Origin of the sequence: Pseudomonas aphyarum, assembly GCF_028657055.1 — a bacterium.
Lineage (GTDB): Bacteria > Pseudomonadota > Gammaproteobacteria > Pseudomonadales > Pseudomonadaceae > Aquipseudomonas > Aquipseudomonas aphyarum.
On the sequence record NZ_JAMDGS010000005.1, the window covers coordinates 1 to 230,686 of the forward strand.

At 60.2% G+C, this 230,686-nt stretch carries 182 protein-coding genes, 2 pseudogenes and 1 riboswitch (1 of these 185 cut by a window edge); of the genes and pseudogenes, 84 read left to right on the forward strand and 100 right to left on the reverse strand.

Annotated features, from left to right (window positions below; genetic code table 11):
- Nucleotides 1-445: 445 nt before the first annotated feature.
- A riboswitch (cobalamin riboswitch) is annotated at nt 446-667 on the forward strand.
- A gap of 122 nt (nt 668-789) precedes the next feature.
- The 4 genes from M5G18_RS06900 (at nt 790) to cobM (ending at nt 2,948) form a co-directional block, all read left to right on the forward strand.
- Nucleotides 790-987: a CbtB domain-containing protein gene (locus tag M5G18_RS06900; RefSeq protein WP_007959524.1), complete on the forward strand. Its 198-nt coding sequence runs from the start codon at nt 790-792 to the stop codon at nt 985-987.
- A gap of 11 nt (nt 988-998) precedes the next feature.
- Nucleotides 999-1,700: a CbtA family protein gene (locus M5G18_RS06905; protein WP_273897266.1), complete on the forward strand. Its 702-nt coding sequence runs from the start codon at nt 999-1,001 to the stop codon at nt 1,698-1,700.
- Nucleotides 1,697-2,110, forward strand: a complete 414-nt coding sequence (locus M5G18_RS06910) for a cobalamin biosynthesis protein (RefSeq protein WP_273897267.1) — start codon at nt 1,697-1,699, stop codon at nt 2,108-2,110. The genes M5G18_RS06905 and M5G18_RS06910 overlap by 4 nt, the downstream gene beginning before the upstream one ends.
- A gap of 91 nt (nt 2,111-2,201) precedes the next feature.
- Entirely contained in the window at nt 2,202-2,948 is a 747-nt protein-coding gene (cobM, locus tag M5G18_RS06915) for a precorrin-4 C(11)-methyltransferase (RefSeq protein ID WP_273897268.1), read from the forward strand.
- Nucleotides 2,949-2,995: 47 nt separating this feature from the next.
- Here the strand turns inward: cobM and nfuA are convergent, their stop codons facing one another.
- The 3 genes from nfuA to M5G18_RS06930 all read right to left on the reverse strand — a co-directional run bounded on the left by nfuA (nt 2,996) and on the right by M5G18_RS06930 (nt 7,027).
- Complete coding sequence (gene nfuA / locus M5G18_RS06920) at nt 2,996-3,580, reverse strand: Fe-S biogenesis protein NfuA (RefSeq protein ID WP_007959519.1); 585 nt, start codon at nt 3,578-3,580, stop codon at nt 2,996-2,998.
- A 91-nt stretch (nt 3,581-3,671) separates the two neighbouring features.
- Complete coding sequence (locus M5G18_RS06925; protein WP_273897269.1) at nt 3,672-4,673, reverse strand: acyltransferase family protein; 1,002 nt, start codon at nt 4,671-4,673, stop codon at nt 3,672-3,674.
- A gap of 59 nt (nt 4,674-4,732) precedes the next feature.
- Nucleotides 4,733-7,027, reverse strand: coding sequence for a fatty acid cis/trans isomerase (locus tag M5G18_RS06930; RefSeq protein ID WP_273897270.1), 2,295 nt, complete (start codon nt 7,025-7,027; stop codon nt 4,733-4,735).
- A gap of 158 nt (nt 7,028-7,185) precedes the next feature.
- On the opposite strand from M5G18_RS06930, the gene metH reads away from it, so the two are divergent.
- Both metH and M5G18_RS06940 read left to right on the forward strand, forming a co-directional pair.
- Entirely contained in the window at nt 7,186-10,896 is a 3,711-nt protein-coding gene (metH, locus tag M5G18_RS06935) for a methionine synthase (protein ID WP_273897271.1), read from the forward strand.
- 123 nt (nt 10,897-11,019) lie between these two features.
- Nucleotides 11,020-11,238: a DUF2970 domain-containing protein gene (locus tag M5G18_RS06940; RefSeq protein WP_065257810.1), complete on the forward strand. Its 219-nt coding sequence runs from the start codon at nt 11,020-11,022 to the stop codon at nt 11,236-11,238.
- 6 nt (nt 11,239-11,244) lie between these two features.
- On the opposite strand, the gene M5G18_RS06945 is transcribed toward M5G18_RS06940, so the two are convergent.
- Nucleotides 11,245-12,318: an ABC transporter substrate-binding protein gene (locus tag M5G18_RS06945; protein ID WP_273897272.1), complete on the reverse strand. Its 1,074-nt coding sequence runs from the start codon at nt 12,316-12,318 to the stop codon at nt 11,245-11,247.
- Between the two features lie 524 nt (nt 12,319-12,842).
- Between M5G18_RS06945 and M5G18_RS06950 the strand changes: the two genes are divergently transcribed.
- On the forward strand, nt 12,843-14,501 hold the full coding sequence (locus M5G18_RS06950) for a nitrite/sulfite reductase (RefSeq protein ID WP_007959512.1): 1,659 nt from the start codon (nt 12,843-12,845) through the stop codon (nt 14,499-14,501).
- Nucleotides 14,485-14,979, forward strand: a complete 495-nt coding sequence (locus M5G18_RS06955) for a DUF934 domain-containing protein (protein ID WP_007959510.1) — start codon at nt 14,485-14,487, stop codon at nt 14,977-14,979. The genes M5G18_RS06950 and M5G18_RS06955 overlap by 17 nt, the downstream gene beginning before the upstream one ends.
- Before the next feature lie 39 nt (nt 14,980-15,018).
- On the opposite strand, the gene M5G18_RS06960 is transcribed toward M5G18_RS06955, so the two are convergent.
- Both M5G18_RS06960 and sohB read right to left on the reverse strand, forming a co-directional pair.
- Complete coding sequence (locus M5G18_RS06960; RefSeq protein ID WP_273897273.1) at nt 15,019-19,902, reverse strand: dermonecrotic toxin domain-containing protein; 4,884 nt, start codon at nt 19,900-19,902, stop codon at nt 15,019-15,021.
- Between the two features lie 193 nt (nt 19,903-20,095).
- Entirely contained in the window at nt 20,096-21,118 is a 1,023-nt protein-coding gene (gene sohB / locus M5G18_RS06965) for a protease SohB (RefSeq protein WP_085603233.1), read from the reverse strand.
- A gap of 207 nt (nt 21,119-21,325) precedes the next feature.
- Here sohB and M5G18_RS06970 point away from each other — a divergent pair, with 207 nt between their 5' ends.
- Nucleotides 21,326-22,036 (forward strand): histidine phosphatase family protein, encoded by a 711-nt coding sequence (locus tag M5G18_RS06970; protein WP_007959503.1) that lies wholly within the window; start codon nt 21,326-21,328, stop codon nt 22,034-22,036.
- Between the two features lie 48 nt (nt 22,037-22,084).
- Nucleotides 22,085-22,402 carry an SCP2 sterol-binding domain-containing protein gene (locus M5G18_RS06975; RefSeq protein WP_085730743.1) on the forward strand — a complete coding sequence of 106 codons (318 nt, stop codon included), beginning with the start codon at nt 22,085-22,087 and terminating at the stop codon, nt 22,400-22,402.
- Between the two features lie 74 nt (nt 22,403-22,476).
- Here M5G18_RS06975 and M5G18_RS06980 read toward each other — a convergent pair whose 3' ends face one another.
- The 13 genes from M5G18_RS06980 to M5G18_RS07040 form a co-directional block, all read right to left on the reverse strand.
- Nucleotides 22,477-23,082 carry a hypothetical protein gene (locus M5G18_RS06980; RefSeq protein ID WP_273897277.1) on the reverse strand — a complete coding sequence of 202 codons (606 nt, stop codon included), beginning with the start codon at nt 23,080-23,082 and terminating at the stop codon, nt 22,477-22,479.
- Nucleotides 23,079-24,116 carry a hypothetical protein gene (locus M5G18_RS06985; RefSeq protein ID WP_273897279.1) on the reverse strand — a complete coding sequence of 346 codons (1,038 nt, stop codon included), beginning with the start codon at nt 24,114-24,116 and terminating at the stop codon, nt 23,079-23,081. Before M5G18_RS06985 ends, M5G18_RS06980 begins: the two co-directional genes overlap by 4 nt.
- A 12-nt stretch (nt 24,117-24,128) precedes the next feature.
- Nucleotides 24,129-24,656 (reverse strand): PAAR domain-containing protein, encoded by a 528-nt coding sequence (locus tag M5G18_RS06990; RefSeq protein ID WP_102687618.1) that lies wholly within the window; start codon nt 24,654-24,656, stop codon nt 24,129-24,131.
- Nucleotides 24,657-24,690: 34 nt separating this feature from the next.
- Nucleotides 24,691-26,325: an ABC transporter ATP-binding protein gene (locus M5G18_RS06995; protein ID WP_273897280.1), complete on the reverse strand. Its 1,635-nt coding sequence runs from the start codon at nt 26,323-26,325 to the stop codon at nt 24,691-24,693.
- A 1-nt stretch (nt 26,326) separates the two neighbouring features.
- A complete protein-coding gene (locus tag M5G18_RS07000; protein ID WP_085646807.1) occupies nt 26,327-27,349 on the reverse strand; it encodes an ABC transporter permease in 1,023 nt (340 codons plus the stop codon).
- Entirely contained in the window at nt 27,349-28,413 is a 1,065-nt protein-coding gene (locus M5G18_RS07005; RefSeq protein WP_039768842.1) for a microcin C ABC transporter permease YejB, read from the reverse strand. The genes M5G18_RS07000 and M5G18_RS07005 overlap by 1 nt, the downstream gene beginning before the upstream one ends.
- Nucleotides 28,400-30,250, reverse strand: coding sequence for an extracellular solute-binding protein (locus M5G18_RS07010; RefSeq protein ID WP_273897284.1), 1,851 nt, complete (start codon nt 30,248-30,250; stop codon nt 28,400-28,402). Before M5G18_RS07010 ends, M5G18_RS07005 begins: the two co-directional genes overlap by 14 nt.
- Before the next feature lie 114 nt (nt 30,251-30,364).
- Complete coding sequence (locus M5G18_RS07015; RefSeq protein WP_273897285.1) at nt 30,365-33,019, reverse strand: TonB-dependent receptor; 2,655 nt, start codon at nt 33,017-33,019, stop codon at nt 30,365-30,367.
- 118 nt (nt 33,020-33,137) lie between these two features.
- On the reverse strand, nt 33,138-33,641 hold the full coding sequence (locus M5G18_RS07020; protein WP_249485840.1) for an RES family NAD+ phosphorylase: 504 nt from the start codon (nt 33,639-33,641) through the stop codon (nt 33,138-33,140).
- Nucleotides 33,638-34,129, reverse strand: coding sequence for an antitoxin Xre/MbcA/ParS toxin-binding domain-containing protein (locus tag M5G18_RS07025; protein ID WP_273897592.1), 492 nt, complete (start codon nt 34,127-34,129; stop codon nt 33,638-33,640). Before M5G18_RS07025 ends, M5G18_RS07020 begins: the two co-directional genes overlap by 4 nt.
- A gap of 254 nt (nt 34,130-34,383) precedes the next feature.
- Entirely contained in the window at nt 34,384-37,308 is a 2,925-nt protein-coding gene (locus M5G18_RS07030) for a TonB-dependent receptor (RefSeq protein WP_273897288.1), read from the reverse strand.
- Between the two features lie 91 nt (nt 37,309-37,399).
- Nucleotides 37,400-38,347, reverse strand: coding sequence for a FecR domain-containing protein (locus tag M5G18_RS07035; protein ID WP_273897290.1), 948 nt, complete (start codon nt 38,345-38,347; stop codon nt 37,400-37,402).
- A complete protein-coding gene (locus M5G18_RS07040) occupies nt 38,344-38,850 on the reverse strand; it encodes a sigma-70 family RNA polymerase sigma factor (protein WP_273897292.1) in 507 nt (168 codons plus the stop codon). Before M5G18_RS07040 ends, M5G18_RS07035 begins: the two co-directional genes overlap by 4 nt.
- Nucleotides 38,851-39,148: 298 nt before the next feature.
- Between M5G18_RS07040 and M5G18_RS07045 the strand changes: the two genes are divergently transcribed.
- The 4 genes from M5G18_RS07045 (at nt 39,149) to M5G18_RS07060 (ending at nt 44,313) form a co-directional block, all read left to right on the forward strand.
- Nucleotides 39,149-40,867, forward strand: coding sequence for a hydrogenase maturation protein (locus M5G18_RS07045; RefSeq protein WP_273897294.1), 1,719 nt, complete (start codon nt 39,149-39,151; stop codon nt 40,865-40,867).
- Between the two features lie 254 nt (nt 40,868-41,121).
- Nucleotides 41,122-41,985 carry a LysR family transcriptional regulator gene (locus M5G18_RS07050; protein ID WP_273897593.1) on the forward strand — a complete coding sequence of 288 codons (864 nt, stop codon included), beginning with the start codon at nt 41,122-41,124 and terminating at the stop codon, nt 41,983-41,985.
- 109 nt (nt 41,986-42,094) lie between these two features.
- Complete coding sequence (locus tag M5G18_RS07055) at nt 42,095-43,240, forward strand: SRPBCC family protein (RefSeq protein WP_273897296.1); 1,146 nt, start codon at nt 42,095-42,097, stop codon at nt 43,238-43,240.
- Nucleotides 43,237-44,313 carry an SMP-30/gluconolactonase/LRE family protein gene (locus tag M5G18_RS07060; RefSeq protein ID WP_273897298.1) on the forward strand — a complete coding sequence of 359 codons (1,077 nt, stop codon included), beginning with the start codon at nt 43,237-43,239 and terminating at the stop codon, nt 44,311-44,313. Before M5G18_RS07055 ends, M5G18_RS07060 begins: the two co-directional genes overlap by 4 nt.
- A 15-nt stretch (nt 44,314-44,328) precedes the next feature.
- Here the strand turns inward: M5G18_RS07060 and M5G18_RS07065 are convergent, their stop codons facing one another.
- Both M5G18_RS07065 and M5G18_RS07070 read right to left on the reverse strand, forming a co-directional pair.
- Nucleotides 44,329-44,499: a hypothetical protein gene (locus M5G18_RS07065; protein WP_192561267.1), complete on the reverse strand. Its 171-nt coding sequence runs from the start codon at nt 44,497-44,499 to the stop codon at nt 44,329-44,331.
- 109 nt (nt 44,500-44,608) lie between these two features.
- Entirely contained in the window at nt 44,609-44,851 is a 243-nt protein-coding gene (locus M5G18_RS07070; RefSeq protein WP_273897302.1) for an HP1242/YdcH family protein, read from the reverse strand.
- Between the two features lie 205 nt (nt 44,852-45,056).
- On the opposite strand from M5G18_RS07070, the gene M5G18_RS07075 reads away from it, so the two are divergent.
- The 7 genes from M5G18_RS07075 to M5G18_RS07105 all read left to right on the forward strand — a co-directional run bounded on the left by M5G18_RS07075 (nt 45,057) and on the right by M5G18_RS07105 (nt 51,249).
- Nucleotides 45,057-45,578 carry a DUF4142 domain-containing protein gene (locus tag M5G18_RS07075; RefSeq protein ID WP_273897304.1) on the forward strand — a complete coding sequence of 174 codons (522 nt, stop codon included), beginning with the start codon at nt 45,057-45,059 and terminating at the stop codon, nt 45,576-45,578.
- Between the two features lie 238 nt (nt 45,579-45,816).
- The gene (locus tag M5G18_RS07080) at nt 45,817-46,668 is read left to right on the forward strand and encodes an STAS domain-containing protein (protein WP_273897306.1); all 852 of its coding nucleotides are present in this window, start codon (nt 45,817-45,819) and stop codon (nt 46,666-46,668) included.
- Nucleotides 46,669-46,671: 3 nt separating this feature from the next.
- Nucleotides 46,672-47,034 carry an STAS domain-containing protein gene (locus tag M5G18_RS07085; protein ID WP_007959463.1) on the forward strand — a complete coding sequence of 121 codons (363 nt, stop codon included), beginning with the start codon at nt 46,672-46,674 and terminating at the stop codon, nt 47,032-47,034.
- Nucleotides 47,031-47,441: an anti-sigma regulatory factor gene (locus tag M5G18_RS07090; protein WP_273897308.1), complete on the forward strand. Its 411-nt coding sequence runs from the start codon at nt 47,031-47,033 to the stop codon at nt 47,439-47,441. Before M5G18_RS07085 ends, M5G18_RS07090 begins: the two co-directional genes overlap by 4 nt.
- A complete protein-coding gene (locus M5G18_RS07095; protein ID WP_273897595.1) occupies nt 47,438-48,448 on the forward strand; it encodes an ATP-binding protein in 1,011 nt (336 codons plus the stop codon). The genes M5G18_RS07090 and M5G18_RS07095 overlap by 4 nt, the downstream gene beginning before the upstream one ends.
- A complete protein-coding gene (locus M5G18_RS07100) occupies nt 48,441-49,316 on the forward strand; it encodes a sensor histidine kinase (protein ID WP_273897310.1) in 876 nt (291 codons plus the stop codon). Before M5G18_RS07095 ends, M5G18_RS07100 begins: the two co-directional genes overlap by 8 nt.
- Entirely contained in the window at nt 49,306-51,249 is a 1,944-nt protein-coding gene (locus tag M5G18_RS07105; protein WP_273897311.1) for a response regulator, read from the forward strand. The genes M5G18_RS07100 and M5G18_RS07105 overlap by 11 nt, the downstream gene beginning before the upstream one ends.
- A 12-nt stretch (nt 51,250-51,261) precedes the next feature.
- Here M5G18_RS07105 and M5G18_RS07110 read toward each other — a convergent pair.
- From M5G18_RS07110 to M5G18_RS07120, 3 genes and pseudogenes are all read right to left on the reverse strand, one after another.
- Nucleotides 51,262-53,916, reverse strand: a pseudogene (locus M5G18_RS07110) (excinuclease ABC subunit UvrA); the annotation flags it as partial.
- Nucleotides 53,917-53,945: 29 nt separating this feature from the next.
- Nucleotides 53,946-56,057 (reverse strand): ATP-binding protein, encoded by a 2,112-nt coding sequence (locus M5G18_RS07115; RefSeq protein WP_273897312.1) that lies wholly within the window; start codon nt 56,055-56,057, stop codon nt 53,946-53,948.
- Nucleotides 56,058-56,189: 132 nt separating this feature from the next.
- On the reverse strand, nt 56,190-56,879 hold the full coding sequence (locus M5G18_RS07120; protein ID WP_273897313.1) for a GntR family transcriptional regulator: 690 nt from the start codon (nt 56,877-56,879) through the stop codon (nt 56,190-56,192).
- Nucleotides 56,880-57,019: 140 nt separating this feature from the next.
- Here M5G18_RS07120 and M5G18_RS07125 point away from each other — a divergent pair, with 140 nt between their 5' ends.
- The 7 genes from M5G18_RS07125 (at nt 57,020) to M5G18_RS07155 (ending at nt 64,539) form a co-directional block, all read left to right on the forward strand.
- Nucleotides 57,020-58,105 carry an ABC transporter ATP-binding protein gene (locus M5G18_RS07125; protein WP_085603189.1) on the forward strand — a complete coding sequence of 362 codons (1,086 nt, stop codon included), beginning with the start codon at nt 57,020-57,022 and terminating at the stop codon, nt 58,103-58,105.
- Nucleotide 58,106: 1 nt separating this feature from the next.
- Nucleotides 58,107-59,024, forward strand: a complete 918-nt coding sequence (locus M5G18_RS07130; protein WP_007959454.1) for an ABC transporter permease — start codon at nt 58,107-58,109, stop codon at nt 59,022-59,024.
- Nucleotides 59,021-59,809, forward strand: a complete 789-nt coding sequence (locus M5G18_RS07135) for an ABC transporter permease (RefSeq protein ID WP_085695903.1) — start codon at nt 59,021-59,023, stop codon at nt 59,807-59,809. The genes M5G18_RS07130 and M5G18_RS07135 overlap by 4 nt, the downstream gene beginning before the upstream one ends.
- Before the next feature lie 18 nt (nt 59,810-59,827).
- Nucleotides 59,828-60,880 carry an extracellular solute-binding protein gene (locus tag M5G18_RS07140; protein ID WP_273897316.1) on the forward strand — a complete coding sequence of 351 codons (1,053 nt, stop codon included), beginning with the start codon at nt 59,828-59,830 and terminating at the stop codon, nt 60,878-60,880.
- A gap of 307 nt (nt 60,881-61,187) precedes the next feature.
- The gene (locus tag M5G18_RS07145; protein ID WP_273897318.1) at nt 61,188-62,384 is read left to right on the forward strand and encodes an amidohydrolase family protein; all 1,197 of its coding nucleotides are present in this window, start codon (nt 61,188-61,190) and stop codon (nt 62,382-62,384) included.
- A complete protein-coding gene (locus tag M5G18_RS07150) occupies nt 62,381-63,868 on the forward strand; it encodes an amidohydrolase family protein (RefSeq protein WP_273897319.1) in 1,488 nt (495 codons plus the stop codon). Before M5G18_RS07145 ends, M5G18_RS07150 begins: the two co-directional genes overlap by 4 nt.
- A gap of 11 nt (nt 63,869-63,879) precedes the next feature.
- Complete coding sequence (locus M5G18_RS07155; RefSeq protein WP_273897320.1) at nt 63,880-64,539, forward strand: flavin reductase family protein; 660 nt, start codon at nt 63,880-63,882, stop codon at nt 64,537-64,539.
- Nucleotides 64,540-64,578: 39 nt separating this feature from the next.
- On the opposite strand, the gene M5G18_RS07160 is transcribed toward M5G18_RS07155, so the two are convergent.
- The 8 genes from M5G18_RS07160 to M5G18_RS07195 form a co-directional block, all read right to left on the reverse strand.
- Entirely contained in the window at nt 64,579-65,238 is a 660-nt protein-coding gene (locus tag M5G18_RS07160; RefSeq protein WP_007959444.1) for a DUF799 domain-containing protein, read from the reverse strand.
- Nucleotides 65,235-65,597 (reverse strand): DUF4810 domain-containing protein, encoded by a 363-nt coding sequence (locus tag M5G18_RS07165; RefSeq protein ID WP_127798355.1) that lies wholly within the window; start codon nt 65,595-65,597, stop codon nt 65,235-65,237. Before M5G18_RS07165 ends, M5G18_RS07160 begins: the two co-directional genes overlap by 4 nt.
- 29 nt (nt 65,598-65,626) lie before the next feature.
- Nucleotides 65,627-66,313 carry a CsgG/HfaB family protein gene (locus M5G18_RS07170; protein ID WP_162130490.1) on the reverse strand — a complete coding sequence of 229 codons (687 nt, stop codon included), beginning with the start codon at nt 66,311-66,313 and terminating at the stop codon, nt 65,627-65,629.
- A gap of 151 nt (nt 66,314-66,464) precedes the next feature.
- Nucleotides 66,465-69,542, reverse strand: a complete 3,078-nt coding sequence (locus M5G18_RS07175) for an error-prone DNA polymerase (RefSeq protein WP_273897321.1) — start codon at nt 69,540-69,542, stop codon at nt 66,465-66,467.
- A complete protein-coding gene (locus M5G18_RS07180) occupies nt 69,539-70,954 on the reverse strand; it encodes a Y-family DNA polymerase (protein ID WP_273897322.1) in 1,416 nt (471 codons plus the stop codon). Before M5G18_RS07180 ends, M5G18_RS07175 begins: the two co-directional genes overlap by 4 nt.
- A gap of 7 nt (nt 70,955-70,961) precedes the next feature.
- Nucleotides 70,962-71,579: a translesion DNA synthesis-associated protein ImuA gene (imuA, locus tag M5G18_RS07185; protein ID WP_007959433.1), complete on the reverse strand. Its 618-nt coding sequence runs from the start codon at nt 71,577-71,579 to the stop codon at nt 70,962-70,964.
- On the reverse strand, nt 71,579-72,196 hold the full coding sequence (gene lexA, locus M5G18_RS07190; protein WP_039768874.1) for a transcriptional repressor LexA: 618 nt from the start codon (nt 72,194-72,196) through the stop codon (nt 71,579-71,581). The genes imuA and lexA overlap by 1 nt, the downstream gene beginning before the upstream one ends.
- A 38-nt stretch (nt 72,197-72,234) precedes the next feature.
- Nucleotides 72,235-73,152: a LysR family transcriptional regulator gene (locus M5G18_RS07195; RefSeq protein ID WP_039768875.1), complete on the reverse strand. Its 918-nt coding sequence runs from the start codon at nt 73,150-73,152 to the stop codon at nt 72,235-72,237.
- 103 nt (nt 73,153-73,255) lie between these two features.
- Between M5G18_RS07195 and M5G18_RS07200 the strand changes: the two genes are divergently transcribed.
- From M5G18_RS07200 to M5G18_RS07210, 3 genes are all read left to right on the forward strand, one after another.
- On the forward strand, nt 73,256-75,010 hold the full coding sequence (locus tag M5G18_RS07200) for an amidohydrolase (protein ID WP_273897323.1): 1,755 nt from the start codon (nt 73,256-73,258) through the stop codon (nt 75,008-75,010).
- Nucleotides 75,011-75,112: 102 nt separating this feature from the next.
- Nucleotides 75,113-75,850 carry a TorF family putative porin gene (locus tag M5G18_RS07205; protein WP_273897324.1) on the forward strand — a complete coding sequence of 246 codons (738 nt, stop codon included), beginning with the start codon at nt 75,113-75,115 and terminating at the stop codon, nt 75,848-75,850.
- A 161-nt stretch (nt 75,851-76,011) separates the two neighbouring features.
- Nucleotides 76,012-77,670 (forward strand): phosphoethanolamine transferase, encoded by a 1,659-nt coding sequence (locus M5G18_RS07210; protein ID WP_273897325.1) that lies wholly within the window; start codon nt 76,012-76,014, stop codon nt 77,668-77,670.
- A 7-nt stretch (nt 77,671-77,677) separates the two neighbouring features.
- Here M5G18_RS07210 and M5G18_RS07215 read toward each other — a convergent pair.
- The 11 genes and pseudogenes from M5G18_RS07215 to M5G18_RS07265 form a co-directional block, all read right to left on the reverse strand.
- A pseudogene (locus M5G18_RS07215) lies at nt 77,678-77,947 on the reverse strand (DUF971 domain-containing protein); the annotation flags it as partial.
- Nucleotides 77,944-78,906, reverse strand: coding sequence for a HEAT repeat domain-containing protein (locus M5G18_RS07220; RefSeq protein ID WP_273897326.1), 963 nt, complete (start codon nt 78,904-78,906; stop codon nt 77,944-77,946). The pseudogene M5G18_RS07215 and the gene M5G18_RS07220, both read right to left, overlap by 4 nt.
- Entirely contained in the window at nt 78,903-79,751 is an 849-nt protein-coding gene (locus M5G18_RS07225) for an ABC transporter ATP-binding protein (RefSeq protein ID WP_273897327.1), read from the reverse strand. The genes M5G18_RS07220 and M5G18_RS07225 overlap by 4 nt, the downstream gene beginning before the upstream one ends.
- Nucleotides 79,751-80,533, reverse strand: a complete 783-nt coding sequence (locus tag M5G18_RS07230) for an ABC transporter permease (RefSeq protein ID WP_273897328.1) — start codon at nt 80,531-80,533, stop codon at nt 79,751-79,753. Before M5G18_RS07230 ends, M5G18_RS07225 begins: the two co-directional genes overlap by 1 nt.
- 221 nt (nt 80,534-80,754) lie before the next feature.
- Complete coding sequence (locus M5G18_RS07235) at nt 80,755-82,158, reverse strand: ABC transporter substrate-binding protein (RefSeq protein WP_273897329.1); 1,404 nt, start codon at nt 82,156-82,158, stop codon at nt 80,755-80,757.
- A gap of 110 nt (nt 82,159-82,268) precedes the next feature.
- Nucleotides 82,269-82,514: a 4Fe-4S dicluster domain-containing protein gene (locus tag M5G18_RS07240; protein ID WP_007959413.1), complete on the reverse strand. Its 246-nt coding sequence runs from the start codon at nt 82,512-82,514 to the stop codon at nt 82,269-82,271.
- A gap of 25 nt (nt 82,515-82,539) precedes the next feature.
- The gene (locus M5G18_RS07245; protein WP_192558181.1) at nt 82,540-84,270 is read right to left on the reverse strand and encodes a fumarate reductase/succinate dehydrogenase flavoprotein subunit; all 1,731 of its coding nucleotides are present in this window, start codon (nt 84,268-84,270) and stop codon (nt 82,540-82,542) included.
- A gap of 2 nt (nt 84,271-84,272) precedes the next feature.
- On the reverse strand, nt 84,273-85,019 hold the full coding sequence (locus tag M5G18_RS07250) for a GntR family transcriptional regulator (RefSeq protein ID WP_085603142.1): 747 nt from the start codon (nt 85,017-85,019) through the stop codon (nt 84,273-84,275).
- 95 nt (nt 85,020-85,114) lie between these two features.
- The gene (locus M5G18_RS07255) at nt 85,115-86,083 is read right to left on the reverse strand and encodes a Gfo/Idh/MocA family protein (protein WP_273897330.1); all 969 of its coding nucleotides are present in this window, start codon (nt 86,081-86,083) and stop codon (nt 85,115-85,117) included.
- 9 nt (nt 86,084-86,092) lie between these two features.
- Complete coding sequence (locus tag M5G18_RS07260; protein WP_273897331.1) at nt 86,093-86,980, reverse strand: Dyp-type peroxidase; 888 nt, start codon at nt 86,978-86,980, stop codon at nt 86,093-86,095.
- A gap of 277 nt (nt 86,981-87,257) precedes the next feature.
- The gene (locus M5G18_RS07265; protein WP_273897332.1) at nt 87,258-88,295 is read right to left on the reverse strand and encodes an AraC family transcriptional regulator; all 1,038 of its coding nucleotides are present in this window, start codon (nt 88,293-88,295) and stop codon (nt 87,258-87,260) included.
- A 210-nt stretch (nt 88,296-88,505) separates the two neighbouring features.
- Between M5G18_RS07265 and M5G18_RS07270 the strand changes: the two genes are divergently transcribed.
- The 3 genes from M5G18_RS07270 (at nt 88,506) to M5G18_RS07280 (ending at nt 90,175) form a co-directional block, all read left to right on the forward strand.
- Nucleotides 88,506-89,453, forward strand: a complete 948-nt coding sequence (locus tag M5G18_RS07270; RefSeq protein WP_273897333.1) for a SphA family protein — start codon at nt 88,506-88,508, stop codon at nt 89,451-89,453.
- Nucleotides 89,454-89,706: 253 nt separating this feature from the next.
- Nucleotides 89,707-89,901, forward strand: coding sequence for a type II toxin-antitoxin system RelB family antitoxin (relB, locus tag M5G18_RS07275; RefSeq protein WP_273897334.1), 195 nt, complete (start codon nt 89,707-89,709; stop codon nt 89,899-89,901).
- A 46-nt stretch (nt 89,902-89,947) separates the two neighbouring features.
- Nucleotides 89,948-90,175 (forward strand): type II toxin-antitoxin system RelE/ParE family toxin, encoded by a 228-nt coding sequence (locus M5G18_RS07280; RefSeq protein ID WP_273897598.1) that lies wholly within the window; start codon nt 89,948-89,950, stop codon nt 90,173-90,175.
- A gap of 48 nt (nt 90,176-90,223) precedes the next feature.
- Here M5G18_RS07280 and M5G18_RS07285 read toward each other — a convergent pair whose 3' ends face one another.
- The 10 genes from M5G18_RS07285 to gspG form a co-directional block, all read right to left on the reverse strand.
- Nucleotides 90,224-102,721: a filamentous haemagglutinin family protein gene (locus M5G18_RS07285; RefSeq protein WP_273897335.1), complete on the reverse strand. Its 12,498-nt coding sequence runs from the start codon at nt 102,719-102,721 to the stop codon at nt 90,224-90,226.
- Nucleotides 102,722-102,927: 206 nt separating this feature from the next.
- On the reverse strand, nt 102,928-104,031 hold the full coding sequence (locus tag M5G18_RS07290; protein ID WP_273897336.1) for a substrate-binding domain-containing protein: 1,104 nt from the start codon (nt 104,029-104,031) through the stop codon (nt 102,928-102,930).
- Nucleotides 104,032-104,126: 95 nt separating this feature from the next.
- Nucleotides 104,127-105,236 (reverse strand): substrate-binding domain-containing protein, encoded by a 1,110-nt coding sequence (locus M5G18_RS07295; RefSeq protein ID WP_273897337.1) that lies wholly within the window; start codon nt 105,234-105,236, stop codon nt 104,127-104,129.
- A gap of 499 nt (nt 105,237-105,735) precedes the next feature.
- On the reverse strand, nt 105,736-106,947 hold the full coding sequence (gspF, locus tag M5G18_RS07300) for a type II secretion system inner membrane protein GspF (protein WP_085603127.1): 1,212 nt from the start codon (nt 106,945-106,947) through the stop codon (nt 105,736-105,738).
- Entirely contained in the window at nt 106,947-108,353 is a 1,407-nt protein-coding gene (gspE, locus tag M5G18_RS07305) for a type II secretion system ATPase GspE (protein ID WP_039768906.1), read from the reverse strand. Before gspE ends, gspF begins: the two co-directional genes overlap by 1 nt.
- Nucleotides 108,350-110,701, reverse strand: a complete 2,352-nt coding sequence (gene gspD, locus M5G18_RS07310) for a type II secretion system secretin GspD (protein WP_273897340.1) — start codon at nt 110,699-110,701, stop codon at nt 108,350-108,352. Before gspD ends, gspE begins: the two co-directional genes overlap by 4 nt.
- Nucleotides 110,698-111,243 (reverse strand): type II secretion system protein GspM, encoded by a 546-nt coding sequence (gene gspM, locus M5G18_RS07315; RefSeq protein WP_273897341.1) that lies wholly within the window; start codon nt 111,241-111,243, stop codon nt 110,698-110,700. Before gspM ends, gspD begins: the two co-directional genes overlap by 4 nt.
- The gene (gspL, locus tag M5G18_RS07320; protein WP_273897342.1) at nt 111,236-112,381 is read right to left on the reverse strand and encodes a type II secretion system protein GspL; all 1,146 of its coding nucleotides are present in this window, start codon (nt 112,379-112,381) and stop codon (nt 111,236-111,238) included. Before gspL ends, gspM begins: the two co-directional genes overlap by 8 nt.
- Entirely contained in the window at nt 112,378-113,331 is a 954-nt protein-coding gene (gspK, locus tag M5G18_RS07325; protein WP_197868009.1) for a type II secretion system minor pseudopilin GspK, read from the reverse strand. The genes gspL and gspK overlap by 4 nt, the downstream gene beginning before the upstream one ends.
- Nucleotides 113,332-113,339: 8 nt before the next feature.
- Nucleotides 113,340-113,798, reverse strand: a complete 459-nt coding sequence (gene gspG / locus M5G18_RS07330) for a type II secretion system major pseudopilin GspG (RefSeq protein WP_025109838.1) — start codon at nt 113,796-113,798, stop codon at nt 113,340-113,342.
- Nucleotides 113,799-113,944: 146 nt separating this feature from the next.
- Here gspG and gspI point away from each other — a divergent pair, with 146 nt between their 5' ends.
- Nucleotides 113,945-114,325 (forward strand): type II secretion system minor pseudopilin GspI, encoded by a 381-nt coding sequence (gspI, locus tag M5G18_RS07335; RefSeq protein ID WP_273897345.1) that lies wholly within the window; start codon nt 113,945-113,947, stop codon nt 114,323-114,325.
- Nucleotides 114,326-114,900: 575 nt separating this feature from the next.
- The gene (locus M5G18_RS07340) at nt 114,901-115,263 is read left to right on the forward strand and encodes a DUF6124 family protein (RefSeq protein ID WP_273897347.1); all 363 of its coding nucleotides are present in this window, start codon (nt 114,901-114,903) and stop codon (nt 115,261-115,263) included.
- Nucleotides 115,264-115,945: 682 nt separating this feature from the next.
- On the opposite strand, the gene M5G18_RS07345 is transcribed toward M5G18_RS07340, so the two are convergent.
- On the reverse strand, nt 115,946-116,332 hold the full coding sequence (locus tag M5G18_RS07345) for a DUF6124 family protein (protein ID WP_085730684.1): 387 nt from the start codon (nt 116,330-116,332) through the stop codon (nt 115,946-115,948).
- 547 nt (nt 116,333-116,879) lie between these two features.
- On the opposite strand from M5G18_RS07345, the gene M5G18_RS07350 reads away from it, so the two are divergent.
- A complete protein-coding gene (locus tag M5G18_RS07350; protein ID WP_273897351.1) occupies nt 116,880-117,362 on the forward strand; it encodes a GNAT family N-acetyltransferase in 483 nt (160 codons plus the stop codon).
- Nucleotides 117,363-117,394: 32 nt separating this feature from the next.
- Here M5G18_RS07350 and M5G18_RS07355 read toward each other — a convergent pair whose 3' ends face one another.
- Together M5G18_RS07355 and M5G18_RS07360 are read right to left on the reverse strand one after the other, a co-directional pair.
- Nucleotides 117,395-118,000 (reverse strand): peptidoglycan recognition protein family protein, encoded by a 606-nt coding sequence (locus M5G18_RS07355; RefSeq protein ID WP_273897353.1) that lies wholly within the window; start codon nt 117,998-118,000, stop codon nt 117,395-117,397.
- Entirely contained in the window at nt 118,000-118,539 is a 540-nt protein-coding gene (locus tag M5G18_RS07360; protein ID WP_273897355.1) for a PAAR domain-containing protein, read from the reverse strand. Before M5G18_RS07360 ends, M5G18_RS07355 begins: the two co-directional genes overlap by 1 nt.
- Nucleotides 118,540-118,664: 125 nt before the next feature.
- Between M5G18_RS07360 and M5G18_RS07365 the strand changes: the two genes are divergently transcribed.
- From M5G18_RS07365 to M5G18_RS07385, 5 genes are all read left to right on the forward strand, one after another.
- Complete coding sequence (locus M5G18_RS07365) at nt 118,665-119,861, forward strand: patatin-like phospholipase family protein (RefSeq protein ID WP_273897356.1); 1,197 nt, start codon at nt 118,665-118,667, stop codon at nt 119,859-119,861.
- 13 nt (nt 119,862-119,874) lie between these two features.
- On the forward strand, nt 119,875-120,768 hold the full coding sequence (locus tag M5G18_RS07370; protein ID WP_273897357.1) for a nucleotidyltransferase domain-containing protein: 894 nt from the start codon (nt 119,875-119,877) through the stop codon (nt 120,766-120,768).
- Nucleotides 120,758-121,522 (forward strand): Cap15 family cyclic dinucleotide receptor domain-containing protein, encoded by a 765-nt coding sequence (locus M5G18_RS07375; protein WP_273897358.1) that lies wholly within the window; start codon nt 120,758-120,760, stop codon nt 121,520-121,522. The genes M5G18_RS07370 and M5G18_RS07375 overlap by 11 nt, the downstream gene beginning before the upstream one ends.
- Nucleotides 121,519-121,968: a hypothetical protein gene (locus M5G18_RS07380; RefSeq protein WP_273897359.1), complete on the forward strand. Its 450-nt coding sequence runs from the start codon at nt 121,519-121,521 to the stop codon at nt 121,966-121,968. The genes M5G18_RS07375 and M5G18_RS07380 overlap by 4 nt, the downstream gene beginning before the upstream one ends.
- Before the next feature lie 294 nt (nt 121,969-122,262).
- Nucleotides 122,263-123,306: an AcrVA2 family anti-CRISPR protein gene (locus tag M5G18_RS07385; protein ID WP_273897360.1), complete on the forward strand. Its 1,044-nt coding sequence runs from the start codon at nt 122,263-122,265 to the stop codon at nt 123,304-123,306.
- A gap of 173 nt (nt 123,307-123,479) precedes the next feature.
- Here the strand turns inward: M5G18_RS07385 and M5G18_RS07390 are convergent, their stop codons facing one another.
- A complete protein-coding gene (locus M5G18_RS07390; protein ID WP_273897361.1) occupies nt 123,480-123,911 on the reverse strand; it encodes a type II secretion system protein N in 432 nt (143 codons plus the stop codon).
- A 133-nt stretch (nt 123,912-124,044) separates the two neighbouring features.
- Here M5G18_RS07390 and gspH point away from each other — a divergent pair, with 133 nt between their 5' ends.
- Together gspH and M5G18_RS07400 are read left to right on the forward strand one after the other, a co-directional pair.
- Nucleotides 124,045-124,497, forward strand: a complete 453-nt coding sequence (gene gspH / locus M5G18_RS07395) for a type II secretion system minor pseudopilin GspH (RefSeq protein ID WP_011334577.1) — start codon at nt 124,045-124,047, stop codon at nt 124,495-124,497.
- Nucleotides 124,494-125,102, forward strand: a complete 609-nt coding sequence (locus M5G18_RS07400; protein ID WP_039773261.1) for a prepilin-type N-terminal cleavage/methylation domain-containing protein — start codon at nt 124,494-124,496, stop codon at nt 125,100-125,102. The genes gspH and M5G18_RS07400 overlap by 4 nt, the downstream gene beginning before the upstream one ends.
- 141 nt (nt 125,103-125,243) lie before the next feature.
- Here M5G18_RS07400 and M5G18_RS07405 read toward each other — a convergent pair whose 3' ends face one another.
- From M5G18_RS07405 to M5G18_RS07415, 3 genes are read right to left on the reverse strand one after another with little or no spacing between them, the layout of a single operon-like run.
- Nucleotides 125,244-126,182, reverse strand: coding sequence for a FecR family protein (locus M5G18_RS07405; protein ID WP_273897600.1), 939 nt, complete (start codon nt 126,180-126,182; stop codon nt 125,244-125,246).
- A 33-nt stretch (nt 126,183-126,215) separates the two neighbouring features.
- Entirely contained in the window at nt 126,216-126,767 is a 552-nt protein-coding gene (locus M5G18_RS07410) for an RNA polymerase sigma factor (RefSeq protein WP_011334580.1), read from the reverse strand.
- Nucleotides 126,764-127,510 (reverse strand): STN domain-containing protein, encoded by a 747-nt coding sequence (locus M5G18_RS07415; protein WP_420793307.1) that lies wholly within the window; start codon nt 127,508-127,510, stop codon nt 126,764-126,766. The genes M5G18_RS07410 and M5G18_RS07415 overlap by 4 nt, the downstream gene beginning before the upstream one ends.
- A 123-nt stretch (nt 127,511-127,633) precedes the next feature.
- Between M5G18_RS07415 and M5G18_RS07420 the strand changes: the two genes are divergently transcribed.
- Nucleotides 127,634-127,978 (forward strand): hypothetical protein, encoded by a 345-nt coding sequence (locus tag M5G18_RS07420; RefSeq protein ID WP_273897363.1) that lies wholly within the window; start codon nt 127,634-127,636, stop codon nt 127,976-127,978.
- Here the strand turns inward: M5G18_RS07420 and M5G18_RS07425 are convergent, their stop codons facing one another.
- Nucleotides 127,979-128,419, reverse strand: a complete 441-nt coding sequence (locus tag M5G18_RS07425) for a carboxymuconolactone decarboxylase family protein (RefSeq protein ID WP_007959341.1) — start codon at nt 128,417-128,419, stop codon at nt 127,979-127,981. It lies immediately after the preceding gene.
- Between the two features lie 310 nt (nt 128,420-128,729).
- Between M5G18_RS07425 and pdxR the strand changes: the two genes are divergently transcribed.
- The 4 genes from pdxR to M5G18_RS07445 all read left to right on the forward strand — a co-directional run bounded on the left by pdxR (nt 128,730) and on the right by M5G18_RS07445 (nt 132,170).
- Nucleotides 128,730-130,166 (forward strand): MocR-like pyridoxine biosynthesis transcription factor PdxR, encoded by a 1,437-nt coding sequence (pdxR, locus tag M5G18_RS07430; protein WP_207982991.1) that lies wholly within the window; start codon nt 128,730-128,732, stop codon nt 130,164-130,166.
- A gap of 121 nt (nt 130,167-130,287) precedes the next feature.
- Nucleotides 130,288-130,581, forward strand: a complete 294-nt coding sequence (locus tag M5G18_RS07435) for a putative quinol monooxygenase (RefSeq protein WP_007959339.1) — start codon at nt 130,288-130,290, stop codon at nt 130,579-130,581.
- Between the two features lie 227 nt (nt 130,582-130,808).
- Nucleotides 130,809-131,228, forward strand: coding sequence for a cupin domain-containing protein (locus M5G18_RS07440; RefSeq protein ID WP_273897364.1), 420 nt, complete (start codon nt 130,809-130,811; stop codon nt 131,226-131,228).
- Nucleotides 131,229-131,456: 228 nt separating this feature from the next.
- Nucleotides 131,457-132,170: an ATPase gene (locus M5G18_RS07445; RefSeq protein WP_273897365.1), complete on the forward strand. Its 714-nt coding sequence runs from the start codon at nt 131,457-131,459 to the stop codon at nt 132,168-132,170.
- A 422-nt stretch (nt 132,171-132,592) separates the two neighbouring features.
- On the opposite strand, the gene M5G18_RS07450 is transcribed toward M5G18_RS07445, so the two are convergent.
- On the reverse strand, nt 132,593-137,479 hold the full coding sequence (locus tag M5G18_RS07450; protein WP_273897366.1) for an NAD-glutamate dehydrogenase: 4,887 nt from the start codon (nt 137,477-137,479) through the stop codon (nt 132,593-132,595).
- 503 nt (nt 137,480-137,982) lie between these two features.
- Between M5G18_RS07450 and M5G18_RS07455 the strand changes: the two genes are divergently transcribed.
- The 7 genes from M5G18_RS07455 (at nt 137,983) to M5G18_RS07485 (ending at nt 145,462) form a co-directional block, all read left to right on the forward strand.
- A complete protein-coding gene (locus tag M5G18_RS07455; RefSeq protein WP_007959333.1) occupies nt 137,983-138,336 on the forward strand; it encodes a hypothetical protein in 354 nt (117 codons plus the stop codon).
- 280 nt (nt 138,337-138,616) lie between these two features.
- On the forward strand, nt 138,617-139,576 hold the full coding sequence (locus tag M5G18_RS07460; protein ID WP_007913915.1) for an AAA family ATPase: 960 nt from the start codon (nt 138,617-138,619) through the stop codon (nt 139,574-139,576).
- Nucleotides 139,577-139,581: 5 nt separating this feature from the next.
- Nucleotides 139,582-140,526, forward strand: a complete 945-nt coding sequence (locus M5G18_RS07465; protein ID WP_007959332.1) for a DUF58 domain-containing protein — start codon at nt 139,582-139,584, stop codon at nt 140,524-140,526.
- A complete protein-coding gene (locus M5G18_RS07470) occupies nt 140,523-141,020 on the forward strand; it encodes a DUF4381 domain-containing protein (protein ID WP_273897367.1) in 498 nt (165 codons plus the stop codon). Before M5G18_RS07465 ends, M5G18_RS07470 begins: the two co-directional genes overlap by 4 nt.
- On the forward strand, nt 141,013-142,092 hold the full coding sequence (locus M5G18_RS07475) for a vWA domain-containing protein (RefSeq protein WP_085603098.1): 1,080 nt from the start codon (nt 141,013-141,015) through the stop codon (nt 142,090-142,092). Before M5G18_RS07470 ends, M5G18_RS07475 begins: the two co-directional genes overlap by 8 nt.
- The gene (locus tag M5G18_RS07480) at nt 142,089-143,825 is read left to right on the forward strand and encodes a tetratricopeptide repeat protein (RefSeq protein ID WP_273897368.1); all 1,737 of its coding nucleotides are present in this window, start codon (nt 142,089-142,091) and stop codon (nt 143,823-143,825) included. The genes M5G18_RS07475 and M5G18_RS07480 overlap by 4 nt, the downstream gene beginning before the upstream one ends.
- Nucleotides 143,822-145,462 (forward strand): BatD family protein, encoded by a 1,641-nt coding sequence (locus M5G18_RS07485; RefSeq protein WP_273897369.1) that lies wholly within the window; start codon nt 143,822-143,824, stop codon nt 145,460-145,462. Before M5G18_RS07480 ends, M5G18_RS07485 begins: the two co-directional genes overlap by 4 nt.
- A gap of 378 nt (nt 145,463-145,840) precedes the next feature.
- Here the strand turns inward: M5G18_RS07485 and M5G18_RS07490 are convergent, their stop codons facing one another.
- The 9 genes from M5G18_RS07490 to M5G18_RS07530 form a co-directional block, all read right to left on the reverse strand.
- The gene (locus M5G18_RS07490) at nt 145,841-146,239 is read right to left on the reverse strand and encodes a hypothetical protein (RefSeq protein ID WP_273897370.1); all 399 of its coding nucleotides are present in this window, start codon (nt 146,237-146,239) and stop codon (nt 145,841-145,843) included.
- 49 nt (nt 146,240-146,288) lie between these two features.
- Complete coding sequence (locus M5G18_RS07495; protein ID WP_273897371.1) at nt 146,289-146,747, reverse strand: hypothetical protein; 459 nt, start codon at nt 146,745-146,747, stop codon at nt 146,289-146,291.
- Between the two features lie 31 nt (nt 146,748-146,778).
- Nucleotides 146,779-147,171 carry a hypothetical protein gene (locus M5G18_RS07500; RefSeq protein WP_273897372.1) on the reverse strand — a complete coding sequence of 131 codons (393 nt, stop codon included), beginning with the start codon at nt 147,169-147,171 and terminating at the stop codon, nt 146,779-146,781.
- 205 nt (nt 147,172-147,376) lie between these two features.
- The gene (locus tag M5G18_RS07505; protein ID WP_273897373.1) at nt 147,377-147,679 is read right to left on the reverse strand and encodes a hypothetical protein; all 303 of its coding nucleotides are present in this window, start codon (nt 147,677-147,679) and stop codon (nt 147,377-147,379) included.
- 210 nt (nt 147,680-147,889) lie between these two features.
- On the reverse strand, nt 147,890-148,252 hold the full coding sequence (gene cdiI / locus M5G18_RS07510) for a ribonuclease toxin immunity protein CdiI (protein ID WP_273897374.1): 363 nt from the start codon (nt 148,250-148,252) through the stop codon (nt 147,890-147,892).
- 15 nt (nt 148,253-148,267) lie between these two features.
- On the reverse strand, nt 148,268-148,543 hold the full coding sequence (locus M5G18_RS07515; RefSeq protein WP_273897375.1) for a CdiA family toxin C-terminal domain-containing protein: 276 nt from the start codon (nt 148,541-148,543) through the stop codon (nt 148,268-148,270).
- A gap of 271 nt (nt 148,544-148,814) precedes the next feature.
- A complete protein-coding gene (locus tag M5G18_RS07520; protein WP_273897376.1) occupies nt 148,815-149,228 on the reverse strand; it encodes a hypothetical protein in 414 nt (137 codons plus the stop codon).
- 272 nt (nt 149,229-149,500) lie between these two features.
- Complete coding sequence (locus M5G18_RS07525; protein ID WP_273897377.1) at nt 149,501-149,812, reverse strand: DUF7957 family protein; 312 nt, start codon at nt 149,810-149,812, stop codon at nt 149,501-149,503.
- On the reverse strand, nt 149,812-163,047 hold the full coding sequence (locus M5G18_RS07530; protein WP_273897378.1) for a hemagglutinin repeat-containing protein: 13,236 nt from the start codon (nt 163,045-163,047) through the stop codon (nt 149,812-149,814). The genes M5G18_RS07525 and M5G18_RS07530 overlap by 1 nt, the downstream gene beginning before the upstream one ends.
- 413 nt (nt 163,048-163,460) lie before the next feature.
- On the opposite strand from M5G18_RS07530, the gene M5G18_RS07535 reads away from it, so the two are divergent.
- From M5G18_RS07535 to M5G18_RS07545, 3 genes are read left to right on the forward strand one after another with little or no spacing between them, the layout of a single operon-like run.
- Nucleotides 163,461-164,705: an exonuclease SbcCD subunit D C-terminal domain-containing protein gene (locus M5G18_RS07535; RefSeq protein WP_007959327.1), complete on the forward strand. Its 1,245-nt coding sequence runs from the start codon at nt 163,461-163,463 to the stop codon at nt 164,703-164,705.
- Complete coding sequence (locus M5G18_RS07540) at nt 164,702-168,343, forward strand: AAA family ATPase (protein WP_273897379.1); 3,642 nt, start codon at nt 164,702-164,704, stop codon at nt 168,341-168,343. Before M5G18_RS07535 ends, M5G18_RS07540 begins: the two co-directional genes overlap by 4 nt.
- Nucleotides 168,340-168,936 (forward strand): glutathione S-transferase, encoded by a 597-nt coding sequence (locus tag M5G18_RS07545; protein ID WP_273897380.1) that lies wholly within the window; start codon nt 168,340-168,342, stop codon nt 168,934-168,936. Before M5G18_RS07540 ends, M5G18_RS07545 begins: the two co-directional genes overlap by 4 nt.
- 5 nt (nt 168,937-168,941) lie before the next feature.
- Here the strand turns inward: M5G18_RS07545 and M5G18_RS07550 are convergent, their stop codons facing one another.
- From M5G18_RS07550 to M5G18_RS07585, 8 genes are all read right to left on the reverse strand, one after another.
- A complete protein-coding gene (locus M5G18_RS07550) occupies nt 168,942-169,199 on the reverse strand; it encodes a hypothetical protein (protein ID WP_273897381.1) in 258 nt (85 codons plus the stop codon).
- Nucleotides 169,196-169,408, reverse strand: a complete 213-nt coding sequence (locus M5G18_RS07555) for a hypothetical protein (protein WP_085746241.1) — start codon at nt 169,406-169,408, stop codon at nt 169,196-169,198. The genes M5G18_RS07550 and M5G18_RS07555 overlap by 4 nt, the downstream gene beginning before the upstream one ends.
- 255 nt (nt 169,409-169,663) lie before the next feature.
- Complete coding sequence (locus tag M5G18_RS07560; RefSeq protein WP_011334602.1) at nt 169,664-169,843, reverse strand: hypothetical protein; 180 nt, start codon at nt 169,841-169,843, stop codon at nt 169,664-169,666.
- Between the two features lie 156 nt (nt 169,844-169,999).
- Complete coding sequence (locus M5G18_RS07565; RefSeq protein WP_273897382.1) at nt 170,000-171,175, reverse strand: lactonase family protein; 1,176 nt, start codon at nt 171,173-171,175, stop codon at nt 170,000-170,002.
- Nucleotides 171,172-171,480 carry a DUF5629 family protein gene (locus M5G18_RS07570; protein ID WP_085605117.1) on the reverse strand — a complete coding sequence of 103 codons (309 nt, stop codon included), beginning with the start codon at nt 171,478-171,480 and terminating at the stop codon, nt 171,172-171,174. Before M5G18_RS07570 ends, M5G18_RS07565 begins: the two co-directional genes overlap by 4 nt.
- Nucleotides 171,481-171,650: 170 nt before the next feature.
- Nucleotides 171,651-173,231: an aldehyde dehydrogenase (NADP(+)) gene (locus M5G18_RS07575; RefSeq protein ID WP_273897384.1), complete on the reverse strand. Its 1,581-nt coding sequence runs from the start codon at nt 173,229-173,231 to the stop codon at nt 171,651-171,653.
- 9 nt (nt 173,232-173,240) lie between these two features.
- Nucleotides 173,241-174,233, reverse strand: coding sequence for an AraD1 family protein (araD1, locus tag M5G18_RS07580; RefSeq protein ID WP_007957418.1), 993 nt, complete (start codon nt 174,231-174,233; stop codon nt 173,241-173,243).
- A 154-nt stretch (nt 174,234-174,387) separates the two neighbouring features.
- Nucleotides 174,388-175,710: an MFS transporter gene (locus M5G18_RS07585; RefSeq protein ID WP_007957417.1), complete on the reverse strand. Its 1,323-nt coding sequence runs from the start codon at nt 175,708-175,710 to the stop codon at nt 174,388-174,390.
- Nucleotides 175,711-175,903: 193 nt separating this feature from the next.
- Here M5G18_RS07585 and M5G18_RS07590 point away from each other — a divergent pair, with 193 nt between their 5' ends.
- Nucleotides 175,904-177,640 (forward strand): IlvD/Edd family dehydratase, encoded by a 1,737-nt coding sequence (locus M5G18_RS07590; RefSeq protein ID WP_273897385.1) that lies wholly within the window; start codon nt 175,904-175,906, stop codon nt 177,638-177,640.
- Nucleotides 177,641-177,826: 186 nt separating this feature from the next.
- Nucleotides 177,827-178,546 carry a FadR/GntR family transcriptional regulator gene (locus M5G18_RS07595; protein ID WP_007957415.1) on the forward strand — a complete coding sequence of 240 codons (720 nt, stop codon included), beginning with the start codon at nt 177,827-177,829 and terminating at the stop codon, nt 178,544-178,546.
- 263 nt (nt 178,547-178,809) lie between these two features.
- Here M5G18_RS07595 and M5G18_RS07600 read toward each other — a convergent pair whose 3' ends face one another.
- On the reverse strand, nt 178,810-181,194 hold the full coding sequence (locus M5G18_RS07600) for an efflux RND transporter permease subunit (RefSeq protein ID WP_007957414.1): 2,385 nt from the start codon (nt 181,192-181,194) through the stop codon (nt 178,810-178,812).
- A 28-nt stretch (nt 181,195-181,222) separates the two neighbouring features.
- Complete coding sequence (locus tag M5G18_RS07605) at nt 181,223-182,251, reverse strand: WD40/YVTN/BNR-like repeat-containing protein (RefSeq protein ID WP_085746236.1); 1,029 nt, start codon at nt 182,249-182,251, stop codon at nt 181,223-181,225.
- A gap of 324 nt (nt 182,252-182,575) precedes the next feature.
- On the opposite strand from M5G18_RS07605, the gene M5G18_RS07610 reads away from it, so the two are divergent.
- Genes M5G18_RS07610 through M5G18_RS07640 form a run of 7 tightly spaced genes read left to right on the forward strand, consistent with a single transcriptional unit; the run spans nt 182,576 to nt 187,785 of the window.
- Nucleotides 182,576-183,166, forward strand: a complete 591-nt coding sequence (locus tag M5G18_RS07610; RefSeq protein ID WP_007957412.1) for an amino acid synthesis family protein — start codon at nt 182,576-182,578, stop codon at nt 183,164-183,166.
- 32 nt (nt 183,167-183,198) lie between these two features.
- Nucleotides 183,199-184,032 (forward strand): alpha/beta fold hydrolase, encoded by an 834-nt coding sequence (locus tag M5G18_RS07615; protein ID WP_273897386.1) that lies wholly within the window; start codon nt 183,199-183,201, stop codon nt 184,030-184,032.
- Nucleotides 184,029-185,510: an aldehyde dehydrogenase gene (locus M5G18_RS07620; RefSeq protein ID WP_273897387.1), complete on the forward strand. Its 1,482-nt coding sequence runs from the start codon at nt 184,029-184,031 to the stop codon at nt 185,508-185,510. Before M5G18_RS07615 ends, M5G18_RS07620 begins: the two co-directional genes overlap by 4 nt.
- 12 nt (nt 185,511-185,522) lie before the next feature.
- Nucleotides 185,523-186,008 (forward strand): flavin reductase family protein, encoded by a 486-nt coding sequence (locus M5G18_RS07625; protein WP_096820064.1) that lies wholly within the window; start codon nt 185,523-185,525, stop codon nt 186,006-186,008.
- 11 nt (nt 186,009-186,019) lie between these two features.
- Complete coding sequence (locus M5G18_RS07630; protein WP_085746232.1) at nt 186,020-186,409, forward strand: carboxymuconolactone decarboxylase family protein; 390 nt, start codon at nt 186,020-186,022, stop codon at nt 186,407-186,409.
- A gap of 58 nt (nt 186,410-186,467) precedes the next feature.
- Nucleotides 186,468-187,220: a GntR family transcriptional regulator gene (locus tag M5G18_RS07635; protein ID WP_085603063.1), complete on the forward strand. Its 753-nt coding sequence runs from the start codon at nt 186,468-186,470 to the stop codon at nt 187,218-187,220.
- A 1-nt stretch (nt 187,221) separates the two neighbouring features.
- Nucleotides 187,222-187,785: an NUDIX hydrolase gene (locus M5G18_RS07640; protein WP_007957402.1), complete on the forward strand. Its 564-nt coding sequence runs from the start codon at nt 187,222-187,224 to the stop codon at nt 187,783-187,785.
- A gap of 18 nt (nt 187,786-187,803) precedes the next feature.
- Here the strand turns inward: M5G18_RS07640 and M5G18_RS07645 are convergent, their stop codons facing one another.
- Entirely contained in the window at nt 187,804-188,097 is a 294-nt protein-coding gene (locus tag M5G18_RS07645; protein WP_085711337.1) for a DUF1330 domain-containing protein, read from the reverse strand.
- 65 nt (nt 188,098-188,162) lie between these two features.
- Between M5G18_RS07645 and ribBA the strand changes: the two genes are divergently transcribed.
- The 5 genes from ribBA (at nt 188,163) to M5G18_RS07670 (ending at nt 193,623) form a co-directional block, all read left to right on the forward strand.
- Nucleotides 188,163-189,272, forward strand: a complete 1,110-nt coding sequence (gene ribBA / locus M5G18_RS07650) for a bifunctional 3,4-dihydroxy-2-butanone-4-phosphate synthase/GTP cyclohydrolase II (RefSeq protein WP_273897388.1) — start codon at nt 188,163-188,165, stop codon at nt 189,270-189,272.
- 393 nt (nt 189,273-189,665) lie between these two features.
- Nucleotides 189,666-190,691 carry an ABC transporter substrate-binding protein gene (locus M5G18_RS07655; protein ID WP_273897389.1) on the forward strand — a complete coding sequence of 342 codons (1,026 nt, stop codon included), beginning with the start codon at nt 189,666-189,668 and terminating at the stop codon, nt 190,689-190,691.
- Nucleotides 190,688-191,635: an ABC transporter permease gene (locus M5G18_RS07660; protein ID WP_210710405.1), complete on the forward strand. Its 948-nt coding sequence runs from the start codon at nt 190,688-190,690 to the stop codon at nt 191,633-191,635. Before M5G18_RS07655 ends, M5G18_RS07660 begins: the two co-directional genes overlap by 4 nt.
- A gap of 6 nt (nt 191,636-191,641) precedes the next feature.
- Entirely contained in the window at nt 191,642-192,451 is an 810-nt protein-coding gene (locus M5G18_RS07665; RefSeq protein WP_007957396.1) for an ABC transporter permease, read from the forward strand.
- A 17-nt stretch (nt 192,452-192,468) separates the two neighbouring features.
- The gene (locus M5G18_RS07670) at nt 192,469-193,623 is read left to right on the forward strand and encodes an ABC transporter ATP-binding protein (protein WP_273897390.1); all 1,155 of its coding nucleotides are present in this window, start codon (nt 192,469-192,471) and stop codon (nt 193,621-193,623) included.
- 99 nt (nt 193,624-193,722) lie between these two features.
- On the opposite strand, the gene M5G18_RS07675 is transcribed toward M5G18_RS07670, so the two are convergent.
- The 3 genes from M5G18_RS07675 to M5G18_RS07685 all read right to left on the reverse strand — a co-directional run bounded on the left by M5G18_RS07675 (nt 193,723) and on the right by M5G18_RS07685 (nt 196,182).
- Nucleotides 193,723-194,865, reverse strand: coding sequence for an IS481 family transposase (locus tag M5G18_RS07675; RefSeq protein WP_273897391.1), 1,143 nt, complete (start codon nt 194,863-194,865; stop codon nt 193,723-193,725).
- Nucleotides 194,866-195,133: 268 nt separating this feature from the next.
- Nucleotides 195,134-195,925 (reverse strand): type I methionyl aminopeptidase, encoded by a 792-nt coding sequence (map, locus tag M5G18_RS07680; protein ID WP_273897392.1) that lies wholly within the window; start codon nt 195,923-195,925, stop codon nt 195,134-195,136.
- A complete protein-coding gene (locus M5G18_RS07685; RefSeq protein ID WP_039766896.1) occupies nt 195,922-196,182 on the reverse strand; it encodes a ParD-like family protein in 261 nt (86 codons plus the stop codon). Before M5G18_RS07685 ends, map begins: the two co-directional genes overlap by 4 nt.
- Nucleotides 196,183-196,477: 295 nt before the next feature.
- Here M5G18_RS07685 and M5G18_RS07690 point away from each other — a divergent pair, with 295 nt between their 5' ends.
- From M5G18_RS07690 to M5G18_RS07700, 3 genes are all read left to right on the forward strand, one after another.
- The gene (locus M5G18_RS07690) at nt 196,478-197,413 is read left to right on the forward strand and encodes a Ppx/GppA family phosphatase (RefSeq protein ID WP_011334624.1); all 936 of its coding nucleotides are present in this window, start codon (nt 196,478-196,480) and stop codon (nt 197,411-197,413) included.
- A 259-nt stretch (nt 197,414-197,672) separates the two neighbouring features.
- The gene (locus tag M5G18_RS07695; protein WP_085603045.1) at nt 197,673-199,049 is read left to right on the forward strand and encodes a pyridoxal-phosphate dependent enzyme; all 1,377 of its coding nucleotides are present in this window, start codon (nt 197,673-197,675) and stop codon (nt 199,047-199,049) included.
- Nucleotides 199,046-200,224 carry a trans-sulfuration enzyme family protein gene (locus M5G18_RS07700; protein ID WP_273897393.1) on the forward strand — a complete coding sequence of 393 codons (1,179 nt, stop codon included), beginning with the start codon at nt 199,046-199,048 and terminating at the stop codon, nt 200,222-200,224. The genes M5G18_RS07695 and M5G18_RS07700 overlap by 4 nt, the downstream gene beginning before the upstream one ends.
- 884 nt (nt 200,225-201,108) lie before the next feature.
- Here the strand turns inward: M5G18_RS07700 and M5G18_RS07705 are convergent.
- The gene (locus M5G18_RS07705; protein WP_273897394.1) at nt 201,109-201,495 is read right to left on the reverse strand and encodes a hypothetical protein; all 387 of its coding nucleotides are present in this window, start codon (nt 201,493-201,495) and stop codon (nt 201,109-201,111) included.
- 183 nt (nt 201,496-201,678) lie between these two features.
- Between M5G18_RS07705 and M5G18_RS07710 the strand changes: the two genes are divergently transcribed.
- Together M5G18_RS07710 and yecR are read left to right on the forward strand one after the other, a co-directional pair.
- Nucleotides 201,679-201,993 (forward strand): hypothetical protein, encoded by a 315-nt coding sequence (locus M5G18_RS07710; RefSeq protein ID WP_273897395.1) that lies wholly within the window; start codon nt 201,679-201,681, stop codon nt 201,991-201,993.
- Between the two features lie 60 nt (nt 201,994-202,053).
- Entirely contained in the window at nt 202,054-202,362 is a 309-nt protein-coding gene (gene yecR, locus M5G18_RS07715; RefSeq protein ID WP_273897396.1) for a YecR family lipoprotein, read from the forward strand.
- Here yecR and M5G18_RS07720 read toward each other — a convergent pair.
- Nucleotides 202,334-203,971, reverse strand: a complete 1,638-nt coding sequence (locus M5G18_RS07720) for an ATP-binding response regulator (RefSeq protein ID WP_273897397.1) — start codon at nt 203,969-203,971, stop codon at nt 202,334-202,336. The two genes, yecR and M5G18_RS07720, sit on opposite strands and share 29 nt — an antisense overlap.
- A gap of 113 nt (nt 203,972-204,084) precedes the next feature.
- On the opposite strand from M5G18_RS07720, the gene M5G18_RS07725 reads away from it, so the two are divergent.
- Nucleotides 204,085-204,690 (forward strand): LuxR C-terminal-related transcriptional regulator, encoded by a 606-nt coding sequence (locus M5G18_RS07725; RefSeq protein WP_273897398.1) that lies wholly within the window; start codon nt 204,085-204,087, stop codon nt 204,688-204,690.
- A 15-nt stretch (nt 204,691-204,705) separates the two neighbouring features.
- On the opposite strand, the gene M5G18_RS07730 is transcribed toward M5G18_RS07725, so the two are convergent.
- On the reverse strand, nt 204,706-205,704 hold the full coding sequence (locus M5G18_RS07730) for a bile acid:sodium symporter family protein (protein WP_007950443.1): 999 nt from the start codon (nt 205,702-205,704) through the stop codon (nt 204,706-204,708).
- An 84-nt stretch (nt 205,705-205,788) separates the two neighbouring features.
- On the opposite strand from M5G18_RS07730, the gene M5G18_RS07735 reads away from it, so the two are divergent.
- Together M5G18_RS07735 and M5G18_RS07740 are read left to right on the forward strand one after the other, a co-directional pair.
- Complete coding sequence (locus M5G18_RS07735) at nt 205,789-206,577, forward strand: AraC family transcriptional regulator (protein WP_007950444.1); 789 nt, start codon at nt 205,789-205,791, stop codon at nt 206,575-206,577.
- Nucleotides 206,578-206,715: 138 nt separating this feature from the next.
- Entirely contained in the window at nt 206,716-208,428 is a 1,713-nt protein-coding gene (locus tag M5G18_RS07740; RefSeq protein WP_273897399.1) for an amidase, read from the forward strand.
- A gap of 36 nt (nt 208,429-208,464) precedes the next feature.
- Here the strand turns inward: M5G18_RS07740 and M5G18_RS07745 are convergent, their stop codons facing one another.
- Nucleotides 208,465-209,415, reverse strand: a complete 951-nt coding sequence (locus M5G18_RS07745; protein ID WP_273897400.1) for a Dyp-type peroxidase — start codon at nt 209,413-209,415, stop codon at nt 208,465-208,467.
- 192 nt (nt 209,416-209,607) lie between these two features.
- On the opposite strand from M5G18_RS07745, the gene M5G18_RS07750 reads away from it, so the two are divergent.
- Complete coding sequence (locus tag M5G18_RS07750) at nt 209,608-210,585, forward strand: TerC family protein (RefSeq protein WP_273897401.1); 978 nt, start codon at nt 209,608-209,610, stop codon at nt 210,583-210,585.
- A gap of 36 nt (nt 210,586-210,621) precedes the next feature.
- Here M5G18_RS07750 and M5G18_RS07755 read toward each other — a convergent pair whose 3' ends face one another.
- Together M5G18_RS07755 and M5G18_RS07760 are read right to left on the reverse strand one after the other, a co-directional pair.
- On the reverse strand, nt 210,622-211,722 hold the full coding sequence (locus tag M5G18_RS07755; protein ID WP_007950448.1) for a polyamine ABC transporter substrate-binding protein: 1,101 nt from the start codon (nt 211,720-211,722) through the stop codon (nt 210,622-210,624).
- A 252-nt stretch (nt 211,723-211,974) separates the two neighbouring features.
- Nucleotides 211,975-213,381 carry a purine-cytosine permease family protein gene (locus M5G18_RS07760; RefSeq protein ID WP_273897402.1) on the reverse strand — a complete coding sequence of 469 codons (1,407 nt, stop codon included), beginning with the start codon at nt 213,379-213,381 and terminating at the stop codon, nt 211,975-211,977.
- A gap of 325 nt (nt 213,382-213,706) precedes the next feature.
- Between M5G18_RS07760 and M5G18_RS07765 the strand changes: the two genes are divergently transcribed.
- Nucleotides 213,707-214,192, forward strand: coding sequence for a flavin reductase family protein (locus M5G18_RS07765; protein WP_273897403.1), 486 nt, complete (start codon nt 213,707-213,709; stop codon nt 214,190-214,192).
- Between the two features lie 67 nt (nt 214,193-214,259).
- Entirely contained in the window at nt 214,260-215,303 is a 1,044-nt protein-coding gene (locus M5G18_RS07770; RefSeq protein ID WP_007950451.1) for an LLM class flavin-dependent oxidoreductase, read from the forward strand.
- Between the two features lie 59 nt (nt 215,304-215,362).
- On the opposite strand, the gene M5G18_RS07775 is transcribed toward M5G18_RS07770, so the two are convergent.
- The 9 genes from M5G18_RS07775 to M5G18_RS07815 form a co-directional block, all read right to left on the reverse strand.
- Complete coding sequence (locus M5G18_RS07775; protein WP_273897603.1) at nt 215,363-215,830, reverse strand: hypothetical protein; 468 nt, start codon at nt 215,828-215,830, stop codon at nt 215,363-215,365.
- 95 nt (nt 215,831-215,925) lie between these two features.
- Complete coding sequence (locus M5G18_RS07780; RefSeq protein WP_273897404.1) at nt 215,926-216,459, reverse strand: hypothetical protein; 534 nt, start codon at nt 216,457-216,459, stop codon at nt 215,926-215,928.
- Nucleotides 216,460-216,681: 222 nt separating this feature from the next.
- Nucleotides 216,682-217,437 carry a hypothetical protein gene (locus tag M5G18_RS07785; protein WP_273897405.1) on the reverse strand — a complete coding sequence of 252 codons (756 nt, stop codon included), beginning with the start codon at nt 217,435-217,437 and terminating at the stop codon, nt 216,682-216,684.
- A gap of 73 nt (nt 217,438-217,510) precedes the next feature.
- Nucleotides 217,511-218,044 (reverse strand): hypothetical protein, encoded by a 534-nt coding sequence (locus M5G18_RS07790; protein ID WP_273897406.1) that lies wholly within the window; start codon nt 218,042-218,044, stop codon nt 217,511-217,513.
- 412 nt (nt 218,045-218,456) lie between these two features.
- On the reverse strand, nt 218,457-219,041 hold the full coding sequence (locus M5G18_RS07795) for a hypothetical protein (protein WP_273897407.1): 585 nt from the start codon (nt 219,039-219,041) through the stop codon (nt 218,457-218,459).
- A 143-nt stretch (nt 219,042-219,184) separates the two neighbouring features.
- Nucleotides 219,185-219,397 carry a hypothetical protein gene (locus tag M5G18_RS07800; protein ID WP_273897408.1) on the reverse strand — a complete coding sequence of 71 codons (213 nt, stop codon included), beginning with the start codon at nt 219,395-219,397 and terminating at the stop codon, nt 219,185-219,187.
- A 396-nt stretch (nt 219,398-219,793) separates the two neighbouring features.
- Nucleotides 219,794-220,189, reverse strand: coding sequence for a hypothetical protein (locus M5G18_RS07805; protein WP_273897409.1), 396 nt, complete (start codon nt 220,187-220,189; stop codon nt 219,794-219,796).
- Nucleotides 220,189-228,981, reverse strand: a complete 8,793-nt coding sequence (locus M5G18_RS07810; RefSeq protein ID WP_273897410.1) for a two-partner secretion domain-containing protein — start codon at nt 228,979-228,981, stop codon at nt 220,189-220,191. Before M5G18_RS07810 ends, M5G18_RS07805 begins: the two co-directional genes overlap by 1 nt.
- A 25-nt stretch (nt 228,982-229,006) precedes the next feature.
- On the reverse strand, nt 229,007-230,686 hold the 3' portion of the coding sequence (locus M5G18_RS07815) for a ShlB/FhaC/HecB family hemolysin secretion/activation protein (protein ID WP_273897411.1). 27 nt of this gene lie beyond the right edge of the window; 1,680 of the gene's 1,707 nt are visible here — the last part of the coding sequence; the start codon falls outside the window, past its right edge; its stop codon occupies nt 229,007-229,009.

A 230,686-nucleotide genomic window follows, 5' to 3' on the forward strand; every position in this document is an offset into this window, starting at 1 on the left:
TCTCCCTCTGGGAGAGGGTTGGGGTGAGGGCCGCCCCGCCGCAAAACCAAAGCCGAACACACTGTGCTCCTCACCACTCATCACAATGAGCGTTAGCTCGAGTACCGCTTTTGATCGCAGGCCCCGTCGGCAGGCTGAGTGGAGGGATTGATCCGGGGGTGGGAGCGCAGCGACCGTGCGGCGCAGCCGCATGCATCGAGAGGAGGTGCAGCGAAGCAAACCGTAGGCGATGCCCCCGGATCGATCCCGGAGCGAAGGAACCCCGAGCCCCAGCGAGGGGCCGTACGTCAGGGTTAAAGACCTTTTGGTTACTTTTGGGGCGTTTGCCAAAAGTGACCCGCCGTAAGGGCGGAACCCTAAGCAGCCATAACCGCAGCAACGGATCTGCTCCCAATCCCAATCCCAATCCCAATCCCAATTGACTAAAAACCCCAGCCCATGGTCTCCTACACAACTTGTTACGGGTGCCCCTCACAGGGTGAAACGGGAAACCGGTGAATCATGTGCTTTACTCTAAAGCCATGTCAGTCCGGTGCTGCCCCCGCAACGGTAAGCGAGCGAAGCGTCAGATCCACTGTGCCCACAGGCATGGGAAGGTGACGCTTGCAGGTCGGCCAGACGCCAACCCCTCGTGAGCCCGGAGACCGGCCCGCAACACACAGTGCGCATCCTTGCGTCACTGAACATAACAAACCCGCGGTGGGCGGGCGCTGTTCGAACCTCTGCGTGCCCGGCCGCAGGGGTTTTCATGCGCTCTATTCACCCGCTGACACTCCAGAGGGAAGCGCCATGTCGATCATCAGCAGCACCGGCAGCAATTCGGACAAGATCTCCAGCACCACCACCCTGAGCCAACGCCTGACCGCCGCCGTCTGCGCGTCGATCCTCGGTGCGTGCCTCGTATATTTCGCCGGTTTCTCGCACATCGAAGCGGTGCACAACGCCGCGCACGATACCCGCCACAGCGCCGCGTTCCCGTGCCATTGAGACCTGACGACATGATCAAGCGTATTGCGCAGACCGCAGGTTTCACCGGCCTTCTGGCCGCCCTGCTCCTGACCTTGCTGCAAAGCTTCTGGGTTTCGCCGCTGATTCTGCAGGCCGAAACCTTCGAGAAAGCCGAGCCGGTTGCCGAAGTTCACGAACACGCCGCCGGCACCGCCGCCCACACCCACGATGCCGAAGCCTGGGAGCCGGAAGACGGCTGGCAGCGCGTGGTCTCCACCACCGGTGGCAATCTGGTGGTTGCCGTGGGTTTCGCCCTGATGCTGGCGGGTCTGTACACCCTGCGTGCGCCGACCAAAACCTCGCAAGGCCTGCTCTGGGGCCTGGCCGGTTATGCGACCTTCGTGCTCGCACCGACCATGGGTCTGCCACCTGAACTGCCGGGCACTGCCGCCGCGGATCTGGCCTCGCGTCAGATGTGGTGGATTGGCACTGCGGCCTCCACCGCTGTCGGCCTGGCCTTGATCGCGTTCAGCCGCCATTGGCTGATGAAGATCCTCGGCGTGGCGATCCTTGCCGTGCCGCACGTGATCGGCGCGCCACAACCGGAAGTGCATTCGATGCTCGCCCCGGAAGCCCTCGAAGCCCAGTTCAAAATCGCTTCGCAGCTGACCAACGTCGCGTTCTGGCTGGCCCTGGGCCTGATCAGCGCCTGGTTGTTCCGCCGCAAAAGCGAAGGTCAGTACCACGCATGACCGATGACAGCGCAGCGCCGACCTTTGTGGTCGGCCTGGGCTGCCAGCGCGGCTGCCCGGCCAGCACGCTGCGAGCATTACTTGATCAGGCGCTACAGGCCCATCGAATTGATCTTGAGAAGGTCAAGGCGCTGGCCAGTATCGACCTAAAACGCGACGAACCCGGTTTGCAGGAACTCGCCGCCCAACTGGCGCTGCCGTTGCTGTATTTCAGTAGCGAAGAACTGGCCAGTTATCAGCAACGTTTGAGTCACCATTCACAGATCGCCTTCGAACGCACCGGCTGTTATGGCGTAGCGGAAAGTGCCGCGCTGGCGCTCGCCGAACAGTTGATCAGTGGCCCGGCAAAACTGCTGATTTCCCGGCAAAAGTACGCTCAGGCAACTCTGGCATTGGCCGGCTCGGCGTAAATTCCCGATAATCCGCACTTTCGATCATGAGCATTCTTCATCTGAAGGGCTTCTGAAGCACCGCCCTGCCCCTTTTCTACAGGATCCAACGATGACCGTTTACTTCATCGGCGCCGGCCCCGGCGACCCGGAATTGATCACTGTCAAAGGCCAGCGGCTGATCCGCAGTTGCCCGGTGATCATCTACGCAGGTTCGCTGGTACCGACGGCAGTGCTGGAAGGTCATTGCGCTGACACCGTGGTCAACAGCGCCGAGCTGCACCTGGAACAGATCATCGACCTGATCAAGACCGCGAACGCCAAGGGCCAGGATGTGGCGCGGGTGCATTCGGGGGATCCGAGTCTGTATGGCGCCATTGGCGAGCAGATTCGTTATCTGCGCGAGCTGGATATCCCGTTCGAGATCATTCCCGGCGTGACCGCCACCGCCGCGTGCGCCGCACTGTTGGGCGCTGAACTGACCCTGCCGGACATCTCGCAAAGCGTGATCCTGACCCGTTATGCGGACAAGACCGCGATGCCTGCCGGCGAGGAACTGGGCAGTCTGGCGCAGCACGGGGCGACCATGGCGATTCATCTGGGGGTCAATCATCTGGAGAAGATCCTGGCCGAGCTGCTGCCGCATTACGGCGCAGATTGCCCGATCGCGGTGATTCATAGGGCGACGTGGCCGGATCAGGACTGGGTGGTCGGGACGCTGGAGGATATTGCCGAGAAGGTGGCGGCCAAGGGGTTTCGGCGTACGGCGTTGATTCTGGTTGGGCGAGTGTTGGGCAGCGATCATTTCAGTGAGTCGTCGCTGTATCGTGCGGGGCATGCGCATTTGTATCGGCCATAAAAAAACGGCGCTCACGGGGCGCCGTTTTTCATGCCGCAGCGAACACCTTAGTAGTAGGCGTTTTCTTTCTGCGTGTGGTCGGTCACGTCGCGAACGCCCTTGAGCTCCGGAATACGCTCGAGCAAGGTGCGCTCGATGCCTTCCTTCAGGGTCACGTCCGCCTGGCCGCAGCCCTGGCAACCACCGCCGAACTGCAATACGGCAATGCCGTCTTCAACCACATCGATCAGGCTGACCTGACCGCCGTGGCTGGCCAGCCCCGGGTTGATTTCGGTTTGCAGGTAGTAGTTGATGCGCTCGTTGATCGGGCTGTCGGCGTTGACCATCGGGACTTTGGCGTTTGGCGCCTTGATGGTCAGCTGGCCGCCCATGCGGTCGGTGGCGTAGTCGACGACGGCATCATCGAGGAACGCTTCGCTGAACGAGTCGATGTAAGCGGTGAAGCTTTTCAGCCCCAGCGCCGTGTCTTCAGGTTTCTCTTCGCCCGGCTTGCAGTAGGCAATGCAGGTTTCGGCGTACTGGGTGCCAGGCTGGGTGATGAAAACGCGGATGCCGATGCCCGGGGTGTTCTGCTTGGAGAGCAGATCGGCCAGGTAATCATGGGCGGCGTCGGTAATGGTAATAGCGGTCATGGAGACTCCTCGCAGGCTTGAGGCGGAGTTTACGCCAATCGGCGCGCGGCACAAAGTCCTAGTATTTACGTAGGAATAGTTCGCAAATCGGCTAGGCGTCAGGTTCGCCGTCAATCCGCGCTTTAAGCCACTGATAACTGCGCTTTTCGACCCATTCGTAGCTCAGCCACGAACCGATACCGATGGCCAGCGCACAGACGGCAAACATCAAATACGGGTTGATCCCGTAGCGTCGGGCCAGATAACCGCCGGCCGACAGCACCAGCACATGCATTAGATACACCGAGTAGGAACAGTCGCCCAGCAGCTTCAGCAGCCTGTTGCGTTCGACATGACGTTCGAGCGCCATGCTGGCCATGACCAGCACCGCACTGGGCACGCCCCAGTTCAGCAATCGGGGTTCCGGCGGCAGATGATAGATCGCCAGCAACGCCGCACCGATCCCCAATAAGGGCAGCCAGAGCGCCGGCCCGATCCAGCCGCGACGGTAAAGCATGCCGATGCCAATCCCCAGCAGGAACTCATAAACGATGTCCGAGCGATAGAACTCGCTGACCCAGCCAAACCCGGTCCAGGCCTGACACACCGCAAACAGCAGCGCCGCGACCACCAGCAACCGCACTTGCAGCCGGAACAACAGCGCCCAGGCGAACAGCACGTAGAACAACATTTCGTAATTCAGGGTCCAGCCGACATTCAGGGTCGGGTAGATCCCGTAGCCGCCGGGGTTTTCGGTCGGGATAAACAGCAGCGACAGCAGCAAATGACTCCAGTCCACCGTCTGATCCGGCAGCAACGGCCGGGCAAACACCACCAGCAACGCCATCAGCACTGTGTAGAGCCAATACGCCGGAACAATCCGAAACAGTCGATACAACAGAAACCGCGCCGGCGGCAGCGCCTTGCCTTCGGTGGACAGGAAAATCACCAGCCCGCTGATCACGAAAAAGATATCGACGCCCACGGCGCCCTTGTCGATGAACAGCTGCCCTATCGGCCCGCGCGCCTCGAAGTCGAAGAAAATCTGCATGAAGTGATGGCAGACCACCGCCCACGCGGCGAGCGCTCGCAGGGCCTGCACTGAAATCAACATCGATGGCGCTCCCGATCCCGTACTTCACAGGATTGGGACAACCGCCATCGCTCAAACGATCAAAGATTCTCGTACCGGTTCATGTCCAGCACGCCCTCTTCCACCGGATCGGTTTCGTGGAGGTACTGGCTCAGGTCGTGGAAATAGAACCAGAACTGCGGATGGCTGCGGCGGATGCCCCAACGTTCGACGATTTTCTCGAACTGCGCCGCGTCCTTGGCACTTTCCATGGCATCGACAAACGCCGGCACCTGATCCGCCGGGATGTTGAACATGAAATTCGGGTAGCTGCTGAGCACGCCCGGATAGATCGTCAGCGTGTCCAGCCCCGGTTGATAGCGCAGCGATTCACCGAGCAGGAACGCCACGTTGCTGTGGGCGCGGTTACGCAGCAGGCTGTAGACCTCGCGCTTGCCGCTGCGGGTTTCAACCCGCAGCATGGTCGCTTCCGGCAATTGATCGATGACTTTCAGGCCGGCTGCCGGACGCGAAGTCAGGCGACTCAGCGCCTGTTCGGCGTTTTGCAGGGCCGGGTCGATGTTCGGACGCGAGCAATAGGCATCTTCGCAGCGGTTGATCGGATCCGGACGCGCGTTGAGATCGCCGTAACGCGCCAGCAGTTGCATGGCGAAATCGCGTTTCGGGTCTTTCTCGTCGAGTTTCAGCGCGGTCGGCTTGTCGTCGTCGATGGCTTCGTAATCGAGCCACATCTTGAACTGGCCGCTGCTCTGGTACCAATCGTCGAGGTAGCCCTCGCGGGAATCGGCGGGCATCAGGCGCAGGAAGTTCTGCTCGGCGCCATTGCGGATCAGGTCGAAATACAAGCGCGTTTGCGCCTGATGGGAGACGTTGCCGAACACATCGAAATTCACCGCCAACTGGTAATAGGTGCGCTCCAGCAGCGGGTAGTCGAACAGCCACATGGTCTGCGGCACTTCGCCGATCAGGCCTTTGGTCACCGACGCGCTGTCGAAGTGGCGGAAAATGCTGAGCAAGGCGTTGTCGTTGCCGGCCCACAGGGTCGACCAGCTCGGCGCCGGCAGATCGGCGTAGCTGTCACGGCGCAGGGCTTCGTATTTGTTGCGCTTGTTGCGGTAGTTGTGCCACAGGCTCAGGACACTGCCGACATCGTCGTTCTGCCCCGGCATGGCCAGCAATGGCGTGGCCTGGCCGCGATAGTTCGGGTCGGTGATGTACAGGTCGTGTTCCGGGGCCTGGAACAGCGCCCAGAAGTTGTCGCGGATCACGTCGGTCGCGATCTGCCCACGGCACACCGGGCCGCGAATGAAGGTGCGAACGAAGTATTCGGCGTTATCGAGCATGAACTGATAACGCGCCTGCGCCGGGATTGCCTCGAAGGTCGCGAACGGGTTGGCCCGGCTCTGCGGCCCATAGCCCGGCAACGCGTTGACCTGCCAGTTACCGTTGTAGAACAGGCTTTTGACCCGCGCCATCTTCGCCGCGCTCAGCGGATAGGTGATGTGGGTCTTGTGCACGATCACGCCCTGCACCGGCCACAGGCGGTAATACACTTGAGTGCCCGGATCGTCGTTCGGGCGACGGGTGGCGATCAGGTCGATCGGCTGACCGGTCGGCGTGCGCGAGCGCACCCACTGGAAGTAATGCCCCGGCTCGCCGTCCTTGAAATAGATGTGCGCGAGGAACCAGTGCTCGTACAGCCAACGCCCGACCAGGCTTTCCCGCGCGCCGGGCTGATTCAGCAGGTTTTCCCACTGAACGATCTGCAGCGCCTCTTTAGCGCTCGGCGCCAGGCCTTGCTCGTCGATAGGCGCGCCGGACGCCAGCCAGCGTTGCAGCGTCTGGTATTGCTGATCGGTCAGGCCGGTCACCGCCAGCGGCATGCCCTCTTTCGGGTGGGCGCCGGCATAACCGTCGAACTCCGCAGGCATCGCGCACAGGTTCTCGCGATTGAGGCCCAGCACGATGTCTTCCGGCAGTTTGGCGTTGGGGGTCAGCGGCGTTTTGTGTCCCAGCTCCAGCATGCGCGCCATCAGCGCGGCCTGACTGCCCTGGGCGTCGAGTACCGAATAGAAGTCTTTCTGCTGCCAGGCGCGTTTGCCGAAGGCGTCATAGAACAGCCGCGTGGTCGGTGCCGCCTGGGTGCGTTCGCCATCGTAGACCGGCATCTTGCTCGCACCACGGGCCGCGCCTTCGCCGCTGCCCAGGTTCAGCTGGCAGGCAGAGTCGTAGCACGCATGGCAGGCCACGCACTTCTCGGTGAAGATCGGCTGGATATCGCGAGTGTAAGAAATGGAAGGCGAGATCGCAGGACTTTGCGCCGCCGCGCCAAAGCTCAAAAACAGCAACACCATGCTGACGACGCGGTACGACATATCCCTGATCCTGATCCTGAATAAAAACGCCGCGATTCTACCGTTATGACGCCCGTACCAACATGAGCGATATTCATGCAAAAGCGCCACATGCTCTAAATCGGCACAGGTTTGTTATGATCCCGCTCCTTCGTCATGGTCTTTTTCGAGTAGTCCCAATGTCCGATCGCAGCGTCCGTCTTCAAGCTCTCAAGCAAGCTCTCAAAGAGCGCATCCTGATTCTCGACGGCGGCATGGGCACGATGATCCAGAGCTACAAGCTCGAAGAGCAGGATTATCGCGGCAAACGCTTCGCCGACTGGCCGAGCGACGTCAAGGGCAACAACGACCTGTTGGTCATTACCCGTCCCGACGTGATCGGCGGAATCGAGAAGGCTTATCTGGATGCCGGCGCCGACATCCTGGAAACCAACACCTTCAACGCCACCCGCATTTCCATGGCCGACTACGGCATGGAAGAACTGGCCTACGAACTCAACGTAGAAGGCGCACGACTGGCGCGCAAGGTCGCTGACGCCAAGACTGCCGAGAACCCGGACAAGCCGCGCTTCGTCGCCGGCGTGCTCGGTCCTACGAGCCGCACCTGCTCGCTGTCGCCGGACGTCAACAACCCGGGCTATCGCAACGTCACCTTCGATGAGCTGGTGGAAAACTACACCGAAGCCACCAAAGGCCTGATCGAGGGCGGCGCCGACCTGATCCTGATCGAAACCATCTTCGACACCCTCAACGCCAAAGCCGCGATCTTCGCCGTGCAAGGCGTGTTCGAAGAACTGGGCTTCGAGTTGCCGATCATGATTTCCGGGACCATCACCGACGCCTCCGGCCGTACCCTGTCGGGCCAGACCACCGAAGCGTTCTGGAACTCCGTGGCCCACGCCAAACCGATTTCGGTCGGCCTGAACTGCGCCCTCGGTGCCCGCGAACTGCGTCCGTACCTCGAAGAGCTGTCGGACAAGGCCAGCACCCACGTATCGGCGCACCCGAACGCCGGCCTGCCGAACGAATTCGGCGAGTACGACGAATTGCCGGTGGACACCGCCAAGGTCATCGAAGAGTTCGCCCAGAGCGGTTTTCTCAACATCGTCGGCGGTTGCTGCGGTACCACGCCGGGCCACATCGAAGCCATCGCCAAAGCCGTCGCCGGCTACGCGCCACGGCAGATTCCGGACATTCCCAAGGCTTGCCGCCTGTCGGGCCTGGAACCGTTCACCATCGATCGCAGCTCGTTGTTCGTCAACGTCGGCGAGCGGACCAACATCACCGGTTCCGCGAAATTCGCCCGCCTGATCCGTGAAGACAACTACACCGAAGCCCTGGAAGTCGCCCTGCAGCAGGTCGAGGCCGGCGCCCAGGTGATCGACATCAACATGGACGAAGGGATGCTCGATTCGAAGAAGGCCATGGTGACCTTCCTGAATCTGATTGCCGGCGAACCGGACATCTCCCGCGTACCGATCATGATCGACTCCTCGAAGTGGGAAGTGATCGAAGCCGGCCTCAAGTGCATTCAGGGCAAGGGCATCGTCAACTCGATCAGCATGAAAGAAGGCGTCGAGCAGTTCATCCACCACGCCAAATTGTGCAAGCGCTACGGCGCGGCAGTGGTGGTGATGGCGTTCGACGAAGCCGGCCAGGCCGACACCGAAGCGCGCAAGAAAGAAATCTGCAAACGCTCCTACGACATTCTGGTCAACGAAGTCGGCTTCCCGCCGGAAGACATCATCTTCGACCCGAACATTTTCGCCGTGGCCACCGGCATCGAAGAACACAACAACTATGCTGTGGACTTCATCAACGCCTGTGCCTACATCCGTGACGAACTGCCGTATGCCCTGAGCTCCGGCGGCGTGTCCAACGTGTCGTTCTCGTTCCGCGGCAACAACCCGGTGCGCGAGGCGATCCACTCGGTGTTCCTGCTGTACGCGATCCGCGCCGGCCTGACCATGGGCATCGTCAACGCCGGTCAGCTGGAGATCTACGACCAGATCCCGCAAGAACTGCGCGACGCCGTTGAAGACGTGATCCTCAACCGCACGCCGGAAGGTACCGACGCCCTCCTCGCCATCGCCGACAAGTACAAGGGCGACGGCAGCGTCAAGGAAGCCGAGACCGAAGAATGGCGCAGCTGGGACGTCAACAAGCGTCTGGAGCATGCGCTGGTCAAGGGCATCACCACTCACATCGTCGAAGACACCGAAGAATCCCGTCAGTCCTTCGCGCGCCCGATCGAAGTGATCGAAGGCCCGCTGATGTCGGGCATGAACATCGTCGGCGACCTGTTCGGCGCCGGCAAAATGTTCCTGCCACAGGTGGTGAAATCCGCCCGCGTGATGAAGCAGGCCGTGGCCCACCTGATTCCGTTCATCGAACTGGAAAAAGGCGACAAGCCGGAAGCCAAGGGCAAGATCCTGATGGCCACCGTGAAGGGCGACGTGCACGACATCGGCAAGAACATCGTCGGCGTGGTGCTGGGTTGCAACGGCTATGACATCGTCGACCTCGGCGTGATGGTCCCGGCAGAGAAGATTCTGCAGGTGGCTCGCGAAGAGAAATGCGACATCATCGGCCTGTCCGGCCTGATCACTCCTTCGCTGGATGAAATGGTCCATGTGGCCCGCGAGATGCAGCGCCAGGACTTCCACCTGCCGCTGATGATCGGCGGCGCGACCACTTCCAAGGCGCACACGGCAGTAAAAATCGAACCGAAGTACAGCAACGACGCGGTGGTCTACGTGACCGACGCCTCCCGCGCCGTGGGCGTGGCGACGCAGTTGCTGTCCAAGGAACTGAAAGCCGGTTTCGTTCAGAAGACCCGCGAAGAGTACATCGAAGTCCGCGAGCGCACCGCCAACCGCAGCGCCCGTACCGAACGCCTGAGCTACGCGGCCTCGATCGCCAAGAAACCGCAGTTCGACTGGGCCTCCTACACCCCGGTCAAACCGACTTTCACCGGCACCCGCGTGCTGGACAACATCGACCTCAACGTACTGGCCGAGTACATCGACTGGACGCCGTTCTTCATCTCCTGGGACCTGGCCGGCAAGTTCCCGCGCATCCTCGAAGACGAAGTGGTCGGTGAAGCGGCGACCTCGCTGTTCAAGGACGCCCGCGAGATGCTGACCAAGCTGATCGACGAGAAACTGATCAGCGCCCGTGCGGTGTTCGGCTTCTGGCCGGCCAATCAGGTACACGATGACGATATCGAGTTGTACGGCGATGACGGCAAGCCAATGGCGCGCCTGCATCACCTGCGTCAGCAGATCATCAAGACCGACGGCAAACCGAACTTCTCGCTCGCCGACTTCGTCGCACCGAAGGACAGCGAAGTCACCGACTATGTCGGTGGTTTCATCACCACCGCCGGCATCGGCGCCGAAGAAGTGGCCAAGGCTTATCAGGACGCTGGCGACGATTACAACTCGATCATGGTCAAGGCTCTCGCCGACCGTCTGGCCGAAGCCTGCGCCGAGTGGCTGCACCAGCAGGTGCGTAAAGAGCACTGGGGTTATGCCAAGGATGAAGTCCTCGACAACGAGGCGCTGATCAAAGAGCAGTATTCCGGCATCCGCCCTGCTCCGGGCTACCCGGCGTGCCCGGATCACACCGAGAAGGCCACGCTGTTCGCCCTGCTCGATCCTGAGGCCCAGGAAATGCGCGCCGGTCGCAGCGGCGTGTTCCTGACCGAGCACTACGCGATGTTCCCGGCGGCAGCGGTCAGCGGCTGGTACTTCGCCCATCCGCAGGCGCAATACTTCGCCGTGGGCAAGGTCGACAAGGATCAGGTGCAGAGCTACACCTCGCGCAAAGGCCAGGAACTGAGCCTGACCGAACGCTGGCTGGCGCCGAATCTGGGTTACGACAATTGAGTTACGACAACTAAGTCAGCTACGCGCGACACCCTGTGGGAGCCAATTGGCTCCCACAGGTATTTCTGCGACCTGAAAAGGCTTGGCTATGCTTGTTGGACACACACGGCAGACGGGGGATTTATGGACGATCCAGTCGACAACAAGCCACCGACCTTCTGGCAGATGCTGCACAGCGTCATGGCGGCGGCGTTCGGGGTGCAGAGCGGCAAGAACCGGGCAAGGGACTTCACCCACGGCAAGCCCAGCCATTTCATCTTCCTGGGCATCGCGTTCACGGCGGTGTTCGCCCTGACGCTGTTTGGCATCGTTCAACTGGTGGTGCACCTGGCAGGCGCGTAACCGGCGTCAGTGCATCAGGGTTTGCAGGTTGAACGGATAGCGATACGAAGCCGGACGGCCCTTCGCCGAGAGCTTGCGAAAATGCACGCCGTAGTCCGGTGAGGTGCCCATGGCCAGCATTCGGCGGGCATGATCCTTGTCGATCAGTTGCAACAGCGGAATCTGCCGGTCGCGGCCACCGTAGCGGTTCAGGTCGACGCCCTGCGCATGATCGTGCACTTCCACCAGCGCCCAGCCCCCCAGCGTGAAATGACCGCCGAGCAATGCACTCAAGCGTCCGTCGATCATGGCCTGCAACGCCGCAGGCGAGGTGTTGACCGCGCTGAACAGCACGTCTTTGCCCGGCATTTTCCCGATCTCTGAAACCGCTCGCATCGCACCAAAAGCCATTTCGTCGTTGGCCGCCCACACCAGTGACACCTTCGGGTAACGAACCAGCAACTGCCGGGCCTGCTCGTAAGCACGCTGCTGTGTCCAGCCGCCATAGACCAGTTGCCGCAAACGGACCTCAGGATGTTCGGCCAGCGCCCGCTGCATGCCTTGCTCGCGCAACTGCGACGACGGCGTGATCTTCAGGCCAGAGAACGCCAGCAATTCGATGCTGGCGCCGGGGGCCACCGGTGGATGCAGGCGGATCAACTCCTTCATCAGCAGGTAACCGCCCTCCTCGTCATTGGGCACGAGACTGCCGATCCGGTCGGCCCGGTCCCCGACCAGCGCTTGCTGATTGGGGGTCAGTGCGGCATTGACGATAAACAGTTTCACCCCGCTCTGATTGGCCATGCGCAGGATCTGCGGCGCGATGTATTGCTCGTTGGCGAACATCAGATAGTCGGGGCGATCAGGGCCCTGCAATGCCACCCGCGCCTGGGCCAGCGTCATTTCGGGCTGGCGCTGGGAATAGAGGATGCGCAGATCGACGCCCAGATCCCGGGCGGCAGCCTGCATGAATTGCGAGTAGCTGACCCAGAACGCTTCGTCGGTGGCGCCCGGATTCAGAAACAACACAGACTCTGCCCGCGCACTGGTCCCGAAGGCCATGCCCAGCAAAAGCAGACTGATGTGGAGAAACTTGAACATGAAACATCCGGGCCCAGGGAAAAATGGCCGCGCATTATAGCCATTCAATCGCCGGCCATTAGCGCCTGATCCCGCTTTTTGTCCGACAATCGTCGGAGGCGGGCCCGGACGAGTCGTTTTACTGATGGCTGACCCAGAACACCGCCGTTCCAACGACCAGAATGATCAGGAACAGAATGGCCCATGCATCGACACTGCTATCGCTTTTCCTTGCCTTGGTTGGGTTGCTCATTGCATCGCCTCTTGTCGGTTTTATCGGTGATTGCAGAAAGACTCGACCACAGTTAAGACGATGATTGTCCGCACGACAAATGTGGGTTAGTTGACAGTGATTCTCGTTAGGCGATTTGGTTCTTTCCATATACTCAAACATCACTTTTGCGCATAACTGCAAACGGGTATATTGCCCCGGCTCCGTCAGGGAGTGCGCGGCCGTGCGCGCAGAATTGCAGAGGAACCATCGGACTCCAGCAAGCGAAAACGCAGCGTTTTCCGAGTGGCCAAAGCCTGAGAACAGGACTTATATGTACGTATACGACGAGTACGATCAGCGGATCATCGAGGACCGCGTCAAGCAGTTCCGTGATCAGACCCGACGCTATCTGGCAGGTGAGCTGAGCGAAGAAGAATTCCGCCCCCTGCGCCTGCAAAATGGCCTGTATATCCAGCGTTTCGCGCCGATGTTGCGCGTGGCGGTGCCTTACGGCCAGCTGACTTCGCGTCAGATGCGCATGATGGCAAAAATCGCCCGCGACTATGACAAGGGCTACGCCCACATCAGTACCCGCCAGAACGTGCAGTTCAACTGGCCGGCGCTGGAAGACATCCCGGAGATTCTCGCCGAGCTGGCCACCGTGCAGATGCACGCGATCCAGACCAGCGGCAACTGCCTGCGCAACGTCACCACCGACCAGTTCGCCGGTGTTGCGTTCGATGAGCTGATCGACCCGCGTCCTTGGTGCGAAATCGTGCGTCAGTGGACGACCTTCCACCCGGAATTCGCTTACTTGCCGCGCAAGTTCAAGATCGCCGTCAACGGTTCGACCTCCGACCGTGCGGCCATCGAAGTCCACGACATCGGCCTTGAGCCAGTGCACAACGCGGCTGGCGAACTCGGTTTCCGCGTGCTGGTCGGCGGTGGTCTGGGTCGTACCCCGGTGGTCGGCGCCTTCATCAACGAATTCCTGCCATGGCAGGACCTGTTGAGCTACCTCGACGCGATCCTGCGGGTCTACAACCGCTACGGCCGTCGTGATAACAAATACAAGGCGCGGATCAAGATCCTCGTCAAGGCGCTGACTCCCGAAGTCTTCGCCCAGAAAGTCGATGCGGAGATGGAACACCTGCGCGGCGGCCAGACCACGCTGACCGAAGCCGAAGTTCATCGCGTCGCCAAACACTTCGTCGACCCGGACTACAAGGCGCTGAGCAGTCAAGACGCTGAACTGGCCGCCCTCGACAAAGAACATCCGGGCTTCGCCCGCTGGCGTACCCGCAACACCCTGGCGCACAAGAAGCCGGGTTATGTGGCCGTGACCCTGTCCCTGAAGCCGACCGGCGTTGCGCCGGGCGACATCACCGACAAGCAGCTCGACGCCGTCGCCGACCTGGCCGACCGCTACAGCTTCGGTCAACTGCGCACCTCCCACGAGCAGAACATCATTCTGGCCGACGTCGAGCAGAGCCAGCTGTTCACCCTGTGGGGCGAACTGCGTGAAGGTGGCTTCGCCACACCGAACATCGGCCTGCTGACCGACATCATCTGCTGCCCTGGCGGTGATTTCTGCTCCCTGGCCAACGCCAAGTCGATCCCGATCGCCGAATCGATCCAGCGCCGTTTCGACGACCTGGACTACCTGTTCGACATCGGTGAACTGGACCTGAACATCTCCGGTTGCATGAACGCCTGCGGTCACCACCACGTCGGCCACATCGGCATCCTCGGTGTGGACAAGAAAGGTGAAGAGTTCTACCAGGTATCGCTCGGCGGCAGCGCCAGTCGTGACGCCAGCCTGGGCAAGATCCTCGGCCCGTCCTTCGCCCAGGACGACATGCCGGACGTGATCTCCAAGCTGATCGACGTGTACGTGGAACAACGCACCGAAGACGAGCGTTTCATCGACACCTACCAGCGTATTGGCATCGACCTCTTCAAGGAACGCGTCTATGCAGCGAATCATTAAGAACAACGAGGTCGTCGACGAAACCTGGCACCTGCTGCCCAAGGATTTCAACATCGACGAAATCAGCAACTGCGACGACCTGATCGTCCCGCTGCAGCTGTGGCGTGAACACGCCCGCATGCTCAAGGCCCGCGATGGCGGTCTGGGTGTGTGGCTGGACGCCGATGAAGAAGCCGAGGAAATCGGTGACGACGTCAATGAGTTCCAGGTGATTGCCCTGAACTTCCCGGCGTTTACCGATGGCCGCAACTACTCCAACGCCCGCCTGCTGCGTGACCGTTACGGTTTCAAAGGCGAATTGCGTGCGATTGGCGACGTGCTGCGCGACCAGCTGTTCTACATGCGCCGTTGCGGTTTCGATGCCTTCGCCCTGCGCGCGGACAAAGACCCGTACGACGCCCTTGAAAGCCTCAAGGACTTTTCGGTGACCTATCAGGCCGCCACTGACGAACCGCTGCCGCTGTTCCGTCGCCGCTGACGCTGAACCCCGAGCCCGTATCAACGGGCTCGGGTCTGCTTATCCCGTTGTACCTGATCTTCCGATCCCCGACGTACCCGGCAAAGTCAGCCCTGGATGGCGAGCCAGCGCCGCATTGGTCAACTGTTTGCGCAGCTCCAGGCTTTCATTTCTGAAGTTGTCGATGATCGTCGCCATTTGCTGTGCGGCCGCTTCAAAAGGCAGATCGACTTGCGATTCCAGCAGCGAAAATGCCTGCGCACTGCGTTCCCGAACATCGGCAAAGGCGTCCTGGCGGCTTGTCAACAAATACTCGGCCCAAAACTCCTGCCGACTGATCGAATCTGACAATCGCGAGGTGTTTTCGGCCTTGACCACCTCCCGGTAAGCCTTGTCGATCTGTTCATCGGTGACTTCGGCATCCAGCTGCACGTTCAGCGCGGTGGGTTGCGCCGGCAGCTCCAGCCGCTCTGCCAGCCGAACCCGGTAAATCAGGTTGATATCCAGAGCCTGATGCAGACTCAACGATTCTGTCCGGGCGCGACGCCCGACTTCCAGCACCACCTGTTTTTCCAGCTCCTGCAACCGGAACAGTCCGCGCAACAAACGGATCAGGTCGCCTTCAAGCGCCTGGCTACCAGTGCGAGCCGCGGCTGCGGCCCTGAAGCACAGAACCCTGACCTCCACATCGCTGAATAACGCAGTCGCATTGGCGGCACTTGCGCGGCCCTCCCTCGCCATCCGAAAGAGCACACGGCGCAGCCTGTCATTTTCACTCGCGGCCACCAGAACATCCCAGACCCGCTGGCCAAGCTGAGTACGCGCGCGGGAATAGTCAGCCGTACCCCGCAATTGCATGAGCAAATCGAAAAATGCCCGTGAATCCGGATCAGCCGACAGCGATAACAAGACCTCGTTTGCCCGCCCTACCCGCACGGATGGCAACCCGCTGACCCAACCGGCCCCCCGTGCGTCAGCTGCCGGCCGCGCCGTGGCGATGTAGTCAGGGGTCATGACCCCCAGGCTGATGCCGTGCAATCGCTGATAGTCGGCGATTGCCTGGAGGCTGGTCACGGACAAAGGATTGCCATCGATATGGGTGCCACGATTGAGCACTGCACGTGACTTGAACACGGACGCCGGGACTTCCACGATTCTGTTGTTGCGCAGATCCAGGGTTTGCAGGTGGGTGAGCCCATTGATGTCGGTCGGCCACTGACTGATTCCCGTGTCGTGCAAGTCCAGATGGCGCAACTTGCGCATCGCGCCGACAGCAGGCGCCTGGCCTAACGCTTTGTTCAGGCTCAGATCCAGTGAACGCAGATGCGCTTTGTCGCTTAACGCCTGCGCAGATTGCTCGTTCAGGTGAATCTGGTTGCTACTCAGATCCAGTCCGGTGAGGCCCGGCATGTCTGCAATCGCCTGAGGAATACGCGTCAGCGCGTTGCCCGACAGATCCAGCACTCGCAGGCGTGTGAAATTGCGCAGAAAGGCATTCAGACCCGAACTCGCCCCCACACCACTCATTCGCAACGCCGTCACATGAGCAAAGTCGCCGATCACCACAGGCAGTTCGCCCAGCGGTACCGAATCGAAAGTCAGGTTGTATAGGCGCTGACCGTAAGAAGCAGGTATCTGACTTTCCTTGCGCCATGCACGCAGAATGGCCCGCGCCGCCCGTTTCTTGCTTTGATAAGGCACTTTGAGCCTGTCACCCTGGCTATCGTGGTACCAGCTATCGCGATGGACCCAGCGCTCCAGCGTGCCAAGGATCGTCCGTAACTCCTGACGCATGACTTCAAGCTTTCGGATCGCCAGAACTTCATCAGTCCCCAGCGACGACACAAAGCTTTCAATCTGCGATGTCGAATGCGAGGGATATAACTGGCGAGCACGGCGCATCAACACCGGTGACTTGCGAGGCACCGGATTCGGGACCGGGGTCGACCCGGTCTGCATGGCCGATTGCTCGACCTGCCGGTCTGCCAGGCCCATGGGGGATCGGTAGTCAGGATGCGGGGCCTCGAGACCGAGCACCTTGGCGAAGGCCTCGCGTCGCTGGTGTGCCAACGCGGTGAGTTTTCCCCGCAATCCCTTCCCATCCAGATCCGCGTCCACGCCAATGGCTTTGCGGCTGTGCGCCGGAAGGCTTTGCCACAACGCCTGGAAAAAACTCTCCCGGGTACGTGACGGCTGACTGGAAACAACGACGTTTTGTAAACCCAGGCCCTGATAGCGTTCGGCATAAGCTTCGAGCAACACCTGATGTACCGCGCCGTCAGGACCGACAGTGGCGCGCTGATCGGCATACACCCCCCAATCGATAATTTCGATGAACACATCACCAGGCCATCCGGGCAGATGCGTCAAAGTGTCGAGCACCAGCATGTCCGCATCACGCCCGCTCGCCGCGTCCAGGTACAAACCCTCGTATGCGCGATTCAGGCGCTGGAGCTGCCGATAACGTCGCGCCTCTTCCGCCAGACGCAGCGGTACGGTATCGGCATCCAGCTGCTCCCACTCATGCACATCGGCATGTTGCGCCAACTCGTCGGCGACACTGGCCGACAGCCCGGGGAATGCGTTGATGATCGGCTCCCCCCTGGATAACTCGCAGACATCGGCACGCCGAAACAACCGATCCATCATCGCCATGCGCATGCGTGGCGCCAGCGCGGCAATGTGCTTGCCCAGCAGCATGCTCTGATTTGTCGGTTCCACACTGGCCGAACCCAGCAAATGTGAACGCTCACGGACGCTGAGTGCTGCCAGCAGCGGCGGATAAAACTGCCCCTTGACCAACAGGTCCTCATTGATTTTCACCTCACGGGTTCCCTTGGTTCCGCCATAGCGTGTCACTTCGTTCGCGGTGATATCCGTGACGACAATCGCCATGTCCTGCGGCCAGCGCCCTGCCCCCGTCAACAAGTACAACTGCAGATCGGCGTCGGCCTGCGGCGCAGAGGCGGGAACGGCTATCTGCTCCATGAACACCGTGACATCGCTATCCGCGCAAAAACGTCTGGCCGTATCCGTCAGTACCGCCATTGGCTTTGCGCGCTCGACAAACAACTGGCGCATGGCGGTCTCGTTGGTAGCAGTGGCTGCGATGACTTGCAGGGCGCGAGTATCTGAAATCTTCTCCTTACGAAATCCCAGGCGACGGAACAGCGTCAGCGAGTCCCACTCGTGAGGCAATTCCGAATCGTGCCGCCAGGCGCCCGCACCATTGGTCTCAAACAACGGGGAATAGCGTTTGGGCAAGGGCGGGGTGTGCACCTCCCACAAACTGGTGCCACATAATGGACGCACCACATATGTCTCAGGCCCCAGAGGCAGATAACCATCGGAGCCACGCCAGACCAGCCCTTGCGCGTCAGCCGCCAGACTGCTCGGCAATGATTGCTGCTGGCGATAGGCAGCCATGTCCGGATTCCACAGGCGATACGACTGGTTGCCAACCGGCACACTCTGTAGTCCCTGAATGAAACTCGACGAGCGCACCGCTCTGTAGGCCTTGCCTGCGGCAGCAGTACCGGCAGCAAACCCCGCCATCAGGATCAGATTTTCAAGGGTGTCGAACAGACAATCGGCGGCATGCTCCTGATCGCCGTGAACCCAGTTATCGATCCCCTCATAAATCTCGCCCAGCAACTGCAGCCCGGCGACGGCGCACATGACTTCACCCAGGACCGGCACGAAAGAAACAAAGAACAACACTGTGTTCAGTCCAATGGCTTTATAAGTGTCCAGTCTCGCGAGACGGGTTTTCTCATCTTCATCGTCGGTGGGTACCACCAACAGACGTGTATCTGCCCGAGCCTGCGCTGCGCGATGGTGGAAGATCTCGATAAACATGTTCTGTTCTGCGTCGCCCTCAAGATCAATGCCTGTCAGAGGAAGATAAGTCGCACTGACGGGAAACTGATTCGGCCGGGCGTTCAACAACCGCACATCCAGACCAGTGAGGAAGAGCGAACGATCCTTCATCGTAATGAACCGCATGAAGAAAGCGCGAAACTCGGGGTCGCGCAATCGCCCGCTCAACTCGAGTTCGAATTTCTGGAACGTGGGATATTCCTTGAGAGGATGTTCAGGATCGCCGGGCAGGTAGATCACGCAACGATAATCGTCGCTCGGTTGCTCGCTGACCGCGCCGATGAACATCGGCCCCCGGAGTTGCACCCCGAGCATTTCAAGACTTTGATAACCGAGGGTGTTATTTCCCAGTTTGATTGAAGACTCCGAGTTTTTGACCGACTCGAGCATCTTGTAGACATCTGGACCAATGTGGCCACGCAGATAGGCAATATGCCGATCCACATCAAATTGATCCCTTGAATACGCGACGGAAGCTTTCTGCAGACTTGTAACTTGACCGTCGCTGCCGAAAATGGCTTCCACGTGTTTTTGATATTGTTTGCCGAGATCCAGATAGCGACATAACCGGGCGAACTCATGAGGTTGTATTGCCAACACCCGGCTGGCGCGCCCCGTCACGCGTTGCGGAATGTATAACAACGATCTCTCGTGATAATTGCCGGCCAGAGTTTCCGACAGTTCGAAGTTTTCACAAGCGGCCGTGAGCAGATCCCGATCAATCGGCAGTACCAGTTTCTTGCGCAGGCCGAGCAGGCTCGATGTGGAGCGCACATGCTGAAAAACCGCCCCATCGACTTCAAAAGGTTCGCCCAGTTTTTCAGCCATCGCGTTGGCCAGCAGTGGCGTACAAAAGCTTTGCGGGGATTTCAGTGCGCGCAATTGCTCCAGCGCGGCATGACGCGATTTGAAACTGACTTTCAAACTTTCATAGAGATCATTGCGAGAGGACTCCGAAGACTCAAGCAACCAGGAGGGCATCTGTTTTTTATACAGATCAAAAAAGACACCCTGTTGTGCAGGTGTCATGACGGGCAAACTTGACTTGTTTTTTTCAACATCCACGTTTAACAACTTTTTTCTGAAATGGACAATCAGAATAAAGTTGAAAGAGCGTATGAAACAGCGCGATTAGTTGATGAATTCCTTGCTAAAACAGCAACAGTATTAAACTTTAAAACATCTATATACCGCACTTTCCCCTGATAAAAATGCATCACGCTCGTGGGCGAAAACCTCACGAACGTGATGCACGTACTTACCAGAAGCGTTGCTGCGTCAGCCGGCTCCACCAGCTCAGCAACACGCGATCCACCGAGCCGCTGGCCGCCATGCCGATGCGCTCCTGCAGGCTTTTGCGTTCGGCGTAGTGCAGGTGATAGACCTCGGACTGCTTGGCGCGCTCGGCCAGGTATTCGTCGCTGGTCTTGAGTTCGTCGACCAGTTGTTTGTCCAGTGCCGCGATGCCGAGCCAGACTTCGCCGGTGGCGACCTCGTCGATCGCCAGTTGTGGGCGATAACGGGCAACGAAGTTCTTGAACAGTTGGTGAGTGATGTCCAGGTCCTCCTGGAATTTCTCCCGCCCCTTCTCGGTGTTTTCGCCGAACACGGTCAGGGTGCGTTTGTATTCGCCGGCGGTCAGAACTTCGAAATCGATGTCGTGCTTTTTCAGCAGGCGGTTGACGTTGGGCAACTGCGCCACTACACCGATGGAGCCAAGAATGGCGAACGGCGCGCTGATGATCTTCTCGCCGATGCACGCCATCATGTAGCCGCCGCTGGCTGCGACCTTGTCGATGCACACGGTCAACGGCACGCCGGCTTCACGAACGCGCGCCAGTTGCGACGAGGCCAGACCGTAGCTGTGGACCATGCCGCCGCCGCTTTCCAGACGCAGAACCACTTCGTCCTTCGGCGTGGCCAGGGTCAGCAGCGCGGTGATTTCGTGGCGCAGGCTTTCAGTGGCCGAGGCCTTGATGTCGCCGTCGAAGTCCAGCACGAACACCCGCGGTTTGGCGTCGGGTTTCTTCTTCTGTTTCTTCTCGGATTTGGCCTGGCCCTTGCGCAAGGCCTTGAGCTGATCCTTGTCGAGCAGGGTCTGCTCCAGCCGCTCACGCAGGCCTTTATAGAAATCGTTGAGCTTGCTGACCTGCAACTGGCCGGCGGATTTGCGTCGGCCCTTGCTGCGCAACGCAGCGAAACTCGCCAGCACCACCAGAATGGCGATGACCAGCGTCACGGTCTTGGCCAGGAAACTGGCGTATTCAGTGAAAAACTCCACAGTGACTCCTTCAAACGATGCACGGTCGTGAAACACGCGCGGGAATTGGTTCCAGCATACCCATGCACCGGCCGGTCGGCCAGCCGTGAAACCTCTGGCAACAAGGCTGGAACGGGCATTTCAAACAAGCGTATGTTTTTTCATTGACAGCTCACCGTCATCCCCATAACCTCGCCACAACCTTCAACGTACCGGGATGACGCGGACGTGGGCAGCATCTACTTGATTCGACATGGCCAGGCCTCCTTTGGTGCAGACGACTATGACGTCCTGTCGCCGACCGGTGTACGCCAGGCAGAAATCCTCGGCCGTCACCTCGCCGAACTCGGAATCAGCTTCGACCGCTGCCTGTCGGGCGACCTGCGCCGCCAGCAACACACGGCCAACAGCGCGCTGGAACAGTTCGCCGCCGTCGGCCTGCCGGTTCCGGCACTGGAAATCGATTCGGCGTTCAACGAATTCGACGCCGACGCCGTGATCCGCGCCCTGCTCCCGGCCATGTTGCCGGAAGAGCCCGAAGCCCTGGAAATCCTGCGCAACGCCGCGCAAAACCGTGGCGAGTTCCAGCGCATCTTCGCCCTGATCATCGAACGCTGGCTTGCCGGCACCTACGACACACCGGGTCTGGAAAGCTGGCTGGGTTTCGTCGAACGGGTACAGGCCGGGCTGCAGCGGATTCTCGAACAGGCCGACAACACCCAGAAAATTGCGGTGTTCACCTCCGGTGGCACGATCACCGCCCTGCTCCACCTCATTACTCAAATGCCTGCCCGGCAGGCGTTTGAACTGAACTGGCAAATCGTCAACACCTCGCTCAACCAGCTGAAGTTCCGCGGTCGCGAGGTGGCTCTGGCTTCCTTCAACAGTCATGCACACCTGCAGCTGCTGAAGGCCCCGGAACTCATCACGTTTCGCTGAGTCCGGATTACTGTGACCCTGCTGCAATCAACCAAAAAGGATCGAACCATGACCTCCGTAGCTGATGCCGTAAAAGCAATGCAAGCCAAGTTCAACCCAGCCGCCGCTGCCGGTCTGGATCTGATCTTCGGTTTCAACATCACTGACGAAGACAAGCACTATGCCCTGATCGTCAAAGACGGCACCTGCGATATCCAGGAAGGCGAAAACGCCGATGCCAACTGCACGCTGGTGCTGGACAGCGAAACCCTCAAAGGTATCGTCAGCGGCGAAACCGACGGCATGCAGGCTTTCATGGGCGGCAAGCTGCGCGTTGAAGGCGACATGATGCTGTCGATGAAGCTGTCCGAGCTGTTCCCGGCATAAACGCCCGGACGCAATTCACGAATCCCGCCTCTGGCGGGATTCGTGCTTTCAGAGGCCGATGATTTCTCCAACCTTCAACGTGTTGAACCCGGCGCTCTTTCCAGCTCTCGCTGAACATCTCGAAACGCAATGGCTGCTTCACTTCCTTCAGCCAGATGCTCAGCCATCGACCCAGTCAGCATCTTTTTGTCGTTGACATCCCAGTCAATCGTGATGACAAACGTGTCGCCCCCCACAGTCACGAACAACCAATAAGAGTCCACAGGTCTGTCCGGTTCGGAGAACGCGCTGTAGGCATATCGGATCTGGCGACGAAGATCCGGCGTATCGAGAACCAGCCCCTCTGTATCCACCTTCGGATAACGCTCCTCCATCGCAACCAGCACTTTGGTCAGAAACTCGTCATTCGAAATGCCCCTCAACGGATCAGGACTGTTGCGCAGCATGGTGACAGGACTCTGTGCGGAAGGCGTCCCCATCAAACGCGGTCGATACATTCCCGAGCTGAACCATCGAGTCGCGTCAAAGCGCGTTTCTTCAGGGCTCCAGTCGCCGTAATACATCATTACCCTGGCGGACATTTGATCTTCCTTGCTGTAATAAAAAAATACCGTAGTGATGAACACCGCCAGCAAGATGAGCAGGAGGCTGTTCTTTCTCGATAGACGCAGCATGCTCATGCGGGTCTGTATTCAAGAAGGTGAGCGGGCACACCCGTGGGGGTATCCCCGGAACGGACATCACGATGCGCACCCAACGCATCCAGCGGATAACCCACGGTTTTCTCGTGAAAACTGCGGCTGTCCTCATGTGCTACCAACTTGCGCTCCTCATCAGTAACCGTTGAAAGGGGTTTTTGCGGAGCCTTTTCATCTGGAAGCTCAGCCGTCGGGTTCTTCGCTGTCTTGCGGTGTTCTGCAAGCTTTCGTTGATACTCGATATTCTTGCTGGTGTAGCTTTCCATTGCCTCCCTGTCGGAGACCATCCGCTGACGCGTGCCGGGCACCGATTGCCGCTCCGCGTTGGTGCCGTAAGTCGTGTCGTAATTGCTGCGTCGCGGAAACGCCATGACGGTTGTCCGGGTGGCGTTAGCCATGATCTGCGCGAGGCTGAGTTCATAGTGAGGGTCTTCGCCCTCGAGCACCCAACGCTCGGCGTTGATGCCCAGCCCGGTGCGACAGGCATAAGAGTGAATCTTTGCACCGTATGCAAACGCTTCCGGCTTGAACATTTTTGCCTGGGCATCACGCAATCGGTAACTTTCACGCTTATCCAGCTCGTATCCCAGCTCGATTGCACCCACTACGCCATGGGAGAAAAAATCCAGCTGTTTGATTTCTCTGCCGCGACGTTGCCGGGTGAAGATGAAATCCACCAGGCCGGATATTGAATCCAGTTCCCGGTATTGCGCGCCATGATCGCGCTCGACTACCAGCTTCAACGCCGCCAGCAGGTTTTGCGGGTAGTCATCCTTGAAAATCAGAAAGACGCGCTGTTTCGAAAAGCTTGGTGTGCCTTCGGGGTACTTCGTCAGTTGTCGGATGCCTTGATTGATGAAGCGCATTTTATTGCCCTTCTGCCCGCGCCAGTTTTCTATCGTCGACATGTAGGAAGCCCCCACCACCGTCACATAGTCCTGGGCCAGCGTTCCCGTGACCTGAGTCGTCGCATGCTGCTCAGTGGTCTGGGCCTGTTTCTTCTTTGGTGCAGCCACGCGTCACCCTCCTTAATAGTCGATGCCCAGGGCATCCAGATGGGCGGCCGCTTCCTTGCCCCACTGAACAACAATGGACGTCGGATCGGCAGTGAATACCCTCGCAGCGTTGCCATGGTTGTCGGTATGGCCGACCAGGCGCTGTCCATCGCCGGTTTCGATGCAATAGAGCATGTCGGGAATTGCTTCGCCGGTGGTTTCGTCCACCAGCTGGAAGCGTTCACTGTGTTTTGGCACGGTGACAATCGGGCTGAAAGGCGCGGAACCGACCTGTGTGCCGACAAAAACGTCGCCGGAGCCGGTAATGATCATTCCGCCATGGGCAGTGGCGCTGCCGAGGAAGGCGATTGGCTTGCCGTTGATCAGGATGTTGCCGATGCCCTCGGTGACCGAATCACCGCAGGCGGTGGTGTCGCCGACTCGCAGCACGGGCATGCCATTGATGTTCACATTGGGTGAACCGCTGGTGCTGGGGTTGGTACCGTGTCCAGTGATCGGGCAGGCATTGAGGTCGCTGAGGCGCGCGGCAGGTTTTGCCATCGTCTACATCCTTGTATGAGCGGAGCCGGGAAATTTACCGGATCTGCCCTGCGGGTGAAAGGCTGGCCTCCTGCCTGCCCGTCTCTGCCGTGACCGGTGTCACAAACGATGCCGCCAGCAGCTCCCGCGTATACGGGTGTCGGGCCGAATGGAACAACCCGGCCGTTTCACCACGCTCCACCACCTCGCCATCCTTCATCACGATCAGATCGTGGGCCAGCGCCCGCACCACCGCCAGGTCATGGCTGATGAACAGATAAGTCAGCCCGTGCTCCTCCTGCAATCGACGCAACAACGCGACGATCTGTTTTTGCACCGTACGATCCAGCGCCGACGTCGGCTCATCGAGCAGGATCAGATCCGGCTTGAGCACCAGCGCACGAGCGATGGCGATGCGTTGCCGTTGCCCGCCAGAAAACTCGTGGGGATAGCGATGACGCGTCGCCGGGTCGAGCCCGACTTCCTTCAATACGTCGATCACCGCCTGTTCGCGCGCCTGCGCATTCAAGTCACTGTGCACCTGCAAACCTTCGGCAATGATCTGCTCCACGCACAAGCGCGGGCTGAGGCTGCCGAACGGATCTTGAAACACCACTTGCAGGCGTTTGCGCAGCGGACGCAATTGTTTGCCGCTCAGTTGCTCAAGCGCCTCACCCTTGAAGCGGATACTGCCCTCGGCGTCGATCAGCCGCAGGATCGCCTGACCCAGCGTTGATTTACCCGATCCCGACTCACCGACAATGCCCAGCGTCTTGCCCCGCTGCAGGTTCAGATCGATGCCATTGACCGCGTGCAGATACGACTTGGCCCGCAACCATCCGCCTCCCAGCGGAAAACGCACATTCAGATTGCGAACCTCGAGCAAATCCTCCGCCGCATCACGGCACAGCGCCGCACCGCCGGGTTCGGCGTTGAGCAATTCGATGCTGTAGGGATGCTGCGGCGCGCGGAACAATTGCTCGCAGCTTGCCTGTTCGACGATTTCGCCCGCGCGCATCACCGCCACTCGCTGGGCGATGGTGCGCACCAGATTCAAGTCGTGACTGATGATCAGCAGCGCCATGCCCAGTCGCTGTTGCAGCTCCTTGAGCAGCAAAAGAATCTTGCGTTGTACCGTGACGTCGAGGGCCGTGGTCGGCTCATCGGCGATCAGCAACTGCGGTTCACACGCCAGCGCCATGGCAATCATCACCCGCTGCCGTTGCCCACCGGAGAGCTGATGCGGATACGCCTTCAGCCGCTCGCGCGGACGCTGAATGCCCACCAGTTCCAGCAGTTCCAGAATCCGCTTGCGCGCCGCCGCGCCCGCCAGGCCTTTGTGCAGCGCCAGGCTTTCGCCGAGTTGCCGCTCGATGCTGTGCAACGGGTTGAGCGAGCTCATCGGCTCCTGAAAAATCATCGCGATGCGGTTGCCGCGCAGTTGCCGCAGATAGCGCTCGTGTACACCCAGCAACTCTTCGCCGCCGTAACGGATGCTGCCGTCGATCTGCGTGATGTTCGGGTCCAGCAGTTGCAGGATGCTGTGGGCCGTCACCGACTTGCCGGAGCCCGACTCGCCCACCAGCGCCAGGCACTCACCCGGGCAAATGTCGAGGTCGATGCCGTGCACCACTTCCTGCCCCTTGAACGCCACCCGCAGGTCACGTATTTCGATCAGATGTTCACGCATATCAAGTCCTGGGGTCGAAGGCATCTCGGCAGGCTTCGCCGATGAATACGAGTAAAGAAAGAATCAGCGCCAGGGCAAAAAATGCCGTCAGCCCCAACCACGGTGCTTGCAGATTGTTCTTGCCCTGACCGATCAACTCGCCCAGCGAAGCGCTGCCGGCGGGCATGCCGAAGCCGAGAAAATCCAGCGCCGACAACGTCGCAATCGCTCCGGTCAGAATGAACGGCAGGTACGTCAGCGTCGCACTCATGGCATTGGGCAAAATGTGCCGCACGATCACCTGCGCATCGCCGACACCCAGCGCCCGCGCCGCTTTCACGTACTCGAGCCCCCGGCTGCGCAGGAACTCGGCGCGCACCACGTCCACCAGACTCAGCCAGGAAAACAGCGCCATGATCCCCAGCAACCACCAGAAATTCGGCTCGACGAAGCCTGACAGAATGATCAGCAGGTAAAGCACCGGCAGCCCCGACCACACTTCCAGCAAACGCTGCCCGAGCAAGTCGACCCAGCCGCCGTAATAGCCCTGCAAGGCACCGGCGGCGATACCGATCAACGCGCTCACCGCCGTCAACGCCAGGGCGAACAACAGCGAGACCCGCGTGCCGAATATCACCCGCGCCAGCACATCCCGCGCCTGATCGTCGGTGCCCAGCCAGTTTTCAGCGGTGGGCGGGCTCGGGGCCGGTTCGGTGAGGTCGTAGTTGGCCGTGTCGAAGCCGAACGGGATCGGCGCAAACCACATCCGTCCGCCCTGCCCCTCGATCAGTTCACGCACCTGGGCGCTGCGGTAGTCGGGCTGGAACGGGAGCTCACCGCCGAAATCCTGCTCGGTGTAGCGCTTGAACGCCGGGAAATACCACTCGCCCTGATACGTCACCAGCAACGGTTTGTCATTGGCGACCAGTTCACCGCCCAGGCTCAGGCCGAACAGCGCGAGAAACAGCCACAACGACCACCAGCCGCGCCGATGAGCCTTGAACCGCGCCCAACGGCGCTGTCCGATGGGAGAAAGCGTCGGCATCAGGCAGTCCTCGCGGTGAAGTCGATGCGCGGATCGACCAGCGTGTAACACAGGTCGCCCAGCAGTTTTATCAAGAGCCCGAACAGGGTGAAGATGAACAGCGAACCGAACACCACCGGGTAATCCCGAGACACCGCCGCTTCGTAGCTCAGTCGGCCGAGACCGTCGAGGGAGAAGATCACTTCGATCAAGAGCGAACCACCGAAAAACACCGTGACCAATGCCTGAGGCAATCCGGCCACCACCAGCAGCATCGCGTTGCGAAATACATGCCCGTACAGAACCTGTCGTTCACTCAGGCCCTTGGCCCGGGCCGTGACCACGTACAACCGCGAGATTTCGTTGAGAAAGCTGTTCTTGGTCAGGATCGTCAGCGTCGCGAATCCGCCGATCACCAGCGCACTGACCGGCAACACCAGATGCCAGAAGTAATCGGCGACCTTGCCCCACAGCGACAGCTCGGCGAAGTTGTCCGAGACCAGCCCGCGCACCGGAAACCAGTCCAGCGCCGTACCACCGGCGAACACCACGATCAGCAGCAGCGCAAAAAGAAAACCCGGCATCGCGTAGCCGATGATGATCGCCGCGCTGCTCCAGACATCGAACGCCGAGCCGTTGTGCACGGCCTTGCGAATGCCCAGCGGAATTGATACCAGATAAGTGATCAGCGTCGCCCACAATCCCAGCGACAAGGTCACCGGCAGCTTCTGCCAGATCAGTTCGGTCACCGTCGCGCCCCGGAAGAAACTCTTGCCGAAATCCAGTTGCGCGTAGCTCTTGAGCATCAGCCACAAGCGTTCGCCGGCGCTTTTGTCGAAGCCGTACTGGCGCTCGATCTCAGCCACCAGTTTCGGGTCCAGGCCACGGGTCGCGCGGGACTCGCCGCCAATGCTCTCGACATGACTGGCACCCACCGCCGCACCGACACCAATCCCCTGCAATCGGGCGATGGCCTGCTCGACCGGGCCACCGGGCGCGGCCTGCACGATGACAAAGTTCACCAGCAGAATCGCCAGCAAGGTCGGCACGATCAGCAGCAGACGCCGCAGGCTATAACCCCACATGGGCATACTCCTTTTGCTGTTGCTGCATTTGCGTCGAGGTCAGCGCGGTCGGACTGATTTCCCACCAGGTGTCGAGACCGGCGTCGTACAGCGGCGCAATCGCCGGGCGACCGAAACGGTTCCACCACACCGTGGAAATCCCCGGCGGGTAATAGTTGGGAATCCAGTAATAGCCCCACTGCAACACCCGATCCAGAGCATGGGCGTGGCGCAGCAGACTCTCGCGATTGTCGGCCTGGACCACGCCCTCCAGCAGCGCATCCACCGCCGGATCGCGCAGCACCATGTAGTTATTGGAGCCAGGATCATCGGCGCCGTCGGAACCGAAATAATTGAACAGCTCGCGCCCCGGCGCCTGACTCACCGGGTAACCGACGACGATCATGTCGTAGTCGCGGCTGCGCACGCGGTTGGTGTATTGCGCGGTGTCGACCTGACGAATATCGAAGCCGATGCCGATCTGCGCCAGATTGCGCTTGAACGGCAGCAGCAGACGCTCGAAGCCCTTCTGGCCGTTGAGAAAGGTGAATTGCAACGGCTCGCCGGCGGCATTCACCAATTGATCGCCACGGGGTTTCCAGCCAGCGGCCTCCAGCAATTTCAGCGCCTGCAACTGTTGCGCACGAATGTTGCCGCTGCCGTCGGTACGCGGCGCTTCGAATACCTGGCTGAAGACTTCATCGGGAATCTTGCCGCGCCACGGTTCGAGGATTTTCAGTTCTTCGGCATCCGGCAATTCGGTGGCGGACAACGCGCTGTGGGAAAAGAAGCTGCGCTGGCGCAGGTACATGCTGCGCATCATCTGCCGGTTGCTCCATTCGAAATCCCAGAGCATGGCGATCGCCTGCCGGACCCGACGATCCTGAAACACCGGCTTTTGCAAGTTGAACGCAAACCCCTGGGCGCCTTGCGCGGCCCCGGGTGCGAGGTGTTCGCGCAGCAACTTGCCCTGCTCCAGCGCCGCGCCGGCGTAACCGATGGTGTAACTGGTGGCGGAGAACTCGCGGTTGTAATCGAAGCCGCCGGCCTTGAGCACTTGTCGCGACACGTCGGTGTCGGCAAAGAACTCCACGCTCAACTGATCGAAGTTATAGAGCCCGCGAGTGATCGGCAGATCCCTGGCCCACCAGTCCTTGATCCGCTGGAATTTCACGCTGCGCCCGGCGTCCACCGCGCTGACCTTGTACGGCCCGCTGCCCGGCGGAATCTCGAAGCCTGCGCCATCGGCGAAATTGCGTGTACGCCACCAATGCTCGGGCAACACCGGCAACGTCGCCAGATCCAGCGGCAAGGTCCGACTCTCGTTATTCTTGAACACGAAACGCACCTGGGTCGGTGACTCGACCTGCACCTCGGCGACATCGCGAAACTGCTGGCGATACTTGAGGCTGCCCTGAGTGGTGAACAGCTCGAAGGTGTAGCGCACGTCTTCGGCAGTGATCGAAGTGCCGTCCTCGAACCGCGCCTTGGGGTTGAGGTAAAAGCGCAGCCAGCGCCGGTCCGAATCCAGTTCCATCCGTTGCGCGACCAGACCGTAGACGCTGTAGGGCTCGTCCTTGCTGCGATAGGCCAGCGGCGCATAGAGCCAGCCGTCGATGTCGGCAACGCCGGTGCCTTTGTCGATGTAGGGAATCAGGTGATCGAACGGGCCGCTCTCCAGCGAAGAACGGCGCAAAGTCCCCCCCTTGGGCGCGTCGGGGTTGGCGTAGGCCAGGTGCTGGAAGTCCGGGGCGTATTTCGGGGCTTCGCCGTAGACCGTGAGGGCGTGTTGTGGCGCCGCGAGCAGCGCCGGGCTCAGCAACAGACCGACGCTGAACAGAATGACTCTGGAAAACATGGGCAGATCCTTTCACCACGTGCCTGCCTGACTGTGATGTGCAACAGGCCGGGCCTTTTTATAGGGCGGGATTTAGAACGATGCGTTACTAAAACCCGCCCTGACCGATCTTTCTCAGAACTTGTAATTGACCCGCGTGTACAACGTGCGGCCAAACGGGTCGCCGTATTTCGGGTCGTAACCGCTCTGGAACGTGTAGGTCTGGTTGCTGAATGGCGGCTCACGGTCAAACAGGTTTTTCACCCCGAGCGTCACTGCCAGGGTCTTGCGCCAGGTGTAGGTGCCGGCCACGTCCCAGACGTTGTACGAACCGACGTAATCGTGAGTCTCGCGATCCGAGTCGTGGTAACCGCTGGTGTAGCGGTTGGTCAGGCTCGCGCCGAGCGGGCCGTAGTTCCAGCTGCCGGTCAGGCTGTGACGCCAGCGGGCCACGGCACCGGCCGAGGCAAAGTCGCCGCCGCGAAAATCGCCGAGCTTGTCGATGTAGTCGCCCTTGAGCTGCTGCTGATAGTCGTAGCGAGTGACGTAAGTGCCTTGCAGGCCGATGCCGAAATCGCCGTACGGTGTGCTCGGCAGGCGATAGTCGAAGCTCACGTCGACGCCGTTGGTCTTGATCTTGCCGAGGTTGGCGAGGCCCGTGACGATGTGATCGATGGAGCCATCAGGCTTGCGGATCAAACGCTCCGGGTACAGCTCCGGGTTCTCGAACACCGCCGATTCGGGGAACTCGGCGATCTGGTTGGCGATGTCGATCCACCAGAAATCCAGCCCGGTGGTCAGGCGATCGAACGGCTGATAAACGAAACCGAGGGTGACGTTGCGCGCAGTCTCCGGGCTCAGGTCCTGGTTACCACCGGTCCGGTTATAGAACTGCTGAGCGCAGTCTCGGTTGGCAATCCCGCCATTGCTCGGGTTGCCACCGGAACACAGTCGCGGGTCGTTGTAGTTGGCCACGGTGAACGAGGTGTAGTTCGGGTTGTACAACTCGTACAACGAAGGCGCGCGGAAGCCTTCACTGTAGGCGCCACGCACCACCAGTTCCTTGAACGGCTGGAAGCGGAACGAGTATTTCGGGTTGGTGGTGCTGCCGAAATCGCTGTATTTGTCGTGGCGCACAGCGGCGGACAGTTCCAGACTGTCGAGCACCGGCACATTGACCTCGGCGTATTGGGCCGAAACGCTGCGATCACCGGCGACGCTGGCATTGGGATCCACGCCCAGGCTCTGAACATCAGCCGCGAACTGGGCGAAATCCTGATGGAAGTCTTCCTTGCGGTATTCGCCGCCCAGGGCCAACGCCGACGGCCCGGCGCCGAACCAGTCGCCGATCTCGCGACTGATGCGCCCGTCAATCGCCTTGACCCGGCCCACCGCCGTCGAGTAATCGCCGTCCACTCCGTTGGCTGCCAGTAACGCCGAACCGGCAGCCGTTTGCGGGCCAAACGGGTTGATCACACCGTTGGCAATACCCTGGCTGACGGCGCGGTCGTTCACATAACCGCTGCGAATCGTGTTGACCACCTTGTTCTGGTTGTACGACGCGCCGAGGTTGTAATCCCACCCCACCAGCGTGCCGTCGAAGCTCAACAGCAGACGCTGGCCGGTGTTGTCATCTTCATGCTGACGGGCACCGACGGCGGTTTCACGCCAGTTCACGTCCACCGGTTGCGTCGGATCCAGAGCAAAACCGCTTGGGCCAGGCGTGATGCCATTACCGGGATAGAACGGGGTGCCAGGATTGACCTGATTGCCTATCAGAGTGCCGGGGCCGATCTGCGTCCGGTTTTCGTTGCGGGCCCAGAAGTATTCGAGGCTGACGTTGTGATCGTCCGACAGCTTTCCGGTTGCCTTGGCGAAGGCCGAGGTCTTTTCGGTTTCCGGCACCAGATCGAGGTAGTTCCACAGGCTCTGGCGGCAGATCCCGTTGCGTGACAGCAGCCCCGGCGCATTGCAGCCGGAACCGGCCAACGGGTTGGTGGCGTTGCTGCCCTGGCTCCAGTTGGCGGGCGATGCCGTGCCGGAGGTGTAATCGAGGCCGCGCCCCGGCTGGTAGTTATAGGTGTAACCACGATCGTCGGCGGCCAGGCGATTCTGCTTGTCGTAGCTCACCACGCCGAAAACGTTGAAGCGATCGTCCTGCAAATCACCGAAACCCCAACTGCCGCTGAAGTTGCGGCTTTCACCGCCACCGGAATGGGTCGGCGTGTCGTAATTGGTACTGATCTGACCGTCGGTGAGGCTGGTCTTGGTGATGAAGTTGATCACCCCGCCAATGGCATCGGTGCCGTACAGCGCCGAGGCGCCATCGCGCAGCACTTCAACCCGGTCGATAGCGGCGAAAGGGATGGTGTTGAGGTCGACGCCGGAGCCATTGATCGCGTTGGTCGCGTTGTTGCTCAGGCGCCGGCCGTTGAGCAGCACCAAAGTCTTGTTCGGGCCAATGCCTCGCAGGTCAGCGTAAGACGCCCCGCCACTGCTCGACCCCACCGAGCGCCCGGAGCCCACCGAAGACTGGTTGGCCGAGATGCGGTTGACCAGCTCTTCAGTAGTGGTCACGCCCTGCTTCTGCAACTCCTCGACCCGCAGGATGGTGACCGGTACGGCGGTTTCGGCATCGACCCGGCGAATCGCGGTGCCGGTGACTTCGACCCGTTGCAGTTGGGTGGTCGGCTCGTTTGCCGTGCTGTCGGCAGCGATGGCCGGCAACGTGTTGATCGCCAGCAGCAAGGCCAGGCTCAAAGGGGATTTAACGGGTGAAAAATGGATCATGAACAGCCATCCCTGCGTTTTGGTTTATGCAGGGATGTGCGATGGCGGATGTTGATTTATAGGGCGCGATTTAGACCGTTGGGTGCTGAGGTTATGCAAAATTCAGCATGACGCTTCATCAGACTGATGCCATTTCCCCGAGTAATCGGGTATCGAGGCCGAACCGCTCCTGCGAGACCATCCTGAACTGCCCCTCTGCCAGGTCGCAGCTCACCAGCAAGTTCCACGAATGCCGGGTTGCCGCCGAGGGAATCAGTACAAACGGATGTTCAGCCAATAAAGCGTCGGCAAACAATCGCTGATTGGGTGACGGCCGAGCAGGACTCAGCCAGTAAGGATTCGGCACCTCTTCAGGCTGCACGATTTTTACCTTCGCATTGTTGATGACTTCGAAACACGTCAAAACATAAGGCTCGCGGTCCAGAGCATCGAAACTGCGATTGGCTGCCACCTCCAGAATGGCCGACGACGGATCGACGGATGCATACACGACGCGTCGTCCGGGAATGTTCCATCGACCGCCTCTCATCTTTGACCCCATCCCGCTATCCCACGTTCTTCCATAAACCTCGCGGTCAAGCCGCCAGGCATACCAGTGCTTGTCCCACGGCAAGGGGTTCATGGGTAAACCCCGTAGATAAGCTGACTCAGATACTGCTCCACCATCTGAAAACCCAATGGATGCAGGGTCAATTCCAGCGGCACATGACCGTAAAAATAGGTAGAGGGTTTCTGCAGCCAGTCCTCCGCCCGTGGTTGCCCCCCGAAGGCCCGAATGGCCAACTCCAGCACCAATGCATATTGGTAGGCGATGACACTCTGCTGCGGGTCAAGCCGTACCGGTTTGCCTTCCTTCAGCAGCCGCCTTACCGTTCTGACCGACTTGCCAGTGATGAGTTTGACCATGTCGCCTTGCTGGTAAAGCTCGGAGGTTGAAAGCATGTCGACGACGTCGTTCAGCTCGAAACCTTCATCGGTAAGCTGAACAATCAGCAGGGCGTCATCACCGATGTTCCAGCCATGCACGAGCAATTCGACAGGCTTGCCCTCGACTTTCTTCAAGCCCGCCAACCGGGGTACTTTTGCGCTGGGCAAGGCGACATCCTCCATGGGGCACCTGGCACGATCATCGCGCCACTGATGGCGAGCGGAATAAGCAGGCGTTTCGTATTCGAGGTGTGCAGTTCGCATGATCAATCCATTATCAGAGGCCTGAGTGATCGGGCCGTTAACGACTTCAATGTCATCGCCGATGCTATAGATCACGCTTCCGACGGCCAACCTTAAAAAGTCGTCGGAAATATCCCCGTTTTCGCCCAAAGCCCGGCAACTTCCGTAGGACGCTGCCGGGCGTCATTCCAACCTCAGCTGCCGAAGTGATAGCTCACATCCAGCCACCACTGGCGCCCGTACGGGTCGTAATTGCCGGTCGGGTAATACGGCCAGCCCGCCGAGTCGTCATGCTTGACCTGATTGAGCACGTTGTTCACGGTCAGCCCGACACTCGCCCGGTCGTTGAGCTTGTACCGTGCACTGGCGTTGAACACTGTCCACGGCGACAGACGCCCGTCGCCCGCGCCGTTGGTGACCGAGCCGTAACGAATCCCCATCAGTGTCGCCGTGGCCTTCTGGTAATCCCAGGTCAGGCTGGCGTTGACCTTGCTGCGCCAGTCGTAATTGGTGCGCGAGGTGCGCCAGTCCTGGGTCGGGGCTTCGTCCGATTCCTTGTAGTAATGCGAGAGCACCAGCGTGTAGCCCAGCGTCGAACTGAACGCGCCGTACTGCCCGGCGCCCCAGCGAATGTTGCTCTTGAAGTCCAGGCCGCTGACCCGTTCGCTGGCGGCGTTGATCGCATTCACCCGCACCCGCTGCAACTGATTGGGATCGACGGCGGCATTGCCGGGATTGCGATCCACGCGTGCCAGGGTCGACTGGCAGTTGGCCGAGTTGATGTCTTGGGTGCCATTTCGGCATTCGTTCTCTTGCTGCAACAGGCGGTTTTCGTCGACGGTGGTCAGCAGGTCATCGATCTCGACCCGCCAGAAGTCGGTGGAGAAATCGAAGTTGCGCGACGGCGACCAGACGAAACCGTAGGTCCAGGATTTGCCGCGTTCGGATTCCAGATCCGCCGTGCCGCTCTGGGTGTAATCCACCCGCCCACGGTCACAGGCGCCCTCCACGCCCTGGCTGCAGCCGTAATAGTCGATCTGCGCCGGGTAGTAACCGTTGCTGTCCGACTGATAGATGTAGTTCAGGTCCGGGGCGCGGAAACTGGTGCCGTAGCTGCCGCGCACCAAAAGGCTGGTCACCGGCCGCCATTCCAGGCCGAGGTTGTAAGTTTTCTGCTGCTCGGTGCGGCCGCTGAATTTGTATTGGTCCCAGCGCCCCGCCGCTGTCGCCAGCACCGTGTCGGTGACCGGAATGCTGAACTCGCCACCGGCCGCATAACGCTTGCGCGAGCCGCCGGAGCTTTGTGCAGGAGTCACGCCGTAGAAACTGCCGTCGTTGAGGCTGTCGTCCGGATCGATGCGGTATTCCTGCTTGCCCGCCTCGAGCACGCCGGCGAATCCCACCGGGCCGGCCGGCAGGTCAAACAACTCGCCATTGACCGAAGCGTTGTAACTCGTGGACACCGACTTGCTGCTCTGCGTCAGGTTGCCGCGAAACTGCTCCCATTCCTGCGGCGTCAATGGCCGGTCGAGGCGCGAGGCATCCGGCGCGAATACCGGGTAACCGTCGCGGGTGCCCAGTTGCGGGCCGAGGTAGAAATCCTGGATCGACGACAGCGGCGTGTAACGCGTGGTGCGCACGCTTTTATATTCAGACCGGTTGGCCGCCAGTTCATAGTTCCACCCGGTGTCGGCGATCTTGTCCGAGAGACCCAGGGTGCCGGTCCATGAGGTGTCGCGCCATTTGCTGTTGTTGCTGGTGCGCCCGCCGATTTCCTCTTCACCGAAGCGCCGGTACCAGCGCTCCAGATTACCGCTGTTCTGGTTGATGAAGTCCGGCGAGGTGAAGCTCGGGCCGCGCGTGTTGTTCTGAATGTGATCGAGGCCGTACATCAGGTCGGCGAAGACCTGGCCGCTGTCGCTGAAATGCCAAGTGCCACGGGTGTAGCCGTCGTAATTTTCCTTTTGGGTCTGCACCGTCCAGTAATCGTTGTACATCTGGTCGGTGCGGCAACGCCCGCCGCTGTTGAACAGCTTGTTGTCGAACGTGCCCTGATAGGCGCCACAGCCGGGCCCCAGATAGCGGTTGTTGGTCAGGTCGCGACGGTAGCCGACATCCGCCAGCGGCCCGCTCTGCATAAAGCCGCGATCATCGGCCCAGATCGGATCGCGGTTGGTCAGTTCGAGGCCGAACAAACCGTCGAAGTCGCCCCAACTGCCGCCGCCGCTGATCTGCAAGCGCTGGTTGTCGCCGCCTCCACGCTCGCTGGTACCGCCCTTGAGGTTGACGTCGACGCCATTCATTTTGTCCTTGAGGATGATGTTCACCACCCCGGCAATCGCATCCGAACCGTAGATCGCCGAAGCGCCGCTGCTGAGCACTTCGATGCGGTCGATGATCGCCGATGGAATGTTCGCCAGGTTGGTGAAGTTGACCTTGCCGTCGTACGGCGTCGGGTAATCGGCGACCCGCCGGCCGTTGATCAGCACCAGCGTGTGGTTGGGGCCAAGGCCGCGCAGGTTGAGGGCGCTGGCCGCCGGTTGCCAGGTGTTGCCGTAGTCTTCGCCCTGGGTCATGCCAGTGTTCTGGGTTTGCGTGGCGAGGGCGTCGTAGACGTTCTTGTAGCCGCGCGCTTCCATTTCTTCGTGGGTGATGACGTTGACCGGGGTCGCACCATCGCTCTGCGCCCGGGCGATCCGCGAGCCGGTGACGGTGACTTTTTCCATGCGGTAATCGGCGCTGCTGGCGGGCGCCACGGCAGCCGCCTTGACCGGCGCCGCGCTCGACGCATCGGCCGGGCGAATGCTCAGGCCCTGAGTGCCCTGCTCGACTTGCAGACCGCTGCCGATCAAGGCTTTCTCTACCGCCTGACGGCCACCCAATGCACCGCGCACCGCACTGCTGCGCTTGCCCTGAACCAGATTCTGACTGAAGGAAATCGGCACGCCGGTCTGGCGCGAGATGTCCAGCAGCACCTCGTCGAGGGCCCCGGCGGCAATGTCGAAGGTAAAGACCTGAGTGGCGGCGTCTTGTGCCAGAACAGTGGTCGGGACAATGCCCGCCGCCAGCACGATGGCCAGCGTCAGGCGGGACAATTGTTGTTGTTTGAATGAGAACATCGAGGGGCTTCCCTGTTGAAGGCGTCTGCAGGGAATGAGCAGCGGGCCGGCGCTTTTTATAGGGGGACGGATAGACCGGGAAGTTATGGATTTATAACCGTGCTTCGATGCTGACCCAGTACGGGTTGTGCCAGGTGACACGGATCGGCAGCGAACGCTCCAGCAGTTGCAGGGTGCGATCGCTGTCGTCCAGCGGATAGAGGCCGCTGAGGCGCAAACCGGCGACCGCCGGGCTCAGGTGCAGGATGCCGCGACGGTAGCTGCGCAGGCTGTCGATGACTTCGCTCAAGGGGCGATCACGCACTTCAAGCCGCCCTTGCACCCAGGCACTTTCCTGCCCTTTGCCGCGTTCCAGCGCGAGGATTTCCTGCCTGTTGAACAGCAGACTTTCGCCCGCCTCCACCACTTGCCGCGCGCCGCTGGCGGTGACCACCTCGACCTGCGAATGCAACATCACCAGCCGCGTCGAATCCTCACCGCGCTGCACCAGGAATTTGGTCCCGAGCGCGCGCATCCGCCCGTGCTCGGTTTCGACCACAAACGGCCGGGCCAGATTTTTCGCGACATCGATCAGCAGCTCACCGCTGCGCAGGTCCAGCAGGCGCTCGAGATTGTTGAAGCGCGGCACCACGCGGCTGCGGGCATTGAGGGTCAGGGCGCTGCCATCCTCCAGCGTGAACGCCCGACGCTCGCCGGTACCGGTCGACAACTCGCCAGCCTCGGGCAACCAGCCATAACGTCGACCGAGCAAACCGGCCAGCACCGCGATACCGAGCACACTCAAACTGCCACTGAGGAATCGACGGCGACTGGATGGTGCGTTCAGGCTGTGCAGCACACTCTCACGCGGCAAGCCGCGCAGGTTCGAATGGCGCAGTAGGTTCAACCCGCCGCCCATTTGCTCGATGATCTGCTGATGCCGTGGATCCGCCATGCGCCAGGCGTCGAACGCTGCGCGCTCCTGCAAACTGACGTGCCCCGATTGCAGCAGTGCCATCCATTGCGCAGCTTCGTCGATCAGCGTTTCGTCCGGCCTCATGCCTGCATCGCCTGATAGCAACGCTTGAACGCCTCGACCATGTATTGCTGCACACGGCTGGTGGACACGCCGAGGCGTTCGCCGATTTCGCTGTAGGTCAGGCCGTCGAGCTGGTGATAGAGAAACGCAGCCTTGGCCTTGGCCGACAGGCCGTTGAGCAAGCGATCCACCGCCAGCAGCGTTTCGATCACCAACTCCCGTTCTTCGGGTGACGGGTGCACCGGCTCCGGCGCCAAGGCAAGGCTATGCAGATAGGCGCGCTCCAGATCCTGCCGGCGCCAGCCTTCATAGACCAGCCGCCGGGCAATCGTGGTCAGCAGCGCGCGGGGTTCGCGAATCGCCAGCGGATCGGGCAGTGCCAACACCCGAAGAAACGTTTCCGAAGCAATGTCCTGTGCACTATGCGGGCAGCCGAGGGTACGGCTGACCGCTGCGCACAACCATCGGTAGTCCTTTTGGAACATTTGCCCGATGACCTGGTAGTGCGGGTTGTGACTCCCCATGCCTTACTCCCTGAAAACGGGCTCCACCCGCTGCGAAAATCCATGGATACGCCGGGATCTTCCGGCGGTGATCAGGGGTGCGACTGTGCAATAGCGCCTGAGACATTTGAAGTAATAAAAAATCAGGATCATCAAACCTTTGAGAATAAGGCACGTCGTCGCCACGGCAATATTGGCTGACACAACGTTGATCTCGATCAGTGGCGCCGGCCACGCCAGTCTCTAACCTTGCGCCTCCATCGATAGCCACGGACGGCTCACCGGGAGCCTGCGGCTGACCTTTCAAGGACGAGCAATCATGCGATCACTCAACATCATTCTTCTGTCGTCGGCGTTCAACGGCCTGACCCAGCGTGCCTGGCTGGAACTGCGTCAGGCCGGGCACTCGCCCAGCGTGGTGCTGTTTACCGACGAAACCGCCGTGTGCAAGCAGATCGAAAACAGCGGCGCAGACCTGGTGATCTGCCCGTTCCTCAAGGATCGCGTGCCCCACGCGCTGTGGAGCAATCCGCAGCGTCCGGTCGTCATCATTCACCCAGGAATCGTCGGCGATCGCGGTGCCAGCGCACTGGACTGGGCGATCATGCGCGAGCTGCCGTCCTGGGGCGTGACCGCCCTGCAAGCGGTGGAAGAAATGGACGCCGGCCCGGTCTGGGCCACCTGCGAATTCAACTTGCCGACAGGCCTGCGCAAATCCGAGCTGTACAACGGTCGGGTCAGCGACGCGGCGATCCGTTGCATCCGCGAAGTGGTGGAGAAATTCATGGACGGCTTCGTGCCGGTCGCGCTGGATTACAACGATCCGAAAGTGCGCGGGCGCTTGCAGCCGAACATGAAACAGGACGACCGCACCTTCAGCTGGCACGACTGTTCGCGCTTCATCAAGCGCTGCATCGATGCGGCGGACGGCCAGCCCGGCGTACTCGCCAGCCTCGCCGGCGGGCAGTATTACGTGTACGACGCGCACCTCGATCAGCGCACCGGCATGCCCGGCGAGATTCTCGCGGTACACGACGACGCGGTCTTGGTGGCGACCGGTGATCACAGCCTGTGGATCGGCTCGCTGCGACGCAAACCGCAACCGGGAGAGGAAACTTTCAAGCGTCCGGCGCGGCATGTGCTGGCCGGGAAATTGTCTGGCGTGCCGGTGCTGGACTGGTCGATTGCCAATGCGCCATTCAGCGACGAGCCGTATCAACCGATCCGCTATCGCGAGTCCGGTCAGGTCGGAGAGTTGACGCTGGAGTTCTACAACGGCGCGATGAGCACCGAGCAATGCCGGCGCATGGTCGAGGCGCTGCGCTGGGCCAAATCCCGCGACACTCAGGTGCTGTTGATCAAGGGCGGACGCGGCAGTTTTTCCAACGGCGTGCATTTGAATGTGATTCAAGCCGCCGAAGACCCGGGCGCCGAAGCCTGGGCCAATATCCAGGCCATCGATGATGTGTGCGAAGAATTGCTCAGCGCACGGCAACTGGTGGTCAGCGGGGTCACCGGCAATGCTGGCGCCGGCGGTGTGATGCTCGCCCTCGCGGCTGACATCGTGTTTGCCCGCGCCGATATCGTGCTCAATCCGCATTACAAGAGCATGGGCCTGTACGGCTCGGAATACTGGACTTACAGCCTGCCCCGCGCCGTCGGCCCGGCCATGGCGGAACAATTGACTCAGGCCTGTCTGCCGGTCAACGCCGCGCAGGCGCTGCAACTGGGCATGGTCCAGGAAATCGGCCCGCGCTGCCCGGACGAGTTTTCGCTGTGGCTGCTGCAACGGGCCAACAGTGTGCTGAGTGATCCGACTTATGCGGCGGTACGGGAGCGCAAGCTGCGGGTCGATCATGTGTTGATTCGTCAGTGCCGCGAGTCGGAGCTGCAGGAGATGCAGGAAGACATGCTGTACAACCGCAATCAGTTTGCCGAGAAGTGCCGGAATTTTGTGTATAAGCGCAAGACTTGCTGTACGCCGGCGCGGTTGGTGGAGGATTGGGCTCGGGTGGTTGATACCGAGCTGGTCAGTTAGTCCGCGGCGTCTGCTGTCCCCCTCACCCTAGCCCTCTCCCGGAGGGAGAGGGGACTGACCGCAGTGTCTTACGTCATACATCGACCTGAAAGACCGAGTCGATTATGGATTCAGAACAAATCCTTCAGGTCGGCGTATCTCGTCAATATCCCCGGATCGGTCCCCTCTCCCCACGGGCGGTCCGACGTTTCGGGAGGGCTAGGGTGAGGGCGCTTTTGCCTTACAATGCCGGCACCTCAACCACCGGCCCGCCCATGGACATCGACCTCGCCCGTACCTTTCTGGAAATCGTCCGCCACGGCAGCCTCGCCGCGGCGGCGGAAAAGCTGTTCGTCACGCAAACGGCAATCACCGCCCGGGTCCAGAAACTCGAAAGCCAGTTGGGCAGCACCCTCTTCGTGCGCAACCGCGCCGGTGCGCGGCTGACCGCCAACGGCGAGGCCTTTGTGGTCTACGCCAATCAGCTGGTACAGACCTGGGAAGCCGCGCGTCGAGACCTGCCCTTGCCCGAGGGTTATCACAACGTGCTGCACATCGGCGGCGAGGTCAGTCTGTGCAACCCGCTGATGCTCAGTTGGGCCGCCGAGCTGCGAGAGAGAATCCCCGGCCACGCCTTGCGCATGGAAATCCGTGACGGCGAAAACCTGCTGCGCCAGCTCGAACTGGGGGTGCTCGATGCCGCGCTGGTCTATCAACCGGAATATTGGCCGGGGCTGCAGGTCGAGCAGGTGCTGGAAGAGAAACTGATTCTGGTGACCACGCCCGGCCGCCCTGCCCCCTACGTGTACATCGACTGGGGCCCGGACTTCCGCCGTCAGCACGACGCGGCCCTGCCGGAAAAGGCCAAGGCCGCCCTGAGCTTCAACCTCGGCCCGCTGGCCCTGCAATACATCCTGGAGAACGGCGGCAGCGGCTATTTCCGGACCCGGGTCGTGCGCACTTATCTGGAAAGCGGCGCGCTGGAGCCGGTGACCAAAGCCCCGGAATTCGGCTATCCGACCTACCTCGTCTACTCCCGTGACCGCGACTCGGCGATCTTGCAACAGGCGTTCGATCTGCTGCGCGAAGTGATCAGGGCCGATGACGACTGGTCGCAGCGCTGGAACCCGTTGAGCTGACGGCCGCTATACACCGGAGCATGGCACTTGTGACCTGAAGGTTGCCCCTGCACAAACGGCGGGATCGGCTAATCTGCCGGGATAACGACAATATCCGCAGGTGACCGCAGTGAGGCAGACCACCGAGGCATTTCGCAGCCGCTACCGTGCGGCGATCCATCCCCGCTACAACCCGTGGCTGCACGGCGCGTTCGTGCTGCTGTTCGGCGTGCTGGCCATCGGCGCGTTCTGGAGCAGCGTGCACCAGGTGCAACCGCTGGAATGGCTGACCGTGCCGCTGACCCTGCTGTTCTTCAATTTCGGCGTGTACATGGTGCACCGCCACCTCGGCCACCACAAAAAGAGCTTCGCCCGGATGTTCTATGCCCGGCATGCCGGCGATCATCACAGCTTTTTCACCCCCGGCCACATGACCTACGACGGCGCCCGCGACTGGCGGGTGATCCTGTTTCCCGCCTGGCTGATCGTGCTGCACACGCTGGCGATCACCCTGCCCCTGTGGTGGCTGTTCGCGCAGGTCAACAGCAACGTCGCCGGGCTGTTCGGCGGCTGCATGGTGTTCGGTTACCTGACCTATGAAGTGTTTCACGCCTGCGAACATCTGCCGCCGCAGAACCCGCTGACCCGCCTGCCGTGGATCCGCCAGATGCGCCGTCTGCACGAGCTGCATCACCGTCGCGAGCGCATGCAGGAGCGTAATTTCAATATCGTTTTTCCGTTGATGGACTACCTGTTCGGCACCCTTTACTGGGAGCCGGAAACCGCCCCTCTGACCGATTCGAGAACGCCCATGACCCGCATGCAGCACACAGTCGACATCGCCGGTGATCCGATCGCCGTCCTCGCCTACGCCGCCACCGTCAGTCGCTGGCCGGAGTGGCACCCGTCTTCACTGAAGATCGACGGCCCCAGCGGTGCGCTGCATGCCGGTGCGCGATTCGATGAAGACATCCACGCCGGCGGGCGCGAGGGGCATCTGCGCTGGGAGGTCACCGAATACCTGCCCGGTCGGCGCTGGTGCGCCCGGGCCCAGGGTGATCAGGGTCTGTCGTTGCTGCTGACCTATGAATGCTCGGCGCACAACGATGCCACGCGGTTTGTGCGCACCCTCGATTACCAGTTCGCAGGCATCGGCCTGCGCATTGCCAACCACGTGCTGCTCAAGCGTCGCATCGATCGCGAATCGGCGGCTTCGATGCTGGCCCTGCGTGACATGGCGACCCGGCATCTGGCACTTGCGGGAGCCCACGTGTGAGATGGCGTTATCTGCTGTTGCTGCTGATTGTCGGGGTTCTGGGCTTTTTGCTGTTGATGCCGACCAAGGTCGAGCCCGTCGCCTGGACGCCGCAACCGGCGCCCTCACTGACCGAAGGCCAGTACGCTGACAATCAGCGACTCAAGGGCGCGGCGCAAGTCGGCCCGAGCGACATCGAAGGCCCGGAAGCACTGCTTCTGGAAAACGATTTTCTGATCACCGGACTGCACGACGGACGCCTGCTGCGCACAAGCCTCGACGGTCAGCAACGCAAGGTGCTGGCGGATACTGGCGGCCGGCCGCTGGGGCTGGCGCGGCATCCCAACGGTTTGCTGGTGATCGCTGACGGGGTCAAGGGTTTGCTGTCGCTCGACGCGCAGGGTCGGCTGGTGGCGCTGACCACCGAAGCCAATGGCCTGCCGTTCGGGTTTACCGATGACGTGGCCATCGACAAGTCCGGGCATTACGCCTACTTCAGCGATGCCTCGAGTCGCTGGGGTTACGGCCACGATGGCGAAGCGATCATCGAGCACGGCGGCGACGGACGCCTGCTGCGTTATGACTTTCAGACCGGCAAGACCGTCGTGTTGCTCGACAAACTGGAGTTCGCCAACGGCGTGACCCTCGGCCCGGAAGACGCCTATGTGCTGGTCAACGAAACCGGCGCCTATCGCATCAGCCGCTATTGGCTGACCGGGCCCAAGGCCGGCACCCACGATCTGTTCATCGACAACCTGCCGGGGCTGCCGGACAACCTCGCCTTCAACGGACGGGATCGTTTCTGGGTGGCGCTGTATACGCCGCGCAATCCGCTGCTGGATCGCACCGCTGAACACCCGTTCGTACGCAAGATGATCGTGCGGGCGATGACCGTCGTGCCCAAACCGGTGGAGAAGCGCGGGTTCGTGCTGGGGCTGGATCTGGACGGCAAAGTGATCGCCAATCTGCAGGACGCCAGCGCCGGCAATTACTCGCCGATCACCACGGTGCGCGAGTATGGCGAGTGGTTGTATTTCGGCTCGCTGAAGGCCACGCACATGGCGCGGATGCCGTTGGAGGCAGCCTTGAAGTGAGGCGATGGCTGGCGGTCAGTTGCTGGACCGATCGAACTTGTCCGGATCTTCATCCTCCGGCACTTCCTCGCTCTTGCGTTCCTCTTCAGGATTACGGACGGTGTGCGCCGGACTGTTCGGCTCGGGATGCGTGGGAACCGGGTCGAATGCGCCCTGCTCTTCACTGGGGAATTTTGGCTTGTTCATAAGGCACCTCGGTAAGAGTCGCTATGTGAAGACTCTGAACATTCGAGGTGCCGTTCGGGGCTGTCGTTCCAGTCGTTTCACCACCGAGGGCCGGTGGCGCGACTGACGGTCAGGTTCGAACCTGCAATTGCTCGACGATCTTGTCCTTGACCTGCAGGCGTTTCTCTTTGAGTTTCTTCAGGGTGTCGTCGCTGGGTGCATCCGAGGTCGCCGTCTCGGCCTTGACGACTTCGGCGTCCGCCTGGGAATACTTGTTGATCAGTGCGTCCAGATGTGGATCCGCGGTGCGTCGTTGCTGGATCTCTTCCTTTGTTAGTTTCAAGTCCTGTAACAGATCATGGGTCACCGGCATGGAACACCTCCGTCAGTTGATCGGCAGCCAACGCGACCGATTGCGCTGGCCAGATATCAGAATGGCCTCGGTTGACCGGTTCTGTCGACCACCTGTCAGACCAGCGGTGCCCGTTCGTCGCCCTGTCGCAAACCCGATAAAACCTTCGCCCGCGCTCGTCCCTCCATTGAATAACGCTCACAAAAACCTGCGTGGAGAAACACCAATGGACGGATTCAAACTGCGTCATCTCTTTCTGGCCGTCGCCTTGACCACCGGCATGGGCTCGGCCTTCGCCGCCACCGACAACGATTTCGTCGACAACGCCGCTGCCGGCGGCATCGCTGAGATCGAAACCAGTCGCCTGGCGCTGGAAAAAAGCCAATCCGCCGACATCAAGGCTTTTGCCAACATGATGATCACCGACCATGGCAAGGCCAACGATGAACTGGCGACGATTGCCAAGGCCCACGACATCGAAGTGCCGGACACCACCACGCTGGTCAAACAGGCCAAGGAAAAAATCCTCGAAGTCCGCGATGAATCCTTCGATGCGGCGTACGCCAACAACCAGGTCAAGGCCCACGAAGAAGCCATCAAACTGTTCGAGAAACAGGCCAACACCGTGACCGATGACAAGGTCAAAGGCGCCACCGAGCTCAAGGGTTTTGCCCAGAAAATGCTGCCGGGGCTGCAAAAACACCTGGCCGCCGCCAAGGAATTGCAGGCCAAACACCCGAGCAAGTAACGCTACACGCCTCAAGAGGCCGCCTCCATTGGACGCGGCCTCTTTTTTTGGCCCGCCGTTTTGCACGAAAAACCGGCGCTCCCGGCCATGGCGACTAGAGTTATCGGTGCGTTCCGTGCGGCAGATCAAAAATATCCACGCGAGAACGAACAACTATTTCAAACGGCAAATGTCATTCATTTCGCGCCGGTCATTTTCCTATCCGCCGGCCCCCAATTCGCGATGGAGCAACAGGCACATGGCAGCACTGCAGAACAGCACACTCGATGCGATGAAAAACAAACAGGCACAACTGCTGGGCGAATGGACTCAAGGGCTGGTCGACAGCGGTGCCACCCGTAATCTCAAAGAACACGACGTGCAGCAACAGACCAGCGAGTTCCTGCAACTGGTGGTCAGCGGTCTGGAGAACGACAACGGCACCAATATCGCCGCGCCGGGCTGGGAAACCACCCGCCAGTTCCTCGAAAAACTCTCCCACAGCCGTGCCCTGCTCGGTCAGGATTCGCAGCAGACCGCCAGTTTCATTTTCTCGCTCAAAGGTCCGCTGTTCGCCTTGTTGCAAAGTCATTACCGGGAACAGCCGGCGCTGCTGGCCGAACAGCTCTGGGAAATCTCCGAACTGCTCGACGCGTTCGGCCTGCACACCATCCGCACCTTCCAGAAATCCCGTGAAGCGGTGATCAAGCGCCAGCAGGAAGAACTGCTGGAACTGTCGACCCCGGTGGTCAAGCTGTGGGATGGCGTGCTCGCGCTGCCGATGATCGGCACCCTCGACTCGCAACGTACCCAGGTGGTGATGGAATCGCTGCTGCAACGCATCGTCGACACCGGTTCGGAAATCGCCATCATCGACATCACCGGCGTGCCGACCGTCGACACCCTCGTGGCCCAGCACCTGCTGAAAACCGTGACCGCGATCCGCCTGATGGGTGCCGATTGCATCATCAGCGGTGTGCGTCCGCAGATCGCCCAGACCATCGTCCACCTGGGCCTCGACCTGCAAGGCGTGGTGACCAAAGCCAATCTGGCTGATGCCTTGAAGCTGGCGCTGACTCGCCTGGGCATCACCCTCGCCAAGACGGTTTAACCCATGGAACGTATCCCGATTCTTCAGATGGGCGACTTCCTGCTGGTGACCATCCAGGTCGACATGCATGACCAGCTCGCCCTCACCCTGCAGGACGACCTGTCCGAGCGCATCAGCAAAACCTCGGCGCGGGGCGTGTTGATCGACATCTCGGCGCTGGACATGGTCGATTCGTTCATCGGCCGGATGATTGGCACCATTTCCGGTTTGTCGAAAATCATGGACGCCGAAACCATGCTCGTCGGCATGCAACCGGCGGTGGCGATCACGCTGGTCGAGCTCGGCCTGAACCTGCCGGGCGTCAGCACCGCGCTGAACGTCGAGCGCGGAATGAAACTGCTGCAGGAACGAGTACGCCAGCAATGACCGTGCGCAGCAGCGGTACACAACCGATCAAAATCGAGCAGGACGTGGTACTGGCCCGGCAACAGGCGCGCAAACTGGCCACCGAATGCGGCATGCGCCTGATCGACCTGACCAAACTGGTGACCGCCGTCAGCGAGCTGGCGCGCAACATCATGGTCTACGGCGGTGGCGGCGACATGGACTGGCAGATCCTCGACGACAACCACAAGGTCGGCCTGCGCCTGACCTTCCGCGATGAAGGCCCCGGCATTCCCGACCTCAAACTGGCGATGACCGATGGCTGGACCTCCGGCAGCGGCCTGGGCCTGGGCCTGGGCCTGACCGGCGCCAAGCGACTGGTGGATGAATTCGAACTGGACACAGAGCCCGGCAAAGGCACTCGCATAACGATCACCCGATGGACATGAATATCAGCGGGACACTGACCCAGGTGTTGGTGATCGAGGACAGCAGCCAGATCGGCCATGCCCGGCGTACGGCGCAGCGTCTGGCCGAGCAACACGGTTTCGGTGACAGCGACGCCGGCCGCGTGGCGCTGGTGGCCACTGAACTGGCGAGCAATGTGCTCAAGCATGCCGGGCGCGGGGAATTGCACCTGCGCCTGGTGCCCCGTCAGGGTGACGACGGCATCGAGATGATTGCGGTCGACCGTGCTCAGGGGTTTGATCTGGACGCGTGTCTGGCGGACGGTTTTTCCACCGGCGGCACCCAGGGCATCGGCTTGGGTGCGGTAGCCCGGCAGGCGGAGGTCTTCGACGTATTTGCCGACCATCGCGGCGCCGTGTTGCTGGCTCGTCTGTACCCGCGCAGCGACCGTCAGGCGGATCTGCCGTATGGTGTCAGCCAGCACTCGCTGCACAACGATCCAGCCTGCGGCGACGTCTGGCATCTGGCGATTCACGGCAGTGACATCAGTGCTCTGATCGTCGACGGTCTGGGCCATGGCGAGGACGCCGAGCGTGCGGCCCGAGCAGGCGAAAAAGCCTTTGCTCTCACCCCGTTCGGTGCGCCGACGGTTCTGATGGAAGACATGCACCGCGAAATGATCGGAACCCGTGGCGGCGCAGTGGCATTCGCACAGTTTCACGCTGAACGGGCCAGCCTGACGTTCGCCGGGATCGGCAATATCGGTGCGAGCCTGATCGCCTCCGACAAATCCCGCGGACTGGCCTCGCATCCCGGAATCGTCGGCGGCCAATACCGAAAAGCCCAGCCCTTTGACTATGCTCACGTGAACGGACATCTATTGATCATGTACAGCGACGGCTTGCAGTCCCGTTGGAACCTTCAAGACTACCCCGGTCTGGTGCATCGCCATCCCGCCGTGATAGCCACCGTCCTGCACCGCGATTTCTGTCGCGGACGCGACGATGTAACGGTGCTGGTCGTTGCCCTGGAGGCCGCCCATGGCTGAGTCCCCGACCCTGAACAGCGCAGAACAGACCGCGCTGATCGCCCAGTTGCAGAGCGAAACCGCCGCACTGCGCGAAGAGCTCGACGAGACCAATCAGGGCGTGCTCGCCCTGTACGCCGAACTCGACACCCAGGCCGAACAACTGCGCCAGGCCTCGGACCTGAAAAGCCGCTTCCTGTCGTACATGAGCCACGAATTCCGCACGCCGCTGGGCTCGATCCTGAGCATCAACAGCCTGCTGGCCGACGAGCTCGACGGCCCGCTCAGCCCCGAGCAACACAAGCAGGTCGCGTTCGTCAGCAGCGCCGCCCGTGAACTCAGTGACATGGTCGACGACCTGCTCGATCTGGCGAAGATCGAGGCCGGGCGCATCACCATTTCCCCGGCGTGGTTCGACATGTTCGACTTGTTCGCCGCACTGCGCGGGATGTTCCGGCCGATTGTCGACGCCTCCGCGGTGGACCTGATTTTTGAAGAGCCGGTGGGACTGCCGCGCCTCTTCACCGATGACAAGAAGCTGGCGCAGATCCTGCGCAACTTCATTTCCAACTCGCTGAAATTCACCACCCGTGGTGAAGTCCGGGTCTCGGCACGACTCGAGGGGCAGGACAAGGTGCGATTTGCGGTCAGCGACACTGGCATCGGTATCGCCCCTGCATTGCACGGTACCCTGTTCGAAGACTTTTCACAGGTCGATTCACCGCTGCAAAAACGCCTGCGCGGCACCGGGCTCGGCCTGTCGCTGTGCAAGCGTTTCGCCGAATTGCTCGGCGGTGAAGTGGGTGTCGAGAGTACGCCGGGCGTGGGCTCAAGCTTTTTCGTGATCATTCCGTTGGCGCTTGCCCAGGAGAACGTCGATGAAACATGACATCCGTCTGTTGATCGTCGATGACAACGTCGCCACCCGCTACGCCTTGCGCCGACGCCTGGAGCGCCACGGCTACGAAGTGTTCGAGGCCGGCACCGGCGGCGACGGCCTGGCCCTGATTGCCAGTCAACCGCTCGATGCGCTGATTCTCGACGTCAACCTGCCGGACATGAGCGGGTTCGACATCGTCCGTAAACTGCGTACCGACCCGGGCACCGCACTGCTTCCGGTGATCCACGTGTCGGCAGCGTCGATCCAGACCGGCGACATCATCACCGGCCTCGATGCCGGTGCCGATGCCTACCTGATTCACCCGGTCGATCCCGATGTGCTTTTGGCAACGTTGCGAACCCTGCTGCGGGTGCGCGACACGGAGAACGCCCTGCGCGAAAGCGAGGCGCGTTTCCGCGAGATCTTCGTCAACGTCTCCGCGCCGATCGCGGTGCTCGACGCCGACCTGAAAGTCCACGAGTGCAATCACGCCTTCTCCCAACTGATCCAGGACAACCGCGACCCGCAGACCCTCAGCGAATGCTTCGCCGAGGATCAGAGCGCGATCCTCAACGAACTGCGCCTGCGGCTGGTGGATGGCGAGCGCTGGAAAGGCACGCTGAACATGCGCGTGCAGGGCGAGATCCGCGAGACCGAGTGGCAGATTTCACCCTACCGTACGCCGAAGCTGAGCCTGGTATTCGTCGAAGACGTCACCGAACACCGTCACCGCGAACGCTCGCACCTGGCGCGGCTGGACGACACCACCACGCAACTGGCCAAGGAAGTCGCCGACCGGGTACGCGCCGAATCGCAACTGCTGCAAGTGCAGAAAATGGATGCGCTGGGCAAACTCACCGGCGGCATCGCCCATGACTTCAACAACCTGCTGACCGGGATCATCACTAGCCTCGAACTGATCCAGAAGCGCGTTGCCGATGCCCGCCCGGACAAGGTCCAGTTCTACGCCGAAGCCGCCCTGAATTCGGCGATGAGCGCGGCCTCGCTCACCCATCGCCTGCTGGCCTTCGCCCGCCAACAGCCGCTCGACACCCGCCCGGTGGATATCAACGATCACGTTCGTTCGCTGGAAGAACTGTTGGTGCGCACCATCGGCGAACGGATCGCTCTCAAGCTTGAGCTGACCACCAAACCAGCCATCGCGCTGGTCGACCCGATCCAGCTGGAAAGCGCGGTGCTCAACCTGGTGATCAATGCCCGGGACGCGTTGCCGCAGGGCGGCAATATCTGGGTCAGCACCTACGCCGCGTACTCCCACGGCGATCCGAACCTCACCGATGGTTCCTACGTGGCGCTGTCGGTGCGCGATGACGGTACCGGCATCGAGCACAGCGTCATCGACAAGGTGTTCGAGCCGTTCTTCACCACCAAACCGCTGGGCCAGGGCACCGGGCTGGGGTTGTCGACGATCTACGGTTTCGCCCGCCAGTCCGGCGGCGATGCGCACATCCGCAGCGTGGCGCGGCGTGGCACCGAAGTGACGATCATGTTGCCGGCGACCACCGACCCGACCGGCGCCGATACACCGCTACCGACGATTGACCCGAAAGGCACTGGCGAGCATGTGCTGATCGTCGAAGACATGCCGTCGGTGCGGCTGTTCGTCACCGAAGTGCTGGAGGACGCCGGCTACCGCTGCACCCAGGCCGGCGATATCGAAACCGCGCTGGAACGCTTGCAGAACGATCCGTCGATCAACCTGCTGCTGACCGACGTCGGCCTGCCGCGCATGAGCGGCCGCGAACTGGCAGACGTTGCCCGGGGCTGGCGTGAAGGGTTGCCGATCCTGTTCATGACCGGTTACGCCGAAACCGCGATCAACCGCCAGGTGTTCCTCGGGGCCGGCATGGACATGCTGATCAAACCGTTCCAGATCCGTGAGTTGCTGGACAAGGTGCGCCGCACCCTCGACGGCGCCTGACACACCGCCATCGCGGGCAAGAAACGGCGCAGTCCGGCTTTTCTTGCTCGCCGCCACTTTCTGCGGCGTCCCGGCCACGACGATCTTGCCGCCCTGATCCCCCGCCCCCGGGCCGATGTCGATCACCCAGTCGCTCTGCGCCACCACGCGCATTTCATGCTCGACCACGATCACCGTGTGCCCCGCCGTCACCAGCGTATCCAGTTGCTCCAGCAAACGGTCGACATCCCGTGGATGCAACCCGGTGGTCGGTTCATCCAGCACATACAACGTCGCACCGCGCTGGTTGCGCTGCAGTTCGGTGGCCAGCTTGATCCGCTGGGCCTCGCCGCCGGACAGCTCGGTCGCCGGTTGCCCGAGGCGCAGATAACCTAGGCCAATATCGCGCAGCACCTCCAGCGAACGGCGGATCGTCGGTTGCTCGGCAAACACCGTCACCGCCTCGTCCACCGTCAATTGCAGCACCTGCGCGATGCTCAAGCCCTGCCAGTGGATGGCCAGGGTCTCGGGGTTGTAACGCGCGCCGTGGCAGGTCGGGCACGGCGCATAAACGCTGGGCATGAACAGCAACTCGACACTGACAAACCCCTCGCCTTCGCAGGTCGGGCAGCGACCCTTGGCGACGTTGAAGGAAAACTGCCCGGCGTCGTAACCCGCTGCTTTCGCCTCGTCGGTCGCAGCGAATAACTTGCGCACGTTGTCGAACAGCCCGGTGTAGGTCGCCAGATTCGAACGCGGGGTGCGGCCGATGGGTTTCTGATCGACCTGCACCAGACGCTTGATCGACTCCAGCCCGGCGCTGACCTGGCCGGTGCTGGCGGTCGGGGTATCGTCTTCCAGATTGAGCTCCTCCGGCTCGGCGTCACTGACGCTGCGCCCGAGTTGCGCGCCGACCAGTTCCAGCAGCGCCTGGCTGACCAGGCTCGATTTGCCGGAACCAGAGACGCCGGTGACCGAGGTGAAACAGCCCAACGGAAATTCGGCGCTGAGGTTATCGAGATTGTTGCGGGTGACGCCATCGAGCTTCAGCCAACCCGACGGTTTACGCGCGGCGCGGGTCGACCGTTGCTGTTCGGCGAACAGGTAGGCGCGGGTCGACCGTTGCTGTTCGGCGAACAGGTAGGCGCGGGTCTGCGACTGCTCGATCGTCGCCAGCCCCGGCGGCGGGCCGCTGTAGAGAATCTGCCCGCCCTTTTCGCCCGCTGCCGGGCCGACGTCGATCAGCCAGTCAGCGCGGCGCATGGTGTCCAGATCGTGCTCGACCACAAACACACTGTTGCCATCGGCCTTCAGACGCTGCAAGGCCTCGAACAGCGCCTCGCCGTCCGCCGGGTGCAGGCCGGCGGAAGGTTCGTCGAGCACGTAGATCACACCAAACAGTTGCGAGCCCAATTGCGTTGCCAGGCGCAGACGCTGCAATTCGCCGGAGGACAGGGTCGGCGTGCTGCGCTCCAGGGCCAGGTAACCAAGGCCGAGATCGGTCAGGGTGCTGACCCGGTCCAGCAAGTCCTCGGCAATGCGCTGCGCGGCCAGGCGTTTTTCCAGCGACAGGTTCGGCGTATGGCGCACGTCCGGCGCGTTGGCGTGGCCGCTGGCGCCATGGGCCACGCGTTGCTGGCGGGCTTCGCGGGTCTGGCTGTGGGTCAGGGTTTCGCCGGTTTCATCGGCGTGTTCCAGCCAGCTTGCGCCCGCCACCGGTTTCAAGACTTCGGCGACTTGCAGCAGCGGCATCCGCGACAACTCGCCGATGTCATGCCCGGCAAACGTCACCGACAACGCCTCTCGCTTGAGGCGCTTGCCATCGCATAACGGACACAGGCTGCCGAGCATGAATTGCGAAACGCGCTTCTTCATCAGCGCACTTTGCGAATGGGTGAAGGTGTGCAGGATGTAGCGCCGGGCGCCGGTGAACGTGCCCTGATAACTCGGCTCCATCTTGCGCTCGAGGGCGACGCGGGTTTCTTCCGGCGTCAGCCCGGCGTACACCGGAACCGTCGGCGTTTCCTCGGTGAAGAGGATCCAGTCGCGCTGCTTTTTCGGCAGCTTGCGCCATGGAATATCGACGTCGATGCCCATGGTCACCAGGATGTCGCGCAGATTCTGCCCCTGCCAGGCCAGCGGCCAGGAGGCCACGGCGCGTTGGCGGATGGTCAGATTAGGATCCGGCACCATCAATGCCTCGGTGACCTCGTAGACCCGGCCCAGTCCATGGCACTCCGGGCAGGCGCCTTGCGGCGTGTTCGGTGAAAAATCCTCGGCATACAGCATCGGCTGACCCGGCGGGTAGCTGCCGGCGCGCGAATACAGCATGCGGATCAGGCTCGACAGCGTGGTCACGCTGCCCACCGAAGAACGCGTGCTCGGCGTGCCGCGTTGTTGCTGCAGGGCCACGGCCGGTGGCAGTCCCTCAATGGAATCGACGTCCGGCACGCCAACCTGATCGATCAGCCGCCGCGCATAGGGCGCCACCGATTCGAAATAGCGCCGCTGGGCTTCGGCATACAACGTTGAAAACGCCAGCGACGACTTGCCCGAGCCCGACACACCGGTGAACACCACCAGCGCATCACGGGGGATATCGACGTCAACGTTCTTCAGGTTATGTTCACGGGCGCCGCGCACGCGAACCATACCGGCGGCGGAATTGGAGCTGCGCTTGGAGGTCATTGGCCAGCCTTGGTCAAGGGATTCGAAGCTCAGGCACTGAGCACGGAACGGATCATCTGCAACAGCGCTTCGGGGCCGTAAGGCTTGCCGAGCAAATGGGTATCGGGGCTTAGCTGATGGTTGCGCGAGATGATGTCGCGGGTGTGGCCCGAGGTGAACAGCACCGCCACCGGCGGCATCTGCACCTTGGCCCACGCCGCCAGATCGGAGCTCTTGATCAGGCCGGGCATGACCACGTCGGTGAAGATCAGATCGACCCGAGCGCCTTCCATCAACATCTGCATGGCCGCGTCGCCATTGCCGGCGATCAGCACGCGATAACCTTCTTCGCGCAACAACTCGACCGCCGAGGTGCGTACCGCTTCGTTGTCCTCGACCACCAGGATCGTCTCGTGGCCGCCCGTGAGGTGTTTCTCCACGCTGGGCGCCGCTTGCCCCACCGCTCGCAGGCTGCGCGGAAAATACAACTGCACTCGCGTGCCCTGGCCCACCTGGCTGTCGATCTCGACATGCCCGCCGCTCTGTTTGACGAAGCCGAACACCATGCTCAAGCCGAGGCCGGTGCCTTGGCCGTCGGCCTTGGTGGTGAAGAACGGCTCGAACACCTGCTCCAGCATGTGCGGAGCAATGCCGACGCCGCTGTCACTGACCGAAACCCGGACGAAATCCCCCGGCACGATGCCCTTGCCCGAACAGAACGCCCGGTCCAGTGAAAGGTTGGAGGCGCCGAGCACGATCGTGCCCTCGCCCTTCATGGCGTCCCGGGCATTGATCGCCAGATTGAGAATGGCGTTTTCCAGTTGATTGCGGTCGACGTTGATGTGCCACGGTTCGTCCGGCAGTTGCACGTCGATCTGAATGGTTTCGCCCAGTGCCCGTTGCAGCAACTCGCCGACGCCTTCGAAGATCTGCCGGGGATTGCACACCGCCGGCGACAGAGGCTGGCGACGGGCAAAAGCGAGCAGTTGCGAAGACAGCTTGGCACCACGCTCCACCGCCGCCAGCGAGGCGCTGACCCGGCGCTGGACGTTGGCATTGTTCGGTTCATGCCGCGCCAGCAGGTGCAGGTTGCCGGCGATCACTTGCAGCAGGTTGTTGAAGTCATGGGCCACGCCGCCCGTGAGGCCGCCGATGGCTTCGAGCTTCTGCGACTGGCGCAATTGCTCTTCAGCGGAGAGCCGCGCCTCGACCTCATCGGCCACCCGCTGTTCGAGATTGCGAGTGAATTTGAGCAGGGACTCTTCGGCGATCTTGCGCTCGTGGATGTCGATCAGCACGCCGGGAAAACGGAACGGCTGGCCCTGCTCGTCGAACTCGCAGCAACCGCTGGCCAGCACCCACAGGAAGCTGCCATCGGCTCGTATCACGCGGTACTCGGCGTTGTAGGGCTCGCCGGTGCGCACCGAATTCTCGACGCACTCCTGCACCCAGGGACGGTCATCGGGATGAATGTGCGCCTCGGCGATGTGCTGCGGCAGGTTGGTCAGGTCCTGATCCGGCGGGAAGGAGAATGTGCGGGCAAATCGCTCGTCGGCCGACAGCACGTTGTTTCTGACGTCCCAGACAAACGAGCCGAGCAGTGCACCGGCATTCAGCGCCAGGCGCACCCGCTCGTTGTCGGCGCGGTAGGCGTCTTCGGCGGCCTGGCGCAACCGTTCGGACTGCACCAGTTCGGTGGTTTCAACCACCATCGCCATCACGCCCGAGGGAACTCCGGCATCGTTGGCCACCGGGCTGTAATACAAATCGAGCCAGACGTCCTCGGGTACGCCATCGCGCAGCAGCACCAGCACCTTGTTGCGGTACTCCAGGGTGCCGCCCGCCAGACAGGTATCGACCACATGCCGGTTGAAATCCGCGACCTCCGGCCAGCCCAGTTCCACCGGTGATCCGAGCAGGTACGGATGCCGGCCACCGGCGAATCGGGAATAGGCGTCGTTGTAGATCATGTAACCGGCATGGCCCCAGAGCATGACCATCGGCAGCGGCGAGGCCAGCATCAGCTGGACGGTGCTGCACAGGCTGGCCGGCCAGGTTTCGAGGGGGCCCAGATCCGTGCCGCTCCAGTCGAACGCACGGATCCGCCCGGCCATCTCGCCTTGCCAGCCGTCACACCCATGGCTATCGGATAAAAACTGCATCGGCTGCTTCAACGCCTTGTGGTGGGTCCGGTTCTATCGCTGCGCGTTCAAGCGCCGCGCCCGTCTGTTTCGAGCGCGCCGGGCAGCGATGGTTTCATTAGAGGTATAGCCGATTTCACCCCGGCTCGACGCTCAGACTTCGATCAGGTGTTTGAGCGGATGGTAGCCGGTCTTGAGCTTCGCAGCGACGTCGAGAATCGCCTTCTGGATGCCGTCCAGGTGCATGCAGGTCAGCTCGATCGCGGCGCTCTGATTGCCGGCCTCGATGTACTCGATCAGCCGCAGGTGTTCGTCGTCGCGGCAGGCTTCGTGGCTGTCGTCATCCAGCGCGGCGGCGTACAGCGAGGCGCGGGAAATCAGCTTCTGGAACCAGTCGAGCAGCACCGGGTTATTCAGGCTGCGGGCCAGTTTGATGTGGAACTCGCCGAGCAGGTGAATCAGCCGCTCGTGATCGCCGGCTTCGTGGGCTTCGTCTTCCAGCAGCAGGTGCTCACGCAGGTCCTGCATCGCGGCGGAGTCCTTGCGTCGGCACAGTTCGGTGACGATGCCGATCTCGATCAGGCGCCGGGTTTCGAACAGCGAACGGATCTCTTCATCGCTGGGCAGCGACACCGACGCACCTTTATTGGGCTCGGTGGTGACCAGTCCATCAGCCTCCAATTGCTTGAGCGCAGCACGAACCGACGTGCGGCTGACATTGAACAACTCCGCCAGCGACGCCTCGCCCAGCTTCATCCCCGGACGCAGCGAACGCTTGCTGATCGCCTCGTAAACCCCTTGGTAGACGCGGTCGACCGTGGTTTCCGTTTTCTTCTCGGTCATTCAAAAACTCCTTCAATGCTGGCAACGCTGCCCGACGAACGACTCAGTCAGGGAAATGGGGGGTTGCGCAAGCAGATTAATCCGGGTATTTCTAAATTGCATTCAGATATTGCATACAATAATTAGAGGATTGCACCATTATGGGTCAACCAATAGCCATTGAAGTGCGTAACGTATCCAAGCGGTATTCTGATGATCCTGGCCTGGCACCAGCCCTCGATAACGTGTCGGTTAACATCGCCGACAACGAGTTCTTCACCCTCCTCGGCCCCTCGGGCTGCGGCAAGACCACCCTGCTGCGCACCATCGCCGGTTTCGAACACGTCAGCGACGGCGAGATCCGTCTGGCGGGCGAAACGGTCAATCACCTGCCGCCGTTCAAGCGTCGGGTCAACACGGTGTTCCAGAGTTACGCGCTGTTTCCGCACATGAGTGTCGCGCAGAATATCGCCTTCGGCCTCGAGATGCAGGGTCTTGATCGCAAGACGATTCCGGGACGGGTCGACGAAATGCTCGCGCTGGTGCAGATGGAGCACCTGGCCGGGCGCAAACCGGCGGAATTATCCGGCGGCCAGCAGCAACGCGTGGCTCTGGCCCGAGCCCTGGCGCCGAAGCCGAAAGTGCTGCTGCTCGACGAGCCGCTGTCGGCGCTGGACCTGAAGCTGCGCAAGGAAATGCAGGTCGAACTCAAGCGCGTGCAGCAGGAAGCCGGCATCACCTTCATCTTCGTCACCCACGATCAGGAAGAAGCCCTGACCCTGTCCGACCGGATCGCGGTGATGTCCGCCGGCAAAATCCTGCAGATCGGCACCCCGACCGACATCTATGAGCGCCCACAACACCGCTTCGTCGCCCAGTTCATCGGCGACATCAATTTCCTCCCCGGCCAGCTCAAGCGCGGCGAGCACAACGAAAACATCTTCGTCCCCAACGGCATGCCGGTGGAAATCCCCTGCCCGCCGCAGGGCGTCAGCGGCAGCAGCGTGCAACTGGCGTTTCGTCCCGAGCGCTCGCAACTGGTCGCGGCGGATCAGCCCCATCATCTGCGCGGGGTGATCGAGGCCGTGCTGTATGTCGGCACCGCGACGCTGTACCAGTGCCGCTTGAACAACGACATCAAGGTCATGCTGCGGGAAAACAACGAAGGCCTGAACCGTGGTCGCGCAGTCGGTGAGCGCGTGGCGGTGCACCTGCCGCCCCAGGCCTGCCTGTTGATGGAGGCCTGAGATGAGCGTCAGCAGCACTTCCCCCTCCCTCAACCGCGCGCTGTTGCTCAGCCCGGTGGTGTTGACCCTGCTCGCCCTGATCGCCATTCCGCTGGGGATCATGGGTTACATCAGCTTGCTGCCGCGCAACACCTACGGCGGCGTCGACTGGCAGGCCCAATGGCAACTGCAGAGTTACGTGCAGCTGTTTTTCCAGGAAGGTTTCGACGGCGAACTCGAACTCAACTGGGTCTACGCCCAGGCGCTGTTGCGCTCGGTGTTCCAGGCCGGTGGCACCACGGTGTTGTGCTTTTTGTTCGGGTTTCCGGTGGCGTTGTGGATGTCGAGCCTGACCCCGCGCCGGCGCAACCTGATGGTGTTGCTCATCACCATTCCGTTCTGGACCAACCTGCTGATCCGCAACTACGCGTGGCTGATCATCCTGCGCGAACAGGGCTGGGTCGCTCAAAGCCTCAACGCGCTGTTCCCGAGTGCCGGCGGCATCACCCTGCTCTACAACGACTTCGCGGTCAGCGTCGGTCTGGTCTACAGCTTCCTGCCGTTCATGATTCTGCCGATCTACTCGACCCTGGAAAAACTCGACTGGCGTCTGGTGGAAGCCGCCTATGACCTGGGCGCCAACCGCTGGCACGCGCTGCGCCGGATCATCCTGCCACTGTCGATGCCCGGGGTGATTGCCGGCGCGTTGCTGGTGTTCGTGCCGAGCCTTGGCGCCTTCATCACCCCGGCGATCCTCGGCGGCGGCAAGACCCTGATGATCGGCAACCTGATCCAACAGCAATTCGGCACCGCGCGTAACTGGCCGCTCGGCAGTTCGCTGTCGTTCCTGTTGCTGGGGATTCTGCTGTTGTCGCTGGTGCTCTACGCCCTCTATAGCCGCAGCGCGGCGAAAACCCTGAACCGGGGAGCGAAAGCATGATCTCTCTGCACCTGAAAAAACTCCCGGCGACCCGGGAAATCAGCCTGCTGATCCTCGCCTATCTGTACGTACCAATCCTGGTGTTGATCGTCTACAGCTTCAACGCCAACCGCTCGGCGACGGTGTGGACCGAGTTCTCGTTCGCCTGGTACGGACGGATCCTGGCCAACCCGTCGATCCAGACGGCGGCGCTGAACTCGATCATCGTCGCGACCATCGCCACCGTGTGCGCCACGGCGATTGCACTGCTGGCGGCGCTGGCGACTTACCGGCCGTTCTACGGGCAGAAAATGGTCGAAGGCGGGATCAACCTGCCGCTGATCCTGCCGGAGATCGTCACCGCCGTGGCCACCCTGCTGCTGTTCATGGCGCTGGGGATCAAGCTCGGGCTGATGACGGTGATCGTCGCGCACATCGGCTTCTGCATTCCGTTCGCCTATTTGCCGATCCGCGCACGGCTCAACGATCTGGACAAAAGCCTACTGGAAGCCGCCAACGATCTGTACGCCAACCCGTGGCAGGTGTTCCGCCGCGTGACCTTGCCGCTGCTGTGGCCGGCGGTGCTGTCCGGTTCGGTACTGGCGTTCGTGGTCAGCCTCGACGATTTCATCATGACCTTCTTCGTCGCCGGGCCCGGTTCGACCACGTTGCCGGTGTACATCTTCTCGGCGATCAAGGCCGGCGTAACGCCCGAGATCAACGCGATCTCGACCCTGATGCTGGTGATTTCCATTGTGCTGGTGGTGCTGGCCTTCTGGCTTGGCCAACGCGGCAAACAACAATAAACCTGGAGCGCTCTGTTCATGAAAACCATAAGCATGCGTTTGGCAATTTCCGGTCTGGCCCTGAGTTGTTTCACCGCGTTCAGCGCTCACGCGGCCGAGCCCAAGGAATTGTTCTTCTATAACTGGACCGATTACTACCCGGTGGACCTGCTGGCCAAGTTCGAAAAGGAGACCGGGATCAAGGTTACCATGGACGGCTACGACAGCAACGAAACCCTGCTCGCCAAGTTGCAGGCCGGCGGCGCGGCGTATGACGTGATCGTGCCGTCGCAGTCGATCATGCAGACGCTGATCAAGCAGGACCTGCTGCTGGAAATCGACGCTCCGACCCTGAACAACTTCCAGTACGTCAAAGGCCCGTTCCGCGACCCGAGCTTCGACCCCGGCCGCAAGTTCTCGGCGCCGTATCTGTGGGGCACCACCGGGTTTTCCTATGACAGCGCCCGGGTGCCGGGCGGCAAGCTCGACGACTCGTGGAAAGAATTCTTCGAACCGCGCAAGGAGTTGCAAGGCCAGCTCGCCGCCCTCGACACCTCCAGCAGCGTGATCAACGCCGCCAGCCATTACCTGAACGTCGACGAATGCACGGAAAACCCGCAGGACGCCAAGCGCATCCTTGAGCTGCTGCAAAAGCAGAAACCGTTTTTGAAGATGTACAGCTCCGACAACACCGTCGACCGCATGGCCTCGGGCGAAGTGATCATGATGCAGAACTGGAACGGCTCGACGGCCCGCGCCACGTTGCAGAAGAGCACGATCAAATACGTGTACCCGAAAGAAGGCCTGGCGATGTTCCAGGACAACTTCGCCGTACCAAAAAGCGCGCCGCATCCGGGCAACGCGAAGATCTTTATCGACTGGATGATGAAACCCGAGAACGCGGCGGCCGTGTCCAACGCGATTGCCTATGCCAACGGGATCCAGAGCGATCAGTTGCTGGATGCGAAATGGAAGGTCATGGACGCGATCAACATGCCCGAGGAATACGCCTCGCGGCTGCGGCCGGAGAAGGAATGCAGCAACAAGGCGCGGGAGTTGCAGGATCGGATTTGGTCGAAGCTCAAAGGTTGATCGTGGATCGCTGGTTTTATCTGAACGCGCGACTCCCAGATCGACTTGAAAGCCCCCTCACCCTAGCCCTCTCCCGGAGGGAGAGGGGACTGACCGAGTTGTCTTGCGCTGTCCGCCGACCTGAAAGACCTGGTCGACTATGGATTCACAGACTTGGTCGATTATGGATTCAGAGATCGAGTCGATTTTGGATTCGAAGTAGATCGCTCACGTCGGCGTAGCTCTTCAATATCCCCCATTCGGTCCCCTCTCCCTCCGGGAGAGGGCTAGGGTGAGGGAAAAAATTTCAAAGAACACCGAGGTTCCCATGTCCCACCCCCGCTGGCTCAGAAACATCCGCCCCTACGGCGCCCCCGCCGAAGACCTGCTGATCGAAAACGGCAAGTTCACCCAACGCCGCCCGGCCTCCAGCACCCCACTGGCCGCCACCGACATCGACGGCCAGAACCAGCTCCTGACCGCCCCGCTGGTGGAAAGCCACGTCCACCTCGACAAAACCCTGTACGGCCAACCCTGGCGCCCGAACAGCGCCGGCCCGACGCTCAAGGACTACATCAGCAACGAGCGCCGCGTCCTGCGTGAAGTGAAAGCGCCGATCGCCGAACGCGCCGGTGCGCTGCTGGAAAACTGTATCGCCCGGGGTTCTTTGACGATGCGTTGCCACGTCGATATCGACCCGGAATTCGGCCTGCGCCACGTCGAGGCCATGCAGCAACTGCGCGAAACCTACAACGACCTGATCGACCTGCAGCTGGTGGTGTTCCCGCAAACCGGCCTGATCAGCCGCCCCGGCACCGCCGAACTGATGCGCGAAGCCATGGCCCTGGGCGTGGAAAACGTCGGCGGACTTGACCCCTGCGGCATCGACAACGACCCGATCGCGCAGCTGGATTTCGTGTTCAAACTGGCCAGCGAGTTCCAGCGTGGCGTAGACATTCACCTGCACGACAAAGGTGAACTGGGCCTGTGGCAGATCGCCCGGATCGCCGATTACACCGAGCGTTTCAATCTGCAAAACCGGGTGATGATCAGCCACGCCTATTGCCTCGGCATGCTGCCGTGGAGCCAGGTCAAACCCGTCGCCGAGCGACTCGCGGCACTGGGCATTTCGTTGATGAGTTCAGCGCCGGCCGACTGCGCGGTGCCGCCATTCCTGGCGTTGCGTGAAGCCGGTGTCAACGTGTGCCTCGGCTCCGACGGCATTCGTGATGCGTGGTCGCCGATGGGCAATGGCGACATGCTGGAACGGGCGATGTTGTTGGCGTTCCGATTCGACCTGGGCAAGGACGATGAATTAGCGGCGGCGTTCGACGCGGCGACCGTGAACGGTGCCCGCGCATTGGGTGTTGAAGAGTATGGTTTTGGAATCGGCCGGCCGGCAGACTTTCTGTTGATGCCGGTCGAAACCCTCGGTGAAGCCGTGGTCGCGCGGCCGGTGCGTCAGGTCTATCGCGGCGGCGAACTGATCGCCAGCGGCGGCCGCTTGCTGGGCAGCCGTCTGTGAAACGCATCGGCCTGAAGGCCGGTTGCGTGGTCGGTTTCGATGGCACGCAGCATGTGCTGTGGCGTGACGGCGAAGTGGTGTTCGCCGGTTCACGGATCGAGTTTGTCGGGCGCGGTTACCAAGGGCCGGTGGATCAGTGGATCGACTACGGCAACGCGCTGATCGGCCCCGGTTTCATCGACCTGGATGCCCTCGGCGATCTCGACTCCACCGTGCTGACCCTGGACAACGGCGACGAACGCGCCATGGGCCGGATGTGGTCGGCGGAGTATCTGGCGGCCGGCCCGCGTGAGTCATTCGGCGCCGAAGAAGAAGTCTTCAAATACCGCTACGCCTTCACCCAGTTGATCCGCAACGGCATCACCACGGCGATGCCGATCACCTCGATGTATTACCGCGAATGGGCGGAGACCTACGACGAGTTTGCCGCGGTGGCCGATGTGGCGGGCGAACTGGGACTGCGCACCTATCTCGGCCCCTGCTACATGAGCGGCATGAGTTACTGGCGCGCCGACGGCACCCTCGCCCATCATTGGGATGAGGCTCGGGGCTTGGCGGGACTGGATGCGGCCGAACGGTTTTTCAAGGATTTCGATGGTGCTCATGCGGGGTTGATTCGTGGGGCGCTGCTGCCGGATCGCATCCAGACCTGCACCCCGGCGCTGCTCCAACGCACGTCCGCATTGAGTCGCGAACTGAATGCACCGATGCGCCTGCATTGCTGTCAGGCGACCGGCGAAGTAGCGATGGTCGAACAGTTGCGCGGCACCTCGCCGCTGGGCTGGTTGCAGCAGCTGGATTTGCTTACACCACGCAGTCTGTTGCCCCACGGCATCTACACCTCTGGCGATGACGATCTGCAACGGGTCATCGACGGCGGCGCCAGTCTGGTGCACTGCCCGCTGGTGTTCGCCCGCGACGGCGAGGCGCTGAATTCGTTTGGCCGCTATCGCGACAAGGGCATCAACTTCGCCCTCGGCACCGACACCTGGCCGGCGGATTTGCTGGCCAACATGCGCCACGGTCTGAACATCGCCCGGTTGATGGAGGGCGGCTCGGCACTGACCAGCAGCCTGAATCTGTACAACGCCGCGACCCTCGGCGGCGCCAAGGCTCTGGGCCGTGACGATCTAGGTCGCCTGGCCCCCGGCGCCAAAGCGGATATCACCGTGTTCAATCTGCGCGGTCTGCATTTGGGTCCGCTGTTCGATCCACTGAAAAACCTGCTGCTGGCCGGGCGCGGCGACGACTGCATCGCCAGTTTCATCGACGGTCGCTGCGTGATGCACGACGGTCAGGTCAACGGCGTCGACTACCCCACTCTGCAACGCCAGGCCCAACGCCAATACGAAAAACTGATGCGCAGCCACAGCGACCGGGCCTTTGGCCGACCGGACTGGAAAACCCTGTTCCAGCCGGCCATTCCGTTCGCCGACGACTACAGCGCCGAAGCGCCGTTGAGCGCCATCGATCCACTTCTTTAGAGATCACTGCCATGCACAGCTTCGACTTCAGCCAACTGAGCCCACGGGAAAAGTACAAGATTCTGATCGGCAGCGTGGTGCCACGCCCGATTGCACTGGTCACCACTATCGATGCCGAAGGCCGGGTCAACGCCGCGCCGTTCAGCTTCTTCAATGCGCTGTCGGCGGACCCGCCCATTCTCGCGCTTGGCGTCGAGAACTACGGCGACCAAAGCCCGAAGGACACCACGCGCAATATCCAGATGAACCAGGAATTCACCGTCAACATCGTCAGCGATGCACTGGTGGAAGCCATGAACGTCTGCGCCGTGCCGTTCGCGCCGGGCTTCGATGAGTTGACCGCAGCGGGCCTGACAGCGATTCCCGGCACCTCGGTCAAATGCCCGCGAATCGGCGAAGCACCGGTGGCGCTGGAATGTCGGCGGATGATGGCGCTGAACATCGGTCAATCGCGGGAGATCATTTTTGGCGAGGTGTTGATGGCGCATGTGCGCGACGAGTTGATCGACCCGAAAACCCTGTACATCGATCAGTTGGGGCTGGATGCGATCGGGCGCATGGGCGGCCATGGTTATGCGCGGACCCGGGACTACTTCGACCTGCCGACCCGCTCGTTGCAAGCGTGGACGGAAGCGCCGGGGGGTGGCGAGCGGTTTTGGCCTGGCAAATAAAAAAAGCGGCCCACCGAGGTGGGCCGCTTTAGAGGTCGATCAGTCAGTGCCGTACTTCGGCGACCGTGGCCCGTACAGCAGGCCCGCCGGATGACCGGCCGACAGCAGTCGATTGCTGGCCACACCGGCAATCGGGTAGCCGGCATCGGTGGAGCTGTTGATGATCTGCTTCACCGCTGCGGTGATCAGCATGCCGATCAGCCCGCCGGCATTGCTGTTGTTGCCCTCCTCGCTCGACGCCCGGGCCGCACCGGTCCACAGGGTGACGCCGGTTTTCAGATCGACCAGCTTGGCGCTGGCGGTGACGGCTGTTTCACTGCTGATCACCATGTAGCGCGTGCCGTACTCGCTGACGGTGATGTACAGCGCCGCGTCGGCACCGAAGATTTCCTGCAGCTTGTTGGCCGGCGCCGCATGGATGTCATCCGGCGTGGTCAGGCCGTTCTGGCGGAACGTCTCGTCGACCAGCGTGATTGGCAGCACGTAGTAACCGGCTTCGGCCAGCGGGAACGTCACTTGCGACAACAGGCTGTAGGACGCCTTGACGTCCGGCGAGGTGTTCAGCGGCGGCAGCACCAGAATGGATTTCGGCCGTGCTTGTTTGTACGCCGAGTAGTCCACGGTTTTCGGTGCAACGCAGCCACCGAGAACGGTCAGCGCCAGGCCTGCGGCCAGCAGTTTCAAGGCACGGGAGATCATTGGGCGTCTCCGGTCTTGGCGTTTTTAAGCAGAAAATCCATGTAGGTGCCGGACTCGGGGAACAGAGTCTTCTCGGTGCGCAATTGCTGCACCATCTGATCGTCCTTGCCCATGCTCAGGTACAGCAGACCGAGATGAGCGTGGTAACCCGGCGGTACCGGCTTGCCACTGGCACGGATCTTTTGCAGATCGGCTTCCAGTGCTTCGGCCTGGGCTTCTTTCGGCGTTTCGCTTTTGAAGTATTCGTAGACTTGTGGCTGGTAGCCTTCCCACTGATACAGGGTTTGCGGGCTGCTGCAACCGGCCAGCAAGGCGCTGGCGGTCAGGGCCATCAGCGACCGGGACAGGGACAGATTCATGGTGTGTTGCTCCTTGCGATGGGCGTCTATCAGTTGCCCGGTTTCCAGGCACCGGCGTTCATGCCATCAACCAGACGATTGATCGCCTCGCGCATGGCCAGATCGAGGACTTTGCCGTTGAGGGTGGAGTCGTAGGCAGCGGTGCCGCCGAAGCCGATGATTTCGCGGTTGGACAAGGCGTACTCGCCGGCGCCCTGAGTCGAATACACCACTTCGGAGGTGCTGATATTGACGATGTTCAGGTTGACCTTGGCGTAGGCGACCTGGGTCTTGCCACGGCCGAGAATGCCGAACAGCTGATGATCGCCGGTCTCTTTGCGGCCGAACTCGGTGACGTCACCGGTGACCACGTAATCGGCGCCTTTCAGACGCTGGGCCTGGCCCTTGATCGCCGCTTCCTGCTGGATTTCGCCCATGTTGTCGCGATCCAGCACCGAGAAACGGTTGGTCTGCTGCAAGTGAGTGATCAGGATGGTCTTGGCCTGGCCACCGAGACGGTCGACGCCGTCGGAGAAGATCCCGCGCATGTAGCTCGAACGGTTGTCGAACTTGCCCACGGCCATCGGGATTCGCACACCGGACCAGGCCTGGGAGGCGCTTTCCACCTTGGCCACCGGCAATGCGCGGGAGCTTTCGGTGGCGCAACCGGAAAGCGAGCCGGCCAGGGTGCCGAGGACGGCAATCGCAACGCCCGAGACCAACATCCGGGAGATCATTCTCACTGTGCATTCCTTCTGAAATTCGATGTGTCCCCGCACGGTGATGTTGTGGGGGATCGGGAAAGGGGCGGCATTATGCCAAAGTGCCATCAGTGAGAACAGGTTTTTTTGACGCCAGCAAATTGGCTTGCAAATCAGCCAGTTGCCGTCAGTGGAAATCGCGGCTTTGCACCCGAATCCCGTTGAGCAACGGGCTGAGGTCACTCAAGCGTCCGGCGATCAGATGCCGCACCTCGCCTTCACGCTCCCAGCGGCCATCGACCTTGAGCAATTGCGAGCCCACCAGCACCTGACGCTGACGCTCGGCCAGATCGCGCCAGACCACCACGTTGACGTTGCCGAACTCGTCTTCCAGCGTCACGAACGTCACGCCACTGGCGGTGCCCGGTCGCTGGCGCCCGGTCACCAGACCCGCCACGCTGACCGGCCGACCATGCTCGAGGTCCAGCAATTCCCGGGAACTGCGGCAGCGCCGTGCCCGCAACTCGTCGCGCAATAGCGTCAACGGGTGTGGCCCCAGCGTGGTGCCCAGCGTTGCGTAATCGGTGAACAGGTCTTCGCTGACGCTCGGCGTCGGCAGCAGCACATCCGGCTCTTCCTGACTCGGCAACCCGGCAAACAACCCGAGCTGTTTCTGCACCCCGGCCACTTCCCAGCGTGCCCGATGACGGTGACCGGCCAGGCCGCGCAACGCGCCGGCGTCCGCCAGCAGCGCCTGGGCCCGACTGTCGAGCCCGGCGCGTTCGCCCAGATCGGCGACGTCGGCAAACGCGCCCCTCGCCCGAGCCTTTTCAATGCTCTGCGCATCCTCCTCGCGAAAGCCCTTGATCATCCGCAGGCCCATGCGGATGGCCGGTTGTTCACCGGTGATCGGCTCCAGGCTGCAATCCCAGTCACTGGCGCGCACGTCCACCGGACGGATCTGCAAATGATGCCGGCGCGCATCCTGAAGAATCTGATCCGGGCTGTAGAAACCCATCGGCCAGCTGTTGATCAGCGCACAGGCGAATGCCGCCGGTTCGTGGCACTTGAGCCAGCAACTGGCATAGGTCAGCAAGGCAAAACTGGCAGCGTGGGACTCGGGGAAACCGTAACTGCCGAAGCCCTTGATCTGCTCGAAGATCTGCGCGGCGAATTCCGGGCTGTAGCCGTTTTTCTTCATGCCGGCGGCCAGCCGGTCCTTGTGCGGCTCCAGCCCGCCGTGGCGTTTCCACGCGGCCATGGAACGGCGCAACTGATCGGCCTCGCCGGGGCTGTAGTCGGCGGCGACAATCGCGATCTGCATCACCTGTTCCTGAAACAGCGGCACGCCGAGGGTGCGCTTGAGCACCACTTCCAGCTCCGGTGACGGATAGGTTTCCTCTTCTTCCTTGTTTCGGCGGCGCAGGTACGGATGGACCATCCCGCCCTGGATCGGCCCCGGCCGGACGATGGCCACCTCGATCACCAGGTCATAGAAGGTTTGCGGGCGCAGTCGCGGCAGCATCGACATCTGCGCCCGGGATTCGATCTGGAACACGCCGATGGTGTCGGCGCGGCTGATCATGTCGTAGGTCGGGCGATCCTCAGGCGGGATGGACGCCAGGCTCAGGTCCTGATGGCGATGACGGCGCAGCAGGTCGAAACAGCGGCGGATCGCGCTGAGCATGCCGAGGGCGAGGATATCCACCTTGAGCAGGCCGACCGCATCGAGATCGTCCTTGTCCCACTGGATGATCGTGCGATCAGCCATGGCGGCGTTCTCCACCGGCACCAGCGTGTCCAGCGGTTGCTCGGATATCACGAAACCGCCGGGGTGCTGCGACAGGTGCCGGGGGAAGCCGATCAATTGCCCGGTCAGGCTCAGTACCCGGTGCAGCAGCGGGCTTTCGGGGTCGAAACCGCCTTCACGCAGGCGCTCCAAGGGCGGCGTTTCATCGCTCCAGTGGCCGCAACAGTCGGCCAGCGCATTGATCTGGTCCGGCGGCAGCCCCAGCGCCTTGGCCACATCGCGGATCGCACCGGAAGCGTGGTAAGTGCTGACCACCGCGGTCAGCGCCGCACGACGGCGGCCATAACGACGAAACACGTATTGCAGGACTTCTTCGCGGCGTTCGTGCTCGAAATCCACGTCGATGTCCGGCGGCTCGTTGCGTTCCCTCGACATGAAACGCTCGAACAGCAGCGTGGTGCGATCCGGGTCGATCTCGGTGATGCCCAGGGCAAAACACACCGCCGAGTTGGCTGCCGAACCCCGGCCCTGGCAGAGGATCTTCTGCTCCCGGGCGAAGCGCACCACGTCGTGCACGGTGAGGAAGTAGCTTTCGTAGCCGAGTTCGGCGATCAGCTCCAGCTCATCGTCGATCTGCTTGAGCACCTTGGGCTGTGCGCCTTTCGGCCAGCGCCAGGCGATGCCTTTCTCGGTCAGGTGGCGCAGCCAGGAACTGGCGCTGTGTTCCTCGGGCACCAGCTCTCTGGGGTATTGATAACGCAACTCGCCCAGATCGAAGGTGCAGCGGCGAGCCAGTTTCACCGACTCGTCCAGCAAGGCCTGCGGATACAACTCGCGCAATACATCGAGGCTGCGCAAATGCCGCTCGCCATTGGGATGCAGACGCAACCCGGCTTCGGCCACCGGGACGTGATGGCGGATCGCGGTCATGGTGTCCTGCAAGGCTCGCCGGCCACGGGCGTGCATGTGCACATCGCCGCTGGCCACGGCTGGAATTTGCAGCTCATTCGCCAGACTCAGCAGCGCGACCAACCGTTGTTGATCGTTCTGCCCGCGATGCAACTGCACCGCCAGCCACAACCGTTCGCCGAAGGTCTGTTTCAGCCAGCGGCCCTCTTCCACCTCATCGACCGTATCCGGTACCCACAGCACCAGTAATCCCGGCAGCGGCTCGCTGAAATCTTCGCGCAGTATTTGATACTGACCTTTCTGCGTGCGCCGTCGGGCCTGAGTAATCAACCCGCACAGCGCCTGATAACCCTCGATGTTCTCCACCAGCAACACTAGTTTCGGGCCGTTCTCGATGCGAATTTCGCTGCCGATGATCAGCGGCAACTCCACGGATTTGGCCGCCTGCCAGGCACGAACGATCCCGGCGAGGGTGCATTCATCGGTAATCGCCAGCGCCTGATAGCCGTGTTTTTTCGCCCGCTGGAACAGCTCCAGCGCACTGGACGCACCGCGCTGGAAACTGAAGTTCGACAGGCAGTGCAGCTCGGCATAACCCTGATTCATGCGAACCAGCCCTGCAGCCACAACGGACCGCCCTCACCCACTGCCCGGTACGCCCAGCCTTGCTGGCCGGCGCGGTTCTGGATCAGGTAATAGTCGCGGCGCACGTCGTCACCGTCCCACCAGCCGGACTCGATACGCTCCGGGCCCATGAGGATGCGCGCCGAACCTTCGGGCACGGACTGCGGTTCGCCCAACAACCAGCCCGGACGCTGCACGCCCGGCAATGCAGGGCAACGCTGCTTGTCGTCGGCGTTCTGCCACGCGCACTCCGGGCGGTGATCGGCCTGAAAGCGCAGGCCCTGCACCGCCTCATCGCCCAGCCGCGCGCGCAGGCGTTCGCGCAGTTGCTCCCAGGGCAAGGTCTGCTGCGGGCGGTCGTCGAACAGTTCCTGAAACTGCGGCACGAAACTCGGCAGATCCTCGGCGCGCAAACGAAAGCCGCGCACCGGGGCTTCGACCTGCACCTGCTCCAGTCGGCCACGAGCCAGTTCAAAGAGCATCGCCGGATCGCGCTCGGCGCTGAGCAGGCCGACCTTGATCAGCGTGTCCGGCAGCCCCGCATGTTCCAGATGCAGATCGAAGCGCTGTACGCCACTGTCGCGCCCGCACAAAAACGCCGCCAGATCGGACGTCAGGCGGCGCAAGGGGAACAGCAGCGCCTGATGGGACTGCACGTCGAAATTGAGTTCGATGCGCACGTCGAAACGGTCCGGCGGCAGGTAGAACGCCAGCGCCAGCGGCCGTGCGCCGAACAGTGTGTCCAGATGCTTGAGCATCGGCGCCTCGAAACGCCGGGCCAGGGCCTGACGCGGCAGGTTCTGCACCTGATGAAGGTTGCGCAGGCCCATGCGCGACAGCGCCGTGGCCACGCTCGGCTCAAGCCCGATGCGGTCGACCGGCAATTGCCCTACGTGATGACGCAAGGCTTCACCGTCGGGCACCACCAACCCGTCATAGGCGTTGGCCAACACCCGCGCCGCCACCGGATTGGGCGCGGCGACGATGCGGTGCCGAAAACCAAGCTCCGTCAGCTCCGTGCGTAATCGCGCCTCGAACTGCGCCCAGGAACCGAACAGGCCGAGGCTCGATTCAATCTCGAACACCACGGTACGCGGGTAATGCACGCTGACCTGGGCGCTGAAACGATAGGCCCAGGCCGCGAGAAACTGCTGCCAGTGCTCGACCTCGGCCGAATCGTAATCGACGGTGGCAAACCCTTTGCTCATGGCCTGCGCAGCAGTCATCGACTGCCCGGGACGCAAGCCCAGTGCCCGCGCCGCCGGGTTGACCGCTTGCAGCACGCGGCGCTGGGCCGGGCCGCTGAGCAGCGCCAACGGTTGCTCGGGATCGGGGCGCTGACGCAGCACGGCGTCGAGGGCCAATTGCGGGAACAGAATGCAAACCCAGCGCATGGCGACCTCAATGCCCCACAGCGAAGGCAATCGGTGCGCTGCGCGCCAGACCGCCCCGGCACTTGAGCACGCGCAATTGCGCCGGGCGCGCATCGATGGCAATCCGCAGCGCAGCGGGCGACGGGTTGACCGCTTCGCTCAATGGCCGCCACGCGAACGCCAGGGTCTGGCCGGTTTCCGCCGCCACCTGCAAACGGCGCAAGGCACGGTCATCAGCCTTGTGCGGCCAGCACAGCACCGCGCCGCAACTGCCCGAGCGCAGGCATTGTTCTGCCGCCCACAAGGCATCGCGCTCGCTGGCCTGGATCACCGACAACTGGCGCAGATCGACCCCGGCATTGGCCCAGGCCTGCGGGTACGGCACGAACGGCGGCGCCACCAGCACGATGCGCTCGCCCGCTGCCGACAGCCGCGCCAGAGTCGGCCACACCAGTTGCAACTCACCGACACCGGGCCCGGCCAGCAGGATTTCGCTCAGCGCCGCTTCCGGCCAGCCGCCACTGGGCAAGGCTGCGTCCAGCGCGGCGTGCCCGGTGGGTTGCGGGCTGGCGGCGGGTGGAGCAGGCCGGCCCTTCCAGACCTGGCCGCCATTGAACAGCGTATCCAGCGCAACAACGGCACCCATCAGCCTTGCCTCACCAGACCGCAGAACACCCCTTCGATGGCCAGGTCCTGATCGGCCCGCACCACAATCGGCTGGTACGCCGGGTTGCGCGGCAACAGGCGAACCTCATCGCCGATCCGCTCGAAGCGTTTGATGGTGACCTCACCGTCGAGCCGTGCCACCACGATCTGGCCGTTGAGCGCCTCGGGGTTGCGCCGCACACCGACCAGATCGCCGTCGAGAATGCCGTCCTCGATCATCGAATCGCCCTGCACCCGCAGCATGTAGTCGGGTGTGCGGGAGAACAACGCCGGATCGAGCATCAGCCGATTGTGCAGGTCAGCATCGGCGCCGATGGGCGCACCGGCGGCCACCCGCCCGAGCACCGGCACTTCAAGCAGCTCCGGTCGCGCCGGTTGCCCGAGCAGGCGAATGCCCCGGGCCTGATGCGGATTGACCTCGATAAACCCGGCTTCAGTGAGCGCCAGCACATGCTTGCGCGCCACGCTGCGGGAGGCAAAACCAAAAGCCTCGCTGATTTCAGCGAGGCTTGGGGGCTGACCGTGTTCGGCGATGCGTTCGCGGATAAAGGTCAGGATGGCGGTACGGCGGGGAGTCAGAGTCGTCATGGAGTACATTTGTACTCCTGTGGGAATTTCCTGACAAGCACCGCCAGTCAGCTCAAACCGCGCTCCGCCAGAAAGCCTGCGATGTAGTCGATAAACGCCACAACCTTGGCCGTCGCCCGTCGATGGCTCGGGTACACCGCCAGAATGTGCGGGCCGAAGCTGTCCGGGTCGATGTCGTAATCAGCCATCACCCGCACCAGTCGCCCGTCGGCGATGTACGGCGCGGCGCTCCACAGCGGCGTGTGCAGCAAGCCGCGCCCGGCCAACGCGCTGGCCAGCAGCAAATCGTAATTGTCGCTGCGCAACAGCGGCGCCGCCGGTTGCGCCAGGCTCAGGCGCTGGCCGTCGCGTTCGGCCCACCAGAATTCGCGGCTGAGCAACGGATGCCGGTACAGCAGCCATTCATGCTGATCGAGGGTTTGCGGCGTGACCGGCAAGCCCTTGCGCGCCAGGTATTCGGGGCTGCCGCACAGCGCCAGGCGATTGCTGCCGACCACCCGCGCGATCAGCCCCGGCAAGTCGTCGTGCCCTTCGCGCAACGCCAGGTCGTAACCGCTTTCCAGCAGATTGACGAATTCGTCGCACAAATCCACTTGCAGGCTGATCTGCGGGTATTGCTGCAAAAAGCCGTCACACACCTGATCGAGAAATGCCCGCCCGTAGGCCAGCGGTGCGGTGATTTTCAGGCTGCCGCGCAGACCGTGCTGCAACTGCTCGATTTCTTCGCTGGCCTCGTCCAGCCGTTGCAGCACCTGGCGTGCGGTTTCCAGATACAGCCGGCCGATTTCGGTCAGCAGAATCCGCCGCGTGCTGCGCTCGAACAGCCGCGCGCCGAGTTCGGATTCCAGGTGATTGACCGCTTTGGTCAGGGCCGACGGGGTCTTGCCCAATTGCTCGGCAGCGCGGCTGAAACTGCCGAGCTGTGCGGTGACCACGAACATTTTCAGTGCACCCAGCTTGTCCATGCTTTTTCCATTCAGGCAAAAACGTTTTTCGTGAGGGAGGCGTTCTGTCGGGCGTTGGCAGCCACTAATCTGGCCATCAGACGCAATAACAAGGAAATGTTCAATGAAAAGATTCATCCCGCATTTCACAAAAAATCTGCTGATCGCCGCTATGAGTTTTGCCTCGATGGAAGCCATGGCCGCCACCGATCTGGTGCTGCTCAATGGCAAGATTTTCACCGCCGACCGCGCCCAGCCGAAGGTTCAGGCGCTGGCCGTGGAGAACGGCAAGGTGCTGAAAGTCGGCACGGATGCGCAGATCAAGGCCTTGATCGAACCCGGCACCCAGGTGATCGACCTCAAAGGTCAGGCGCTGATGCCCGGCCTGATCGACAGCCATTCCCACGCGATTTTCGGCGGACTGGAAATGGTCTCGGCGAACATGGCAGACGAGGTGGTCGAACTCGATGAACTGGAAAAACGCCTGCGCGGCTGGCGTGACGATGGCAAGGCCCGGCATGGCGATGTGTTGAGCGTGGCCGGCATGAGTTCGGCGTATTGGGCCAGGGCTGAAGCGCTGGGCAAAATCTTCAATAACGGCGAATGGGCCAACGTGCCGGTGGTGTTCACCGGCAGCGATCACCACACGGCGTGGGCCAATAACGTGATGCTCAAGCGCGCGGGTATCGACGCCGCACTACTGAAAACCCTGCCGGACGCGGAAAAAGACACCATCGGCAAACTGCCCAGCGGTGAACCGAACGGCTTTGTGGTCGACGCCGGCTGGGATCGGGTCGCCTCGAAAATGCCGGTGCCGAGCCCGGCCGACATGCTCAAGGCTGCGCAATCGGCGGTACGCTTCAACAACAGCCTCGGCATCACCGCGTGGATGGACCCCGCCGCCAACGCCGCACCGGGCGAGCCGGTGTTCGCCCTCAAACCCACCGAGAAAACCGTCGGCGTATTGCCGGCCTATAAAGCCCTGTCTGACAGTGGCGGCATGACCGCCCACGTCGCCGCGCTGCTGGTGGCCAATCCGAAAAGCGTCCCGGCCGATCTCGACACCCTCGACAAGGTGCGCCGGCAATTTCAGGGCATCCCCAACCTGACGCTGCCGGGAATCAAGATCTTCGCCGACGGCGTGATCGAGTACCCGGCCCAGAGCGCGGCGATGATCGACCCCTACAGCAACTCGCACAAACAGGGCGAATTGCTGATCGATCCACAGCACTTCGGCGAACTGGTCAGCGCCATCGACCAGCGCGGCTGGCTGGTGCACATCCACGCCATCGGCGACCGCGCGGTGCGCGAATCCCTGAACGGCATCGCCCAGGCGCGCAAGGACCGGCAGAGCGGCGTAACGCACTCGATCACGCACCTGCAAATGGTCAACCCGAAGGAGTTCGCCCGCTTCAAGCCGCTGAACGTGATTGCCTCGATGCAACTGCTGTGGGCCAGCGCCGACGACTACACCACCGACATGATCAAGCCATACGTCAGCGCCCTCGCCTTTCGCTATCAATACCCGGCGCATTCGCTGCTCAAGCAAGGCGCGACGATTGCCGGCGCCAGCGACTGGCCGGTGTCCTCGCCGAACCCGTGGAACGCCATGGCCCAGGCCATCACCCGCACCGGGCCGCTGGGCGTACTCAACGCCGACGAACGCCTGGACCGCGAAACCATGTTCTACGCCTACACCGCCAACGCCGCGCGGACTATCGGCCTGGAACAACAGATCGGCTCGCTGAGCCCCGGCAAACAGGCCGATTTCATCGTGCTCGATCGCGATGTATTCAGCGTCGACGACAAAGCCCTGCATGACACCCGGGTGCTGCAAACCTGGTTCGCCGGCCGTCAGGTCTACGCCCCTACCCTCTAATAACAATCGCCGTATCCGCTGCCCGACCCCGCGCCCGTCGCCGGGGTCCGGCGCAGCCTTGCCCGCTTCCTGCCCATAACAACCACAACAACGGGACTTCACATGAAAGCCTTGCCCCTGCTCGCCCTCACTTCCTTGAGCCTGCTGCCTTTGAGCAGCCACGCGATTCCCCTTAACGATGATTTCGCAGCGCTGGTCGACCTGACCCTGGCCAGCGACTACCGCACTCGCGGCATCTCCCAGACCCAGAACGACCCGGCCGTACAGGCCGGTCTGACCCTGGCCCACAGCAGCGGCCTGTACCTCGGCGCGTGGAGCTCGAACGTCGATTTCGGTGGCGGCCTGAAAACCCGTCAGGAAGTCGATTACTACGCCGGCTGGCTGTGGCAGGCCACCGACGCTGTGAGCCTGGATCTGGGCTACATCAAATACGCGTATCCCAAGGAGAGCCAGTTCAACCAGAGCGAGGTGTACTCGATTCTCAGCGCCTACGGCGTGAAACTTGCGGCCTATTACTCCAGTGACGCGCCGGGCATCGACAGCAAACAGAGTTCGCTCTACAGCTACATCGGTTACGAAACCGAATTGCCGTTGGATTCCGGGCTGAAGCTGCGCTACGGCAACATGGACTTCAAGGATCCGCATATGTATTCGGCGTCCGGCCACAGCGAAGAGTCCTACCGGGAGTGGGAAGTCAAACTGACCCATAACCTGGCCGGCGTGGTGCTGGGCCTGAGCTATGTCGACACCGATCTCTCGCAGAGCCAGTGCCTGAGCAGTTGGGGCTTCAAGGACGTGTGCACGGCGACGGTTGTCGCCAGCGTCAGCAAATCCTTCTGACCCGTCGCAAATCTCCCGTGGGAGCCGGCCTGCTGGCGCCCACATTTTTTGCACTTACCGTTATTTTGTTACCGGATGTTTACGGAATTTTTACCAATGCTCTTCTACAGTTACGCGCGTAACCGTATGGGTTTTCGACTGACGTAGAGGAAAGTATCGACATGGCTTTGGGCAAAGGACTGCGTTTACCGTCCATCACTCCGACCCGCCTGGTGCTGCTGTTTTCCCTGGCACTGGTGGCGCTGTACAACCTGGCGACCTGGAAGGCGCTGGGAACGCTGATTACCTTGCAAGGCGCGCACAAACTGGCGTTTTTCGCCTCCTTCGGGCTGTTTCTCTGGGCGGCGATCACGCTGCTGCTGACGCTGATCTCGTTTCGCTGGACGCTGAAACCGGCGCTGACGCTGGTGGCCCTGCTCTCCGCCTGCGCGGCGTATTTCATGAACGAATACGGAATCACCATCGACACGGTGATGATCCAGAACGTGTTCGAAACCAACCCCGGGGAAGCCACGGCGCTGTTCAGCGGCAAACTGTTGGCTTACGTGCTGTTGCTCGGCGTGTTGCCGGCCGTGCTGATCTGGCGCTGGCCGGTGGTGTATCGGCCGTTCTTTCGGGGCTTGCTGAACAAGGTGCTGGTGATTGCGGCCTGCGTGCTGGTGATCGGCGCTTCGGTGGGCGCGTTCTATTCGACCTACGCGCCGATCTTTCGCGAGGAAGACAAGCTCACCCACTTCATCAACCCGACCAACTACATCTACGCGATCAGCAAATACACCAAGCAACGGCTGGGGATCAAAAAGCATTTCGTGGTGCAGGCCATCGGCGAAGACGCAGTGATGAGCGCCAAGGCAGCCACTCGCGAGAAGAAATCGCTGATGGTGTTCGTGGTCGGCGAAACCGCCCGGGCCGACCATTTCTCGCTCAACGGTTATGAACGCGAGACCAATCCCGAGCTGAGCAAACTCGACATCCTCAACTTCACCCAGGTGCATTCCTGTGGCACTTCGACGGCGGTGTCGGTGCCGTGCATGTTCTCGATGTTCCCGCGCGAGGACTACAGTGACAAGAAAGGCAAAACCTACGAAGGCCTGCTGGACATCCTGCAACGGGCCGGCGTGCAGGTGCTGTGGCTGGACAACAACAGCGACTGCAAAGGCACCTGCCTGCGCGTGCCGAACCGCGACATCGCGAAGAATCAGCCGGGGCCGTTCTGCGACGGCAACAACTGCCTCGACGAAGCGCTGCTGGCCGACCTGCAAGGCTATATCGACAGCCTCAAGGGCAACGCGATCATCGTTCTGCACGCCGACGGCAGCCACGGCCCGGAATACTACGAGCGCTATCCGAAGGACATGGAGCGCTTCAAACCGATCTGCCACACCAATCAGCTGGGCAGTTGCAGCCGTGACGAACTGGTCAACGTCTACGACAACACGATCCTCTACACCGACCATTTCCTCGCCAAGGTGATCGAGCTGCTCAAGCGCAATCAGGATCACCTCGATACGTCGATGCTGTACGTCTCCGACCATGGCGAATCGCTGGGCGAGAACGGCCTCTACCTGCACGCCGCGCCCTATGCGCTGGCGCCGGAAGCCCAGACACATGTGCCGATGGTGATGTGGTTCGGCAACAACACCCTCTCGCAACTCGGCATCGACCGTGGCTGCCTGCAAGGCAAAAGCGGCCAGCCGGATCTGAGCCATGACAACCTGTTCCACTCGGTGCTGGGGTTGTTCGAGGTCAGGACGTCGCTGTATCAGCCGGGGCTGGATATTTTCCATGGCTGCCGGCCGGCGATGACGGCGGGACAGTGATCCCCTCCAGCTGCGCGAGATAGGCCCACGGGTAAATCCCACGCTGATGGCCGTCGCTGAACACCAGTTGCAGGCCGTAGCCCTGAGCGTTCAATTCGATGACCCGCACACGCGGGTCAACCATTGGCGGCGAGCCCCGCAGGCGAAACGCCCGGCATTGCGAGCACGGGCATTGCCGGCGCAGTTCGGCGTGGTCGAGCAGTTGCTCCCGGCCATCCGGCCAGTTCAGCCGCAACCTCCGCTCACTTTGGGAATTGCCGACCGACAGCGGATTCATTGCAGCTGACTCAAGGCAATCCGCACGGCCTTGCGCACTTCCGGGTCGCCGTCGTCCTGCGCGGCCTGCAACGCGGCCACGGCTCCGCGATCATTCAGTTCGCCGAGGGCCAGTGCAGCTTCCTTGCGCAGGTTGCTGATGCGATGGCCGAGGGTGTCGATCAGGGCGTCGAGGGCAGCGACGTACTTGAGGCGCCCGAGACTGCGGGTCGCGCGCAGGCGCACTTGCCAGTAGTCGTCGGCCAAGGCTTCGATCAGCGCCGGCCCGGCGTCGGTGTGGCCGACCTTGCCGAGGGTGGTCGCGGCTTCTTCGCGCACTTGCCAGGCCTGGTCCTGCAAGGCCTGACGCAAGGCTGGCAGCACTTCGGCGTCACTTGCCAGGCCCAGGGCGCCGGTGGCGGCGCGACGTACTTCGGTGTCCGGGTCATCACTCGCCAATCGGGCCAGGGCCGGCAGTGCGTCGAGCTGCTTGAGCCAGCCGAGCACGCCGACAGCTTCGCGGCGGACACTGGCGTCGGCATCGTTCAGCGCTTGAATCGCGGCCGGCGCAGCGCCGGGGAAGCGTAACTCACGCAAGGCCCGGAACGCGGCAATCCGCACGCCGGTTTCGGCATGGCTGGTCCACGGCAGAATCACCCTGCCCGCGGCTTCGGTCTTGAGCAGGCTCAGGCTCTGCGCCGCAGCGGCTTGCACTGCCGGCGACGGATCCGTCAGCGCCTGGCACAGCGCTTCAACCACCGGCTCGTCTTCCCAGGCTTCCAATAGACGCGCCGCTTCGGCACGCACTTCTTCAGCCGGGTCTTCGGCCAGGCGCTCGACCAACCAGAGCAGACCGTCCGGCTCTTCGAGGTCGGCCAGGTCGATCAGGGCAATCCGGCGCACTCCGGCGTCATCAGCAGTCAGGCGCGGTTGCAGGGCAAGAATTTCGTCGTTATCGGTCACAGCAAAAAATGAGGTCACAGGGCAAATCTCGGCAAGGCGTTTTCAGGAGGCAAACCGAGCGGATTGAGGCGCGGCAGCGGTCGGTCGTTGTCGTGGCGCAGCAGGTCGAGGCAGTGGCGCTTGAGGCGCGAAAACTCGTGGCTGGTCACCAGTTCGGTAGTGCGTGGCCGTGGGAAATCCAGGCGCAGGTCTTCGATGATTCGCCCCGGCCGTGCGCTCATCACCAGCAAGCGATCGGCGAGGAACAGCGCTTCGTCGATGTCATGGGTGACGAACACCACGGTGGTGCGAATCCGCGTCCAGATATCCAGCAGCAATTCCTGCATGTTCAGGCGGGTCAGCGCATCCAGTGCGCCGAAGGGTTCGTCCATCAGCAACAGCCGTGGCCGGTTGACCAGCACCCGGGCGATCTCCACCCGTTGCTGCATGCCACCGGAGAGCTGATCCGGCCAGCGTTCGGCGAAACCTTCGAGGCCGACCAGTTTGAGGATTTCATCGGCGGCGCGATGGCGCTCGGCCTTGCCGATGCCGCGCATTTTCAGGCCGAACGCAACGTTGTCGCGCACCGTGCGCCACGGGAACAAGGTGTGATGCTGGAACACCATGCCGCGTTGCGGTGACGGGCCGGACACTTCGGCGCCATCGACTTTCAACTGCCCGCCATGGGGTTGCAGATGCCCGGCCAGCGCGCCGAGCAAGGTCGATTTGCCGCAACCGGATGGGCCGAGAATGCACACGAACTGGCCCGGTTCGATCTGGCAATCCAGCCCCTGCACCGCTTCAAACGCTTGCCGGCCTTCGCCGAGGACGATGGACAACTGGCGGATGTCGATCCGCCCTTCCGGGGTTTGCATCACGCTCATCAGGCTTTTCCTCGTGTTCGGTGCCAGGGCGTGAACAGCCCGCCCAGGCGTTTGATCAGCAGGCTGCTGCCCATGCCCAACACGCCGATCAGCAACATGCCGACCACGATGTCGGCGTAGTTCTGAATGGTGTAGGACTCCCAGGTGTAGTAACCGATGCCGAACTGGCCGGAGATCATTTCGGCGGTCACCAGACAGAACCACGACGTGCCCATGCCGATGGCGAGGCCGGTGATGATGCTGGGTGCGGCGCCTGGCAGGATCACTTCCAGCAGGATCGCCCGACGCCCGGCCCCGAGGCTTTTGGCCGAGGCGATCAGCCGTGGATCGACGCCTTCGACGCCGTGCACGGTGTTGAGCAGGATCGGGAACAGCGCGCCAGTGAAGGTGATGAAGACCATCGACAGTTCGGACGACGGGAACATCAGGATGGCCAGTGGAATCCACGCCACGGCGGGGATTGGGCGCAACACTTCCAGCGGTGGCAGCAGCAGGTCTTCGGCCCACTTTGAACGGCCGATGGCCAGGCCCAGGGCGATGCCGATGATCAGTGCGGCGAGGTAGCCGGCGAAGACTCGGCTGAGGCTGGCGGTCAGGTGCTGGATGAGTTTGCCGGAGTCGCCCAGACCGAGGGCAGCTTCGATTACGGCCAGCGGGGTCGGGACGTTGGCGAAGGTGACGAGGCCGAGATTCCAGTGGTGGCTGGCGGCGAGTTGCCAGAAGAGCAGGCAGAGCAGCAATGAGGCGGCTCTCGATGTCCAGCGTAGGGTGGGTGACTTCATGGATCGGGTTTCCAATTATGGAGCTGTGTTGTGGCTGAGATTTACCCCCTCACCCCAGCCCTCTCCCCCAAGGGGGGCGAGGGGGAAAGGGAGCCGATCTTCATGCCTTTCAAGACCTGAGTTCGGCGCGGCATTTCAGGTCGGCGTACCTTTACCAAACACCGCGGTCAGTCCCCTCTCCCTCCGGGAGAGGGTTAGGGTGAGGGGCTCTTGATCTTCAATCAGCGGGCAGCAACGGCCTGGGTCGTGGCATCGGTGAAGTCGAGGACTTTCCCGCCCTGCGCCGATGCAAATTGCTGAGCCTGCCCCTTCAACAAAAACGCGCTAAGGCGCCCCTTCGCATCGCTGGCAAACCACGCCTGCTCCGCCAGCAACTTGATCCCGCTGTCACTCGCCTGCGCATACACCGCCCGGATGTTCTTGCCTTCCGACTTCAGGCCGGCCAACGCGGTAAACGCCTCTTCAGCCGAGGCATACCGCCGGACCTTGTCTTCACCCCGCACCCAGATTTCCGCGACATGACTGAAATCCGAAATCGCTTTCCCAGTCACCGCATCGACCGACTTCAACGGCGTCTGCGCGTAGTTGGCCAGTTGCGCGGTGTAATCCAGATTCGAAGCCTTGAACGCCGCACGAATGTACTGATCGTCGATAAAGGTATTCAGATCGAGCCCGCGATCAGCCTTCTTCAGCAGCTTCAGCGTGTCGATCGCGGTGCCCACGGCCTGGCGATATTCCGGCTTCCAGCTCAGGTCGCGGGTCTGCACGCCGAGCGGGCCATGGAACAGGTAATTGACCTCGGCATCGACGCCGGTGACCTTGGCGATCAGCTCGCTGTATTTCTCCGGCTCGGCGGCCAGCAGTTGATTGGCCTCGATGCTTGCGCGCAGGTAGGCGACGACGATTTCCGGGTACTTTTTCGCGTAGGCCTGATCCACCAGCGCACCGTGGAAAGTCGGCGCATTGGCCTGGGCGCCGTCGTAGATCTTGCGGGCGAAGCCACGGCTCGGGAACAGTTCGGCGAACGGCACGAAGTCGGCGTGGGCGTCGATCTTGCCGGCCTGCAACGCGGAACCTGCGACCTCCGGCGGCTGGGCGATGATGTTCACGTCCTTCAGCGGATCCCAACCCTGCTCCGCCACGGCGCGCAGCAACATGCCGTGGGCGGTGGACGCGAACGGCACGGAAATGGTCTTGCCCTTGAGTTCGCTCAGCGACTGCACGCCGGACGCGCTCGGCACCACGATGCCGTTGCCGCTGCCCTTGATGCTGCCCGACAGCACGCTGATGAACAGGCTGTGTTTGCCGGCAGTTTCAAACGCCACGCCATTGAACGCACCGGGGAAATCGGCCATGGCGCCGAAGTCGAGTTTGCCCGCGACCATCTCGTTGGTCAGCGGTGCGCCGCTGGTGAAGTTCTTCCACTGCACGTCGTACTTGGCGTCTTTATAGGCGCCGTCGTGAGGCAGGTATTTGTCGAGCAGGCCCAGCTCGCGGATCAACAGGCCGCCGGCGGCGCAGTTGATGGTGGTGTCCTGGGTGCCGATGGCAATGCGGATGGTTTCGGCCGAGGCCGAGAGGGTGAACGAAGCCAGTACCAGACCGGCGATTGCTGCACGCAACATGGTTGAATCCCCTCGAATCATTTATAGGATGTTCGTCTCCGCCGCGATCAGGGCGCGGTGGGAAACGAGGGGTGTGTTGAATCAGGCGTCCGGTGTTGCCGGATAGCGTTTTAACGAAGCAGATACGGGATTTCGACTTTCACCGCACCGGTCGGGCAGTCCTTTTCGCACGGCATGCAGTACCAACATTCGTCGAAGGCCATGTAGGCCTTTTGCGTGGCCGGGTTGATCGCCAGCAGGTCCATCGGGCAGACGTCAACGCACACGGTGCAGCCCTTTTCGGCGATGCATTTGTCCTCGTCCACGGTGACGGGGGCATTGGAGCGGAAGAAGATTTCCTGGGCTTGATAGGCCATGGTTCGGACTCTCTCTAGTGATGCATCAAGCGGCGAAAGCGCCGACCCGAAGGCGGTCGTAAGCCTGCATTTCCTCGGCATCGAGGGGGATGATGTAAGGCTCGACGGCTTTCTTGAAACTGGTCATGCGCCCGTCCTCGCCCTTCTTCAGGTGGCAGTGGCAGAACCATTCGCGGTCGTCCCGTTGCGGGTGATCGACGCGATAGTGGTACAAGCCCCAGCGGCTTTCAGCGCGGAACAGTGAGGCGCGGGCGGCCATTTCGGCGCAGTCGCGGATCACGCTGGTTTCCATGGCGCGCATCAGTTCGTGGGCGTTGTTGGCCTTCATTTCGTTGAGATCGCGCTCGATGTCGCTGAAGCGTTGCAGGCCGATTTCCATTTTCTTGGTCACTTTCGGCGGTTGCAGGTAGTCGTTGACGAAGCGCCGCAGCTTGTACTCGACCTGCGCCGGCGGCAGACCGTGTTCGCGATCCAGCGGTGCGTAGACCCGGGCCTTTTCTTTCTCGATCTGCTCGGCATCCAGTGCGGAGAACTCGCGCCCGGCGACAAACTCCGCCGCGTTGTGACCCGCGAACCAGCCGTAGGTGAACGCGCCAAGCATGTAGTTGTGCGGCACGGCGGCCATGTCACCGGCCGAGTACAAACCTTTCACCGACGTTTCGGCCCGCTCGTTGACCCACACGCCGGACGCCGAGTGACCGCTGCAAAAACCGATTTCCGAGATGTGCATCTCGACCATCTGCGTGCGGTAGTCGGTGCCGCGATTGGCGTGGAACTGGCCACGACTCGGGCGCTCGTTGCTGTGCAGGATTTCCTCGATGTTCTGGATGGTTTCCTCGGCCAGGTGATCGAGTTTGAGGAACACCGGGCCGTTGCCGCTCTCCAGTTCCTGGTGGAATTCCCACATCATCTGCCCGCTCCAGTAGTCGCACTCGATGAAGCGTTCGCCCTTGTTGTTGGCGGTGTAGCCGCCGAGCGGGCCGGTGACGTACGCGCAGGCCGGGCCGTTGTAGTCCTTGATCAGCGGGTTGATCTGGAAGCACTCGAGGTTCGCCAGTTCCGCACCGGCGTGATACGCCATGGCGTAACCGTCGCCGGCGTTGGTCGGGTTTTCGTAGGTGCCCATCAGGTAACCCGAGGACGGCAGACCGAGTCGCCCGGCCGCGCCGCAAGCGAGGATCACTGCCTTGGCCTTGATCACGTGGAAGTCGGCGGTGCGGCAGTCGAACCCCATCACACCGTTGACGGCGCCCTCCTCGTCGGTCAGCAAACGGGTGCAGACCAGGCGGTTGGTAATGCTCACCCGCGCGCGCTTCAACTGGCGATACAGGACTTTCTTGATGTCGTGCCCTTCCGGCATCGGCAGCACATAGGCGCCCATGTGGTGGACTTTCTTCACCGCGTAATCGCCGGTTTCGTCCTTCTCGAACTTCACGCCCCAGCGGTCGAGCTGCTCGATGGTTTCGAAACTGTGCGTCGCGTAGGCGTACACCGCCGCCTGATTGACAATGCCGTCGTTGGCGATGGTGATTTCCTTGGTGTACTGCTCGGGCGTCGAGTGGCCGGGAATGATCGCGTTGTTCAGGCCGTCCATGCCCATGCTGATCGCACCGCTGCGCTTGACGTTGGCCTTGTCGACCAACAGCACGCGCAATTCCTTGTTCTTTTCCTTGGCCTTGATCGCGGCCATCGGGCCAGCGGTGCCGCCGCCGATCACGACGATGTCGTATTCCTGCTCTAAGGTATTGCGGGTCATGTTCAGGCCCCTTTTTGCCGGTCGATCCGCAGGCGGTACTGGAACGCATCGCCACGGTAGTAAAGGTGTTCGAAGTCCAGCGGCTGGCCGTTGGCGTCGTGAGTCAGACGCTCGATGCGCATGATCGGCGAGCCGGCTTCGACGTTCAGCGCCTGGGTCAGGTCGCTGTCGGCCAGCACCGCGTCGATGGCCAGATCGGCGTGGCCAAGGGCGATTCCGCAGTCGTTTTCGAGGATCAGGAAGATGTCGCGGGTGACCAGATCAGCCTTCTCCAGCCGCTCGCCGACTGCTTTGGGCAGATAGGTGATTTCCAGCGAAATCGGCTCGCGGTTGATCAGGCGTACGCGTTTGATCTGGGCGACGATTTCGCCCTCGGCGACCTGCAAACGCTCGGCGACCAGTTTGTCGGCGGCGATGAATTTGAAGCTGCGCAGGCGGTTGATCACCTCGTAGCCACGGCCGGTCATGGACTCGGCGAGGCCTTGCAAGGTGCTGACGTTTTGAAAGGTCTTGGGTTTGGCGACAAAGGTGCCTTTGCCGTGGATCTTGAAGATCAGCCCTTCTTTCTGCAGATCGCCCAGGGCCTGGCGCACGGTGATGCGGCTGACCTTGAACAGCGTGCCAAGCTCGCTTTCGGACGGCATCTGGCTGTCTTGTGGGTATTCGCCGTCGAGAATGCGGGCGCGCAGCACGTCGCGCAGTTGGGTGTGCAGAGGAACGCTGCCAAGGGAGAGAACGTTATCGGTCATCACGGGATCACTTGTTATAACGAGTTATGACGTGATCTTAGAGACGTTATGACAAGCTTGAGAAATACCGAATGAGCATAAGGTTAGATACGCCTTCAGTGGCGCTTGAGAATCTGATCCATGACCCAATCGGTCTTCAGGGCTTCGGCCGCAACTGCCGGGTGCCGGGACTCACCTCGAATCTGCGCGTTCATGCCCAGCACGTGGTGCCACTGGATGTGTTCGTGATGGGAGATTTCCAGGCTGACGTGTTCATCGGCGTGCAGCTCGACCGGATGCTCGTCGAACACCGAAAAACCGATCCGCCCTTGGCTGCCGATGATCTCGACCCGATCCTCACGGCGGTCCGCAACAAAGCTCCAGCAGCCCATGCCCAACGCGCCCGAGGCGAATCGCCAACTGGCGCTGACCGCATCCTCCGCCGCATAAAGCCCGGCCTGACGCGCGGTGAAGCCGGCGACTTCCACGATGTCGCCGAGCAGGTACTGGAACAGGTCAAAACCATGGCTGGCCAGATCCGCGAAGTACCCGCCACCGGCCACTGCCGGATCGGTGCGCCAGTTTGCGCTACCGTCCAGATCCTTGGGCGATGGTGCCTTGGTCAGCGTCCAGCTCAAGTGCCGGACTTCGCCGATGCGCCCCTGCTCCAGCCATTGCCGAACCTGCTGGAAACGCGGCAGTGAACGACGGTAATAGGAGACGAACAGGTGCAGGCTGGCATCAGCAAACACCTGCTGCATCTCGCGGCTTTGCTTGGCGTTGAGTGCCATGGGTTTTTCCACGCAGCAATGCTTGCCGGCGGCGGCGACTTTCAGGCTGTAGGCGTGGTGACTGTCGGGTGGCGTGGCGATGTACACCGCGTCCACCTCGGGGTCGTTGATCAGGGCATCGACGTCGGTGTACGTCCGGGCGATGCCGTGGCGCGTGGCGTAATCGGTCACGGCTTCGAGGCGTCGGCCCATTACCGCCACCAACGCAGAACCGGGCGCCTTATAGAAGGCCGGCCCGCTCTTGCGTTCAGCGACGCTGCCGCAACCGATCATGCCCCAACGCACCACGTTCATGCTTGTGCCTCAGCCGATGCGCAGCGCGCGCAGATCGAGGTGGCCGTTTTGCAGCGGCGGGCACCAGTAGTAGCCGCCGGTAATCGGCCGGCTGATGCGGTACAGACCGTCGGTGATGCCGTCTTCCAGACCGCTCATGCGGCGCAGTTGCGCTTCGAAGGCGTCGAGGGAGAAACCGAATGCCAGGAACATCAGGCCGGCACGGTCGCCTTCGATCCACGGCATCGAGCGGCGCACGACGAAGGCTTCCGGGGCGAAGCTTTCCTGAGCGGTGCGTTTGACGTGGGCCGATACCGGCGCATCGTCGATCTCTTCGTTGTCGCTCAGGCGACGGCCCATGATGTTGTCCTTGTCCTCGGCGGACAGCGCATGGAAACCCTTGAGGTCGTGCTGCCATTGCTGGATCGCGGCGAAGCTGCCACCGACCAGACCTTCGGCACCTTCACTTTGCAGTGCGGCGGCGATGGCGGCTTCGTCATGCGGGTTTTCGGTGCCGTCTTCATAACCGGTGAGGTCATGGCCGTCCTTGTGGCGGAAGGCTTCCTGCATCTGCACCAGACGCAGCGCCGGGGCCAGTGCGGCCTCAAGTGCGGTACTGCGATTGAGCAGCTCGCCACGGTCGACGCCGTGCAGCCAGACCCACAGGGCGTGCTGGGTCGACGGGTTTTCCACGCCGACGCCGGTGAGCGCCGGGAAGCTGCGCAGGCCGTCGATGTTCACATTCAGGGCCTTGGCCAGGGACTCACCGAAACCGACCACCGCCGACTTGCCGTCCACCAGGTTCAGCAGGTTGTCGATCGCCTGCGGCAGCGCTTCAACCGACTCAAGGGCGAAAAACAGATGACGTGCTTGCGGCGGAACTGGGGTGGCGAGGATGCCCGGCTGGTAGTAACTCATGTGAACTCCTTGGGAAAGAGCGCGGAGTTTAACTGTAGGCGGAGGGTTTGTGGGGGTTTGAAATGGGTTGGATAACGTCAAAAGCGCCCTCACCCCAGCCCTCTCCCGGAGGGAGAGGGAGCCGACCGAGTTGTTTGTTGGAGATACAGCGACTTGAAAGACCGAGTCGACTGTGGATTCAAAGCGGATCGTTCAGGTCGGTGAACCTCTTGAGCATCCCCCAATCGGCCCCCTCTCCCTCCGGGAGAGGGCTGGGGTGAGGGGGATCGGTCTCAAGTCAAATCACAGAACTCTCTATGCGCCAAGCACTTGGGCTCTTCCCCGTCCACCGCTTGAACGCCCGCCGAAAACTGCGCACATCGCTATAGCCGACCTCCTCGGTAATCCGCTCGATCGGCATCTCAGGATTGGCCAGCAAACTCATGGTTCGCGCCTGCCGCACCTGCTCCAGCAGCGCCTCAAACGTCAGCGAGTGTTCAGTCAGCCGCCGACGCAAAGTACGGCTGCTCATATTCAGATCACCAGCAATCTTTTCGATGTGGCTGCCCCGGCTCAAATCCCGGGCAATCGCCCGCTCCACGGCCTGGATCAGATCAAGTTTCTGGTGAACCTGCGCCGCTTCCAGCTCCAGCAACTTGACCGCCTGACGCAGCGCCAGCGAATGATGGTTGGGCAGGTTCACATCCAGCCACTGCACGTCGATCAGCATGCGATTGTGCAGACACCCGAAGCGCACCTCCGGCCCCAGCAGCCGCCGGTATTCATCGACGTAATCCGGCGCGGCGTGCATGAACTCCACGGCTATCGGCTTGAACGTCTCGCCCACCAGCGCCCGCCCATAGACCAACAGGCTGGCGTAAAACTCTTCGACCGCAAACACCTGCACCTCGGCGAACGGCAGCCGGCATTCAACGTCGACGTACACCTGATCGCCCACCACATCGACGCTGGAAACCACAATCCCGCCGGAAGTGTGCTGATGCCGAACCCCGATTTCGAACGCATCGCGCAAGGTCTTGCACAGCGACAACACATGTCCCAGCAGCCCCAACGTCCCGAGCACGTTCTGCGCACCGACCCACAGGCCCAGTCCCTGATTGGGCAACGCTTTAAGCGCACGCTGGATCATGGCCACGGCCTGGCGGTAGGAAATCCGCTGCGCCGGATCCTGCAGGTCTTCGAAATCGAAACCCAGGCCACGGCACAGGCTCTGCGGCTCGATGCCCTTGTTGGCGGCGACTTCGGCCAGGGTTTGCAGGAGAAATGGCGACACCAACGCCAGTTCGAAGGTGGGGTCTTGGACTTTTACGTTCATGGAGGCTGACATTCCGGATCACGCTGATTGTTATTTTTGTAACCGGTTATGTCGAAGGAAGTTAGCACAGGGTTGGCGGACTGTCCGCAGAAGTCCCCTTCCGTGTCCGCCAATACCCTGCCCTGACGTGCGCCAAGGGCTTATTTCTATAGTGGCCGGGCGTCCTGCGTGCCGGCGGTGCGCCCAAACACAATAATAATGAGGACGGACATGACCCCGAACCGCGCGACATTCCCTGTGCGACTGGCGCTGAGCCTGCTCGGCTGCGCCGCGACCCTGCCGGCGCTGGCCACCGAAGCCGGCGTCGACAACATCGGCCCCGGCACCGACGGCTTCTTCATGCTGCCGATGGAAGTCGACAGCCTTCCGGAGAACATGGTCGCCTTCAACCTCTACTACAACCACTACAAGGCGCGGAAGCTCAACATCAGTTCGTTCGGCGGCAAGGTGCCAAATGTCGAGATCGAATCCACCGCCGTCATCCCGCGTCTCGACTACCTGAGCCCGGTGCGGATCTTCGGCGGGCGCCTGGCCGGTTACATCGCCCAGCCATGGCTCAAGCAGGAAGTTTCGGTGTTCGGCCAGAGCGACACCCGCGAAGGCATGGGCGATACCACCATCGCGCCGATCATCCTGTGGGACATGGGCAAAGACCTGACCCTCGGCGCCGCCGTGGAAATCACCGTGCCCACCGGCGAATACAGCGTCGATCGCCTGGCCAACACCAGCAACAATTTCTACACCTACAAACCGCTGTTCTCCTTCACCTGGCTGCCGACCGAACGCACCGAGGTGTCGATGAAAACCACCTACAGCTTCAACGAGAAAAACAAGGACACCGACTACAAGTCCGGGCAGATCTTCCACTTCGATTACTCGGCCAGCTACAAGATCACCGACGACCTGATGCTCGGCATCAACGGCTACTACCTCAAGCAGACCACCGACGACAAACAGTTCGGCCACACCGTGCAGTTCGCCGGCGAAAACGTGAACGACGGGGTACGCGGCAAGGTCTTCGCCATCGGCCCGGCGCTGCACTTCACCTTCCTCAAGTACGCCAGCGCGGAGATTCGCTGGGCCAAGGAGTTCGACGTAGAGAACCGGCCAGAGGGGGAAATGTTGTGGGCGAAGGTGAGTATTCCGTATGCGTTCTGAGTGCGTTTGTAGGAAGGCGTGCGCGGATTTGTAGGCTGAAAACGTGAAAAACAGAGGGCGGGAATAGGCCTACAGCGGCGGTCGAGATTGCCGGACAACGGTGGGAAACGTCCGGCAGATTTCAAAGGGGTGCTTGCAGATACTGGGCTTCGTTATCCCATGGTTCTTCAAGGGCTCATGGGGTACATCGTCTGCCAGTGACGACAATGGGCCATTCCCCCTTAAACTGCTGAAATTGATCACGGAGATCACTATGAGCATATTGCATTCCCCGTTTTACGCTGACTTCGAATCCGAAGAAGAGGCCGAGAGCTACGATCGCTGGTTTCGTGCCAAGGTGCAGGCTGTACTGGATGATCCTCGCCCGGGCATTCCCCATGAGGAAGCCATGGTGCGGCTCGACCAGTTATTAGAAGAGAGACGCAAGAATCGACGCGCTGCCGCTTGAATGGAGCGATCAAGCTCTGGACGATCTGGCTGACATTATCGATTACATTGAACAATACAACTCAAACGCTTCAACGGCTCTGCAGTACAAGGTTGGTGCAGCAACGCAAAGGCTTTCATCAATCCCCTATGGTTACCGGTCCGGTCGAGCGCCAGGCACTCGGGAAATGGTGGTCAATCCAAACTATCTGCTGATCTATCGAGTGAACGGGCACATCAAAATACTGACGTTAGTCCACACCCGACGACAATACCCACGGACTTCAGCAACATAAAAAAAGGGCGGCCAAATGGCCGCCCAAACGTACTACACGAGAGTCCTTTTACAACGTCAGCTGTCCCCGCTCCTCTTCGGTCAGCTGCTGTTTCGCCTGTTCATCCAGCGCCCCGGCGCCCAGCACCTGCACCGGGCTGTTGGGGTTGTAGCCCGGGGTCGGTGCCCGGCTGGCGCCGTCTCGGGTCGGGGCCAATTGTTCGTTGCCGAAGCTGAGCACCTGCACGGTGAACACCGAGGCCTGGTTCTGACGCGAGGCGGCTTGCTGCTGACGGGCGACGTCTTCCGCGGCCTGGGTTGCCGAGGACGCAGCGGAACTGGCCGAAGTGATCGCCCCGGTGTTGACCGCCGAGACCACCGGCACGCCGGTCGCCTTGCCCTGCACCGAAATGTTGGCGGCGTTGACCACCGTCAGCGCGGCGATGTTGACGTTGCCCGAGACGCGAATCCCCGCCTCGCCCGCATCGATAGTGCCCAGCGGCGCGATCAGGTCGATGTCCCCCGGCGCCACTTCGGCAATCGGGTTGAGCGTGGCGATACCGGCGCCGGTGCTTGGCACCGATGGCGACAGGGTCACGTTGCCCCAGGTGTCGTAAACGCGTTTCGGCGGGGTGTAGACCACGGTGGTTTTCGAACCGCGACCGGCGTTGATGTCGCCCTCGGCTGACCAGCCAAGGATCGAGCCGCCAAACGTGGTCATGATCCGGCTCTGTCCCAGCAGAATGCTGCCCTCGGAGTAGAGCTGAATGTTTCCCGAGCCCTGGGTGATGATCCCCGCCGTCGAGGGCGGCGCAGCGCCCTCGATGCCGAACACCTGACCACCGCCCGGCGTGAGCATCTGGATGTCGCCACCGAACAGCGTCTTGACCCCGGCGCCGCCGTAAAGCGTGATATCGCCGTCATAACGGATCGGGTTGCCGGCCACATCGGTAGTCGGGAACAACGAGGCAATGGCATTACGACCGCGCAGATAACTGCCTTTGCGCGGGCCATCGACATCGTTGTACTCAAGACCGCCGGCACGCAATTCGGCGAAATACACCTGACGGGCGAAGATCGCCTGCTCGGCGCTCGGCAGCGCGGCGAAGAAGACTTGCGCCTGTTCGGCGTTGCCGCTGAAGCCATAGCCGAGGGTCAGCCAGCTCTGCAGTTCGTCGAGGTAAGTCTTGACCACTTTGCCCGGCTGAGCGCTGAGGGACGCATTGGGGTCGGCGAGATTCTGCGGGTTGAGGTAACGGGCGATGAACCGCGAGTAATCCGGCCCCTGCGCGCCCACACCGGCCTGCAATACCACGCTGGCGCCCGGTTGCTTATCGCCGGCCACCAGCGAGCCGAGGCTGGTGATGCTGGCGCGGTTTTCCATGAGGATGTTGCGCCCGGCATTGATATCCAGCGTTCCAGGCCCGGCGATATCGAAGCTGCTGTAGAGAATGTCGCGGCCTGCCGACACTCGCGATACGTCTCGTGGATCATTGTGGACGAACAGGTTGCCGGTGGACGTGATGCTTTCCTGACCGATGCCCATCTCATTGGGCGGGGCTGACGTTGGCTCCCCAAGATTGGTGCCGGACGCCACGATGTCGCGACCGGCGATCATCCAGACCGGGCCCGCTGCCTCGTACCAGGTGCGTTTGGATGTACCGAAACTCAAAGTCTCACCCGTACGCACACCTACCAAATCGCCGGTCAACGCATAGAAGCGTGCAGGCTGCTGAACATCGTTCAGCCCCGAATAGCTGTTGGGGCCAAAGGCGAACAATGGATACCGTGTATTGCCATCCGACTTGACACCGTCGCCGCCGTAATTGCTGTTCAGCGGTTTGAAATTGGTGCTGTTGGCAAAGGCCTCGAATGCGGGCTTGAACGGCGTGGCGATGGCCAACGGACTCGCCCCGGACTGGTTGATCGCATAGCCACCGGCGTAGATGGAATCACCTGCCAACAACTCAAGCTGTCCAGACGTCGATGGCGCCAGCAACAACGAATAGGCAGTGGCCGGAGCAAAATTGCCTTCGCCGTAGGCAGCCGATGGCCCGGCATAAATCGAACCTTGAGCAGCGACGGCGCGCAGGATCGATGGATACACGAAACGTCCGTCGCTCGGCGATGTGTTGGCACCGGTGACTTTGCTCCCGTTCGGCGCAATTTCCGCCAGTTGAGTACTCGGGGTGAGGTTGCCACCCGCCGAGAACAGATCGATGGCCGTGTGTTCGGTCCACAACGAAAAACCACTGAGGATGCCGCCGGTACGGATATCTCCGTTGCCATCAAACAGCGGCGTGGCGTTTTTCAAAACCACGCGACCGGGATCGGCTGCGCCTCCCAATACCAGATCGCCACGGGAGCTGAGGCTCATGCCAGAGTCACCGGGAATCAGTACCAGCCCACCGGAAGCATTGGCGACTGTCGAGTTGAACGGATCCAGTGCACGGGTTTCGCGGGCGTCATGGCGCTGTGACTGAGCACCATACTTCAGGTTGACACCGCCCAATGCGCTGCTGGTCAATTGCGCCGCGCCGCGCAGGTTGATCAACGCACCTTGCAAATCATGTTTCGGTGCGCGAGTCCCGTTGTCCCCGGCCCGTGCCTGCAGCGATGGATTAAGTGCGCCGCCTACGCGAATATCCATGTCACCGCCGCCCGTCATCTGCACGCTGCCATCGCGGGCGACTCGACCGGTGCTGCCCACCGCGACGATCAGCCCTTGGCTTCGAGGATAAGTCGCGGCATCACCCAACGGTTTGAGCATGCCGGCATCACCACCGGTCCGCAGGCTTATATTGCCGCCACCCAAAGTGCCAAAACCCGTGAACCCGACCAGATACGGTTCGGTATTGGTGTACGAGTCCGGCATCAGTTGGGTGGCGTAGCTGCCGAAGTTGATCCACCAGGCCGTGGGCACATCCGGGTTACCGGTGCCTTGGCGCCACAGCCAGTTGCCCACCGCGACACTGGCGATCTGCTCGCGGAATGTGCTGAAGGCCGACGGGGGTTTGGTCCCCACCGAGTCTCCGGAAACCGCCCCTCCGGCGTTGATCGTCAGGTTGCCACCCAGCTCGGGATACCAGGCTTGATAAAGGCTGTCGGTGCCGCCGTTGACCCATTTTTCATAATCAGCGCCGGCAGTGCCCAACACCGAATTGTTGTCCGACAGATGCCCGCGCTTCTGGTTGTACAACGGGTCGATATTCGCTGACTGAGTGCCCGCGGTATACACACCAAAGGGTGAATCCATGCTCAGGTTGCCCGCGGCCATCAGGTCGAGATCGCCGGTCCCGGTGCGCAGGACGCTGAACATTTGGGAGTGGGCCTTGGCGGTTTTGCCCGGGTTGTTGCCGATACAGAGTTCCGGTTGCAAATCGCAGATGACGTAGAAGTCTTCAGGGACGGGCTCGTAATCCGCCCCCATTCCGCTGCCCGGCGCCCAGACCCAACGGGCCATAGGGGCGCAGTAACCGGGGATCGAGTCACAAAAGATCATCATGTCATCGGGCACGGGCTCATAAGGGGTGAAGTCCGGGTTATCTGCAGCCCAAACCATTTTCCCTGCAGCGGTAACGACTGTTACGCCGTAGTGAGTATCTGCCAACCGCAGATTGCCCTCGGTAGTCACCGGTTTCACCGTACGACTGTCGGCCGCGTCGAGATCGGCACCCGCCACCGCGCGCATCGACCATGACGCACTGCCCGAAGGCAACATACTGGCCAACGCCCAGTTCTTGCCTTGCTGGTCACCCGTGAACGGACGCAGTTCAATCAGCGAAGTGCCATCGGCAAGCTTTACATCAGTCATCGAAGGAATCAGCGAGCCACGCAGCAAGGCCAGCGCGCTACTCAGTTTCACACCGGAAACCGTTAAAAGATCGAGGTCGAAAACCCCTGGCAACGGCACGCCCTTGGGCCACGTCATGGCCTGCAGACTCGTCGCCTTGTTCAGGCGGATACCGGCCCCCAGGCGAGTGTTCGCCGGCAACGTCACACTTTCGCTGAGCAACGTTCCCGCCGCATACAACAGATTTCCGCTGGCATCATGGATAGCCCCCGCCAGCACAGTGCCGGCGCTGAACGTGTACGCCTCGCCCAAGACCGCCTGAGTCGGCAGCAACGTGCCACTGGCCAGTCTTGCGCCCTGAATCGCCACGTCGTAATTGAGCGTCGCGCCCACCGGGAACTGCGTGCCCTCGGCCAGCGTAACCCCGCTACCCGGTACGATCAGATCGCCGCCGAATGGCTGCACACCGGCAATCAGTTTCCAGCCGGCGTCATCCTTGGTTTCCGGTGGCGGCGCGAAGCCGTCGTTGATGCTGCCGTAAATGTCGAGATTGCCCCCGGCGCGGATCGCCAGGCTGCCGGCCTCCCCTGAACCGTACACCAACGGATTCAGTCGCGTGTGCGGATTGAGACTGGCATAGCGATAACCCGAAAGGTCCAGATCGCCCTCCACCACCAGATCACCGTCGGCAGCCTTGCTGGCAATTTCCACGCCCGGGCGCAGATGGAACGCGTCAGCGTAAGTGGCGTTGTTCAGCCCGGCGAGTTTGCGTTGCAACAGATCACCGTTGCCCAAAGCAGCATTGATAAAGTCTTTGCTGTCACCGTGAATGCGTTCGAGCATGGCCTGATCAATCACCTGATACGGCCGACCACTGACTGCCTGATCGGCACCGTCGCGGGCATCGGTGTAGCGGCGCATGCCATTGAGCCCGATAGAACGCGCGCCCTGAATGGTCAACACACCGCTGGCGTCGATGGCGATGTCATTGCTGCCCAGGCGTGGCGCGTTCAACTCCAGCGTGCCGCGCAGCATTCCATCGTGTTGCCCGGCGAGGAAACCGGGCACGGCATCGGTGCCGTGGCGCAGGTCGATGCGCGCGCCGCTGCCCAGCGTCAGCAAACCATCACCGGAACCGAGTTCGACCGTGGCACGGTTCGGCGCATCGATGATCTTGCCGTAGCTGTCGACCCGCAGCACACGGCCATGGGCATCGAGCACACTGTTGCCCGCCAGGGTCAGACCGTTTTTCGCCGACAGACGAATGCTGCCGACGCGCTCACCGCTGGCATCGATCAGACCGGCCACCGTCAGGCTGCCATGGTCCACCGACACATTGATTTCACCAGCCTTGAGACCGTCGCCGATCACAAGATTGCCTTGTTTGAGTTGCAGGCTGCGGCTGCCGTAAACCTGTCCGGCATTCAAGCGCTGATTGAGCGCGGCAAACTGCTCAGAGGCGTCACCGCCCAGACGCTGCGCGCGAATGTCCACGCCACCGGCCTTGTACGGCACCAACGTGCCCCCGGCGTCGTAGTAACCGCTGCTGCCGCCAACAATCTCGCCTTGCAGATCGACCATCCCGGCCGCATCGGCCAGAGCGACGACGCTGAGGTTGCCGGCCTGATTGTTCTTCGCCGACAGATCGATCCGCGAGCCCGCAGCCTGACGGATATTGCCGTTGGCGCTGTACAGCGATACGTCGCCGCCCCAGCTGTACTTGCTGACATCGTTGAACGGCAAGGTACGTCCGGCCATATCCAGCACGGAATTGCCGCCGAGGGTCAAATCGCCTTCGGACTTCACCGTCAACTTGCCGCTGGCCAATGCGATACGGCTGTCCAGCACGATATCGCGGGCTTCAAGGTTCAACTCCGCCCCCAGTGCATTGGCCACTCCAACAGCCCCAGCGCCACTGAGCGTCAGGCTGTTGCCGGCCTTGAGCAGGCTGACTGATGCCGCCTCGCCAGTGAGCAAAGGCGTACGCAGATTCAGATTGCCGCCGCTGTAGCTGTAACCCTTGACCGGATCGTAAGCGCCCTGCTCCTGATACACCGCCAGGCTGCCCTTGTGATTGGCGGTGATGCGCTCGCTGGCGCTCAGGTTGACGTTGGCGAACCCCAGCGCCAGACGATTGTTCTGATCCAGACCGCTGGCCTGAGGCATCGGTCCGTAACCCAGCTCGATCCGCTGGGCCTGAATGTCCAGCGTGCCACTGCCGGTGCCCGCGCCACCCGTGATGACAGCGCCAGGGCTTTGGGTCGCACCGTTCCAGATCAGGTTGGCGGTACGGATACTCGCCACGTCGCCGGCGTTGCCCAGACCGTAAATCGCCGGAGTGACCAGCACCAGGTTCTGCAGTTTGCTCTGGCCGGTCTGTGGATCGATCGTGTCGAGGCTGACGCTGCCGTAGAAATTGAAGGCGTCGCGGGTGGTCAGGCTCAGGGTTTCCAGGGCCGGCGCACCATACTGCGTATCACCGCGCAGCAAACGGTCGAGTACGTTCTGGTTGAGCGTGAGGCCGGCGGGCACGCGGCTGCCTGCCGCCGCCAGCGCCTCGGCGCTGCCGGCATTGACCGAGCCGACCGACAGTGCCAGATGACGGGTGCCGAAACGCACCGCTTCACCGAGTTCGAACTGGTTATCCGTGGCAGCAGTGATACTGCCGTTCGAATACAGCAGGGCCGGATTGCTGCACGCACTCGTTGCGCAAGTGCCGATCCGGATACTGCCCGCTCCGGTGATGCCACTGGCCAGCTCCGGCGCGAGTACCTGGGTCCAACCGTTGGAAACGAGCAACACGCTGGAGGCTTTCGGCTCATAAATGAAACCGGCCATTGAGTCGTAGGCCACGTTGCCACGCCCCAGCGTATTGATCCCGCCCCCCGCCTCGACCGTGATGCCGCCAAGCGTTGACGTGGTGCGCAGCAAGACTTCCGGTGCAGACAGAATCGCCCCTTCACGCAAGACAATGTTTGCGCTGGTGCCCAAAAAACCGATGATGTTGGCGGCTGTGTTGTACAGGACATTCGGCATCGCACCGATAGTCAGACGCCCGGCATTGAGGTTGTTGAGCGTGTCGGCATACAACGACACACCGTTGAAGCCGGAGGTCGGTGCATGGCCCGCCCCCAGGATCTCGAAGCTGCTCCCGGCGTAGCCGCCGCGTACCACCGCCGTGCCGGTCATGCCGCCCGGGGCAGCGTCGAACAGCGCGCGCCCGTTGAATTGCAAAGCGATGGCTTGCTTGCCGCCGGGGGCCAGGCGCAGGTCCAGTGTCTTGCCGTCCATCGGTGCCTGCGCGCGTGGCACACCGCGCCGGGCAGCGTCGCTCTGGATGAACTGGGTGAAGCCGGTTTCGTTGTACTGCGAGTAACGACGCAACACATCGGCAGGCGTGAGAATGACCTGATTGGCCAGGCTGGCCCGGACGCCAGTATTGGCAATCGACATCTGCCCGCTACTGGTCCATGAACCATTGCGCAATGGCAGCGCCCCGGTTGTCACGCCGGGTGTCGCCTGACCGTTCACTTCAACCCGGAACGCACCGGGCATCAAGGCAAACGTTGACGGCAACAATGTGTAAGTGCCCGCTGCCAACCCCGGAACGCCGGCACCAATGGTGATCTGCTGCCCGATGCGCGGATCGACCGCACCGGCCTCGGCCAGCATCGGCGCATAGCTGCTCTGGTTGCCGGGCACGATGGCATAGACCGGGTTGCTCGCCAGCCCCGGCAGGCTGAAGGTGCCGTCAGGCGCATTTCGCACCAGCGGGTTGAAACGTGCATCGGTGGACCCCCCGCGACCGGACACGAAACCGGCGCCCCGCAGGTCGCCACCGCCAGACAGGTCGATGACCGCGCCGCTTTGCACATCGGCGAATTGCGTGCCGATCGACACGCCTGATGTTTCACCGGTGATGCCGTTGAGCACCACGGACTTGCCGTTGTAGAGATAGTCGATACCGTCCGTGGTGCCACCGTATGGCATGACCAGGCCGGCACCGCTGACCGAAGTCAGACTGCCCGGCAGGAGACGAACCTCGTGAGTGGTGCTGAGCAAATCGTCACCCAATACGATCTTGCCCAGCGGTGCACGCAAGACACCGCCCTGCTCGATGTACGCGGCGGAAAAAATCAGCTTTCCGAATGCCGAGTACGGCACTGCAGCCGGCGCAGCTCCTTGGCCGCTGATCCGCAAGGTGTGTTGAGACACCGGAACCTCGCCCTGATAACCGACGCGCACCTCAGCCTGAATACCGGTGGCGGGATAGATCTGCGCCGCACCGAGATTCAAGTCGCCCGGTGTCCACAGCCTGGTTTTCTCCGCGCCATCATTTGGCGCGAGGAAGCGCAGGTCGCCGCTGCTGTCGAGGCTCACAACGCCGAATGCCCTACGGCTGTATTCAACGGCCGGAGCCTGCCGTTGCAGGATCGAACCCTGAGTCCCGAAGGACAGGCCATTGCCCACGTCCAACAGGTTCGCGGAGGCATTGAACGTCGCGTCGGACAACCGGGTCGTCGGGCCAGGGAGCAATCGTGGGCGCATCATGCTGAAGCCGGCAAAGTAAGTACCCACACCCGACAGACGCAGGTACGGAGCACTCAAATCGATCCGTGCCGTGCCTTTGGAATTCTCGGCGAGAGACAGCGCCCCGGCGAACAGACTGAGGCTCTGATTCATGCGCAGATTGACGTCACCGTCGAACGACAACAGTCCGTTGCTCAGCAGGCTGAGATTGTCGAACCCGCCCGTCATCAAGCCATCGGCACTCAGGCGGCCCTGACCGTAACGCAAGCCATCGGCGCCTTCGCCGGGGCGCAGATTCGCAGGCAGCAGCCCGTTCCCTGCCGCTTGGCCGATGATCATTTCCCTCGGAGCCCGCACCGCGTTGCTCGCCGAATCGGAATACAGCGGCGTCTCCAGCGCCAGTTCCAGACGACCACCGGCAGCACCCACGCCACCCGCCGCCGCACGCAAGTTGCCTTCGACGAACAGGCCGGTGTAGGAGCTCAAACCGATGCGCCCGCCATCCGTTGCGACGCGGGTCGGGCCCTGGCCGGCGATATCCAGAACGGCCTCGGTACCCGAGGCATCCAGCCGCGCGCCCGGACGCACAATCACGTAGGCATCGGCAGCCGTGGCGGTTGCCAGTTTCGAATCGATCTCGCCGCCGATGATGATGCTGCCGCCCTTGCCGACCTGCCCGTAGGTGCGGCCCAGGGTGTCGGTCGCTGTATTGGCGCGCGCGGCGACATCCAGCACCGCCTGTTCGCCGATCCAGATCGAGCGGTTATGCGCGTTCGGATCCCCCACTTGAATGGAGGTGGCCGGCTGGATCGAGCCGAACTGTTGCTGACGAATATCGATCGTGCCACCCCAGGCATTCAGCTCACCGTCAACGGTGATCTGCCCGGCGCCACGCAATTTGATGCTCTGCCCCGGATCGACACTGATACGCGAGCCTCGGCCCAGGGTTAGAGGGCTGTTGGCAGCGTCGATCAGGTCGACCAATGTCGCGCCGCCTTGCAGTGTCAGGCTGGCGCCGGCGCGCTGGGTCAGTACGCCCTTGGTCGGGTTTTCCTGGAACAGTGTCGGGGTCCACAGCTCCAGCGCCGTTCGCGGATCAACGCCGCTGACCTCGTTCGGTGCCGCATCGCCGAAACGGTAGACCGGCATGTTCACGTCGATTGCGGTGCCTTCGGCAACGTCGAGCCCGCTCAGGCCGATCAGGTTGTAGGCGGAGAACCCCTTGCTGAACAGGTCGGCGGACAGTTGCAGGGTGTTTTCCACCAGGGCTTTATTCGTTTGCCCGACGAGTATTTTGTTGGCCTGCACCGTCAGGGTACCGCCGCCCGTGACGCCGTAACCGCGCAGTTCGCCATCGAGGTACAGATGGGTTTTGCCAGGCGCGGAAATAGCGCTCGACTCCAGCGTCAAGTCGCCGCCCTTGCCACCGCGCGTCTTGCCATTGGCGAGCACGGCACCACCGGAAGATACGTCGAGCAGGCTGCCTGCAACGACGTCGATATCGCCGCTGCTGCGGATCGATATCAGGCCACCGTTCAGATACGCCAGGCTGGCGTTATCGTCCGGATTGGTACGCAGGTTGCTCCACAGGCCTCGCGTATCGAGAAGCACGCCCTCGGCGATGCGGGTTTGTGTCGTTTTGTCGGCTTTGGCCGCCAGGCGAGTGTCGGTGTTTGTTCCGCCATTGAACTGATTGAGTACGTTACCCAGACGCAGACTGCCGCCACGAGCGGTCAGGTCGGCGCCGACCTGCACATCCGGGGCGTAGAGGGTGATGTCGCCACCGTTATCGACCGTGAGCGCGCCGTCAACGGCGATCTGATCCTTGGCCGAAGCCTTGAGCGCACCGAGGCGGAATCCGTTGAGCTGATCGTTATCGAGATACAGCTTGCCCTTGCGGGCATCGGACACCGCGCCGGTCAAATCAAGATCATTGCCGGCGACCGGGCGCGTGCCACCGATCTGCACCTGATCGAGCAATGGATTGAGGGTGTAAAGCAGTCCGTTCGACGCCGCGACAAAGGTCGGGTCATAACTGCCGACAATCAATTGCGCACGCCGGGCCAGTGCGGTCTGGCTCTGCTGATAGCCATCGAGCACCGGTTTCGGCGCCTGATTCTGCCGCTCGCCCTGGTACACGTCACCGATCATCTGCCCGTCGAGCACGGCGTTAACGGTGGAAATCACCAGTTGCCCGGCATCACGGCCCACGGTGTAACCCGACTCGAAGCGTGAGCGCGGGGCGATCAACGGGTTGTAGAAGTAGCTGGTCTGGCCCCAGCGCTCGCTGTTGTCTTCATAACCTTTGTACAGCCCGGTGTAGAGCAAATCCCCCGGGGCACGAGAGACTTCATACAAGCGACCATCGGCGCCACGCAACCAGCTTTGGCGGATCTGCCCGCTCTGCACATCCAGGGTGCCGCCGGAAAGGTTGATCAGCGAGCCCTTTTCGGTGACCACGTCGTTACCGGCAAAACTCACCGTGCCGCCCTGGGCCATCCATTCGCCGACGCTGTGGCCCTGGGTGCCGAGATAACCGCCGACTTCCAACAGGCCACCGGCGGTGTACCAACGATCCGTGGCGTAGCCGTTGGTGCCGGCCGGCACGTACACCAGCTCGCGCACATCGACCCAGACGTCATTGCTGTTGAGCGCGCCCTTCTCGCGGTTGACCGACGCATCGCGCTGCTCGTTGCCCTGCACGTTGATCTTGATGCTGTTGTTTTCCATTGCCACCTTGACGCCGATGGCACCGGACACATCGATCATCGCACCGTCACGCACCAGACTGCGGCGCTGTGCGCTGACCGCGACCTGACCGCCGGTGGCCAGGGTGATCGAGCCGTTCTGGAACTCGACACTGCCGCCGCTCTGGATCTCGATACGCGACTGGTCGCCACGGATCCGGTTGTTGGCCGTGACGCCCGTCAGCGCGGCCTGATGCTGACTGTCGAGGGCGGTCATGTCGCTGCTGTCGAGCATGATCGCCGTGGCACTGCCCTGCCCCAGCGTCACGCTGCCGTTGGTATCGGTGATCGGGTTGGAGAGGTGAATCGTGCCTCGCGTCGCCACTGACGTGCTGGCGAGCAATACGCCGTTTTGCACGACCTCGTGACCAGCCATTGTGATGTCGCCGGTAGACGACTGGATCAGTCCGTTGTTGCTGACCTTGCCCGCCACAGCTCCGGCCTTGAAGCCGGGAATGACTTCGCTGCCGAATGTGGTCGACAACGCATTGCCTTCGGTGCCCGAGCCCTTGCGGATGTAGAAGCGGTCACCGGCGGCCAGCACGGTCTGGCCCTTGGCGGTGTTGATGCTGCCGTCGTTCTGCACTTCGTTGCCGAGCAGCAACGCATAGCCGCCGGCATCGGTAGAGGCCGCCGGCTTGTGGGTTTCAATCGACGCACCGCGCTCCACTAACACTTTGCCGGCGGCATCGCTGAAGGTCGGTTGAGTGCCGGTGCTGTCGAAATACAGACCCCGATCACGGAACTGGATATCGGTGATATTCGCCGCTGCCGCTACCAGGTTGCGCACGTTGACCTGACTGCTACCGCTGAACACGATGCCGTTGCGGTTGATCAGCATCACCGTGCCGTTACCCTTGATCTGGCCTTGTATCTGGCTGGCCCTGGCGTTCGGATCGTTGACCCGGTTGAGCACCGCCCAGTTCGACTGCTGGGCGAAATCGACCGTGGTGTTGCGACCGACGTTGAAGGTCTCCCAATTGAGGATTGCCTTGTCGGCAGTCTGCTCGATTGTCACCGTGGTTTTGCCATCGACTTGAGTCTGCTGCGGGCCCTTCGCGTTCTGCCAGCCCTGGGTCAGGCTGTTGTCGACCTTCAAACCACCCTCGCCGAGGCCGTCCGGCACGAACTGCACCGTGCCCAATGCGGCGGCGCGCCCCGCCGCCTGCGCCGCCTGTTGCGCGGCAATCGCGGCGACCGTGTTGTTCAGGGTCTGAATCGAGCGCTGCAACTGCGCATTGGCCTTTTGCTGCTGCGCCAGCGGCGGTGTCATCCCCGGCAAGCCACCCACACTTGGGCGCGCCGCCGCAGCTTGCTGCGCCGCGCCCTTGGCGGCAAACCAGCCCGAACTGAACGCCGTCTGCGCCTGCGCGCTGCCCGCCACCAGACACAACGCCACCGCGTGCGCCAACGGCTTGAGCAGCCACAGCGACGGCTCCCCGGTTTCACGCTTGGAGGACAGAACGTTGGTACGACGACGGGATGGGCGAGCGAGCATCACTACGAGATCCTTTTTGATTGCCACACAAGGCCGCAGGCGTGCAAAAACCTGCTGTTACGACATAGGCAGTTGGCGAGGGCCGCGACCGAACGGATGTCACACAAACTTCATGTTGGGGGAGTATTCGCGGAACATTGACGGATGCGTGTCGCCAAAAATGGCAGCCCCATTCAGGGCTGCCATTGCTGGAACGGAGACATGATTCACAGCGGACGGCCGATTCCGTTGCAAATGGATGGGTTGTTGATATCGAGGTTGTTACCTGAGGTATTCGTGACGAAGTTGGCGATCACGGCGTTTTTGATTTTTTCTGGCATCCCCACGAAACCATGAGCACGGTTGGACGGTGTGTTTCCCGGATAAGCGTAGTGCGTAGTCAGAAAATTCCGGATTTCATTGGCGACGGCCGGGTCCTTGTAGCACTGGGAGAAAATCAGGTTGCTCGTTGCAGAAATCGCGTAGCCACTGGTGGGCCTGGCGATCACTGGCGTCCAGGAGGACGGATCGTAAGGTCTGGTGGTGGGGTACAGGATGGGCACAAGCGCCAGCGTCATATCAACGAGTGTTGGAAGAACGCCATTGACGCGAGAGACGACCGCGTTGTTCTTCACCTCTACACCATCCGGTCCCAAATAGCCGATAGAACCCTCAACGCTAGTGACCGCCGCCATGACGTCTCCATCAGCCGCCACACCTACCCAGTTCGAGGGTAACCAGGAGCCCCCATTGTTGAGAGCCCGAGTAAAGGACGAATGGATCGAGAACTTGACGGGACAGACTGCGTTCAAGTGACGCGTAAGGACTTCAGTACTGCCACTCGAACCGTTCTGGTACACAACCCGGATCGCAGTGGTGTCATTAGTTCCCAGTAACGCGCCCCAAGTGGTAGCCGAGCCGGACAGCGCATCACACAATTGCGCGGATGACAGGTTGAGCGTGGTCTGACCTGCCTTTTTATAGGCGATGGCCACCGACGTAATCACCGACGGAATCTGTATCAGCGGCCCGAAGGAAGAAGCAAAGTTAGTGTTATAGGTAGAGATTTCAGACGTTGTGAGAATGGATTCGCTCGCTGCGAAATGCACGGTACCCGTCGTTCCGAACTGTGCAGCGTTGTTGGTTAAAAAAGCGCTTTTGCCAATCCCGCTTCCCGTTGCCGCATAGCTGAAACTCGCTGGCAGAATGCTGTCTGCGGCGCCCTTGTAAAGCCTGGCCGGAATAGTTGCCCCGCCACCGGTCACCGCCATCGCCTGCCCCGAAACCAGCGCCGCCGATACCAGTGCGGCCACTCCAATACGTTTGAACATGTTCAATCTCCTTATCGAATGCCCCTCGAACGGGGGCCAAAAAAAATGGCAGCCCCGAAGGACTGCCATCCATACCGCTGACTGAAACGAGCGGCTTACAACGGACGACCGATAGCGTTGCAGACGCTGGCGTTGTTGATGTCCAGGTTGTTGCCCGAGGTGTTGGTGATGAAGTTGGCGGTTACAGCGTTTTTCCAGGCGTTAGGCACGGCGACGAACTTGTGAGCCTGAGTCGCGGCGTTGTTGCCAGGGATGCTGTAGTGAGTGGTCAGGAAGGCTTTAACGTCGGCGGCCACGGCTGCATCCTTGTAGCACTGACCGAAGATGAAGTTGGTGTAAGCAGCCAGTTTGTAACCCGAAGTCGGGTTAGCGACCACTGGCGACCATTTGGCCGGATTGGCGGCATCGACAGCAGTCGACGGAGGAGTAACCGACGACAGTGCCAAAGTTACGTTTGGCGAGGTTGGCTGAACACCGTTGACGCGGGCAACAACAGCGTTGCTGGTAGCGTCAACACCGTCCGGGCCGACATAACCGATGGAACCGTCAACGGCGTTCACAGCAGTGGCGACGTCAGAAGTGTTAGCGACGCCAACCCAGTTCGAAGGCAGAGCGATGCCACCGATACGAGCGCTGGTGAAGGTGGAGCTGGTGGTGAACTGAGTCGGGCAGACCGAGTTCAGGTGACGGGTCAGGATTTCCGAAGTGCCGCTGGAAACGTTGCGATAAACAACACGGATGGCGGTAGTGTCGGAAGTGCCCAGCAGATCACCCCAAGTGGTTTTGGCACCGGAGAACACGTCACACAGCTGAGCACTGGTCAGGTTCAGAGCAGTCTGACCAGCTTTTTTGTAAGGGATGGCAACCGAAGTGGCAACCGAAGGCAGTTGAATCAGCGGGCCGAACGAAGCGCCGTAGGTGCTGCTGTAGGTGCTGAGTTCCGAAGCGCTGAGGATCGAGTCGCTACCGGCGAAATGCACAGTGCCAGTGGTGCTGAAGCCGGCCGGGTTGTTGTTCAGGAAAGCGGTTTTGCCACCGCCGCTGCCGATGGCAGCGTAGCTGAAGTTGGTTGGCAGGATGCTGTCGGCAGAACCTTTGTACAGAGCGGCTGGCAGAGTTGCACCACCACCGGTAACGGCCATGGCTTGAGCGGAAGCCAGAGCGGCAACGGTCAGGGAAGCTGCGATCAGAGTGCGCTTGAACATGAAGAATCTCCTTTTCAACGTTGGTTGTGAACACAGGTTTTCAGGGGACTTGCATGACACTGGGAAGACTCACCGCCGACCTTCGCAAGCGGGGTCCGTGGTTAAGTCGCACTGAGAAATTCGCAGTTTCCGGTGACAGATAAAGGAAAAAACCTCGGGAGGTGCAGGCTGATTTTCGAGGGATTTTCTCGGGTGTTCCGGGGGTTGTGCGGAGTGTCTGCGGCGGGCATTTCGGGGGAATCGGCCACAGCCCTTGAAGGGCCGTTGCAGATGACAGAAAGGAGAACCCGAGGATGGGGAGAATCAGGGTCGGGTGATGCTGAGGTCTTGGAAAAAAGTTTGGATTATTTGTTGCTGTCACTGGCCTCTTCGCTGGCAAGCCAGCTCCCACAGGTTTTTGTGTTGTGAAGAAAATTGCATTAACAACACCGAACACTGTGGGAGCTGGCTTGCCAGCGATAGGGCCGGAACAGCCAACATCAACCCAACAGACACACCCCTACTGCACCAGCTGATTGATCTCGATGATCGGCAACAGCACAGCCATCACAATCACCAGCACCACCCCGCCCATCACCACGATCATCAGCGGCTCAAGCAACGCAGTCATGCCCATCGCCCGGCGCTCGATATCGCGGGACAGGGTTTGCGCCGCGCGTTCGAGCATCGGTGGCAATGCACCGGTTTTCTCGCCGCTGGCGATCAGGTGAATCAGCACCGGAGGGAACACGTTCTCCACTTTCAGCGCCGCCGCCAGGTTGACGCCCTCGCGCACCTTGGCGGTGGCCTCATTGACGCTCAGGCTCAAGCGATCATTGGACAAGGTCTGCCGCGCCGCCTCCAGCGCTCGCAACAACGGCACCCCGGCGCCGCCGAGAATCGCCAGCGTCGAGGCGAACCGCGCCGTGTTCAGCCCCAGCACAAACCGCCCGATCAGCGGCAACTTCAATACCCGATGATGCCAACTCAAGCGCGCCGCCGGGTTGCGCAAATACAGGCGCCAGCTCCAGAACGCACCGGCCATGACGCCCGCGCACAACCAGCCCCAGGCCCGGATGAAATCACTGGCATTGAGCATCGCCAGCGTCAGCCCCGGCAGGTCCTGCCGCGCCTGGGAAAACGCGCTGACCACCTGCGGCACCACATAACTCAGCAGGAAAATCACGATGCCGATCGACACCAGCCCGACCACACCCGGATAGATGAACGCGGTGAGAATCTTGCCGCGCAGGTTGTTGCGCTCTTCGATGTAATCCGCCAGCCGCTCCATCACCTGGGCCAGATCCCCGGACTCCTCGCCCGCCGCGATCAGCGCCCGGTAAATCTCCGGAAAATCCCGAGGCCGCGCCGCCAGTGCTTCGGCCAGGCGCATGCCGCTGCGCACGTCGGCGCGCACGGCGCTGAGGGTGTGGGCAATGTGTTTTTTTTCGGCCTGTTCGACCGTGGCACTCAGCGCAGCCTCCAGCGGCAGACTGGCGCCGAGCAGGCTCGACAGTTGCCGGGTGGCCCACGCCAGATCGTTGTCCGACAGCCTGGCGCTGAACATGCCACCGCCGCCGTGCTGGGAGACGTTGCTTTCCTTCTCCACCGACAACGCCGTCAAGCCACGACCACGCAGCACGCCAAAAGCCGCGCCCTGACTGTCCGCCTCCAGATGCCCGGATTCGATCTTGCCGCTGGCATCGGCGGCCTCAAAACGATAGCGATTCATCAGGCGTCCCGTGTCACACGAAGGATTTCTTCAGGGGCCGTGGCACCGCTGCGAATCCAGCGCTCGCCGTCCTCGCGCAGGCTGAACATCCCGGCCTTGCTCGCGGCCGCGCGCAACGCCTGCTCCCCTGCCCCTTGGTGAATCAACGTGCGGATATCGTCGTCGATGCAGAACAACTCGTGAATGCCGGTTCGGCCGCTGTAACCGGTGTGATTGCACGCCGCACAACCGACCGGGCGCCAGGTGCCGGGCGTGGCCGGGTCTTCCTGTTTGCACTGATTGCACAGCCGCCGCACCAGCCGCTGGGCCAACACCCCGAGCATCGACGAGGCTAGCAAAAACGGCTCGACGCCCATGTCGACCAAACGGTTGACCGCCGACACCGCATCGTTGGTGTGCAACGTCGCAAGCACCAGGTGACCGGTCAGCGAAGCCTGCACCGCGATCTGCGCGGTTTCGAGGTCGCGGATCTCGCCGATCATGATGATGTCCGGGTCTTGCCGCAGAATCGCCCGCAACGCCAGGGCAAACGTCATGTCGATCTTGGCGTTGACCTGAATCTGGCTGATGCCCGGCAGGTCGTATTCCACCGGGTCTTCCACGGTGAGGATGTTGCTGGTGCTCGCATCCAGTCGCGCCAGTGCCGCATACAAACTCGTCGTCTTGCCGCTACCGGTCGGGCCAGTGACCAGCACGATGCCGTGGGGCTGGCGGATCAGGTGATCGAGTTTGGCCAGCACCTGCGCGTCCATGCCCAGGGTTTCCAGATGCAGGCGCCCGGCCTGCTTGTCCAGCAGACGCATAACCACCCGCTCGCCATGACCGGTGGGCACGGTCGAGACGCGAATGTCGATCGGCCGCCCCGCTACGCGCAACGCAATGCGACCGTCCTGCGGCAAGCGTTTTTCGGCGATATCGAGCTGCGCCATGATCTTGATCCGCGACACCAGCGCACCGTGCAACGCCTTGCGTGGCGACACCACGTCGCGCAGGGTGCCGTCGACCCGGTAGCGCACCACCGAATGGGTTTCGAACGGTTCGATGTGAATGTCGCTGGCCTCATCCCGCGCTGCCTGGGTGAGCAAGGCGTTGATCATGCGGATCACCGGCGCGCCGTCCTGGGTGTCGAGCAGGTCGGTGATTTCCGGCATGTCCTGCATCAGGCGGTCGAGGTCGACTTCGTTTTCCGCCGCACCGACCACCGCCGCCGCACTGCCGGTATCCGCGTAGGCAGTGGCTAGCAAACCGTCGAGTTCGTCATCGCGCACCCGCTCAAGCTTCGCCGCGCCGAACTGCCGGCGTACTTCGCTGATCGACCAGCCCGGCGTCGACGGGCACACCGTCAGCACGCCGTCGCGCAGCAGAATCCGCTGCGCCTTGGCCCAGGCGTAAGGCAATGCGCTCATTGCAGCGGCACCGCTTTGATGGTCGCGCGCGGGCCGGACACCGGCGCCGGCACGCCTTGGGCAGTGGCCGGCAATTGCGGCGCCTGCATGTCCGGCATCGCCCAGTTGCGCTCCGGTTGCAGACCGCCCTGGGCGCGGCGCATGAAGTCGTAGCGGTTCAGCGTGATGCTGCGCCCCGCCGCGCTGTCGCGGATGATGTACGGGCGCAGGAACACCATCAGGTTGGTCTTGGTGATCGAGCGGCGCTCGTTGCGAAACAGCGCGCCGATTCCGGGAATGCTCGACAGCCACGGCACCGCGTCATTGCTCTGGCTGTAGCCGTCCTGCAGCAGACCGCCAAGCACCATGATCTGCCCGTCGTCGAGCAGGATACTGGTGTCGAGCGCGCGCTTGCTGGTGACGATCCCCGCCGAATTGGCCGCCGCCGAGGCGCGTTCGTCGATGCTGCTGACTTCCTGATAGATATCGAGCTTCACCGTGCCGCCCTCGGAAATCTGCGGGCGTACGTTGAGCTTCAGACCGACCTCTTCACGGGTCACGGTCTGGAACGGGTTGTTGCTGGTGCCCCCGCCGCCGGTGACGTAGCTGCCGCTGACAAACGGGATGGTCTGGCCGACAAAAATGCTCGCGGCTTCGTTGTCCAGGGTCAGCAGGTTCGGCGTCGACAACACGTTGGTGCCGCCCTTGCTCTTTAGCGCCCGGGCCAGCACTTTCAGGTCGAGGATCTTGCCGATGCCGGGGATGTCGACGGTGCCGTTGACGTAGCCGAGGTTCAGCCCTTGTGGCAATACGTCGATGCTGGTCTTGCCGTTGACGTTGATCCCGGAGCCGCCGAGGTTGGCGCCGCCGATCACGCCGTTGCCGCCGAGATTGCCGGTCTGCCATTGCACGCCGAATTCGCTGGCATCGTCCTCGCCGACCTCGACAATCAGGCTTTCGATAACCACTTGCGCGCGGCGCTGATCGAGCAGATCGATGACTTCGCGCAGGTTGCGGTACAGCGGCTCCGGCGCAGAAATCAGCAAGGTGTTGGTGGTCGCGTCCGCCTGAATGGTCACGCCGCCGGCGCTGAAGGCAACGTTCTGATCGCTGCTTTGCGCATTGCCGCTACCGCTGGTGGCGCTGCTGCCCTGGGCATAACTGCCGCCAGTGCTGCCGCTGTTGGTGGTCGAAGTCGAGCCGTTGGTTTGCGTGCCGCTCTGGCCGTTCTGCCCACCGCCCGAGTTGGTGGAGCTGCCCATGTTGCTGAGCACCGAACGCGCATTGTCGCTGGTGCCACTGTCGCTCTCGCCGGTTAATAAACCGCGCAGGGCCTGGGCCAGTTTGCCGGCCTGAGCGTTGCGCAGGTACACCACGTGCAGGTTGCTCGGGTTGCTCTGGGCGTTATCGAGTTTGTAGATCAGGTTGCGCGCCAGTTCCGTGCGCTCGGGGCTGCCGGCGCGGATGATGATGGTGTTGGAGCGCGGGTCGCCGATCACTGCGATTTTCTGCGTCGGGTCGTTGCCCGGTGCGTCGAGCAGGTCGGCAACCATCGGCGCGATGTCGGCGGCGATGCCGTTCTGGATCTGCACCACGTCGGTGTCGATCGCGCTCGGGGTGTCGATGCCCTGAATCAGTTGCGCGACCCGCGTCAGGTTCTCGGCGTAATCGGTGACGACGATGGTGTTGTTGCCCGGATAGGCGTTGATCGGGTTGTTCGGCGACACGATCGGACGCAGCACCGGGATCAGGTTCACCGCGTTCTCGTATTGCAGGCGGAACGTGCGGGTGAGCATGCCGTTGCCGGCCGGTTTGTCAGCGCTGTAGATCGGCCCGCCGAGCAACTTGGCGTCGGCCTCCGGCACCACCTGCGCCACACCGCCCACATCCACCACGCTGAAGCCCTGCATGCGCAGCGCCGCCAGCAACATGTCGTAGGCCTGATGCGCCGGCACCTGGCCTTCAGAGACCAGCGTCAGATTGCCCTTGACCCGTGGATCCACCAGAAACTGCTGACCGGTCGAGCGCGACAACGCCCGCACCACCGCTTGAATATCCGCGTCGACAAAATTCAGCGTCACCGGTTGGTCGCCCAACGGATTGGCCGGCAACGTCGTGCCCCGCGCCGGACCGCCACTGCGAGCGCGTTCGGTGATGTTGTGCAATTGCTTCGGCGCAGGTTTGACCTGAGCCTGCGCGCGCTCACGGTCGAGCACCGCGTCGCCACTGCGCTGGGTGTTGGCCAGCGGCCGGCCAAGTTCGCTGTCCACCAGCAGCGGCGGTTGATTCGGTGGCGTGGTGTTGCTGCACGCGCTCAATGCCATCAACAGCATCGGCAACGCTATGCGTTTGGATCCTGACCCCTTCATGAAGCTTCCTTAGCGCCCAGCGCCTGATCCATGCGTACGGTGCCCGACAGAGTGCCGGCGGTGTCATCGGTCGCGGCGTCGTCTGCGCGTTGCAGACGGGCCTCGACCACTTGCAGTGAAAAATTCCGGGGTTGGCTTAGCAGCCAGTCAAGCACGGCGTCGGCCGGTGCGGCGTCGAAGGTCAACTGCCAGCCGGTGGACGCGGCCGCCAATTGGTAATGGCCGCCCAGTCCGCTGGCCTGCAAGGTTTGCTGCAACGACTGCTCCAGGTTCTGCCCGTCGGGGCGCACGCTGATGTCGCGCAACAGCACTTCCAGCGCTTCGGCCTGGGCGCGCAGTTTCGGGGTTTCGACTTGCGAGGCGGCGATCTTCTTCAACGGCGGCTGAATCAACGCCACCCACACGAACAGCCCCAGCACCAGCGCCGCCATGCCGCCGACCATGCGTTTTTCCCGTAGCGCCAACGGCTGCCAACGGGCCTGCAACTGAGCATTGAAGCGCTGCCAACCGGCGCGGTATTTCGCAAGCGATGGGCTATTCATCTTCGGCTCCGCTGCTGTCGTCGTTGTCGGTGGCGGCGGTCGCCTCGCCGGCCGGGCGCAGGACCCAGCCGTCGTCATTCGGGCTGATGCTGATGCCGGCCTGGGCCAGCGTGCCTTGCCAATCCTTGTCGTTGCCCGAACGCCGGGCCTCGGGCAGTAGACTCAGTTGCAACGCGCCGTCGACAAACTCCAGACGCTGCACCGTGCCGGCCATGGACGGCATGCCACTGCCGGCCTGCAACACCAGTCGCGTGAAGTCCTGCCCCGGCGCATCCGTCGCGCCTTGCTGGCGAGCCGTGATTTGCTGACGGGCCTGTTGCAGCGGATTGAGGATCACCGGCAACTCGGGAAACGCCTGCTTCACCCTCTGCGCCATCTGCGCTTTGAGCTGCTGGCCCTGCCCGGCCTCGCGGGCGGCGTACAGGTTCAGACCGATCACCCACACCGCCAGCGCCAGCGCACAGCAACCGAGCGCCCTGCCCCAACCGCGATGTTCGGTGCCCGGTTGCTGGAGGCCGCCGTGCAGGCCCCAATTCGGCAACGGGCCTGAGCAGCGTTGCGTGTCGGCCAATGTCGATTGCACCGCTTCCGGCGCGCCGTCACCGATCCAGTGCGCCGGCAGACCGGTTTCCAGCAGCCACGCTTCGTCGATCATCGGCTGCACCTGCGCCGCATTCGGGCCGTGGCGCAGCAACAGATGCTCGTCGTGCAAGCAACCGACGCCACCAGTCATCACCGGCAAACTGTAGGCCGCCGGGTACAGGCCTTTGAGGTTCAGGCCGAACTGCCCGAGGTGCTGCAAATCCTTGCGTGCTACCCAGGCAATCTGCACCTGGCCACTTTCATTACGAGCACTGTGGGCGATGTGCATCTCGGCGCTGTCGCCGAGCATCAACGCCTGCGCCGCACATTGCACAGCGGCAGCGGTTTTACTCGTGGGCAGCGGCGGCAAATCGATACTCGCCAGGAGGCTGTCCGACGGATGCAGAAAGCACACCAACGGCTGCTTCGGCAGCGCGCCGAACCGCACGCGTTCCTGGCGTGTGACCTGCCCCTGTCGATCCAGCCACGCGCAATCCACTTCACTGTCGAGACTCAGCTCCGCCAGCGGCGGCAAACTCACGCGCAACTGGCTCATACGCCCACCCGCGACCAGATCACTTGCGGCAACCGATCCTGACTGCGATGCAGCAACGCATCGAGGCTGACCCGCCGCTGATCTCGCCGCGCCTGCCCGCGCAGCCGAAACCAGTCGCTGGTGATGCCAACCTTGACGCTGGTGATCTCCAATTGCGGCAGTCGCAGGCGATTGACGAAATCCCCGCGATTGATAAACCAGCGCCCGGCGTCACGCTCATTGATCAACGCCTGCGCCCGCTCCAGCGACAGCCCCGGCACATAAGCCGCCAGCACCGGCGCCGTGGCGGTGTTGCCATTGAGCCAGGTGGTCGCCGGAATCACCGTCAGGTACGGCGCGAGTTTCGCCAACAGCGCATCGTTGACCCCGTCGACACTGCGCAAATCGTCAAGCGTGCGCAGCATCGGCAAAGTTGGCGATTGCGGTTTGCGCGACGCGGACGGCGACGTGGCGCGCCCGCTGTCGAAAGTGTTTTTCGCCACAGGCTTGTCCACCACTTGGGCATTCAACAGGTGCGGATAAGAGCCGATCACCCGCTGACTGATGCGCCGGCTCAAGCCGCTGCTGACACCGATCAACTCGCACAAACGCTCGAACGCCTGCACCTGCGCGTCATCGATCCGCTCGTTGGCCACCAGATTGCGCAGGTTGAACTTGCCCTGCTCGTCCTCCAGCCGCCCTTCGAAACCCTGGGTGTTCAAGCGCTGCGCCCAGGGTTGATCGAGGCGAGTCAGCGGATCGCGCTGCCGCGCATCCCACAACAATTGCCGGCTGATCTCCAACCCGCCGTGCAACACCCAACGGCCCTGCACGCGCAATTGTTCGGCTTCCAGCGCCCGGGTCGAAACGCTCTGGCGGGTCAGCATGCCAGCAGCGATCACCGCGACCACCGCCGCGATCAGCAGCGCACTGATGATCGCCATCCCCTGCTGGTTCGATTGGCTGTTCATGACCGGCCTTACAACTGCCAGGAACCGATGTCGGCATTCACGCCATCGCCGTCAGGCTGGCCGTCGGCGCCGAGGGAAAAGATGTCGATCTCGCCGTTGGCACCGGGATTGAGGTACTGATAAGGACGACCCCACGGGTCATTAGGCAAGCGCTCCAGGTACGAGCGCCAGTTGCTGTTCTTCGCATCGGCCGGCCGCTCCACCAGCACCTTCAGGCCCTGGCTCTGGCTCGGGTAAGTGCCGTGATCGAGGCGATACAGCTTCAGCGCCTGCATCAACCCGCCGATGTCCTGCTTCGCCGCCGTCGCCCGCGCCTGATCCGGCCGGTCGAGCACTTTGGGCACCACCATCGCCGCCAGAATCCCGAGAATCACCACCACCACCATGATCTCGATCAGCGTGAAACCCTGCTGCCCACGAGGCATCCGGCTCGGTCGATTGGGCTGTTTGAATTGCGCGATATCCATCTCGTCATTCCCTGGCTTGATTCGATTCGACGCGCAGTGTTGCAAGAAGATATGTCAGGGATGTTGAAAATCCTCGGGTGTTTTCGTCGTCAAGCCGTCAAGCACGGGCGTTAGCGTCAAGGGCTGCCCGACCGCCCGAGACCCCGATGCGCACCCCCTCCCCGCAAGCCGGATTCACCCTGATTGAAGTACTCGTCGCGCTGGCGATCATCGCCGTCGCCATGTCCGCCGCCGTGCGCGTGGCGGGGTTGATGACGCAGAGCAGCGGGGTTCTGCGGGATCGTTCGATTGCGATGATTGCGGCGCAGAGTCGGATGGCTGAACTTCGGTTGGAAGGGAGATTACCGATGGGGGTTAAGGCGATGGAGTGTGATCAAGGGAGGTTGTTGTTGCGGTGTGAGCAGGTGATTGGGGGGGCGGAGAATGGGCGGGTGCTCAAGGTTGGGGTGCAGGTGTTTGATCGCAGCCAGGAGGGGCCGGCGTTGGCGCGGTTGGAGACGTTGCTTAGCCGCCCCGAGAATCCTTAGCCCTAAACCGTCCCGAAACGTCGGTCGGCTCGGAGATATATGAATCAGTCGTGGGACATTTCCGATAACCACCAGAGATCTAAACCAACTTGCGCATACTGCGTTGAATCCATAATCAACTCGATCACTCAGGTCGATGTAGAGCGCAAGACACCTCGGTCGGCCCCCTCTCCCTCCGGGAGAGGGCTGGGGTGAGGGCCGCTTGTTGAACCACCCGTTTACCCACCCCCAAAACCCCGTTTAAAAGACACCAACCGTAACGTCCCCAAGGCTACACAACCTTGCGCCATTACCTACGACTAAGCCAGAATCCGCCGGCTTGTGCGTCTAGTACGCGGGTCTTATCGTTCCATGGTCACTGAAAAACAGTGATCGGGTTTGGTAGCCCGAGTTAACTAGTCGCATAGCACGCCATTCGCAGACCTCCCATGGTTTGTACTTGATGGTGGCCATGCGCAGGGCACTTTCGAGTGCGCCGGGTTCCTAGTTACCGGTCTACCAACCCGCGTATTGGCCGCCACCCTTCGTTTGGTAGCGAGGGTGAAGGCTCCTTATCAATAATTAGGAGTTTCATCATGATCAAACCAACACCCAACCCACCAGAAACCGATCCGGTTTCCCCCTACCAATTCCCCGACTCCCGAACCCTCAACGAAGCCGCCGAACGCGCCCTCGACCACTATCTCACCCCACAACAACGCATCATGGGCAGCCACCACAAACACGACCCCATGTACCTGGCCAACCCGGCGTACAACACCGAATCCCTGCTGGCCAACGCCAGCGAATCACTGGGCTCGGCGAGCGAAATGCTCAACAACTTTGCTGCAACGCTAGAGCCTGCCCATCGCAAGACTGCGATAGGGATTGCGCAGTTGGTGATGTTGAGTGAGTTGGCGGTGAATCAGGCGTTGGATCATGTTGAGGTGAAGATGTAAGCGTCTGAGTGCTGTAGCTCAATAGACGAAAAGAAAATGGCCGAGGTCGTCAGGTGTAGCTGACAACCTCGGCCAAAGAGGCGGTGCAATTTTTCCGGCACGCTTCAACGACATATTGAGACATCACCCATTTCTGCCATTCACGATCTACTGCTTTTAGCCATTAGAGTCCGTTGTCTCTGCACCGAGCGTCTAGTAAAAGGGCTTATCCAATTCCCGATACTGAAGCGAATTTATGATTAATGGTCATGGTCAACGTGTTTGTAATCGATGCGGCGAGCTCATAACGGCTTACTGTCCATCGGTTGAAACGCTAGCGATCATTGGGGGCTTCCACGAGAAGGGTGATCAAGCCGTAGTAGATGAGATAGGCCGTCGAGAAAATATTGATCCGGATATCGTTTGGGAGTACTTCCGCCATCGAATGGCACCTCAGTGCGAGCAAAAGCTTGCCCACTGCCCATACTGCGCAGGGCAGTTGAGGACTTGGCGTGCGCGCCAATGCATGCATTGTTTTAGAGACTGGCACTGACGCAAAGCGGTTATCGAGCTGCCGGATGCGCCTTCATAGCCAGATAGCGGCGACGCGGGTTAAGCAACAAAAAGGGGGACTGATTGAAATGAATCAGTCCCCCTTTTCACGATTCGACTTGCTCGCGAAGGCGCCAGAATTGATACCAACTTAATCAGCAGGTGATCCTGAGGTCTGCTTCACCGGCAATTGCAAATTATCCAACGCCCGATTCACCGCCAACTCCCCGAGCATGATCAACTGCGCAATGCCCACCAACGCCCGACGCTGCGAAGCCGGTACCAGACTGGCGATGTTCTGGGCGATGGTTTGGGCCGAAGCGAGTGTTTCACTGGCATCAATCAGCAGTTCTTCGTTTTTGTTGTCCGCAGTCACGGCATACATCCCGCGGGTTCTACGTGGGGGCGGCGTGGAGCCGGGCGGACAGAGGTAATGGTCGAGCGCGCGGTCGGCGGCTTCGTGGAGTTTTCTGGAATCGATGGATTCGTAAGGGGAAACCGAGTCGGTTTCGGGCGGGTTGGGGGTTGGTTTGATCATGGTGAAGCTCCATTTTTATACCTGGTGGAACCACCAACACCTGTCGCTAAACAAGTAAGGGTGGCAGCTGTGCGCGGGTTAGCGAACCGAGAGGTATAAGACCCGGCAGACCCGAAGGTCTCCCACGCACAGCCACCATATTGTCATCGCAAAAATCTGCGACAAACGGGAGCGTCGTTGAACTTACACCTGGTCGGGTCGCTAAACCCGGTCGCTGGGTTGCCAGCGACACGTAGACGATAAAGACCAGGTATAAAGCGCACAAGCCGGCGGATTCTGGCGTAGCTGTAGGCAACGGCGCAAGAATATGTAGCCTGAGAGAGTGTCTGGAGATGTCTTTTTAAACGTTGGTGTTTATCGGAACTCTCATTGCGTCTCGGATCCCACGACAGATCCGTCCACTTGCCCCAACAAACGTAAGCGTCCGGCGAACACATCCCCCTGAAGCTGATAGGGAGCCATCGCCTTCATTGAACCGAAGCAGTAGTGGTTATGCGGAATATGTTCTCTGCATAATGACTGACCGGCCATGTTTAGGGTGCTTGTTATGCCAGCCTCCACTGATCAAAATTCCGCTGTCGTTTTATGCGCAGCGTCCAATAACGACCTGGAAGATCTAGTAGCCATCAGGATTGAGGCCATGCGCGAGAGCCTTGAACGGCTTGGACGATTTAACCCAGATCGTGCGCGCGAACGATTTGTTGCTGGGTTCGACGTTAACAGCACTCGCCGCATAGAAGTATCAGGTGATCTGGTCGGTTTTGTCGTAATCAAAGACCACCAGAGCGAGCTTTTGCTTGACCACTTGTATGTGATACCCAGTGCTCAGGGAGCAGGAATCGGCTCTGAAGTTCTTACTCAGATTTTCAGAGAGGCTGATGAGATCGGGCGTCCCATCAAGGTCGGTGCTCTCAAGGAAAGCGCTTCAAATCGTTTTTACACTCACCATGGCTTCGTGTTCGTCGAGAGCGGTGAATTCGATAATTATTATGTCCGGGCTAACGGTAATGCCGTTGATTTGGGCAACTAGGCAGATCTTGATACAAGACAAAGGGGACTAATCTATTTTATGGAAAATAAATCTGTCCCCTTTTTTCTTTTCAATGCGTCGATCAGGTGCATCAACGAAACGATTTGCTCTTGGGGAATAACGTTTGTAGTGCTGTAACCGATGCTATCCAGAGCCACCCGACCTTTGGCGACCCAATCGCCACCCTCCTCCGGTGTCGTCAGGTTTTCCAGCAGGACGATGCCAATCAGCCCTGTGTTGTATTTCAGAACACTTGAACCCTGAAGCCGAATGTCACGACCTTCAAAAACCTGCCCAGTGCAATCAATGCCGTAGTGGTAGCCAATATCGTCGTACTTTTGGCTCAGGTGTCCTTTCTGGATTTCTTGCATCTGCTCCGCACCGGGAGTGCAGCTATGGCTGCGGCCCGCGTGGTGCAAAGCGATCATGGTGTAGTCCCAATCCTTGACCATGTCCTTCTTGCCATCCAACGCTTTCCAGGACGAGCGCTCGACAAACGTAACCTTCAAATCCCGAACCCGTTTGATAATCGCCTCACGAGTAGCCGCTCGATCATTCACAGCCACCGGTATAGGGCACATGAACTCGCCCGGCTTTAACTCCTGAGCAGTTGCTTGTGTCGCAAAACTGGCGGCCATTACTGTTTCTCCGAAAATTCATGAAGCGTTCGAGCTGGGGCATTGAACGTGATGTGAAGCGAAATCTGAGCGTTGGGTGTCGGCGTCTTGATGTGCGCGATGCCATCGGCATCGGTAACGCCTGTGGTCTCGACACCGTTGACCGTCGCAACGTAGTCACGAAACGCCAACGGCTTACCCGTCTCACTGTCGGTAACACTGAACGACTGCCCGAATCGTTTCTGAATGGCGAGAGGTAAAGGAGCAATGAAAGGTGCCGGGGTATGCGAATCCCCGATGATGACAGTCCCCGAACCACCAATCACAACGTCGCCATGTGAACCTGTGGTATCGATCAGCGCAGCGTTTTTGCCATTGATGAACACCGTAGCGGAAACACCCGAAACCAGAGCACTTCCACAGGTACAGGTATCTCCTTTACGGGCGGCAGCGAGGCCGTCGAAGAACACGTCGGGGGATCCTGAGGCGATGGCCTTCGGGCCATGCCCGGGCATCGGGCAGGAGGTTGGATCAGTGATTCGTGCGGCAGGCTTTGCCATGTGCTTGACTCCCTGTCAGCGGATTGAACGAGTGCGGACTCTATCAGAAACCCTACTGTGCAAATAAATTCGTCCCCCCTTTCTAATATCGCCTTCGATGCACAGAACCTAGTAATGCCTGTCAGATGTCCGCGCGATCAGTTACTGCGACAGGTATTGGTCAGAAGAAAACACCCAAGAACCGCTGCCCCGGCCCAAAAGCGCCATTCGCAAGCGGGCGTTTTCGACCTGAAGCAACTGGTAGATCGCGTGATTTTCTTAATTCAAATAAATTTTGTTGTTCAAAATGCAATTTTTTGAGAAAAATGGCTGGTGCGGAAAAGTTCCGAAAGGATTTCACAATCAGTAAGGACAGAAAGCGGATGACTCACTCCCCCCCCTCATCGTTGATAACTGAATATAAAAGCGACAACGTTTGTCGCATCTTGGCGCTAGATGGTGGAGGTGCAAAGGGGTTCTACACGCTTGGAGTACTCAAGGAAATCGAGGCAATGCTCGGCTGCCCTTTATATAAACGGTTTGATCTAGTCTTCGGCACGAGCACCGGAGCTATCATCGCAGCGCTTATTGCTCTTGGTTACGAAGTTGACCGAATTCACGAACTTTACAAGACATATGTTCCATCAATTATGTCACGCAGAACAGCAGCCTCCAAAACAGCAGCACTTCAAAGCCTTGCAATAGAGGTCTTTAAGGATCTAACGTTTGACGACGTAAAAACAGGCATCGGAATTGTCGCCACTCGTTGGATGACTGAGCGGCCGATGATTTTCAAGGGTAGTGTATTGCAGGCCCACGGACGTACAGGAACTTTCAAACCAGGTTTCGGTGTGAGCATCGCCGATGCAGTGCAAGCTTCCTGCTCGGCTTATCCATTTTTTGAGCGGAAGATTGTCGTAACCTCTGCAGGTGATAAAGTTGAACTAATAGACGGTGGATACTGCGCAAACAATCCTACTCTATATGCAGTCGCTGACGCCACAATCGCCCTTAAAAAAGAGAGAAAAGACATTCGAGTTGTGAATGTTGGCGTTGGAATATATCCAGACCCGAAACGCGGCTTTTTAATTGGAATTGCGAAAAAATGGTTAGCAATCCAATTACTCCAAAAAACATTAGAAATCAATACACAATCCTTGGACCAGTTACGAGATATTTTATTCAAAGACATTCCAACCATTCGTATCAGCGATACATTTGAACGCCCAGAGATGGCGACCGATCTGATGGAGCATAACCTAGACAAGCTAAATATCCTCCGGCAACGTGGTAGCGAATCCTTTGCATCGCGCGAAAGTCAATTGCGCGAATTTCTCATCTAAGAGTATATAGCAAATGGGAATACCAGAATCGCAGCTAGAAACTTGGTCCCACCAGGGGTCCATCACGCAATCTTCTGAGACTTACGGCATTATTAAGAGAACTTTAGAAAACGATAAAGCGCCGTACAACGGGAAAAACTATAAAATATTCTTGCAGGGTTCCTATGGCAATGACACCAACATTTACACCGAGAGCGATGTAGACGTAATTATACAGCTTGATGATGTCTATTACAGTGACACATCAGACCTATCGCCGGAAGACAAGGAAGCTTATGACCTCGCATTCATACCGGCCACCTATTCTTACGATGAATATAAAAAAGACGTACGCAATGTCTTAGAAGACAAATTTGGTAAAGACGTGAGTGTAGGTTCAAAAGCGCTAACCATAGCTGCAAACGGGAATCGCCGAAAAGCAGATGTTATCGCAGCCATGCAATATCGACGCTACTCTAGCTTTAAAAATTCTCACACTACAAATTTCGAGGAGGGAATTTGCTTCTTCAATGATGAAAATAAAATCATCGCAAACTACCCTAAACAACACTCCTCAAACTTAACATTGAAGCACCAAGACACTAACAAGTGGCTAAAACCAATGATTCGCATAATAAAAAATCTTCGAAGCAAACTAGTCTCCGATGGTTTATTGAAACCCGGCATCGCTCCATCGTATTTCCTTGAAGGGCTGCTCTACAACATACCTTCAGCAAAATTCGGTTCGAGTTATGGTGATTGCTTCGTGAACGCAATAAACTGGATTCAGCAGGAAGCAGACAAATCCAAATTAGTGTGCGCAAATGAACAATATTACTTGCTATGGAATAACTCGCCAACTTCCTGGGAAAAAGCCGATGCTGAAGCGTTTTTAACCGCCGCAACCAAGCTATGGAATGATTGGTAACCTAACCACGCCAAACCACTCCAACCAAAATACACAGCTTCTCCTGTTACAAGCACGCCAGTGCTCTAGCGCTATTTTATTAAAAGCAACAGATAAGGATATAAAAATGCATGAATATGTTGTGGCTCATCACGACAGGAAAAAAATATATTATTCGGCTGCTATTTTGTCGAGCCTAGCTGGCGGGATCATAATTTACGTAATCACTAAAATCAACGGCCTTACTGGATTAGCAATCGCAGGACCTTCAGGCGCAGTTTTATTTTTTTTATTATTCCTAATTTTTGACTTGTGGATATGGAAGTTTAAAATCCTATATGAGTGGGGAATTATAAAAATCCCAAATATTGGTGGTGATTGGATGGCTGAAATCTCGAGTGGGGCATCCACCAACAAACCCTCAACCGCCGAAGACACGGCGAGTAAGACTCAAGAAATTATTCTTGCCAATTTTAAGGTACACCAAAACTACTCAAGGCTTCTTATAAAGTTAGACACGAAGAACTCCGAAAGCATATCTCAGATGGCTTCGCTAGTCATGGTAAGCCCGGAATGCTTCAAATTGCGATATGAATATTTAGCGAAGTACAAGAGAGATACCAACTCACCACCCTTAATGCATTACGGAGTAACTGAGTTCACACTAGAAAGTGCGAACTCTATTTTTGATTCAAAATATGAAGCTTCGTATTATACGGAGTTATCGCGCGACTCCCATGGAAGCATAGTAATATCTAGAGTTTCAAAAAAATGAACCCAGAACTTACTCGCAAACTAGAAAACTATATCGCACGCAATGGCGAGACTGCCCTGTTGGATTTGATCAACGGCACTCTACCCAACGCCGAGCCTAAAACCTTGACTATCATCGCTAATGGGGGCGTTCATCCATTGCAAGACATTCATAAAAGAGGTGAGGTTTTTTTTGCCTCCATGGGAAGTATTAATTTTGAGAACATCGAAACTGCTGAAAGTGAATTGAAGGACATCCTGACAAAAGTTGCACACAAATTAAAATCTGAGCTATGGAGCAAAATTTATATTGTTCCGTTTGGCCCCGCTATTTTATCTATGCAAATAAAGAGCTTAGTATACAAAGTATTAAACCAAGAAACGATTGATGTCCTGCATGCTGGCTCCGGAGTTCATTTTGACATTTCCATTGACACAAGAAGCATTGCAATCTCCGCCAAGGGCTAAAACCTCACAACCACTAATTAAGTATATTTTCAGACCAAAAAATGACAACAAAAATTGATTAAAATCAGGACGGGTTTATTTTCTTTTAAAATAGATCCGCCTACCTTTTGATACGACGAGTTTATTCGACTTTCGCAATGTCAGAATTTCATTGTTCGACGTACGAGCCCTATAAATTTTCATTGTATTCTACTGGCAGACTGGAGGAATATGGACATCACATACAAATTGCCACATCCGGTGAGAATCACCTGTTCTCAATATACTGAGATGTGCACGCAGGCGAGGGACCAAGTGTACGACGAAGTCTTCGCCGGGCTGGACATTGAAACTTGCTCAATAGACTACTTGACACAGACGCTGATGAGGCTACGGCCTGATATATTTTCTTTGCATCGCTCTGAAAACTTGACTGATCATATGGCGGGAATCGCGCTTAGTACAACGCTATACTCTTACAAATTCAGGCGTCAGGACGGCAACATCTTGACAACATCAAACTTTCTTGATGAGATTTTGGAACAAACAGAAATTGGCGATGACGTGCCAGTAGATTATCTTCGCCCACCGTTTAAAACTTGTTACATCGAATTCACAGAGAGCCGAAGCTCTTCACTCAAAGTCTATAACGAGCTTACACACGAGCACATACTAGAAGGCGTATATATAAGTGAGACCCTGATTAATCCAGGCTCAATGGAAATGAAGCGTTATAACGATAGCCCGTTGGTGGATGTGAGCAAACCGCTGAGAATTCTAGACCTAATGTTCACAGGTTCGCCATTGGGTAAAGCACATGTAGAAGATGACGCACTGCGAGTGCAAGGATTTTACATACAGGATGGGATGCGAACAATAAAACAGGAGCTCAGTCGAGTCGAGGAAAAATACGGCCAAGATGATGATTTCACAGGTGACATGAGCTATTTATCTGAAACATTAAATCACATGGCCAAGGTCCTATTATTTATTAACTGCAAGCAATACCGCGACACAGCTTTCAATGAACGTAAGGAACTTAGAAAAAAAATCACTTCATTGAAAGGTATAGGTAAGATTCGTAAATTTGAAGATAAGCTTCGGAAGACCTATGACAGAGTTGTGATTAGTCCAGTGGATAATGTGGTCTATGAATCTGATGCAGGGTTTAATCACGCGAAAAATGTAAAGGAAAAACGTACTCATTGGAGGAAGGGGCATTTTCGAATGCAGCCATACGGCCCTGGAGCTAGCAAGAGAAAGATTCTATTTATAGAGCCGACAGTCGTTGGTGGCGTATTTGCAAAGAAAAAAAGCTATGACGTGAAGGAAAAAGCTGCTTCGCCTTTAGGTTTGTAGACGCTTCTATGCCCATAACCGAGGGCCGTCGGGAGATGATCTCCCCACTCCTTGATAGGTGCCATTGAACAGCAGTTTTTGGCCGTTTTCTGCCGGTGTTCAATGGCTTTAAAGGGTATAGAGGCTCCGCTCCCGAAAGGTTGCTTTCGGCCGATCACTACCTACCTAAGAAATCACGGCCTAACCAACCTAGGCATCTCCACCCCCTCCCCCAACCTCTCCAACTCCAACCGCACCCTCTCCCCACCCTGCTCAATCACCACCCCATCCCCCTCCACCGCCACCAACCTCACCCCAGGACTCACCCGCTCCCCCTGCAAAAAACTCCTCGGCGGCCCATCGTTCAAACTCAAAATCGCCACCGCCCCACGACTCCCCGCCATCACGCCGCTTACCTTGATCTCCACCGGCGCCGTGCGGTTGGAAAACCACTGCAACGCGGGATTGTCACTGCGCGCAGCGAGCAGTTGCGGCGTAGCCGCCGGGGTGTGGGATTCGGCAGTGGTCAGGAGCAGGGATGACCAGGTGGCGATGCCGACCAGGGCGGCCAGCAGTGCGGCGGCCTGGATGATTTGGGGGGGTGAAAAGCGTGCGGTGTATCTCATGGGCTGAATCTCCTTTTAGTCCCGGTGACCAGACTACGCGGCAATTCTCACGGTTTTATTTCACACGCCTTACATGTTGGCCGTGCAGGATGGTTTTTTGGGACGGGGCTGGACGCAAGGGAGTGCGCATTCGATGAACCGGTGCAGGCAGCAGGGTTTTACGCTGATCGAGTTGATGGTGGTGCTGGTGATCATCGGCATCGCCAGTGCGGCGATCAGTCTGAGTATCAAGCCCGATCCGTTGCAGTTGCTGCGCAAGGACGCCGAGCGCGTGGCGCAGTTGCTGCAGATTGCCCAGGCGGAGGCGCGTGCGGATGGCCGGCCGATTGCGTGGTTGAGCGATGGCAAGGGGTTTCGGTTCAGTCGGCGCAGTGACAGTGGCAAGGGCTTTGATCATTTCGATCGGGACCCGCAGTTGCGGCCGCGTCCCTGGCAGAGTCCGAAGCTGGAGGTGCGGGTGGAGCCGAAGCAGAAAGTGGTGCTGAACGCGGAGTGGATCAATCCGCCGCTGCAGTTGACGCTGTCTGACGGGCTCAATCGGTTGAGTGTGCTGCGGGATGCTTCGGGCCGGATTAGCGTGCAATGAACAGACAACAAGGTTTTACGCTGATCGAGGTGATGGTCGCGATTCTGTTGATGGCGGTGGTCAGTCTGATTGCCTGGAAGGGGCTGGACAGTGTCACGCGCGCCGACAGCCATTTGCAGGCCAGTGGTGAGCAGAGCGACAGCCTGTTGCGGGCGTTGAATCAGATGCAGCGGGATGTGGAGATGCGCGCAGGGATCGAGCTGACGGAGCCGAAGAAGGTCGGCACCGAGGATGAACCGGCGACTGCCCCGCCCGCGCTTACCGTGCGCAGCAGTGACAGCAAGGGGTTTCGGCTGGACATCATTCGTAGCGCGGCGGATCAGCCGGGGGCTTTGCAGCGGGTGCGCTGGTGGCTCAAGGGGGACACGCTGTATCGCGCGGTGGCGCCGGCGCGCAGTCGGTATCCGTTGCCGGCGCCGACGGCGGGGGTGGCGGTTTTGGGTGAGGTCAGTGATTTGCAGGTGCGGGTTTGGGAGGCGGACAAGGGGTGGCGGCAGTTGAGCGGGAATCGGCGGGAGGATCCGTTGGGGTTGGAGGTGCGGTTGACTCGGCAAACACCGCAAGGGCCGGAGAAGTACCGACAGGTTATGGGACCGTTGCAGTAATTTGGATCACTGAGGTCCCTGTGGGAGCTGGCTTGCCAGCGATGGGGCCTGCGCATCCAACATCTGATTGCCTGACATACCGCTATCGCTGGCAAGCCAGCTCCCACAGGGTTCTATGGTGTTTGTGGGTGTTGTGTTGGGTTAGCTGAGGACGACTACGCCGCCCGGTAGCTCGGTGCATTTGACGCCGTAGGCATCGCGGATCAGTGCGCCTACGCCGGCCAGTTGATCGAGGGAGAAACGTGCTTGTACGCGGCGCTGGCCAAGTTCGCGGTTGAGCAACAGCAACATGCCTGGGCGGTAGCGGTTGATCTCGTCGATCATCTGGCTGAGGCTCGTGCCGTTGAACACCAGTACCTGCTGACGCCAGTTCATCACCGCCGCCGTGTCGACGCTTTGCACGGTGCCCACCTGTTGCGCGTCATAGGTCAATTGCTGGCCCGGTTCCAGGCGCAGGCTACGACCTTCAACTTCCACTTCTACCGCGCCATCGAGGCACGTCACGCACACCTGCTGATCAAGGTTACGCAGGTTGAACCGCGCCTTGCTCGCCCGCAGCCATCCGCCACCGGCCTGCATCGCCATCGGCAGCCGTGCGGTCTGCACTTCGACTTCACCGCTGACCAGTTCAAATCCCTGCACGCCCTCATCAACCGAACGCTGGTTGATGCGGGTCTGGGTGTTCAGTTCCAGGCTCAGGCCATCGGCCGGTTCGACCCGGCGTTGCTGGCCAACCTCGGTGATGTAATCCGCGCCAAGCCCGGAGAACCCGCCCGGAATCGTGCCGCGTACCAGCAGGAACGCCGCCGATGCGGCAATCGCGCCACCGAGAAAGGCCCGGCGTCCAAACCGACGTGGCGCCTGCGTCGCTTCGGCCGCCGGTTGCAGCAGGTGCCACAAGGCTTTGCACTCTTCGAAGGCGCGGGCGTGTTCGGGGCTTTGGGCGCACCACTGGCGCAGCGCTCGGGCGTCGGCGACCGTGGCGCGGCCGGAGGTCAGCAGGATCAGCCAGTCGCGGGCTTCGCTTTGCAGACGCTCGGCAGGCGTGGGCTCGGCAGGTGTCAGACGGAAGATGTTCAAACGCACAGGTACTCGACGGGTTGATCGGGAGCTTCATTCACTAGACGGTTTTCCGGCCCCGCGACCGAACCGCTGAAACACTTTTCTTTCCAGTTTGGCCGCGCAGTGTCCGAGGGCAGCCTTGATTTCCTTCTCGACCATGCGCGTGGAGATGCCGAAACGCTGGGAGATTTCCAGGTGCGGCGCTTCTTCCAGCCGTGCGGCGATGAAGATTCGGCGGCGCCGGGCCGGCAGCTCGTAGAGGGCACTGAGCAGGGACTGGATTTCCTTCTGGCCACCGACCACACGCATCGGGTCCAGCGCTTCGTCGCTGACCTGCAGCAGTTCTTCGACTTCGCTGCCGGTGAGCAGCCGCGCATCGGCCTGACGGCGGTCAGCGGCGATGTTCAGGGCCATGCGATAGAGGTAGGCGTTGGGCCGCAGCAGGTTCGGCGGCGCTTCCATGCGGTCGACCCGCAGGTAGGTTTCGTGCAGCACGTCGTTGGCCAGGTCCTCCGAGCCGAGACGGCGTCGCAGGCGCACCCGAAAGTCCTCGTAGGACGTCAGGAACAGCTGGACCATCGAACTTTGTCCGGCGTCTTTCATCCCCCGGAAACTCCTTCCCATTGTGTGCATTCCATGCGCTTTCCTGACGATTCGGGTAACAACAGCAACGTGACTGGCTGGCGCAATGCGCCGGGTGTGGGCCGGTCGATCCTGAGCGTGTGAAAACTGTCTACCAGCGCTGCATCGCGCCGAACATCGCCGGTGGTGGTGACCAACCGGTTGTGCTGCACCACGCCGTCGCGGCCGATCCACAGCTGCAACACCGCGCGAAAACTGCCGGGCCGGGTCAGCGGCGAGCGGCACAGGTTGCGTTCAATCGCGGCCTGCACCGCTGTGGCATAACTGCGGTTGACGGCTGCGCTGGCGGGGGTCGGTTTCTCCGCCGTTATTGGTACTTCCTCGACTTGCGCAACCTGCAAGGTGAACGCGTCGTCGCGGCTGTACTTGGCCATCAACCCGCTGCCGCCGAGCATCCGGCGCAACGCTTCGGCGGCGGTGAATTCGCCATCCACCGCCAACGAGCGCCGACCGCGACTCAACTGGCTGTCGACCAGCACCGCCATGCCGGTGGCGCGGCTGAACTGATCGAGGGCGCGGGCCAGTTCCTGGGCCGGGATGTGCAGCGTCATGCGCATCGTCGCCGGCATCGGGTCGGCGCCGGCACGGCTCAGAAACAAGCCAAGCAGCAGCCCCAGACAGAGCTGGCGCACGAGCGCTGAGCGCACAACATCCTCCCTGGCACGGCCTCGCTGCACGGCTGATGTATCCCTGAAAACCGTCATCCTGAGGGCTGTTTATGAATCTGGTGTGACGACCACTGCAAAAAAACCATCACGGGATCGACGCCGCCGTTGCACTAGACTCTTGAGCTAGAGCGGCCCCTTCGGGCCGGCCAGGAGGCAGGCATGAAATCAGTCTGGAAAGTCGTCTTCGGCGGGTTGTTGCTGACGGTGTTGGGCGGTGCACACGCGGAGGAGCCGCTGGGCTGTGTCGAGGTGACGGTGGGTGGCTACAAGGCGCCGAATTACGATTGCCTGAGCCAGCAGATGGGCAACAACCCCGACGGCGCGGCGGCTGCGCAGAAGAATCAGGAAGCGATGAATGTGCCGGTCAACAAGCGCCCGCCGAATCAGGTGGGACTGGCGACGCCGGCGGCCACCAGTACGCGGATGGGCAACACGTTTGGCACGTCGGTGAAACCGCAGCGGCCACCGGTGAATCCCGGCGCTTCACCGCTGCTGGGCAAGTGATCAGTCGCTGGGAATCTGGCGAAAACTCACCGCCAGGCGATTCCAGCTGTTGATGGTGCTGACGGCCATGGTCAGGTCCACCAGTTCGGTCTCGTTGAACTGTTCCCGCGCCTGCTGGTAAACATCGTCAGGCACCCGACTGTCCGCCAGCAGCGTCACGGCTTCGGTCCAGGCCAGTGCGGCCCGCTCGCGCAGGTTGAAGAAGCCGCTGTCGCGCCAGACGGCGATGGCGTACAGCCGTCGATCCGTCTCCCCTGCCCGCCGTGCTTCCACCGAATGCATGTCAGTGCAGAACGCGCAGCCGTTGAGTTGCGAGGCGCGGATCTTGATCAGGTGCAGCAGCGGCGGTTCGATGCTCAGGCTGCTGGTCAGCGCTTCCAGGGCAATCATCGCTTTCATGGCTTTGGGTGAAGCGCTGTAGTAATCCAGACGCGGGGACATGGGCGGGCCTCGGGCAGCAGAAGAGTGATTTCACGGTAAACGCTGGCTCGGCAACGTTACAGCCCCAATTTCACGAAAAAACGGCAGACCACTGCATCCAGTCAAACACAGTACTTGTGGGAGCTGGCTTGCCAGCGATGGCGGTATATCTGCTGACACTAATGCTGGATCCGAAGGCCTCATCGCTGGCAAGCCAGCTCCCACAGGGCTCTATGCCAATTTGGGGGATTTGCACTACGCAACTTCTGCCGATACTGCATTCGGGAGTAATCTGGCCGGCACATTCAATCGCCCGGAGAGCCCCCTCGGTATGGAACTTCATGTCGTGATCAACGGCCGCAAGGACCTGGCCGGTCAGTTGTACCAGCAACTGCGCGGCGCCATTGAATCCGGGCGTCTGGCCGCCGGCACCCAGTTGCCGCCCAGCCGTTTGCTCGCCGAGCAACTGGGGATCTCGCGCAAGACCATTTCCGACACTTACGCGCAGCTCACCTACGAGAATTTCCTCACTGGCGTGATCGGCAAAGGCACTTACGTCAACGCCCGCTCGACGCCGGTCCAGCGCAAGCAAAGCCATTCCGAACTGGCCAGTTCCGAGGTGATCGAGAGTTGGCGCAATCTGCCGGTGTTCCTGCGGCATCCAACGCTCGAGGGTTCGCTGCGCTATGACTTCATCGGCGGCGCCACCAGCAAGGGCCAGTTTCCCCAGGATGACTGGCGCCGCTGCGTCTCTCACGCGCTGCGGCAGATGGCCAATTCCAAAGGGTTCTACAGCGTGCCGGAAGGCCTGCCGGCGCTGCGCAATGCGATTGCCCGGCACATCGCGTTTTCCCGTGGCGTGAACTGTCAGGACGAGGACATCGTGGTCTGCAACGGCGCGCAACAGGCGTTGGATTTGATCACCCGGGTGTTGATCCGCCCCGGCAGTCTGGTGGCGATGGAAGATCCCGGTTACCCGCCGGCGCGGCTGCTGTTTGGCACTCACGGGGCGACGGTGGTCGGCGTGCCGGTGGATGCCGAGGGCATTCAGGTCGAGCGGATTCCCGAGGGCACGCGGCTGATTTACGTGACGCCGTCGCACCAGTTTCCGCTGGGCATGCCGATGAGTCAGGCGCGGCGCGAGGCCCTGCTCGAACGGGCCCATGAGCTGGGCGCGATCATCATCGAAGACGACTATGATAGCGAGTTCCGCTACGAGGGCCGCCCGACCGATTCGCTGCACAAGCTCGATCAGCGCGGCATCGTCGCCTACGTCGGCACCTTCTCGAAAACCCTGTTGCCGGAGCTGCGCCTCGGCTACGCGATCCTGCCGCCGGCGATCCTCGAGGCGGTGATCCGCGCCAAGCAGCTCACCGACCTGCACGCCTCTACCCTGCCGCAATGGGCGCTGGCGAAGTTTATCGCCGAAGGATGCCTGCTCAAGCACATTCGCCGTTGCCACACCATTTACGCTCAGCGCCGCGAGCGGATCCTGGCGCGCATGGCCACCGATCTGTCGCCATGGCTGGAGGCCGTGCCGCCCAGCGCGGGATTTCACATGGCGGTGTTCTGCAAGGTGCCGATCGACTTGCCGCTGGTGATCGAACTGGCGAAAAAGGTCGAAGTCGGGCTGTACGCCATCGATGGCTTCTATTATCAGCAGCCGGCAAGAAGCGGGATGTACTTCGGTTTCGGCGCCATCGAGACGCTGGACATCGACATCGCACTCGACCGCCTGCGCGACATTCTGCAACAGGTTGTTGGGTAGATTGGTCTAAACGTTTAACCGCCGATTGGTTATTGGTGATCCGGGGGGGGCAGGCCTATCCTGCACAAGCGTTATCCCTCAATGAGCAGGATTCGTCCGGCCTGATTCAGGAGTGTGAGCAATGTCCAACGAAGTGATCAACACCGTACAGGTGCAGGCTGCAGCCGGCCGATCGGAGGAGCTGGGCAAGCAGTTGCAGAAGATCGTCGAAACCCTGCGCGAAACGCCGGGCTGCGATTCCTACATGGTCGACCGCTGCCCCGAGGACAGCCACCGCTGGACGGTCAGCGCCCGCTGGCAGTCGGAAGCGGCGATGCAGGCGCATTTCAATCGCCCGGAAGCCCAGGGCTTCATCGACCTGATCGACAGTCGTCTGGCCAATAGCGTGGATTTCAACTCTTTTCCGATCGTTTGACTTACTGACGCCATCGCTGGCAAGCCAGCTCCCACAAGGTTTTGTATCGTTCACAAATCATATGAACGACACAAAAACCTGTGGGAGCTGGCTTGCCAGCGATGGCGTATTTGACTGCGCGCAATTTCGCAGATTGGTCACCCAAACTTCCCGAATATTGGCCGTTTGAATACCCCGGCACGCGGACTACTGTGATTACCGACTCCCCCACTCATCAGGTGATCACCATGAAAGTCCTGCACTTGCTTGCCGCCCCGCTCGCCGCTCTGGCCCTCACCATCAGCGCTTCGGCACTGGCCCACGGTACCGATTCGCCGTCCGAAAAAATCTCGGTGCTGCAGGATCAGATGCTGAAAAACGTCCCCGGCAAAAAAGCCATGATGATCGAAGTCGATTACAAACCCGGCCAGTCCTCGATCGCCCACAAACACGACGGTACCGCCATGGCTTACGTGCTGGAAGGCGAGATCGTTTCCCAGGTCAAGGGTGAGCAACCGACCACCTACAAGAAAGGTCAGTACTGGTACGAGCCGGCCGGTTCCGAGCATTTGATCTCGAAAAACGCCAGCAAGAGCAAGCCAGCCAAGTTGCTGGTGTTCATGGTGCTGTCGCCCGATGAGAAAGTGTTGATCCCCCTGGAAAACTGATTGCTGTTACGTCAGCCATAAATAAAAACGCTCAAATCGTCGATTTGGGCGTTTTTAATGCTGGCCGCAATTAACCTGCGCGGCTTACAGCAAATCAAACTATTGGTCTCCTGATAACTTCGCTGATTGGTCGTTTCATAAAACCGCCACAGGTTTAGTCTGATTCAACTGCCACAAACAGTGGCGACTTAAACTTTCCGACTGAAGTTGTTTCACGGGAGAAACACCATGAAACCTGCGTTCGCCAGCACTCTGTTCCTTTCACTGCTGACACTGACGGCCTGCTCGGTTCCCACCGCGCCCAAAGCGGTATCGTCGCTCGACACCTTGCTGCCCCACCCGGTGGGCCGCAGCCACATGACCACCGTGAAGGCCGGCCCGGGCGTGTCGCTGGGCGTGATTTACAGCCCGAGCACCCAGACCAACCGCGACTACCTGCGCGACTATCAGGCCAACGCCGGCACCGGTTTCGGCCAGAGCCTGCTGGTGCAGCCGATCCACGATGCCTACGTCGCCACCTCGAAACCGGACATGGCGGTGGATTGGGTCAAAGCCTCGCTGCAACGCCAGTTCGGCTCGGTCACGGTGTATCCGGACATGCAGAGCCTGCGCGCGGCCAACCCAGATGTGGTGGCGATCGTCGACACGCACAGCCAGTTGATTACGTCGCGCAGTTCGGACGTCAAGGCGGATGTGAGTGCGGACTTTTATGATGGGAAGTTCAACTATATCGGAACAGCCAAAGGCACCGACGCTAGAGCATTGAGTCCGTTATGGGCGGACTACAAACGTTCGGAAGATATCGTGGCGGATATTAATGAACAGCAGAATGTGCAAGTTCGGGCGTTGCAGAAGTTTGACCAGTCGCTCAGTAATTTATTGACCAGGTCGGCAGGTAACGTGTCGATGCTTGAGAGTAAACAAGGTCTTAGTGTGCGGTGATAGTTAGACCGCTGCCCTCACCCTAGCCCTCTCCCGGAGGGAGAGGGAACTGACCGAGGTACTTGTTGGAAATGCACCGACGTGAAATACCGGGGCGAACTCAAGTTTGAAAAGCATGAAGATCGGCTCCGTTGCGGTGATGGTTAGACCGCTGCCCTCACCCTAGCCCTCCCGAAACGTCGGACCGCCCGTAGGGAGAGGGGACTGACCTAGGTGCTTGTTGGAAATGCACCGACGTGAACTACCGAGTCGAACTTGAGTTTGAACAGCATGAAGATCTGCTCCCTTTCCCCCTCTCCCCTTTGGGGAGAGGGCTGGGGTGAGGGGCTGGATCTGTGCATCAACTGATAAATACCGCCGAACAACAGGCATAAAAAAACCCCGCCTCTTTCGAGAGCGGGGCTTTTTCATTCAACAGCTACTCAAGCAAGCTCAAGCTCCGCAGTCGCAGCAGCAGGCACGACCGCCTGACCGCTCAGCGCCACGTCGTTCAGCTCGCGGTTGGCCACCGCGTACATGGCGTAGTCGGTGCCGCTGGCGGCACGGATTTCCACCAGCATGGCGCGCCAGCGTTCGATCATGGCGTCGTTCTGCTTCATCCACAGTGCCAGACGGGTTTCCACGTCCGAATCACCGCCGCCCGCTTGCAGCACGGCGATGGTGATCGCGCGTTGCTGCCAGTCGACGTCGTCGCGGAACGCTTCGCGGGCCAGGGCCTGCCAGTTGTTTTCAACCGGCAAGGCGCTGATCTGCGAAATGTACCAGGTGATGTCCAGCGCACTGCCCACGGCGAAGTACGCCTTGGCCACTTCGGCTGGATCCTGACCGGTGACGTCGGCCGCTTCGATGATCGGCAGCAGCGTGTAGAGGTGGGTAGTCCCCGCCACCATACGCGCCAGCAGTTCCGGAACACCGGCGGCGACGTACGCCTGATAACGCTCTTGCCAGTTTTCGCGGATTTCGCCGCTCAGCAGTTCGTCCAGCTTCAGGCCCAGCTCTTTCAGGTGCGGACCGAAATGCGCGACGTCACGGGCAGCGTTCTGCTCGTTGCGGCGGGCACGCAGGAACCAGCGCGTAGCGCGACGGCCCAGACGCATCAGCTCGTCCATCAGCTCCAGCTGCACGTCAGCGGAAACCTGGTAGTCCAGGGCTTCGATCTGACGGAACCAGTGCGGGAGGTGGAAGATGTCACGCACGATCACATAAGCACCAGCCACGTTCGCCGGGGTCATACCGGTGGACTCTTTGAGTCGCTGAACGAAGGTGATGCCCATGTGGTTGACCAGATCGTTGGCGATCTGGGTGCTGACGATCTCGCGCTTCAGGCGGTGACGACGCATGGCTTCGGAGAACTTGCTGACCAGGGTCGGCGGGAACGCCGTTTCCATGTCGCGGGTCAGGTAGTCGTCGTCCGGCACCAGGGAGCCCAGCAGCTGCTCCTTGAGGTCGATCTTGCTGTACGAGATCAGCACCGACAGCTCTGGACGGGTCAGGCCATGGCCTTCGGCAACGCGTTCGGCCAGTTGCTCTTCGGTCGGCAGGAACTCGATGGCGCGATCCAGCTTGCCACGGCCTTCCAGGTCGCCCATCAGACGCTTGTACTCAGCGATGCGCGCATAAGCGCGACGGGCCGCCAGGGACAGGGCCTGAGTCTGCTTGTAGTTGTTGCCCAGCACCAGACCACCGACTTCGTCGGTCATGCTCGCCAGCAACTGGTTGCGTTGCTTGTCGGTCATGTCGCCGGCCTGAACCACTTCGTTCAGCAGGATCTTGATGTTTACTTCGTGGTCGGAGCAGTCCACGCCACCGGCGTTGTCGATGAAGTCGGTGTTGGAACCGCCGCCATTGAGACCGAATTCCACACGACCCAGTTGGGTCATGCCGAGGTTACCGCCCTCGCCCACCACTTTGCAGCGCAGTTCGTTGCCGTTCACGCGCAGTGCATCGTTGGCCTTGTCGCCGACATCGGCGTGGCTTTCGGTGCTGGCTTTGACGTAAGTACCGATACCGCCGTTCCACAGCAGATCTACCGGCGCCTTGAGCAAGGCGTTCAGCAGTTCGGTCGGGGTCAGCTTGTCGGCCTGGATGTCGAAGCGCTCTTTCATCTGTGGCGAGATGGCGATGCTCTTCGCGCTGCGCGAGAAGATGCCGCCGCCTTCGGACATGATGCTGGTGTCGTAGTCGGACCACGCGGAACGCGGCAGGTCGAACATGCGCTGACGCTCGACGAAGCTGGTGGCCGGGTTCGGGTTCGGGTCGATGAAGATGTGCATGTGGTTGAACGCGGCAACCAGTTGCAGCTTGTCGGACATCAACAGGCCGTTACCGAACACGTCACCGGCCATGTCACCCACGCCGACTACTGTGATGCTGTCTTCCTGAACATTGATGCCGCGCTCGCGGAAGTGGCGCTGTACGCCAACCCACGCGCCCTTGGCGGTGATGCCCATTTTCTTGTGGTCGTAACCGGCCGAACCACCGGACGCGAACGCGTCACCCAGCCAGAAGCCGTAGTCGATGGCGATGCCGTTGGCGATGTCGGAGAAGGTTGCAGTGCCCTTGTCCGCCGCGACCACCAGGTACGGGTCATCGTCGTCATGACGCACGACGTTGGCCGGCGGTACCAGTTTGCCGTCCTTCAGGTTGTCGGTGATGTCCAGCAGACCCGAGATGAAGATGCGGTAGCAGGCGATGCCCTCGGCCGCGATTTCGTCACGGCTGCCGCCCAGTGGCAGGCGACGCGGCAGGAAGCCGCCCTTCGCACCCACCGGCACGATGACCGAGTTCTTCACTTGCTGGGCTTTTACCAGGCCGAGGACTTCAGTACGGAAGTCTTCTTCACGGTCGGACCAGCGCAGGCCACCACGAGCAACGTTGCCGAAGCGCAGGTGCACGCCTTCGACACGTGGCGAGTAAACGAAGATTTCGAACTTCGGAACCGGTTTCGGCAGTTCAGGAATCAAGTGCGGGTTGAACTTGAAGCTGAAGTACGACTTGTTCTGGCCGTTGGCGTCAGTCTGGTAGAAGTTGGTCCGCAGGGTCGCTTTGATCAGGTCCAGATAACGACGCAGGATGCGGTCTTCGTTGAGGACTTGAACGTCGTCCAGCGCGGTCAGGATTGCCTGTTCCAGACGCTGTTGCTTGTCGTCCAGATCATCGCTGCCGAGCTTGCGGGCCAGGTAGAAACGGGTCTTGAACAACCGGGTCAGTTCGCGAGCGATGTCGGTGTGGTTGTTCAGGGTGCTGGCGATGTAGCCGAGGTCGAAGCCCAGGCGGATCTGCTTCAGGTAACGGGCGTAGGCACGCAGCAGCGCAACGTCGCGCCATGGCAGGCCGGCGGTCAGCACCAGACGGTTGAACGCATCGTTCTCGGCATCGCCACGGACGATGTGGACGAACGCGTCCTGCAGGGTGTCGTTGAGTTGCTGGATATCCAGGTCCAGGCCTTCGGCAGCGGTGAACGCGAAGTCGTGGATCCAGAACTCGCGGCCGTTGGTGTGACGCAGACGGTACGGGAATTCACCCAGCACGCGCAGGCCGAGGTTTTCCAGGATCGGCAGTACGTCGGACAGTGCCAGGGGGGTATCGGCGTGATACAGCTTGCAGTGCAGCTCGCGCGGGCCGGAGGCCAGCGGCTGGTAGAAGCTCATGGCCAGCGGCTTCTTCTCGCTCAGGTTAAGCAGGTGCTGCATGTCGACCACGGCCGAATGCGCGGCGAAACGCTCGCGGTAGCCGGCCGGGAAGCCTTTCGGGAAGTCGGCCAGCACGTTGGTGCCGTTGGCTTCGCCGAAGGTTTCGACGGTCAGGGCGGCGTAGTCGTCCTGCCAGCTGCGGCAGGCCTGGATCACTTCGTTTTCCAGTTGCAGCGGGTCGATGTCGATGCGGTTTTTCGGGTCGACGCGCAGGATCAGTTGCACGCGGGCCAGCACGGACTCGGAGAAGAAGGTCCAGAACTCGCAGTCGGAGGCTTTCAGGCGCTCCATCAATACTTGCTGGATCTTCTGGCGAACTTCGGTGGAGTAGATGTCGCGCGGCACGTAGGCCAGGCAGTAGCAGAAACGGCCGTACGGGTCTTTGCGCAGGAATACGCGGATCTTGTTGCGTTCCTGGATCTGCACGATCGACATCACGGTGCTGAACAGTTCGTCGACCGGGGTCTGGAACAGGTCGTCACGCGGCAGCACTTCCAGAACCTGAGCCAGTTCCTTGCCCAGGTGAGCCTTGGCCTGGAAGCCGGAGCGACGCTCGATTTCCTCGACCTTGCGGCGGATGAACGGGATGACACGCACGCTTTCGCCATACACCGACGAGGTGTACAGGCCCATGAAGCGGTGTTCCTTGATGACCTTGCCGTCGGCGTCGATTTCACGGATCGACACGTAGTCCGGGTAGGCCGGACGGTGTACGCGGCTTGGGTGTGCAGCCTTGGCGAACGACAGCAGCGTCGGTTCGCGCAGGTAGTTCACGGCGTAGTCTTCGATGTGGCGGTCTTCGTTGGTCAGACCAGTGCGCAGCATCTTGGTCAGGCCAAGGAACGAATTCTGGTCGTATTCGATGTGGCCGCCGTCGGCCTGGTCGACCACGGTGAATTCTTCGTAGCCGAGGAAGGTGAAGTGGTTGCCCACCAGCCATTCCAGGAAGCTCTTGATTTCGTTCTTCTCGCCGGCATCGACGGCAAATGCGCTGTTGTCGAGCTTGGTGAGGATTTCCTGCACCTTGGCCTTCATCGGCTCGAAATCGGCGACCGCGACGCGGACTTCACCCAGAACCTGTTCCAGTTCCTTGCTCAGCACATTCAGTTCGGCCGCGTTGGCGCAGCGGTCGATTTCCAGGTACATCAGCGACTCGTGCAGGATGCCTTCGCCGCTGGTGCCCTTCGGCAGGATTTCCAGCAACTCGCCCTTGCTGCCACGACGCACGCTGAGCACGGTGGTCTGCAGGGTGTGGATGCTGTAGCCGCGACGGTTCAGCTCGGTACGCACCGAGTCCACCAGGAATGGCAGGTCATGGTGCAGTACTTCGACCGCGGTGTGGGTCGACTGCCAGCCGTGACGTTCGTAATCGGGGTTGTAGACGCGCACTTGCGGTTGCGCGTGATCGAAGCGTTCAAGCAGGCGCCACGCAGAAAGAGTACAGCCAGCGAGGTCGGAGAGGCGACGTTGGGTCAGCTCGTCCAGGGAAATGATGCCGAAGAATTGTTCAGCGAACAGCGCCACTTGTGGCAGTGCCTGTTCACTGATGTGCTGCGCCAGTGCCGCTTGCAGTTGGTGCTGGAAGTCGGCTTTGCTGGCTGCGGTGAAGAACGCCATCTGTGGTACTCCGCTTGGGCTTGTTATTGATGGAAAGCGTCGCGTACAAAACCCCTTTCGGGGCGTTCCGTCGCCCTGTTCCTGAATCTCGGGCAGAGGAAACAGGGTGACAGGTGGGTGAAGCTGGACGAGACACTCAGGTCACATTCACCTTCCATGAATGGGCATCTGCAAAAACGACTGTCCGGCATGCCGACAATGTCTTTACGGGTACTCATCCGTTGCGCAGCTTAATGGGTGCGACAATGTGTCTGCTTGCGGTGCTGCGACATATTCGGTCATTGGCACGTAAACAAAGGCTTGTGCATCGGTAAACACTAGCATTCATGGGGCGGAACGCCGGTCTGAATCCCCGTTTTTACGGTACAGGCGTGCCAGGAATGACCATTGACCTGTGTCGCGTTCACGACACATCCTCTGACACTCTCACATGCAGAAATTCCCGGGGGCTGGCAGAATCGCGCCAATTGCGACCAACAAGCCCGCCGAGGCAGGAATTCCCCATGCAAATGACCACCGCCCTTTTGATCGTCAACCCGTGCGACGACGAAGAAGACAACATGGCCATGCTCTGCTGCCACAGCGACAAGGGCGACATGTTCCTGATGAGCCGCTACCCGGACGAGGACGAGCTGGAGATCACGCTGGATGGCGAGCCGTCGACTCTTGATGGCGTGAAAGTCACCCTGACCAAGACCCTGTTGAAGATCGAAATCGCTGCAGCCGATGCCGATGCGTTGAACGGGGATGATGTGCTGGAAATCACCTTCAATCCGGACATGGTGGATCTGGCTGAAGTCGAGGAAACCCTGAAGAACATTCTTGATGGTACTGGCACCTTTATCAGCCAGATTTGATGGCGTCTGAACTGGCCTCATCGCTGGCAAGCCAGCTCCCACAGTGATCGCGTTCTGTCAGGAGAACATAGTTCATTGTGGGAGCGAGCCTGCTCGCGATGAGGCCCGGAAGCACACCGCACCTCCCCCGCCCTACAAAATTCCAACAATTCCCCCGGTCATTTCCCGCACTTTGCGCAAAATGCCGTTAGTCGCCACCCCCTGCGATGGATTAAAGTAACGCCCCCAGCCCCGGCGTTATCCGAACGCCTGTGGCCACCCTTTCCAGGAACAGTCATCGATGGAACATCGTGAAGCGCTGCTGGCGCTGCGAACCTTTCTTTCAACGCAGATTCTCGGCCAGGAAAAACTCATCGAGCGCTTGCTCATCGCCCTGCTCGCCGACGGCCACATGCTGGTCGAGGGCGCTCCGGGTCTGGCCAAGACCAAAGCGATCAAAGAGCTCGCCGAGGGCATCGAAGCCCAGTTCCATCGCATTCAGTTCACCCCGGACCTGCTGCCGGCCGACATCACCGGCACCGAGATCTATCGCCCGGAAACCGGCAGTTTCGTGTTCCAGCAAGGCCCGATCTTCCACAACCTGGTGCTGGCGGACGAAATCAACCGTGCCCCGGCCAAGGTGCAATCGGCGCTGCTCGAAGCCATGGCCGAGCGTCAGGTCAGTGTCGGGCGCAGCACTTACGAGCTGTCGCCGCTGTTTCTGGTGATGGCCACGCAGAACCCGATCGAGCAGGAAGGCACCTATCCGCTGCCCGAAGCCCAGCTCGACCGTTTCCTGATGCACGTAAAAATCGGTTTCCCCGACGCGGCTGTCGAACGCCGGATCCTGCAACAGGCCCGGGGCGAAGCTCTGAACGGCGAGACCAAACCCGAACGCCGGGTCAGCCAGCAGGCGATCTTCGCAGCCCGTAAGGAAATCCTCGGCTTGTACATGGCGGACGCCGTGGAGGAATACCTCGTGCAACTGGTCATGGCCACGCGCAACCCGGCCAAGTTCGACCCGGAAATGGCCGAGTGGATCGCCTACGGCGCCAGCCCACGCGGCTCGATCGCCCTCGACCGCTGCGCCCGCGCCCACGCCTGGCTGGCCGGTCGCGACTTCGTCAGCCCGGAGGACATCCAGGCCGTGCTGTTCGACGTGTTGCGTCACCGCATCATTCTGTCGTTCGAGGCCGAAGCCGCCGGCATCGACCAGGATCGGGTGGTGCAGCGGATTCTCGACGTCGTAGCCGTCGCTTGACCCCGATGAACGCCTCCCTGCCGTCCGAACCGGGCATCCGCATCAGCCTCGCCGAACTGATCGAGATGCGTCACCGCGTGCGCGAAGTGCAGCTGTTTTCCACGCCGAGCCAGCGCAGCCCGCTGATCGGCCTGCATCACTCCAAGTTTCGAGGGCGTGGTGTGGACTTCGATCAGGTGCGGGTCTACCAGGCCGGCGACGACGTGCGCACCATCGACTGGCGCGTCACCGCGCGGACGCAGGAACCGCACACCAAGCTGTTCCATGAAGAACGCGAACGGCCGATTTTCATCATGGTCGAGCAAAGCACACGGCTGTTCTTCGGTTCCGGGCTGATGTTCAAGTCGGTGCTCGCGGCGCAGGCGGCGGCGCTGATCGGCTGGGCCGCGCTGGGCCACAACGACCGGGTCGGCGGACTGGTGTTCGGCGACAACGAGCATTACGAAATCAAGCCGCGCCGCAGCAAGCAGAGCCTGCTGCAACTGCTCAACCGCTTGGTGAAGGTCAATCAGTCGCTGCACAGCGAACGGGAGCCAGATCGCGATGCGTTTGGCGTGGCGTTGCGCCGGGCCCGCGAAGTGCTGCGACCGGGCAGTCTGGTGATCGTGATCTGCGACGAGCGCGCACTGTCCGACAGCGCCGAGCAGCAATTGAGCCTCCTGTCGCGCCATTGCGATCTGCTGATGCTGCCGCTGTCCGATCCACTGGATCACGCCCTGCCCGCCGCCGGGTTGCTGAGATTCGCCGAACGCGGTGCGCAGCTGGAACTCGACACCCTCAATTTCGACCTGCGCCAGACCTATCGCGCCCAGGCCGAAGCGCGCATCGCCCGCTGGGAATTGCTCGCGCAGAAGCTGCGAGTGCTGCTGATGCCGCTGAGCACCCAGAGCGAAATGGTCGAGCAAATGCGCGAATTCCTTAACCCGCAGCGTCCGGGGAAAGGTCGATGAACGGCCTCGAACAACTGCAACCACTCATCTCCCCGCCACCGATTGCCTTCTGGCCGCCGGCGCCGGGCTGGTGGCTGCTGCTTTTGCTGCTGCCGTTGATTGGTTACGCGGTCTGGCGGCTGCGACGTTTCATTCCGATCAAGAAAAAACCGGTCGTGCGCGCCGAACTGCCACTCGACCCGGTGCGCATCGCCGCACTCGCCGAACTGGCGCAGATGCCCAAACCCTACGACGGCGCCCCGGCCGGGGCCTGGCTGCAGCAGCTCAACGGCCTGCTTAAGCGCCTGTGCCGCAACCATTACCCCTACAGCCAGAGCCACACCCTCAACGGCCGTAAATGGCTGGCGTTTCTCGACAACCGTTGCCCCGCCGCCGGCCTGACCCGCTGGATGGTGCTCGTCGAAGGCGCCTACAAACCCGAGTGCAAGCTCGACGACAAAGCCATCGCCGGCCTGACCCAGGCAGTCGACACCTGGATCCGCAAACATGTTTGAGTTCGCCTGGCCGTGGATCTTCCTGCTGTTGCCGCTGCCGTGGCTGATGCGCCTCGTGCTGCCGGTGGCCGACAGCGGCGAGCCGGCGCTGAAAGTGAGTTTCCTGGGAGACCTGGAAGGCCTCGCTCGCCGTCGCGCCCGGGCCAATCTGCCAGCGTGGCGCCAGCAGGCACCGTTCATGCTGTTGTGGTTGTTTCTGCTGATCGCCGCCGCCCGCCCGCAATGGCTCGGTGAACCGCTGCCGATTGCCGCCAGCGGTCGTGATTTGCTGGTGGCGGTGGACGTGTCCGGCTCGATGGATTTCCCGGACATGCAATGGAACGACGAAGACGTCAGTCGTCTGTCGCTGGTTCAGCATTTGCTCGGTGATTTTCTCGAGAGCCGCGATGGCGATCGCGTCGGCCTGATCCTGTTTGGCAGCCAGGCTTACCTGCAAGCACCCCTGACGTTTGACCGCCGCACCGTTCGGGTCTGGCTCGATGAAGCGCGGATCGGCATCGCCGGCAAGAACACCGCGATTGGCGACGCCATCGGTCTGGCTCTGAAGCGCCTGCGCATGCGTCCGGCCCAGAGCCGGGTGCTGATTCTGGTCACCGACGGCGCGAACAATGGCGGCGAAATCGACCCGCTGACCGCCGCAAAACTGGCCGCCAGTGAAGGCGTGAAAATCTACCCGATCGGCATCGGCGCCGATCCCGAAGAAAGCGGCGCCACGGCATTGCTCGGCGGCAACCCGACCCTCGATCTGGACGAACCGGCACTCAAGGCCATCGCCGAGGTCACCGGCGGTCAATACTTCCGCGCCCGCGACGGCCAGCAACTGCAAGCGATCAAGGACACTCTCGACCAGCTCGAACCGGTGACCCAGCAACCGACCCAGGCCCGCCCGGCGCAGGCGTTGTATCAGTGGCCGCTGGCGTTCGCGCTGCTGCTGAGCATTTTGCTGGTGGCCCGCGTGTTGTGGCCGGACAACCCGCTGCAACGGCTGTTCACCAAGGAGCTGTATCTGCAAAGCCCCCTGCCTGACTGGCGCGAGCGCCTCAAGCGCCTGCGTTTGCGGAGGCGCCGATGATCGCCCTCTGGCCGCACTGGTTCCGCCCCTGGTGGCTGTTGCTGCTACCGGTGCTCGGCTGGCTGATCTGGCAGCTCTGGCACCGGCAGAAACGCGCCGGTCGCTGGCAGATGATTCTGCCGCCGGCCTTCCACGCCACGCTGCTCAGTGGCGGCAGCGGTCGCGACAGCAAGTTGCCGTGGGTCGCCCTGAGCGTGGCTTGGCTGCTGACGATTCTGGCGTTGCTCGGGCCGAGCTGGGAACGGGTCGAACAAACCAGCCAGAAACCCGCCGACCCGTTGGTGGTGGTGCTGGAGCTGACCCCGGAAATGCTCGCCACCGATTCACCGCCGACCCGACTGGAACAGGCCCGGCGCAAGCTGTTCGACCTGCTGAAAGTGCGCAGCGACGCCCAGACCGCCATCGTCGTTTACGCCGGCAGCGCCCATACGTTGGTGCCGCTGTCGGATGACCTGGCGACCAGTCGCAACCTGCTCGACGCGCTCAAGCCTTCGCTGATGCCGGAAAGCGGCCATCGCGCCGATCTGGCGGTTGGCAAGGCGCTGGCACTGCTCAAGCAGGGAGCGCTGGGTCAGGGGCGAATTCTGCTGATTGGTTCTTCGCTGTCGGAAGAAGAACGCCAGGGCATTCGCCATGCACTCAGCGGCCAATCGGCGCAGTTGTTGATGCTCGGTGTCGGCACCGCCGAGGGCGCGCCGATTGCTCAGGAAGACGGCAGTTTCCTCAAGGATGCCCAGGGTGCGATCCGGGTGCCGCAACTTGACAGCCCGGGCCTTGGCGCATTCCTCAACGCGGTCGGCGGCGAATACCGCAGCGCACGGCTGGATGAATCCGATCTGGGTGACCTCGGCCTGCTCGATGGCCCGCGCAGTCTGCGCAACGATGGTCAGACCGTGCGCCTCGACACCTGGGCCGATCAGGGTTACTGGCTGCTGTTGCCACTGTTGTTGCTCGCTGCGTGCGCCGGGCGGCGTGGCTGGTTGTTCTGCCTGCCGCTGCTGCTGGCATTGCCGCAACCGAGCTATGCCTTCGAGTTCGAAGACCTGTGGCTGCGCCCCGATCAGCAAGGCCTGCATCTGCTCAAACAGAAGCGACCGGCCGAAGCGGCGAAGCATTTCGAAGATCCGCAATGGCAAGGGGTGGCGTTGTACGAGGCCGGCGACTACAGTGGCGCCGCTCAGCGTTTCGCCGAGGGCAATGACGCCCACGCCCACTACAATCGTGGCAATGCCCTGGCCAGAAGCGGCGAGCTGGAAGCGGCGCTGGATGCCTACGAACAGGCCCTGGAACGCCAGCCGGATCTGCGTCCGGCGCTGACCAACAAGGCGCTGGTGGAAAACCTGCTCAAACAGAAAAACGCCCCGCCGCCGGCCGAACCGCAAGACAAAACGGCGCAACCAAACATACCGGGCGATGAACCGCCGCCACAGACCGCACCGCCGCCAGCGGTCAAAAGCGAAACCCACAGCGAGCCGCAAACCGGCGAGTCCGCCAGCGAGCCGCCGCCGACCACCCCGCCGCTGCCGGGTGCCAACGAGCTGCCGGACAGCGAGCCGGGTGAGGAACAGAACACTGCGCCGCTGCTGCGCCCCAATGAGGACAACCTCGAAGGCGAGCAACAGCAGGCGCTGGAACAATGGCTGGGCAAGATCCCGGATGACCCGGGCGAACTGCTGCGACGCAAATTCTGGTACGAACAGCAACAACATCAGGATCAGGAAAACATTCGATGACCCGTTTCACCGCTCTCTTGCTGCCCCTGCTGATCTGCACGGCCACCGCCCAGGCGGCCGAGCTGACGGCCAGTGTGGATCGCAGTCGCCTGAACTCCGGCGAGACGGTCGAACTCACCCTCGAATCCAACGATGTCACGCAGTTCGGCAAACCGGACCTGAGCCGGCTGGAGCCGCTGTTCGAAGTGCGCGGCACGCGTCAGGTCAACCAGTTGAACACGCTCAACGGTGACAACCGCGCCACCACTCGCTGGATCATCACGTTGCTGCCCAAGCAGAACGGCAGCGTTGAAATCCCGCCGCTGAAACTGGGCGACGTCGAGAGCCAGCCGATCACCGTGCAGGTGATCGAGAGCGACACCCGCGAAGAGAGCAATGCCCGCGAACCGGTGTTCATCGAAGCCAGCCTCGACCAGACCAGCGTCTACGTGCAGGCCCAGGCCATCCTGACGTTGCGCATCTACCATTCGGTGTCGCTGTACGACGACAGCAGCCTGACGCCGTTGCAGATCGCCGACGCGCGCATCGAACAACTGGGCGACATGCGCACCTACGAAAAAGACATCAACGGTGTGCGCCATGGCGTGATCGAGATGCGCTATGCGATCTATCCGCAGCACAGCGGCTTGCTGAGCATCGCTCCGCAAACTTTCAGCCCCACACTGGTCGATACCCAGCCCGCGCAGGACGCCACGGCGCAGGGGCCGAAGCCGGGCAAACTGATGCGCGTCAGTTCCAGCGCCACGTCGCTGACGGTCAAACCGAAACCGATGACCTACCCCAGCGATGCGCCGTGGCTGCCGGCCCGCAGCCTGAACCTGAGCGAGAGCTGGAACCCGGAGCCGGAACACACCCAGGTCGGCGACTCCCTGACCCGCAGCCTGACCCTCAAGGTCGAAGGCCTGGCCAGCTCGCAACTGCCCGCCCTGCCCGCCACCGAAGCCAACGGCCTTCGCCGCTATCCGGATCAACCGGTGCTGAACAACCAGAGCAGCGACCGCGGCCTCATTGGCAGCCGCGAAGAACGCGAAGCACTGGTGCCGAGCCGCAGCGGCTCGATCGAGCTGCCAACGGTAGACGTGGTCTGGTGGAACACCTTCGAAGATCACCTGGAACACACCAGCCTGCCGGCGCGCACCCTGCAGGTGGCGAACAACCCGAGCCGGCAAGTCGACACCCCGGCGGGCAGCGCGCAACCGCTCAGCGCGGCCGACAGCGAAGCCTTGTGGTGGTGGAAGCTCAGCACGTTCGTTTTCGCCTGCACCACCCTGCTCGGCTTCGGCCTCTGGTGGCGTGCCCGCTGGCAACCGGCAATCCTGCGCGCCGCGCAAACCGGCCCGAGCCCGCGCACCCTGCTCGATGACATCAAACGCGCCAGCCAGGCCAACGACCCCCACGCCACCCGCCAGGCCCTCGACGCCTGGGCCCGCCAGCAGCCGGAAACCCTGGCGGACATGGCGGCGCGGTTTGTGCCGCTGTCGGATGCTCTCGACGGGCTCAACGGCGCGTTGTACAGCGAGACCGGGCAGCATTGGCAGGGTGAGGATTTGTGGCGGGCGATTCGAACGATTCCGACGGCGGAGCGGGTGCAGGATCCGGTCGGGGACAGTGGGTTGCCGCCGCTTTATCCGAAGTAGGATGATCCCCAGGCGTCGATCAGTCGGCACCTGTCAGGCTCGCACTTTCACCACCCATCCTTTTTTGTCACTCGAAGAGCACACCCTTTTTGCTCTGCCTTTACTACTCCAGCACCTATATTTTCTCCGAAATAATCTCCAACTCCTCCCACAGATGGGACAGACCAATACTGCTCATATAAGTCATGTAATCCACAAATCCGGGAAACTTTATTTCGTCGATCGAAAACCACGTCGCTTCGCACTCAGGGCAAATAAAAACAATCGACTTATTCGCTTTTATCATCGCCTTGATAACGTCATCCTGCTGACATCTTGGGCAAATCATATACACCTCTCCAAATATACAAAGGCATTATACAAAGGGGGCAGATTTATTTAATCAAATAAATCTGCCCCCTTTTTTGGAAACTTCTTATGCAAGTAAACCCTATAACTTGAAGGTGCTGCCTCGATGAGAGCGGCAACATTGTCTCCTCGGGCTGAGAAACAGTCGACTATAGACTCTACAAAGTAATAACGCTGCTCCACCCCTTCACCCAGGTAACGTTGAAAATCCTTAAAGAAAATCAAAACACTTTGGAATGAATTGGCTGACACCAATGCACTACCTAAAAGTTCATACGCTGAAATATAGTAGGCGTTTTCCACAACGCCCTGCGCGCCGCCCAGATCAGACAATGCCATCTCCAAGGATTCGGCCGAGAGCAGACCCGAAGAGTTCAGCAACTGCAAAAATTCTTCAAAAAGTTCATCAGGCAAACGTGTAGTCGGCATTCTCTCTCCCCGAAAAACCATTACTTTTTAACCCGGGCGAATCACGAGATCAAAGCGAGATCAACGTCACTTTCCACAAACGACCATCCTCCGAAAACTCCATCCGCAAGTCATGCGTAGGTTGCTCATATTTACACCACTGCTGAATCTGGCCAATCAACATATCAACCTTGGCTGGCCCACCTTTGTCGGCAGGACCTAACTCGCTCACGACATCTTGCACGACCCAAGTTTGAGCCACGCGATCAAGTACATCTGCGCTGTACGCTGAATATCCCTCGTGAGGCTGCACAAAAAAATGGATATGGTTTAACTTCCCCGAGCGGAACCCGAATTCCAAGCCAGACTTTACAAACTTATAGAATACTGTTTTCCCATCCGGATCATTATAGCTGTCTGGCGTTTCTGAAATTGTTGGCGACTCTTGAACCTTCTGCAAGAGATCCACAACAGCCGCCCCATGCTCATCCTGCCCAAGAGATTGAATACAGACAGACCAGAATTTCATAACTTAATAACTCCCTCTTTTACTTCCCCTTTTACTCACAATCAAGCCAATCATCCGAATTGACAGCTTGGTTTTTTTCGAGAAACTCATCATACCGAGTTTTACACTTCTCAATATTCTTATCTTCAAGATCTACACACAAGAACCCGCCCCCCCTTTCCTCAACAAACAAAGACGTTACCGCAACCACTGTCGGCAGAACGCTCTCCAATACGCCTGAAATTTTAGATCGATGAAAGATAAAACTTCTCCCACCGCCCAGAGGAAGAACGCTATCAGTTATGGAAAACATTATTTCCGGCTTGGAAATTTCGACTTTTTCACCTTGCTCATAATTCTCCGAATAATTTTCGGGCACGAGAAAAAGCCTAAAGTCGATAATAACCAACCACCCCTCCAGCTCAACAAAATCGCCAACTTTCATGACCACCTGCCCATGACAATAGAAAAAAAATGACAGATTTATTTAATAAAAACGCATAAAGGGGACAGTTCTATTTAATTAAATAAATCTGCCCCCCCTTTTTTGTGGCTGTGTCATTTCCCTTCTTGGCGAAATAGGCGCCATTCAAGAAAAAAAGGGGGCAAATTTAATAAAATCAATCTGCCCCCCTTTTTACAGCTTCTACTCAATAGTTAAACTTCGTCCGCACTTGTTCTCCTTCGCGATAAGACAGAACAAAAGACTTCCATAGCTCACCGCGCTTGATAGCATTTGCCCTTAATCGCTCCACCAGAAAATAGACCTTTGAATCATCAAAGTCAGCTTCAGCACTCCAGCTTTCTAAACCATTTTTCTCAACACAAAGCTCTGTCTCCATATGGCTTTCACCAACTTCGACATGATAGTGGAATGCGTCATATCCTTGAACGATACCAGCCTCAACGATCTCAAAAACCTCCTTGATAATTTCGAAGTCTTCAGCAATCAATTTATGATCTCCGGAATTTGTTTGGCTTCATTTTTAAACACCACGGTTCTAACCTTGTCATCAATTGTGTAGCTCAGCCTCAGCGAATCCGGTCGTATAGAACTCGGATCGCTACGCATAAACCTGACAGTTGTCACCCCTACCGTTTTGGAAAAAGAAAAGGGGACAGATTTATTTAATCAAATAAATCCGCCCCCTTTTTTCTTAAATTCAAAAAGAGATAACCCGTAAGAGTTCTTCTATTTTCGCCTTATCTTCAGGATGACGCTGAAGGTACTTCTCACAAGCTAGCCGAAGGTACTCAGTACAAACCGATTCGCTGACGACGATGGTGTCCTCATCACTCGGGGTATAGCCATAGGAAAACTCCACCCCTTCGAAGTGTTCTTCGTCGAGCGGGCTGCTTTCATCAGGAAAGTTACAGTATGCCCCATCCACACTGAACCCCCATCTTTTCACAATGTAGCCAACCGCCTCGATAAAACGGCCGTCACTATACATCCTGTCAAAATACCCTTTAACAATCCAATTAGGGTCTGACTGGTTATATGGCTGACCGAACAACTCTCTCATATGCACCTCACATTTTTAATTCGGGTGGACATTATTCACCGTACCTGTGACCTTATCTAAATACACCCTGAACGAGATGCCGCCGGCAAAAGAGATATATTGGCTCAGTCCTTTGGATTGCGCGTCCTTGAAACCAGCTGCTGCGGCCTGCTGCCCTAGATCAAGAATTTTCCGATCAGGAAAAATTTTCGGATCATAGACTGTCTTCGTGGGAACATTATCTTTAAATCCGCCAACAATTTTACCTGCCGCATCTTTTTTACAACAAAGGGGACAGATTTTTTTAATCAAATAAATCTGTCCCCTTTTGGTGAATCAAATAAATCTTCCCCCTTTTTTAGTCCCCTTTTTTGTCCCTCTACACCATCCTTTTCAACGCACAGCTCCGTTTCCATGTGGCTCTCACCAGCTTCTACATGATAATGAAACGAATAGTACTTCTGGACGATGCCGGTCTCGACCAACTGAAAAAATTTCTTTAATAATCTGCAAATCTTCAGTAACCACTCGACAAAACCCCTGAACTCAAAAACTATCCATTCTAGGTGTTTCTTGCCCTTCCTTATGGCAGGCTCAACAGTAAAATTTCGTCGAACCCTTTGGGCAGTTCAAGAAGAGACTTCCACCGCTCGAGAATTTTGCGCCACTCCTGCAATTCGAACCGGCTTTCCGGTTGCCCGGTCCAGTCGTCATTGATCAGAATATCGACTTGCACCCCGTCGGCGCTCATATTCAACAAAACATCATTCCCCCCATCACAAATGAATGCCTCGAGACCCTCTTCTATGGATGAGATAGCGGCCAACATGCGATCACAATCTTCCGGCATCTGTGCAATTGCACCGAGGGCGCTGCATACATAAAGATCATAACGCTGCGCTCCTTCTTGATTGGGTAAAACTTCCGCCACGTCATGAAAAACCTCACCTATAACGGGATAATACCCCGCCGACCTTCGGAAAAACTTCAGCTTCATCCACGCACTCGAAAGTTATGCCTCATATAGAACAAAGAGGACAATTTTGCTTAACAGCAAAAAAGACGACAAATTTATTAAATCCACTCAATCAAATAAATCCGCCCCAACCTTTGTCCTTTTTTGTCCACTCTTTTACATTTTCATATTCATTTCATATTAAGCAACGAATGAAAAATTTACGTTGCGTTGGCCCGGTGAGCTCGCCACGAATCACTTCCAACACCCGACCAACAATAACCCCCCCTTTCCTTTCCGTAGGCTTGACTAGTTCATCTGACCAGCAAACCAGGAACCGCCTTTCCCGTTTCTACATCAATATCGTACATTCCACCGTCCCATCTATAGGCTTGAATCCGACCGTCACTGAGGATGATATTCGTGAAGGCTCCGCCATCGGTATCAAAATCCGAAACCACCTGCCACACAACCTGTCCAGCTTCATCTAACAGATAAATATTCCTCGCACACTCAATAGAGCCGTGCAAGGCTTCCTGACCAAGTCGATCAATCAATACAAGAGTTAACGACTCTGAAATTTCGATTGTTTTTGAAACCTTATCCAGATCAACGACTTTAGTCATTACAACGCCCTCGGTATTCCAAAGCTTTCGTTTGGTATCTGGCCCAACAACTGGTACTGAACACCACCTTTGCTGCTCGCTCCAAACTCAGGCTGTGCTGCTACACGGCCAACCTGCATGTTAGTCCCCGGAGGAACAGTCACGTCCGCGACCTGAGTAGGGACTTTCGGCAATGCCAGGTGCTGCTGAATTTGTTGAGGTGTCATGCCCGCAATTTCGTCAGCTCTCACCAAAAATGCTCCTTGTGGGTTATCCACAGTAGAAACACGGGCGAATTTTATATCAGTAGTCGTGGTAAAGGTTCGCACCTGTGACCCCGTGTCATACGGTGGATTCCAGCCCTTCGCTACAAACGGAGCATTGGCCTCGTCGGCAGAGATGGCTCGTACATTGGTAATAGAGTTTTTAGGTAGATTCTTGGTGGTTACGACTGTTTTTATATTATTGACGCTGGATACTTCCAGTTGAGAAATTGCCTCGCCTACCTTCGCACCATCCTTGCCGACCAGTTGACTCAGGGCTTTGCTTGAAATCTCTACGCCGACTTTTCCTAGAGCAGAAGCTCCTTTCGCCAACCCGCCTATCTCGACGGCAAGCCCCCCCACTGTGTACAAAAGCTTTCCGATATCCCGACCCAATTGCAGAGCCTGGTCCGTACCACCGTACTCCAGCGCGTACTCCATCCGGCCAATAGACTCCAGCAGGCTATTGACCGCTGCATCGCCAATTTTTTCACGCAGTTCTTTGCTTTCAACAAACTGCCGAATACCGCTGAGGCTCTCCATAGGGCTCGCGATGAAGTCTGCAATACCTTCAACATCCTCCCAGCCGCCTTCCTGCAATCCGATGATCAAACCGAAGCCGGTAACCATATTCTGAGTGGTGTCAATGCTTCTCCATTTACGCCATACCTTGAGCTTCTCGATAAGATCCGGTGCCGCGTCGAGTTCCTTATCCCTTTGCACTTCCTGTTGGGTGGCCAGCCAGTTGTTATCAACGTTCGCGATTGCCGCATTGTTCGCAGTGGCTGCACCATCAGGGTTGGCCGCCGCAGCAATGGCGGTCACCAGGCTAGTGATGAGGTTACGTTTGGTCTCTCGATCCGCTGCTGTTTCATTCGGATCAGGGTCTGAAAACAGTCCCGTCAGCACACTGGCAGCTGCTCCACCCAATGCACCAGCCGAGCAACTTTGATTGCTGGCAGCAGCGCCAGCACAACCGAGGATCGCATGCAGACCCGCATGTACCGGGCCGCCCTCCTTCAGCCCTTTCAAGACCAGTTGCCCAATGTAGTCCGAGCCCTGTTGCTGAACATAGTTGACCACCATGTTCTGAGCGAACTGGGCGCTGCTACCCGTGACTCCGCCACTGACTCCGGCAACCAACGCCGTCGCGATTTGCCGGTAAGTTCCTCCAGGTCCCCAGTTCTCGCCAATACTTTTGACTTCTTGCGCGAGCTTTAAGTAGTTCTCACGATGACGAGCTTTTGCAGACTCAGACAATTTTGGGTCGTGGGAAGCCGCCAACTCCAGATCAGCCTGCTTTTTCTTGGTGTCCGCTTCCTGAGCACGGTTTTCTATGTACTGCGAAACGTTCTGTACAAACTTGCCGACAATCTCGAAATTCACGCCAATTTCCTGAGCGTCGAAAATCGGTTTGAGTTTGTTACTTCCGTCGCGATCACTGGAAACATTGGTATTGATCGCTGCAATTGTTTGCTCGGCCGTTTTCCCGGTCAGTTCCTGTTGTTTGGCATCGTTAGTGATTGTCACTGCGGCACCACTGATCCCGCTGTGGGTTGTGCTGCTAGAGTTGCCGCTGGCAAATAGAACGATTGGCGCGCTGGCGTTTGCACCTTCTTTGGTGGTAACGACAGGGCCTCCACGATTTGCAGTGCCGCTATTGCTGGCACCACTACCTGCGTTGAATCCGTAACCACCACTGAGGTTGATGCTGCTGGCATCGTACTCAGCCTTGTTCTTGATATCGGAGCTCGTCAAAGTGCCGGTGCTCAGCGTATTTTTGCCATCGGCGACCGCTTTGTCAGTGCTGGCGATAACAGCCCCCACCAAATCGGTATTCCCCGCTACTTCAACCTGGAATCCACCATTACCCGCCTTGATCCCCGACTGCTCGGAAACGCTGGCATAGTCGCTTTGCATATGCTGGGAAGCGATACCGCCACTGATGCTGCTGGTACCTACACAAAAAGGCGGGATGCAAACACTGAGGCCAACGTTTGCGCTCAGTTGCTTGGAGGTAAACGTACTGGTGTCCTGCTGACTCTCGATATTAAGGTCACCGCCTACTTTAACTTTGACCGTTTCACCATTGGCGACTGCGCCTTTGATGTTGGTGTCCCCGCCGCTCTGCAGGTTGAGCGTATGACCTGACTTTATCGACGTGTTGGTGTGGGTTACATCATCACCGTCGGAACTGCCACGCCCTTTGTTGGCGGCCAGTTCAAAGGTGATGCCATTGCTTTGACCGAAGCCGAAACCAATACCCGCGCTCCAGCCACCATTACTGTTGGTGCTTTCCTGATGCGCTGTATTTTGGGCAGACAGCAGATTGATATCCCCGTCGGCCTTGAGGCTGACGTCACCGCCACCCTCGATTCGACTGCCCACGACATTGATGTCACTGTCGGCTCCCGCCCCTGTCGCGACAATGCTGACATTACCGCCTGCAACAACATCACTGCCGACAACATTACGGCCGCTTTGGCTGCTGTTCATACTGCTCTGGCTGTTGCTCAGGTTGACGCTGACTTTCACCCCGACTCTCGGGTCCTGCATCATTGCCTGCCCGGCATCGAACGCCTGGCTGGCACTCATGGCAGCATTCACAGCAGCCAGCGCTACCATTCGGTCATCGCTGGTTTTCTGCGCGGCCTCCCCCATCTGCTGAATACCGCGCAGGGCGTCAACCAGCGGAATACTGACTGTCCCACCCACAGCAGTACGATTGGTGCTGGCTGTTTTGTTGGTATTCAGCGTGTCGAATCCTGCTTCGATATCGACGTGTTTGGCCTTTATGCCGATATCACCTTGCGGGGTTACCAGTTGGCTCGCACTCTGAGTGTAGTGATCCCCAGCGATGAGCGAAATATCGCCACCCAGAGAGGCGATCTGACTGCCGGACTGACGGGTCGAAGTGCTTTGATCGGCCTCTTTGGTCTTGACGATACCGGTCGCTGGCTGCCACCAGGACCCAATTTGCCCGACCTTTTTACTACCAGATTTAGAACTTGAAGACTCGGAGTTTTCCGCGCTGGTGATCTCAAGATTTCGACCAGCATTGATACCGATATTCTTGTCGGCAACCAGCGTGCTGCCCTCTACCACCGAATCACGGCCGCTCTTGATCTGAATGCTGCCAGCGCTGATATCGCTACCAATATTTTGAGTTGAGGATTGCTGGCCGTGCTGGGTTTTCCGAGTGGAGGAAAGCTCTCCTCCAATCGTGAACCCCGTCTTGCTGGAGCTTTTCGACTGGCTGGAGGTCTGGGTCTCTTGAGCTGCGCCGATCAGGACATCGTTTTCAGCCGTCAGTTTTACCTCGTTCACCGCACGCAAAGCCGCCGCTTGCAAGGTGATGTCGTGGCTCGACTTTAGTTCGATATTCTTTGCGCTGAGCTCGGTACTGTTCAGACGCGTCTGCGTCACCTCACTGCTGCTGGACTTGCTTGAACTCCAGCCTTTTTTCGAGGAGGCAGTGGCTTGGCTGTGGGAGTCTTCGGCAGCAAGCAAGTTGATGTCACGGCCAGCAGAAGCCAGCAATGTTCCATCGCTATTAAGCTTGGCACCGATCAAGTTGACATCTTGTCCACCCGAGATCACCAGCTTGGAACCTGCCTCGATTGTCGAACTCACGGACAAGACTGTCTCGCTTTCGCTCATCGTGGACTTTTTCTTGCCAAACGAACCTTTTTTGGTTTTCGAGTAGTAGTCGTAATCGACGTCCTCTGCCGTCTCGACATTTACGTCATCACCGGCGAACAAGTACGCCTCATTGCTGGCGCTGATTCGACTGGCAATAAGATTCAGGTCCTTCCCGGCGCTGACAGCGATATCACGACCCGCGTTGATGACACTGGACTGTTGGGACACATTCAACGACTCAACCTGAGTCCGCTTGCTCCGAGCCACATACTCGCTTTCATTCGCCGCAGACGTTATGAGGACATCGTTACCAGCGTTCAAACCGAGATCCCGCTTCGCATCCAGCCGACTACCCACAACCGCCACATCACGATCGGCACTGATCGTCAGATCCCGCCCGGACTTAACTTCAGCGCCATGCTGAGTAATGGTCTGATTGAGGAAGCTGCTGCCCCGACCTGTGGTGCTGCGATCCTGAACCGAGGTGATGTTGACGTCGCGATCGGCATCGAGCGTCATGTCGCGGCCGCTTTGCAGCACACCCCCGATGTTGTTGATGTCTTTGCCGGATTTGATCGTCAGGTCATTGGCCGCTTCGATCCGAGAGGCGTTGTCCAGTACATCGCGGTGGAACAGGTTGCCGCCACGGTTGCTGTCGATGCTGAACACGTCGCGCTGGTTGATCACGCTACCGTTGGTTGCGGTCAGGCTGACATCCTTGCCGGAGATGATACCGCCGGATTTGTTGATGATGTCGTTGCCGGCCTTGAGGGTCAGGCGTTCGCCGGCTTCGATCAGGCCGGTGTTGGTCAGGTTGTTGCCAGCCTCTGCCGACAGGTTGTTGGAGGCACGCAAGGTGCCGGCGTTGTTCAGGTCGCCGCCGGCGATCAGGGTCACGTCACCGCCCTGGATCAGCGCGCCGTTCGGCGCCAGGCGGTTGTTGGCCTGGGCCAGGTACAGCACTGGCACCAGGACTTTTTCGCCGTTCACTTCGTGCTCTTCGAGCCAGACGATGTCGTGGGTCAGTGCCGCCACTTGCTGAGCCGTCAGGGTCACGCCGAGGGACAGATTGAGCTGATCCTTGCTGGCGACCGCGTTGTTCATGAGGTACTTGAACATCGCTTCGTCGGAGGTCTGGCCGTCGATGAAACGCTGGCCGGTGCGGGCGACCACGGCCTGCTGCACCATGCGCTGCTCGAACAGGCCGTCACCCAGGCGTTTGGCGCTGGTGTCGGGGTCGTAGCCGAGCTTGCCCAGCAGGTAGTCCGAGCTCATGAACTGCTTGAGGTTGGTCAGCGCCGGGTTGGTTTCGATCAGGTACTTGTGCGGGTTGGAGCGCACGCTGGTGTCGGGCAGGCCCTGTACGCGAGGTACGTCGAACGAAACCTGGCCACGGTTGGGCGCCAGTACGCCGACCGGTCCGTCGCCGGCCACCGGGCCTACGTTGAACTGTGCGGTCTTGTCGTTGAGGTTCAGCGAGGGAACGCCGCTCAAGGCCAGATCGCGTTTTTTCTTCGAGACCGGGTCGTTCTGGTCGAACTGCAACGCGGTCGCCGACCGTGCGGGCATGCCGTCCGAACGCTGGGTGGCGCTGGCGGCAATGGTGCCGATGGTCCAGTCGCGATTGGCTACCAGGTCTTGCTCGCTACCGCCCTTGTGGCTGAGACGGAACAGACCGTTCTCGCCGGTTGGCAGAGTGAAGCCCGGCAGGGACAGCGGGTTGACCTGTTGTTGCGCAAGGTCCGGCGGCAGCTGGGAATTGATGCGGATGACCGTCGGGACCACCCCGCCACCCAGTTGAGTGGAGCCCAGGCGAGACGCCCCGCCCGCCGATGCGTTACCGTTGCGAACGACGCCGTTGTCGAGTTTGTTTGTCGCGTTGATGTAGACCGTGCCGCCCGCCTGAACGACGGCATTGGCGTTGGCCGATGGGCTGCTTTCAACGGTGGTGTTTCTGAAAAACGTTGCGTTCTTGACGGCGCTCGGGGCTTCTGTGCGTACGCCGCTGGCGTAGCTCGAACCGGGATAGAAGAACTTGGCGTCGCTATTGAGAATGATCGAGCCAAATACATAGAACCTCGGCGCTTCACCGCCACCTTGACGGCTACGTATCGCGGTCAGGGATTCAACCTCGTTCATGTCCCAGGTATGTATGGTGGGGACCATGACGATCTTGCCGTTCCAGACACCGGTTTTGCCCGAGTCATAGTTCGGATCGTTTGCGGCGTTGTAAGCAAGAACATCCTCCCAAAAGAAGATATTTTTTTCTTTACTGCCTGGCGAATCAAACCAGCGGGTGACGGTGTAGTCCCCGACCGTGGCCCCTTGGTTGGTGAAATTCTGCACGTTAAGTGTCAGGTCACGTCCTGCGCTGACCACCGAGGCGTCGTTGATGAAATCACGCGCGCTGCCCACAAGATTTCGGCCGGCAGTCAACGTACCCGCTGCCGAGTCCTTGACGATGGTCGATTGGTATTTTTCCACCCAGACCATATGGCTTGGCAGATTCGACTCGCGAAGGACGTTGCTGAAGGAAGTGCAAGTCGTGCAACGAACGCCGATCGTACCGGAGATCAATCCGCCTCCGGCCACCTCAAACACATCCTTGCGGTTCTCGATGTGATCCGCCGCCAGGCTCAGGTCACCGGTGCTCTCGATGGTCCCGGAAATGTTGTTGATCGAAGAACTCCAGCCATTGCTGTCGTCCCGGGCAATGCTGATGTTGCCCATGCCGTAGATGTCGGCGTAGCGGTTGGTGAGCGTACCGACCCGTAGCGCCATGTCTTCGCCGCTGAAGATCAGCCCGTTCTGGTTCAGCAGCGAATTGCTGTTGATCCGCAGTCTTCCAGCGCTGCCCAGTGTTCCGTTGTTGGTGAGCGCGTCGGCATTGACCGTCAGTCGATCAGCCGACGTGATGCGCCCGAAGTTGGTCAGGCTGCCGCGGCTGATGATCGTGGAATCGGAAGCGCCAGTGATGCTGGCAGCGGCCGTCACATCGATCTGCGACGCGCTGAGTCCCATCGTTCCGACGCTACTGATCCGGCCATTGCCGCCATACCGGCCACCCAACTGGATATCCATGCCGCCATCACTGGCAATCAACCCGTCGTTGTACCAGTTCACCCCGCGCCCGGTGAGCTGGTTCGAGGCCAGCACCTGGCCGCTGGCCGTTTGCGTGAAGTTGTTGATGTTGAGCGTCAGGCGCCCGGCCTGGATGACGCTGCTGTTGGTCCAGCTGTCGGCGTTGAGGGTCAAGCCGCCGCGAGTCACCAGCGAGCCGCCGGCGTTCATCACGTTGGCGGTAGAGATGTCGAACTCGCCCGCGCCCACGTGGGTCACCGAACCGCCGGCGTTGAGGAAGCTCGGCGCGGCCAGAGTGAAGTTGGTGTTGGCGGTTTCCACCAGACCATTGCGGTTATCGAACAGGCTGCCGATCTGGAAGTCAGTCTTGCCGCTGGTGCCCAGGGCACGCAGCTTGCCGCTCTGGTTGTCGAGGTTGGTGGCACGCACGGCCAGGGTGCCGGCGCTTTCGATCAGACCACCGCGGTTGGTCAAACTCGTGCCCGCACCGAGGTCGATAACACTGCCGCTGACCTGGCCGGCGCTGTTGTTCATCGAGCCGGCGCTGACTTTCACCTGGCCTTTGGCGTAGATGCCGCCACCGCTGTTGTCGAGCGCATTGGTGCCGGCATTCAGCAGGATGTCGCCGGTGTTGGCAGCGATACGACCGCCGTCGCTATAGATGCCGCCGAGTGCGCGCAAGTCGAGGCGACTGCCTTCGATCTTGCCGCCCTGGCCGTTGCGCAACACGCCGGTCAGACGGGTTTGCAGCAGGCCCTTGAGACTGGACAGCATCCCGCCCCGGTTGTCGAGACTGGCAGCGGTGATGTTCAGATCGCCGGTCTGAGCGATGAGTTTACCGCCCTGGTTGTCGATGGCCCCGGTACCGGTGTTCACGGTCAGCGCGGTGAAACTCTGCACCGCGCCTTTGCCGTTGTTCAGCGCGGCGGCGGTCAGGTTGACGGCGGCATCGCGGCTGGAGATCAGGCCGTCGGCGTTGTTGTGCAGGGTGCCGTCGGCCTTGAGGTCGAGTTGACCGTTGGCCGAAATCGTGCCGCCCGCGCTGTTGTTCAGGTCACCGTGGGTCAGCAGGTCGAGCAGGCTCTGGCTGATCAATTGGCCGCCGCGGTTGTCGACGCTGGCCGAGCGCTTGATCACCAGCGGCCCGGTGCTGCCGAGTGCGCCGTTGACGTTGGTCAGGGCGCCGAGCAGGTCGAGGGTGACGCTGTCCTTGCCGACCAGACTGCCGCCGCTGTTGTCCAGTTGCGTACCGGTGAAGGTCAGCGCTTTGTTGGCCGTGATCCGGCCACCGGCGTTGTTCAGGGTAGCCGCGCGGACATCGAGGGAGTCGCCGCTTTCAATGAAACCGCCGGCGCCGTTGCTGATCGTGCCGCCGGTGATGGTCAGGGTCTGTTTGCCGCCGCTGGTGACGGTGCCGCTGGTGTTGTCCAGGCGGGTGGCCTTGATGGTCACCTCGCCGACGCCGCCCAACCCGCCGTTGCTGTGGTTGATCAACGCACCGCTAAGGTCGATGTTCAGGTTGCCGAGCAGGCTGGAGACGCTGCCTTCCTGGCTGTTGTCGAGAGTGCCGCCAGTGACGGTTACGCCCTTCCAGCCAGAGATCAGACCGCCCTGGTTTTTCAGCTCGGGCGCGGTGAGGGTCAGTTGATCGTTGCTGATCAGGTTGCCGCCGCGGTTGTCCAGGCTGTTGCCGGTGAGGCTGAAACTGTTGACGCTGGAGATTTCACCTTTCTGGTTGTTCAGGGCACGCAGCGTGGCGATGCTCAGCACGCCCTTGCTGTTGATCACGCCGCTCTGGTTATTGAGGTCACGCAGGTGGGCAATGCTCAGCAGGCCTTTGCTGCTGATCATGCCGTCCTGGTTGTTCAGATCCTGCGCGCTGCTGCCCAGATCGATGGCCAGGCCAGCGATGCCCACCAACTCGCCACCCTGGTTGTCCAGACCGGTACTGTTGAGGGTCAACTGTTGCGCAGCCTTGATGCTGCCTTTGTTGCGGTTGCTCAACAGGCCGTCGACGGTCACCTCGAGATCGCTGTCGCTGAGCAACACGCCGCCATCGCTGTTATCCAGGCTCGCCGCCCGGATCTGCAACGCGGCGGCGGCGATCTTGCCTTTGATCGAGCTCAGCGCCTTGTCGATGGTCAGGGTGAGTTTCTGGTTGCTCAGCACCTGGCCACCGCTGTTGTCCAGCGACGCGGCGATCAGGTCAAAGGCCTGCTCGCTGGAAATATCGCCGCCCCGGTTGTTCACCTCACCGAGGTTTTTCAGCAGCAATTGGCCCGGCGCCGTGACGAAGCCGTCCTGGTTGTTCAGCGCACCGCCCTTCAGGTCAAGACTCAGGTCGCCGGTGCTGAACAGCTTGCCGCCCTGCTGATCGAGCCCCTTGAGGTTGGCCACCAGAGAGTTGGCAGCGCCGATGCTGCCGCCAGTATTGGTCACTTGATCTGCGCTCAACTCCAGTCGATCGGCCGAGTAAATGCTGCCCTGACGGTTGTTGAGGTCACCGGTGTTGATGTTCAGGCCGGTCTTGCTGCTGATGACACCCTTTTGCTGGTTATCCAGAACACTGCTGTTGATCGTCAGCGCGGTGTCGGTGAGCAGTTTGCCGCCCTGGTTGCTGACGGCGCCTCGGGTGTCGACCGTGAGGTTTTTGGCACTGGAGAGCGTGCCGCCGTTGTTGCTCAGGCGTTGGGCATTGATCGCCAGCGCACCTTCGCTGATCAGGCTGCCCTGATTGTTGTTCAAGTCCGATGACAGGGTGATCGCCAGGTCTTTGCCGCTGCTCAGACGACCGCTGTTTTCCAGGGTCTGCCCGGTCAGCGTGAGACCGCTGTCACCACCCATCAGGCCCTTGTTGCGGTTGATGACCTGCCCCACCGTCAGCGCCAGATTGCCGCCGGCGGCGATGTAGCCGCTGTCGCTGTTGTCGAGCCAGGCGCCAATCAGGCTCACACCGGCCTTGCTCGACAGTTCACCGCTGCGGTTGTCGACGCGGTCAACGGTGAGTGTCAGCGCTTTTGTGGACCCCACCAGACCTTCCTGACGGTTGTCCAGACGGGCCGCCGTGACGCGCAGGCCATCGTCGGCGATGACCACGCCGGCCTGGTTGTCGAACAGGTCGGTGACGGTCAGGTCGACTTCGCCGCGCCCACGGATTTCGCCGCCGGTGTTGTTCAGACTGGCGCTGCGGCTTTCGAGGCTGGCTGAAGCGATCAGGCCCTTGATGTTGCTCAACGCCTGATCGACAACCAGGGTCAGCTTCTGGTTGCTCAGCAACTTGCCGCCATCGTTGTTCAGGCTTTGCGCATTCAGGCTCCAGGCATTCGCGCCAGAGATTTCACCGGCGCTGTTGTTCACCTCGGCGAGGTTTTTCAGCAGCAGCTGACCCGGCGTATGCAGGTTGCCGCGCTGGTTGTTCAACACGCCGTGGTTCATGTCCAGCGTCAGGTCGGCGTTGCTGAACAGCTCGCCGCCATCCTGCTCCAGCGAAGTGACCGACACGTCGAGTTGCTGCTGGCTGCCGATGCGCCCGCCGGAGTTGTCCAGGTGCGCGGCTTTCAGCTGCAGGGTGCCGTCGGTGGCCAGGCTGCCTTCATGACGGTTCTTGAATTCACCGGTGGTCAGCGTCGAATCGGCCTTGGCGCTGATGATGCCCTGGTCGCTGTTGTCGAGACTGCCGCTGTTGAACACCAGGCCTTTTTGCGAAGCGATCAGACCGCCCTGGTTCAGCACCGCGCCGGTCGAGGTCAACGCCATTGCCTCAAGGCTCGACAGTTTGCCCAGGCGATTGTCGAGGCTGCCGACCTTGAGGGTCAGCCGCCCTTCGCTGCTGATCAGACCGCCCTGGTTGTCCATGGCCTCATCGAAGCTCAGTTGCAGATCCGCCTGGCTGACGATCCGCCCGCCGACGTTGCTCAATCCGATCCCGCTCAGGGTGCTCGCGCCCTTGCTGAAAATCAGGCCATTGGTGGCGTTGATGATCTGCGCGACCTTCAGGCCCAGCGTGGTGTCGGACAACACTTTGCCGCCCTCGCTGTTATCCAGACGCGCGCCGTTGACCAACAGCGCCTGCTGGCTGGACAGCGAACCGCCGCGGTTGTCGATCTGCTCGACATTCACGGTCAGGTTTTTCAGCGAGCCGACCAGACCATCCTGGCGGTTATCGAGGTTTTTGCCGGTGAGCAGCAGATTGCCTTCGGCGACCAGTTCACCGCCCTGCTGGTTCAGGGTATCGATGTTGGCGTCGATATCAGCCTTGCCGGACATTCGCCCGGCGGCGTTGCTCACTTCGCCGGCCTTGAGCGTCATCAGCCCGGTCGAGGTCAGCAGGCCGCCATTGCGGTTGTCCAGTTTGTTGCCTTCGAAGGTCAGTGCCGCTTTGCTTTCGAGCCGGCCCTTGTCGCGGTTGTCCAGTTCGCCGACCAGCGCCCTCAGCGCCTTGTCCGAGCGAATCACACCACCCCGGTTATCCGTGTTGGCGCTGCTGACCGTCAGGTTGTCGAGGCCGGAAATCTTGCCGGCGCGGTTGTCCAGGCGAGTGGCCTGCACGTCCATGGCACCGTTCGCCTGGATCAGGCCCTTGCTCTGGTTGTTCAGCTGGCCGCTGATGCGGGTGGTCAGCGTGCCTTCGCTGATCAACTGGCCTTGCTGGCTGTTGTCGAGACTTTGCGCGCGCACGTTCAGGGCAGTCTTGCCACCGAGTTTGCCGGTGGTGTTGTTGATCGCCCCCGACGCGGTGATGTCCAGCATCCGCCCGGCCATCATCAGGCCGGCGACGTTATCCAGCGATGTGACCGTCAACACGGTGTCGCCCTGACTGCTCAGTTCGCCGTTGCGATTGATGAGCTGTCCGACCGTGCCGGTCAGGTTGCCCGCGCTGTTGATCACGCCCTGGGTGTTGAGCACCTGACCGGCGTTGAGGTTCAGGGAGGCGCTGCCGAGCACGCGGCCGACGTTGCGGTTGTCCAGCGTGCCGGCGGTAACACGGGTGTTCTGGCCGCTGAGTGTGCCGCTCTGGTTATTCAAAGTCTGTGCGGCGTCAACCGTCAGGTTACGGCTCGCGACCAGGCCTTTGCCGCGGTTGTCGATGGCTTGCGCGCTCAGGCTCAGATCGCCATTGGCATTGCGACTGCCGTCAGCATTGACCCCGGCTTCAATGGCCCCGGCGTTGGTCAACTGACCGCCCGCACTGAGGCTGATGCTATCCCGCGCCGCAAGCGTCTGCCGGTTGGTCAGGTCGCCCTGGGTCTGCACGTTCAGCGAAGTGCCGGCGTAGACCGCCGAGCGGGTCTCCAGGCTGGCGGCCTTGACGTTGACCGCGCCGGTGGCCGAGGTCTCGGCCAGGCTCAACTGGCCGTTGGCGTCGAGCTGGATGTCACCGCCGCTGGCAATCAGTTTGCCGTCGAGTTTCACCCCGACCCCGGCCTCGGTGCCGACCAGTTTGATCGCACCGGCGTACATGCCGCCCAGCGCCGAGGAGTCGATGGCCAGTTGCGGCTTGGCGCTGCCGTCGTCGGCGCGGGCCGTGGCGTTAAGGTTGTCGGCGTTGACGTCGTTGCGCCCGGCAACGATGGTCAGGTTTTTCGCCTGGATCTCGGCGTTGATCTTCGCCGTGCGGGTGATGATTTCGAAGCGGTCGACATTGGTTGCGTTGAGCCCGGCGCCCTCAATGGCGACGCTGCCCTGATCGACCTGGAAACGGTCCAGGCGACCGCTGCCATCCAGCACCGGTTTGCCGGTGGTGAGGGTGACGCGAGGCGTGTTGATAAACCCGCAACCGTTGCAACTGATACCGTACGGGTTGGCGACGATCACCCGCGCCGACTGCCCCGCCACTTCGGTGTAACCGCGCAACTGGCTCGGGCTGCCACCGATGACTTCGTTGAGGATCGCCTGGGCCGAACCACTATTTTTCAGGTGCGGGTTGTCAATGACGTACCCGCCCAGTTGGGTCGACGAAGCCTGGTTGGAGCCGTTGTTGAGGATGACGCCCTGCGCGCCGACGTTGTAGTCATGGAACTGGTTGTGCGACAGACCGGCCCCGTTGGGCGTGGCGATGTTGATGATCTGTACGCCGTTGCCGGCGCGATCAAGGGTGGTGCCAGGGTTGGCCACCACGATGCCGTCCGCCTGGGCCCACATCGGCTGCCAGAACATGACGTTGGCCAGCAAAAACGCCAGTCCTCGCTTGGGCATACCGCAAAACTGATCACGGCTTTTTACGGCGGCAGATGGCAGGCGAGCGAGAAAGGCGAACTGACGAACGTCCATGTAAAGGTCTCAATGCACAGGCAGGATGGGCGATTTGAAGGCAGGCGCGACGATCCCGACGGGGTTGCGAATGGCGCCCGTCAGAGCAAAATCGGATAGGGAGAAGTTGCGCAAGGCGATCAAGCGTTGCCCGGACGATCACGGCAAAAGCCATGAAAGCCTGTTCGTTCCCTCGTAGCGGCACACTGATATCAAATTAGTGGCGCGATATTAGATGGCCACTATTTTGGCGTCAATTAATGGATGCAACGCCCTTGCGTTGCCGACGAACGGTCATAATGCCGTCACATACCCTTCAACTGACGTCCCAGGGCACGGTCAGCCCTCATGACGCAATAATCTGTAAACTCTCCCCTCTTTCGCCGCCCCTCTCATCCAGGCGGCCATCACCTCTTTATATTGCGGAGTCAGCCTTGCGTCTGTTTCACACCTCCGACTGGCACCTTGGGCAGAACCTGCACGGACAGGAGCGCGATTTCGAGCACGCCTGTTTTCTCGAGTGGCTGCTGCGTCAATTGAAGCTGGCGCAGCCGGACGTGCTGCTGATTGCCGGCGACATCTTCGACACGGTCAATCCACCGGTCAAAGCCCAGGAACGCCTCTACGATTTCATCGTCAGCGCCCACGAACAGCAGCCGTTGCTGACCATTGTGATGATCGCCGGCAACCACGATTCCGGCTCGCGGATCGAATTGCCCGCGCCGTTGATGCGGCGTTTGCGTACCCATGCGCTGGGCCGGGTGTTGTGGCTGGATGACGGACAGCTGGATGCAGAGCGTCTGTTGTTGCCGCTGCCGAATGCGTCCGGCGAGATCGCCGCGTGGTGCCTGGCGCTGCCGTTCCTGCGGCCTGCCGAAGTGACCGGCGCGCATCTGGGCGACAACTATCTGCGCGGCATTGGTCAGGTGCATGAATGGCTGATCGAAGCGGCGAACGCGAAGCGCCAACCGGGCCAGGCACTGGTCGCCATCAGCCACGCGCACATGGCCGGCGGCTCGGTGTCGGAGGACTCCGAGCGCAGCCTGATCATCGGCAACGCCGAAGCCCTGCCCGCCAGCCTGTTCGGGCCGAGCATCAGCTATGTCGCGCTCGGCCATTTGCACAAACCGCAGAAGGTCAACGGCGAAGAAAGGATTCGCTACAGCGGCTCGCCGATCCCGTTGTCGTTCTCGGAAATCAGTTATCAGCACCAGGTGCTCGACGTCGTTCTGGACGGCGAAACCCTGGTCAGCGTCGAGCCGATGCTGATCCCCCGCTCCGTCAACCTTCAGCGCCTCGGCCCTGCGCCGCTGGCGGAAATCCTGCTGCAACTGGCGGACCTGCCGAACATCGACCTGCTGGCCGAGACCCAGCGCCAGCCGTGGCTGGAAGTGCGAGTGCGCCTCGATGAGCCACAACCGGATCTGCGCCATCAGGTCGAAAGCGCCCTGCAAGGCAAGGCTGTGCGACTGGTGCGAATCGCCGCCGAATACGCCGGCAACCGTGGCGCTGACGGCGCGGAGGACGGCAGCGCGCTGATCGAACTTGACCAGCTCACACCGCAGGAATTGTTCAGCCGCGCCTGGCTCGACAACTACGGCAGCGAGGTCGATGAGCAAACCCTCAAGGACTTCGCCGAGCTGCTGCAAGACGTACAGATGGAGGGCGAGCAGCCATGAAGATTCTCGCCATTCGCTTGAAAAACCTCGCCTCGCTGGCCGGCCCGTTCGAAATTGACTTCACCGCCGAACCGCTGGCCAGTGCCGGCCTGTTCGCGATCACCGGCCCGACCGGCGCCGGCAAAAGTACTTTGCTCGATGCCCTGTGCCTGGCGCTGTTCGGCGCCGTACCGCGCCTGAACAACACCGGGCGTGACGCCAAGGTGCCGGACGCCGACGGCGAAATCGCCACCGGCGACCCGCGCACCCTGCTGCGTCGCGGTACGGGCGAAGGTTTTGCCGAAGTGGATTTTGTCGGCGTCGACGGCCGCCGCTATCGCGCGCGCTGGGAAGCCAACCGCGCCCGGGAAAAGGCCGGCGGCAAGTTGCAGGCCAGCCGTCAGAGCCTGCGCGACATCGATCAGGATCAACTGCTCGCCAGCCAGAAAGGCGAGTACAAGACTCAGCTCGAAGCCGCGCTGGGCCTGAACTTCGAACAGTTCACCCGCGCCGTGCTGCTGGCCCAGAGCGAGTTCAGCGCCTTCCTCAAGGCCGATGACAACGACCGCAGCGAATTGCTGGAAAAGCTCACCGACACCGCGCTCTACACCCGCCTCGGCCGTCGCGCATTTGACAAGACCAAAGAGGCCCGCGAAGCCCACAAGCAGTTGCAGGATCAGGCCACCGGCGTGACCCCGCTGGCCCCCGAGGCCCGCGCGGAACTCGACGAGCGCTTCAATGCCGCTCAGCAACAACTGAAATTGCAGCAGGCGCAGCTCAAACAGATCGAGCAACAACACGACTGGCTCAAGGAACTGCTTCGGCTGCAAGACTCGCAACAAGCTGCCGCCGAACAACTGCACAGCGCCGAGCACGAACGGGAGTCGCTGGCCGGTGAGCGTCTGAAGCTCACCCGCCTGGAACAACTTGCCCCGCAACGGCACCAGTTCGCCCGCAAAACTGACATCGATGCGCTGTTGACCCCGCTGGCGACACAGATTGCCGCGCATAGTCAACAACACGGTGAACTGGGCGAGCGCCAGACCCAGCTGGAACACACCCTCGCGACGGCGAAAAAAGCTCTGAGCAATACGCAGCAGCGCCAGACTGAAAGTGGTTTGCCGTTGCGTCAGGCCTTTGAAGAACAAAGCACCCTCGCCCGGCTGGCCAAGGACACCGCGCTCAGTGCCGAGGCCAAAAAGAACGCCGAACAGGCCTGCGCGCAGGGACTGAATACGATTCAAGCGTTGCAGGCCAAGCAGCTGGAAGTCGGTGAACGCTTGCAGCGAATCGCCGGCGAGCTGGAGCAGAGCGCGCATCTGGCACCGTTGAGCGATTCGTGGACGGTGTATCGCGACAATCTGCAAAAGCTGATGGTCGTGAGCAGCCGGTTCAACACCGGCCAGAGCGAACTGGCTTCCCTCAAAGCCAGCGCTAGCCGTAGCGCCGAAACGCTTGCCGCGCAAAAGCAGCAACTGGAAGTGCTGTTCAAGGAAGCTGGCGCCGAGCCGGACGCGGTCGCCGAGCAGATCGGCATTCTGGGCGGCTTGCTGCAAGACAACCGCAAACAATTGCACGCCATCGAAGAGCTGACGCGGCTGTGGGCCAGCCAGCAGGAGTTGGATAAACGTGGTGCCGATTTGCAACAACGGCAACTCGACGCCCAGGCCGAACGTGAGCGCCTGAATCAAGACGGGGTCAAATCCAGCGCCGAGCTGGCAGTGGCCGAACAGACCCTCAACGTCACCCGCGAACTGCTGGAACGCCAGCGACTGGCGCGCAGTGCCAGCGTCGAGGAGTTGCGCGCACAGCTTGCGGACGATCAGCCGTGCCCGGTCTGCGGCAGCCATGAGCATCCCTATCATCAGCCCGAGGCACTGCTGCAAAGCCTCGGCCGGCACGATGAAAGCGAACAGGCGAACGCCCAGCTCGCGGTCAATCAGCTCCAGGAAAAACTCAACGAACTGCGCGCCGATGCTCGCGGCGTGATCGCCCGGCAGAAGGAACTGTTGCAGCAACGCGAAGCATTGACGGCGCAGCAGCAGGCGCTGGCCCCGATCCTTGCGGCGCACCCGCAGGCCACTTCGCTGCTCGATCAGGACGCGGCAACACGCGACGCCTGGCTGGCCCAGCAAAATTCAAAGCTGAACCAGAGCATCAATCAGGACGAACAGCGCCAGAGCGCCCTGCTCACCCTGCAACAGGACGCCGCACGACTGGCGCAGCAATTGCGTCAGGCGGAAACCGAGCATCAACAAGCGGCGCAGCAATTGAGTCATCAACAACAGCAACTGAGCAGCGACCGACAACGACTGGACGAAGAGCTCAACGCATTCGCCAGCCTGCTGCCGGCCGAGACCCTAGAAGCTTTGCGTGTCGAGCCGGCGGCGACGTTCATGCAACTCGACCGAGAGATTGCCGAACGCCTGGCACAACTCGATCAGCAAAAGGACGAACTGGCCGAACAGCAACAACGCCAGCAAACGCTGGAGAAAGAGCAGGATCATCAGCAACGCCGCGCCGAACAACAGCAAACCGCTGAACAACAATTCATTGCCTTGGCCGCGCAGCAACAGGCGAGCCAAGAGCAGCTTGCGCAATTGCTCGGCGAACACAGCAGCGCCGAAAACTGGCAACAACAGCTTGAGCTGGCGGTAAAAACTGCCCGCGACGCTGAAACCGGCACCGCAAACGCACTCCACGACGTTGGCACGCAGCGAGTACAACTCGCCGCCGAACTCAAAGCCCAGCGAGAACGCTTGCAGGGACTTGAAAGCGAACACACTGAGCTGATCAGCAAGATCAGCGACTGGCGCGCGCAGCATCCGGAGCTGGATGACGGCGGCCTCGAAGCGTTGCTGCAGGTCGATCATGCGCAGCTCAGCGAATTGCGCCAGCGTTTGCAGCACAACGACAAAGCCATCGAACAGGCCAGCGTGCTGGTGCAAGAGCGTGAGCGCCAGTTGCTCGCCCATCAGGCCCAACACCACGGCAACCTGGATGCCGAACAACTCGCCAGCGCCCTCGCCGACCTGCAAACCCAGTGCACGGCCAGCGAACAGCAATGCGCCGAACTGCGCGCCGAGCAGGCCGAAGACCAGCGCCGCCAGAACGCCAATCAGGCGCTCGCGCAGCAGATCGCCGACGCCTATGCCGAGTATCAGCGCTGGGCGCGGCTCAATGCCTTGATCGGCTCGGCCACCGGCGACACCTTCCGCAAGATCGCCCAGGCCTACAACCTCGACCTGCTGGTGCATCACGCCAACGTGCAGCTGCGGCAACTGGTCAAGCGCTATCGCCTCAAGCGCGGCGGCAGCATGCTCGGCCTGCTGGTGATGGACACCGAAATGGGCGACGAACTGCGCTCGGTGCATTCGCTGTCCGGCGGCGAAACCTTCCTCGTGTCGCTGGCCCTCGCGCTGGGTCTGGCCTCGATGGCGTCGAGCACGCTGAAAATCGAATCGCTGTTCATCGACGAGGGCTTCGGCAGCCTCGATCCGGAATCCCTGCAACTGGCCATGGACGCCCTCGACGGCTTGCAGGCGCAGGGCCGCAAGGTCGCGGTGATTTCCCACGTGCAGGAAATGCACGAGCGGATTCCGGTGCAGATTCAGGTACAGCGCCAGGGCAACGGTTTGAGCACACTGGAGGTGAAATGAACACGCTGTATTCCTTCCGCCGCTGCCCGTACGCGATGCGGGCGCGGATGGCCCTGCGTTATTCGGGCGTGCCGGTGGACATCGTCGAGGTGAGCCTCAAGGCAAAACCGGCGGAGATGCTGGCGATCTCGCCCAAGGGCACGGTGCCAGTACTGGATGCGTACGGTCAGGTGATCGATGAAAGCCTGGAAATCATGCGCTGGGCGCTGGCGCAGAATGATCCGGATGACTGGTTGCTCAAGGATGATTCGTTCGGGGCGTTGTGGGCGGACAAGTTGATTCAGGGTAACGATCAGATATTCAAGGTTCACTTGAATCGCTACAAGTACGCCGAGCGTTATCCGGAACAGCCGATGGAGGTTTATCGCGCCGAAGGGGCTCTGTTCTTGCAGAGACTGGATGAGTTGCTCGAAGGACGCGATTACTTGCTGGCCGGGCATCCGAGCCTGGCCGATATCGCGCTGTTTCCGTTCGTTCGCCAATTCGCTCACGTTGATCGTGACTGGTTTGCGCAGACGCCTTACGTGCGGTTGCAGGCCTGGTTGCAGCGGTTTCTTGAGTCGGAGCTGTTCACCGGCATCATGAAAAAGTAGGCGCGTTACGCCAGCACTTCACACATGCCGATGGCCGAGCAATCCACTTCGAACGGGCCAAGAAAACCGCTGGGGGTTTTCACCGGCGGATTGCCGGCCAACAGCCCCAGCGCATTGGCCCGTTCGATGTTGTGAGCAATGCTGTGGTTGGCCTCTATGGCCCGGGCCAGTCCGCCGACCGAGCCCTGGCCGACCCCCAAAAGCGATGCGCCGTTGGTCATGAACGCCAGTCCGGCAATGACCCAGAGTCTGTAGCCTTTCATGCTCCGCCGACTCCCGCGAGTTCAGCTGAATCCACCGTCGCGTTTTGCGAGCGAAGTTCGAACTGGATGCCGGGATGGGCGACGTCGATCGGTGCTTCGAAGCTGTGTTGCGACTGCGACGCCAGACTGACAAACAGCACCATGACCAGGTACAGACCGATGGCCACGTAGGCGCCGCGTTTGGCGGAAGTGATGATTGAACTGGCCATGATGTGTGCTCCGTGGACAATGTTTCGAGGTCCACAGAATCGATCAAAAAAGCCGGGGTAACCACTCAGGGTTTGGCATAGTAACCATCAGCTTCGTTGATTATTTAGCCGATCTATCTCGTCGTTTGAAAATAGCTATCGCCAGTCACTGCGCAGGCAAAAAACTGCCCAAGGCTGCGATCTTTTGATTTTGCTTTTTGATAAACAAGATCAAAGGATCGCAGCCTTGGGCAGTTCCAGGGCGTGACGGAAATTTCAGTGTTGAGCTTTGTGATCCAGCGCGGCGTAGAAGTTGGCGCTTTGTTGCAGGTATTTCTGGGTGTAGCTCTGGGTGTGGGATTTTTTGTCGCTGATTTCAACGTTGGCACTGGCAGGCAGGGCCACGGTGGCGGAGATGGCGGAAGCGGCGATGATCGAGAAGAGATTGAAGTTCATGGCGGTAACCCTCGTGTTCAGTTGGCTTGCTTGCCCGGTTGGGCCGTGAAGCAAACTTAACGCTCGAGGGTTGATCGCTTGAAATGCTTTGCAACATTACCTGTTATCAGCAGGATTAATACAACGCTTCAGGCCCCGTAGACCGGGGCCTGCGGCTTATTGACGCACGAGAAACTTCAGATCGCTCGGGGCGTCCATCGGCAGTTTTTGCACGGTTTTGCCCAGCAGACCGGTCTTGCCATCGCGCTCGACCACGACAATCTGGTTGCTCTTCTGGTTGGCAATCAGTAGGAATTTGCCGCTCGGATCGAGGCTGAACTCACGCGGGTGATCGCCTTCCACCGAACGTCGTTGCAGTTCCTTGAGCTGGCCGCTGGCCGGATCGATGGCGAACACCAGCAACTGATTGGCGGTGCCACGGTTGCTGACGTAGAGGAATTTGCCATCGGCGGACGCGTGCAGCGCGGCGGCGGCTTTGTCCGAGGTCGGCTGGCCGGCAGCCAGATCGACCATTTGCGTCTGGGTCAGCACGCCGTCCTTGTAGTCGAATACCGCGACCTGAGCGCTCATTTCCATGGTCAGCCAGGCATGTTTGCCGTCAGCGCTGAACAGCAGATGACGCGGGCCGCTGCCGGCTGGCAGTTGCACCGACGCGGTTTTCGCCGGGGTCAGCGGCAGGTCCGGGTTGGCTTTCGGGTCGAATTGGTAGATGAAGACCTTGTCCGCACCCAGGTCATTGGAGAACACGTAACGACCGTCCGGCGAAGAGACCGTCGAGTGCACGTGGTTCGAGGCCTGACGCTCGGGATTGACCCGGCTCGCCGGGTGCGCGCTCATCTGCACCACCGGTTTGAGCTTGCCGTCGCTGCCGACCGGCAATACCGCGAGGGTGCCGCCCGGGTCTTCAACCACCGAGTAGTTGCTGACGAACAGATGGCTGGCGTCGCCGCTGAGGCTGGAATGGGTCGGCTCGTTGCCCAGGCTCTGCACCTGATTGATCAGGGTCAGCGCGTGGGTCTTCGGATCGATGGAATAGCTGCTGACGCGACCAACCGGATCTTTCTGGCCAGGGCCGTTTTCGTTGACCACGAACACCCGGTGCTGATCCTTGGACAGGGTCAGCCACGACGGGTTTTCGCTCTTGATCACTTGCAGCGGCTTGGCGTCGATCTGGCCGGTGGCGCTGTCGAAGTTCATCCGGTAGAGGCCTTCGCTGGTGCCGGCGGTGTAGGAGCCGACCAGCAACTGGAAGCTTTCGGCCGAGGCGCTGGAAAGGCCCATCGCGCCGACGCTGCCGGCCATCAGCAATGGCCAGAATTTACGCATGTTCATTCGGTTTCATCCTCGTCGTCGGCGCTGCTCAGTACATCGCCGAGGCAGACCAGACGGTGTTCGCCAACGGTTTTGGTGTCGCTGGAAAAACCGACGATCAGCCAGCTCTGCAGATCTTCATCAAACGTCGCCGCTGCCACCTGAGCCGGGGTGAACTCCCAATGCTTGGCTGCCCGGCCATCGATGCATTCGATGTGCAGGTTGTCGTCTTCGTCGAGGGCGAATTCGAAAGCGTGCAGGCCGTCGATTTCGACCATACCGCAGTGTTCGAGGGCGTTGAGAAGGGTGTCGGTTACGGCAGTCATGGCAATCATGTCTTTCAGGGGGAAAGGGCCAATGATAGCTCAAAGCAGGCGCTGAACTCTCCCTGTGGGAGCGAGCCTGCTCGCGATTGCAGACTGTCAGGCGACATGAATGCCGACTGATGCACCGCTATCGCGAGCAGGCTCGCTCCCACATTGACTGGGTTCGGCTGTCAGAGGGCGTCGCGCGATGGCTTGCCGTCGACCAGCCGCTGAATGCGCAGCGGGTTGGCGTTTTTCAGCGGTTCCGGCAGCAGGCTGTCGGGGTAGTTCTGGAAGCACACCGGGCGCAGGAAACGATCGATCGCCAGCGTCCCCACAGAGGTGCCGCGGGCATCGGACGTCGCCGGATACGGCCCGCCGTGAACCATCGAATCACAGACTTCGACACCGGTCGGATAACCGTTGAGCAGGATCCGCCCGACCTTCTGCTCCAGCAACGGCGTCAGCTCCGGGAAGCGTTCGAAATCTGCCTGCTCGCCGATGATTGTCGCCGTCAGCTGTCCATGCAGGCCCTGCAACGCCGCGCTCAGCTGCGCCTTGTCGGCCACTTCGACGATCACCGTGGTCGGGCCGAACACTTCTTCCTGCAACACTTCATCGCTATCGATCAGCAGGCTGACATCCGCCTTGAACAACTGCGGCTGCGCCTGATTGCCCTGCTGCGGATTACCCGCCAGATGCTCGATGCCGGTGTGCGCCAGGAGTTTTTCCAGGCCCTTGCCGTAGCTGCCGAGCGTTCCGGCATTGAGCATGGTTTGCGCCGGTTGATCACCGATCAGCGCTGCGACTTGCTCAACGAACGCGGTGAACTGCGGCGAGCGAATACCGATCACCAGGCCCGGATTGGTACAGAACTGACCGCAGCCCTGCACCACCGACGCAGTCAGATCGCGGGCGACGGATTCCGAACGCACGGCCAGCGCCTGGGGCAACACGATCACCGGGTTGATGCTCGACATCTCGGCGAACACCGGGATCGGCTGAGGCCGTGCGGCGGCCATGTCGTACAGCGCCCGTCCGCCCCGCAGCGAACCGGTGAAACCTACCGCCTGAATGGCCGGATGTTTGACCAGCCATTCGCCGACGCCACCACCGTAAATCATGTTGAACACGCCTGCGGGCATGGCGGTTTTTTCTGCTGCACGGATCAAAGCGTCGGCAACGAGCTCGGCGGTGGCCATGTGGCCGCTGTGGGCCTTGAACACCACCGGGCAACCTGCCGCCAGCGCCGACGCGGTATCGCCGCCGGCGGTGGAGAATGCCAGCGGAAAGTTGCTCGCACCGAACACCGCCACCGGCCCCAGGCCGATGCGGTACTGGCGCAGATCCGGACGCGCCAACGGTTGACGATCCGGTAACGGCAGGTCGATGCGCGCACCGTAGAAGTCACCGCGCCGCAGGACTTTGGCGAACAACCGCATCTGGCCGCTGGTGCGTCCTCTTTCACCTTGAATCCGCCCCGCCGGCAGTGCAGTTTCGCGACAGACTACGGCGACAAAATCATCGCCCAGCGCATCCAGCTCATCGGCAATCGCATCGAGAAACTGCGCGCGGCGTTCGGCGCTGAGGCTGCGATACGCCGGATACGCCGCCGCAGCGGCCTTGGCGGCGGAGTCTACTTCCGCTTCCGTGGCCTGAATGAAATCGTGGGGCAATGCTTCGCCCGTGGTGGCGTCGACGCTTTGCAGCTTGACGTCACCCGCCGCGCTGCGACGGCCGCCGATGTAGTTGTGACCGAGAATCTGAGTCATGGGATCTCCTTAAAGGGTGCCGATGCTGTCCGGTTCGAATGCCGCTGCAACCGGGGCGATGCCGTTGACCAGCGGTGCGCCGAATTCGGCCTGGCTGATCTCGAACACGTCGCCCGGCTGAGTGCGAATGCCATCGGCGAACGACAGGGTCGCGGTGCCGAAGAAGTGAATGTGCACGTCACCGGGACGCAGGAACTGGCTGTACTTGAAGTGGTGATATTCGAGGTTCGCCAGGCTGTGGCACATGTTGGCCTCGCCGCTGAGGAATTCGTTCTGCCACAGCACTTCGCCGTCGCGCAGGATGCGGCTGGTGCCGGCCAGGTGTTGCGGCAGCTCGCCGACGCGCAACTCCGGGCCGTAGCTGCAACTGCGCAGTTTCGAGTGGGCCAGGTACAGGTAATTCTTGCGTTCCATGACGTGATCGGAGAACTCGTTGCCCACCGCAAAACCGAGGCGATACGGCTTGCCGTCGTGGCCGATGATGTAGAGGCCGGCCATCTCCGGTTCCTCGCCGGCGTCTTCGGCAAACGGCGGCAGCGGGAACGGCTGACCGGGACGCACAACGATGCTGCCGTCGCCTTTGTAAAACCATTCCGGTTGCACACCGGCCTGCCCCGCCGCAGGTTTGCCGCCCTCTACGCCCCACTTGAAGATGCGCATGGTGTCGGTCATCGCCGCTTCGTCGCCGGCCTGCTGATGCATCTTGTCCCGGGCCGACGCACTGCCGAGGTGCGTGAGGCCGGTGCCGCTGACCAGCAGGTGCGCCGGGTCCGGGTGATCCAGCGGCGGCAGGATGCGCAGTTTGGCCAGCAATTCAGCGTAATCGTGACTGATGCCCAGGCCGAGGGTCTGCACTTGCTGCGCGAGGGTGCTGCCGGCCTCGATCGCGGCCAGGGCCAGATCGCGAACCGTGCGCGCATCCTGCACTTCACGCACCAGACCGTCCTCGACCACCCCGACACGGCGCTCGCCGCTACTCAATTCGAATTGAACCAGATGCATAAATCCTCTCCTATTCCCTCAAAAACACCGCAAAACCCTGTGGGAGCTGGCTTGCCAGCGATGGCGGCGGCTGATTCACCATTGATGTGGCTGACAGATTGCTATCGCTGGCAAGCCAGCTCCCACAGGTTTTGCGGTGATGATTCGTTTGATATCAGGTACGGGTCGCACCGCGTGCGCTCGCTGCAAATTGCTCGACCGGCAGCACATGCTTGCGCTCCAGCAAGCGATAAACGACGCCCGTCAGAATCAGCCCGAACACCATCACCCCGGACAGGAAGTACAGGCCCGAAGCAAGGTTGCCGGTGTATTCCTTCAAGGCGCCGATCACGAACGGGCCGATGTAGCCGCCGAGGTTGCCCACTGAGTTGATCAACGCGATCCCTGCCGCCGCACTGGCGCCGGCAAAGAACCGCCCCGGCAAAGTCCAGAACACCGCCGTGCAGGAAAACAGCGCGAACGCCACCAGGCACAACGCCGCCAGTTGCGCCACCGGCAACGATAGCCAGGCACTGAGGAACAGGCCGATCGCACCCAGCACATAAAGCACCGCCAGATGGCCGTAGCGATCATTCAAACGGTCGGAGCTGCGCGGAATGATCAGCAGGCCGATGATCCCGAAGATGTACGGCACCGACGACACGAAACCGGTGACCAGATCACTGCCGCCAAACTGTTTGATCAGGGTCGGCAGCCACAGGCCCAGACCATAAATGCTCAGGGTCACCGGCAGGTAGAACAGCGCCAGCAGCAACACGCGCTTGTCCTTCAGCGCATGCAGAGGATTGCCGTGACGGGTCTGGCCGTATTCCTGCAGGTCCTTTTTCAGCTCACCGGTCAGCCAGTCCTTCTCGGCCTGGTCCATCCATTTCACTTGCTGCGGGCCGTCTGGCAACCAGCGCAATACCGGCCAGGTCAGCAGGATCGCCGGGGTGCCGATGACGATGAACAGCCACTGCCAGCCGTGCAGACCGAGGATGCCGTCCATGCCCAGCAAACCGCCCGAGACTGGGCCGGTGATCATCATCGCGATAGGTTGGGAAAGGATGAACAGCCCGAGGATCTTGCCGCGATGGCGCACCGGGAACCATTGGGTGATGTAGTACAGAACGCCGGGAAAGAACCCCGCCTCCGCCGCGCCGAGCAGAAAGCGCATCACGTAGAAACTGTGCGGGCCCTGGACAAAGGCCATGCCGATGGTGATCGCGCCCCAGGTGATCATGATCCGCGCGAACCAGCGCCGTGCGCCAAAGCGTTCGAGCATCAAATTGCTGGGGATTTCAAACAGAAAGTAACCGATGAAAAACAGCCCGGCACCGAGGCCGTAGGCGGCATCGCCGATGCCGATGTCGGCGCCCATGTGCAGCTTGGCGAAGCCGACGGCGGAGCGATCCACATAGGCGATCAGGTACAGCAGGATCAGGAAGGGAATCAGTTTCAGCGTGATGCGCCGGACAAGCCGCAGTTCCTGGCTCATGAGATCGGTCTCCGATTGTTGTTTTTATGGAACCTCGGGGGACGCCTCTCGCGGAAAATCGCCAGGGCCATCCCTCCGTCGAAAACGACTATATAGTAATACTAATTACGCAACAACACTTCCAAACCGTCGATTTTGCGCTTATGTTTAGCCGAAGCTCGCAAACAATAGTCTTACAATAAGAGAATCGATCATGTCTGATAAGAAACCCACCCTGCGCTCCGCCCAATGGTTTGGCACGGCCGACAAGAACGGCTTCATGTACCGCAGCTGGATGAAGAATCAGGGCATCGCCGACCATCAGTTCCACGGCAAGCCGATCATCGGCATCTGCAACACCTGGTCGGAACTGACCCCGTGCAACGCGCACTTCCGCCAGATCGCGGAGCACGTCAAACGCGGGGTGATCGAGGCTGGTGGTTTTCCGGTGGAATTTCCGGTGTTCTCCAACGGCGAATCGAACCTGCGCCCGACCGCCATGCTCACCCGCAACCTGGCGAGCATGGACGTCGAAGAAGCGATTCGCGGCAACCCGATTGACGGCGTGGTGCTGCTGACCGGTTGCGACAAGACCACCCCGGCCCTGCTGATGGGCGCGGCCAGTTGCGACGTGCCGGCGATCGTCGTCACCGGCGGGCCGATGCTCAACGGCAAGCACAAGGGCAAGGACATCGGCTCCGGCACCGTGGTCTGGCAGCTCAGCGAGCAGGTCAAGGCCGGCACCATCACGATTGACGACTTCTTGGCGGCCGAGGGCGGCATGTCTCGCTCGGCCGGCACCTGCAACACCATGGGCACCGCGTCGACCATGGCCTGCATGGCTGAAGCACTGGGCACGTCCCTGCCGCACAACGCGGCGATTCCGGCGGTGGATGCGCGGCGTTATGTGCTGGCGCACATGTCCGGCATGCGTGCGGTCGAGATGGTTCGTGAGGATCTGAAACTGTCGAAGATCCTGACCAAGGAAGCCTTCGAAAACGCGATCCGGGTCAACGCGGCGATTGGCGGTTCGACCAACGCGGTAATCCACCTCAAAGCCATCGCCGGGCGCATCGGCGTCGAGCTGGATCTGGACGACTGGACCCGCATCGGTCGCGGCATGCCGACCATCGTCGACCTGCAACCGTCCGGGCGTTTCCTGATGGAAGAGTTCTACTACGCGGGCGGCTTGCCGGCCGTACTGCGCCGCCTTGGCGAGGCTAATCTGATTCCCAACCCGAACGCGTTGACCGTGAACGGCAAATCCATCGGCGAGAACACCAAGGACGCGCCGATCTACGGCGAAGACGAAGTGATCCGCACCCTCGACAATCCGATCCGCGCCGACGGCGGCATCTGTGTATTGCGCGGCAACCTGGCGCCACTGGGCGCGGTGCTCAAGCCGTCAGCCGCCACGCCGGAACTGATGCAGCACCGTGGCCGTGCGGTCGTTTTCGAGAACTTCGACATGTACAAGGCGCGGATCAACGACCCGGAACTGGACGTCGATGCGGAGTCGATTCTGGTGATGAAGAACTGCGGGCCGAAGGGTTATCCGGGCATGGCCGAAGTCGGCAACATGGGTTTGCCGGCCAAACTGCTGGCGCAGGGCGTGACTGACATGGTGCGCATCTCCGACGCGCGGATGAGCGGCACGGCATACGGCACGGTTGTGTTGCACGTCGCCCCGGAAGCAGCGGCCGGCGGGCCTTTGGCGGCGGTGAAGGAAGGCGACTGGATCGAGCTGGACTGCGCCAGCGGGCGTTTGCACCTGGATATTCCGGACGCTGAACTGGCAGCGCGCATGGCGGACCTGCAACCGCCGCAACAGCTGTTGGTGGGCGGGTATCGCCAGTTGTATATCGACCATGTGCTGCAGGCGGATCAAGGTTGCGATTTCGACTTCCTCGTCGGTTGCCGAGGGGCTGAAGTACCGCGCCATTCCCACTAACACCGCCGCCCCTGTGGGAGCTGGCTTGCCAGCGATTACGGTCTGCCAGCTGACATTCATGTTGACTGACACTCCGCCATCGCTGGCAAGCCAGCTCCCACATTTGCTTTGTGTATCCACCTCAAGAATGAGCCACGCCTGCTATGATGCGCGGCATCTCCATCGCTCAGGATCGCGCCACTCCCCATGGATTACCGCAAACCTTCCGACCGTAAAAGCATGCACTCGCGCATCGTCCAGGAACTGGGCATGCAGATTGTTTCCGGACGCTTTCTGCCCTGCGACAAGCTGCCCGCCGAAGCCTTGCTCTGCGAGGAATACGCGGTCAGCCGGCCGGTGTTGCGTGAAGCCACCCGAGTGCTGGTCGCCAAGGGCCTGGTGTATTCGAAACCGCGCGTCGGCACCGTGGTCAAGCCGCGCCGCGAATGGCACATGCTCGACCCGGACGTGCTGCACTGGCTGATGCAAAGCAGCCCGCAGAACGAGTTCTTCAACGTCCTGACCAGCGTGCGCAGCATCATCGAACCGGCCGCCGCCGCCCTCGCCGCCCAGCACGCCACCGATGCCGACATCGCGTCGATTGCCGAGGCTTATCAACGCATGGAAGCCGCGCCGACCCCGGAAGCCTTGCTGCAACCGGATCTGGATTTTCACAGCCGGATTGCTGACGCGACCCACAACGATTTGTTGGCGAACCTGTGCAACATGCTGTCGGTGGCGATTGCCGAGGCGCTGAAGCATTCGAATCAGCGGCCGAATCTGCATGAACTGGCGTTGCCTCGGCACAAGGCGATTTTGACGGCGATCGAGAATCGGGATGCGTTGGGGGCTCGGCATGCGACGTTGGTGCAGCTGGATGATGCGCGGAGTGCGCTTAGCGTCGTGCTAGGCACTGAACTTTCTTAAGCCTTGAGACCGCCGGCCCTCACCCTAGCCCTCTCCCAAGGGGAGAGGGAACCGATTGGGGGATATTGGAGAGATACACCGACTTGAACGATCTGCTTTGAATCCATAATCGACTCGGTTTTTCAGGTCGATGTATCTCGAAGCACCACTCGGTCAGTCCCCTCTCCCCCCGGGAGAGGGCTAGGGTGAGGGGGCTTTTGATCTTGCCCCATAAAAAAAGCCGCAACCCTAAGGTTGCGGCTTTTTCATTTCAGCCAACCGGATCAGTGAGCAAACAACGAATTGCCCTTCTGCCCCGCCAGTTTCTCCGGCTTGATCAGGAACTTCGCCAGTGCCGGCAGCAGCCACAGCGCACCGAACATGTTCCATAGCAGCATGAAGGTCAGCATCAGACCCATGTCGGCCTGGAACTTGATCGCCGAGAAGATCCAGGTGCACACACCGATGGCCAGGCACAGACCGGTGAACAGCACCGCTTTACCGGTGGATTTCAGGGTCTGGTAATAGGCTTCCTGCAACGGCAGGCCGGCACGCAGGAAACTTTCCAGGCGGCTGTAGATGTAGATGCCGTAGTCAACGCCGATCCCCACGCCCAGCGCCACCACCGGCAGCGTCGCAACCTTCACGCCGATGCCCATGAACGCCATCAGCGCGTTACCCAGCACCGAGGTCAGCACCAGCGGCAGCACGATGCACAAGGTCGCCGCCCACGAGCGGAAGGTGATCATGCACATCACCGCCACGCAGATGTACACCAGGATCAGGATGGTCAGCTCGGACTTCTTGATCACCTCGTTGGTGGCCGCTTCGATCCCGGCGTTACCGGCCGCGAGGATGAATTCCAGGCCTTCCTTGTTGTTTTCCTTGGCGAAGTCCTGCACCGCATGCACCGCGCGATCCAGGGTTTCGGCCTTGTGGTCGTTGAGGAACACCAGCACTGGCGCCAGCGAGCAACTGTTGTTGTACAGACCGTCGGCCCGGGCGATGGAGTTGTTCAGCACGTCCGGGTTGCGCGACAGGGTTTCCCATTTCAGGTTGCCCTCGTTCATGCCCTTGATCATCTGCTTGGACACGGTCACCAGCGAGATCGCCGACTGCACGCCCTCGGTGTTCTGCATCTTCCACATCAGCTCGTCGATCGGCGCCATGGCTTCATAGCGCGAGCAACCTTCGGACTTGGTCTTGACCATCACCACCAGCACGTCGGAACTGGTCGAGTAGTTGCTGATGATGAAGTTGTTGTCCTTGTTATAGCGCGAGTCCGGACGCAGCTCCGGCGCGCCCTGGTCGAGGTCGCCGATCTTCAGGTTCTGGCTGTACCAGAGACCGCCACCGAAGGCGACCAGCGCCAGGGCGATGGAGATCGGGGCGACTTTCGGGTTGGCGAAATTCGACAGCAGGCGCCAGAACGGATGCTCGCGGTGCGCGTCCTTCTTGCTCTTGGCGATGGCGCGCTTGCTGATGCCGACATAGGAAATCGCCACCGGCAGCAGGATCAGGTTGGTGAACACGATCACCGCCACGCCGATGGACGCGCCGATGGCCAGCTCGCGAATCACGCCGATGTCGATGATCAGCAGCGTGATGAAGCCGACGGCGTCCGCCAGAATCGCGATCATCCCCGGCAGGAACAGCTGACGGAAGGTCCGCCGTGCGGCCGTCAACGCGTTGTCCGCCTCACCGGATTGCAGGGCGATCCCGTTGATTTTTTGCACGCCGTGGGAAATGCCAATGGCGAAGATCAGGAACGGCACCAGCATCGAATACGGATCGAGGCCGAACCCGAAGAAATGCATCAACCCGAGTTGCCAGACCACCGCCACCAGCGTGGTGCTCAACACCGCCACGGTGCTGCGCAGGCAGTTGGTGAACCACAGCAGCAGGATCAGGGTGATGACGAAAGCGATGCCGAAGAACATCACCACCATCACCAGGCCGTCGATCAGATCACCGACCTTCTTGGCGAAACCGACGATGTGGATCTTGACGTTGGGGTTCTGCGCTTCGAACTTGTTGCGGATCTTGTCTTCGAGCTCATGGGAGAACTGGCGATAGTCCAGCGCCAGCAGCTTGCCCTGGTCCTGCGGATCGGGGTAGGACTCCAGCAGCGGGATATCGACGATGCTCGACTTGAAATCGTTGGCCACCAGACGCCCGACCTGACCGGACTTGAGCACGTTGTTGCGCAGCAGGTCGAGGCTGTCCTGGGAGCCGTTGTAGCTCTGCGGGATCACTTCGCCGCCGGCAAAACCTTCCTCGGTCACTTCGGTCCAGCGCACACTCGGGCTCCACAGCGACTTGAGGCCGGAACGGTCGACGCCGGAGATGTAGAACACCTCGTCGTTGATCTGACGCAGGGTCTCCATGTACTCCTTGGAGAAGATGTCGCCATCCTTCGCTTCCACCGAAATGCGCACGGTGTTGCCCAGGTTCGCCAGATCGTTGCGGTGCTCCATCATCTTTTCAATGAACGGATGCTTGAGCGGGATCATCTTTTCGAAACTGGTGGACGGGCGGATCAGCGTGGCCTGCCAGAACAGGAAAATGCTGACCAGCAGGCAGATCACGATCACTGCCGGGCGGTTGTTGAAGATCAGGCGCTCGAGAAACGTCGCCTTGTCCTGATGATGAGTGCTCAAGGAAGTCATAGCCCCGCCTTCTTATTATTGATTCGGCTCATTTGCCCAGCTCGGCGCCGTTCGCAGTAGTGACCCGAACGCCACCCTGCCCGCTCAGGATCAGATTGCCGTTGCCGGCGGCGGTGACCGACGACAGCGAGATGCGATCCGGACGGTTGAACACGCTGAAGGTTTCGCCGTTGTCACTGCTGCTGACCACCGAGCCGCCGTTGCCGACGATGACGATGGAGCCGTCTTCAAGCAGTGTGGCGCCGGACAGGCCGAACTCCAGCGAACCGCGCGCAGCTTTCAGTTCGACCTGCTCCCAGGTGCTGCCGAAATCGGTGGAGCGGTAAAGGTTGCCGCGCAGACCGTAAGCCAGCAGGGTTTGCGGTTGCGCCGTGCCGATCACGCCGAACAGCGAACCTTCGTACGGGCCTTCGAGTTTTTCCCAGGTCTGGCCCCAGTCGGCGGAGCGGAACATGCTGCCCGACTCACCGACGATGAACAGGCCGGCGTCTTTTACCGAAGCGATGGCGTTGAGATGGAACTGGTCTTCGTTGTCGAGGCGATCGCTGACGTCTTCCCAGTTTTTGCCGCCGTCGGTGGTTTCCAGCAGCGCGCCGTAGGCACCCACGGCCAGGCCGCTGTTGACGTCCTTGAACCAGACGTCGAGCAGCGGCGATTCGCGCTTGAGGTCTTCGAACTGTTTGGTCCAGGTCAGGCCGCCGTCTTCACTGGCGAGGATCTGTGCGTCGTGGCCGACGGCCCAGCCGTGCTTGTCATCGACGAAATACACGGCGGTCAGCAACTGGCGGCTCGGCACTTTGGCCTGGGTCCAGGTCTTGCCCTGGTCGTCGGAATAGAGAATGTGCCCGCGATCCCCGACCGCCACCAGCCGGGTTCCGGCGTGAACGACATCGAGCATCAGGCTTTTCGAGGCCTTGGCCGATTCGGTGGAATAGACCACGTCGGCGGGCGCTTCGGCGGCGAGAACCGGCGCCGACAAAGTGGCAAAGCCCAGCAGAGAGAGTGCTGTGGCCAGCAACGCGGTGTTGCGTAACGCCGGCGGGCGGCAACGACTCATAGACCTTCCCCTGTTTATTATTGTTGGTCATGGACCTTAAGGGCGCCGCAAGGGTGCTCACGGTGACTGCCTGGTCACAAGCATAGTCCTGAAACCCGCCATCCAGAGCCCCTTCGGAAGCTGGCTCATCCTATCGGGCATTCGAAACGTCTGACAATCGGCGCAACGTTATCTTTTGTTAACCGAAAGGGACTACAGCGGCAGCTGAATGCGCGGGCATTCGTCCGACTGATGGCAGGGATTCTTGCGAGGGGGACTTGCACGATCGGTATTATGGTATACCATCAGACGCACAGACACTGTTTATCCCCTACGGAGCAGCTCATGAGTTTCGAAATTCGCAAGATCGTCAGCTATGTCGAAGAAACCTTCATTGAAGGCGGCAAGGCGTCCGACACCCCGGTGACCATGGTCGGCCTGGCCGTCGTGATGAAGAACCCGTGGGTCGGCAACGGCTTTGTCGAAGACCTCAAGCCGCAGATCCGCGCCAATTGCTCGGACCTCGGCGCGATGATGGTCGAGCGTCTGGTGGGCATCATCGGCGGCGCCGAGAAGATCGAGGCCTACGGCAAAGCCGCAGTGGTCGGCGCCGATGGCGAAATCGAGCACGCGTCGGCGGTGATCCACACCCTGCGCTTCGGCAACCACTACCGCGAAGCGGTCAAGGCCAAGAGCTACCTGAGCTTCACCAACAAGCGCGGCGGTCCGGGCACTTCGATTCAGATCCCGATGATGCACAAGGACGACGAAGGCCTGCGCTCGCACTACATCACTCTGGAAATGCAGATCGAAGACGCCCCCCGCGCCGACGAAATCGTCGTGGTGCTCGGTTGCGCCGACGGTGGTCGCCTGCACCCGCGCATCGGCAACCGCTACATCGATCTGGAAGAACTGGCCGCCGAAAAAGCCCAGTAATCACAATAAAAAAAGGCATGCAGGAGCGCTCCATGATTCGGCTCACCGCTGAACTCACCCCGGCCGGCACCAGTTATCTGGCGACCGGCCAAGGCCAACCCGTGGTGTTGATCCACGGCGTGGGTCTGAACAAAGAAATGTGGGGCGGCCAGATCGTTGGCCTGGCCACGCAATACCGGGTGATCGCCTACGACATGCTCGGCCATGGCGCCAGCCCGCGACCGGCCAGCGGCACCGCCCTGCTCGGTTACGCCGATCAGTTGCTGGAGCTACTCGACCACCTGCAATTGCCCGAGGCGTCGGTGATCGGCTTTTCCATGGGCGGTCTGGTGGCGCGGGCGTTTGCCCTGCATTACCCGGATCGCCTGAAAAGCCTCGTGGTGCTCAACAGCGTGTTCAACCGCAGCGAAGAGCAGCGCGCCGGCGTCATCGCCCGCACCGCGCAGGCTGCCGAACACGGGCCGGATGCGAATGCCGAAGCGGCGCTGTCGCGCTGGTTCAGCCGCGAATATCAGGCGGCCAACCCGGCGCAGATCGCTGCGATCCGCCAGACCCTGGCCGGCAATGATCCGCAGGGTTACCTGACCACTTACGAACTGTTCGCCACCCAGGACATGTACCGCGCCGACGACCTGGGCAGCATCCAGGCGCCGACGCTGATCGCCACCGGCGAGCTGGACCCCGGATCGACCCCGGAAATGGCCGAGCAACTGGCCGCGCGCATTCCCGGCGCGAAGGTTGCCGTGCTACCCGAGCAACGGCATATGATGCCGGTAGAGTCGCCCCGGCTGGTGAACCAGACGCTGCTGGAATTTCTCGACACCGCACACGCCCGACAAAACCATATAAAGGGGATCGTTGCATGACGCTCGCACGCTTCCAGATGTGCATCGGCGGAGAATGGGTCGACGCCCTCTCCGGCAAGACCTTCGAAAGCCTCAACCCGGCGCTGGCCGAACCCTGGGCCGAATTGCCCGACGCGGATGAATCCGATGTCGAACGCGCCGTGCAAGCCGCACAGACCGCCTTCGACAGCCCGGCATGGCGTGGTTTGACCGCCACCGCGCGCGGCAAACTGCTGCGTCGTCTCGGTGACCTGATCGCCGAAAACAAGGAACAACTGGCGCAGCTTGAAAGCCGCGACAACGGCAAGCTGATCCGTGAAACCCGGGGTCAGGTCGGTTATCTGCCGGAGTTCTTCCACTACACCGCCGGCCTCGCCGACAAGCTCGAAGGCGGCACTCTGCCGCTGGATAAACCCGATCTGTTCGCCTACACCGTGCACGAAGCCATGGGCGTGGTCGCCGCGATCATTCCGTGGAACAGCCCGCTTTACCTGACCGCGATCAAACTGGCGCCGGCGCTGGCTGCCGGCAATACCATCGTGATCAAGCCGTCCGAGCACGCCTCGGCGACCATTCTGGAACTGGCGCGCCTGGCCCTCGAAGCCGGGATTCCACCGGGCGTGGTCAACGTGGTCACCGGTTACGGCCCGAGCACTGGCGCCGCCCTCACCCGTCATCCGCTGATCCGCAAGATAGCCTTCACCGGCGGCGCGGCCACGGCCCGGCATGTGGTGCGCAGCAGCGCCGAGAACTTCGCCAAGCTGTCGCTGGAACTGGGCGGCAAGTCGCCGAACATCATCTTCGCCGACGCCGATCTCGACAGCGCGATCAACGGTGCGATTGCCGGGATCTACGCGGCGTCCGGGCAGAGTTGCGTATCCGGCTCGCGACTGCTGGTGCAGGATGAAATCTACGACGAGTTCGTCAGCCGACTGGTGGAGCGCGCCCAGCGCATCCGCATTGGCAACCCGCAGGACGACAGCAGCGAAATGGGCCCGATGGCCACCGCGCAGCAACTGGCGGTGGTTGAAGGTCTGGTGGCTGATGCCATCGCCGAAGGCGCGCGTCTGCGTCTGGGTGGCAAGCGGCCGAGCGGCGTGGGCGATGGCTGGTTCTACGAGCCGACGCTGTTCGAATGCGACCGCAATTCGATGAAGATCATGCAGGAAGAAGTCTTCGGCCCGGTGGCCTCGGTGATCCGCTTCAAGGACGAAGCCGAAGCGCTGGCGATCGCCAACGACTCGCAGTTCGGCCTCGCCGCCGGCATCTGGACCCGCGATCTGGGCCGCGCCCATCGCCTGGCCCGGGACGTGCGTTCGGGGATCATCTGGGTCAACACCTACCGCGCGGTGTCGGCAATGGCACCGATCGGCGGCTTCAAGAACAGTGGCTATGGACGCGAAAGCGGCATCGATTCGGTGCTGGCCTACACCGAACTGAAAACGGTGTGGATCAACCTCTCCCAGGCGCCGATGCCTGATCCGTTTGTGATGCGTTAGGAGTCCTGCGACATGATCGAACCCGGCATTTACAAAGACGTCATGAGCTCGTTTCCGTCCGGGGTCACGGTGGTCACCACCCTCGACCCGGACGGCGGCATCGTCGGCATCACCGCCAGCGCCTTCAGTGCGCTGTCGATTGACCCGGCGCTGGTGCTGTTCTGCCCCAACTACGCCTCCGACACCTACCCGGTGCTGCGCGACAGCAAGCGTTTCGCGATCCATTTGCTGTCCGCCGACCAGACCGCCGAGGCCTACGCCTTCGCCGGCAAAGGCAAGGACAAGGCCAACGGCATCGATTGGCATTTGAGCGAGCTCGGTAACCCGATCCTCGCCAAAGCCACGGCGATCATCGAGTGCGAACTGTGGCGCGAATACGACGGCGGCGACCACGCGATCATCGTCGGCGCGGTGAAGAACCTGATCCTGCCGGAGCAACCCGTGACGCCGATGATCTATCACAAGGGCAAGCTCGGCGCGTTGCCGACACTGGGTTGAGCGGAGGACACATGAGCAACGAAAAGTATGAGCAAGGCCTGAAGATCCGCACCCAGGTGCTGGGCCAAGCCTATGTGCAGCGCTCGATCGAGAACGCCGACGACTTCACCCGCCCGCTGCAGGAAATGGTCACCGAATACTGCTGGGGCCACGTCTGGGGACGCGAAGGCCTGTCGCTCAAGGAGCGCAGCATGATCAACCTGGCGATGATCTCGGCGCTCAACCGTCCGCATGAACTGAAACTGCATGTGCGCGGCGCCTTGCGTAACGGCCTGAGTCGTGAGCAAATACGCGAAATTCTGCTTCAGGTCGGTATTTATTGCGGCGTCCCGGCAGCCGTGGACAGTTTCCGGCTCGCCCGTGAAGCCTTCGCCGAAGCCGACGCCGAGGCCTCCAGTTAACCCCTCGGCTGTTTTGATGCCCGTCTGGCATGGACAGCCACCTTAAAGAGCGGACCCCATGAAACGCCTGCCACTCGACGACAGCTTCAAGGTCAATCGCAACCCCGTCACCCTGCGCGAAATCGTGCTGGATAAACTGCGAAGCGCCATCATGAACTTCCAGCTGCTGCCGGGCGATCGCCTGGTGGAGCGCGATCTGTGCGATCGCCTGGGCGTGAGCCGTACGTCGGTGCGTGAAGCCTTGCGTCACCTGGAATCCGAAGGTCTGGTCGAGTTCGCCGACGCCAAAGGCCCGCGCGTGGCGATCATCACTCTCGCCGATGCGGTCGACATCTATGAGCTGCGTTGCGTGCTCGAAGGCCTGATCGTCCAGCTGTTCACCCTGCGCGCCAAGGCCAAGGACATCAAGGCCCTGGAAAAAGCCCTCGACGAGAACCGCAAGGCGCTCAAAGATGGCGAGCTGCAACAGGTGATCGACTCGGTGCAGGGTTTCTACGACGTGCTGCTGGAAGGCTCGGGCAACCATGTCGCGGCCACTCAGCTGCGTCAGTTGCAGGCGCGCATCAGCTACCTGCGCGCGACGTCGGTGTCCCAGGAGAACCGTCGCGGCGCCAGTAATCACGAGATGGAAAAAATGGTCGAGGCAATCAAGAGCGGCGATCCGCTGGCGGCGCATCAGGCGTGCGTCGATCACGTGCGCGCCGCAGCCGCCGTGGCCCTTGATTATTTGAAGCGCAAACAGGAAGAGACCGGCGCCACTCCACCGATCACCCTGCCCATCGCGCTGAAAGAACCGCGCATAGGTCACTGACATGTTCAGCCCGAGCTTTTGCCCGAAATGCGGTGGCGCTGACCTCGGTCAGCAGGTGCCGCCGGGTGATACGCACGAGCGCTTGATGTGCCGCGGCTGCGGCTACATCCACTACGTAAACCCGAAAATCATCGCCGGCTGCATCATCGAGCAGGACGGCAAATACCTCTTGTGCCAACGGGCGATCCCACCTCGCCCCGGCACCTGGACCCTGCCCGCCGGGTTCATGGAAAGCGGCGAGACCACCGAACAGGCTGCCCTGCGCGAAGTCTGGGAAGAAAGCGGCGTACGCGCGGAAATCGTCTCGCCGTATTCGATCTTCAGCGTGCCGAAGATCAGCGAGGTCTACATCATCTTCCGCGCCCTCGCGCTGGAGATCACCGGCCAGTACGGCCCGGAAACCCTCGCCTGCAAGTTCTTCGCCCCGGAAGACATCCCGTGGGAGCAGATCTACTACCCGGCGATCCGGCAGATCCTCGAACGCTACATCGAGGAACGCCAGGCCGGGGTGTATGGCATGTACATGGGCAATGACGACAGCGGCAAGATTCATTTCATGCGTTGATCGCCCTGCCCACGCTGCTTACGGCGCCATCCCTTCCACAATAATGATTTCCGCCCGCGCCCACTCCTCGCGATAGCTCTTCGCTTCCTGATACGCCGCGGAGCGATAGCACGCCACCGCCTGCTCGTAGCTGTCGAACTCAATCACCACGCTGCGCTGCGGCGTCGCCCGACCTTCCATCGCTTCGCTGCGCCCGCCTCTGGCCAAAAACTTCGCGCCGAACTCGGCGAACGCTTTCGGCGCGCGCTGGGTGTATTGGCTGTAGTGATCGGGATCGGTGATGTCCACGTGTGCAATCCAGTACGCCTTCATAGTGACCTCTTGGTTGATTCTGTATTATGGTATACCACGAATTTCATCCACATCGAGAGTCCAACATGACCTTCAACAGCATCGAAGAAATCATCGAAGATTATCGCCTCGGCAAAATGGTGCTGCTGGTCGATGACGAAGACCGGGAAAACGAAGGCGACCTGCTGCTGGCCGCTGATCGTTGCACGCCCGAGGCGATCAGTTTCATGGCCCGTGAGGCTCGGGGGCTGATATGCCTGACGTTGACTGACGATCATTGCCAGCGCCTGGGGCTGGAGCAGATGGTGCCAAGCAATGGCAGCGTGTTCAGTACCGCGTTCACGGTTTCCATCGAAGCGGCGGTCGGTGTGACTACCGGCATTTCTGCTGCCGACCGCGCTTGCACGGTGGCCGCTGCGGTGGCGCCAAATGCCCGCGCTGAAGACCTGGTGCAGCCTGGCCATATCTTCCCGCTGCGCGCCAAGGAAGGTGGCGTGCTGACCCGCGCCGGCCACACCGAAGCCGGTTGTGATCTGGCACGGCTGGCGGGGTTCACGCCCGCTTCGGTGATCGTCGAAGTGATGAACGACGACGGCACCATGGCCCGCCGCCCGGATCTGGAAGTCTTCGCGCGCAAGCACGGGATCAAGATCGGCACCATCGCCGACCTGATCCACTATCGCCTGAGTACTGAACACACCATCGAGCGCATCGGCGAGCGGGAACTGCCGACGGTGCATGGCACATTCCGCCTGATTACCTTCGAAGATCGCATCGAGGGCGGCGTGCACATGGCGATGGTCATGGGTGAGCTGCGCCGCGAAGAGCCGACGCTGGTGCGCGTGCATGTGATCGATCCGCTGCGCGATCTGGTCGGCGCCGAGTACAGCGGGCCGACGAACTGGACGTTGTGGGCGGCGCTGCAACGGGTCGCGGCCGAAGGGCATGGTGTGGTCGTGGTGCTGGCCAATCATGAGTCGTCGCAGGCGCTGCTGGAGCGCATTCCGCAACTGACTCAGCCGCCTCGGCAGTTCAGTCGCTCGCAATCGCGGATCTATTCCGAGGTCGGCACCGGGGCGCAGATTCTGCAGAACCTGGGCGTCGGCAAGCTTCGCCACTTGGGGCCGCCGCTGAAATATGCCGGGTTGACTGGCTACGATCTTGAGGTGGTTGAGAGCATTCCGTTCACCGAGTGATTCGATGTTGCATTTCAAGCGGCTAATGCTGCCCTCACCCCAGCCCTCTCCCAGGGGGAGAGGGAGCCGACCGAGTTGTTTTACCGCTATGCATCGACCTGAAACTCAGAGTCGAACTCGAGTTTTGAACAGCGTAGAGATCTGCTCCCTCTCCCTCCGGGAGAGGGCTGGGGTGAGGGGCTGGATCTAGAATCCACTGAAAATCTCAAACCAGACACCCACAAAAACCACATTCGCCAGATAGCCGGTACGGCAAAGTGCTTGCACAAAGTTTGGAATACCATAATATGATATTCCATAGACCGGACGACCTGAAAAACCGTCCAGCTACTGCTCCCGACAGGCGGGCAACAACGCAAGCCCGCTCAAAAACACAACAATGAGGGCGTAAAAATGGTGTTGAACAAAGCTGCAACCGCGATCTTTTTCGCGGGACTGCTGAGCGTGACCGGTCAGGCCGCGATGGCCGCCGAGAGTGTGAACTTTGTCAGCTGGGGCGGTAGCACCCAGGATGCGCAGAAACAGGCCTGGGCCGATCCGTTCAGCAAGGCCAGCGGCATCACCGTCGTGCAGGACGGCCCGACCGACTACGGCAAACTCAAGGCCATGGTCGAAAGCGGCAACGTGCAATGGGACGTGGTCGACGTCGAAGCCGATTTCGCCCTGCGCGCCGCCGCCGAAGGCCTGCTCGAACCCCTCGATTTCAAACAAATCCAGCGCGACAAGATCGACCCGCGTTTCGTCAGCGACCACGGCGTCGGCTCGTTCTTCTTCTCCTTCGTCCTCGGCTACAACGAGGGCAAGCTCGGCGCGAACAAGCCGCAGGACTGGAGCGCGCTGTTCGACACCAAGACCTTCCCCGGCAAACGCGCCCTGTATAAATGGCCGAGCCCTGGGGTGCTTGAACTGGCGCTGCTCGCCGATGGCGTAGCGGCCGACAAGCTCTACCCGCTGGACCTCGATCGCGCTTTCAAGAAGCTCGACACCATCAAGAAAGACATCGTCTGGTGGGGCGGTGGCGCGCAGTCGCAGCAACTGCTGGCCTCCGGTGAAGCGAGCATGGGCCAGTTCTGGAACGGCCGGATTCATGCCCTGCAGGAAGACGGCGCACCGGTCGGCGTGAGCTGGAAACAGAACCTGGTCATGGCCGACATTCTGGTCGTACCAAAGGGCGCGAAAAACAAAGAGGCGGCGATGAAGTTTCTGGCCAGCGCCAGCAGTGCCAAAGGCCAGGCCGACTTCTCCAACCTGACCGCCTACGCCCCGGTCAACGTCGACAGCGTGGCGCGTCTGGACTCGACGCTGGCCCCGAACCTGCCGACTGCCTACGCTAAGGATCAGATCACTCTTGATTTCGCGTACTGGGCCAAGAACGGTCCAGCCATCGCGACACGGTGGAACGAATGGCTGGTCAAATGAAAATGGCGGCCACCGCGTCCCGTCCCTCCACTGCCACCGGGAGCGCCGCGAGCGCTGCCGGCCTGGCTGAAGGCAAAAAGGCGAGTGCCATGGCGCAAGCCCCGTCCCTCAAGCAACGCTGGCGTGGCGCCGGCAATCTCGCGCCGGCGCTGTTGTTTCTCGGTCTGTTCTTTCTCGCACCGCTGATTGGCTTGTTGCTGCGCGGCGTGCTGGAACCGGTGCCGGGTCTTGGCAACTATGAACAACTGTTCGCCAACTCGGCGTATGCCCGGGTGCTGTTCAACACCTTTTCGGTGGCGGGACTGGTGACCGTGTTCAGCCTGCTGCTGGGCTTCCCGCTGGCCTGGGCAATCACCCTGGTGCCACGGGGCTGGGGCCGCTGGATCCTCAACATCGTGCTGCTGTCGATGTGGACCAGCCTCCTCGCCCGCACCTATTCCTGGCTGGTGCTGTTGCAGGCTTCGGGCGTCATCAATAAAGCCCTGATGGCCATGGGCATCATCGATCAGCCGCTGGAAATGGTGCACAACCTGACCGGCGTGGTGATCGGCATGAGCTACATCATGATCCCGTTCATCGTGCTGCCGTTGCAGGCGACCATGCAGGCCATCGACCCGATGATCCTGCAGGCCGGTTCGATCTGTGGCGCAAGTCCGTGGACCAACTTCTTTCGGGTGTTCCTGCCGCTGTGCCGGCCGGGTCTGGCGTCCGGCGGGTTGATGGTGTTCGTGATGTCGCTCGGTTACTACGTCACCCCGGCGCTGCTGGGCGGGGCGCAGAACATGATGCTGCCGGAATTCATCATTCAGCAGGTGCAGTCGTTCCTCAACTGGGGCCTGGCCAGCGCAGGCGCCGCGTTGCTGATCGTCATCACACTGGTGCTGTTCTACGTCTATCTGAAGCTGCAACCGGAATCCCCGGTTGGCGCCAGTAACGCGAGGTAAGCCGACATGCTCCTGACGCCCAATGCCATGAGTCGCCGGATGCGCTTCGGCCTGTATTTCACCACCGGGCTGATCGGCCTGTTCCTGCTGTTGCCGATCGTGTTCATCGTCCTGCTGTCGTTCGGTTCATCACAGTGGCTGGTGTTCCCGCCACCGGGCTGGACGCTGAAATGGTACGTGCAGTTCTTTTCCAACGCCGACTGGATGAGCGCAGCACTGGCCAGCCTCAAGGTCGCGGTGCTGACCACGATCTGCGCCGTTGCCCTCGGTTTGCCGACCGCCTTTGCGCTGGTGCGCGGACGCTTCCCCGGCCGGGAAATGCTCTACGGTCTGTTCACCCTGCCGATGATCGTGCCACTGGTGATCATCGCGGTGGCGGTGTACGCGCTGTTTCTCAAGCTCGGCTACACCGGGACGATGTTCGCCTTCGTCGTCAGCCATGTGATCGTCGCGCTGCCATTCACAATCATCTCGATCATCAATTCGCTGAAGCTGTTCGATCAGTCGATTGAAGACGCAGCGGTGATCTGCGGGGCGTCACGCCTGCAAGCGGTGTTCAAGGTGACCTTTCCGGCGATCCGTCCGGGGATGGTGGCCGGCGCCCTCTTCGCCTTTCTGGTTTCGTGGGACGAAGTGGTGCTCAGCGTGATGATGGCCAGCCCGACCCTGCAAACCCTTCCCGTGAAAATGTGGACCACCCTGCGCCAGGACCTGACGCCCGTGATCGCCGTCGCTTCGACGCTGCTGATCGGCCTGTCGGTATTGGTCATGGTGATCGCCGCCGCGCTGCGCCGGCGCAACGAAATCAGCGCCTGAGCGCCCAGGAGTACGACATGAGTGCCGTGATCAAAGACGCATCCCAGCAGAACGACAAACCCCTGGTCAGCCTGCGCAACCTGAACAAGCACTACGGCGATTTCGCGGCCGTGGACAACATTTCGCTGGACATCAAGGACGGTGAATTCCTGACCTTCCTCGGCTCCAGCGGCTCGGGCAAAAGCACCACGCTGTCGATGCTCGCCGGCTTCGAAACCCCGAGCAGCGGCGAGATCCTGGTCAACGGCCAGTCGCTGGTGAACGTGCCGCCGCACAAGCGCGACATCGGCATGGTGTTCCAGCGGTATTCGCTGTTCCCGCATCTGTCGGTACGCGACAACATCGCGTTCCCGCTGGCGATCCGCAAACTCGCTGCAGCCGAGCGTGACAAACGCGTCGATGCGATGCTGAAACTGGTGCAGCTCGAACAATTTGCCCATCGCCGCCCTTCGCAACTGTCTGGCGGCCAGCAGCAACGGGTCGCCATCGCTCGGGCGCTGGTTTACGAACCGCGCATTCTGCTGATGGACGAACCTCTCGGCGCGCTGGACAAGAAGCTTCGCGAAGACTTGCAGGATGAATTACGCCAGCTGCACCGTCGCCTCGGCATCACCATCGTCTACGTAACCCACGATCAGGAAGAAGCCATGCGCCTGTCCCAGCGCATCGCGATTTTCAGTCACGGCAAGATCGTCGGGCTCGGCAGCGGTTATGACCTTTATCAGAATCCGCCGAATGCGTTTGTGGCGTCGTTCCTCGGCAACTCGAACTTTCTCAAACTCAAGGCGCAGGGTAATGCGGCGGCGAGTTTTGAGGGGGAGTCGCTGTCGATTCGTCTCACCGCTGGATTGGAGACCGGGCAGGATGTGCTGCTGATGGTGCGTCCGGAAAAGGCGTTGGCGTTGAGTGTGCAGCAGGCGGCGAGTGAGCCGTTGGCAGCGGGCTGGAACGAGGTTTCGGCGAAGGTGGTTGAGGTGTTGTTTCTGGGTGAGAGCCAGACTTGCAGTGTGGTCACGTCGGGTGGCACGTCCATGACCGTGAAAGCATTGTCGGCGGCGGGGATGCCATTGAAGGCTGGGGATCCGGTTCGGGTGCGTTGGGCGACGGCGGATGCATGCGTCTATACCGAGTGGGCCGAGAGTGATCTGAATAAAGCGGCGGGGGCTCACTGAAAACGCGTCACCTGTCAGATCCAGCCCCTCACCCCCGCCCTCTCCCTGTATGTACCGGAGACATGGTGGACACATGTTCGGGGACATGGTGGACGGTTTTCAAATCCGCTTACCTGATACAACGGTCTGTTGAATCAAGTCAATTCGGGCAATGCGATGTCTGCTCCAGTAGACATCGTAGATGCCATCTTCTGTCGTTTCCTTGATCGCTATCAGCTCCCCGATGAAGGCCTTTCCGATCAGGAATTGGCTGCTTCTCCAGTACATCTCGCCATTGCCCTGAACTTTCCTGACCAGATCTCCTTCCGCGTACTCCAGGACAGGCCGGGTCTCTTGGTATTCAAGCGGGCTACTGCTGTAGCGGCTCGCTGGAACCCCCATTCCCAAGGCTTGATGCGGGCGCTTCTGATTGTAAGTTTCTCGCCAGATATCGAAGGCTTTTTGTGCTCCGACGAGGTCGATAAAGCACTGACTCTGCAGAACTTCGGCCTTCAAGCTGCGATGGAATCGCTCAATCTTGCCCTGAGTTTGTGGATGGTAGGGCCGGGAGTGGCTGACCCGGATACCCTGTCTCATCAGCCAGACTTCCAGGGCGGTGTAGACCCCGGTTTGGTCACCCCATGGCGAACCGTTATCCATGGTCATGCGTTGCGGCAGACCGTATCGGCGAAACACTCCGACAAGCTGTTCTTCCACGGTTTGGCGTTGTTGATTGGCGCAAGCGGCGATGCACAACGAGAAGCGGGAATGGTCATCCAATATCGTCAAAGGGTGGCAGCGGCCATGACGCATACCGACGTGTCCCTTGAAGTCCATCTGCCACAAATCATTGGGTGCTTCATGCTCGAAACGGATGAACGGTTTGATCTCAGCAGCCTTTGGATCAACGCGCGAATGACGCTGTAAAACCGCATGCACGGTGCTGACGGAAGGCATCACTAAACCCTTGTCTTCCAGCACGCGTTTGAGCTTGCGAGCGCCCCAAGCCGCGTACTCCTGACTCACGGTCAGGATCTGCTTCTCCACCTCGTCAGCACAACGTTTGGGTAACGTCTTGGGTCGTCGCGACTGATTGTTCAGCCCCTCAGCCCCTGATTTTTCAAACCTGCTGAGCCATTTGTAGGCAGTGCTTGGGCTGATGTTGAATCGACGGCAAAGCTGCCGAACATTTGCCCCTTCTTGCTGAGCCAAAAGCACGAATTCTGTACGAAGCTGCACGGTAGACACCTCTTCCCAAGACACAGGTCATCTCCTTCGTGATGAGCAATGTGTCTATTTAAAAGTGTCCACCATGTCTCCGAACACCTGTCCACCATGTCTCCGGTACATACACTCCCGGAGGGAGAGGGAGCCGACCGAGTTGTCTGGCGCTCTACATCGACCTGAAAGACCGTGTTGATTTTGGATTCAACGCGGTTCGTTCAGGTCGGCGTATCTCTTCAATATCCCCCAATCGGCTCCCTCTCCCTCCGGGAGAGGGCTGGGGTGAGGGCCAGCGGCCGACGCCGTCTCACCTGATAGCCGCAAACCCCTCAATCTCATCAGGCCAAGCCGTCAACACTTCAAACCCGTCCTCCGTCACCGCCACCATATGCTCCCACTGCGCCGACAACGATTGATCCTTGGTCACCACCGTCCAGCCATCCGCCAGACTCTTCACATGACGCTTGCCAGCATTGAGCATCGGCTCGATGGTGAAAATCATCCCCGCCTTCAACTTCAAGCCCTGCTCCGGATAACCGTAATGCAGCACCTGCGGCTCATCGTGATAAACCTTGCCGATCCCGTGCCCGCAGTACTCGCGCACCACGCTGAACCCTTCTTTCTCCGCCAGCGTCTGGATCGCATGCCCGATGTCACCCAACGTGGCGCCCGGCCGCACCACGCGGATGCCCGCGCACATGGCGTCGTAAGTGGTCTTGATCAGGTGCCGCGCCTCGGGCGTCGGTTCGCCGACCACGTACATGCGGCTGGTGTCGCCGAACCAGCCGTCCTTGATCACCGCGATGTCGAGGTTGACGATGTCGCCGTCCTTCAGCACGCGCTTCGACGGGATGCCGTGGCAGACCACTTCGTTGACCGACGCGCAAACGGTTTTCGGGAAGCCGTGATAGCCAACGTTGGCCGGAATGGCTTTCTGCACATTGACGATGTAGTCGTTGCACAACTGGTCGAGTTGATCGGTCGTCACGCCAGCCTTGACGTGCGGCACCAGCATCGCCAGCACCTCGGCGGCCAGCTTGCCGGCCTCGCGGGATTGGGCGATTTCGGCTTGGGTGTTGATCTTGATCGGGTTTCTCATGCCTTGACCGCCTCTTTGACCGAGGCATTCTGCGCGGCATCCGCCAGTGCGCAGACTTGCTGCAGATCCAGACCGCCCGACTGCTCGGCGCGAATCAGCAACCGGCAAATGGCGTGGTGATCAAGGTCGGGATACAGCTCGGCGAGCATGCCGATGCGCATCCAGTGTTCGGCCTGCGCGTTGATCGAGCGGCTGAGTGCGTTGCTGGAGATGCGCAGATTCTCGTGCATGTCCTCTGAAATCTTTACGATGCCCATGGCAATATCCGATACGAAGTGTATATGGATCGTATATTAATCGTGCATCGCCCGGGATTGCAAATTTTGCGCGCCCGGTAAATCGCAGGCAAAAAAAAGCTGCCCGGAAGGCAGCCGAATCATGAAAAGCACGCGATGTATTGGGGCCAAGTATGGGCAGCCGATAATGACAGGGTCATGACAGCGATGAATTCACTGAACGGCCCCGCCCGCGTCATCAGGTTGTCATCGAACCCACGGCAGAATCCTCGCAAACCGTCCCGCGCCTCCCGACGGAAGATTTGCAAGGATCCCCATGAAAGAAGACACCTCGCTGTTTGCCGCCATCGACCTCGGTTCCAATGCCTTTCGCATGATGATCGGCCAGTCGGTGCGCAGCAGAAAGGGCTTCATGATTCAGGAGGTCAAAACCTTGCGTGAGCCGGTGCGCCTGGCCGAAGGCTTCGACGGTCGGGCCCTGGATGAAATGGCGCTGGATCGCGGCTGGCAGGCGCTGGCGCGGTTCGGCAAGAAGCTGCGCGGTTTCGAGCCCGGTCGCGTGCGTGCGGTGGCCACCAGCGCGGTGCGCGAAGCGGACAATGCGCAACTGTTTCTGGCCAGTGCAGAGCGGCATCTGGGGTTTCGCATCGATGTGATTTCCGGCCATGAAGAAGCACGTCTGGTCTACGCCGGTGTGGCCCATACCCTGCCGGTCGCCGATGACATGCGTCTGGTGGTCGACATTGGTGGCGGCTCCACCGAACTGATTCTCGGCCAGGGCTCGCAACCGCTGCTGACCGAGAGCATCGCCCTCGGCAGCGGCACCTTGAGCACGCGTTACTTTCGCAACGGCGAGATTTCTCCCGGCGCCCTGCAAGAAGCCGAACGCGTGGCCATTCTGCAATTCGAAAAAGTCGCCCGCCGTTATCGCGCCCAGGGCTGGCAGCAAACCATTGGCTCTTCGGGCACCGCGCGGATGCTCGCCAAAGTGCTCAAGGCCAATCGCCTGAACGATCATGGCGAGAGCGGCATCACCTACGGCGGCCTGCTGCGCTTGTCGTTGCGCCTGCTGGAAGTCAGCAATGTTCAACAGCTGAAACTGGCCGGCCTGCAACCCCATCGCCAGAGCATCCTGCCCGGCGGCCTGGTGGTCATGCTGGCAGCATTCAAAGTGTTCGGCATCTCGCAAATGGTGCCCTCCGAACCCGGTCTGAGGCTGGGCGTGCTGCACGGTCTGATGAGCAACCACTGAGCGATTTTCGCTGCAGGATTTTCACTGCCGGATCAAGCGATTCGTGACGCTGAAGACGCCCTTTCAATACTCGATGACGCCTGCGTATAAACCCCCGCAAATCACTTCCTTCCCCTCTCCGATTTCGTTCTATCGTTAGATCGAAATGGCTGTATTTCCGGCCGTTTAAAGGTTGCGGCAGCTCAGGTCAGAGCCTATGTTGCACGCGAGCTTTTTCCCCGCGAATGGAACGCGATCAACACCACAAAGAGGTGAAGAGATGTCAAAGGATTCACGCCCTGCCGTACTTGGGCTGATCGGCAATACGCCGCTGGTACAAGTCACCCGCTTCGATACCGGTCCCTGCACCCTGTTTCTCAAACTCGAATCACAGAACCCCGGCGGTTCGATCAAGGACCGCATCGGTCTGGCCATGATCGACGCCGCTGAGCGCGACGGTCGTCTGCAACCGGGCGGCACGATCGTCGAGGCCACCGCCGGTAACACCGGTCTGGGTCTGGCCCTGGTCGGCCGCGCCAAGGGCTACCGCGTCGTACTGGTGGTGCCGGACAAAATGTCCACCGAAAAAGTCCTGCACCTCAAGGCCATGGGCGCCGAAGTGCACATCACCCGCTCCGATGTCGGCAAGGGTCATCCCGAGTATTACCAGGATGTCGCCGCGCGTCTGGCCAAGGACATTCCCGGCGCGTTCTTCGCCGACCAGTTCAACAACCCGGCCAACCCGCTGGCCCACGAGTGCAGCACCGGGCCGGAAATCTGGGCCCAGACCGAGCATGATCTCGACGCAATTGTGGTCGGCGTCGGCTCGGCCGGCACCCTGACCGGCCTGACCCGTTTCTTCAAACGCGTACAACCGGACCTTGAAATGGTCCTGGCCGACCCGGTCGGTTCGGTGATGGCTGAATACAGCCGCAGCAAGCACTTGGGCACCGCCGGATCCTGGGCGGTGGAAGGCATCGGCGAGGACTTCATTCCGTCGATCACCGACCTGTCGAGCGTGCGCAGCGCCTACTCGATCAGCGACGAAGAAAGCTTCGATCACGCGCGCCAGTTGCTGAAAGCCGAAGGCATTCTGGGTGGCTCGTCCACTGGCACCCTACTCGCCGCCGCGCTGCGTTACTGCCGCGAACAGACCGAGCCGAAACGCGTGGTCAGCTTCGTCTGCGACACCGGCACCCGTTATCTCTCGAAGGTCTACAACGACCAGTGGATGACCGATCAGGGCCTGCTGCAGCGCAAACGTTACGGCGATCTGCGCGACCTGATTGCCCGACGTTTCGAAGACGGCAAAGTCGTCAGCGTCGGCCCGGACGACACGCTGATGACCGCCTTCCAGCGCATGCGCCTGGCAGACGTTTCGCAACTGCCGGTGCTGGTGGATGGCAAGCAACTGGTCGGCGTGATCGACGAATCGGACATTCTGGTGCGTGTGCACGAAGACGCTTCACTCTTCAGCAAACCCGTTGCCAAAGCGATGACGGACAAGTTGCAAACCCTCGCCCCCGGCGCCACGCTGGCTGAACTGGAAGCCGTGCTCAGCAGCGGCCTGGTGGCCATCATCGCCGACGCTTCAGGCTTCCACGGCCTGATCACCCGCGTCGACATGCTCAATCAATTACGGAGATCCCTGGCATGAGCCAGCACGACAAGAACGCCCATCAACAGGGCTTCGCCACCCGCGTGATCCACGCAGGGCAAACGCCGGACCCGACCACCGGCGCGCTGATGCCGCCGATCTACGCCAACTCCACCTACCTGCAAGACAGCCCCGGCGTGCACAAGGGTTTCGACTACGGCCGCTCGCACAACCCGACGCGTTTTGCCCTGGAGCGCTGCGTGGCGGATCTGGAGGGCGGCACCCAGGCGTTCGCCTTCGCGTCCGGTCTGGCGACGATTTCCACCGTGCTCGAACTGCTCGACGCCGGCTCGCACATCATTTCCGGCAATGACCTGTACGGCGGCACGTTCCGTCTGTTCGACAAGGTGCGCCAGCGCAGTGCCGGGCATCGTTTCAGCTACGTCGACCTGGCCGATCTGTCGGCGTTCGAAGCGTCGTTGCAGGACGACACGCGCATGGTGATTGTGGAGAGCCCGACCAACCCGCTGCTGGGCCTGTCCGACCTCGCCGCCATCGCGCGCATCTGCAAGGCGCGCGGGATCCTCTGCGTGGCCGACAACACCTTCGCCAGCCCGTGGATCCAGCGTCCGCTGGAGCTGGGTTTCGACATCGTGCTGCACTCGACCACCAAATACCTGAACGGTCACTCCGACGTGATCGGCGGGATCGCGGTAGTTGGCGACAATCCTGCGTTGGCCGAGCGTCTGGGCTTCCTGCAAAACGCCGTCGGCGCCATTTCCGGCCCGTTCGACGCGTTCCTCACCCTGCGCGGCGTGAAGACGCTGGCGTTGCGTATGGAGCGTCATTGCAGCAACGCGCTGGATCTGGCGCGCTGGCTGGAGCAGCAACCGCAGGTCAAACGCGTCTACTACCCAGGCCTGGAATCGCACCCGCAGCACGACCTGGCCAAGCGTCAGATGCGTGGTTTCGGCGGGATGATTTCCCTGGATCTGAACAGTGATCTGGCAGGCGCTCGTCGCTTCCTGGAGAACGTGCAGATCTTCGCTTTGGCCGAAAGCCTTGGCGGTGTGGAAAGCCTGATCGAGCACCCGGCGATCATGACTCACGCGACCATTCCGGCCGAAACCCGTGCCAAACTCGGCATCGGTGACAGCCTGGTGCGCCTGTCGGTGGGCGTCGAGGACATCGAAGACCTGCGTGCGGATCTGGCGCAGGCGTTGGCCAGCATCTAAAGCGCGAAAACGTCAAAGCCCGCACGAGGCGGGCTTTGGTGTTTGAGTAGGCGGCCAGTGCTGGTCTCTGGCTTACGAGGTTTCTCAGGACTCCCACAGTACAGGCAATGTGCTCTGCTGCTTCACACGGCATAAGGGCTGGAACCCAGCGCGGGGTTCTTTCTAACCGTGTACCCTTCGGAACGCGCCCAACGCTTCCTCGCTATCCGCTTGCGCATCAGTCTGCGTCTTCGCCTACATCCTTGAGCCTAGCAAACACGCTGCATTGCGCTACGCGTTTTTTAGACTGATTGTTTTCTAGCGCAGGCCTGCAAGGAAGCGAACCGACTATCGCCTTCACGGCCCTTCAGCCTGCCTCCCGCCAAGGGCGAACTATACTTTTCAGTTCGCTGTCCAGATTTCCTGTAAACCGTCGACACCCGTGCACCCTCCGGTGCCCCCGTGCCACTCACCAATCTGGTTGACCCCGGGCCGACGAGCCTTCCGTCAAGCAACGAATGACGGCTAATGCTCGGTTGCTGTGTGGCTGATGGGGCGTGGAGAAAATCATGAAGCACACGCTTTGGCCGGGCCTCGTCCTGGCAGTTGCGGCAACGGTGGCAATGCCTAATGTCTGGGCTGCGAAAGCGCAGGCATTGGCGTCGGATGGGGCGGATCATGTGGGTGCGGGAGCGGTGGCTTCTGATGGCGCCGATCATGTTGGCGCTGGTGCAGTTGCCTCTGATGGCGCGGATCATGTCGGTGCTGGCGCTGTAGCTTCTGACGGCGCGGACCACGTTGGCGCTGGTGCCGTTGCTTCAGACGGCTCCGATCATGTCGGCGCAGGCGCTGTCGCCTCTGATGGCGCGGATCACGTCGGCGCCGGAGCAGTTGCCTCTGACGGCTCAGACCATGTCGGCGCAGGGGCCGTTGCTTCTGATGGCTCCGATCACGTTGGTGCAGGCGCCGTTGCCTCCGATGGCTCCGATCACGTTGGTGCAGGCGCCGTTGCCTCCGATGGCTCCGACCACGTAGGCGCCGGAGCAGTCGCTTCTGACGGTTCCGATCACGTCGGTGCTGGCGCCGTTGCCTCTGACGGTTCCGACCATGTCGGCGCCGGCGCAGTAGCTTCTGACGGCTCCGATCACGTCGGCGCAGGCGCCCTCGCCGCCGATGGCGCAGACAAGGTCGGTGCCAACCGGCTCGCCTATTCCCGCGCAGGCGTCGGCTCCGACCAGGTCGCTTCCGCCCTCATGAGCGGCAGCTATTCCGACCAGTTCAACAGCCCTCAATAACCGCTATCGGCGCAACCAGCCCACCGCTGGTTGCGCCGCACTAGCACATTTGTGCTAATCGACCACCCCGATCCCTGGCGTTATATTCCCTCGCAACCCCCGACGCTCCCCAACATTGCCGCTGAGCAGTGCGCGGGATCGTTGTGCCTGGAAAAACAACAACACCAAGGAAGACACACCATGAAACTGCACCTCAGCCTCACCAGGATCACGGTTCTCGGTGCCCTGCTCCTCGGCGCCGCCGGTTGCCAGACCGTAAAACCTACCGAAGACAGCATGAAAGAACGTGCCCAGACGGTCATTGGCCAACCGGTCAGCAAAATCGCCAACGTCCGCAACGACAGCACCCTCACCTACTACACCGCCTACACCGCCGCCGGCGAATACAACTGCGAGCAGCCCAGCGGCGTAATCATGGCGGTCGCCAGCATGGGCATCATGACGCCTCCGTTGTCCTGCCTGCCCAAAGGCGCGTCGCCGATTCCATACCAGTAACCCGGCGCAGAAAAACCGTTTAAACGCCTCTTCTCATCCGGTAAAGGATTGCGCTCAATCATGAAAACACTTATCGCCACCCTCAGCCTCGCAGCCATCGCTCTCACCGGCTGCGCCACCCCAAAACAATGGGAAGCCACCGGCGGCAGCAAGACCGACGGCGTTGTCCAGGTCTCCTATGAACTGGGCCAGTTCGAAAGCGGGCAAACTTCCGCCGCTCAAGGGTTGGCCACCGCTGAAGGCCGTTGCAAGGTCTGGGGCTACAAGAGTGCCGAAGTGACGGGCTCGGAGAAAAACATCTGCCGCACCATGGGCCAGTACAACTGCCTGCAAACCACCATCACGCAGGACTATCTGTGTAAGCGCTGACCGCTTCGGTCTGCCGGTCGCGCAGCGCACGCAGGGTCGCGCGCAGCTCGGCCGGGCGTACCGGCTTGGACAGAATGGCGATCTGCCGATCATGCAGGGCCGCCTGGATTTTTTCGATGTCATGCCCGGTGATGATCATGGCCGGCACCGCATAACCCCGCTGACGGCGAACCTCGTCGATGCACTCGATGCCGGTACTGTGGGAGCCGAGGTCATAGTCGGCAACGATGATGTCGCAGTCCGTGACCAGACCCTGCCCGCTCAGCTCAGCCTGCACGACGCAGCCCCAACGCTCGAGCAACGCCGAAGTCGCCAGCAGAACGTTGCGATCATCCTCCACCAGACACACCTTCAACCCCGTCAGCAAACCGACCTGACGAGCCTCCTCCCGATTGACAGGCAACTGCGCTGGCGCGAGTGGCAGTCCATGCAAGGTCACCGCCGTGCCATGCCCCAGCCGTGAGCGGATCGCAACGTCGACCCCGATCAACTGCCCCAGACGCCGGACAATCGACAGCCCCAGGCCCACCCCTTCGACGTCCTTGTCGCGCAACTGGCGAACCCGATAAAACTCCTCGAACACCTTCGGCAAATGCTCTTCGGCGATCCCGCTGCCCCGGTCATAGATCGCGATGGCCAACCCTGCGCCGCGCTTGCGAACACCGATCAGCACCGGCCGGTGCGCACCGTATTTGAAGCAGTTGGAGAGCACGTTCTGCACCATGGTCGCCAGCAGCGCCGGATCGGTGCGCACCCAGTGTTCGCAAGGCCGCAAGCGCAGCTCCACACCCGCCCAGCGCGCGGCTTCGGCGTTCTGGCGGATCAGATCCGCCAGCCACTCGCCCAGTTCAAGCGTCTGCAAGCGGGGCAGAATCCGCCCGTTGTCGAGGGTGTAGAGATCGAGAATCGAACGAAACAGCTGCGACACGTTGAGCAGCGAACGGTCGATGCTGTCCACCAGCCGCCGCTCCTCCTCGCCCAGTCGCGACTCGCGCAGGCACGCGGTAAACAGTCCGATGGAGTGGATCGGCTGACGCAGGTCATGACTGGCCTGAGCCAGGAAACGCGACTTCTCAAGGTTCGCAGCGACCGCTTCTTCCGATGCCTTGCGCGTACGCTCCAGCAGCAGGTGCGCATACACCGGAATCACCGTGCTGGTGATCATCAGCATCAACACCATGAACGGTTGCGCCTGCCAGTACGGTGTCAGCCGGTAGACCGCCAACAGCGCAAGCAACGCCAACACCGTGGCGATCGCCAGGTAGCGAGAGCCGTAGCGCATGCCGTTGCCGAGATTGACCCAGACCATGACGGCATAGATGGGCAACGCCGCCTCGCCGCCGACCACCAGCCCGAAACTGGTGCCGGTGTAATCGTGGAGCATGCCGAAAATCCGCCGCGCCGGATAATGCCCCGGCCAGCGCACGATGGCCTGGCGCAGCACGACGGAGGCCAGCAGAAACAGGGAAATGTAGGTGATCACCGGCAGGTAAGTGTCGAAGCGCTGGCCCGGCAGAAAACCGAGCACGGCCATGTAAACCAGCGCGATGCTGGCGATGATGATGCGCAGATTGGCCTGGTCGAGCTCGGTGTTCTTTTCGAACTTCATGGGGGAACGTCCTTGTGCGGCAGTCGTCATAAACAGCACGAATCAACAGGCAATGCCTTCGCCCGGTGCTAAGGTGCATGCCGTGAGAAATGCTGCCCAAGGAGGGTTTTGCCATGGCGTGCCGAATCATCATAGCCGACGATCACCCGTTGTTTCGCGAAGCGTTGCTGCGCACTGTCCAGCGTCTGCTGCCCGAAGCCCTGATCGAAGAGGCCGGCGACCTCGACGCCGTGCTCGCTCTGCTGCCGGCCGGCGATGAGCCCGACACCTTGATCCTCGACCTGCGTTTTCCCGGCCTGACCTGTGTCAGCCAGCTCGCGGAACTGCGCCGGCGCTTGCCGAGAACTACGCTGATTGTGGTGTCGATGGTCGATGACGAGGCGCTGATCGGTGAGGTCATGGCGGCCGGCATCGATGGTTTTATCGGCAAGAACATCGCCCCTGACGAAATCGGCCAGGCGATCCGGGCGATTCGTGAAGGTGAGGTACTGGTGAGATTCGCCCCGTCCGGCCTGCTGCCGCTGGACACCGGCACCGCCCTCACCCCGCGCCAGCAAGAGGTGCTGCGGCTGATTGCCCAGGGCAAGACCAACAAGGAAATCGCCCGTGAACTGGATATTTCGCCGTTCACGGTGCGGATTCATGTGTCGTCGTTGTTACGGGTGCTCAACGTGCCGTCGCGGGCTGCGGCAGCAGTCAAGTATTCCGGTGCGGGGTAGCGCTGGAAGCCGAGATCAAGGATCAACCTGGGCCATCAGTTCAGGCACCGATTCCTGGCGTTTCGCATAGCGCTGCGCCAGCACCGCGCAGACCATCAGCTGAATCTGATGGAACAGCATCAGCGGCAGAATCAGCACGCCAATCGTGCTCCCGGCAAACAACACTTGCGCCATCGGCACACCGGTGGCCAGGCTCTTTTTCGAGCCGCAGAACAGAATGGTGATGCGGTCTTCCAGATTGAAACCGAACAGCTTGCCCAGCACTGTGGACGCGAGCAGCACCAGCGCCAGCAGGATGCAGCACACCACCACCAGCCCCAACAGGTCGATCACCGGAATCTGATGCCAGATGCCTTCGTTCACCGCCTCGCTGAACGCGCCGTAGACCACCAGCAGAATCGAGCCCTGATCGACGAATTTCAGCCAGTTCTTGTTGCGACCGACCCAGGCACCGATCCAGCGACGGGCGATCTGGCCGGCAATGAACGGCAGCAGCAATTGCACGCTGATTTTCACGATCGCGTCGAGGGTCGAGCCGCCGTCGCCGTGGACGTTGAGCAGCAGCGTCACCAGCAGCGGCGTGAGGAAAATCCCGAACAGGCTGGACGCCGCCGCGCTGCAAATCGCCGCCGGAATATTGCCCCGCGCCAGAGAGGTGAAGGCAATCGCCGATTGCACCGTGGCCGGCAACGCACACAGGTAAAGCATGCCCATGTACAGCTGATCACCGATCAGCGGCGACAACAGCGGCTTGAGCGCCAGCCCCAGTAGCGGGAACAGGACAAAGGTCAGGCCGAACACCAGCAAATGCAGGCGCCAGTGGCCGGCGCCGGCGATGATCGATTCCCGCGACAGCTTGGCGCCGTGCAGGAAAAACAGCAGCGCGATGGCGATGTTGGTCAGCCAGCCGAAACCGGTCGCGACCTGACCGCTGGCGGGCAGGAAGCTGGCCAGCAGCACCACACCGATCAGGGTCAGGGTGAAGTTGTCGGGCAAAAATCGTGGGCGCGTCATGGTTTGTTCATCCGGGGGTTGCCAGTACGTGGAAGCGACTCTAACGTGACTGGAAATTACCGACTAACGCCGAAGAACCCACAGATGCCGCCAAAAGGACACGACAAGAGCGTAAGACGCAGCATTCCCGGGCTGCCCAGCCTGCCGCGCCCGCTGTACGGGCGCACCGAATCGCTGCCCAATCGCGCGCTTACCCGCCGTCACAGTCATCCGTGGGTGCAGTTGTCCTACGCGATTCAGGGCGTGCTCGAAGTGCAGACTGCCGTCGGTCGTTTCGTTGCGCCACCGGAGCGGGCGGTGTGGATTCCGGCGGGCGTGCCGCATCGGGTTTTCAGTTCGCCGCACACCGAAATGCGCAGCCTGTACATCGATTGCAGCGTCGCCAACTGGGCGCCGGAGCGTTGTCATGTGCTCGGCGTCAGTGATCTTTTGCGTGAGCTGATTCGGGCCTTCAGTCAGATACCTGTCGAATATGACCAGAGCGGCCCGCACGGGCGCCTGGCCCAGGTGATCCTTGATCAACTGGCCGATGCGCCCCCCATCGATCTGATGCTGCCACTGCCGCAGGACAGTCGTTTGCGCCAGATCTATCAGAGTCTGGAGCAACATCCGGAACAGCAGACCACCCTGGCGCACTGGAGCGAAAAATTCGGCGTGACCGAGAAAACTCTGACTCGACTGTTCCTGCGCGACACCGGCTTGACCTTCCGAACCTGGCGTCAGCGCCTGCGTCTGTTGGGTGCGCTGACACCGCTGGAACGCGGCGAACGCGTCACCGACGTGGCTTTGGCCTGTGGTTATGACTCGACGTCAGCCTTTATCGCGGCGTTTCGCCAACAGTTCGGTGAGACGCCGGGAGAGTTTTTCCGATGAAATTAACCGATATTTATCGACTTTGTGCATGCCATTGGGCAAATTTCAGGGTAGAGTTTCGCCCATCAAGAATCTTTGACATCTTTCGACGATAACAATGATCAACCACCCTTTAGCGAACCTGTCGGCGGTAACAGCATGATCGAAGTCACTGAAGTTTCCATTGCCCAATTGCGCGCGGCGCTCGAATCCGGCCAGACCACCGCGGTTGAACTGGTCCAGGCCTACCTGGCGCGCATCGACGCCTTTGACGGCCCGGACACCGCCACTGCCCTGAACGCAGTGATCGTGCGCAACCCTGAAGCGCTGAAAGAAGCGCAAGCTTCGGATGCCCGTCGCGCCAAGGGCGAAACCCTCGGTCCGCTGGACGGCATCCCCTACACCGCCAAGGACAGTTATCTGGTCAAAGGTCTGACCGCCGCGTCCGGCAGCCCGGCCTTCGCCGATCTCGTAGCGCAGCGCGACGCGTTCACCATCGAACGCCTGCGTGCGGGCGGTGCGATCTGCCTGGGCAAGACCAACATGCCGCCGATGGCCAATGGCGGGATGCAGCGCGGGGTCTATGGCCGCGCTGAAAGCCCGTACAACGCTGATTACCTGACCGCGCCGTTTGCTTCCGGCTCGTCGAACGGTGCCGGCACCGCCACCGCTGCCAGCTTCTCGGCATTCGGTCTGGCGGAAGAAACCTGGTCGAGCGGTCGCGGCCCGGCGTCGAACAACGGCCTGTGCGCCTACACGCCGTCGCGCGGGGTGATCTCGGTACGCGGCAACTGGCCGCTGACGCCGACGATGGACGTGGTGGTGCCGTACGCTCGCACCATGGCCGACCTGCTGGAAGTGCTCGACGTGGTGGTCGCCGAAGACACCGACACCCGTGGCGATCTTTGGCGCCTGCAACCGTGGGTGCCGATCCCGAGCGTCGCCTCGGTGCGCCCGGCCTCCTATCTAGAATTGGCAGTGAAAAGCGATGCACTGGCCGGCAAACGCCTCGGCGTGCCACGCATGTACATCAACACCGACCCTGAGGCCGGCACCAGCGACGAGCCGGGCATCGGCGGCCCGACCGGGCAACGCATCAACACCCGCGCTTCAGTGATCGATCTGTGGAAACAGGCCCGTCAGGCCCTCGAAGCGGCCGGTGCCGAGGTGATCGAAGTGGATTTTCCGCTGGTCTCCAACTGCGAAGGCGATCGTCCGGGCGCGCCGACCGTGTTCAATCGCGGCATCGTCTCCAAAGAGTTCATGCACCACGAACTGTGGGACCTGTCGGCCTGGGCGTTCGATGACTTCCTGCGCGCCAACGGCGACCCGAAACTCAACCGTCTGGCAGACGTCGACGGGCCGAAAATCTTCCCGCACGACCCGGGCACCCTGCCCAACCGTGAAGGCGACCTCGCTGCCGGCATGGACGAATACGTGCGCATGGCCGAGCGTGGCATCACGCCGTGGGATCAGATCCCGACGCTGCCGGACGGCCTGCGCGGTCTGGAAAGGACTCGCAAGCTCGACCTCGAAGACTGGATGGATCGCCTCGGCCTCGACGCCGTGCTGTTCCCGACCAACGCCGACGTGGGCCCGGCCGACGCCGACGTCAACCCGGCCTCGGCGGACATCGCCTGGAGCAACGGTATCTGGGTCGCCAACGGCAACCTCGCGATCCGCCACCTCGGCGTGCCGACCGTCACTGTGCCGATGGGCGTGATGGCCGACATCGGCATGCCGGTGGGGCTGACGTTCGCCGGGCGGGCCTATGACGACTCGACGTTGCTGCGCCTGGCAGCGGCGTTCGAGGCGACTGGCTCCAAGCGTCTGGTGCCGCCGCGTACGCCCGCGCTGGCAACCGGCAAATAATAAAAAAGGCGGGATCTTTCGATCCCGCCTTTTTATTTATCTTTCTGCCAACTCTTCCAGTAAATCCGCCGAAGGCACAAAGAAGAGACTCCCTGTGACTGCGGTGCTGAAGTCCAGCAACCGGTCGTAATTGCCGGGTGGTTTGCCGACGAACATGTTCTCCAGCATCTGCTCCAGCGGCTCCGGCGACCGCGCATAACCAATGAAATAAGTGCCGAACTCCCCCGCGCCGGGCCGGCCGAACGGCATGTTATCGCGCAGGATTTTCACCTCTTCGCCGTCCTTGGTAATGGTGGTCAACGCGCTGTGGGAATTGCTCGGCTTGACCGAGTCGTCCAGCTCGATATCGGACAGTTTGGTGCGCCCGATCACCCGTTCCTGCGCTTCGACCGACAATTCGTTCCACGCTTTCATGTTGTGCAGATACTTCTGCACCAGCACATAACTGCCGCCACTGAACGTCTGATCTTCATCGCCTACGAGGGTGAAATGCTCGGCTTTGCGGCCGACCGGATTTTCCGTGCCGTCGACAAAACCGATGATGCTGCGCATGTCGAAATAGCGGAAACCCTGGACTTCATCCGTTACCGTCACGGCGCCGTCCAGCGCCAACATCAACTGCGTCGCCAGTTCGAAACACAGATCCATCTGATCGGCCCGAATATGCAGCAACAGATCGCCAGGTGTGGAAACGGCGCGCCGCCCTTCCACACCGAACTCGCGAAAGTCATGCAAGGACGCCGGACGTGGGCTGCCGAACAGACGATCCCACGCGCTGGAAGAAAACCCGCAGACACAGGAAAGGTTTCCCGAGGGGACTCGCTTGCCGACAGAGCGTGTCAGGCCGGCGATATCGGCGCACCAGTCGCGGACTTTTTCGGCGGCCTCAGCCTCGGCGTTGAGGGTCGCCACGATAAATATGGCAGCGCTGGTGATCGGGCTGCAGACGGCTTGAGGATCTGGCGTGTCGATGATCGTAGCTCCCAAAGTGGTGGACTGACTCGACAGCGAGGTTAGCAAAGAAGTGTTGAATGAAGTATTACCCGCGCTCTGCCCGTGTCGTCCGACACTTCGTTTTTAACGAACAATACCCACGAAATAAACGATTTTTCTTTGTCGGAAGGCTCCTACTAGCATGGCCCCGTCTACCCCGAAAAACATAAAGACAGGGAGAACGGCATGCACCCCATCAACATCGGCGAACCCTGGATGTGGGTCGCCTTCATCGTTTTTGTCCTCGCCATGCTGGCCGTCGACCTGTTCGTCTTCGGTGGGCGCAAGGCGCATCGGGTCTCGGTACGTGAAGCCTCATCCTGGGTGATCGCCTGGTGCATGCTGGCGATGGCCTTCGCCGGGTTGCTCTGGTGGTATCTGAACGGCGAATTCGGTCCCGAAATCGCCAAGGTCAAGACCCTGGAATTCCTCACCGGTTACCTGATCGAGCAGTCGCTGTCGATCGACAACATGTTCGTCTTCGTGATGATCTTCAGCTACTTCGCCGTGCCGCCGGAGTTGCAGCGCCGGGTGCTGCTGTACGGCGTGCTAGGGGCGATCGTGATGCGCGCGGCGATGATCTTCGCCGGCGTATGGCTGGTGTCGCAGTTCACCTGGCTGCTGTATGTGTTCGGTGTGTTCCTGATCATCACCGGGATCAAGATGCTGGTGTTCGCCGAACAGCAACCGGACCTCGATAACAACCCGCTCCTGCGCTGGGTTCGCGGGCATCTGCGGATCACCAACGGCTTTCACGGCGAGCGTTTTTTTGTGCTGCAGAACGGTGTGCGCTGGGCCACGCCGATGTTTCTGGTGCTGGTGCTGATCGAGGCCAGCGACCTGATGTTCGCGGTCGACAGCATCCCGGCGATCTTCGCGGTGACGACCGATCCGTTCATCATTTTCACCTCGAACATCTTCGCGATCATGGGCCTGCGGGCGCTGTACTTTCTGCTGGCGGACATGGCCGACCGCTTTCATCTGCTCAAGTATGGACTGGCGCTGGTGCTGGTGTTTATCGGCGGGAAGATGACGGTGATGCCATGGTTTCACATGCCGGTGGAGTGGTCGCTGGCGATCGTCGGCGGGCTGATTCTGGCGTCGGTGGTGCTGAGTCTGATCCTGACGAAGGACAAGTCGCCGGAGGAACGTCAGGCGAAATAACAGCCGTGGGAGCTAAAGGCTCCCACGGCTTTGAACCTATTTATCCGACTTGATGCTGGTCCAGACCCGGGTCCGCACCCGCTCCAGTTTCTGCGGCAACGGCTGCACCACGTACAGCTTCTTCAGCGCTTCGCTGGTCGGCGTCAGGTTCGGGTTGCCGGTGATTTCCTTGTTGATCAGCGGCAGCGAATCCTTGTTGGCATTCGGGTAACCGAGGAAGTCACTGATCGACGCGATGACCTTCGGATCAAGAAGGTTGTTGAGGAACTCGTGGGCCTCTTCAACGTTCTTCGCGCTCTTCGGAATGGCGAAGGTATCGAACCAGATCGGCGCGCCTTCCTTCGGCAGGCGCCAGTCGACTACTACGCCGTTTTTCGCTTCTTTGGCGCGGTTGCCGAACTGGTAGAAGCTGCCGGAATAACCGATGGCCACGCAGATGTCGCCGTTGGCGATGTCGGTCATGTACTTGGCCGAGTTGAAGTAGGTCACGTAAGGGCGAACCTTGAGCATCAGGTCCTTGGCTTTCTCATAGTCGGCCGGGTTCTGGCTGTTCGGGTCCAGGCCCAGGTAATGCAGGGCCAGCGGCAGGATTTCCGTCGGCGAATCGAGCATCGCCACGCCGCAGGATTTCAGCTTTTCCATGTTCTCCGGTTTGAACACCAGATCCCAACTGTCCACCGGTGCATTCTCACCGAGCGCAGCCTTGACCTTGGCCGGGTTGAAACCGATCAGCACCGTGCCGACCATGTAAGGCACGCCGTACTGATTGCCGGGGTCGTTGACGTCGAGCAACTTGAGCAGCGCCGGGTCCTGGTGACTCCAGTTCGGCAGCTTGGACTTGTCGAGTTTCTGGAACACGCCGGCCTTGATCTGGGTATCGAGGAACTGGTTCGACGGCACCACCAGGTCATAGCCGGAGTTGCCGGTCAGCAGCTTGGCTTCGAGGGATTCGTTGGTGTCGAAGGTGTCCCAGGTCACTTTGATGTTGCTTTTGGCGGCGAAATCCTTGGGCACCGACGGCAGGATGTAATCCGCCCAGTTGTACACCCGCAGTTCGCGCTGTTCGGCCTGTACGGCGCTGGCCAGCAGCGTCAGCCCGAAAACAGTGGCGCCCAGAATGCGTTTCATCGTGACCATGTTGTGTTTCCCCGAATGCAGCGTGAGTCGATGGTTTTTATGTTCTGTACACGGCAGCGGCTTGCAAATCAGCCAAGGGCAAGGAAGGTGCAGCATTTAATTGTGGTTTCGATTCTTCCTGACAGCGTAGACGCGGCACAGTAGCCCGTTGGCCAAAAGGGGATCGAAATGGCCAATTTGCTTGACCGCCGGGATGCGGAAACAACAATGCCCGACGAAGTGCCGGGCATTGTTTGAACAGCCTGCGAACGGTCAGTCGGTAAAACCCAACCGCGCCGCCCTGCTCTGCTGGGTCTGTCCACGGGTCGCCAGGCAGTAATACAGCGGGCACGTGACGATCAGGCCGACCAGCCACGACAGGTCCGCGCCTTCCACCAGATTGGCGTACGGCCCGACATACAAAGATGTGTTGGCAAACGGCAGCTGCACGATGATGCCGATGAAATAGGCAATGATCGCGTGCAGGTTGAACCGCCCATAAATGCCACCGTCGGCGCGGAAGATCGAGGCGATGTCGTAACTGCCGCGCTTGATCAGGTAGAAGTCGATCAGGTTGATCGACGCCCACGGCACCAGCACCAGCAGCAGCGCCAGAATCAAGCCGATGAACTCGGAAATGAAATCCGCCGACGCGCCTAGCGCCACCAGGCAGCAACCCGCCAGCACCACGCTCGACAAGATCACCCGCACCTTGATGCTCGGCGTCCATTGGCTGGCAAAGGTCTGGATCGAGGTAATGATCGACAGCACCGCGCCATACAGATTCAGCGCGTTGTGGCTGATGATATTGAGCAGGAACAGCACCATCAGAATCGGCCCCAGCCAACCGGTGGATTGCTTGACTGCCGCCATCGCTTCAGTGCCTTCCGGGGTCGCCAACACCGCCACCGCGCCGAAGGTGAACGACAGAATCGTGCCCAGCGTGGCGCCCAAGTAAGTGGCGATAAATGGCTTGCCGATACCGATGTCCGCCGGCAAGTAACGGGAGTAATCAGACACGTATGGAGAGAAACTGATCTGCCAGATGATCCCCAGCGACACCGTCGCCAGCCACCCGGACAGATTGAAGCTGCCACGGATAAAGAAGTCTGCCGGCAACTCATGGGCAAAGATGTAGATGAATCCGGCGAGCAGCGCGCTGCCCATCACCCAGGTGCCGATGCGGTTGAGCGTGTGGATGAAGTTGTAGCCGATCACGCCGATGGCCGTGGCGCTGAGGGCGCCGATCAGAATGCTCAGCGGCGCCGGCACCGACGGCGCAATGCCGACGATGGATTTGCCGGCCAGCACGATGTTGGAAATGAAGAAGCCGATATAGATGATCGCCGCGAAGAATACGATCAGCAGCGCACCGTAACGCCCGAACTGGCCACGACTCTGCACCATCTGCGGAATGCCCATGCGCGGGCCTTGCGCTGATGCCAGGGCGATCACCACCCCGCCGATCATGTGCCCCAGCGCAATCGCCAGCAGCCCCCAGAACAGGTCGAGGTGAAACACCTGGACCACCATGGCGCCGGTGACGATGGGCAGTGGCGCAATGTTGGTGCTGAACCAAAGCGTGAAAAGGTCGCGGGCCTTCCCGTGGCGTTCCGCGAGTGGGACGTAGTCGACCGTGTGATTCTCGATCAACGGATCTTGCCGGGACATCTGGGACATAAAAATGAACTCGATTGGGTCTGTTCTTATCGTTGTATGAAGCCAAACCGGGGGTGCTTCGTGGCCGCCCCTCAGATGCAGACCATATTATGGTATTCCGACATTTTCACAAGACTGATCCGCTGTTTGCGACGGCATCTGATCCGGCATCCTCCCTGATAGCCAGCGCTCACGGCTAGAGCAAAGCCCCGTAAATGCTGAGTTTCCGACGGATGAACCACGTTTATCGTTTCACCAAAAAAGCGCTTGCAATCGATGTATTACGGTATACCATCAGACCCATAAACACATAAAAACACGCTTCACCGCACTCGAGGATTGACCAATGATCGATGCTGCCGTCTACAAACAAGTCATGGGCTCGTTCCCATCCGGCGTTACCGTCATCACCACGCTGGATGACGACGGCCAGATCGTCGGCCTGACCGCCAGCGCCTTCAGCTCGCTGTCGATGGACCCGGCCCTGGTGCTGTTCTGCCCCAACTACAGTTCCGACTCCTACCCCGTCCTGATCAAGAACAAACGCTTTGCCATTCACGTCCTGTCCGGCGGTCAGCAGAGCGAAGCCTATGCCTTCGCCCGCAAAGGCAAGGACAAGGCGCAGGGCATCGAGTGGACGCTGAGCGAACTGGGCAACCCGATCCTGGCCAACGCGACAGCTATCATCGAATGTGAGCTGTGGCGCGAATACGAAGGCGGCGACCACGCGATCATGGTCGGCGCGGTGAAAAACCTCTTCGTCCCTCAGCAGGACGCCGGCCCGCTGGTGTATTGCCACGGCAAGATGGGCGCCCTGCCCGCCTTCGCCTGACCCGCACGATTGCACTTAAACAGGCCGGCAAGCGACCGGCCGACCACAAGAGATTCGAGGTAGCGTCATGAAATTTTCCCTGTTCGTACACATGGAGCGCTGGGACGAAAGCGTCAGCCACCGTCAACTGTTCGAAGACCTGACCGAACTGACGTTGATGGCCGAGGCCGGCGGTTTCAGCACCGTGTGGATCGGCGAACACCACGCGATGGAATACACCATCTCGCCGAGCCCGATGCCGCTGCTGGCCTACCTCGCGGCCAAGACCACCACCATTCACCTGGGCGCTGGCACCATCATCGCGCCGTTCTGGCATCCGCTGCGGGTCGCCGGTGAATGCGCGTTGCTCGACGTGATCAGCAACGGCCGGATGGAAGTCGGCCTGGCGCGCGGCGCCTATCAGGTGGAATTCGATCGCATGGCCGGCGGCATGCCCGCCTCCAGCGGTGGCCAGGCCCTGCGGGAAATGGTCCCGGTGGTGCGCGCACTGTGGCAAGGCGACTACGCCCACAACGGCGAGATCTGGAAATTTCCTACCTCCACCAGCGTGCCGAAACCGATCCAGAAGCCGAACCCGCCGATGTGGATCGCCGCGCGCGACCCGGACTCGCACAACTTCGCCGTGGCCAACGGCTGCAATGTGATGGTCACGCCGTTGATGAAGGGCGACGAAGAAGTCCTCGATCTGAAGAACAAGTTCCAGACTGCGCTGGACAACAACCCCGATGTGCCGCGTCCGCAATTGATGGTGCTGCGTCATACCCACGTGCACTCGGCGGATGACCCGGAAGGCTGGAAGGTGGGCGCGAAAGCCATCTCACGTTTCTATCGCACGTTCGACGCCTGGTTCGGCAACAAGGAAGTGCCGGTGAACGGCTTCCTGGCCCCGAGCCCGGAAGAGAAGTTTGCCGGGCGTCCGGAGTTTGAACTGGAGAGCCTGCACAAGACCGCCATGATCGGTACGCCGGAGGAGATCATTCCGCGGATCAAGTACTACCAGGAACTGGGAGTGGATGAGTTCAGTTTCTGGTGTGACAACAGCTTGCCGCATGCGGAGAAGAAGAAGTCGCTGGAGTTGTTTATCAAGCATGTGGTGCCGGCGTTCAGATAGACCTGCCGCCCGGCATACGAAAACGCCCCGAGCTATTCGGGGCGTTTTCATTTGGAGTTTCAAGGCAACGAAGGCTCTGCCGGATCAGGCAGAAAGAATCGCGCTGTCAGCCAGCATGTCGCCATTGCCGTGAGGAACAGCACGACCATTCCGAACATCTCATCGGAAAACGTCGCTCCCTTTACGTCCGATACAACGGCCAGGACAAACGGCGTCACCCATAAAGTGGCCAACGCGGCACCCGACAGCGCAATCACTGAACAGGATCGGCTCGTCCGCTTGACCTTCATCAGTGCAATCACCATTGCGAACAACAAAAACGGCACAAGAAATACCGCCTCGGCGAGCAAGGGGCCGAGGAACGGCATCAACATCAACTCCCCTCCCACGACCTCACCCATCAACCGTGGATTCATGGCCAGATGGAAGATCGTTGCAAGGGTCTTGATAATGCTACCAATGAAACCCGGGACCAGTGGACAGAGAAGAAAGGCCAGGAACACTTTCAGACGCGGATACTCTTTCACATCACTCAAAGACTGAGTCCTTATTGAATAAAAAAGATGACCAAAAAGCGGGCTTTCCTATCGAATAAAAAATCCGCCCTCTTTTGCTTACTCAACTAATAACGAATCCATTTTCCTGTAGGTATCAATTTCGGACTATCAGGATCAACCAAATAAAGCCATTCCGGATCATGCTCCAATGTACCGACCAAAACACCTAACGCGTTTGGATTCCCTGGTATTTCCGTGTGGTGCGCTATTCCAATATAGTTTCCAATACCAGAAGAGTTTTGCAGTTGAAAACGCAAAGAGCCATCAGCATTGTAGATCGCCGCATTGTCAGGACAGTTAAAAAACCAAGGAAACTCAGGTGTACTGAATTTTGAAGGCTCTTCATTAAAAACCACCAAAACCCCTGTTCTATCTTCAAGGAGATAAGGCATTTCACTGACATGAAGACGTATCTCAACGCCATTTTCAAGAACAAGATATCGTTCAAAACGTACGACTATGTGCTCTTGCGCATAAAGCGCATATTTCTTCAAATCGTCGAAGCTGGTTGAGGTTCCGGTCCAACTGACGAAATCCTCAAAGAGCACTCCATCATCGAACTCCCACTTCGTTCTAATTTCGCTGATCAACTGGCTCACTACAATGACCTCACCGAGTTCATATTAACTTCATACAGCTCAGGATTAGTTCGTGGCGCCTTATCCATGAAATTCACCTGATGGCCGCCACCAAGCAAGCGAACGTTATTCTTCGCATTCCACATATCGCCCACAGTACCCTCACGAAGCCCGACAACTAGAAAAGGGGAAAATTAAATCAAATAAATCCGTCCCCTTTTTTTAGCGTTTAGCGTTTAGCGTTTAGCGTTTAGCGTTTATCCACATTATTGCTTCGGCGCATCCATTCTCGGCGGCTTTGTTAAGATACCTGAGCTGCTCTTGTTTAAGGTTTGGCGGCGACATCTGAGCCGATAAGCGCATATAAAGGTTGGCGCGAAAGTTTCTTTCGTCTAACGATACGATCGTGAAAAGAGACTGTCTATCGCTGAAGATATCGCATGTCGGTAGCATCGTTGGTTGAGGGTAGTATTTCTTATAAATAGTTTCATTTTTAGGTAACGCCTCGATGAGTGAGCGGAACCCAGGGGTTTTAGTCTCATCGGAGCATATGAAAAACATTTGTAACCCCGCCGGAGTAAATCCATTGCTCAAACTGGACTTCAGCAGGGTACAGGCTTCTTCTTTGGAAAGTTGATTGCTCGACGCCATAAATGCTAGGCGATACTGCGCAGCTGGGTTGCCAGCCTCAGCTGAGCGCTTGAGCAAAGGCATCCCTTCCTTTAAAAGAACTTGCACTTCATCCTTATATTGTTGCTTCTTCTGCGGTGGGAATTTCTCGTTGATAGGTAACTGATCACGGGCAATATACAAATTACTAGTCAGCTCATCAACTTTCTCTAGATAAGGTAGCGCTTTGAAGTACAAAACCTCACCTTCTTCGGAGACTTTAAAGTTGCTTGCGCTCGCGAGGGCGACTGAAAAAACAGAAGCAATAGCGAAACATATCTTAATTGAGACCTTTAACACTGAAAATACGTCCTTTTTTACTTTCGCCAAGATCAAGGCTATAAAAGAATTGCAAAAAGGGGACAGATTTATTAACTCAAATAAATCTGCAGCCGTTTCTCTCTCAATAACGAATCCACTTTCCTGTAGGTATTAGCTTCGGATTGTCAGAATCAACCAAATAAAGCCACTCCGGATCATGCCCCACTGTTCCTACCAAAACACCAACAGAATTAGGATGTCCAGGCATCGCACCTGAATGCATCGCTCCTATGTAGCTGCCTTCACCATAAGGATTGCACAACTGAAAGCGTAATGAACCGTCAGCATTATAAATAGCAGCGTTGTTGGGATACCCAAAAAACCATGGAGCTTTGGGACATTTGAATCTATTTGGTTCCTGTTGAAAAACCACCAACACCCCTGTCCGATCAGGGAGTATGTATGGGATACCCGCAGCTAGGAATCGGACCTCCGCCCCGTCCTCTTTTACTATAAATGTCACCATATCTACTACTGGACTAACATTTATATGCCTAAGTTGCTTCATTTCAACTTCAAAATCAGTGCTGCATCCCTGCCAGTCGTAGAACCTTTCAAAAACCGTTCCATCAGCATGGACTATCTCATTCCGCACACAGCAAACAAGATTATTCATTTCAACAACCTCAACCTTTCATCACCATATGACGGACCAAAAAGGGGACGGGTTTGTTAAATTAAATAAATCCGCAACCTTTTTTCCTAATATATACCTAACAACCTAAATAACAAAAGAGGACAGATTTATTAAATCCATTTTCCTGCGTCTGCAATCACCTTTAGTGTCAAGAGTTCAAATCCGGCCAACTCGTCAACATCCATCGTTACGCTTCCCGCACCATGACAGGACTTCTTCAGGTGCGCTAAATCATCAATCCAGGATGGGTCTCTTAACATGCCACCTTCGCATGATCGGCCAAAACCCACCACCCAGGATAAAGTCCGTCGCATACTTTCACCTCATCAATTCAAAAGAGGACGAGTTATTAAACCAAAAAAAAACAGGCCTTTTCATGAAAAAAAAAACGCTAGAAAACCAAATCAATCGAACCACTCGCGATAATTTTATCAGAGGTAAAATCCAGTGTATCCGAGACGACAACTAACGACCTTAACTCCTCGGGAAAGTCTTCAACCCCAGCATGTACAGTTGGGACTAAAAATCTAAAATAATCCCCTGCCACCGTATCCTCTTTACATCCCACCGGATAGTCCTCGCCAGGAACAGAACTTTCCACTGCATGATAAATGTAAAATCCTTTAATTGACGGAATTGAATACTCCGAGAGTTTTTTATCAGAACCCGACCGTTCTGAAACTATCAACTGTACGTCCTTGCGTGAATGAGCGTTACGATACCTGCGAAATGAATACATATCCAACAAAGTCCGACCTGCTTTACTTTCTGGATAATCAAAAAAATCTGACGATTCCTCCCACATAAACTCGTTTATACGATCAAGCTGCGCCTCCAAACCTAGAACATCCAACAATACAGACGGGAGGCGACCAAAACAGTTATTCACCATAACTGCTATCAATCCATTTTTGTCCATGGCGAACCAAGTGATTATTTCTCCATAACCAGGCTGCCAGTCTTTATTCAGTGACATTACTTGCCCTCCGACCAGGTAGTACTGCTATTTGCACCAACACCGATAATAGCGTCTTTTTTAATTCCACCCTCATCTGTAATTTCACACGGGCGCAGAGCACAGATGCAAAGGGGACGAATCATTTAACCCTTCCTTATTGTTTACTTCCAAACAAAAGTGGACAGATTTATTAAATTAAATAAATCCGTCCCCTTTTCTTTATTTTTTTCTACTTGCTCTTCAAGCAGTTGGCGCGCTCGAAAATACCAATCCTGATGACATCCGCCAGATAAAACCAGCAAGATGACCCGCCACATGAAATTCTCTACTGGGCGCTCAAAAACGTTTTCAAATTGGTAATCGACATATCCCATTATCTGCTCATGAGGCCAACCCTTCATCACCGCATGATCACGGCACCCCTCGTAATAACGCTCCAGCGCCTATGATTTAAGGACTTCGTAAGTAACGCGCTCTTCGTGCAACATCTCAGGTTCCTTTTTTCTTGGTTAGACGAATTACACCACCCTTATCAAAAACATTGACTAACAAAAGGGGACAGATTCATCTAATCAAATAAACCCATCCCCTTTTTTGTCCTTTTAATTTTTTGGTCATTTCGATAAATCCGCACTTGGAGCACCACTCACGACTGTAGCCGCAGAGTCACAGATCATAAAATTAACTTAGTGCAAAACGTATAAAAACGTTACGGATTTATTAAATTAAATAAACCCGCATCTTTTCCTAATCTTAAAAAACACATCCAACTAGACTGAAAACCTTTTTGAATAACGCTCCTCTAATCTTTCAGCAGATCTTAAAACACTACCTCCTTCGTCCGGAAAGTAGTCAGAGTACACATTAGCTGCAATTTTCATAAGGAAAACGTAGTCACCCACCGGGATGCTTGAAGTCTCCACTTCGCCCAAAAATAAACTGACCTCATCAAAACTTTCTGGATCATCCCAGTCCTGATCAAGGGAGTAAAAAAAGCCTTCACTCACTGAAAATCCATATCCCCGTGAAGCGTCGTGAATAAACGCTGGAAAATTAGTCTTCCCTCTAACTATAGCAGCCTCTATCAAATGGTAAAGATCTTCATAATCTAAACCAGTTGAAGAAAACGAATTCTTGAGACTCTCAAGCCAAACCAAATTATTCATCATTTTGTCCTCGGCGGCATAGTAATAAATGAATTCGTTATTTCTCCACTCTTGCTATTGCGCGTCACCTGAAAGTAATAACCATCAACATTAATACTAGCCTCCCTCAACGTTGGAGTGGCTTTAAACAACGACTCGGCTTTAACTGCTGCCCTACTAGACATATCAGCAACTTTACTATCAGGCAAGACCTTCGGATCGTAAGTCGTTTTTGTTGATGTAGGCTTATAACCACCTATCAACTCGCCCTTAGTGTTGGTTCTAGGTAACTGATAGCTATACTCAACAAGGCCAGGATAACGGACGTCAGTAATTTTGTTGGAGATTTTCGCTCCGGTTATTTCAACCGACTCTAGGAAGGCATCGACATTGTGAGCACCCGAAATCGTTCCTGCCTTACTATTTCGCACGCCTATCTGTGTGTTGTGACCAAGAACAGACTCGCCGAAGTCCTTCAAAAAGGTAGAAGTTGCCTGACCTCCAATCGTGGCTGCCCCTTCCGTACCTACTGCTGCTGGCCTTACAACTGCCGCGATCTCCTCAGCCGTCAGTTTAACCCCAGTTTTCGCTTCTATCTCCATCAAGCCGCGAAGATCACTTAGCTCTTTGGCTGTCAACCCTCCTGCCGCGGTCCCCAATCCGACAGGAAGTGCTTCCGCCATCCCTGCCTCGGCTGTCCAGATAGCGACTTCGTTTGCGCACAACACTGGGTTGGCTGCGCAGGAGGCTGCAGCTCTCGTGGTCAACTGTCCAAGCAAACCAATCGCTTCGGGCGCAAGAGCAATGATCCCCGCTGCAGCCAACATTTTCACCGCATTAGCCGGATCCCCTTTCGGAAGGTGGTCGAGGGAAGCCCGCGTCCTGGCGTTGGTCGAGTCGGCGATATTGCTATGGAGGAATTGATCTGTAATCCCTGTTTTGTCATTTTGCCAAAGTTTGTTTAATTCACGAGAGCCTTCATCAATCTCAGCCTTGATCTTCTCGCAATCACCGGTCGCCCAACAGTTATTAAGCCGCGCCGTGTTGGCCGCATCACGCCTGGCAAACTCAGCTCGAACGGCATCACAGTTGTCTTTACATTCCTTGAGCGCCTTTTCCAGGTCTTTTACATCCTGATGACTCAAGTAGTTGTATTGAGTACCACTCTGCGCGATTGATGACCCAAGCTGCAGCTTGTCGGCATCGGCATTCGGATCCTGCACAGCGGTCGTCAAAACCCCGATCAGTTGTGAGTTCATCAGCAACAATCGTTCTCTATCGTCCTTCGACATTCCGGAATACGCCGACGCCAGGTCGGCGACCAGCGCTTCGTTGACTCCGGCTGCCAAGGCGCCCGTTTTGAAGTCCCCACCCGAGGCCAGTGAGCTCAAGCCCCCCATCAGCGCATGCAGGCCAATCTTCTCCAGACCACCGTCCTGCAGGTGGTTGCTCACCCCGATATCACCCACCAGGTTGAAGCCATAGGCGGTAAACGCATTTACCAGGCTTTTTTGCACCGCATCGCCCAAGCTGCCTTCACGGCCCAGGGCTTTGTTGAGCAATGCCGAGGTGGAATTTTGCAACAACTGGTTTTCGGTAAAGTGCGCGATACCTTGCAGGCTGCTCAAACCACCGGAATCAGCAACAACAACTTTGCCGGTATTGGCCAATGCGCCTTTGGTGGATTCCGTGAGCGCGGGCGATGTACCGGTCGTGCTGCTGGTCCAGTCATTGAAGAAACCGGTGGTCAGACCCGCAGTGCCTCCGGCCACAATGTAATTCTTCAGGTTGTCGGCACTGAAGGTTTCTTTGAGCGCCGCTCCGAGATTGCCTTTGTTGTTAATGGTGCTGACGGCTGCGGTACTGGTTGCCGAAGTAATCATGGCGGTGAGTGCCGCGTTCGCCCAACCTGCTGCCACTGCCTCACTGGTGGCCGTCGCGGCCAAACCAGCGGACATCGCTGTGCCGGAACCAGCAGTCGCGCCGGCCCCCACAAGGCCTGAAGCCGCACCAGCCGTGAAGTAGGTGACGATGATTATGATGATGATCATCGCAGGGCCACCCAACCCGGAATGGCTTTCATTCCAGCGGTCATGCAGCTCTTGGACTTGACGCCAATCCACATCATTTCGCGCTTCGGCGTCTTTCAACCAGGCCATACTCGGGTCGGCTTGCACCATGGCGTCGATTGCCTGACTGACGCTTTGCTGGTTGATCTGTTTGATGTCTATGTGAAGCCCGTCAACCGCTTTAATAAGCGTCTGACCTTTGGCAATCAGTTGGCTTTGGCGCAATGTTTCATCAACCTGGCCTTTGCTTTCCATGCTGGTCCAGGCCGCGCTACTGCTGCTCTTGTCGTGGCTTTCCTGATGCGAATCCTTCACGGCCTCAAAAGTGATGCTGCCACCGCTGTCCAAGGTCAGGTCTTTACCACTGTTTAGCTTGGCACCCTGATAGCGCTGATCCCCCTCGCTGACCAGCGTGAGATTGCCCCCGGTCTTGATCTCGCTCCCCACATGAGTGATCTGGGTAACTTCGTCGCGCTTCGTTTTCTTGGCGCCGAAACCACCCTTCTCCTTCATGTCGTACAGGGTGTAATCCTTGTTCTGCGCTGCCAGCAGATTCAGGTCATTACCCGCATACACATAGGCTTCATTGCCCGCGCTGATCTTGCTCGCCACCAACGTGGTATCGCGACCGGAAGTGGTTTTTACGTCGCCGCCCGCAATGAACTCGGCGGCTTTCTGGACGGTGTGGTTGTCTTCTTCGTGGACGCGTTTCTTGCCACTTTTGCTGTTGGTCTCGACATTGTGTTCGTCGCTCGCCGAAGCCATGTTCAAGTCTTGTTTCGCGTCGGCAAGCAGATCGCCTTTGGCTTCTGCAGTACTGGCAAGGACGTTGATGTCGCGACCGGCGTCGAGCTTCAGGTTGCCGCCACTCTTCACGCTGGACGCGAGGTTTTCCACGGTTGTGGTGACAGTCGAGCGATGTCCGCCGTTCTCGATCGTGTGGATCTCGTTGACGTTCTGAACCGCCAGTAAATTGATGTCACGAGCCGCGCTCAGGTCTGCATCAGCGCCGCTGGTGATCGTGCCGGAGTTGGTCAAGTCACGGCCGGACTTGATGCTCAGCGTATCGCGGGCGCTGATGCTACCGCCGTCGTCAAGTGACGTGCGCAACCCCTGCCCCGGGCTGTAAGTCACGGCGGTCCGGTCGTTGACGATGTCACCCTTGAGGGTGCTCAGGCTGACCTGATTGCCGCGAATATCACCGGCCAGCGCATTGCGGATGCTGTCGGTGGCCATCAGGCTCAGGCGTTCGTTGGCCTCGACCAGACCACCGTTATAGAGGCTGCCTTTGACGTCTGCCGTGAGGTTATTGGTGGCCCGCAGAGTGCCGACGTTGACCAGGTCATTGCCGGCGATCATTTCCAGATCACGCCCCTGAATCAGGCTGCCACCGCGCACGTTGCGGGATTCGGCCTGCGCCAGATACAGCACCGGCACCAGCACTTTCTGACCATCGACGACGCGCTCTTCCATCCAGACAATGTCGTGCGTCAGCGCCGCCACCTGCTCGGACGTCAGGGTGACACCCACCGCCAGATTCAGCTCGTTTTTGCTGGCGAGCGCGTTGTCCATCAAATAGCGGAACTGCTCGTAATCGTTGTTCAAGCCGCCGGCCAGAAAACGCTGGCCGGTCTGAGCCAAGACGGCATCGCTGATCAAACGCGATTCGTAGCGGCCGTCGCCGAGGCGACGGGCAGCCTCATCCGCGCTGAAATTGAGCTTACCCAGCAGGTAGTCCGAGCTCATGAATGGCGCGGTCTGAGTCAGTTCCGGATTGGTTTCGATCAGGTAGCGGCTCTGCGGATTCGGGCTCTGCACGAACATGCCGTACGGGCCTTTCGGAAGCCTGAAAGTCGAAGACGCGGTTGGATCTACGGCAGCAAACGGTACTCCACGGAAATCAACCGGGACGAAGCTGATCTGCTTCACGCCGTCCGCATCCACCCTTTCGATGCGAGTGACGTCCTTGGCGACCTGAACGCTGGCGGCGCTGCTGCGCTTGCCCAGATTGATGTCGACGACACCCACACCGGTGGCTTTTTCGCTGTCCAGATTTCCGGTGAGCTGATCGTAAGTATTGTTGTAGAGCTTGCCGTTCTGAATGGAGTCAGTGACGTTGAGGCTTACCGTTCCTCCCGCCTGAAGGGTGGCCGGATACAAGGTGTTGCCATTGGGAGACCAGTTTATTGGTACGTTGCTAGGGTGGGAGAAACGACTGTCATTGGTTACGGCGACCAACTCGTTGAAGCGTGCCTCATCGAAATTCCCCTGCTGCGTCTGCGCATTGAACGCTGGAACTTCGATGAACTCCATCCGATCCCACAGACTATTGTCGATCCTGCCAGGCGTGCCAATCGATTCTGTTGAAGTGCCTGAGCGCGATTCCGCGCCGAGGTTTAACAAGCGGTCGGCGGTTACCGTCAGGTTGCCGTTGGCAGCCATCATGCTGTAGCGGTTTTCGACATTGCTGGCATGAATCGTCAGGTTTTTGCCCGCGACGAAGCGTGATGCGGTCGAGTCTTTGAGGACCACATCGTTATAGGTCCGATCAATAATGATCGTGCCTTTTTTCCAGCCATCGTGGCCACCGCAATGCTGCCCGCAAATCCATCTGATGGAGCCGGAACTGCCGCCCTGCGACATTTCGAAAACCGACTTGGCGTTTTCCACCGACATCGCATTGATGTCGATATCCCCTTCGCCCTCGACCGTCCCCGACAAGTTGCTGAACAACGCAGCACGACCACCACCCACGGCGTCGACCGTGAGATTGCCCCGGCTGTAGATGTCGCCGTAATAGTTGTTCAGGCTGTTGCCATGCAACTTCATCGTGCCGCCGCTGAACAGCAGCGTATCGGCGCCGTTGGAGATGCCGTTGGCGGCGTTGAATTCCAGATTGCCCTGGGCGCCCAGGGTGCCTTTGTTGTTGATCTGTGCAGCCGTCACCGTAAGGTTCTGGTTGGCGATCAGGCGGCCTAGGTTGTCCAGCGTGCCGCGCAAGGTCATCACGGTATCGCCACCGCTGACCAGCCGCCCGTCCTGTTGAATCAAGTCGTTGGCGTTGATGGTGAGCTTCTGCTGAGCCGACACTCGACCACTGTTGATCAGGTTGCCGCCAAGGGTCAGCGTCAGATCGCCATCGCTGAGCAGTTGCCCGGCGTTGTTCAGATTGGCGACATTCAGGTTCAGCGCCGAAGCACTGGCGATGCGATCCCCGACATTGAGGTTCAAATCCTGCGCACTGGTGTAAGTCAGCCCACCATTGAGTTGCCAGGTGCCCACACCATTGACCGCCGCGACATCCCAGACGCCGTTGCCCAGACCGGTAAGGCTGCCCTGCGTGCCGGTCAGGTTATTCAGATCCAGGTTGAACAGCCCTTGCGCGGCGTGACGCACGCTGCCGCTGAGGTTGTTGAGCTGGGCGCCAGCCAGTTCCAGATCCTGACTGCCGATCTCGATGACGCCGTTCTGGTTGTTCAGGTTGCCGTTCAGTTTGATCTTGCTGGAGGTGCCGCCCAGGGCACGAATCTGCCCGCCAGCGCTGTTGTCCAGCTGGACGCCGCTCAGTTGCAGATCCGCCGCCGACTCGATCAGTCCGCCCTGATTGAGAATCTGGCCGACCGCTTCGAGACCCAGCCGATTGCCGCTGATCTCACCACCCGCGTTATCCAGACGGGTGCCATCGAAAGTGACCTGACCTTTGCCGAAGAGCTTGCCGCCATGGTTGATCAGGCGTGTCACGGTCAACTGCAAATCGCCCAGCAGGCTGGAGATCAAACCAGCCTTGCCATTGACCGCGCTGTTATCGAGGTCGGCACTGGTGATGTCGAGCGTGTCAGCCTGAAGCGTGCCACCCTGGTTTTGCAGGTTGCCGGTGCCCAGCGCGAGTTCTGCGTGGCTGCCATTGGCGAGGATTGCACCCTGCTGATTCAGCACGGTGCTGCCGACGATTTTCAGACCATCGCTACCTGCAACAATCTGGCCCGCATCACGGTTGTCGATGGACGTACTGGTGATGTCCAGGCGCTGGCCGCGCAATGTGCCGCCGCGATTGTCGAGTTCGACCAGTTGTTCGAGCAGCAGGTGTTGCTCAGCGGCGTCGACCACGCCCGTGACGTTATTGAAGACACCGGCAATTTTCAGCGCAATGTCGCCGCCCGTACCGACGATGCCGCCCTTGTCACTGTTGTTCAGTCGGGTCGCGTTGACTTCGATGGTTTTGCCGAGCAGAACACCGGCACTGTTGTCGACCGTATCGCTTTCGATGTACAGGTCGGCATCGCTCTGGATCCGGCCCTTTTGATTGAGCAGTTGCGACTGACCGGCGACGGTTCGCTTAAGAATCAACCGGGCCCCGTCAGCACCCGCGGCCAGCAGACCGCCCTCGCCATTATCGAGGCTGGCCGCTTGCAGGTTGAGGCGATCGCCGATCACCCGCCCGCCACGGTTATCGATGTGACCGTTGCGAGCGACCAACAGCAGCTGTTGCGCGGCCACCACACCTTTACGGTTGTCGATACTGCCGGCGTGAACATCCACGTCACCCTGGCTGGCTTGCAGTCGACCCAAGGCATTGTTCAGGTGCTTGTTGACGACCAGCGTGAGCTTGCCGGTCTCGGTACTGATCGCGCCCTTGTCATTGCGGGTGAGATTGTCCAGCGTCGCATCGACAACACCGCCGAGCAGTTGGCCGTTGGTGTTGTCCAGATCGCGTGCGGTCAGGTTCAGGGTCGTGTTGCCCTGAATCAGGCCCTGAGTGTTGTCCAGGTCTTCGCTGGCCAGCACGCTTTCATCCGATGAAATCGTGCCTTGGGAGTTGTCGAGCTTGCCGAGACTGGTGACCTCAAGGGTTTTGCCGGTCAGGCTGGCATTACGGTTGTCGATGGTCTGGGCAGCGACGCTCAATCGATCCGAGGCTTGAACCTTGCCAGCGTGGTTATCGAGATCCTGATCCAGTGCCAGATCAAGATTGCCGTTTTCGGCACTGATGACCCCCTTGCTGCTGTTATCCAGTCGGGTGCCGGTAATCCGGATCGAATCGGCGGCCAATGTGCCGCCCTGATTGAGCAACTCGGCGCCCGACACAACGAGGTCGGTCTTTGCCTGGATCTTGCCTGTGCCATTGTTCAGACGTTCGCGGGCGACGACCTTGGTTTCGCCCTGGCTGGCAGCAATCAGGCCGCCAGCGTTGTCGAGTTGCCGGGTATCGATATCCAGACGTCCGGCGATGATCTTGCCGTCGTCGTTGTGCAGCGTCCGCGCATTGAGTTTCAGACTGCCGCCGGCGATTTCGATACGACCTTTGCGGTTGTCCAGACTGTCGACGGAGAGCGTTGCCGCCTGGCCGTCGGCGAAGCGGATCAGACCACTGAGGTTGACGATTGCCGGGACGTTGAAGGCCAGGCGGGTCTCGCCGTATATCCGTGCGTCAGCCCCTTGGTTGAGCAACCGAGTGGCGCTCAGCGCGACGTCTTTGGCCTGGACGATACCGTTCTGGTTATCGAAAACACCTGCGGCACTCGCGCTCAGCGAGCGACTGGCCAATACACTGCCACGGTTGCTCACGGCGCCACTGTTGAGGGTGACATCGCCATTGCCGTTACGGCTGTTGTCCGCGTTCACCCCGGCTTCGATCACGCCGGCGTTGGTCAATGTGCCGCCGTTGGTCAGGTGAACGCTGTCCCTCGCGGCAAGGCTTTGCTGGTTAACCAGATCCTTAGCGGTTTGCACGGTCAATTGTGTGCCCGCGTAAACGGCCTGCTGCGCCTCAAGACTGTTGGCCTTGATGTCGACCGCATTGCTGGCCGTGGCCTTCGCCATCGTCAGTTGGCCATTGGCGTCGATCTGGATATCCCCGGCGCTGGCCGCCAGCTCGCCTGCCAGTTTCACGCCAACACCGGCCTCGGTACCGACCAGTTTGATCGCCCCGGCATACATCCCACCGAGCGCCGAAGAGTCGATCGCCAGTTGCGGTTTGGCGCTGCCGTCATCGGCACGCGCGGTGGCGTTGAGCGTTTCGGCGTTTACATCGTTGCGACCGGTGGTGATGTTCAGGCGTTTGGCGTGAATCTGCGCGTTGATCTGCGCACTGCGGGTGAGGATTTCAAAGCTGTCGACAGCGCTGGCATCCAGACCTTTGCCATCGATGGAGACGCTGCCCTGATCGACCTGGAATCGATCCAGCCGTCCCGTGCCATCCAGTACCGGCTTACCTGTGGTCAGGGTCACACGCGGCGTATTGATGAAGCCGCAGCCGTTGCAACTGATGCCATACGGGTTGGCCACGATCACCCGCGCCGACTGCCCCGCCACTTCGGTGTAACCGCGCAGTTGACTCGGGCTGCCACCGTTGACTTCGTTAAGGATGGTTTGCGCCGCCGCGCCGCGCAGGTTCGGGTTGCCGAGAATGATTCCGCCGATCTGCGTCAGCTGAGTGCGGCTGGTCGCGTTGTTGAGGATGACGCCTTGAGCATCCACGTTGTAATCGTGGAACTGGTTGTGCGAAAGACCCGCGCCGTTGGGCGTGGCGATGTTGATGATCGGCACGCCATTGCCTGCCCGGTCGAGCGTGGTGCCGGGCGCACTGACCACGATTCCGTCTGCCTGTGCCCACATCGGCTGCCAGAACATGACGTTGGCCAGCAGGAACGCCATTCCGCGTTTGGGCATGCCCCAGAAGTGTTCACGGTTTTTTAAGGCAGCAGAAGGCTGACTGGCCAGAAAGGCCAGTTGGCGGAAGTTCATAGCAGAATCTCGGAAAGGGCAAAAACTAGAGGAAGAAATCCACGCGGAAATAGATCGGTGCTTCGCGCTCGGTCAGCACGTCAGGGCGTTCCAGGGAGTGGGCAAAGGTCACGCTGGCCGCAACGTGTTCGCCCCGGGCAAACAGTTCCAGCGAGTTGCTCGACATGCGCCCATGCTGGTCACCGTTGTAGCGGTCACCACGGATCACGCCCTGATCGTAACCGAGGCTGGTGCCGTATTCCGCGAACACCGGGCGCAGCCATTCGGCGTTGATCGGGCGCGACCAGCGCAGGTCGTTGCGCCAGTAGCCACCGCTGTCACCAGACAGCGATTGATCCTTGTAGCCACGGATCGAAGACGACCCGCCGAGGCTGGTGCGTTGCGGGCTGAACAACACGTCTTCGCTGCGCTGACCGGTCATCAGGCTGCTGAAGGTGAAGGACTCGCCCCCCACTTTGAATGGCTGCAGATAGCTCAGGGTGGCGGTGTATTTGCGGTAACGCGCATCCGGCTCGCCGGGACCCGGATCATGGCTGCCCTGAGCGTCGAATGCACCGATGCCTTCCTGCATGCCGGCGTCGAAGTTGACGAAGGCGCTGCCGATCCGCCGCCCGTGGTTGAAGCCGAACTGCGCTTCGCTGATGCGGTTGCTGCTCAGCTTGAGCTTGCTGTCTTCGATGAAGTTGTTGGTGCGCAGATACGACAGGCCGGCGTTGAGGGAGGTCTTGCTGACCGAGTCGCGGTGGATCACCCGCTCGGCGCGCAGCTGATGGTTTTCGCTGTCGCCGGTCTGCTTGAAGTTGTAGCCGTTGGCAGCGATTTGCGAGCGGTACTCACTCTGGCTGTAGGTGTAGCTGAAGTTCCACCAGCCCCACGGCAGGTTGTAGTTGAGCATGGCGTTGTTGGAGGTGTGCTGGTGATCGGTCATCGCGTCATGACCGCCGCGCAACGACAACTGATCGGCCAGACCCAATGGGCTGTCCCAATCGAATGTTGTCCCCCACTGCTGCTCACCGGTGCTGCGCTGGCCGTCGTTGCTGCGCGACAATCCGGTGCGCCATGGTTTTTGCGGGGTATTGGTGACCAGTACTTCACTGCCGCCGACGTTCTTGCCCGGCGAAAGCTCCATCTTGGCCTGGTTGGACGGCAGGCGATTGAGCTGATCGACCATTTGCTCGATCTCGCGCAGGTTCACCAGCTCACCGGCCTTGCCGGGAAACGCCATCGACAACTCACGCTCCGAGAGCTTGCTGTTGTCGGCGCCTTTCAAGCCTTCGAGCTTGCCCTCGACCACCAGCACTTTCAGGTGCCCACCGGACAGATCCTGCTGTGGCAGATAAGCACGGCTGGTCACCCAACCCTTCTCGATGTAGTGATCGGTGATGACCTTCAGCACTTCATTCAGCTGAGGCACACCGAGACACTGGCCGATGTAGGGTTTGAGCAAACGGCTCTTGTCGCTTTCCGACAAGCTGTCGGCACCTTTGAGCTCGATGTCGTTGATCTGAAAGCAACGGTTGTCGATGGGGGCTTCCGGCTGAGCCGGTTTGGCCTCTTTGCCGGGCAGATCCTTGAGCTCTTCGAGGCGCCGCTGCTGCTCTTCGAGCAGCCGGTTCTGGCGTTCGCGGATCAGGTCGGTTTCACCCGGGGTGGGTGCTGCAAGTGCGGTTTGGAGCGGAGAAAGGCATAGCAAAGCCAGGCACAA

Coding starts and splice junctions, on each gene's coding strand:
- M5G18_RS06900 (WP_007959524.1), top strand. CDS start 790: ATGTCGATCATCAGCAGCACCGGCAGCAATTCGGACAAGATCTCCAGC.
- M5G18_RS06905 (WP_273897266.1), top strand. CDS start 999: ATGATCAAGCGTATTGCGCAGACCGCAGGTTTCACCGGCCTTCTGGCC.
- M5G18_RS06910 (WP_273897267.1), top strand. CDS start 1,697: ATGACCGATGACAGCGCAGCGCCGACCTTTGTGGTCGGCCTGGGCTGC.
- cobM (WP_273897268.1), top strand. CDS start 2,202: ATGACCGTTTACTTCATCGGCGCCGGCCCCGGCGACCCGGAATTGATC.
- nfuA (WP_007959519.1), bottom strand. CDS start 3,580: ATGACCGCTATTACCATTACCGACGCCGCCCATGATTACCTGGCCGAT.
- M5G18_RS06925 (WP_273897269.1), bottom strand. CDS start 4,673: ATGTTGATTTCAGTGCAGGCCCTGCGAGCGCTCGCCGCGTGGGCGGTG.
- M5G18_RS06930 (WP_273897270.1), bottom strand. CDS start 7,027: ATGTCGTACCGCGTCGTCAGCATGGTGTTGCTGTTTTTGAGCTTTGGC.
- metH (WP_273897271.1), top strand. CDS start 7,186: ATGTCCGATCGCAGCGTCCGTCTTCAAGCTCTCAAGCAAGCTCTCAAA.
- M5G18_RS06940 (WP_065257810.1), top strand. CDS start 11,020: ATGGACGATCCAGTCGACAACAAGCCACCGACCTTCTGGCAGATGCTG.
- M5G18_RS06945 (WP_273897272.1), bottom strand. CDS start 12,318: ATGTTCAAGTTTCTCCACATCAGTCTGCTTTTGCTGGGCATGGCCTTC.
- M5G18_RS06950 (WP_007959512.1), top strand. CDS start 12,843: ATGTACGTATACGACGAGTACGATCAGCGGATCATCGAGGACCGCGTC.
- M5G18_RS06955 (WP_007959510.1), top strand. CDS start 14,485: ATGCAGCGAATCATTAAGAACAACGAGGTCGTCGACGAAACCTGGCAC.
- M5G18_RS06975 (WP_085730743.1), top strand. CDS start 22,085: ATGACCTCCGTAGCTGATGCCGTAAAAGCAATGCAAGCCAAGTTCAAC.
- M5G18_RS06980 (WP_273897277.1), bottom strand. CDS start 23,082: ATGAGCATGCTGCGTCTATCGAGAAAGAACAGCCTCCTGCTCATCTTG.
- M5G18_RS06990 (WP_102687618.1), bottom strand. CDS start 24,656: ATGGCAAAACCTGCCGCGCGCCTCAGCGACCTCAATGCCTGCCCGATC.
- M5G18_RS06995 (WP_273897280.1), bottom strand. CDS start 26,325: ATGCGTGAACATCTGATCGAAATACGTGACCTGCGGGTGGCGTTCAAG.
- M5G18_RS07000 (WP_085646807.1), bottom strand. CDS start 27,349: ATGCCGACGCTTTCTCCCATCGGACAGCGCCGTTGGGCGCGGTTCAAG.
- M5G18_RS07005 (WP_039768842.1), bottom strand. CDS start 28,413: ATGTGGGGTTATAGCCTGCGGCGTCTGCTGCTGATCGTGCCGACCTTG.
- M5G18_RS07010 (WP_273897284.1), bottom strand. CDS start 30,250: ATGTTTTCCAGAGTCATTCTGTTCAGCGTCGGTCTGTTGCTGAGCCCG.
- M5G18_RS07015 (WP_273897285.1), bottom strand. CDS start 33,019: ATGATCCATTTTTCACCCGTTAAATCCCCTTTGAGCCTGGCCTTGCTG.
- M5G18_RS07020 (WP_249485840.1), bottom strand. CDS start 33,641: ATGAACCCCTTGCCGTGGGACAAGCACTGGTATGCCTGGCGGCTTGAC.
- M5G18_RS07025 (WP_273897592.1), bottom strand. CDS start 34,129: ATGGAGGATGTCGCCTTGCCCAGCGCAAAAGTACCCCGGTTGGCGGGC.
- M5G18_RS07030 (WP_273897288.1), bottom strand. CDS start 37,308: ATGTTCTCATTCAAACAACAACAATTGTCCCGCCTGACGCTGGCCATC.
- M5G18_RS07035 (WP_273897290.1), bottom strand. CDS start 38,347: ATGAGGCCGGACGAAACGCTGATCGACGAAGCTGCGCAATGGATGGCA.
- M5G18_RS07040 (WP_273897292.1), bottom strand. CDS start 38,850: ATGGGGAGTCACAACCCGCACTACCAGGTCATCGGGCAAATGTTCCAA.
- M5G18_RS07045 (WP_273897294.1), top strand. CDS start 39,149: ATGCGATCACTCAACATCATTCTTCTGTCGTCGGCGTTCAACGGCCTG.
- M5G18_RS07050 (WP_273897593.1), top strand. CDS start 41,122: ATGGACATCGACCTCGCCCGTACCTTTCTGGAAATCGTCCGCCACGGC.
- M5G18_RS07065 (WP_192561267.1), bottom strand. CDS start 44,499: ATGAACAAGCCAAAATTCCCCAGTGAAGAGCAGGGCGCATTCGACCCG.
- M5G18_RS07070 (WP_273897302.1), bottom strand. CDS start 44,851: ATGCCGGTGACCCATGATCTGTTACAGGACTTGAAACTAACAAAGGAA.
- M5G18_RS07075 (WP_273897304.1), top strand. CDS start 45,057: ATGGACGGATTCAAACTGCGTCATCTCTTTCTGGCCGTCGCCTTGACC.
- M5G18_RS07080 (WP_273897306.1), top strand. CDS start 45,817: ATGGCAGCACTGCAGAACAGCACACTCGATGCGATGAAAAACAAACAG.
- M5G18_RS07085 (WP_007959463.1), top strand. CDS start 46,672: ATGGAACGTATCCCGATTCTTCAGATGGGCGACTTCCTGCTGGTGACC.
- M5G18_RS07090 (WP_273897308.1), top strand. CDS start 47,031: ATGACCGTGCGCAGCAGCGGTACACAACCGATCAAAATCGAGCAGGAC.
- M5G18_RS07095 (WP_273897595.1), top strand. CDS start 47,438: ATGAATATCAGCGGGACACTGACCCAGGTGTTGGTGATCGAGGACAGC.
- M5G18_RS07100 (WP_273897310.1), top strand. CDS start 48,441: ATGGCTGAGTCCCCGACCCTGAACAGCGCAGAACAGACCGCGCTGATC.
- M5G18_RS07105 (WP_273897311.1), top strand. CDS start 49,306: ATGAAACATGACATCCGTCTGTTGATCGTCGATGACAACGTCGCCACC.
- M5G18_RS07115 (WP_273897312.1), bottom strand. CDS start 56,057: ATGCAGTTTTTATCCGATAGCCATGGGTGTGACGGCTGGCAAGGCGAG.
- M5G18_RS07120 (WP_273897313.1), bottom strand. CDS start 56,879: ATGACCGAGAAGAAAACGGAAACCACGGTCGACCGCGTCTACCAAGGG.
- M5G18_RS07125 (WP_085603189.1), top strand. CDS start 57,020: ATGGGTCAACCAATAGCCATTGAAGTGCGTAACGTATCCAAGCGGTAT.
- M5G18_RS07130 (WP_007959454.1), top strand. CDS start 58,107: ATGAGCGTCAGCAGCACTTCCCCCTCCCTCAACCGCGCGCTGTTGCTC.
- M5G18_RS07135 (WP_085695903.1), top strand. CDS start 59,021: ATGATCTCTCTGCACCTGAAAAAACTCCCGGCGACCCGGGAAATCAGC.
- M5G18_RS07140 (WP_273897316.1), top strand. CDS start 59,828: ATGAAAACCATAAGCATGCGTTTGGCAATTTCCGGTCTGGCCCTGAGT.
- M5G18_RS07145 (WP_273897318.1), top strand. CDS start 61,188: ATGTCCCACCCCCGCTGGCTCAGAAACATCCGCCCCTACGGCGCCCCC.
- M5G18_RS07155 (WP_273897320.1), top strand. CDS start 63,880: ATGCACAGCTTCGACTTCAGCCAACTGAGCCCACGGGAAAAGTACAAG.
- M5G18_RS07160 (WP_007959444.1), bottom strand. CDS start 65,238: ATGATCTCCCGTGCCTTGAAACTGCTGGCCGCAGGCCTGGCGCTGACC.
- M5G18_RS07165 (WP_127798355.1), bottom strand. CDS start 65,597: ATGAATCTGTCCCTGTCCCGGTCGCTGATGGCCCTGACCGCCAGCGCC.
- M5G18_RS07170 (WP_162130490.1), bottom strand. CDS start 66,313: ATGATCTCCCGGATGTTGGTCTCGGGCGTTGCGATTGCCGTCCTCGGC.
- M5G18_RS07175 (WP_273897321.1), bottom strand. CDS start 69,542: ATGAATCAGGGTTATGCCGAGCTGCACTGCCTGTCGAACTTCAGTTTC.
- M5G18_RS07180 (WP_273897322.1), bottom strand. CDS start 70,954: ATGCGCTGGGTTTGCATTCTGTTCCCGCAATTGGCCCTCGACGCCGTG.
- imuA (WP_007959433.1), bottom strand. CDS start 71,579: ATGGGTGCCGTTGTTGCGCTGGATACGCTGTTCAATGGCGGCCAGGTC.
- lexA (WP_039768874.1), bottom strand. CDS start 72,196: ATGTACTCCATGACGACTCTGACTCCCCGCCGTACCGCCATCCTGACC.
- M5G18_RS07195 (WP_039768875.1), bottom strand. CDS start 73,152: ATGGACAAGCTGGGTGCACTGAAAATGTTCGTGGTCACCGCACAGCTC.
- M5G18_RS07200 (WP_273897323.1), top strand. CDS start 73,256: ATGAAAAGATTCATCCCGCATTTCACAAAAAATCTGCTGATCGCCGCT.
- M5G18_RS07205 (WP_273897324.1), top strand. CDS start 75,113: ATGAAAGCCTTGCCCCTGCTCGCCCTCACTTCCTTGAGCCTGCTGCCT.
- M5G18_RS07210 (WP_273897325.1), top strand. CDS start 76,012: ATGGCTTTGGGCAAAGGACTGCGTTTACCGTCCATCACTCCGACCCGC.
- M5G18_RS07225 (WP_273897327.1), bottom strand. CDS start 79,751: ATGAGCGTGATGCAAACCCCGGAAGGGCGGATCGACATCCGCCAGTTG.
- M5G18_RS07230 (WP_273897328.1), bottom strand. CDS start 80,533: ATGAAGTCACCCACCCTACGCTGGACATCGAGAGCCGCCTCATTGCTG.
- M5G18_RS07235 (WP_273897329.1), bottom strand. CDS start 82,158: ATGTTGCGTGCAGCAATCGCCGGTCTGGTACTGGCTTCGTTCACCCTC.
- M5G18_RS07240 (WP_007959413.1), bottom strand. CDS start 82,514: ATGGCCTATCAAGCCCAGGAAATCTTCTTCCGCTCCAATGCCCCCGTC.
- M5G18_RS07245 (WP_192558181.1), bottom strand. CDS start 84,270: ATGACCCGCAATACCTTAGAGCAGGAATACGACATCGTCGTGATCGGC.
- M5G18_RS07250 (WP_085603142.1), bottom strand. CDS start 85,019: ATGACCGATAACGTTCTCTCCCTTGGCAGCGTTCCTCTGCACACCCAA.
- M5G18_RS07255 (WP_273897330.1), bottom strand. CDS start 86,083: ATGAACGTGGTGCGTTGGGGCATGATCGGTTGCGGCAGCGTCGCTGAA.
- M5G18_RS07260 (WP_273897331.1), bottom strand. CDS start 86,980: ATGAGTTACTACCAGCCGGGCATCCTCGCCACCCCAGTTCCGCCGCAA.
- M5G18_RS07265 (WP_273897332.1), bottom strand. CDS start 88,295: ATGAACGTAAAAGTCCAAGACCCCACCTTCGAACTGGCGTTGGTGTCG.
- M5G18_RS07270 (WP_273897333.1), top strand. CDS start 88,506: ATGACCCCGAACCGCGCGACATTCCCTGTGCGACTGGCGCTGAGCCTG.
- relB (WP_273897334.1), top strand. CDS start 89,707: ATGAGCATATTGCATTCCCCGTTTTACGCTGACTTCGAATCCGAAGAA.
- M5G18_RS07285 (WP_273897335.1), bottom strand. CDS start 102,721: ATGCTCGCTCGCCCATCCCGTCGTCGTACCAACGTTCTGTCCTCCAAG.
- M5G18_RS07290 (WP_273897336.1), bottom strand. CDS start 104,031: ATGTTCAAACGTATTGGAGTGGCCGCACTGGTATCGGCGGCGCTGGTT.
- M5G18_RS07295 (WP_273897337.1), bottom strand. CDS start 105,236: ATGTTCAAGCGCACTCTGATCGCAGCTTCCCTGACCGTTGCCGCTCTG.
- gspF (WP_085603127.1), bottom strand. CDS start 106,947: ATGAATCGCTATCGTTTTGAGGCCGCCGATGCCAGCGGCAAGATCGAA.
- gspE (WP_039768906.1), bottom strand. CDS start 108,353: ATGAGCGCATTGCCTTACGCCTGGGCCAAGGCGCAGCGGATTCTGCTG.
- gspD (WP_273897340.1), bottom strand. CDS start 110,701: ATGAAGGGGTCAGGATCCAAACGCATAGCGTTGCCGATGCTGTTGATG.
- gspM (WP_273897341.1), bottom strand. CDS start 111,243: ATGAATAGCCCATCGCTTGCGAAATACCGCGCCGGTTGGCAGCGCTTC.
- gspL (WP_273897342.1), bottom strand. CDS start 112,381: ATGAGCCAGTTGCGCGTGAGTTTGCCGCCGCTGGCGGAGCTGAGTCTC.
- gspK (WP_197868009.1), bottom strand. CDS start 113,331: ATGAACAGCCAATCGAACCAGCAGGGGATGGCGATCATCAGTGCGCTG.
- gspG (WP_025109838.1), bottom strand. CDS start 113,798: ATGGATATCGCGCAATTCAAACAGCCCAATCGACCGAGCCGGATGCCT.
- gspI (WP_273897345.1), top strand. CDS start 113,945: ATGCGCACCCCCTCCCCGCAAGCCGGATTCACCCTGATTGAAGTACTC.
- M5G18_RS07340 (WP_273897347.1), top strand. CDS start 114,901: ATGATCAAACCAACACCCAACCCACCAGAAACCGATCCGGTTTCCCCC.
- M5G18_RS07345 (WP_085730684.1), bottom strand. CDS start 116,332: ATGATCAAACCAACCCCCAACCCGCCCGAAACCGACTCGGTTTCCCCT.
- M5G18_RS07350 (WP_273897351.1), top strand. CDS start 116,880: ATGCCAGCCTCCACTGATCAAAATTCCGCTGTCGTTTTATGCGCAGCG.
- M5G18_RS07355 (WP_273897353.1), bottom strand. CDS start 118,000: ATGGCCGCCAGTTTTGCGACACAAGCAACTGCTCAGGAGTTAAAGCCG.
- M5G18_RS07360 (WP_273897355.1), bottom strand. CDS start 118,539: ATGGCAAAGCCTGCCGCACGAATCACTGATCCAACCTCCTGCCCGATG.
- M5G18_RS07365 (WP_273897356.1), top strand. CDS start 118,665: ATGTCCGCGCGATCAGTTACTGCGACAGGTATTGGTCAGAAGAAAACA.
- M5G18_RS07370 (WP_273897357.1), top strand. CDS start 119,875: ATGGGAATACCAGAATCGCAGCTAGAAACTTGGTCCCACCAGGGGTCC.
- M5G18_RS07375 (WP_273897358.1), top strand. CDS start 120,758: ATGATTGGTAACCTAACCACGCCAAACCACTCCAACCAAAATACACAG.
- M5G18_RS07380 (WP_273897359.1), top strand. CDS start 121,519: ATGAACCCAGAACTTACTCGCAAACTAGAAAACTATATCGCACGCAAT.
- M5G18_RS07390 (WP_273897361.1), bottom strand. CDS start 123,911: ATGAGATACACCGCACGCTTTTCACCCCCCCAAATCATCCAGGCCGCC.
- gspH (WP_011334577.1), top strand. CDS start 124,045: ATGAACCGGTGCAGGCAGCAGGGTTTTACGCTGATCGAGTTGATGGTG.
- M5G18_RS07400 (WP_039773261.1), top strand. CDS start 124,494: ATGAACAGACAACAAGGTTTTACGCTGATCGAGGTGATGGTCGCGATT.
- M5G18_RS07410 (WP_011334580.1), bottom strand. CDS start 126,767: ATGAAAGACGCCGGACAAAGTTCGATGGTCCAGCTGTTCCTGACGTCC.
- M5G18_RS07415 (WP_420793307.1), bottom strand. CDS start 127,510: ATGACGGTTTTCAGGGATACATCAGCCGTGCAGCGAGGCCGTGCCAGG.
- M5G18_RS07420 (WP_273897363.1), top strand. CDS start 127,634: ATGAAATCAGTCTGGAAAGTCGTCTTCGGCGGGTTGTTGCTGACGGTG.
- M5G18_RS07425 (WP_007959341.1), bottom strand. CDS start 128,419: ATGTCCCCGCGTCTGGATTACTACAGCGCTTCACCCAAAGCCATGAAA.
- pdxR (WP_207982991.1), top strand. CDS start 128,730: ATGGAACTTCATGTCGTGATCAACGGCCGCAAGGACCTGGCCGGTCAG.
- M5G18_RS07435 (WP_007959339.1), top strand. CDS start 130,288: ATGTCCAACGAAGTGATCAACACCGTACAGGTGCAGGCTGCAGCCGGC.
- M5G18_RS07440 (WP_273897364.1), top strand. CDS start 130,809: ATGAAAGTCCTGCACTTGCTTGCCGCCCCGCTCGCCGCTCTGGCCCTC.
- M5G18_RS07445 (WP_273897365.1), top strand. CDS start 131,457: ATGAAACCTGCGTTCGCCAGCACTCTGTTCCTTTCACTGCTGACACTG.
- M5G18_RS07450 (WP_273897366.1), bottom strand. CDS start 137,479: ATGGCGTTCTTCACCGCAGCCAGCAAAGCCGACTTCCAGCACCAACTG.
- M5G18_RS07455 (WP_007959333.1), top strand. CDS start 137,983: ATGCAAATGACCACCGCCCTTTTGATCGTCAACCCGTGCGACGACGAA.
- M5G18_RS07460 (WP_007913915.1), top strand. CDS start 138,617: ATGGAACATCGTGAAGCGCTGCTGGCGCTGCGAACCTTTCTTTCAACG.
- M5G18_RS07465 (WP_007959332.1), top strand. CDS start 139,582: ATGAACGCCTCCCTGCCGTCCGAACCGGGCATCCGCATCAGCCTCGCC.
- M5G18_RS07470 (WP_273897367.1), top strand. CDS start 140,523: ATGAACGGCCTCGAACAACTGCAACCACTCATCTCCCCGCCACCGATT.
- M5G18_RS07475 (WP_085603098.1), top strand. CDS start 141,013: ATGTTTGAGTTCGCCTGGCCGTGGATCTTCCTGCTGTTGCCGCTGCCG.
- M5G18_RS07480 (WP_273897368.1), top strand. CDS start 142,089: ATGATCGCCCTCTGGCCGCACTGGTTCCGCCCCTGGTGGCTGTTGCTG.
- M5G18_RS07485 (WP_273897369.1), top strand. CDS start 143,822: ATGACCCGTTTCACCGCTCTCTTGCTGCCCCTGCTGATCTGCACGGCC.
- M5G18_RS07490 (WP_273897370.1), bottom strand. CDS start 146,239: ATGCCGACTACACGTTTGCCTGATGAACTTTTTGAAGAATTTTTGCAG.
- M5G18_RS07495 (WP_273897371.1), bottom strand. CDS start 146,747: ATGAAATTCTGGTCTGTCTGTATTCAATCTCTTGGGCAGGATGAGCAT.
- M5G18_RS07500 (WP_273897372.1), bottom strand. CDS start 147,171: ATGAAAGTTGGCGATTTTGTTGAGCTGGAGGGGTGGTTGGTTATTATC.
- cdiI (WP_273897374.1), bottom strand. CDS start 148,252: ATGAGAGAGTTGTTCGGTCAGCCATATAACCAGTCAGACCCTAATTGG.
- M5G18_RS07520 (WP_273897376.1), bottom strand. CDS start 149,228: ATGAAGCTGAAGTTTTTCCGAAGGTCGGCGGGGTATTATCCCGTTATA.
- M5G18_RS07525 (WP_273897377.1), bottom strand. CDS start 149,812: ATGACTAAAGTCGTTGATCTGGATAAGGTTTCAAAAACAATCGAAATT.
- M5G18_RS07530 (WP_273897378.1), bottom strand. CDS start 163,047: ATGGACGTTCGTCAGTTCGCCTTTCTCGCTCGCCTGCCATCTGCCGCC.
- M5G18_RS07540 (WP_273897379.1), top strand. CDS start 164,702: ATGAAGATTCTCGCCATTCGCTTGAAAAACCTCGCCTCGCTGGCCGGC.
- M5G18_RS07545 (WP_273897380.1), top strand. CDS start 168,340: ATGAACACGCTGTATTCCTTCCGCCGCTGCCCGTACGCGATGCGGGCG.
- M5G18_RS07550 (WP_273897381.1), bottom strand. CDS start 169,199: ATGAAAGGCTACAGACTCTGGGTCATTGCCGGACTGGCGTTCATGACC.
- M5G18_RS07555 (WP_085746241.1), bottom strand. CDS start 169,408: ATGGCCAGTTCAATCATCACTTCCGCCAAACGCGGCGCCTACGTGGCC.
- M5G18_RS07560 (WP_011334602.1), bottom strand. CDS start 169,843: ATGAACTTCAATCTCTTCTCGATCATCGCCGCTTCCGCCATCTCCGCC.
- M5G18_RS07565 (WP_273897382.1), bottom strand. CDS start 171,175: ATGAACATGCGTAAATTCTGGCCATTGCTGATGGCCGGCAGCGTCGGC.
- M5G18_RS07570 (WP_085605117.1), bottom strand. CDS start 171,480: ATGACTGCCGTAACCGACACCCTTCTCAACGCCCTCGAACACTGCGGT.
- M5G18_RS07575 (WP_273897384.1), bottom strand. CDS start 173,231: ATGACTCAGATTCTCGGTCACAACTACATCGGCGGCCGTCGCAGCGCG.
- araD1 (WP_007957418.1), bottom strand. CDS start 174,233: ATGCATCTGGTTCAATTCGAATTGAGTAGCGGCGAGCGCCGTGTCGGG.
- M5G18_RS07585 (WP_007957417.1), bottom strand. CDS start 175,710: ATGAGCCAGGAACTGCGGCTTGTCCGGCGCATCACGCTGAAACTGATT.
- M5G18_RS07590 (WP_273897385.1), top strand. CDS start 175,904: ATGTCTGATAAGAAACCCACCCTGCGCTCCGCCCAATGGTTTGGCACG.
- M5G18_RS07595 (WP_007957415.1), top strand. CDS start 177,827: ATGGATTACCGCAAACCTTCCGACCGTAAAAGCATGCACTCGCGCATC.
- M5G18_RS07600 (WP_007957414.1), bottom strand. CDS start 181,194: ATGACTTCCTTGAGCACTCATCATCAGGACAAGGCGACGTTTCTCGAG.
- M5G18_RS07605 (WP_085746236.1), bottom strand. CDS start 182,251: ATGAGTCGTTGCCGCCCGCCGGCGTTACGCAACACCGCGTTGCTGGCC.
- M5G18_RS07610 (WP_007957412.1), top strand. CDS start 182,576: ATGAGTTTCGAAATTCGCAAGATCGTCAGCTATGTCGAAGAAACCTTC.
- M5G18_RS07615 (WP_273897386.1), top strand. CDS start 183,199: ATGATTCGGCTCACCGCTGAACTCACCCCGGCCGGCACCAGTTATCTG.
- M5G18_RS07620 (WP_273897387.1), top strand. CDS start 184,029: ATGACGCTCGCACGCTTCCAGATGTGCATCGGCGGAGAATGGGTCGAC.
- M5G18_RS07625 (WP_096820064.1), top strand. CDS start 185,523: ATGATCGAACCCGGCATTTACAAAGACGTCATGAGCTCGTTTCCGTCC.
- M5G18_RS07630 (WP_085746232.1), top strand. CDS start 186,020: ATGAGCAACGAAAAGTATGAGCAAGGCCTGAAGATCCGCACCCAGGTG.
- M5G18_RS07635 (WP_085603063.1), top strand. CDS start 186,468: ATGAAACGCCTGCCACTCGACGACAGCTTCAAGGTCAATCGCAACCCC.
- M5G18_RS07640 (WP_007957402.1), top strand. CDS start 187,222: ATGTTCAGCCCGAGCTTTTGCCCGAAATGCGGTGGCGCTGACCTCGGT.
- M5G18_RS07645 (WP_085711337.1), bottom strand. CDS start 188,097: ATGAAGGCGTACTGGATTGCACACGTGGACATCACCGATCCCGATCAC.
- ribBA (WP_273897388.1), top strand. CDS start 188,163: ATGACCTTCAACAGCATCGAAGAAATCATCGAAGATTATCGCCTCGGC.
- M5G18_RS07655 (WP_273897389.1), top strand. CDS start 189,666: ATGGTGTTGAACAAAGCTGCAACCGCGATCTTTTTCGCGGGACTGCTG.
- M5G18_RS07660 (WP_210710405.1), top strand. CDS start 190,688: ATGAAAATGGCGGCCACCGCGTCCCGTCCCTCCACTGCCACCGGGAGC.
- M5G18_RS07665 (WP_007957396.1), top strand. CDS start 191,642: ATGCTCCTGACGCCCAATGCCATGAGTCGCCGGATGCGCTTCGGCCTG.
- M5G18_RS07670 (WP_273897390.1), top strand. CDS start 192,469: ATGAGTGCCGTGATCAAAGACGCATCCCAGCAGAACGACAAACCCCTG.
- map (WP_273897392.1), bottom strand. CDS start 195,925: ATGAGAAACCCGATCAAGATCAACACCCAAGCCGAAATCGCCCAATCC.
- M5G18_RS07685 (WP_039766896.1), bottom strand. CDS start 196,182: ATGGGCATCGTAAAGATTTCAGAGGACATGCACGAGAATCTGCGCATC.
- M5G18_RS07690 (WP_011334624.1), top strand. CDS start 196,478: ATGAAAGAAGACACCTCGCTGTTTGCCGCCATCGACCTCGGTTCCAAT.
- M5G18_RS07695 (WP_085603045.1), top strand. CDS start 197,673: ATGTCAAAGGATTCACGCCCTGCCGTACTTGGGCTGATCGGCAATACG.
- M5G18_RS07700 (WP_273897393.1), top strand. CDS start 199,046: ATGAGCCAGCACGACAAGAACGCCCATCAACAGGGCTTCGCCACCCGC.
- M5G18_RS07710 (WP_273897395.1), top strand. CDS start 201,679: ATGAAACTGCACCTCAGCCTCACCAGGATCACGGTTCTCGGTGCCCTG.
- yecR (WP_273897396.1), top strand. CDS start 202,054: ATGAAAACACTTATCGCCACCCTCAGCCTCGCAGCCATCGCTCTCACC.
- M5G18_RS07720 (WP_273897397.1), bottom strand. CDS start 203,971: ATGAAGTTCGAAAAGAACACCGAGCTCGACCAGGCCAATCTGCGCATC.
- M5G18_RS07725 (WP_273897398.1), top strand. CDS start 204,085: ATGGCGTGCCGAATCATCATAGCCGACGATCACCCGTTGTTTCGCGAA.
- M5G18_RS07730 (WP_007950443.1), bottom strand. CDS start 205,704: ATGACGCGCCCACGATTTTTGCCCGACAACTTCACCCTGACCCTGATC.
- M5G18_RS07735 (WP_007950444.1), top strand. CDS start 205,789: ATGCCGCCAAAAGGACACGACAAGAGCGTAAGACGCAGCATTCCCGGG.
- M5G18_RS07740 (WP_273897399.1), top strand. CDS start 206,716: ATGATCGAAGTCACTGAAGTTTCCATTGCCCAATTGCGCGCGGCGCTC.
- M5G18_RS07750 (WP_273897401.1), top strand. CDS start 209,608: ATGCACCCCATCAACATCGGCGAACCCTGGATGTGGGTCGCCTTCATC.
- M5G18_RS07755 (WP_007950448.1), bottom strand. CDS start 211,722: ATGGTCACGATGAAACGCATTCTGGGCGCCACTGTTTTCGGGCTGACG.
- M5G18_RS07760 (WP_273897402.1), bottom strand. CDS start 213,381: ATGTCCCAGATGTCCCGGCAAGATCCGTTGATCGAGAATCACACGGTC.
- M5G18_RS07765 (WP_273897403.1), top strand. CDS start 213,707: ATGATCGATGCTGCCGTCTACAAACAAGTCATGGGCTCGTTCCCATCC.
- M5G18_RS07770 (WP_007950451.1), top strand. CDS start 214,260: ATGAAATTTTCCCTGTTCGTACACATGGAGCGCTGGGACGAAAGCGTC.
- M5G18_RS07790 (WP_273897406.1), bottom strand. CDS start 218,044: ATGAATAATCTTGTTTGCTGTGTGCGGAATGAGATAGTCCATGCTGAT.
- M5G18_RS07795 (WP_273897407.1), bottom strand. CDS start 219,041: ATGTCACTGAATAAAGACTGGCAGCCTGGTTATGGAGAAATAATCACT.
- M5G18_RS07800 (WP_273897408.1), bottom strand. CDS start 219,397: ATGGGATATGTCGATTACCAATTTGAAAACGTTTTTGAGCGCCCAGTA.
- M5G18_RS07805 (WP_273897409.1), bottom strand. CDS start 220,189: ATGAATAATTTGGTTTGGCTTGAGAGTCTCAAGAATTCGTTTTCTTCA.
- M5G18_RS07810 (WP_273897410.1), bottom strand. CDS start 228,981: ATGAACTTCCGCCAACTGGCCTTTCTGGCCAGTCAGCCTTCTGCTGCC.